The 230,686-nt window shown below is 38.4% G+C and carries 223 protein-coding genes, 4 tRNA genes and 1 other RNA gene (2 of these 228 cut by a window edge); 111 read left to right on the top strand and 117 right to left on the bottom strand.

Annotated elements, in window-relative coordinates; genetic code table 11:
• The 7 genes from Q0948_RS10975 to Q0948_RS10945 all read right to left on the bottom strand — a co-directional run.
• On the bottom strand, positions 1-631 hold the 5' portion of the coding sequence (locus Q0948_RS10975) for a sigma-54 dependent transcriptional regulator (protein ID WP_298352345.1). 533 nt of this gene lie to the left of the window's left edge; only the first 631 of its 1,164 coding nucleotides appear in the window; the start codon lies at positions 629-631; its stop codon lies beyond the left edge, outside the window.
• A gap of 2 nt (positions 632-633) precedes the next feature.
• A complete protein-coding gene (locus tag Q0948_RS10970) occupies positions 634-1,530 on the bottom strand; it encodes a DUF6268 family outer membrane beta-barrel protein (RefSeq protein WP_298352342.1) in 897 nt (298 codons plus the stop codon).
• Complete coding sequence (locus Q0948_RS10965) at positions 1,523-2,515, bottom strand: mechanosensitive ion channel domain-containing protein (protein WP_298352340.1); 993 nt, start codon at positions 2,513-2,515, stop codon at positions 1,523-1,525. Before Q0948_RS10965 ends, Q0948_RS10970 begins: the two co-directional genes overlap by 8 nt.
• On the bottom strand, positions 2,500-3,804 hold the full coding sequence (locus tag Q0948_RS10960; RefSeq protein WP_298352337.1) for an ABC transporter permease: 1,305 nt from the start codon (positions 3,802-3,804) through the stop codon (positions 2,500-2,502). The genes Q0948_RS10965 and Q0948_RS10960 overlap by 16 nt, the downstream gene beginning before the upstream one ends.
• Positions 3,801-4,739, bottom strand: a complete 939-nt coding sequence (locus Q0948_RS10955; protein WP_298352334.1) for an ABC transporter ATP-binding protein — start codon at positions 4,737-4,739, stop codon at positions 3,801-3,803. The genes Q0948_RS10960 and Q0948_RS10955 overlap by 4 nt, the downstream gene beginning before the upstream one ends.
• Before the next feature lie 301 nt (positions 4,740-5,040).
• Positions 5,041-6,168: a molecular chaperone DnaJ gene (gene dnaJ / locus Q0948_RS10950; protein ID WP_298352333.1), complete on the bottom strand. Its 1,128-nt coding sequence runs from the start codon at positions 6,166-6,168 to the stop codon at positions 5,041-5,043.
• A gap of 83 nt (positions 6,169-6,251) precedes the next feature.
• Complete coding sequence (locus Q0948_RS10945) at positions 6,252-6,827, bottom strand: nucleotide exchange factor GrpE (RefSeq protein WP_298352330.1); 576 nt, start codon at positions 6,825-6,827, stop codon at positions 6,252-6,254.
• Positions 6,828-7,071: 244 nt separating this feature from the next.
• Between Q0948_RS10945 and Q0948_RS10940 the strand changes: the two genes are divergently transcribed.
• Entirely contained in the window at positions 7,072-7,737 is a 666-nt protein-coding gene (locus Q0948_RS10940) for a YceI family protein (protein ID WP_298352328.1), read from the top strand.
• 49 nt (positions 7,738-7,786) lie between these two features.
• Here Q0948_RS10940 and Q0948_RS10935 read toward each other — a convergent pair whose 3' ends face one another.
• Positions 7,787-8,707: a TIGR01777 family oxidoreductase gene (locus Q0948_RS10935; RefSeq protein ID WP_298352325.1), complete on the bottom strand. Its 921-nt coding sequence runs from the start codon at positions 8,705-8,707 to the stop codon at positions 7,787-7,789.
• Between the two features lie 87 nt (positions 8,708-8,794).
• A complete protein-coding gene (locus Q0948_RS10930) occupies positions 8,795-10,000 on the bottom strand; it encodes an NAD(P)-dependent oxidoreductase (protein WP_298352322.1) in 1,206 nt (401 codons plus the stop codon).
• Positions 10,001-10,173: 173 nt separating this feature from the next.
• On the opposite strand from Q0948_RS10930, the gene ssrA reads away from it, so the two are divergent.
• Positions 10,174-10,573, top strand: a transfer-messenger RNA (tmRNA) gene (ssrA, locus tag Q0948_RS10925).
• A gap of 80 nt (positions 10,574-10,653) precedes the next feature.
• Here ssrA and Q0948_RS10920 read toward each other — a convergent pair.
• The gene (locus Q0948_RS10920) at positions 10,654-14,304 is read right to left on the bottom strand and encodes a PAS domain-containing protein (protein ID WP_298352320.1); all 3,651 of its coding nucleotides are present in this window, start codon (positions 14,302-14,304) and stop codon (positions 10,654-10,656) included.
• Positions 14,305-14,700: 396 nt separating this feature from the next.
• Here Q0948_RS10920 and Q0948_RS10915 point away from each other — a divergent pair, with 396 nt between their 5' ends.
• The 7 genes from Q0948_RS10915 (at position 14,701) to Q0948_RS10885 (ending at position 21,123) form a co-directional block, all read left to right on the top strand.
• Positions 14,701-15,264 carry a DUF6642 family protein gene (locus Q0948_RS10915; RefSeq protein ID WP_298352546.1) on the top strand — a complete coding sequence of 188 codons (564 nt, stop codon included), beginning with the start codon at positions 14,701-14,703 and terminating at the stop codon, positions 15,262-15,264.
• 193 nt (positions 15,265-15,457) lie between these two features.
• Positions 15,458-16,072: a hypothetical protein gene (locus Q0948_RS10910; protein WP_298352317.1), complete on the top strand. Its 615-nt coding sequence runs from the start codon at positions 15,458-15,460 to the stop codon at positions 16,070-16,072.
• 60 nt (positions 16,073-16,132) lie between these two features.
• Positions 16,133-16,648: a PepSY domain-containing protein gene (locus Q0948_RS10905; RefSeq protein ID WP_298352313.1), complete on the top strand. Its 516-nt coding sequence runs from the start codon at positions 16,133-16,135 to the stop codon at positions 16,646-16,648.
• Between the two features lie 819 nt (positions 16,649-17,467).
• Complete coding sequence (locus Q0948_RS10900; protein ID WP_298352309.1) at positions 17,468-18,346, top strand: aldose 1-epimerase family protein; 879 nt, start codon at positions 17,468-17,470, stop codon at positions 18,344-18,346.
• On the top strand, positions 18,343-19,599 hold the full coding sequence (locus Q0948_RS10895; protein WP_298352305.1) for a sodium:proton antiporter: 1,257 nt from the start codon (positions 18,343-18,345) through the stop codon (positions 19,597-19,599). The genes Q0948_RS10900 and Q0948_RS10895 overlap by 4 nt, the downstream gene beginning before the upstream one ends.
• Positions 19,600-19,611: 12 nt before the next feature.
• Positions 19,612-20,316 (top strand): zinc transporter, encoded by a 705-nt coding sequence (locus Q0948_RS10890; RefSeq protein ID WP_298352302.1) that lies wholly within the window; start codon positions 19,612-19,614, stop codon positions 20,314-20,316.
• Between the two features lie 39 nt (positions 20,317-20,355).
• Entirely contained in the window at positions 20,356-21,123 is a 768-nt protein-coding gene (locus Q0948_RS10885) for a TrkA C-terminal domain-containing protein (RefSeq protein ID WP_298352299.1), read from the top strand.
• Between the two features lie 4 nt (positions 21,124-21,127).
• Here the strand turns inward: Q0948_RS10885 and Q0948_RS10880 are convergent, their stop codons facing one another.
• The 9 genes from Q0948_RS10880 to Q0948_RS10840 form a co-directional block, all read right to left on the bottom strand.
• On the bottom strand, positions 21,128-22,879 hold the full coding sequence (locus tag Q0948_RS10880) for a hypothetical protein (protein ID WP_298352296.1): 1,752 nt from the start codon (positions 22,877-22,879) through the stop codon (positions 21,128-21,130).
• Positions 22,872-25,109 carry a tryptophan-rich sensory protein gene (locus Q0948_RS10875; RefSeq protein WP_298352293.1) on the bottom strand — a complete coding sequence of 746 codons (2,238 nt, stop codon included), beginning with the start codon at positions 25,107-25,109 and terminating at the stop codon, positions 22,872-22,874. Before Q0948_RS10875 ends, Q0948_RS10880 begins: the two co-directional genes overlap by 8 nt.
• Positions 25,109-26,392, bottom strand: coding sequence for a BatA domain-containing protein (locus Q0948_RS10870; protein ID WP_298352290.1), 1,284 nt, complete (start codon positions 26,390-26,392; stop codon positions 25,109-25,111). Before Q0948_RS10870 ends, Q0948_RS10875 begins: the two co-directional genes overlap by 1 nt.
• Position 26,393: 1 nt before the next feature.
• Complete coding sequence (locus tag Q0948_RS10865; RefSeq protein WP_298352287.1) at positions 26,394-27,290, bottom strand: DUF58 domain-containing protein; 897 nt, start codon at positions 27,288-27,290, stop codon at positions 26,394-26,396.
• Positions 27,291-27,295: 5 nt separating this feature from the next.
• A complete protein-coding gene (locus Q0948_RS10860) occupies positions 27,296-28,297 on the bottom strand; it encodes a MoxR family ATPase (protein WP_298352285.1) in 1,002 nt (333 codons plus the stop codon).
• A 61-nt stretch (positions 28,298-28,358) separates the two neighbouring features.
• The gene (locus Q0948_RS10855; RefSeq protein ID WP_038599958.1) at positions 28,359-28,979 is read right to left on the bottom strand and encodes a DUF4159 domain-containing protein; all 621 of its coding nucleotides are present in this window, start codon (positions 28,977-28,979) and stop codon (positions 28,359-28,361) included.
• Positions 28,980-29,098: 119 nt separating this feature from the next.
• Positions 29,099-30,415: a TldD/PmbA family protein gene (locus Q0948_RS10850; RefSeq protein ID WP_298352276.1), complete on the bottom strand. Its 1,317-nt coding sequence runs from the start codon at positions 30,413-30,415 to the stop codon at positions 29,099-29,101.
• A 24-nt stretch (positions 30,416-30,439) separates the two neighbouring features.
• The gene (locus tag Q0948_RS10845; RefSeq protein WP_035327914.1) at positions 30,440-32,074 is read right to left on the bottom strand and encodes a TldD/PmbA family protein; all 1,635 of its coding nucleotides are present in this window, start codon (positions 32,072-32,074) and stop codon (positions 30,440-30,442) included.
• 230 nt (positions 32,075-32,304) lie between these two features.
• The gene (locus Q0948_RS10840) at positions 32,305-32,751 is read right to left on the bottom strand and encodes a Na(+)-translocating NADH-quinone reductase subunit F (protein WP_298352270.1); all 447 of its coding nucleotides are present in this window, start codon (positions 32,749-32,751) and stop codon (positions 32,305-32,307) included.
• A gap of 360 nt (positions 32,752-33,111) precedes the next feature.
• Here Q0948_RS10840 and Q0948_RS10835 point away from each other — a divergent pair, with 360 nt between their 5' ends.
• Positions 33,112-34,698 (top strand): hypothetical protein, encoded by a 1,587-nt coding sequence (locus Q0948_RS10835; protein WP_298352267.1) that lies wholly within the window; start codon positions 33,112-33,114, stop codon positions 34,696-34,698.
• Between the two features lie 82 nt (positions 34,699-34,780).
• Positions 34,781-36,601 carry a cytochrome c peroxidase gene (locus tag Q0948_RS10830; RefSeq protein WP_298352262.1) on the top strand — a complete coding sequence of 607 codons (1,821 nt, stop codon included), beginning with the start codon at positions 34,781-34,783 and terminating at the stop codon, positions 36,599-36,601.
• 82 nt (positions 36,602-36,683) lie between these two features.
• Here Q0948_RS10830 and Q0948_RS10825 read toward each other — a convergent pair whose 3' ends face one another.
• The 4 genes from Q0948_RS10825 to Q0948_RS10810 all read right to left on the bottom strand — a co-directional run bounded on the left by Q0948_RS10825 (position 36,684) and on the right by Q0948_RS10810 (position 38,731).
• A complete protein-coding gene (locus Q0948_RS10825) occupies positions 36,684-37,127 on the bottom strand; it encodes a rhodanese-like domain-containing protein (protein WP_298352260.1) in 444 nt (147 codons plus the stop codon).
• Between the two features lie 3 nt (positions 37,128-37,130).
• Positions 37,131-37,436 (bottom strand): rhodanese-like domain-containing protein, encoded by a 306-nt coding sequence (locus Q0948_RS10820; protein WP_298352257.1) that lies wholly within the window; start codon positions 37,434-37,436, stop codon positions 37,131-37,133.
• Positions 37,437-37,602: 166 nt separating this feature from the next.
• Positions 37,603-38,226, bottom strand: a complete 624-nt coding sequence (locus Q0948_RS10815; RefSeq protein WP_298352254.1) for a thioredoxin family protein — start codon at positions 38,224-38,226, stop codon at positions 37,603-37,605.
• A 1-nt stretch (position 38,227) separates the two neighbouring features.
• A complete protein-coding gene (locus tag Q0948_RS10810; protein ID WP_298352251.1) occupies positions 38,228-38,731 on the bottom strand; it encodes a TlpA disulfide reductase family protein in 504 nt (167 codons plus the stop codon).
• 167 nt (positions 38,732-38,898) lie between these two features.
• On the opposite strand from Q0948_RS10810, the gene Q0948_RS10805 reads away from it, so the two are divergent.
• The 12 genes from Q0948_RS10805 to Q0948_RS10750 all read left to right on the top strand — a co-directional run bounded on the left by Q0948_RS10805 (position 38,899) and on the right by Q0948_RS10750 (position 47,770).
• Entirely contained in the window at positions 38,899-39,360 is a 462-nt protein-coding gene (locus Q0948_RS10805; protein ID WP_298352248.1) for a MarR family transcriptional regulator, read from the top strand.
• A gap of 4 nt (positions 39,361-39,364) precedes the next feature.
• Complete coding sequence (locus tag Q0948_RS10800) at positions 39,365-39,937, top strand: YceI family protein (protein ID WP_298352246.1); 573 nt, start codon at positions 39,365-39,367, stop codon at positions 39,935-39,937.
• A 241-nt stretch (positions 39,938-40,178) separates the two neighbouring features.
• Positions 40,179-41,576 carry an anthranilate synthase component I family protein gene (locus tag Q0948_RS10795; RefSeq protein WP_035327902.1) on the top strand — a complete coding sequence of 466 codons (1,398 nt, stop codon included), beginning with the start codon at positions 40,179-40,181 and terminating at the stop codon, positions 41,574-41,576.
• A 3-nt stretch (positions 41,577-41,579) separates the two neighbouring features.
• Positions 41,580-42,149, top strand: a complete 570-nt coding sequence (locus Q0948_RS10790; protein ID WP_035336124.1) for an aminodeoxychorismate/anthranilate synthase component II — start codon at positions 41,580-41,582, stop codon at positions 42,147-42,149.
• Positions 42,150-42,160: 11 nt separating this feature from the next.
• Entirely contained in the window at positions 42,161-42,682 is a 522-nt protein-coding gene (locus Q0948_RS10785) for a hypothetical protein (RefSeq protein WP_298352240.1), read from the top strand.
• Complete coding sequence (trpD, locus tag Q0948_RS10780; RefSeq protein WP_035336121.1) at positions 42,682-43,674, top strand: anthranilate phosphoribosyltransferase; 993 nt, start codon at positions 42,682-42,684, stop codon at positions 43,672-43,674. Before Q0948_RS10785 ends, trpD begins: the two co-directional genes overlap by 1 nt.
• Position 43,675: 1 nt before the next feature.
• Positions 43,676-44,452 (top strand): indole-3-glycerol phosphate synthase TrpC, encoded by a 777-nt coding sequence (gene trpC, locus Q0948_RS10775; RefSeq protein ID WP_298352237.1) that lies wholly within the window; start codon positions 43,676-43,678, stop codon positions 44,450-44,452.
• On the top strand, positions 44,449-44,847 hold the full coding sequence (locus Q0948_RS10770; protein ID WP_298352234.1) for a hypothetical protein: 399 nt from the start codon (positions 44,449-44,451) through the stop codon (positions 44,845-44,847). Before trpC ends, Q0948_RS10770 begins: the two co-directional genes overlap by 4 nt.
• Positions 44,848-44,907: 60 nt before the next feature.
• On the top strand, positions 44,908-45,516 hold the full coding sequence (locus tag Q0948_RS10765; protein WP_298352231.1) for a phosphoribosylanthranilate isomerase: 609 nt from the start codon (positions 44,908-44,910) through the stop codon (positions 45,514-45,516).
• Positions 45,513-46,712, top strand: coding sequence for a tryptophan synthase subunit beta (trpB, locus tag Q0948_RS10760; RefSeq protein ID WP_298352229.1), 1,200 nt, complete (start codon positions 45,513-45,515; stop codon positions 46,710-46,712). The genes Q0948_RS10765 and trpB overlap by 4 nt, the downstream gene beginning before the upstream one ends.
• Before the next feature lie 77 nt (positions 46,713-46,789).
• Positions 46,790-47,551, top strand: coding sequence for a tryptophan synthase subunit alpha (gene trpA, locus Q0948_RS10755; RefSeq protein ID WP_298352226.1), 762 nt, complete (start codon positions 46,790-46,792; stop codon positions 47,549-47,551).
• A gap of 78 nt (positions 47,552-47,629) precedes the next feature.
• Positions 47,630-47,770: a hypothetical protein gene (locus Q0948_RS10750; RefSeq protein ID WP_157496178.1), complete on the top strand. Its 141-nt coding sequence runs from the start codon at positions 47,630-47,632 to the stop codon at positions 47,768-47,770.
• 77 nt (positions 47,771-47,847) lie between these two features.
• Here Q0948_RS10750 and coaD read toward each other — a convergent pair whose 3' ends face one another.
• Positions 47,848-48,345, bottom strand: coding sequence for a pantetheine-phosphate adenylyltransferase (gene coaD / locus Q0948_RS10745; protein ID WP_035336114.1), 498 nt, complete (start codon positions 48,343-48,345; stop codon positions 47,848-47,850).
• Positions 48,346-48,407: 62 nt separating this feature from the next.
• Positions 48,408-49,454: a D-alanine--D-alanine ligase gene (locus Q0948_RS10740; protein WP_298352543.1), complete on the bottom strand. Its 1,047-nt coding sequence runs from the start codon at positions 49,452-49,454 to the stop codon at positions 48,408-48,410.
• A gap of 79 nt (positions 49,455-49,533) precedes the next feature.
• Here Q0948_RS10740 and Q0948_RS10735 point away from each other — a divergent pair, with 79 nt between their 5' ends.
• The 4 genes from Q0948_RS10735 (at position 49,534) to Q0948_RS10720 (ending at position 52,758) form a co-directional block, all read left to right on the top strand.
• Positions 49,534-50,127, top strand: a complete 594-nt coding sequence (locus Q0948_RS10735) for a PASTA domain-containing protein (RefSeq protein WP_035327865.1) — start codon at positions 49,534-49,536, stop codon at positions 50,125-50,127.
• A gap of 3 nt (positions 50,128-50,130) precedes the next feature.
• Positions 50,131-51,174: an RluA family pseudouridine synthase gene (locus tag Q0948_RS10730; protein WP_298352219.1), complete on the top strand. Its 1,044-nt coding sequence runs from the start codon at positions 50,131-50,133 to the stop codon at positions 51,172-51,174.
• A gap of 333 nt (positions 51,175-51,507) precedes the next feature.
• The gene (yaaA, locus tag Q0948_RS10725; protein WP_298352216.1) at positions 51,508-52,272 is read left to right on the top strand and encodes a peroxide stress protein YaaA; all 765 of its coding nucleotides are present in this window, start codon (positions 51,508-51,510) and stop codon (positions 52,270-52,272) included.
• Between the two features lie 3 nt (positions 52,273-52,275).
• Positions 52,276-52,758, top strand: a complete 483-nt coding sequence (locus Q0948_RS10720) for a hypothetical protein (protein WP_298352215.1) — start codon at positions 52,276-52,278, stop codon at positions 52,756-52,758.
• Here Q0948_RS10720 and Q0948_RS10715 read toward each other — a convergent pair.
• Complete coding sequence (locus Q0948_RS10715; RefSeq protein WP_035327856.1) at positions 52,755-52,874, bottom strand: 30S ribosomal protein THX; 120 nt, start codon at positions 52,872-52,874, stop codon at positions 52,755-52,757. The genes Q0948_RS10720 and Q0948_RS10715 overlap by 4 nt on opposite strands.
• Positions 52,875-52,915: 41 nt before the next feature.
• Between Q0948_RS10715 and Q0948_RS10710 the strand changes: the two genes are divergently transcribed.
• The 3 genes from Q0948_RS10710 (at position 52,916) to Q0948_RS10700 (ending at position 68,845) form a co-directional block, all read left to right on the top strand.
• Positions 52,916-53,578: a uracil-DNA glycosylase family protein gene (locus Q0948_RS10710; protein ID WP_298352209.1), complete on the top strand. Its 663-nt coding sequence runs from the start codon at positions 52,916-52,918 to the stop codon at positions 53,576-53,578.
• Between the two features lie 397 nt (positions 53,579-53,975).
• The gene (locus Q0948_RS10705; protein WP_298352206.1) at positions 53,976-66,995 is read left to right on the top strand and encodes an HYR domain-containing protein; all 13,020 of its coding nucleotides are present in this window, start codon (positions 53,976-53,978) and stop codon (positions 66,993-66,995) included.
• A gap of 98 nt (positions 66,996-67,093) precedes the next feature.
• Positions 67,094-68,845, top strand: coding sequence for a M14 family metallopeptidase (locus tag Q0948_RS10700; RefSeq protein WP_298352203.1), 1,752 nt, complete (start codon positions 67,094-67,096; stop codon positions 68,843-68,845).
• Here Q0948_RS10700 and Q0948_RS10695 read toward each other — a convergent pair.
• A complete protein-coding gene (locus Q0948_RS10695; RefSeq protein WP_298352201.1) occupies positions 68,813-69,436 on the bottom strand; it encodes an NUDIX hydrolase in 624 nt (207 codons plus the stop codon). The two genes, Q0948_RS10700 and Q0948_RS10695, sit on opposite strands and share 33 nt — an antisense overlap.
• A 7-nt stretch (positions 69,437-69,443) precedes the next feature.
• Between Q0948_RS10695 and pyrE the strand changes: the two genes are divergently transcribed.
• The 7 genes from pyrE to xylA all read left to right on the top strand — a co-directional run bounded on the left by pyrE (position 69,444) and on the right by xylA (position 76,134).
• Complete coding sequence (pyrE, locus tag Q0948_RS10690) at positions 69,444-70,082, top strand: orotate phosphoribosyltransferase (protein WP_035327849.1); 639 nt, start codon at positions 69,444-69,446, stop codon at positions 70,080-70,082.
• Between the two features lie 23 nt (positions 70,083-70,105).
• Positions 70,106-70,498, top strand: coding sequence for an orotate phosphoribosyltransferase (locus Q0948_RS10685; protein ID WP_038599884.1), 393 nt, complete (start codon positions 70,106-70,108; stop codon positions 70,496-70,498).
• A gap of 112 nt (positions 70,499-70,610) precedes the next feature.
• Complete coding sequence (locus Q0948_RS10680) at positions 70,611-71,456, top strand: transketolase (RefSeq protein WP_298352189.1); 846 nt, start codon at positions 70,611-70,613, stop codon at positions 71,454-71,456.
• A gap of 47 nt (positions 71,457-71,503) precedes the next feature.
• On the top strand, positions 71,504-72,457 hold the full coding sequence (locus Q0948_RS10675) for a transketolase C-terminal domain-containing protein (RefSeq protein ID WP_298352186.1): 954 nt from the start codon (positions 71,504-71,506) through the stop codon (positions 72,455-72,457).
• Positions 72,458-72,555: 98 nt separating this feature from the next.
• A complete protein-coding gene (locus tag Q0948_RS10670; protein ID WP_298352182.1) occupies positions 72,556-73,185 on the top strand; it encodes an outer membrane beta-barrel protein in 630 nt (209 codons plus the stop codon).
• A gap of 150 nt (positions 73,186-73,335) precedes the next feature.
• Positions 73,336-74,820, top strand: coding sequence for an FGGY family carbohydrate kinase (locus tag Q0948_RS10665; RefSeq protein WP_298352179.1), 1,485 nt, complete (start codon positions 73,336-73,338; stop codon positions 74,818-74,820).
• Positions 74,821-74,823: 3 nt separating this feature from the next.
• Positions 74,824-76,134 carry a xylose isomerase gene (gene xylA, locus Q0948_RS10660; protein ID WP_298352176.1) on the top strand — a complete coding sequence of 437 codons (1,311 nt, stop codon included), beginning with the start codon at positions 74,824-74,826 and terminating at the stop codon, positions 76,132-76,134.
• Between the two features lie 73 nt (positions 76,135-76,207).
• Here the strand turns inward: xylA and Q0948_RS10655 are convergent, their stop codons facing one another.
• Positions 76,208-77,275, bottom strand: coding sequence for a hypothetical protein (locus Q0948_RS10655; RefSeq protein WP_298352174.1), 1,068 nt, complete (start codon positions 77,273-77,275; stop codon positions 76,208-76,210).
• Between the two features lie 89 nt (positions 77,276-77,364).
• On the opposite strand from Q0948_RS10655, the gene Q0948_RS10650 reads away from it, so the two are divergent.
• A complete protein-coding gene (locus tag Q0948_RS10650) occupies positions 77,365-77,760 on the top strand; it encodes an RNA-binding S4 domain-containing protein (RefSeq protein ID WP_298352171.1) in 396 nt (131 codons plus the stop codon).
• Positions 77,761-77,801: 41 nt separating this feature from the next.
• Positions 77,802-78,305 carry a phosphoribosyltransferase family protein gene (locus Q0948_RS10645; protein WP_298352168.1) on the top strand — a complete coding sequence of 168 codons (504 nt, stop codon included), beginning with the start codon at positions 77,802-77,804 and terminating at the stop codon, positions 78,303-78,305.
• On the opposite strand, the gene Q0948_RS10640 is transcribed toward Q0948_RS10645, so the two are convergent.
• Positions 78,297-78,818 carry a shikimate kinase gene (locus tag Q0948_RS10640; protein ID WP_298352165.1) on the bottom strand — a complete coding sequence of 174 codons (522 nt, stop codon included), beginning with the start codon at positions 78,816-78,818 and terminating at the stop codon, positions 78,297-78,299. The genes Q0948_RS10645 and Q0948_RS10640 overlap by 9 nt on opposite strands.
• 120 nt (positions 78,819-78,938) lie before the next feature.
• Here Q0948_RS10640 and Q0948_RS10635 point away from each other — a divergent pair.
• The 9 genes from Q0948_RS10635 to Q0948_RS10595 all read left to right on the top strand — a co-directional run bounded on the left by Q0948_RS10635 (position 78,939) and on the right by Q0948_RS10595 (position 85,466).
• Positions 78,939-79,011: transfer RNA gene (locus tag Q0948_RS10635), tRNA-Lys, on the top strand.
• Positions 79,012-79,149: 138 nt separating this feature from the next.
• A tRNA-Lys gene (locus tag Q0948_RS10630) sits at positions 79,150-79,222 on the top strand.
• Positions 79,223-79,366: 144 nt separating this feature from the next.
• Positions 79,367-79,449 (top strand) — tRNA-Leu (locus Q0948_RS10625).
• Positions 79,450-79,669: 220 nt separating this feature from the next.
• Positions 79,670-80,599 carry a MerR family transcriptional regulator gene (locus tag Q0948_RS10620; RefSeq protein WP_298352162.1) on the top strand — a complete coding sequence of 310 codons (930 nt, stop codon included), beginning with the start codon at positions 79,670-79,672 and terminating at the stop codon, positions 80,597-80,599.
• Entirely contained in the window at positions 80,592-82,052 is a 1,461-nt protein-coding gene (locus Q0948_RS10615) for an oleate hydratase (RefSeq protein WP_298352159.1), read from the top strand. Before Q0948_RS10620 ends, Q0948_RS10615 begins: the two co-directional genes overlap by 8 nt.
• Positions 82,052-82,891 (top strand): phytoene/squalene synthase family protein, encoded by an 840-nt coding sequence (locus Q0948_RS10610; RefSeq protein ID WP_035336076.1) that lies wholly within the window; start codon positions 82,052-82,054, stop codon positions 82,889-82,891. The genes Q0948_RS10615 and Q0948_RS10610 overlap by 1 nt, the downstream gene beginning before the upstream one ends.
• Positions 82,892-82,908: 17 nt before the next feature.
• Entirely contained in the window at positions 82,909-83,376 is a 468-nt protein-coding gene (locus Q0948_RS10605; protein ID WP_035327817.1) for a sterol desaturase family protein, read from the top strand.
• A 90-nt stretch (positions 83,377-83,466) separates the two neighbouring features.
• Positions 83,467-84,459, top strand: a complete 993-nt coding sequence (locus Q0948_RS10600) for an NAD(P)-dependent oxidoreductase (protein ID WP_298352150.1) — start codon at positions 83,467-83,469, stop codon at positions 84,457-84,459.
• Complete coding sequence (locus Q0948_RS10595) at positions 84,450-85,466, top strand: glycosyltransferase family 2 protein (protein ID WP_298352147.1); 1,017 nt, start codon at positions 84,450-84,452, stop codon at positions 85,464-85,466. The genes Q0948_RS10600 and Q0948_RS10595 overlap by 10 nt, the downstream gene beginning before the upstream one ends.
• A 4-nt stretch (positions 85,467-85,470) precedes the next feature.
• Here Q0948_RS10595 and Q0948_RS10590 read toward each other — a convergent pair whose 3' ends face one another.
• Both Q0948_RS10590 and Q0948_RS10585 read right to left on the bottom strand, forming a co-directional pair.
• Entirely contained in the window at positions 85,471-86,793 is a 1,323-nt protein-coding gene (locus tag Q0948_RS10590) for a M24 family metallopeptidase (RefSeq protein WP_298352144.1), read from the bottom strand.
• A gap of 87 nt (positions 86,794-86,880) precedes the next feature.
• On the bottom strand, positions 86,881-88,029 hold the full coding sequence (locus Q0948_RS10585; RefSeq protein ID WP_225969287.1) for a BamA/TamA family outer membrane protein: 1,149 nt from the start codon (positions 88,027-88,029) through the stop codon (positions 86,881-86,883).
• 149 nt (positions 88,030-88,178) lie between these two features.
• Here Q0948_RS10585 and Q0948_RS10580 point away from each other — a divergent pair, with 149 nt between their 5' ends.
• Complete coding sequence (locus tag Q0948_RS10580; protein WP_298352540.1) at positions 88,179-88,634, top strand: tRNA (cytidine(34)-2'-O)-methyltransferase; 456 nt, start codon at positions 88,179-88,181, stop codon at positions 88,632-88,634.
• A 2-nt stretch (positions 88,635-88,636) separates the two neighbouring features.
• Positions 88,637-89,188 (top strand): hypothetical protein, encoded by a 552-nt coding sequence (locus Q0948_RS10575; RefSeq protein ID WP_298352134.1) that lies wholly within the window; start codon positions 88,637-88,639, stop codon positions 89,186-89,188.
• A gap of 7 nt (positions 89,189-89,195) precedes the next feature.
• On the opposite strand, the gene bshC is transcribed toward Q0948_RS10575, so the two are convergent.
• Entirely contained in the window at positions 89,196-90,791 is a 1,596-nt protein-coding gene (gene bshC, locus Q0948_RS10570) for a bacillithiol biosynthesis cysteine-adding enzyme BshC (protein WP_298352131.1), read from the bottom strand.
• A 121-nt stretch (positions 90,792-90,912) separates the two neighbouring features.
• Here bshC and Q0948_RS10565 point away from each other — a divergent pair, with 121 nt between their 5' ends.
• Complete coding sequence (locus tag Q0948_RS10565; protein ID WP_298352129.1) at positions 90,913-93,402, top strand: M14 family metallopeptidase; 2,490 nt, start codon at positions 90,913-90,915, stop codon at positions 93,400-93,402.
• Positions 93,403-93,542: 140 nt separating this feature from the next.
• Here Q0948_RS10565 and Q0948_RS10560 read toward each other — a convergent pair whose 3' ends face one another.
• Both Q0948_RS10560 and rimO read right to left on the bottom strand, forming a co-directional pair.
• Positions 93,543-94,787, bottom strand: coding sequence for a hypothetical protein (locus Q0948_RS10560; RefSeq protein WP_298352126.1), 1,245 nt, complete (start codon positions 94,785-94,787; stop codon positions 93,543-93,545).
• 115 nt (positions 94,788-94,902) lie between these two features.
• Positions 94,903-96,255: a 30S ribosomal protein S12 methylthiotransferase RimO gene (gene rimO / locus Q0948_RS10555; protein ID WP_035327787.1), complete on the bottom strand. Its 1,353-nt coding sequence runs from the start codon at positions 96,253-96,255 to the stop codon at positions 94,903-94,905.
• Between the two features lie 162 nt (positions 96,256-96,417).
• On the opposite strand from rimO, the gene Q0948_RS10550 reads away from it, so the two are divergent.
• Positions 96,418-97,539: a serine hydrolase gene (locus Q0948_RS10550; protein ID WP_298491340.1), complete on the top strand. Its 1,122-nt coding sequence runs from the start codon at positions 96,418-96,420 to the stop codon at positions 97,537-97,539.
• 8 nt (positions 97,540-97,547) lie between these two features.
• Here the strand turns inward: Q0948_RS10550 and Q0948_RS10545 are convergent, their stop codons facing one another.
• On the bottom strand, positions 97,548-97,880 hold the full coding sequence (locus Q0948_RS10545; RefSeq protein WP_298352116.1) for a hypothetical protein: 333 nt from the start codon (positions 97,878-97,880) through the stop codon (positions 97,548-97,550).
• A gap of 14 nt (positions 97,881-97,894) precedes the next feature.
• A complete protein-coding gene (ftsY, locus tag Q0948_RS10540) occupies positions 97,895-98,848 on the bottom strand; it encodes a signal recognition particle-docking protein FtsY (protein WP_298352113.1) in 954 nt (317 codons plus the stop codon).
• Positions 98,849-99,144: 296 nt separating this feature from the next.
• Here ftsY and Q0948_RS10535 point away from each other — a divergent pair, with 296 nt between their 5' ends.
• The 8 genes from Q0948_RS10535 to secDF all read left to right on the top strand — a co-directional run bounded on the left by Q0948_RS10535 (position 99,145) and on the right by secDF (position 111,513).
• Positions 99,145-100,497 (top strand): Mur ligase family protein, encoded by a 1,353-nt coding sequence (locus Q0948_RS10535; RefSeq protein ID WP_298352110.1) that lies wholly within the window; start codon positions 99,145-99,147, stop codon positions 100,495-100,497.
• Positions 100,498-100,553: 56 nt separating this feature from the next.
• Entirely contained in the window at positions 100,554-101,690 is a 1,137-nt protein-coding gene (locus tag Q0948_RS10530) for a DinB family protein (RefSeq protein ID WP_298352107.1), read from the top strand.
• 195 nt (positions 101,691-101,885) lie between these two features.
• The gene (gyrB, locus tag Q0948_RS10525; RefSeq protein ID WP_298352104.1) at positions 101,886-103,829 is read left to right on the top strand and encodes a DNA topoisomerase (ATP-hydrolyzing) subunit B; all 1,944 of its coding nucleotides are present in this window, start codon (positions 101,886-101,888) and stop codon (positions 103,827-103,829) included.
• Positions 103,830-103,962: 133 nt separating this feature from the next.
• Complete coding sequence (locus Q0948_RS10520) at positions 103,963-104,967, top strand: DUF6588 family protein (protein ID WP_298352101.1); 1,005 nt, start codon at positions 103,963-103,965, stop codon at positions 104,965-104,967.
• A 681-nt stretch (positions 104,968-105,648) separates the two neighbouring features.
• Positions 105,649-106,575: a malate dehydrogenase gene (gene mdh / locus Q0948_RS10515; RefSeq protein ID WP_035327767.1), complete on the top strand. Its 927-nt coding sequence runs from the start codon at positions 105,649-105,651 to the stop codon at positions 106,573-106,575.
• Positions 106,576-106,694: 119 nt separating this feature from the next.
• The gene (locus tag Q0948_RS10510) at positions 106,695-107,603 is read left to right on the top strand and encodes a hypothetical protein (RefSeq protein WP_298352093.1); all 909 of its coding nucleotides are present in this window, start codon (positions 106,695-106,697) and stop codon (positions 107,601-107,603) included.
• A 165-nt stretch (positions 107,604-107,768) separates the two neighbouring features.
• Positions 107,769-108,362, top strand: a complete 594-nt coding sequence (locus tag Q0948_RS10505) for a hypothetical protein (RefSeq protein ID WP_298352090.1) — start codon at positions 107,769-107,771, stop codon at positions 108,360-108,362.
• A 160-nt stretch (positions 108,363-108,522) separates the two neighbouring features.
• Positions 108,523-111,513 (top strand): protein translocase subunit SecDF, encoded by a 2,991-nt coding sequence (gene secDF / locus Q0948_RS10500; RefSeq protein ID WP_298352087.1) that lies wholly within the window; start codon positions 108,523-108,525, stop codon positions 111,511-111,513.
• A gap of 218 nt (positions 111,514-111,731) precedes the next feature.
• On the opposite strand, the gene Q0948_RS10495 is transcribed toward secDF, so the two are convergent.
• From Q0948_RS10495 to Q0948_RS10485, 3 genes are all read right to left on the bottom strand, one after another.
• On the bottom strand, positions 111,732-112,373 hold the full coding sequence (locus Q0948_RS10495; protein WP_035336039.1) for a 7-carboxy-7-deazaguanine synthase QueE: 642 nt from the start codon (positions 112,371-112,373) through the stop codon (positions 111,732-111,734).
• A 90-nt stretch (positions 112,374-112,463) separates the two neighbouring features.
• Positions 112,464-113,621: an MFS transporter gene (locus Q0948_RS10490; RefSeq protein ID WP_298352082.1), complete on the bottom strand. Its 1,158-nt coding sequence runs from the start codon at positions 113,619-113,621 to the stop codon at positions 112,464-112,466.
• 123 nt (positions 113,622-113,744) lie between these two features.
• Positions 113,745-114,368 carry a hypothetical protein gene (locus tag Q0948_RS10485; protein WP_298352078.1) on the bottom strand — a complete coding sequence of 208 codons (624 nt, stop codon included), beginning with the start codon at positions 114,366-114,368 and terminating at the stop codon, positions 113,745-113,747.
• A gap of 185 nt (positions 114,369-114,553) precedes the next feature.
• Here Q0948_RS10485 and kynU point away from each other — a divergent pair, with 185 nt between their 5' ends.
• The 10 genes from kynU (at position 114,554) to Q0948_RS10435 (ending at position 123,586) form a co-directional block, all read left to right on the top strand.
• Positions 114,554-115,816, top strand: a complete 1,263-nt coding sequence (gene kynU, locus Q0948_RS10480; RefSeq protein WP_298352537.1) for a kynureninase — start codon at positions 114,554-114,556, stop codon at positions 115,814-115,816.
• Positions 115,816-116,433, top strand: coding sequence for an FMN-binding negative transcriptional regulator (locus Q0948_RS10475; RefSeq protein WP_298352075.1), 618 nt, complete (start codon positions 115,816-115,818; stop codon positions 116,431-116,433). The genes kynU and Q0948_RS10475 overlap by 1 nt, the downstream gene beginning before the upstream one ends.
• A gap of 49 nt (positions 116,434-116,482) precedes the next feature.
• Positions 116,483-117,883, top strand: coding sequence for an NAD(P)/FAD-dependent oxidoreductase (locus Q0948_RS10470; RefSeq protein ID WP_298352072.1), 1,401 nt, complete (start codon positions 116,483-116,485; stop codon positions 117,881-117,883).
• Between the two features lie 15 nt (positions 117,884-117,898).
• Entirely contained in the window at positions 117,899-118,351 is a 453-nt protein-coding gene (locus tag Q0948_RS10465; protein WP_298352069.1) for a RidA family protein, read from the top strand.
• A 152-nt stretch (positions 118,352-118,503) separates the two neighbouring features.
• Positions 118,504-118,821: a GIY-YIG nuclease family protein gene (locus Q0948_RS10460; protein WP_298352066.1), complete on the top strand. Its 318-nt coding sequence runs from the start codon at positions 118,504-118,506 to the stop codon at positions 118,819-118,821.
• Positions 118,822-118,964: 143 nt separating this feature from the next.
• Entirely contained in the window at positions 118,965-120,407 is a 1,443-nt protein-coding gene (locus tag Q0948_RS10455; RefSeq protein WP_298352063.1) for an aldehyde dehydrogenase, read from the top strand.
• Positions 120,408-120,465: 58 nt separating this feature from the next.
• Entirely contained in the window at positions 120,466-121,245 is a 780-nt protein-coding gene (locus Q0948_RS10450; RefSeq protein ID WP_298352060.1) for an SDR family oxidoreductase, read from the top strand.
• Positions 121,246-121,707, top strand: coding sequence for a DUF1648 domain-containing protein (locus Q0948_RS10445; protein ID WP_298328686.1), 462 nt, complete (start codon positions 121,246-121,248; stop codon positions 121,705-121,707). It begins immediately after the preceding gene.
• Between the two features lie 79 nt (positions 121,708-121,786).
• Positions 121,787-122,878, top strand: coding sequence for an amidohydrolase family protein (locus Q0948_RS10440; protein ID WP_035327734.1), 1,092 nt, complete (start codon positions 121,787-121,789; stop codon positions 122,876-122,878).
• 66 nt (positions 122,879-122,944) lie between these two features.
• The gene (locus tag Q0948_RS10435; RefSeq protein WP_298352057.1) at positions 122,945-123,586 is read left to right on the top strand and encodes an O-methyltransferase; all 642 of its coding nucleotides are present in this window, start codon (positions 122,945-122,947) and stop codon (positions 123,584-123,586) included.
• 111 nt (positions 123,587-123,697) lie between these two features.
• Here Q0948_RS10435 and Q0948_RS10430 read toward each other — a convergent pair whose 3' ends face one another.
• The 3 genes from Q0948_RS10430 to Q0948_RS10420 form a co-directional block, all read right to left on the bottom strand.
• Positions 123,698-125,242, bottom strand: a complete 1,545-nt coding sequence (locus tag Q0948_RS10430; protein WP_298352054.1) for a S8/S53 family peptidase — start codon at positions 125,240-125,242, stop codon at positions 123,698-123,700.
• A gap of 137 nt (positions 125,243-125,379) precedes the next feature.
• A complete protein-coding gene (locus Q0948_RS10425; protein ID WP_298352050.1) occupies positions 125,380-125,937 on the bottom strand; it encodes a phosphatase PAP2 family protein in 558 nt (185 codons plus the stop codon).
• Positions 125,938-126,219: a twin-arginine translocase TatA/TatE family subunit gene (locus Q0948_RS10420; RefSeq protein WP_035327726.1), complete on the bottom strand. Its 282-nt coding sequence runs from the start codon at positions 126,217-126,219 to the stop codon at positions 125,938-125,940. It lies immediately after the preceding gene.
• 317 nt (positions 126,220-126,536) lie between these two features.
• On the opposite strand from Q0948_RS10420, the gene Q0948_RS10415 reads away from it, so the two are divergent.
• Complete coding sequence (locus tag Q0948_RS10415) at positions 126,537-127,400, top strand: sigma-70 family RNA polymerase sigma factor (protein ID WP_298352042.1); 864 nt, start codon at positions 126,537-126,539, stop codon at positions 127,398-127,400.
• Between the two features lie 248 nt (positions 127,401-127,648).
• Complete coding sequence (rpe, locus tag Q0948_RS10410) at positions 127,649-128,308, top strand: ribulose-phosphate 3-epimerase (RefSeq protein WP_298352039.1); 660 nt, start codon at positions 127,649-127,651, stop codon at positions 128,306-128,308.
• A gap of 71 nt (positions 128,309-128,379) precedes the next feature.
• On the opposite strand, the gene Q0948_RS10405 is transcribed toward rpe, so the two are convergent.
• Both Q0948_RS10405 and Q0948_RS10400 read right to left on the bottom strand, forming a co-directional pair.
• Positions 128,380-129,081, bottom strand: a complete 702-nt coding sequence (locus Q0948_RS10405; protein ID WP_298352037.1) for a Bax inhibitor-1 family protein — start codon at positions 129,079-129,081, stop codon at positions 128,380-128,382.
• A 174-nt stretch (positions 129,082-129,255) separates the two neighbouring features.
• Positions 129,256-129,789: a hypothetical protein gene (locus tag Q0948_RS10400; protein WP_298352032.1), complete on the bottom strand. Its 534-nt coding sequence runs from the start codon at positions 129,787-129,789 to the stop codon at positions 129,256-129,258.
• A gap of 194 nt (positions 129,790-129,983) precedes the next feature.
• Between Q0948_RS10400 and Q0948_RS10395 the strand changes: the two genes are divergently transcribed.
• The 3 genes from Q0948_RS10395 (at position 129,984) to Q0948_RS10385 (ending at position 132,700) form a co-directional block, all read left to right on the top strand.
• Complete coding sequence (locus Q0948_RS10395) at positions 129,984-130,685, top strand: DUF4331 family protein (RefSeq protein WP_298352026.1); 702 nt, start codon at positions 129,984-129,986, stop codon at positions 130,683-130,685.
• A gap of 18 nt (positions 130,686-130,703) precedes the next feature.
• Positions 130,704-131,327 (top strand): hypothetical protein, encoded by a 624-nt coding sequence (locus tag Q0948_RS10390; RefSeq protein ID WP_298352025.1) that lies wholly within the window; start codon positions 130,704-130,706, stop codon positions 131,325-131,327.
• A 62-nt stretch (positions 131,328-131,389) separates the two neighbouring features.
• Positions 131,390-132,700, top strand: coding sequence for a cell surface protein (locus tag Q0948_RS10385; protein ID WP_298352022.1), 1,311 nt, complete (start codon positions 131,390-131,392; stop codon positions 132,698-132,700).
• Between the two features lie 264 nt (positions 132,701-132,964).
• Here Q0948_RS10385 and Q0948_RS10380 read toward each other — a convergent pair whose 3' ends face one another.
• Both Q0948_RS10380 and Q0948_RS10375 read right to left on the bottom strand, forming a co-directional pair.
• Positions 132,965-133,756 (bottom strand): anti-sigma factor, encoded by a 792-nt coding sequence (locus tag Q0948_RS10380; RefSeq protein ID WP_298352019.1) that lies wholly within the window; start codon positions 133,754-133,756, stop codon positions 132,965-132,967.
• On the bottom strand, positions 133,753-134,292 hold the full coding sequence (locus tag Q0948_RS10375; protein WP_298352016.1) for a sigma-70 family RNA polymerase sigma factor: 540 nt from the start codon (positions 134,290-134,292) through the stop codon (positions 133,753-133,755). The genes Q0948_RS10380 and Q0948_RS10375 overlap by 4 nt, the downstream gene beginning before the upstream one ends.
• 151 nt (positions 134,293-134,443) lie before the next feature.
• On the opposite strand from Q0948_RS10375, the gene Q0948_RS10370 reads away from it, so the two are divergent.
• From Q0948_RS10370 to cysM, 3 genes are all read left to right on the top strand, one after another.
• A complete protein-coding gene (locus tag Q0948_RS10370) occupies positions 134,444-134,842 on the top strand; it encodes a DUF983 domain-containing protein (protein WP_298352014.1) in 399 nt (132 codons plus the stop codon).
• 105 nt (positions 134,843-134,947) lie between these two features.
• Positions 134,948-135,745 (top strand): serine O-acetyltransferase EpsC, encoded by a 798-nt coding sequence (epsC, locus tag Q0948_RS10365; RefSeq protein ID WP_298352011.1) that lies wholly within the window; start codon positions 134,948-134,950, stop codon positions 135,743-135,745.
• Positions 135,742-136,620, top strand: a complete 879-nt coding sequence (gene cysM, locus Q0948_RS10360) for a cysteine synthase CysM (protein ID WP_298352008.1) — start codon at positions 135,742-135,744, stop codon at positions 136,618-136,620. Before epsC ends, cysM begins: the two co-directional genes overlap by 4 nt.
• A gap of 61 nt (positions 136,621-136,681) precedes the next feature.
• Here the strand turns inward: cysM and Q0948_RS10355 are convergent, their stop codons facing one another.
• On the bottom strand, positions 136,682-137,557 hold the full coding sequence (locus Q0948_RS10355) for a sterol desaturase family protein (RefSeq protein WP_298352005.1): 876 nt from the start codon (positions 137,555-137,557) through the stop codon (positions 136,682-136,684).
• A gap of 273 nt (positions 137,558-137,830) precedes the next feature.
• Here Q0948_RS10355 and Q0948_RS10350 point away from each other — a divergent pair, with 273 nt between their 5' ends.
• The 13 genes from Q0948_RS10350 to Q0948_RS10290 all read left to right on the top strand — a co-directional run bounded on the left by Q0948_RS10350 (position 137,831) and on the right by Q0948_RS10290 (position 148,561).
• Entirely contained in the window at positions 137,831-138,466 is a 636-nt protein-coding gene (locus Q0948_RS10350; RefSeq protein WP_298352002.1) for a Crp/Fnr family transcriptional regulator, read from the top strand.
• 70 nt (positions 138,467-138,536) lie between these two features.
• On the top strand, positions 138,537-139,346 hold the full coding sequence (locus Q0948_RS10345) for a sulfite exporter TauE/SafE family protein (RefSeq protein WP_298351999.1): 810 nt from the start codon (positions 138,537-138,539) through the stop codon (positions 139,344-139,346).
• A gap of 177 nt (positions 139,347-139,523) precedes the next feature.
• Positions 139,524-140,936, top strand: a complete 1,413-nt coding sequence (locus Q0948_RS10340) for an MBL fold metallo-hydrolase (RefSeq protein WP_298351996.1) — start codon at positions 139,524-139,526, stop codon at positions 140,934-140,936.
• A gap of 163 nt (positions 140,937-141,099) precedes the next feature.
• The gene (locus Q0948_RS10335) at positions 141,100-142,509 is read left to right on the top strand and encodes an MBL fold metallo-hydrolase (RefSeq protein ID WP_298351993.1); all 1,410 of its coding nucleotides are present in this window, start codon (positions 141,100-141,102) and stop codon (positions 142,507-142,509) included.
• A gap of 10 nt (positions 142,510-142,519) precedes the next feature.
• Positions 142,520-142,834, top strand: coding sequence for a rhodanese-like domain-containing protein (locus tag Q0948_RS10330; protein ID WP_298351990.1), 315 nt, complete (start codon positions 142,520-142,522; stop codon positions 142,832-142,834).
• A 161-nt stretch (positions 142,835-142,995) separates the two neighbouring features.
• On the top strand, positions 142,996-143,361 hold the full coding sequence (locus Q0948_RS10325) for a rhodanese-like domain-containing protein (RefSeq protein WP_237747115.1): 366 nt from the start codon (positions 142,996-142,998) through the stop codon (positions 143,359-143,361).
• A gap of 104 nt (positions 143,362-143,465) precedes the next feature.
• Positions 143,466-143,732 carry a heavy metal-associated domain-containing protein gene (locus Q0948_RS10320; protein WP_298351983.1) on the top strand — a complete coding sequence of 89 codons (267 nt, stop codon included), beginning with the start codon at positions 143,466-143,468 and terminating at the stop codon, positions 143,730-143,732.
• A 3-nt stretch (positions 143,733-143,735) separates the two neighbouring features.
• On the top strand, positions 143,736-143,996 hold the full coding sequence (locus Q0948_RS10315; RefSeq protein WP_038599726.1) for a DUF202 domain-containing protein: 261 nt from the start codon (positions 143,736-143,738) through the stop codon (positions 143,994-143,996).
• A gap of 194 nt (positions 143,997-144,190) precedes the next feature.
• Entirely contained in the window at positions 144,191-144,916 is a 726-nt protein-coding gene (locus tag Q0948_RS10310) for a DUF2490 domain-containing protein (RefSeq protein ID WP_298351975.1), read from the top strand.
• A gap of 2 nt (positions 144,917-144,918) precedes the next feature.
• Entirely contained in the window at positions 144,919-145,671 is a 753-nt protein-coding gene (locus tag Q0948_RS10305; protein WP_298351972.1) for a carbonic anhydrase, read from the top strand.
• A gap of 113 nt (positions 145,672-145,784) precedes the next feature.
• Positions 145,785-147,092 carry an FAD/NAD(P)-binding oxidoreductase gene (locus Q0948_RS10300; RefSeq protein ID WP_298351969.1) on the top strand — a complete coding sequence of 436 codons (1,308 nt, stop codon included), beginning with the start codon at positions 145,785-145,787 and terminating at the stop codon, positions 147,090-147,092.
• Positions 147,093-147,295: 203 nt separating this feature from the next.
• A complete protein-coding gene (locus Q0948_RS10295; RefSeq protein WP_298351966.1) occupies positions 147,296-147,961 on the top strand; it encodes a peroxiredoxin in 666 nt (221 codons plus the stop codon).
• A 126-nt stretch (positions 147,962-148,087) separates the two neighbouring features.
• A complete protein-coding gene (locus Q0948_RS10290) occupies positions 148,088-148,561 on the top strand; it encodes a Dps family protein (RefSeq protein WP_298351963.1) in 474 nt (157 codons plus the stop codon).
• Positions 148,562-148,634: 73 nt separating this feature from the next.
• Here the strand turns inward: Q0948_RS10290 and Q0948_RS10285 are convergent, their stop codons facing one another.
• Both Q0948_RS10285 and Q0948_RS10280 read right to left on the bottom strand, forming a co-directional pair.
• Positions 148,635-150,740: a TonB-dependent receptor gene (locus Q0948_RS10285; RefSeq protein WP_298351960.1), complete on the bottom strand. Its 2,106-nt coding sequence runs from the start codon at positions 150,738-150,740 to the stop codon at positions 148,635-148,637.
• Between the two features lie 50 nt (positions 150,741-150,790).
• Entirely contained in the window at positions 150,791-151,123 is a 333-nt protein-coding gene (locus Q0948_RS10280; protein WP_298351956.1) for a hypothetical protein, read from the bottom strand.
• Between the two features lie 288 nt (positions 151,124-151,411).
• Here Q0948_RS10280 and Q0948_RS10275 point away from each other — a divergent pair, with 288 nt between their 5' ends.
• From Q0948_RS10275 to Q0948_RS10260, 4 genes are all read left to right on the top strand, one after another.
• On the top strand, positions 151,412-152,806 hold the full coding sequence (locus Q0948_RS10275; protein ID WP_298351952.1) for a cytochrome ubiquinol oxidase subunit I: 1,395 nt from the start codon (positions 151,412-151,414) through the stop codon (positions 152,804-152,806).
• Between the two features lie 2 nt (positions 152,807-152,808).
• Positions 152,809-153,846 carry a cytochrome d ubiquinol oxidase subunit II gene (gene cydB, locus Q0948_RS10270; RefSeq protein ID WP_298351950.1) on the top strand — a complete coding sequence of 346 codons (1,038 nt, stop codon included), beginning with the start codon at positions 152,809-152,811 and terminating at the stop codon, positions 153,844-153,846.
• A 135-nt stretch (positions 153,847-153,981) separates the two neighbouring features.
• The gene (locus tag Q0948_RS10265; protein ID WP_298351948.1) at positions 153,982-154,542 is read left to right on the top strand and encodes a YeeE/YedE thiosulfate transporter family protein; all 561 of its coding nucleotides are present in this window, start codon (positions 153,982-153,984) and stop codon (positions 154,540-154,542) included.
• A complete protein-coding gene (locus Q0948_RS10260) occupies positions 154,542-154,955 on the top strand; it encodes a DUF6691 family protein (protein WP_298351946.1) in 414 nt (137 codons plus the stop codon). Before Q0948_RS10265 ends, Q0948_RS10260 begins: the two co-directional genes overlap by 1 nt.
• 126 nt (positions 154,956-155,081) lie before the next feature.
• Here Q0948_RS10260 and Q0948_RS10255 read toward each other — a convergent pair whose 3' ends face one another.
• The 21 genes from Q0948_RS10255 to mraZ all read right to left on the bottom strand — a co-directional run bounded on the left by Q0948_RS10255 (position 155,082) and on the right by mraZ (position 178,191).
• Positions 155,082-155,456 (bottom strand): MerC domain-containing protein, encoded by a 375-nt coding sequence (locus tag Q0948_RS10255; protein WP_298351943.1) that lies wholly within the window; start codon positions 155,454-155,456, stop codon positions 155,082-155,084.
• Positions 155,457-155,492: 36 nt separating this feature from the next.
• Positions 155,493-156,308 (bottom strand): hypothetical protein, encoded by an 816-nt coding sequence (locus tag Q0948_RS10250; RefSeq protein ID WP_298351940.1) that lies wholly within the window; start codon positions 156,306-156,308, stop codon positions 155,493-155,495.
• Positions 156,309-156,332: 24 nt separating this feature from the next.
• Positions 156,333-157,280: a DUF5829 family protein gene (locus Q0948_RS10245; RefSeq protein ID WP_298351937.1), complete on the bottom strand. Its 948-nt coding sequence runs from the start codon at positions 157,278-157,280 to the stop codon at positions 156,333-156,335.
• Between the two features lie 77 nt (positions 157,281-157,357).
• Complete coding sequence (locus tag Q0948_RS10240; protein WP_298351934.1) at positions 157,358-158,572, bottom strand: GTP-binding protein; 1,215 nt, start codon at positions 158,570-158,572, stop codon at positions 157,358-157,360.
• Between the two features lie 201 nt (positions 158,573-158,773).
• On the bottom strand, positions 158,774-159,085 hold the full coding sequence (locus Q0948_RS10235) for a hypothetical protein (RefSeq protein WP_298351931.1): 312 nt from the start codon (positions 159,083-159,085) through the stop codon (positions 158,774-158,776).
• A 342-nt stretch (positions 159,086-159,427) separates the two neighbouring features.
• Positions 159,428-159,501, bottom strand: a tRNA-Arg gene (locus tag Q0948_RS10230).
• A gap of 35 nt (positions 159,502-159,536) precedes the next feature.
• Entirely contained in the window at positions 159,537-161,489 is a 1,953-nt protein-coding gene (locus tag Q0948_RS10225) for an OmpA family protein (protein WP_298351928.1), read from the bottom strand.
• Positions 161,490-161,798: 309 nt separating this feature from the next.
• Positions 161,799-162,248 carry a GatB/YqeY domain-containing protein gene (locus tag Q0948_RS10220; protein ID WP_298351925.1) on the bottom strand — a complete coding sequence of 150 codons (450 nt, stop codon included), beginning with the start codon at positions 162,246-162,248 and terminating at the stop codon, positions 161,799-161,801.
• A gap of 136 nt (positions 162,249-162,384) precedes the next feature.
• A complete protein-coding gene (gene ftsZ / locus Q0948_RS10215; protein WP_298351922.1) occupies positions 162,385-164,406 on the bottom strand; it encodes a cell division protein FtsZ in 2,022 nt (673 codons plus the stop codon).
• 98 nt (positions 164,407-164,504) lie between these two features.
• A complete protein-coding gene (gene ftsA, locus Q0948_RS10210) occupies positions 164,505-165,854 on the bottom strand; it encodes a cell division protein FtsA (RefSeq protein ID WP_298351919.1) in 1,350 nt (449 codons plus the stop codon).
• Between the two features lie 61 nt (positions 165,855-165,915).
• Positions 165,916-166,632: a cell division protein FtsQ/DivIB gene (locus tag Q0948_RS10205; RefSeq protein ID WP_298351914.1), complete on the bottom strand. Its 717-nt coding sequence runs from the start codon at positions 166,630-166,632 to the stop codon at positions 165,916-165,918.
• Entirely contained in the window at positions 166,622-167,974 is a 1,353-nt protein-coding gene (murC, locus tag Q0948_RS10200) for a UDP-N-acetylmuramate--L-alanine ligase (RefSeq protein ID WP_298351911.1), read from the bottom strand. The genes Q0948_RS10205 and murC overlap by 11 nt, the downstream gene beginning before the upstream one ends.
• A gap of 31 nt (positions 167,975-168,005) precedes the next feature.
• The gene (murG, locus tag Q0948_RS10195) at positions 168,006-169,103 is read right to left on the bottom strand and encodes an undecaprenyldiphospho-muramoylpentapeptide beta-N-acetylglucosaminyltransferase (RefSeq protein ID WP_298351908.1); all 1,098 of its coding nucleotides are present in this window, start codon (positions 169,101-169,103) and stop codon (positions 168,006-168,008) included.
• Entirely contained in the window at positions 169,090-170,298 is a 1,209-nt protein-coding gene (locus Q0948_RS10190) for an FtsW/RodA/SpoVE family cell cycle protein (RefSeq protein WP_035327639.1), read from the bottom strand. Before Q0948_RS10190 ends, murG begins: the two co-directional genes overlap by 14 nt.
• A 121-nt stretch (positions 170,299-170,419) precedes the next feature.
• On the bottom strand, positions 170,420-171,757 hold the full coding sequence (murD, locus tag Q0948_RS10185; protein ID WP_298351902.1) for a UDP-N-acetylmuramoyl-L-alanine--D-glutamate ligase: 1,338 nt from the start codon (positions 171,755-171,757) through the stop codon (positions 170,420-170,422).
• 60 nt (positions 171,758-171,817) lie between these two features.
• Complete coding sequence (gene mraY, locus Q0948_RS10180) at positions 171,818-173,056, bottom strand: phospho-N-acetylmuramoyl-pentapeptide-transferase (RefSeq protein ID WP_298351899.1); 1,239 nt, start codon at positions 173,054-173,056, stop codon at positions 171,818-171,820.
• Positions 173,056-174,519, bottom strand: a complete 1,464-nt coding sequence (locus Q0948_RS10175; RefSeq protein ID WP_298351896.1) for a UDP-N-acetylmuramoyl-L-alanyl-D-glutamate--2,6-diaminopimelate ligase — start codon at positions 174,517-174,519, stop codon at positions 173,056-173,058. The genes mraY and Q0948_RS10175 overlap by 1 nt, the downstream gene beginning before the upstream one ends.
• A complete protein-coding gene (locus Q0948_RS10170) occupies positions 174,516-176,507 on the bottom strand; it encodes a penicillin-binding protein (protein ID WP_298351893.1) in 1,992 nt (663 codons plus the stop codon). Before Q0948_RS10170 ends, Q0948_RS10175 begins: the two co-directional genes overlap by 4 nt.
• Before the next feature lie 2 nt (positions 176,508-176,509).
• Positions 176,510-176,830: an FtsL-like putative cell division protein gene (locus Q0948_RS10165; protein WP_035327633.1), complete on the bottom strand. Its 321-nt coding sequence runs from the start codon at positions 176,828-176,830 to the stop codon at positions 176,510-176,512.
• A gap of 7 nt (positions 176,831-176,837) precedes the next feature.
• Positions 176,838-177,734, bottom strand: coding sequence for a 16S rRNA (cytosine(1402)-N(4))-methyltransferase RsmH (gene rsmH, locus Q0948_RS10160; RefSeq protein WP_298351886.1), 897 nt, complete (start codon positions 177,732-177,734; stop codon positions 176,838-176,840).
• Positions 177,721-178,191: a division/cell wall cluster transcriptional repressor MraZ gene (mraZ, locus tag Q0948_RS10155; protein ID WP_298351884.1), complete on the bottom strand. Its 471-nt coding sequence runs from the start codon at positions 178,189-178,191 to the stop codon at positions 177,721-177,723. The genes rsmH and mraZ overlap by 14 nt, the downstream gene beginning before the upstream one ends.
• A 315-nt stretch (positions 178,192-178,506) precedes the next feature.
• Here mraZ and Q0948_RS10150 point away from each other — a divergent pair, with 315 nt between their 5' ends.
• Entirely contained in the window at positions 178,507-179,271 is a 765-nt protein-coding gene (locus Q0948_RS10150) for an alpha/beta hydrolase (protein ID WP_298351881.1), read from the top strand.
• Between the two features lie 132 nt (positions 179,272-179,403).
• Positions 179,404-180,009 carry a ribosome biogenesis GTP-binding protein YihA/YsxC gene (yihA, locus tag Q0948_RS10145; protein ID WP_298351878.1) on the top strand — a complete coding sequence of 202 codons (606 nt, stop codon included), beginning with the start codon at positions 179,404-179,406 and terminating at the stop codon, positions 180,007-180,009.
• Here the strand turns inward: yihA and Q0948_RS10140 are convergent.
• Genes Q0948_RS10140 through gldB form a run of 3 tightly spaced genes read right to left on the bottom strand, consistent with a single transcriptional unit; the run spans position 179,999 to position 181,695 of the window.
• Entirely contained in the window at positions 179,999-180,370 is a 372-nt protein-coding gene (locus tag Q0948_RS10140) for a GTPase (RefSeq protein WP_298351876.1), read from the bottom strand. The two genes, yihA and Q0948_RS10140, sit on opposite strands and share 11 nt — an antisense overlap.
• 5 nt (positions 180,371-180,375) lie before the next feature.
• Positions 180,376-180,714, bottom strand: coding sequence for a gliding motility protein GldC (gene gldC / locus Q0948_RS10135; RefSeq protein WP_035327624.1), 339 nt, complete (start codon positions 180,712-180,714; stop codon positions 180,376-180,378).
• Positions 180,715-180,717: 3 nt separating this feature from the next.
• Positions 180,718-181,695, bottom strand: coding sequence for a gliding motility lipoprotein GldB (gene gldB, locus Q0948_RS10130; RefSeq protein ID WP_298351869.1), 978 nt, complete (start codon positions 181,693-181,695; stop codon positions 180,718-180,720).
• A gap of 83 nt (positions 181,696-181,778) precedes the next feature.
• On the opposite strand from gldB, the gene nadE reads away from it, so the two are divergent.
• Positions 181,779-182,567 (top strand): NAD(+) synthase, encoded by a 789-nt coding sequence (gene nadE, locus Q0948_RS10125; RefSeq protein WP_298351865.1) that lies wholly within the window; start codon positions 181,779-181,781, stop codon positions 182,565-182,567.
• 125 nt (positions 182,568-182,692) lie between these two features.
• Positions 182,693-183,331, top strand: coding sequence for a response regulator transcription factor (locus tag Q0948_RS10120; RefSeq protein ID WP_298351862.1), 639 nt, complete (start codon positions 182,693-182,695; stop codon positions 183,329-183,331).
• Here Q0948_RS10120 and dnaG read toward each other — a convergent pair.
• The 5 genes from dnaG to rsmG all read right to left on the bottom strand — a co-directional run bounded on the left by dnaG (position 183,328) and on the right by rsmG (position 188,766).
• Positions 183,328-185,310, bottom strand: a complete 1,983-nt coding sequence (dnaG, locus tag Q0948_RS10115) for a DNA primase (RefSeq protein WP_298351859.1) — start codon at positions 185,308-185,310, stop codon at positions 183,328-183,330. The genes Q0948_RS10120 and dnaG overlap by 4 nt on opposite strands.
• Before the next feature lie 233 nt (positions 185,311-185,543).
• The gene (locus tag Q0948_RS10110) at positions 185,544-186,632 is read right to left on the bottom strand and encodes a hypothetical protein (RefSeq protein WP_298351856.1); all 1,089 of its coding nucleotides are present in this window, start codon (positions 186,630-186,632) and stop codon (positions 185,544-185,546) included.
• Between the two features lie 51 nt (positions 186,633-186,683).
• Positions 186,684-187,445, bottom strand: coding sequence for a hypothetical protein (locus tag Q0948_RS10105; RefSeq protein WP_298351854.1), 762 nt, complete (start codon positions 187,443-187,445; stop codon positions 186,684-186,686).
• Positions 187,429-187,998 (bottom strand): sigma-70 family RNA polymerase sigma factor, encoded by a 570-nt coding sequence (locus tag Q0948_RS10100; RefSeq protein ID WP_298351851.1) that lies wholly within the window; start codon positions 187,996-187,998, stop codon positions 187,429-187,431. The genes Q0948_RS10105 and Q0948_RS10100 overlap by 17 nt, the downstream gene beginning before the upstream one ends.
• A 138-nt stretch (positions 187,999-188,136) precedes the next feature.
• A complete protein-coding gene (gene rsmG, locus Q0948_RS10095) occupies positions 188,137-188,766 on the bottom strand; it encodes a 16S rRNA (guanine(527)-N(7))-methyltransferase RsmG (protein ID WP_038599649.1) in 630 nt (209 codons plus the stop codon).
• A 201-nt stretch (positions 188,767-188,967) separates the two neighbouring features.
• On the opposite strand from rsmG, the gene Q0948_RS10090 reads away from it, so the two are divergent.
• Both Q0948_RS10090 and Q0948_RS10085 read left to right on the top strand, forming a co-directional pair.
• The gene (locus tag Q0948_RS10090) at positions 188,968-190,065 is read left to right on the top strand and encodes an acyl-CoA desaturase (protein ID WP_035335961.1); all 1,098 of its coding nucleotides are present in this window, start codon (positions 188,968-188,970) and stop codon (positions 190,063-190,065) included.
• Between the two features lie 111 nt (positions 190,066-190,176).
• Complete coding sequence (locus Q0948_RS10085; protein WP_298351841.1) at positions 190,177-191,361, top strand: pyridoxal phosphate-dependent aminotransferase; 1,185 nt, start codon at positions 190,177-190,179, stop codon at positions 191,359-191,361.
• Positions 191,362-191,438: 77 nt separating this feature from the next.
• On the opposite strand, the gene Q0948_RS10080 is transcribed toward Q0948_RS10085, so the two are convergent.
• Positions 191,439-192,287, bottom strand: a complete 849-nt coding sequence (locus Q0948_RS10080) for a carcinine hydrolase/isopenicillin-N N-acyltransferase family protein (protein WP_298351839.1) — start codon at positions 192,285-192,287, stop codon at positions 191,439-191,441.
• 218 nt (positions 192,288-192,505) lie between these two features.
• On the opposite strand from Q0948_RS10080, the gene Q0948_RS10075 reads away from it, so the two are divergent.
• The 3 genes from Q0948_RS10075 to Q0948_RS10065 are packed head-to-tail and all read left to right on the top strand — an operon-like array spanning position 192,506 to position 195,960.
• Positions 192,506-194,290 carry a DUF885 family protein gene (locus Q0948_RS10075; RefSeq protein WP_298351836.1) on the top strand — a complete coding sequence of 595 codons (1,785 nt, stop codon included), beginning with the start codon at positions 192,506-192,508 and terminating at the stop codon, positions 194,288-194,290.
• Positions 194,291-194,350: 60 nt separating this feature from the next.
• On the top strand, positions 194,351-195,514 hold the full coding sequence (gene purT, locus Q0948_RS10070; RefSeq protein WP_298351833.1) for a formate-dependent phosphoribosylglycinamide formyltransferase: 1,164 nt from the start codon (positions 194,351-194,353) through the stop codon (positions 195,512-195,514).
• A 38-nt stretch (positions 195,515-195,552) separates the two neighbouring features.
• Positions 195,553-195,960 carry a Dabb family protein gene (locus Q0948_RS10065; RefSeq protein ID WP_298351829.1) on the top strand — a complete coding sequence of 136 codons (408 nt, stop codon included), beginning with the start codon at positions 195,553-195,555 and terminating at the stop codon, positions 195,958-195,960.
• A 44-nt stretch (positions 195,961-196,004) separates the two neighbouring features.
• Here the strand turns inward: Q0948_RS10065 and Q0948_RS10060 are convergent, their stop codons facing one another.
• The 38 genes from Q0948_RS10060 to rpsL form a co-directional block, all read right to left on the bottom strand.
• Positions 196,005-196,919 carry a dimethylarginine dimethylaminohydrolase family protein gene (locus Q0948_RS10060; RefSeq protein ID WP_298351826.1) on the bottom strand — a complete coding sequence of 305 codons (915 nt, stop codon included), beginning with the start codon at positions 196,917-196,919 and terminating at the stop codon, positions 196,005-196,007.
• Between the two features lie 99 nt (positions 196,920-197,018).
• Positions 197,019-197,516, bottom strand: a complete 498-nt coding sequence (locus Q0948_RS10055; protein ID WP_298351823.1) for a GyrI-like domain-containing protein — start codon at positions 197,514-197,516, stop codon at positions 197,019-197,021.
• A 102-nt stretch (positions 197,517-197,618) separates the two neighbouring features.
• A complete protein-coding gene (locus tag Q0948_RS10050) occupies positions 197,619-198,905 on the bottom strand; it encodes a citrate synthase (RefSeq protein ID WP_298351821.1) in 1,287 nt (428 codons plus the stop codon).
• A gap of 673 nt (positions 198,906-199,578) precedes the next feature.
• Positions 199,579-200,868 carry a phosphopyruvate hydratase gene (eno, locus tag Q0948_RS10045; protein ID WP_298351819.1) on the bottom strand — a complete coding sequence of 430 codons (1,290 nt, stop codon included), beginning with the start codon at positions 200,866-200,868 and terminating at the stop codon, positions 199,579-199,581.
• 139 nt (positions 200,869-201,007) lie between these two features.
• Positions 201,008-202,120, bottom strand: coding sequence for a glutamine-hydrolyzing carbamoyl-phosphate synthase small subunit (carA, locus tag Q0948_RS10040; protein ID WP_298351816.1), 1,113 nt, complete (start codon positions 202,118-202,120; stop codon positions 201,008-201,010).
• A 115-nt stretch (positions 202,121-202,235) separates the two neighbouring features.
• Positions 202,236-202,940, bottom strand: coding sequence for a hypothetical protein (locus Q0948_RS10035; protein WP_298351813.1), 705 nt, complete (start codon positions 202,938-202,940; stop codon positions 202,236-202,238).
• A 138-nt stretch (positions 202,941-203,078) separates the two neighbouring features.
• Positions 203,079-203,546, bottom strand: coding sequence for a 50S ribosomal protein L17 (rplQ, locus tag Q0948_RS10030; RefSeq protein WP_298351810.1), 468 nt, complete (start codon positions 203,544-203,546; stop codon positions 203,079-203,081).
• A 57-nt stretch (positions 203,547-203,603) separates the two neighbouring features.
• The gene (locus Q0948_RS10025) at positions 203,604-204,596 is read right to left on the bottom strand and encodes a DNA-directed RNA polymerase subunit alpha (protein ID WP_013751347.1); all 993 of its coding nucleotides are present in this window, start codon (positions 204,594-204,596) and stop codon (positions 203,604-203,606) included.
• Positions 204,597-204,621: 25 nt separating this feature from the next.
• Complete coding sequence (rpsD, locus tag Q0948_RS10020; RefSeq protein ID WP_038599625.1) at positions 204,622-205,227, bottom strand: 30S ribosomal protein S4; 606 nt, start codon at positions 205,225-205,227, stop codon at positions 204,622-204,624.
• 89 nt (positions 205,228-205,316) lie between these two features.
• A complete protein-coding gene (gene rpsK / locus Q0948_RS10015; protein WP_035327583.1) occupies positions 205,317-205,700 on the bottom strand; it encodes a 30S ribosomal protein S11 in 384 nt (127 codons plus the stop codon).
• Positions 205,701-205,709: 9 nt separating this feature from the next.
• Entirely contained in the window at positions 205,710-206,084 is a 375-nt protein-coding gene (gene rpsM / locus Q0948_RS10010; RefSeq protein WP_298351802.1) for a 30S ribosomal protein S13, read from the bottom strand.
• Positions 206,085-206,089: 5 nt separating this feature from the next.
• The gene (gene ykgO, locus Q0948_RS10005) at positions 206,090-206,206 is read right to left on the bottom strand and encodes a type B 50S ribosomal protein L36 (protein ID WP_010519235.1); all 117 of its coding nucleotides are present in this window, start codon (positions 206,204-206,206) and stop codon (positions 206,090-206,092) included.
• A 17-nt stretch (positions 206,207-206,223) separates the two neighbouring features.
• On the bottom strand, positions 206,224-206,439 hold the full coding sequence (gene infA / locus Q0948_RS10000; protein ID WP_013751343.1) for a translation initiation factor IF-1: 216 nt from the start codon (positions 206,437-206,439) through the stop codon (positions 206,224-206,226).
• A complete protein-coding gene (gene secY / locus Q0948_RS09995) occupies positions 206,439-207,791 on the bottom strand; it encodes a preprotein translocase subunit SecY (protein WP_298351799.1) in 1,353 nt (450 codons plus the stop codon). The genes infA and secY overlap by 1 nt, the downstream gene beginning before the upstream one ends.
• A gap of 13 nt (positions 207,792-207,804) precedes the next feature.
• Positions 207,805-208,257, bottom strand: a complete 453-nt coding sequence (gene rplO, locus Q0948_RS09990) for a 50S ribosomal protein L15 (RefSeq protein WP_038599618.1) — start codon at positions 208,255-208,257, stop codon at positions 207,805-207,807.
• Between the two features lie 12 nt (positions 208,258-208,269).
• The gene (rpmD, locus tag Q0948_RS09985; RefSeq protein WP_035335938.1) at positions 208,270-208,449 is read right to left on the bottom strand and encodes a 50S ribosomal protein L30; all 180 of its coding nucleotides are present in this window, start codon (positions 208,447-208,449) and stop codon (positions 208,270-208,272) included.
• An 11-nt stretch (positions 208,450-208,460) separates the two neighbouring features.
• The gene (rpsE, locus tag Q0948_RS09980) at positions 208,461-208,985 is read right to left on the bottom strand and encodes a 30S ribosomal protein S5 (protein ID WP_035327573.1); all 525 of its coding nucleotides are present in this window, start codon (positions 208,983-208,985) and stop codon (positions 208,461-208,463) included.
• Positions 208,986-208,992: 7 nt separating this feature from the next.
• Positions 208,993-209,349, bottom strand: coding sequence for a 50S ribosomal protein L18 (rplR, locus tag Q0948_RS09975; protein ID WP_038599615.1), 357 nt, complete (start codon positions 209,347-209,349; stop codon positions 208,993-208,995).
• An 11-nt stretch (positions 209,350-209,360) separates the two neighbouring features.
• A complete protein-coding gene (gene rplF, locus Q0948_RS09970; RefSeq protein WP_298351785.1) occupies positions 209,361-209,903 on the bottom strand; it encodes a 50S ribosomal protein L6 in 543 nt (180 codons plus the stop codon).
• A gap of 20 nt (positions 209,904-209,923) precedes the next feature.
• Positions 209,924-210,322 carry a 30S ribosomal protein S8 gene (gene rpsH / locus Q0948_RS09965; RefSeq protein WP_298351783.1) on the bottom strand — a complete coding sequence of 133 codons (399 nt, stop codon included), beginning with the start codon at positions 210,320-210,322 and terminating at the stop codon, positions 209,924-209,926.
• Between the two features lie 86 nt (positions 210,323-210,408).
• Positions 210,409-210,678 carry a 30S ribosomal protein S14 gene (gene rpsN / locus Q0948_RS09960; RefSeq protein ID WP_035327565.1) on the bottom strand — a complete coding sequence of 90 codons (270 nt, stop codon included), beginning with the start codon at positions 210,676-210,678 and terminating at the stop codon, positions 210,409-210,411.
• Between the two features lie 3 nt (positions 210,679-210,681).
• Positions 210,682-211,233: a 50S ribosomal protein L5 gene (rplE, locus tag Q0948_RS09955; protein ID WP_035327564.1), complete on the bottom strand. Its 552-nt coding sequence runs from the start codon at positions 211,231-211,233 to the stop codon at positions 210,682-210,684.
• Positions 211,234-211,235: 2 nt separating this feature from the next.
• The gene (gene rplX / locus Q0948_RS09950; protein WP_035327563.1) at positions 211,236-211,547 is read right to left on the bottom strand and encodes a 50S ribosomal protein L24; all 312 of its coding nucleotides are present in this window, start codon (positions 211,545-211,547) and stop codon (positions 211,236-211,238) included.
• Between the two features lie 13 nt (positions 211,548-211,560).
• Complete coding sequence (gene rplN, locus Q0948_RS09945) at positions 211,561-211,929, bottom strand: 50S ribosomal protein L14 (protein WP_035327562.1); 369 nt, start codon at positions 211,927-211,929, stop codon at positions 211,561-211,563.
• On the bottom strand, positions 211,929-212,186 hold the full coding sequence (rpsQ, locus tag Q0948_RS09940) for a 30S ribosomal protein S17 (protein ID WP_013751331.1): 258 nt from the start codon (positions 212,184-212,186) through the stop codon (positions 211,929-211,931). The genes rplN and rpsQ overlap by 1 nt, the downstream gene beginning before the upstream one ends.
• An 11-nt stretch (positions 212,187-212,197) precedes the next feature.
• On the bottom strand, positions 212,198-212,386 hold the full coding sequence (gene rpmC / locus Q0948_RS09935; protein WP_035327559.1) for a 50S ribosomal protein L29: 189 nt from the start codon (positions 212,384-212,386) through the stop codon (positions 212,198-212,200).
• Between the two features lie 11 nt (positions 212,387-212,397).
• The gene (gene rplP, locus Q0948_RS09930; RefSeq protein ID WP_035327557.1) at positions 212,398-212,820 is read right to left on the bottom strand and encodes a 50S ribosomal protein L16; all 423 of its coding nucleotides are present in this window, start codon (positions 212,818-212,820) and stop codon (positions 212,398-212,400) included.
• Between the two features lie 22 nt (positions 212,821-212,842).
• On the bottom strand, positions 212,843-213,562 hold the full coding sequence (gene rpsC / locus Q0948_RS09925) for a 30S ribosomal protein S3 (RefSeq protein WP_035327555.1): 720 nt from the start codon (positions 213,560-213,562) through the stop codon (positions 212,843-212,845).
• Positions 213,563-213,566: 4 nt separating this feature from the next.
• Positions 213,567-213,977: a 50S ribosomal protein L22 gene (gene rplV, locus Q0948_RS09920; RefSeq protein WP_035327553.1), complete on the bottom strand. Its 411-nt coding sequence runs from the start codon at positions 213,975-213,977 to the stop codon at positions 213,567-213,569.
• 6 nt (positions 213,978-213,983) lie between these two features.
• Entirely contained in the window at positions 213,984-214,265 is a 282-nt protein-coding gene (gene rpsS / locus Q0948_RS09915; RefSeq protein WP_035327551.1) for a 30S ribosomal protein S19, read from the bottom strand.
• 6 nt (positions 214,266-214,271) lie between these two features.
• Positions 214,272-215,096 carry a 50S ribosomal protein L2 gene (rplB, locus tag Q0948_RS09910; protein ID WP_035327549.1) on the bottom strand — a complete coding sequence of 275 codons (825 nt, stop codon included), beginning with the start codon at positions 215,094-215,096 and terminating at the stop codon, positions 214,272-214,274.
• A gap of 9 nt (positions 215,097-215,105) precedes the next feature.
• On the bottom strand, positions 215,106-215,396 hold the full coding sequence (gene rplW / locus Q0948_RS09905) for a 50S ribosomal protein L23 (protein ID WP_035327547.1): 291 nt from the start codon (positions 215,394-215,396) through the stop codon (positions 215,106-215,108).
• 6 nt (positions 215,397-215,402) lie between these two features.
• The gene (gene rplD, locus Q0948_RS09900; RefSeq protein WP_035327545.1) at positions 215,403-216,032 is read right to left on the bottom strand and encodes a 50S ribosomal protein L4; all 630 of its coding nucleotides are present in this window, start codon (positions 216,030-216,032) and stop codon (positions 215,403-215,405) included.
• A complete protein-coding gene (gene rplC, locus Q0948_RS09895) occupies positions 216,032-216,643 on the bottom strand; it encodes a 50S ribosomal protein L3 (RefSeq protein ID WP_035327543.1) in 612 nt (203 codons plus the stop codon). The genes rplD and rplC overlap by 1 nt, the downstream gene beginning before the upstream one ends.
• 151 nt (positions 216,644-216,794) lie before the next feature.
• The gene (gene rpsJ, locus Q0948_RS09890) at positions 216,795-217,100 is read right to left on the bottom strand and encodes a 30S ribosomal protein S10 (RefSeq protein WP_013073266.1); all 306 of its coding nucleotides are present in this window, start codon (positions 217,098-217,100) and stop codon (positions 216,795-216,797) included.
• 11 nt (positions 217,101-217,111) lie between these two features.
• Positions 217,112-219,238 carry an elongation factor G gene (gene fusA / locus Q0948_RS09885; protein ID WP_298351732.1) on the bottom strand — a complete coding sequence of 709 codons (2,127 nt, stop codon included), beginning with the start codon at positions 219,236-219,238 and terminating at the stop codon, positions 217,112-217,114.
• Positions 219,239-219,241: 3 nt separating this feature from the next.
• Positions 219,242-219,718, bottom strand: coding sequence for a 30S ribosomal protein S7 (gene rpsG / locus Q0948_RS09880; RefSeq protein WP_035327538.1), 477 nt, complete (start codon positions 219,716-219,718; stop codon positions 219,242-219,244).
• Between the two features lie 25 nt (positions 219,719-219,743).
• Complete coding sequence (gene rpsL / locus Q0948_RS09875; protein ID WP_013751318.1) at positions 219,744-220,118, bottom strand: 30S ribosomal protein S12; 375 nt, start codon at positions 220,116-220,118, stop codon at positions 219,744-219,746.
• Between the two features lie 187 nt (positions 220,119-220,305).
• Between rpsL and Q0948_RS09870 the strand changes: the two genes are divergently transcribed.
• The 7 genes from Q0948_RS09870 to rlmB form a co-directional block, all read left to right on the top strand.
• Positions 220,306-221,997, top strand: coding sequence for a ShlB/FhaC/HecB family hemolysin secretion/activation protein (locus Q0948_RS09870; RefSeq protein ID WP_298351725.1), 1,692 nt, complete (start codon positions 220,306-220,308; stop codon positions 221,995-221,997).
• Positions 221,998-222,118: 121 nt separating this feature from the next.
• Positions 222,119-225,364, top strand: coding sequence for a SusC/RagA family TonB-linked outer membrane protein (locus tag Q0948_RS09865; RefSeq protein ID WP_298351721.1), 3,246 nt, complete (start codon positions 222,119-222,121; stop codon positions 225,362-225,364).
• A gap of 25 nt (positions 225,365-225,389) precedes the next feature.
• Positions 225,390-227,072 carry a SusD/RagB family nutrient-binding outer membrane lipoprotein gene (locus Q0948_RS09860; RefSeq protein WP_298351718.1) on the top strand — a complete coding sequence of 561 codons (1,683 nt, stop codon included), beginning with the start codon at positions 225,390-225,392 and terminating at the stop codon, positions 227,070-227,072.
• A gap of 18 nt (positions 227,073-227,090) precedes the next feature.
• Entirely contained in the window at positions 227,091-228,098 is a 1,008-nt protein-coding gene (locus tag Q0948_RS09855; protein WP_298351715.1) for a hypothetical protein, read from the top strand.
• Positions 228,099-228,182: 84 nt separating this feature from the next.
• Positions 228,183-229,823 carry an aryl-sulfate sulfotransferase gene (locus Q0948_RS09850; RefSeq protein WP_298351712.1) on the top strand — a complete coding sequence of 547 codons (1,641 nt, stop codon included), beginning with the start codon at positions 228,183-228,185 and terminating at the stop codon, positions 229,821-229,823.
• Positions 229,823-230,584 carry a DUF6503 family protein gene (locus Q0948_RS09845; RefSeq protein WP_298351709.1) on the top strand — a complete coding sequence of 254 codons (762 nt, stop codon included), beginning with the start codon at positions 229,823-229,825 and terminating at the stop codon, positions 230,582-230,584. Before Q0948_RS09850 ends, Q0948_RS09845 begins: the two co-directional genes overlap by 1 nt.
• A gap of 16 nt (positions 230,585-230,600) precedes the next feature.
• Positions 230,601-230,686, top strand: the start of a protein-coding gene (gene rlmB, locus Q0948_RS09840) for a 23S rRNA (guanosine(2251)-2'-O)-methyltransferase RlmB (RefSeq protein WP_298351706.1). The gene runs 649 nt beyond the window's last position; 86 of the gene's 735 nt are visible here — the first part of the coding sequence; the start codon lies at positions 230,601-230,603; its stop codon lies off the right edge, out of view.

The raw sequence follows: 230,686 nt of genomic DNA, 5'->3' as shown, positions 1-230,686 counted from the left end.
AGAGTTCGCTTTCTATAAGCTCTGATGGTATTGCGGCACAGTTTACCTCTACAAGTGGTCCTTTAGAACGTTCACTTTTTTCGTGTAGCCAGTGTGCCACAAGTTCTTTACCTGTTCCATTAGGTCCTGTAATAAGTACTCGTGCATCTGTAGGAGCCACCTTCTCAATCATCGCTTTGATTTGCCCTATTTCTTCACTCTCACCTACCATCTCGTACTTCTTGCTCACTTTCTTTTTGAGCTTTATATTTTCTACCACGAGCGTTTTGCGGTCTAGTGCGTTGCGCACAGTATTAAGTAATCTATTGAGGTCTGGTGGTTTTGATATATAATCAAAAGCGCCTAGGCGCATTGTGTTTACAGCTGTATCAAGATCACCGTGACCAGAGATCATTACCATAGGTACTTCTGGCTTGAGCTTACGTGCAGCCTCTAGCACCTCAACACCATCCATTTTTGGCATTTTAATATCACAAAGCACAAGGTCATAATCTTCTTCTCTAATTTTGTTTATACCCTCTAGGCCATCTCCAGCTTCTTCTACCTGATACTCCTTACTCTCTTCAGATAATATTTTGGTAAGAACACGTCTTATCGCAGCCTCATCTTCTATAATTAAAATCTTTGCCATTATTATAATTTAAATTTTATTCCAGAACGACCATAAAAGGTGTTCTTATCATTTATTGTAAAAACGTCATTACGATCTCCATCACGTAGTCGTATGTCGTTTATAACGGTGTGTCCAGCATAAAAATAAAACACTAGATGTTTTGTAAAGCAATATTCATACCCTAATCCAAAAAGGGCAACCGTCATAGAGATACTCTCTGCTGTTTCAAACTCCCCTTCTGGTATATTTACTTCTACATTATCTTGAATGTTTGCATAAAAACCGTCAAGACTTAAAAAACTCTGAATGATATGTTCTCTGTTTTTACCAAAATAGCGCTTTATATTAGATTTAGGCACCCCTAAGGTAAACGACCAGTCTGGATGAAACTCACGATAGTAATTTACAAAAGGTAATGGAAACGGTCTACCAGACTCTGTGTCATATCTCCCACCTACAATAAGTCTCCACGGTTTATCAAGACCATCTTTAGTCTTATCATTTATAAAATATATTGCGCCGGTGTGCACTACATCACTACTAGAAAAAGATTCTGTACTAAAATTTGAGGTAACCCTTGTGCCTATTTTTGCACCCAAACGCCATTTATCATTTAATTTTTGCGTGTAGCCTAGCGAAAGACTAAAAGATTGAAATCTATCCAGATCCTCACGGCTAAAAGGAGTAACATCTTCAAACTTTAAATTTACATTACGGTACTCAAAACCTGGTACGAGATAAACATCTTCTTTAAGTTTTACAGGTACGTTTATAAATGATCTAAACCTCCTAAAAGAATTATCTGAATCACTCTGTGGGAAATAGGTATACTCTACTCGTGCCAAATCTGTCAACTGTGCGCTCATTGTCCCTGTAAACAATAATAAAGCAATAATAAATCTGGCTTGTTTAATCATCTATAGTGTCATTTTTTGAAAGTGAAATATTCTCCTCAGATTTCTCCTTTGGCACAAACACTGGTCTATCAGTATTAAAAAGATGTAAATCGCGCTGCGGGAATGGGATGGTAATTCCGCTTTCGCGAAAGCGGTCATCTATCGCATATCTAAGCGCACTTTTTATTCTAGGATCTACAAAACTATCACGCACAAAAAAATACAACCCAAAATCTAGTGAGCTATCGCCAAAGTTTTCAAAAAGCGCAAAAGGTTTAGGATGTTTTAAAATATCTGGATGCTCTGTTGCACAGTCCAGTAATATCTTTTCTACGGCTCTGGTATCGCTACCGTATGCAACACCTACTTTTACATTTTCTCTTGTAGTTTTATGGTTCTGGGTGTAGTTATAGACCGTGTCTGTAATAAACTTGTGATTAGGAATTATAATCACTTTATCATCTCTTGTAAGGGCTCTTGTGGTACGTAGTTTTATTTCAAAAACTCTACCTACACGACCATCCATCTCAATAATATCACCTGCCGAAATTGATTTATCTACCATTATTAAAATCCCACCTATTACATCTTGAAAGACTTCTTGGAGAGCAAGACCAAGACCTACAAATAATGCTGCAGAGGCTGTAAGTAGCACGGTTATATTTATCCCAGAAGCACTCATCGTTGCGAGTACTACTACTATATAAGCAATGTATTTTATAAATTTAAAAACACTTACAAACTTGAGCTTGTCATCACCTTCCATCCTACGTGTCATTAAAACACGTACCCACTTAAGAACAATACTTGTGAGTATGAAGGCAACAATAAGCATAATAAGGTGGCCTACAGTAAAGCCTATATGATTAGGTTCTTTACCTAAACTTATAAGTTCAAAACTAAGCCACTCTTTTATTGTGCCCCAGATATCTTGCTCTATGATGTCCTTTACCTTATCTACCGTTTCTTCTTGTAGATAAAGAAGTAACGCTAGTACTTTAACCATTTAATTAAGTCTTTGTAAGTAGGCTTTTTTCCATACATAAGGATTCCTACTCGATATATTTTTGATCCAAACCACACTGTAAAAACAAAGGTGGCTATAAGTAATGTTATGGATAGTATAATTTGCCATAGTGGCACTTCAAAGGGTATGCGCATTAACATCACAATAGGTGATGTAAGCGGTATAATAGAAAACACAGTTGCTACCGTACCGTGAGGATTATCTATTACAGCAAAAAAGCCTACATATATAGCCAGCATAAGTGGCATAATGATAGGTAGCATAAATTGCTGTGTATCTGTCTCATTATCTACCGCTGCGCCTATGGCCGCATAAATAGAACTATATAAAAAGTACCCGCCTATAAAGTAAATAAAGAAACCTCCCACTAGCTGTAGCAAAGGTAATTTTTGTACCTCTTGGAGCAATTCTATCATCATATTAGGGTCTTGGGCTATTTGTTGAGCTTGCGATGCAGCAGGGTTTACAGCAGTGGCGGCAGATGGATCTACCCCAAAAAATGCCGTAAGTACCACTAGTAAAACTCCACCCACTAAAACCCATATAGCAAACTGAGTGATGCCTGCTAGAGTTGTACCCAATATTTTACCCATCATAAGCTGGAAAGGCTTTACCGAAGAAATGATTACCTCTATAATTCTATTGGTCTTTTCCTCAATCACAGAACGCATTACCATATTACCATATATAATAATAAACATCATAAGAAGATAACCAGCAGCACCACCAAAACCTGCTTTTACCCAGTTACTCATCTTTGAGCTAGACTCACCAGAAAAGTTTTCTATATTAATATCTATCGTACTTTTTGCAGTCTCTAGTACCGTGAGATTTATGCCTTGTGCAACTAGGTTTTGATCTGTAATCCTCTTTTCGATACGATCTTCTATATCTCCTATATAATCAAAAGAGGGTGTCTCATTACCATAAAACGTAACAGGGTTTGTAGCAGTTTCTGGGTTTTTTGAGATATGAATGAGACCATAATAAGCATCATCTTTTGCAACTTCTTTACCGGCATCAAGCCCTTGATCACTAAGATTTACATAGCTTGTCTTGTCCGTATTAAAAAATACAGTTTCAAATTGTCCAGACTCATCAACCACTACAATTGTGCGTTTATCTTCACTATTGAGCTGCGTTAAATAAGAGATAAGCAGTATCATACCTACCAAAATAAGCGGACTCAGAAAAGTCATTATCAAGAATGACTTATTTCTTACTCGTGCGATATACTCTCGCTTTATTATTAAAGAAAGGATGCTCATTTGTTCTGACTAACGGTTTGAATAAAAATATCGTTTACACTCGGGATCACTTCTACAAAGTGTGTTACTTGTCCATATGTTTGTAAGGTGCTTAATAGCTCATTTGGCGTACCATTATCACCCATTTCAACTCGCAATTTATGTTCATTACCTAAACTCTTAAACTGTGCAGGAGTAACTTTAAAAGAAGAGGCTAGTTGTTGTTGCGCTTTCGCGAAAGCGGTCTCATCTACCACCTGTACCCCTATATCAAATGTATTGTTTTGATATGCTCTCTTTATGGTGTTTATCTCACCATCCAAAATCTTGTTAGATTTATTTATGAGTGCAATATGATCACATAGCTCCTCTACAGACTCCATACGGTGTGTGCTAAAGATAACCGTTGCACCCTCATCTCTAAGTTGTAAAATCTCGTCTTTAATAAGATTTGCATTTATAGGATCAAAACCACTGAAAGGCTCATCAAAAATGAGCAATTTAGGCTGGTGCATTACCGTAACCACAAACTGTATTTTTTGAGCTTGTCCCTTAGAGAGTTCTTGTATTTTTTTACCCCACCAGTCACCTATCTCAAGTTTTTCAAACCAGTGCTTTGCTCTCGTTTTTGCTTCTGCCTTAGACATTCCTTTGAGCTGCGCGAGATAGAGCACCTGCTCTCCTACCTTCATAGATTTATACAAACCGCGCTCTTCTGGCATATAGCCTATATCGCGTATGTGATGTTGCTGCAAAGGTTCTCCCCCTAAGGTCACACTACCAGTGTCTGGCATTGTAATCTGGTTAATGATGCGTATAAGTGTCGTTTTACCAGCTCCATTAGGACCTAAAAGTCCAAAAATACTTCCCTCTGGTACGGTAATAGACACATCGTTAAGTGCAGTAAAGTCTCCAAACTTTTTTGAAACTGTATCTGCTACAAGTAGTGAATTCATATAAAGACGTTAATCAAGCTAAGATAGGGATATGACCTGAGTGACGTATGCGTGTTGGGTATATTTTAGGAAATTTATAAACCTGTAGATACAAGAATAATTAAAGAGCGCTCACCAGTGTACAATGACTTAATTACAAAACGTCTTAAAAGCAAAACCCACCCTAGGCGTAAGCTCAGGATGGGAAAAAAAATTGCTATGAAAAAGAAAAATAACGTCAAACATTGTTTAACGTTATTCAAATATAACTTTTTTTTATGAACCCGATTAATTTGGTTTCATAAAATTTGAAAGGGTCTTGTTATGAGAACATATCTTTCACCTTCTCAAAGAATGATTTATCACCTGTTTCTGGGTTTGGTGAGAAGTTATCATCGGCAGCCATTTTTTCAAAAAACTGCTTTTGCTCCTTGTTAAGAATCTTAGGTGTCCACACATTTACGTGCACAAGTAAATCTCCTTTACCATACCCATTTATAGATGGGATACCTTTACCTCGTAAACGTAAAATCTTGCCACTCTGTACACCTTCTTCTATTTTGATACGCACTTTACCAGTTACAGTATCTATCTCTTTTGACGTACCAAGTACGGCCTCACTTATACTTATATAAAGGTCGTAGTGTAAATTATCTCCTTCTCTTTGTAAAAAGTCGTGATCTTTTTCTTCTATTGCTACAAGTAGATCTCCAGCGATTCCATTACCTGGTGCCTCGTTACCTTTACCCGTTACTTTAAGTTGCATTCCATCTACAACTCCTGCTGGAATTTTGATACTTACAGTTTCTTCCTCTACAGTAAGTCCTTGAGCATCTGCTCCAGAAGGACGCTTATCTATCATCTGTCCTGAGCCACCACAAGTAGTACAAGGTGCACTAGTTTGCATACGACCTAAGATAGTGTTCTGGATTTTGGTTACTTGTCCAGCACCATTACAAGTTGTACAAGTCTTATATGAAACACCAGCTGCTTGCTTCTTACGTTTTACCTTGATTTTCTTCTCTACACCGTTTGCTATTTCTTCTAGTGTAAGCTTTACTCGTATACGAAGGTTACTTCCTTTCACACGGCGCTGACCACCGCCAAAGCCACCACCAAAACCAGAGAAACCACCTCCGCCACCGCCAAAAGCGCCGCCAAAGATATCCCCAAACTGGCTAAAGATATCATCCATATTCATCCCGCCTCCGCCAAAGCCGCCGCCGCCCTCAAAGGCTTGATGACCATACTGATCATATCGAGCACGTTTTTGCTCATCACTTAATACCTCATAGGCCTCTGCTGCTTTCTTAAAGTTTGCCTCTGCAGTCTCATCTCCTGGGTTTTTATCAGGGTGATACTGTACTGCCTTCTTACGGTATGCCTTCTTAATCTCTGCTGCAGTAGCTCCTTTTGAGATACCTAATATGTCGTAAAAATCTTCTTTCATAATAAAAACTCAGTAAGACTGAGTACTCTTAAATCATTAAGGATGGTAAGCCCTCACCTACACTTCTCCTTATACTATTTATATTATTGCCCTGTAACTACTTTAGGAAACCGGATGATCTTGTCACCTAGTTTATACCCCTTTTCAATCACATCTACAATTTTACCCTTTAGCTTCTTGCTAGGTGCAGGAATTTGGGTGATAGCCTCGTGCTGGTCTGCATCAAAAGCATCTCCAGCCTTTACTTCCATTTCTTCAAGCCCTTTAGACTTAAGGGTCTCCTTAAATTTATTACTAATAAGAGTCATACCTTTCACGTGTATGTCATCCTTATCACCTTTAAACTCATTAAGCGCTCTATCAAAATCATCTACCACAGGTAGTAATGCTTGTATTACCTCTTGACCGGCAGTTTTATATAATTCTATACGTTCTTTTGTAGTGCGTCTTTTGTAGTTTTCAAACTCTGCAAATAGGCGTAAAAACTTATCTTTTTCGGCAGCAAGATCGTCTTGAGCAACCTCTAGCTCTGTACGCTCATCTTTAGGAGCCGCTTCTTCGGCATCTTTAGTATCATTTGCTTGTGCTGCCTCGTTTACAAGTTGCTCTTGAGCAGCCTCGTCTACGGTTGTATCTTGTTTTTTATCTTCTGTTGCCATAATGGTCTTAAATCAATTTTTTACTGAAGTGGCAAAAGTACTGCCAATTGCTATAAAATGTCAAAATGTCACTGCTTTTTTAGAATCAAAATAAGCAGGTGTACCACTCTTTGAAATTAATAATATGAAGCATACTACTTACTGGTGACAGGCATACTTCTTATTAAATCACGCATTTATGAAATAATTAAGAAAGCTACTTCTAATAAATGTTAATTTTGCAACTCACTAATTAAATATCAAAATGAAAAAACAAATTTTAAATACACTCGCAGTGGTTGCTCTTATCGCAGTAACTGTGTCTTGTAAGGGAGACAAAACAAACGAAACTGACGCTACCGAAGCTAAAGAAGTTGCAACTGTAGTAGATGCAATGAAATTTACTGTAGACACTAGTGCGTCTACCATAGACTGGGTAGGAAGCAAACCTACAGAAAATCACACGGGCACTATAAACATCGAGAGTGGTGTTGTAAAAGTGGCTGGAGACAAAATTACAGGTACCTTCTTAATAGATATGACTAGTATTACTGTTACAGATCTAGAAGGAAAAGGAAAAGCTTCTCTTGAAGGACACCTTAAAGGACAGGCAGAGGGTAAAGAAGATCACTTCTTTAATGTGGCAAAATATCCTACAGCAGCTTTTGAAGTAACTGGAGTTATAGAAAAAGAAGGAAAAAAAATGATGCAAGGTAATCTTACAATAAGAGATCAGAAGAAGAACATTGAGTTCCCTGTAACTTACAGCGTAGATGGAGCAAATATGACACTTACAAGTGAGCCATTTACAATAGACCGCACAAACTGGGGAGTAAACTATGGATCAAAATCTATTTTTGACAACTTAGGAGATAAATTTATCTCAGATGATATCCAGCTTACTGTAAAGCTACAAGCTACAAAAGCTTAAGCTCAAAAAGTTATATAATTAAAAAGCCACTCTATTGAGTGGCTTTTTTTTATGCGAGCAAGTTTGCTACCGCACTATCTATATCACTGTATTTAAACCTATAACCGTCTTCTTGTATTTTACGAGCACTTACTTTCTGGCTTTCTAAAACTACCGCAGCCATATCGCCCAGCATAAGTTTAAGAGCAAATGCAGGTACTTTAGGAAGTATAAGTGGTTTACCTAGCTCATCTGCCACCACTTCTGTAAACTTTTTATTAGTTACTGGTGAGGGTGCAACGCCATTATAAACTCCAGATAATTTATTTTTATAAATGTGGTAATATATACCAGCCATATCATCTATATGTATCCACGATTGCCATTGTTTACCAGTACCTAGCGGCGCACCTACTCCATAAGAAATAGGCTTCATAAGCTTAGGTAACGCTCCTGCTTCTTTATCAAGTATTACCCCTGTGCGTACTCTAGAGGTCATAACATCTATTTTTTGAAACTCCAGCGCAGCGGTCTCCCATTGCTCTACTACTTGACCCAAAAAGCCAGATGCATATTCAGGATAAGACTCATCATATAGTTTTGTAAAAGAAGATGGATACCCCCCTACAGCACTGGCTGTAATAAAATGCTTTACAGTTATATTTTCACCTTTTTTACGCTTTCGCGAAAGCGTATTATAAAGTAATCTAGTTGTAACAACCCGGCTTTCAAAAATTGCTTTCTTATTTTCTACAGACCAGCGCTGGGCAATCGTAGCTCCAGCAAGATGAAAAATGGTATCTACATCTTCAAAACAAGCTTCATCTATCTCGTCTGTTTTTGTATTCCAGTAAAATCCTTGGTAATTATTTTTTGATTGTATTTTATCTTTTGATGTTGTTAGATAGTTAACATCAATTCCATTATTGTGACATAATTCTGTTAGGGCTGTCCCCACTAATCCCGTAGCACCTGTTATTAAAACTTTCATCTAATTATTTTGCATTCAGCAACTAAAGATACGAACGGCACCAAAGTATAAATCCACATATGTAAGAAAATTATGCCATTTTTAACACTATTCCTTACCATCTACATAATCCTGAAGATAAGCATAGCGTGGTGTAAGCTTACCATCTTGTGTCATACGAGCGCGCTCAAGTATACCATCTTTATCACCGTTAAAAAACGCAGGAATGACGTGTTCTAAAAATAATTCACCAAAACCTTCACTAGCATCCTTAGGTAACTCACAAGGAAGATTATCTACCGCCATCACAGCTATCACGCTCTCATTCTTATAGTTATCTTCTTTCTCTGTATGTGGATTGTACCCATAAAAAGGCTCAGCAATAGTAGATGGTCTTATGGTGCTTGCCACTGGGCCATCTATATCGCAAGATATGTCTGCAACTAGGTTGATTTTGAAATCTGGGTGTTTTGCGTCTTCTCGTGTAAACAAGTAAGGGGCTCCATCTCCATAAAAATGACCGGCTATAAAGTAGTCTGTAACTTTTGCATACTTCATAAAATCACTCTCATAACCAGAAGGGTCTTTATAAAACTCTGCTCTACTACCTGGCTGTCCATCTGTTCTTTTATTATACTCTAGTACATCTATGAGGCAATATACTGGCTCTGTAAATTCTTGACTTAAGTATTCTTGATCTGTCACCTCTCTTATTTTAAGGTGATCTAGTATTTCTTTTGCGCCTCTGGCTACTTTACCACTTCCAGAAAGACAAATTTTTATGGCAGGTACTATGATTTTATCAAGTTTTGCTTTTACGGCATTAAGATCTGCTAGGTTCTCTACTTTAGGAAGCTCAAATAGGTTATCGCGTTGTCCAAGCAACCTAAAACCGTTGTAAGCACCTACGAGTCCTGCATAACGGCCAAAGCCTATAAGACGTGCTCCATTTGCTCTAGTAATAACCTCGTGATCATACATCTCGATATTTTTATCAAGAATAGCCTTGAGCAACTTGCGGTTATAGGGCTGCTTTTTTATGGTGTGACTAAAAAAGAAATACTTTTTACCAGGCATTAAAGCATCAAGAGGCACTTCCTTCACTCCTATCATTACATCTGCATCTGTAATATCTTCCTCTACATCAAAACCGTTTATGGTATATGCCATATCTGGAAAAACGCGTATGTCTGACTCCTCAACCACAAAACTTGCATCTTCAAACTGCTCTCGTGCTTCGGCTAGTTTTTCTGGTGAGAAAACAACTCTTCTGTCTGGTGGATTCTTACGTTCTGTGATGATGGCAAATTTCATAATGTGTGTGAAGTTTTGGCAGGCTATATTGTTGGTATAGCTTTTGCATTTTATTAAGAGCAAATATAAGGTTTAGTGCTATATTTGCTATTCCGCTTTCGCGAAAGCGTACAAGAGATCTTATAAACTTTACAGCTTATGAGTTACGGAGTACGTGTGAGAGTGATACTACTGGGGTCGACTGGTTTTGACAGCGAGATCAATGGTATTGTAAGCGTGTCGAGCGCTGGAAAATAGCTCGTAAATCTCATATTTCAACTTTTTTAAACGGCGAGAATAACTACGCCCTAGCTGCATAATCTGAATTATAGTAAGATTACGCCTCGGTCTACAAGGTAGACAAGCAGGAAGTCACTCGAGAGCCTTGGTTTACGGCAATCGATATAGTGACTTCGTAAAAGTAAACCTATCTCTTGTAGGGCTTTGATGCGAGAGAGAAACTTAATTGAAGATAAGGGGTGCGTTGGTAGTCACTGACCGGCAATCTCACGAAAATTTAAACAGAGACTACACACGTAGAAAGCAGTAACATTGCTTGTTTGGACGAGGGTTCGAATCCCTCCGACTCCACAATTAAACCCCGTAACACTAGTGTTTACGGGGTTTTTTATTTTTGGGTGACAAATACGTTAACAATTTATAAAGCTATGAGCTTACGTTGCTATCTTTAAGTGCTTATTTATTGTGCTTATGAGTTGCGAGGTTGAAATAGGTTTTGATACATAATCGGTAAAGCCAGCATTGAGCATTTTTTCTTTATCACCAGACATAGCGAGACCGGTTTGAGCAATTATTTTTATTTCTTTATTTGTTTTCCTTATTTCTACTAGAGCATCGTTGCCGTCCATCTCTGGCATATTTATATCCATTAATACGAGATCTAGTGAGGGGTTTTTATTAACAATTTTTACGGCCTCCTTACCATTAACAGCTCGTATAACGGTACAGTTATAATTAGAAAGACAAGCTTTTACATAAAGAAAACTCAAATTATCATCTTCGGCTATTAAAATTGTAAAATCACCATTTTCTAAAGTTGTTTCACTAGGGTCATTTACAATAGTAATCTTATCTACTACTTTTTTATAAGGAATTGTAAAATAAAATATTGATCCTTCACCCATTTTTGATTCTATCCATACAGATCCATTTAAAATTTTAATTAGGCCTTTTACAATAGACAAACCTAATCCTACACCTAGATTATGAGTTTGCTCCCTTTTACCCTGCGTAAATCGGTCAAAGATGTTTTTTTGTTCTTCTTCATCTATTCCTATTCCAGAATCTTTAACATAGAACTGTAGTATTTCTTCCTTTAATGTGTAGCCAAATTCTATAGAGCCCTCCTTTGTAAATTTTATTGCGTTTTCTAGTAGGTTAGATAATATTTGAACGAGTTTATTTTCATCAGTTTCTATACCGCTATCTGTACCTGATAGCCCCTTATTAACTTCAAGTTTAACATTTGTACCTTCTAGTTTTAATTGATATTTTGAATATAAATCATCAATAAGGGAATTGAGATTAAGATGAGAATTTTCAATATTTATGATGTTAGACTCTATCTTAGAGATATCAACAATGTTAGAGATAAAACTCAAAAGACGGTGTCCTTCTTTTTCTATAAGTTCTAGATAAATATCCTTTTTTTCTTCAGATATGTTTTTTCTCCTTAGTAATTCTGAAAACCCTAAAATACCATTCATAGGGGTGCGCATCTCGTGGCTTAAATTTGCAAGAAATGCAGATTTTAATCGGTCACTCTCCTCTGCTTTTTCTTTTGCTCTTATAAGTTCTTGAGCTATTTTTTTTTGTTGAGTTATATCTTGATTAGTACCCGCTAGGCTTATTACTTCACCATCATTATCAGTTACCGGTTGACATATTGATCTTATCGTTTTCTGAGGTTTGTTGGGGATTAAAATTCTGAATTCTACATTGTATGGTTTGCCTAAAGTAAAGGCTTTGTCAAGAATTTTTTGGAGCTCTAATTTATCATCTGGGTGTACCCTATCGATAACATCTTCATAATCTGGCAACTCCTCATTATAATCATAGCCCCAAATATTATACATCTCTTTAGACCACTCCATTTTATTACCTGGAGTTTTTACCAGCCAGCTTCCTATTTTTGCAAGGGTCTGAGCATCACTTAATTCTTTTTCTGTCCTATCTAATAATAATTTGGCTTTAAGCTTATCCTTTTCATTTTGTCGCTGCTCAGTTATATCAATAAAAACCGTAACTATCTCTGTAATTTCTCCTACATCATTAAGTACGGGAAAACCATTAAGAGTTGTCCACTTTACATCCTCATCATTCGGGCCTATAAGCCCGATGATTTGATTATTTATAGACTCTTTAGTCTCTGCAATTTTATTTACAGGATATTCTGATAATGCTAGTGGTGACTTATCAAAGTTTATAAGTTTAGAATTGATATAACACAGCCCCTTGTCTTGTACATCTTCTTGATTAATATCTAATATTTCTGAAGCTCTATCATTGCATTGCACTATTGAGGTATCTGGGGCGTTCACCACGACGCCAGCTTCTAGATTTTGCATTAAAATTTGAAAGCGTCTTTCATTTGCCTCTGCTCGTTCCTTTGCCTCTTTTATTATGGTTTCTGTTTTAAAGCGCTCGGTAATATCGTGTATAACTCCTACTATAAACACATTACCCTCAGAGTCAATAAAGCGCGTTTTTCTAGTAGATATTCTTTTTGACTTACCATCTCTGATAACTGCGTTTTTTTCGGTAACATTTTCTATTCCGTCAAGAACAAGTTGTCTATCAATTTCAAACACGGGTCCTGTTTCTTCACTAGGCAATCCTTCACCTAGAGTCTTACCTATTATATCATTTCTATTATATCCATAGAGTGTACAAAATGCATCATTAACAATAAGTAGTCTACTCTCTTTGTCTTTTACAAAAACAGGATCACCTATGTTATTAATAATGTTATTGAGATGATTTTCACTTTCCTCAGCTTTGTCTTTAGCTTTTACAAGTGCAGCATCTAGTAGTTTTTGTTCCGTAACATCTTGCCCTGTACCCTTTAAACTTATAACCATTCCGTTAGGACAAAGTACAGGTTCACATATACATCTTACCACTTTCTCATTACCATCGGGAAGACATATTTTATGTTCTATATCATAAGGTGTACCATTTTCTATAGCTTTTTGCACAGAATTATTCCATAAATCTAGATAATCTGGATGAACACTCTCTAGTAATTCATCATATTGCGGCGCGCCTTGAGATGAGTCAAGACCCCATATATTAAACATTGCATTAGACCATTCTATTTCTTGGGTAGCGATATCAAATAGCCAGCTACCTACTTTTCCTAATGCTTGAGCTGCTTTAAGATCATTTTCAATTTTCTCTTTATCTGTTACGTCTTGTGTAACTCCAAAAACTTTTCCATCTACAACCTCTATCCCTAGAATATTTAAATGTCTTATCTCACTATTAGACCTTAATATTCTAAATTTAAAAGGCTTCATACCTTTACCCTTGTAAAGCCCTCTAATAATCTCATTTACTTTTTCTCTATCTTCCTTTACAATAAATTTACCCACGTTCTTACTTGTGAGGTCAATCTCTCCTCTTTTAAGTCCAAAAATATTAAGCATTTCATCAGACCAGTAAACAGCACCTGTTTTCCACTCCCATTCCCAGCTTCCTATTTTTCCTATTTTTTGAGCCTGTTGTAGATTTGATATAGATCTTTTTTTGGCATACTCTGCCTCCTTAAGCGCACTTATGTCTTGTATAGTAACAGGGACGGTTTTTTGTTCTAATAATGTTTGTGGTATGTTTAGAGATATCATAGCAGCAAACTCGTCACCATCCAGAGTCTTATAATTTACCTCAGAAGAAAATGTTTTTTTATTGTTCCAAATGGCTACTATAAGTTTTATAAAAACTTCTGTTGCTCCATTACCAAAGGTTCTATGTACATTATTTAAAAAATCTTCTTTACTACAAGCTCTGAAAATTTTCAAAGTAGCCTGGTTTACACTATTTATTTTTAACTTTTCTAGTAATAAAAATACGACCTCTGGATTTTCATTTAAGTACTTGTTGACATCAACAATCTTGAGTGTTTTAATTTTTTCTATTTCTTCAAATACGAGCGTAAAATCTTTATTCCAGATAGAGATAGTAGAGTTGTCATAAAGTTTTTTATAAACCTGTTCATTTTCAAACTTTAAAGCTTCTATTTGTTTTTCTAAATCCTCATAAGTAGGCTTTTTATCAAACATCATTTCTTTTATAGCTTTTGCCATATCAATCGCTCATTTTTATGGGGTAACAGCTTTACATACTGCATTTTAAAAATAAAACTATTAAAAATAATCGCATTTTACACGCATAATCTTATAAAAATAGGTTTATGCTTTCGCGAAAGCGGAATAAAAGGTAATATCATCTGCATCAAACTAGTTTATAGCAGTATATAAAAATCAAAATATCATAAATTACTTACAATATTGAATAAACAACGAGGTATAAAATTCTATATCTATTCTCAACATTTGTCGTGATGAAAAAGGGTTATCAAAATAGTTTTATTCTATTTTTGTAACCCAAAAAAAAACCTACATCAGGCATCATTTTTAAGTTATAGTAACTTAATTTTTTACTCTACTATGAATGAAATTCAATCGCACAAAGAACCTTATATCGAAGCCGAAAAATTTATTTACTGCCTCGAAGCTGTTACAGATGTAGATAAGGAAGTGACCACAGAGGTTGTAATGACGCTAGAAGAAATTGCCCTAACCGAAGGTATTACGAGTATTTATAAAAGCTGCGATACCATAGAGGGACTCGAAGATAGCTTAAATGCGCTCATTTATGATGACCACCATTTTAAGGATTATGAAATTATTTACCTCATTATGTCTGGCCAGCCCAATAATATTATGCTTAATGACTTCTACTATAGCATTGAGGAAATTGCCGAAATTTTTGAAGGTAAAATGACGGGTAAGATCATCCATTTTTCAAACAGAAAAGCTCTTGATCTTACAGATGAGGAGTCACAATACTTCTTAGATGTTACGGGAGCAAGGGCCATCTCTGGTTATGGAACGCGTAATGACACCTTCTCTAGCTCAAACACTATAGACAGAGTCTTTTTTAATATGTTTCAAGAAAATGATGATTACAAAGAGGTAGTAGAAATGATGTTTCAGAAGCATTATAAACTTTGTAAACTACTCGATTTTAGACTCTACTATTAATAAAAAGTTTTAAGACTAGTAATTTAAAAGGCCGCTTTCGCGAAAACTCTCTCGAAGTTGACAAATCTCGTATTATAAACGTACACTCTCGCTTCTCAAAAGCTAGTTTTTCGAATATGCACACTTTATTACAAGGATTAAATATTTTGACTATTTTCGGCTTCTTAATTCAAAATCATCAATCAAAACTATTATGAAAACTTCTTTAAAAATTACCCTTTCCCTTTTAATCCTATTTTTTACCGTCGCTCATTCTCAAGAGGACTATACAATTGAAATCAATGGAGAATCCTTTGAAATTTCTCTTGACAAACAGTTTCAACTTCAAACCAAAGATGGTTTAAAGAATATTATTCTTAAACAGAAAGATACTTTAACCTACAATGATGAAATGTTTAGTTTTAATTTTTTTAAAGAATATAAAGTTGGTAAAACCAAAATTGAACAAGGCATTGAACAATTAATGCTTATGACTCCAGAAGGTGATGGATTTTTAATCCAGAAGTACTCAACAATAAATCCAGAAAACTTAAAGGAACTTATGCTAGGTGAGGTTACTAAAGAAAGTATAAACTATGGATTTCAAATGGAACGTCGTGAGTATAATCACAAATTAACTTCCGGAGAAGATTTAAATGTCATACAGGCCTATCTCACATATAATGATGAAGTTAATATTTATGAAATCGCTAGTGTAGGTAAAAAGGACTCCGGTTTATTAATAATGGCTATGAGAATGAATGATACTAAAAATTCAATTGGTGAAAAACTAATAAACCTTATCTGGAATTCTTTAGAAATAAAATAACAAAATTATCATAATCACTATTTCATTGAGATTGTAAGCATAAAAAAATCTAATATTACTATGGCAAAACGCAAAACCCCATTTTCATTAAAAGTACGTTCAATACATAGATACCTAGGCTTCTTTCTAGCCGGTATTATGGCCGTTTATGCCATAAGTGGTATTGTAATGGTGTATAGAAATACAGATTTCTTAAAACACGAAGTGATTACAGAAAAGCAAATGGAGCCTAAGCTTACCTCTAGCGAGTTGAGTTCAAAATTGCGCAAAAACCCAAAAGTCACTAAAACCGAGGGAGCTGTTTTCTATTTTAAAGGAGGATCTTATAATCAAGACACCGGTATTGTAACCACTCGCAAGATGGAACTTCCCTTCATACTCGATAAAATGGAGCACCTCCATAAGGCAACAACAAAGAGTCCTGTGTACTTTTTAAATATTTTCTTTGGAGCATCACTTCTATTTTTTGTGGTTTCTGCATTCTGGATGTACACGCCAAAAATGCCCATTTTCAGAAAAGGAATTCTCTTTGCAATAGGCGGTTTTATTCTCACCATCATTTTACTCTTTATATAGGAGTCAAAAAAAAATTAATTTTTTTACCCCAAAAAAAGGAAATCCGTAAAATACCTAACCCAAAATCTAGTATTATTGCCACGGTTTAAATTATTAGGGGTATTTAAACTATTTTATTTGCAAAGGTATCCATCTATGGGTACCTTTTTTTTATGCTTTTTCTTATAAGTAAGATATCATAAACCTCAGCTCTAGTTTTTCATACATACTTTCATATCACAACGCGCATACCACTCTTTCATAATACGGAGATAGTACATTTTAATTTACAAACTCTATTCTTCTGTGTATTTTATCTGTAATTACTCACAGTTTATCCATACACAAACTTCAAGAACATCACTCAACCTCTCATAGTCAGACATATATCTACATTTGTTAATACAAAAACAGACACCTATTGTCAACCTAAAGTTTTTTTGTAAGGAAAAAGAATATAGGCTCTCTAAGTAATAAGCATACCAGTTATTATTTGAATTAGACCAAAAGAGATTCTATAAGAAAGCATTAATGCCCCTTTTTTTTCAATGTGATTGAGTATTGATTGATTTGTTAGACGTACTAAGCGTAATCATATTGATGTAAAAGGCTACTTACCCTCAAGTAGCCTTTTTTTTATTTCAAAAACTAACATTTCTTGCTTCTGAGTATATAAAAAGTACAGACCCATCATATCTATTTACAAATAGCGGTTTTATTATTTTTTGAACTATTTAAAAGCAGTTTAACTTTTTCGCGAAAGCGTATTTCTTATAAAGGCACCATACAACTTGCCGTAAATTATACTACCTTTAAGTACCATCACAATAAAAACCCCGTATGTTTCATATCATTACAAATGAGCTACTCACGTGTTCCATAATTGCAAAAGGCGCTGAAATACGTTCTTTAAAAAACAATAAAACTGGACAAGAATATATCTGGCAGATAGATCCAGATGTATGGAGAAGTAGCTCACCACCGCTTTTTCCTGCTATAGGAACCATAAAAGGTGATAAAATCATTTACAAAGACAAAGAATACCCTATGCCTAAGCACGGTATCGCTAGAGATAATGATGCTTTTGAGTTTAAACAACTTAGTGCATCCTCTTGCTCTTATACACTTACGCATAGTGAGGCAACTCACCACTTGTATCCATTTAAGTTTTCTTTTACTATTACTTATACCTTAGAAAATAATCGCTTACTTATGAGTTACAACGTAGTAAATCTAGACAGCGAGCCTATGTATTTTACTTGTGGTGGTCACACTGCTTACGCCTGTCCCGTAACGGCTACAAAAGCACTTTCTGACTATGTTATAGAATTTCCAGAGGTGCAAGAGCGCTCATCACATACTCTTAACAATCAAGGCCTACTTACCTCTACAATGAGAAAGGTAGAAACAGATGGTGCTTTGCTACCCTTGTCAAAAACTATCTTTAATGATGACGCACTCATATTTTCAGAAATAGATTATAGCTGGGTACGCTTACGCGAAAGCGCAAAAACAAAAGGCCTAGTCATACGATTTACAGGCTATCCTCATCTAGCCCTGTGGGCACAACCTGGAGCAGACTATGTGTGTATTGAACCCTGGTTAGGCCTACCAGATACTGAAAATGAATCACTAGACATCACAAAAAAAAGCACCTATACAAAACTGGATCCTCAAGAGCAATTCTCCATAACTATAGAAACCGAAGTTGAAGAATGATAGCTCTAGTAGAAATCTCGTCATACTACCCTGCCCTTGCATTTACAGGACTTGCTATATCCCTTATGGCATTTATACCTGTGTATTCAAAAAAGCTTAAAATAACATACATCATTCCTTTACTATTGCTCGGGGTATGTTTATACTACCTAGGTGCCCCACTGCCCTGGCCAGATCCTCTTTGGGAACTAGAGTTTGGAAAAATTGTGAGTGAGGTAATTGTCATCATAAGTTTAATGACCGCAGGTCTTAAAATAGGTACAAGTTATAAATGGAGTGACTGGAAAAAACCACTATCACTCATCGCGATCACGATGCCTCTTTTTATGGTGGCTGTATTTCTTATTGCCTATTATTTATTAGGGCTCAACGGCCCCGTATCACTACTACTAGCAGCGGTTCTAGCACCAACAGACCCTGTACTTGCAAGTGAGTTACAGCTAGAAGAAAGTCAAGATTTTAAAAAGCGTAATACTGGCTTAAGATATACACTCACGGCAGAGGCTGGTATTAATGATGGGTTTGCATTTCCTTTTGTCTTTCTGGCTATATTATGGAGTAACTCTTCAAGCTTTGGAGAGATAGATTGGCTTCATTTTACGGGTTTTTATTTCTTATTTAAGATTATAGGAGGTATACTCGTAGGCTCATTTATAGGTTATGTATACAGTTGGGTAGTACAATATCATAGTAAAGAACACCAGCGATATATACTAGATGGCTTTATAGCAGTAGCACTTACTTTTTTTTCATACGGCATAGGTGAGGTTTTACACACCTATGGCTTTTTAAGCGTTTTTGCTACTGGAGTGTTTATGCAGTTTCATTGTGATAAAAATTCTGATGATAACATAAACTCAACAATGCTTCACTTTGCCGAAGAAACTGAAAAATTGCTAGTTGCCTTGTGGACTATCTTTTTTGGTGGAGCTGTTGTGTCTGGTATTCTTTCTTATACAGATATTTGGGGAGTCATAGCGAGTCTAGCATTTGTACTTATTTTGAGACCTATTTTTGGGTATCTGGCAATGCTCACAACAGATTTTTCTGGGCCAAAAAAATGGGCAATAAGCTTTTTTGGAATACGAGGCATAGGTAGTTTCTTTTACTTAAGCTATGCTCTTATGAAAGGAAATTTTACCGATTACGATGAGCTTTTTGGCATTGTGAGCTACGTTATTCTATTTAGTATACTCATACACGGTTTTACAAGTTTACACGTCATAGATTATTTTAAAAGAACTCAAAAATAATATTAGCACATTATGTTAACTACAATCATTGTAATCTGCGTTGTTTCTTTTGCTCTTATCGCAGGCGCACTATGGGGAGTATATGGTAATCTTTCTAATAAAACTGAAGGCTTTCTAGTTGCACTCGCAGGAGGAGCGCTTATGGTATCTGCAGTACTTGAGCTTATACAGCCTGCGTTAGAAAAAGAGCCTATAATCACACCACTTATAGCTGTTTTTGCCGGTGCTATTGTATTTACCATTCTTGATTTTTATGTGAAAGAAAAATGGAGTACCAGTAGCGGTGGCTCAGGCTTACTTGCTGCGATTACCCTAGACGGGTTACCAGAAAACTTAGCACTGGGGGTTGCACTTATAAGTGCAGACCCACTCACGGTAGCAGCGCTATCTGGCTCTATTGTATTATCTAATCTACCCGAGGCTGCAGGTGGAGCAAAAGAAATGAAAGCCGATGGTAGATCTTCAAAATCTATTATCTGGTTATGGACAGCCACAGCAATTGTGTTATCTATAGCAGCACTTGTGGGCTATTTTTTCTTTGACAAGGTGTCTAATGACACATTAGACCTTATACGCTGTTTTGCTGGAGGAGCGGTCGTAGCTTCACTAGCAATTGAAGTTTTTCCAAAGGCTTTTAAAGAAGATAAATACTGGACAGGCCTAGCAACAGCTATAGGATTAGTACTTGCTTTTTACCTTAACACCCTAGGAGGATAAGTTGCTAGCATAAATTACTTTATATAACAACATTAAATTATGATTGCAGCAGTATCCCTTTTTCTTATTGTCACACTCTCGGTACTCATTACCAGAATAGCGACTATCGCACTTGTACATACAGGTCTATCTAGCGAGAGTGCCAAATTTCAAGCTAGATCTGCTTACACAGGTGCTGGTCTAAGTACTCAAGAAACAGAGAATATTATGAATCACCCTGTGAGACGCAAGATTATCTATAATCTTATGCTCATAGGTAACGCGGGTATTGTAACAGCAATGTCTTCACTCATCCTCACATTTGTATTACCAGAGTCTAATGCTTCTAGACTTTATGGTTTTCTAATTATAGTAGGAGGAATGATTGTACTATGGTTAGGTATAAGGAGCGCTTGGGTAGACAGGGGGCTATCACGTATTATAAATAAGATGCTTAAAAAATATACAGATCTTGAGATTAATGATTATGCTGCTGTATTACACCTCAAAGACAACTATAAAATTATAGAAGCACAGGTAGATGACGATGGCTGGATGTGTCATCGCACATTACAAGAGTTAGACTTACGTGAGGAGGGAATAACTATACTAGGAGTAGAGCGTGAGGGCGTAGGCTATTTTGGATCACCGTCTGGCAACTTTAAAATGTTACCTCACGACAAGGTCACTATTTACGGAAAAGCAGAAGGTATCAAAAGCATCTATAGCCGAAAAAAAGATCACTACGCACAGTCTGAACATCAAAAATTTGTAGAAAAAGAAGAAGAAAGACTTGCAACAGATGAGCAAAAGATAAAGAAATCTTAGGCATCTAGCTCTTGTAAATTCTAGGTGCTAGCCATAGGTAACCCATTGCTAGAATAAAAACTGTAAATGCCCACCATTTTGTAAACGGTACAGGTATAGAACTTTCTGAAGAAAGACTGTTCTCATTCTTATAAAAGGAAGCATTTTCTGTTATTTGTTTGTACACCTTTTTTGCCCTCCACGCGGTATCATTTATAACATACATTTCCTTTAGAGAAGCGGGAGCCTGCGCCACCTTGAGGTTTACCCATCCATCACCATTAGGGTAGATTGTACCAGACCATTCATCTTGCAGCGTCACATTTTGTACAAGGGGTACTACTACATCATTATTCATTACAACCTTTGGCAATGGTATACTTGTGCGCAAATTAAATTGAAACGGCTCATCAATATATGCCATATAATCACTGAGTGACCACTGTACAAGCGACTGTGGTTGCTGGCTTATTTCACCTAGTGCCGTACTCCATAAATAGTGATATACATCCTCATTACCACTTAGTAATAATTGAAAAGAATCTTCAGCAAGTAGAGTACCTATGCGTCCTGTTCCCTTTTGTGCATAGGCACTTAAGATGCCATTTTTTGTTACTAGTATAGGTTCAACAAGAGCATCATTTGTAAGTGTGGCAGGGTATACTGGTATTTTTACTCTAGGCCAAGAAGGAAGCTGTAATGCTGTTATATTTTTTCGCTTAAAGCGAAAACCAAATTTTGACCCCTGCTCTATAAGTCTGGCATCTGCTTGAAGAAGTAGTCCCATACCCTGCTCTTCTACTCGGTAATTAATGGCATTTTTTGAGCGTTGGCTCAGTCCATTATACGTGCTCACATCTGTAATTATAGCATCAAATTCAGAAAGGTTTTGACGTGTAAAATTGTAAATGCTTTTCTGGCTACGGTTATAATTTTCAAACTTATAACGATCTTTTGTAATCTGACTACGCACAAGTACCTCGTGACCACTCTCTGCTAGGTAGTTTTTGAGATATTTAGTCTCAAACGTAGGAAATGTATTCACCATTAAAACACGCAAGCGACCACGATCTTTTATTGTTAATGGAAGCGGGTCTGAACTTATAATCTTACCCAGACTGTCTTTAACTATGATATGATAAAGATAATTTCCTTTTGCTTTAGGTAGTGTGTGTAATTTAAAAACAGTCTCATCTTGATTTAAGATTTTTACAGAGTCTATAGTGCGTGATCCAGACTCTTGTAGCAATACGGTATTACTAGAAAAAGAGTTTTTATATAGACCAGTTACAGTAAGTGAATCTCCAAGTAACACTTCTGTATTATAAGCGAGTTTTATAATCCCAGAGGTGGGTTTGTGAGGATGGTAATAGACTTTCTTATTTTTAAACTGCCACAAATCATAAATAGCAACCCCGTCACCCGAGATATGGAGCTCACTTATGGAGTCTAATTGTGGCTGTAGATTTTGATTTTCTTTATAGGTAATTGTTTTTAGCGCTGGAGTTGTACTCTTAAGGCTATCTATTAGATTTGAATCAAAATTTGCGGTCTTTAAAACGGCTACTCCCTTTACCTGTTTTTGAAAAGTTACAGGTTCTAAAAATAAGGAAGCCACTGCACTCAGTGCTAGTAGAGCAACAATACCACGTATGATAAACCTTGTGATTGTAACTGCCTTGTATTCCTTCCAGAGAAATAAAATCCAGAGCAACACTAGGCCTATCACTGTAGGCCAAATAAGATCCTCACGTAAAAAATGTATTGTATCAATCACGTTTTTGTAACTCTTTTGTAAATAATGATTCTAGCTTACTCGTGTACCCTTCTGGGTTTTTAGGAGTTTCTGAAACTCTAGGCAATGCCTCAAGAAGTCCTTTTTGTACAGATTGTATCACGGTTTTAGGTTGTTTCTTATCTTCTGTGAGCCATTTGAGTTTTTGTAAAGTAAGTAGATGCTTAGAGGGCTCTAAGATGGCTAGTTGTGCAAGTTCTTCTCCCGCTTTCGCGAAAGCGGTCTTATCCTCCTCCGTAAGTTCTCGCTCATTTTGTAATCTTTTTTCTAATATCTCTATGCTTTCTCTCATAGACACATAAGGATCTTTATTATCAAAATCTTCTTTTTTAAAGACGTTTGTTATCTCTTTAATCTCTCCAGAGAGTCTCTTATCTTCTTTTATAGGTGGAGGGTCAAAACCTATGCGGTGCACATAAATACGTGCACTGTTTTTTATCTCTTGTATGAGTTTTAAAGCTTTATACTGGTAAGGCAAAGATGTATCTGGATCTGCTAGCCTGAGATGTAACTCTGCATCCCACATTTGTGCCATTGCATTTTTTAACTTGCCACGCAGCGATTCTGTAAAAAGTGTTGACTCCTCTGGGTCGTCGTGATTATGCAGGTAATCTTCAAAAAGGGAGGTTTCTTTTTCTTCTTCTCCCTCAGATTCTTCTTCGTGCTCGTGGTCGTGGTCTTCTTCTACAAGGTTGTGTTCATTTTCTGTATCGTGATCGTGACGAAAACCAGCCGTAGGATCATCTTCATCATAATCGCTCATATCTATATCTTGGGCAACTCCTATACCTGAGTCGTCCTCATCACCCATAAATTTACCATACTTAAGACGTAAGGCTTTCTGGTCAAATCCCAGCTCATTGCTCCTATTTGTAAACTCTTGCTTTGTAAGTGTGTTTCTATCTTTTATAAGTTTTTCTGTATCAATTATAAGTTGCCGCTGACTTCTAAAATAATCTGGCATTAGGTCTGCTCCCATCGTGCCTTCTACCCCAAAACCATCACTCACCGTATCCTTAATCACTGCAAAGTAGGTCTCGCTGCGCGTGATATTTGGCTTTGGTGTCTTTTGATCTCTTGTCTCTACATAGAAGTATAACTCATCACCAAGTTCCATTTTTAAGGCATCTAGACTAATACTTTTTGTCGCGGTCATAGTTTTTATACCCTTAGTTATGGGCGCATCAAAAGCTATTTTTTCTTCTCTAAACTTTACAGACTCCCCTTCTCCTTTACTTACAGTTGCTATAATTTGAGCACTCTCAATACCAAAATCATCTGTAATCAAGGCACTAAAATCTATCACTTTACGGTCTGTATGCTCAAAACTTGTAAACTGAGCGATATCTTTTATGGTAATGGCAGGAGGTTGATCTTTCACCACTTCTATCGCATAAATATCTGATGTATATGCACCAGCTAGACTATCAATAAAATTAAAATTATAATAACCAGAGGTAGCAGGAATTAAACTGCTAGAAGCTCTGAGTGAGTTCTCGTTAGTTGTTTTTAAATTAAACTTTTTGCCCGTCCCTAGACCTTCTAGTGTGACCTCTTTTACAAAACCCTCAAAATCTAGACTCCAAAAAAGTTTAGAACCCTCTACAGCCTTTACATTCATACTACTCGTGGTACGACTTGCTAATTTAGTATATGATGGATACTGTATAGTGAGCTGTTGTTGTTTTAACACCGGCGGTGCGTGCAAGGGTGTGATAGAATCTGTAGACTGTAATTGTATCACCTCCTTTTGAGAATCACCATTATCTAAAACCGGAGGAACAATAAATTGAGAACCCACGTACCCCGCACCTATGAGCATAAATGCAACAATAGCTGCTGTCTTTACACTTGTTTTTGGGCGTATGGTGTTTATTTGTTCTTGTAAAACAGTACTTACTTTATGCTGCTGTAATTGTCCTAAGCCAGATAGACTTGTTGTTTCTGTAAATAATAGACTAGTACTATACTCTGCACTCCTAAGGTGATGATCTAGATACTCACTTACTGTGGTAGTCGTAATGCGCCACGGTTTTAATACTAACATCGCTAGACCAGTTACTAGAGTAAATACTAACATAGACATCCCTAACTGCCTGCTCAACAACCAGCAGAAAACACCTGCTCCTATACCATACAGCAAGCCCTGTATTACTAGCAATAATTGCCAGCGGCTCGTGTACTTTGCTATATGTCTTTTTCCCTCTAGCATTATTGTTTTCTAAGTTTTGCAATAACACGTTCTACTATAATTATAACTATAAGAAGTAACCATAAAGGATCTACAAGAGAGGCTTTTACTTCTTTGCTGGGCATAGAGCTACTTTTATCCATATTTGGTTTAAACTGACTCATTGCAAGCGATCTGTTATCAAGTCTATCAAAATCACTTTGTACAGCCGCATCTAGTGAAAGCCAGTGCAACACACCTTCTACTAGCCTCTTATCAATCACCACCTCTGGTGATAATCTCTGGGTGAGATTTGTATAGTTTGTTCCAGAAATAGTCTTTACTATTTTATTTGAAAATAGATCTTCCTCAAATTTCAAAACTGGAATATCAACTTCTGGCGCTTCCTCATTAGACAACCATATTAGATAATCTGGTGCCGGGTCTGCCGCACTTTTTAAACCTTTATAAATATTAATGGTTATAGGTTTTCTGGTATAGCCTTTTACTGCTCTTAATGCAGATTCTAGGTACATCGCCTCTGTAGCAAAAGAGCTGTTATAAATTACATCTACCGTTATAGTATCTTGTTTTACAACGGGTATTAGTCGCTCTGTATCGTTTTGGGTAATTGAGATGGTACCGTCTTTAACCGCAAATTGTGATGCTGCTTTTTTTGCTTTCGCGAAAGCGTGATAATCACTCCCTCCTACTGCCGAAAGTACATTGATACTATCTTGATTTTGTATTGCATAAAATGGGACTTCCTTCTCTTCTTGAGATGTGATGGACACCCAGTTTATATGTTTACCTAAGCTAGGTCGCTTACCTTGTATACCTTGAACGAGATTTTGTGAGAATACAACCACACTATCTGCTCTTAGGGTGGCTATCTCTTGTGCAAGTTGCCAGTAACTAGGTATGGTTTTACTAGGTGGTATCTCTGTCTCTAGATCCCACTTAGGCAATCCCTCTTTTAATAAAAACCTATCATCTAAGGGTAGTGCTTTAAAACGACTTTGCTCCTCTTGCGTGTCTATAAGTGAGGGTTCAAAAACATAAGCTACCGCTACTGGATCTGGTGTATGTGTTGTATAAGGCTGTGCTAGTATGATTGTGAGTATAGCGATAAGTAAACAGCGCAGTAGCAGCAACCACCACTCATTAATCTGTATGCTATTACTCTGTTTTGACTTTGTTTCTGTTATAAACTGCGTGCTTCCTACCTGTATTGTTTTTACTTTGCGTTTACTCCACAAGTGTATGGCTATAGGGATTAACAATCCTAGTAGGCCCCAGAGATATGTAGGTTGTAGGAGCGTCATACTAGATTAAGTTTGCACGTTTTTTTAAGAAGAGCTGTAATGCCTCTCCTAGATGTTTGTCTAATGTAAAAAGATCATAACCAACACCACTAGACAGGAGCTTTTCTTTAATTATTGTCATTGATGATTGCATAGCATGTACGTACTGAGCACGGGCATCTCTGGCATTTACTTTTACTTTTTCTCCAGATTCAAGATCTTCAAAAATTACTTGCCCTTTATGATTAAACTCGAGCTCTTGCTTTCCTAAAAGATGAATGACTGCAACCTCATTGCGAGAGGTCTTCAAGGCAGTAATCATAGTTGTAATTTCTTCGCTTTGCTCATAGAGATCTGTAATAAAAAATATAAGCTCTCTATGGCTACGATTATGAAGTTGATCACTAGTTATACGCTCTGGCCAGCTTCCTTGATTTTTGAGCTTAAGTAATTGGTATAAAAATCTATTAAAATGTGATTTTCCCGTAGCTGGCTGTAATGTTTCTAACTGCTTGTTATTTACGGTAAGTAAACCCACTGCATCTCCCTGAGAATGGGCTAGATGAGCGAGACTAGCAATGAGTACGTTTGCATACTCCATTTTAGATAATCCTTCTTCTTTATGAAGCATTGAGGCGCTAGTGTCTACAATAAACTTTACAGTTATATGGGTGTCAATCTCAGATTGCTTGATATAATAGCGTCCAGAACGTGCGAGCATTTTCCAATCTAAAAGTCGCAGGTCATCACCAGGCTCATACCCTCTATACTGGCTAAACTCAAGACCAGCTCCTACTCGCCTGCTTCTATTTAAGCCAGAGAGATACCCATCTACAATTACTCTCGAGATGAGTGATAAACCAGAAACTGTATTAATTACATCTGGTTTAAGAAGTGCTCTATAATCGTCTTTTGCCATAAATATTATGCGCTAAAGTCTGTATGATCTAATAATTGACGCGTCACCGTATCTGAAGTAATACCCTCTGCCTCTGCTTTAAAGTTTACAATCACTCTATGACGAAGTACTGGTAGAGCCACGTTTTTAATATCATCTAGTGTCACTGCTATACGACCCTGTGATAGTGCTCTTGCTTTTGCTGTGAGTATCATAGCTTGCCCGGCTCTGGGACCTGCTCCCCAACCTACCCATTGCTTTACAAAATCATTTGTGGTAGTCTCTGGTCGTGTTGCACGTACAATTGTGCTTACAAAGTCTATAAGATTATCACTTATAGGCACTTGCCTTACAAGCTCTTGTAATCTCAAAATTTCGGCACCACTTAGTACGGGTTGTACCTTTTGCTTTACTCCGCCTGTTGTACTTTTTAAAATATGCTTTTCTTCGCTTGCTGTAGGATACCCTATTTTTATATAAAATAAGAAACGATCTTGTTGCGCCTCTGGTAAAGGAAAGGTTCCAGATTGCTCTATAGGGTTTTGCGTTGCAAGTATAAAAAACGGGCGCTCTAGTTCATAGGTTTTACCAGAATAGGTAACCTCAAACTCTTGCATTGCCTCTAGCAGCGCTGCCTGTGTTTTTGGCGGGGTTCTGTTAATCTCATCTGCCAGTATAATATTTGCAAATATGGGTCCTTTCTTAAACTCAAAAGATTTTTTACCGGTGCTGTGATCTTCTTCTAGAATCTCTGTACCTACAATATCTGACGGCATTAGGTCTGGTGTAAACTGTATGCGCTTAAAGTCGAGATCTATAGCCTGTGATAAGGTCCTTATCATAAGCGTTTTTGCCAGCCCTGGGACTCCTTCTAGTAAAGCGTGACCACCAGCTAGAAATGTGATAAGTAACTGCTCTACTGTATCTTCTTGGCCTATGATAACCTTTGCTATTTCTTTTTTAAGATCACCTAGTTTTGAAGTAAGACTATTTACCTCCTGCTGTAGTGTGACTAACTCTTGTTTCATTCAATTTTCAATTTAAAATTGGTTATTTCTTGGCTCGCAAGACTGCATCATTAAAACGATACTATGAGGTAAGGGCATACATCACAATATTTACCCCAAAACGGGTATTGTCTATTTTATACCAGCGCTTGTTTCTAAAATCATAATCCCACTCACAGCCGTAATCTTTATTGCTATACAGCACGCCTATTCTCCCATTTATCTCTATTGCCTTAAGGTAATCGTGCACGAGGTCATCTCCCCAGCCGTTAAGCTCTTGTGAGGTGGTGGGTGGACCATCTTCAAATTCAAAAAAGACATTATAAATCTCGTGATCATTAGGAATTTTTTTGAGGCTATCTTGACCAAAAATTTCCTCCATCTGTCGTTCAAAAGACTTTGCAAATAGGCCGTCTATATCGTGGTTACAATCATCTGCAAAGACAAAGCCTCCATTCTCCACATAACGTTTAAAATTTTCTTTTTCCTTCTTAGAAAACTGCACCAGTTTATGCCCAGAGATATAGCAAAAGGGCGATTTAAAAATATCATCACTAGCCAGTGTTATGATATTTTCCTTTGTATCTACATCTAGCGTGGTGTACTCTACCAGAGAGTTAAGCAAGTTAGACGGCATACGCTGGTCTACATCCCAATCTCCAGATTCGTATTGTAAGCGTGTGAAGAAAAATTTATTAGGCATTACCTTATGTAACTTATGTAAAGTGTGATTGTTTGTATTACGCTTTCGCGAAAGCGTACTTAAAATAAAAACTGGCTACCGCATAAAGCCGTAACCAGTTTCCTATCAACTATATTATATTATACCGCATCTGAAAGACTGGTAAACGTAAAGTCTCTCACCTTCATATAAGGGATTAAGCTACCGTCTACACGCACCTGCTTCCCGAGGGTCTCAAGATTATTAAGCATAATAATAGGACTCTCATTAAAGCGGAAATTCTTCACTGGGTATTTGATTTTTCCGTTTTCTATATAAAAAGTACCGTCACGGGTAAGACCTGTATATAAAAGCGTTTGTGGATCTACAGAGCGTATGTACCACAGTCTTGTGACTAAGATTCCCTTTCTTGTACTCTTTATTAAATCATCTAGAGATGCGTCACCACCTCCCATTATAAAATTACTTGGGAAAGGAACTGGCTCAACACCTTTTTCTTTTGCCCAGTATCTTCCATAAGCAAGATTCTTAACTGTACCATTTTCTATCCAGGTAGTTTTCTTCAGTGGTTGACCTGCTCCATTCCAAGTGGCTGCTGGCACCTCATCATTAAGCGGGTCTGACCATAGGTTTACACGCTCATCTACTATTTTTTCTCCCAGTTTTGTACCTCCGCCTTCTTTAGACATAAAGCTACGTCCCTCATCTGCAGAGCGGGCATTAAGTGACCTTCCTAAGCCTTGTAATAATCCAAGTCCTGCAGATGGTTCTAATATCACAGTATATTTACCAGGCTCTATTGCTTTTGCTTGTCGTGACATTACAGCTTTATCTATAGCGACTTGTGACGCCTCAGAAGAGTCAAACTTATTTATGTCATTATAATCTCTAGTCACCCATCCCGATCCTGTACCATCATTAGTACGCATCGTTACTGTAAAACTCACATCTGTAGACTTATTATATGCAAATAGCCCGTTTGAGTTCATCATTGCGCTAAAGCCTTGACCGTCATCTAGAAATCCTGCAGCTGTTACATCCTTTGTTTTTGCAGGGGTAATACTACTATTTGCAACCTCTGCTCTATACTCTGGAGTAATGTTTGCCGTGGCTTCTACAAAGGTTTTTGATTCATCATATTGTTGTGGGCCTAGTGGCTCCATATACTCTGGGTTTTCTGGAGATAGTTTTGCTAGCTCCTCTGCTCGTTGTACCACTTTTTTGAGCGATGCATCATCTAGCTCATCTATAGTTGCGGTACCAGATCTTTTACCAAAGCTTGCAGTAACCGCAAGACTCTGGTTAGATTGATATCCCGCTGTAGATACCGAGTTACGAGCATAACGTATATTACCTCCCTGGCTCCCACCTAGATTTACTACACAGGCATCTGCAGTAGAAAAGCTTAGTGCTTTTTCTAATATCTTTCTAGCCTCTTCTTTTGAAAATATTGCCATTATTTATTCTTTTAAAAGTTAGACTTATACCGTACGCCCGGTATTAATTACATTAATATCATTAAATCTTGAAGTCGAGCTCCCGTGAGATACTGCACTTACTTGTGATGGTTGCCCCTTCCCGTCAAAGAAAGAACCAAAAAGACGATAGTCATCCTTATCACAAATCTTAGCACAAGAGTTCCAGAACTCTTGCGTGTTAGACTGGTAAGCAACATCATTAAGCATACCTGCTATCTTACCATCTTTAATCTCGTAGTACATCGTCCCTCCAAACTGGAAGTTATAACGCTGCTGGTCTATAGAGTAAGATCCTCTACCGGCTATGTAGATTCCTTTTTCTACATCTTTAATCATATCGTTTATAGAATATGGTTCTTTACCAGGCTCTAGAGAGATATTAGGCATACGCTGGAATTGAACATCATTCCAACTCTGTGCATAACAGCAACCGTGAGACTCGTTTTGATCTATCATTTTTACTTGATCACGTATTGCTTGATAGTTTACTAGTACACCGTTACGTATAATGTCCCACTTTTTAGTTTTTACACCTTCGTCATCCCATCCTACGGCTCCTAGTGATCCTACTTGTGTTTTATCTGCCACAATATTTACAAGGTCGCTACCATACTTGAAGTTTTTAGACTTCCACTTATCTATGGTGGCAAAGCTTGTACCTGCATAGTTTGCTTCATACCCTAGTACTCGATCTAGTTCTGTAGGGTGACCTACAGACTCGTGTATGGTTAATCCTAAGTGGTTAGGCTCTAGTACAAGATCGTACTTACCAGCATCTACAGACTTTGCTGTAAGCATTTCTCTTGCTTGCTTTGCTGCAGTGGTAGCATCTTCTACCATATCATAGCTGCCTCTATATAATTTAAGTCCTTCTGGACCTTCTAGTTTTTCTGACGCAAGACCATCTAGATACTCATACCCCATTCCCATAGGTGCACTCATAGCTTGTCTAGTCTTAAACTTACCTCCACCTACAGCAGTTACACCAAATGTAGGCCAGATGCGGTGTACATCTTGATCTATGTAAGACCCTTCTGTAGAGGCAAAATATTTTTGTTCATTTACCATAAACAAGGCAGAGTTTACAAAGTTTGCTCCGCTAGATTGTGCAGCAGCATTTGCAGTGAGTAGTAAATCTACTTTCTCTGAAACTGGCACTTCTTTAAAATCTTTTTTGATAGGGGTTTTCCAAGAGACTTCACCATATGATGCTTCTGGTGCAAGTACTACTGGCTCTGTTTGAAACTTTGAGTTTGCTTTTGCTATTGCGACTGCTTGCTCTGTTGCTTTTTTAATACCGTCTGGTGATACATCATTTGTAGATGCAAATCCCCAAGTACCATTTGCAATCACACGCACTCCTATTCCAAAAGACTCTGTGTTTACAACCCCTTGTACTTTATCTTCTCTAGTACGTACAAACTGGTTAAGATATCTACCTATACGAGCATCTGCATAAGAAGCTCCTAGGCTTTTTGCTGTGTTAAGAGCAACATCTGCCATTTGTTTTTTCATTAGTATATCCATTCCTGGTTCTAGGAGTGCCTCTGTAGGGATGTTATTTCCCATTAATAGGGAAGGCATCATCACAGCACCAGCACCCATTCCGGCTAGTTGGACAAAGTTTCTTCTTTTCATAAGATTGTCTGTATTAGATTGCGTTTGTTAGATATTCTTAACAAATAATGTTAAAAGCACCATAATATCAGAATTAATACGAAATCTAGCTAAAATCGTTATGCTAATAAAAACTTAAAATTTTCTTAAACCTAAGGCATACTCACCCAGAGACACCTCTTTTAAATCTCAAAAAGATGTCACTTATATATTGTAAATCACAAACAGTAAGAGGCTTACATTTTTAGGTTTTAAACCGTAGCGTGTGTTACAGAGCTTAGGTTTGTATGTAGTAGGTTCTGTTCAATCTCCATAACATCTTCTACACCATCTAGCTCACATAAAAAAGCAATAACGGCACGCATACCATTATATAATGTTTCTTGCGATGTAGGATGTTGTGGACGTTTTGATTTTCGCGTAAGCGGTAACTCATACCCACACGCTTTTAAGAAAACCGCTTCTATTTCTAATAGCTCGCTAGGAAGATACCCATAGAGCCTGCGGCCAAAACCTTCATTAACCTTTCCCACATAGTTAAGCTGTAAAGAGCCGTGTGTGTCTGTAAAGTGCTTCCAGGCATCTACCGTGTCACATATAGTACCCACCGCGCAGGCTGTACAACACTCGGGATTGAGCTTCCCCGTGTACAACGCAGTGTACAATTTATCAAGTGCTTGTTCTAATCTAGGCGTCATTTTTTCTTTTAAAATTACGACATCTCACTTAAAAGTGGTGTTAAAAGATGTATTACGCTTTCGCGAAAGCGAAAACCAAACTCTTAAAAGTAAAGCGGCTCATTGCCGAAAGGTCTGTCCAATCTAAAAATGACCCTTCAATAATGATAGGTTTTACCCGTATAAAATAGAAATATCAAAAAACCAAAAGGTTAACTCTACGTAAAATCTGTCTTTAAATTACTGTAAAATCAGTAACAATAAATACACATCAATTTAATATAAAAGCTACGCTTAATTAACCTGTAAAAAGAGATACAATTCTAATTTAGACCCTCATACAAACACACAAATTAACCACTCAAAAAATATTATTTTACAATGAAAACTTTCAAATCAGTTTTTTTAAGTCTGCTTTTTGTAGCAGCAACAGCAGCTTTCACAAGTTGTGAAGATGGCGTAGATGGAATGAATGGTCTGGACGGAATAGACGGTGTAGACGGACAAGATGGCGCAGATGGACAAGACGGTGCAGACGGGTCAAATGGAGAAGATGGTGTAGATGGAGAAGATTTTGAACCAGGAGAAACTATGTTTTCTGACAAATCTCCTACGGCTCCACTTGTTGCAATGAGCTCACAGTTTAACTACGTAGAAGCTTTCTCACTTGTATCTACTCCAGATGTAATAGGAGGAAATTTTCAACTTGCAGGATCTGCAGATGGTGCAGGGTTCTTACAAGATGGAGAAGACTACATATTTGTAACAAACTGTGAAGACAGTTATGCAGTTGCACGTATCCGTTTTGACCAGAACTTAATGCCTATCTCTGGAGATTACTTACTAGACTCTGGAGTATCAGACTTTGCACGCCAGTGTAGTGCTACTATGTGGGAAGCAGATATACACGGTGGAACAGAAGACATTTTCTTAAGTGCTTCAGAAAGTATACACTATGATGTAAAAGCTATAGACCCTAGAACGTCTACTCCAACACCTCAAGCAGATTTTGGTCTTGATGCACTAGGTGAATTCTCTTGGGAAAACGCAACTCCATTACCACAAAACGCTTATCCTGGTGCTACAGTAATAGTAGGTGGTGATGATGACTCTAGTAACTCAGAAGGTCAAGTATCTATGTACTACTCTACTGCTGGTGATGCAGATTTTACAGGTGGTTCTATTTACGTATTACGTCTTAAGCAAGTAGGTGACGGTGCTGGTAACGTTGTAGATGTTGCTCCTAACACGGCTTACAACGAGTCTTCACTAGACTTCCAGACAGAATATGACGTAGAGTTTGTTGAGATACCAAACGGTGCTGCTCTTACTAAAAATGAAATGGAAAGCGCGTGTAACGACGTATTTGCTTCTCAGTTTATGAGAGTAGAAGATGTAGATTACCAAAAAGGATCTGATGCAAATGGTAGAAACGTATACTTTGCAGTTACAGGTCGTGGTCCAGGTCAAGGTACTTACAATGACTGGGGAACGGTATACAAGTTAAACCTAGATGAAACAAACCCACTAGAAGGTAAACTTACTCAAATCATAAGTGGTAATACAGATACAAATAATCAAGATGGTAACCTGGCAGCTTTACAAAGCCCAGATAATATCACTGTAACTGAGAACTTTGTATATGTACAAGAAGATCCTAACTCTTTTTCTAGAGGTCACGCAGCATACATCTACCAGTCTGACTTAAATGGTGTAAACATACAGCAAGTACTTGAGCTTGTAGTACGTCAAGACCTTGCAGATGATAATAGCACAGGACTTAGTGGAGAGTTTGGAGCACTTATAGATATATCAGATAAAGTAGGAGTGCCTAACACTTTTATATTAAACATACAGCCACACTACTGGAGAAACAGTGACTTTGCTGGACTTGATGGACATATCAACTCTACATATGAAGATAACCAAGCATCTCAAGTAGTATTACTTAAAGGTTTACCTAGATAATATCCTCCCGGATTAGCCATTCGGAAATACTAAAAGCGCAATCCCTTTAAGGTGATTGCGCTTTAATTATAATTACATTGTTATGAATTACTTACGTTTATTAATTTGCCTACTAGCGATACACTTAACCCTTTCTTGCAAGCAAGAGCAAGACACTTCATATAAAAAAAATATAGCCCCAGACTGGGAAGCTGCAAGAGCTATTTACTTACAAGAACTAAATAATGCCCTCGCAGGTCTTGACTCTCTAAATGAGATTACGGCATCACATCCAGATGCCAAAAAGATTTTTAACAACACTAGACTTGCGTTTAAAAAAGCAGAACCCTACGCCTCTTACCTCAACCCAGAAGTAGGTCATCGTGCAAATGGACCGGCCTTACCTATTTATAAAGAGGACAATGACCGCACAATGAATCCTGTAGGTCTACAAAAGATAGAAGAATCTATCTATGAAGGAGGAACACCAACTCCACAATACAAAAAAGAACTAAAGATTACCACAGGCCTACTCGCTACTCTAAAAAAGAATATTGAAAAACGAGCTCTTACACCACAACGCTATTTTATAGCTACACACCAGCAACTGTTACGTGTACTTAGTTTTTCTATATCTGGTTTTGACACACCTGTAAGCCAACTAGGCATTACAGAAGGTGCTGCTTCATTACAAAACCTTGTAGACACTTATAAAGTAACGATACAACCTATCATAAAAGAGAAGGACACCACACTAGACCAGACATTTATAAATCAGGTCGACAAAGCAATAGCTTTTATGAGCTCTAATACAGATTATAATAGCTTTGACCGTTATACCTTTGTGAGCACTCACCTCTCTCCTATTACAAAAACTTGGGTAGCTATAAGAAAAACTAGCGACCTATGGGAAGGGACAACAAATACACCTTTTAACTTTGATGCGCCTACCTTTTTTGAAAATAACAGTTTTAATACGGAATTCTTTACTCCTAACGTAAATAAGAATCCTACAGAGGCTCAAATCGCCTTAGGTAAAAAATTGTTTTTTGATGATAAGCTCTCTGCAAATGGTACAATGGCTTGTGCTACGTGTCACATTCCAGAAAAAGCATACACAGATGGAATGGTAGTAAACCTCTCTAACGCAGGTAAAAATTTACAGCGCAACACACCTACCCTCATAAATACCGTTTTCCAGCAAAACTTCTTTGCAGACGGTCGCTCACCTACATTAATAGATCAAGTATCTTCTGTTTTTACAAACAAGGATGAGTTTAACTCAAACGTGCACGAGTTTTCAAAAGAGGTACTAGAAGACAGTACGTATATCACACTCTTTGACGAGGCATATGGAGGTGTTTCAAAAAGAAATATTGATGTGATAAAAGCCATCTCGTCATATGTAAGTACACTCAATAGTTTTGACTCAAAATTTGATAAAAATATGCGTGGCGATGAGCGTTCATTTACATCAAGTGAGCAACGAGGTATGAACTTGTTTATGGGGAAAGCCCTTTGTGCAACTTGTCACTTTATGCCACTTACTAATGGTACAGTACCACCATTTTATGCAGAGACAGAGCGCGAAGTAATAGGCGTACCAGAAACCGCACAAAATAAAATGCTAGATGATGACTTAGGTTACTACTGGCGTTTTAAAGAAGAGCTCCACAAGGGGATGTTTAAAACTCCTACGGTACGTAACGCTGCAGTAACTGGACCCTATATGCACAACGGTGTATATAGCACGCTAGAAGAGGTTATGGATTTTTATAATAAAGGTGGCGGTGGTGGCCTAGGGTTTGACCTTGAGCATCAAACGCTTCCCTTTGATAATCTTAATCTATCAGAGCAAGAACTTCAGGATCTGGTGGCTTTTATTAAAACACTTACAGCTACTAATGTTGATGAAGTGTATTAGATTGATATAGATTCCGCTTTCGCGAAAGCGTAAAAAAACCCCATCCTACTAAGATGGGGTTTATACTTTTTATGAGTATGTGTTACTCTACGGTCTTGCCACTAGCCTTCCAGCTGGTGAGACCACCTTTAAGATCATAAATGGTAGTAAAACCAGCCTCTTCTAGTTGTTTTGCACATCTGGCACTACGACCACCTTTTGCACAATATACATATACGGGCTCATCTTTATCTAGAGTCTCTAGCTGTGACTGCCAGTTTGCATTGTTCATCTCAAAATGCTTTGCCCCCTTAATATGGCCACTCTCCCACTCGCGGTCGGTACGTACATCTACCAGTTGGATTTCTTGAGCACTCATCGCTGTCTCAAGCTCATCTGAAGAAATGCGATTGATGACTATCTTTTGCTCTTGCACTTCACTAACTGAAGCTTCTGGCGATGCTTGCTGTGAGGTCGCTTGGTTACAAGATAAAGCCATCATCATAATTGCAATAACACTACAAATGTGAGTTACTTTCTTTCTCATACTCTAGTTATTTTCGCTCCAGGCCATATAGCCTCCTAGCAAGTTATATGTAGTCTCAAAACCTAGCTGTCCCATAAGTGCACACGCTTGAGCACTACGTGCTCCAGAGCGACAATAAACGTAGTAGTTTTTATCTTTATCTAGTTTTTCTACCTCATCAATAAAGCCTTGGCCTTGGTATATATCTATAACCTTTGCTCCTTCTATGATACCATTTTCTGTTTCTTCTTCTGTACGCACGTCTAGTATTACGGCGTCTTTATCTTGAGCGATTTTTTCTTCCCATTCTGGGATTGTAAGATCTTTCATAATTCTTCTTTATTATAAGTACGGTAGTGTACCCTTGTTATATTTCAAATTTACTTTATTAAACTGAATATGGCTTAAGGCATATTACATATTTTAAATACGCTACGTAAAACATAAAAAGGTGAGCTATTGCTCACCTTTTTATGTAGTATCTAGTTATTTTAAACTATGATTTTATAGAACATCCTATAGCCTTTGTTTCGGTTACTTGTACACTTTTTCCGGCGAGTAAGGCATCTACAGCATCTTCTACATATCGTTCTGTAACTGCTCCCGCATCACGTGTATTATTATCTATAGCTCCTATGTATTTTACTATATTTTTCCCTTGCTTTTTTTGAGTCACATACACGTGAGGGGTTTTTGTAGCTCCATATTTTGGATATACCTCTTGCCCATCGTCAAGTAAATAAGGAAATGTAAATCCTTTTTCTCTGGCTCGTTGTTGCATAGACTTAAAACTATCTCCAGGTTTAATGTGTGGGTCATTAGGATTTATAGCTATTACAGGGTAGCCTAGTGACTTGTACTTTTTATCTAATGCAATGATTCTGTCTTCGTTTGCTATAGAGAATGGACAAGTATTGCACGTAAAGATTATTATAAACCCTTTAGCATTTTCATAATCCTTAAGCGATACCATACTGTTATCTACATTACGTAGATAAAAATCTGTTGCATCATCACCTACACTGTAACCACTCTTTGCACTTTTTACAACGGCATTTGCTGCAAATGCAGAAACAACTACAACTAAGGCAAGTAGCGTTAAAATTTTAAAAGTCTTCATTTTAATTTAATATATATTTCAATTCACTTTCTAACAAGCCATATGTAAATGATTGTTCATAAAAGCGTTTTCTTTTATCACCTATAATAAGTGTTGCCGGTAAGGCTCCACTCCAATTCTTATCTACTTTAGGTATCCACCTGTTTGCATCTCCATCGTCTAGAAACACAACCTCAGATTGCAATTCTTTTTTTGCTACAAATGCTTTGAGATGATCCATCTGTTCTGGGAAGTCAAGACTCACTAAAAGAATTTTTACATCTTGATCTGCATAAGTATCTCCTAGTTTTTCAAAAGCTGGTAACTCCTTAATACAAGGAGCACACCAGGTTGCCCAAAAATTTACCACAAGTGTTTCAGATGGATGATTTTTTATATAACTATCAAGTTCATTATAATCAAACATCTTTATATCTGCCCCTTCTACATAATTATATGCTTTATTTTCTATTTCTTTTTTACAAGAGATAGTACTGAGAACCAATATGAATAATAAAAATCGCATTGTACAAAATTATACTGATAATCAATTTTTTAAACACCTATTAACAGACTTTAGTAATCGATTGTTAAGATAATGGAAAAACACCCAAGGCTATTTAACGTTAAAAATATCTAAACATAGATATTCTATTGCAAAATAATAATACATTTGTATATACAAATATTGTAATGACAATAGAAGAACACATAAAAACCACAAGTCTCAAGCCTTCTCAAAGGCTTATTATAAACCTAGCCTATACAGCACAATGGTCTAATGATATCTTATTAATGGCATTAAAGCCTTATGATATATCATTACAGCAGTTTAATGTATTACGCATATTACGTGGGCAAAAAGGAAAACCTGCAAACCTATCTACGCTCAATGACCGTATGGTTACAAAAGCTAGTAACACAACACGCCTCGTAGATAAGCTACTAAAAAAAGAGCTTGTAAATCGCAGTACGTGCCCCTCAAACCGTCGTAAAATTGAAATTACAATTACAGAGGCTGGCTTGTCATTACTTAATGAGTTAGACAAAGTAGTGACTCAAGCCGAAAATAAAATAACTACTCAACTAGACAATAATGAGATAGAGCAGCTCAATAACTTGCTCAATAAACTAAGAACAGAAACTAAAAATTAGAAAAATGAAAAAGAAAATCACAACAGCATTCTTAGCTCTTATCGTAACCACTGGAGCCATTGCAAACACAGAACCGGTAGAAAAAACAGTAAACGTAAAAGAAAGCACCATTACTTGGACTGGTAAAAAGGTACTAGGACAACACACAGGTACTATTAACCTAAAGTCTGGAACACTTGAAATGGATGGTGACCAGCTAGTAGGTGGTAACTTTGTAGTAGATATGACTACCATTGCGGTAACAGACTTAAAAGCTGGCGAAGGAAAAGAAAAACTAGAAGGACACTTAAACTCTGCAGACTTTTTTGATACTACAAACCATAGCGAAGCTACATTTGTTATCACAGAAGTAGCAAAAAGTGGTAATGGTTACAGCGTAGTGGGTGACCTTACTATAAAAGGAACTACACTACCTACAAAGGTTAATATGACTATAGAGAATGGCGTAGCCACTACCGTTTTTAATGTAGATCGTACAAAATATGGTGTACGTTATGGCTCTGCATCGTTTTTTGACAACTTAAAAGACAATGCTATTTCAGATAATTTTGAGCTTGCAGTGAGCTTGACTCTCTAATAATTTCCTAATTATTCCCCCGTAAAAAGCTCAGTGTATATTTTTTATCCATTGGGCTTTTTTATTATAAAATCGCTCCCTATCTTTACATCACAAATGAAAAACAATACAGTACATACTTGGTGGTGGATTACACAACAATCGTTGTCGTAAGCACGCACCTATGTACCATTCATATACAGCCTGTCTTTACGACAGGCTTTTTTTTTGTTCTCAATTTTGAGAAAACAATATGTAACAAATGAAATATCAATTAACTACATTTTCAAAAAGACTCCTAGCAGATACCATCACTCCTGTATCGGTATACTTAAGGTTGCGCGATCGTTTTCCTAATAGTTTACTGCTCGAGAGTAGTGACTATCACGCAAATGATAATAGCTTCTCTTACATATGCTGCAACCCTATTGCTTCTATAAGCGTGGGCGATGGTATAATCACACAGCAATTTCCCGATGGCAAGAAGGAGGAAATTACAATTACAGCAGAGACTAATGTTGTAGGGGTTTTAGACGCTTTCGCGAAAGCGTTCTCATCTACAAAGACAGCACACAAATTCATAAACAATGGCTTGTTTGGTTACCTATCGTATGATTCTGTGCAGTACTTTGAAGATATAGAAATCGCAAAAAAAGAAGGAGATCTCCACATACCGGATATTTACTATGCCGTTTACCAAAATATTATCGCTATTAATCATTTTAATAATGAGGCACATATATTTTGCCACAACACGACGGGAGACAATAATATCGATGAGATTGAGCAGCTTTTAAAATCAAAAAACTTTGCAGAGTTTAACTTCAACCGAAAGAACGAACTCACCAGCAACATCACAGATGCAGATTATAAAGCACTCGTAGAAACTTGTAAAAAGCACTGCCAGCGTGGTGATGTTTTTCAGATTGTGCCTAGTAAACGCTTCTCGCAGCAATTTACCGGAGATGAGTTTAATGTATACAGGGCTTTACGCAGTGTAAACCCGTCGCCATATTTATTCTACTTTGACTACGGAGATTATAAAATCTTTGGCTCATCACCAGAAGCTCAGATTATTGTGCAAGACGGTCTCGCAGAGATTCACCCTATTGCAGGTACTTTTAAACGTACCGGTAATGATGAGCAAGACGCCATACTTGCAAAAGAACTAGCCAAAGACGAAAAAGAAAACTCAGAACACGTGATGCTCGTTGATCTTGCTCGTAATGACTTATCACGCAATGGTCACGATGTAAAGGTAGACACCTATCGTGAGGTGCAGTTTTTCTCACACGTGATACACCTTGTGAGTAAAGTAACGGGACAAATGCACGAGGGTAGCAATACCTTACAAGTGGTAGCAGACACCTTTCCAGCAGGAACACTCAGTGGTGCGCCTAAGCATATGGCAATGCAGCTACTTGAGAAGTATGAAAACCGCAATCGCACCTTCTACGGTGGAGCGATAGGTTTTATGGATTTTTACGGTAATTTTAATCACGCTATTATCATACGTTCTTTCTTAAGTAAAAATCACACCCTACACTGGCAAGCAGGTGCTGGAGTGGTATCTGGCAGTGATCCCGCTAAAGAATTACAAGAAGTTTACAACAAATTAGGAGCGCTTAATAAAGCACTTGACATCGCAGAAGATATTTAGACAATGAAAAAGATATTAGTAATAGACAACTATGATTCCTTTGTGTACAACCTTGTGCACTACCTAGAAGAATTAGATTGCATCGTTACCGTAAAACGTAATGACCAGTTTGCTCTTGAAGAGTGCGAGCAGTATGATAAAATATTACTTTCTCCAGGCCCTGGCATTCCAGAAGAAGCTGGACTGCTCAAGCAAGTAATAAAAACTTATGGAGGAAGAAAACCTATACTTGGCGTTTGCCTTGGGCAACAAGCCATAGGTGAAGTGTACGGAGGCACGCTTATTAATCTAGATAAGGTTTTTCACGGTGTCGCGACACAAGTGAGTATCACGCAGCCAGACACAGTACTTTTTAAAGACCTCGGTGAAGAAATAGCCGTAGGACGTTACCACTCGTGGGTGGTAGCTACAGAAGATTTTCCACCAGCATTAGAAGTTACTGCGGTAGATGAAAATGGCCAGATAATGGCACTGCGTCACAGAGAACTTGATATACGCGGTGTACAGTTTCACCCAGAATCTGTACTTACTCCAGAAGGAAAAACAATGATTAAAAATTGGGTAATTAGTTAATACTATATACGATGAGATTTACATTATTTCTACTAGCAAGTTGTTTTCTATTAATAGGTGGTTGTGAGAGCACAAAATCAACACCTAAAGAAACTACAAAATCTGCGACACCCGTAGTCGTAATAGAAGCCCAACCTGAGCCGCTTAAAGAAGTGGTAGAAGATGAGAATGTAGACATCTATAAAAACCTGATTTTTAATACAAAACTTGGTGTAAGTCCTAAGCGACCTAACTGGGTACTTTTTTCTAACGGTACCTATATTATTTTCCCTACGGGAACCAGTAAAGAAGATATGCGTAAAAGCGCATTAGGTTTCTTGCAACGCTTTACAAGCGAGACTGCTTCTGTAAGAAAGTCACCACTTACAAAAGGCTGGATAGCAAGCACACCAAAGGGAGTTTACAATTACGTAGCACTTAACCAAGCTAGTTCAAGACTAGCAACAGATCAAGAACTAGCAACAATAGGATTGCAAAACATAAAGAAAGATAAAGCAGACCCTATTATTGTTCACATCAACACGCCTAAATAATGAAAGCCATACTTAATAGATTAATTAACCACGACCAACTCACAAAAGCCGAAAGCCGTGAGGTTCTCGTAAACATCTCTGAGGGTAAATACAACCAGAGTCAGATTGCTTCTTTCCTTACCGTTTATATGATGCGTAGCATTACGGTAGAGGAGCTAGAAGGTTTTAGAGATGCCTTGCTAGATCTTTGCCTTGCCGTAGATTTTTCTGAGTATAATGCCATAGATCTTTGTGGTACAGGTGGTGATGGTAAAGACACTTTTAATATCTCAACACTCTCTAGCTTTGTAACAGCAGGTGCTGGTGTGCACGTGACTAAGCACGGTAATTATGGGGTGAGCTCTGTAAGTGGGAGTAGCAATGTGATGGAGTATCTAGGCATAAAATTTAGTAACGATAAGGATTTCTTGAAGCGCTCTATGGATGAGGTAGGGATGTGTGTACTACACGCACCACTCTTCCACCCTGCTATGAAAAACGTAGGCCCTATACGTCGAGAGCTAGGTGTAAAAACCTTTTTTAATATGCTAGGCCCTATGGTTAATCCTGCATTCCCGAGCAACCAGCTAGTGGGCGTTTTTAACCTAGAACTCGCAAGAATGTATGGATATTTATATCAAAAAGGAGATAAAAACTTTACCATACTGCACGCCTTAGACGGTTATGATGAGATTTCACTTACAGGAGCTACAAAGGCTATTACAAATGAAACAGAGCTTATGCTCACACCTAGAGATTTTGGTGTAAATGCACACGCTCAAAAAGATATTTATGGAGGTGACTCTGTTGAGTCTTCGGCGCAAATATTTACAAATGTAATTTCTGGTAAAGGTACCCAGGCGCAAAACAATGTGGTGTGTGCAAACGCTGGGATGGCTATTGCAACTGTAAAAGGGCTAACACCTTTACAAGGTTTTGAACAAGCAAAAGAGAGCTTACTCTCTGGTAAAGCCGCACAAAAACTCAAACAACTTCAAGCCCTAAGCAACTAAGATGACCATACTAGATAAAATTACAGCAGATAAAATCAAGGAAGTAGCTTTAAGAAAAAGTCTCATCCCTGTGAGCCAGCTAGAGCAATCTGTTCTTTTTGAGAGAGCTACCGTATCACTTGCAAAAGCAGTAAGCGCAGGCTCCGGGATTATCGCAGAGCATAAAAGAAGATCTCCTAGTAAGTCTGTTATAAACAACAGCCTGAGCGTGCAAGATGTCGCAAGCGGTTATGAGCAGGCAGGCGTGAGCGGGATGTCTGTACTTACAGATGGAAAATATTTTGGTGGCTCGCTAGACGACTTATTACTTGCCAGAGCAGCAGCACAGTTTCCGCTATTGCGTAAGGAGTTTATAGTAGATGAATACCAGATTCTTGAAGCCAAAGCCTACGGTGCAGATGCTATATTACTTATTGCAGCTACGCTTTCGCGAAAGCAAATAGAGCAGTTTTCAACCTTTGCAAAAGGTCTTGGTCTCGATGTGCTTTGTGAATCTCATAATGAAGAAGAATTACAGAAGTCAATTATGAAATCTGTAGATATGCTAGGCATAAACAACCGAAACCTAAAAACCTTTGAAGTAAGCCTAGAGACCAGCAAAGAACTCATCAAGCAAATTCCAGATGAGTTTGTAAAAGTGTCAGAAAGTGGTATCAGTTCTGTAGAGGCGATCAAGGAATTAAAGCCACACGGTTTTCAAGGTTTCCTTATAGGTGAAAATTTTATGAAAACAGATAACCCAGGTGAAAGTGCCGCTACTTTTATAAAGCAATTATGAAGTTAAGATATAAAAAGAAACAACTTATTATTTATGGAGTAATGGCCATTGTATGGAGTGTACTTGGTATTATATCCTTTATTGAAAATGAAAACAATTTCACTAAGTACTCGTACCTCGTGCTTGGTGTCGTGCATATTATAATATTTATAATATATCAACATCAAGGATATGCAAAGATTACCAATGGTGTTTTAATCGTTGGAGAATTAAAGAAAAAAAGAATCTCTATTGATCAACTTATAGAGATTAAACACGTGGCTGGAGATTTTGTACTTGTTTCGCAAACAAATAAAGTAAGTCTTAGTAAGGATCAGGTACGTGAAGAAGACTGGAAAGAGTTTCTAGCAATCCCTAAGATTAAAGATTTAGATCCTCACCAAAACAATTCTTAAAAGATCGTTTAATATAAATAATCTCAATTATCACCTATTATGAAAATCAAAATATGCGGTATGAAATATAACACACAAGAGGTCGCTGCGTTGCAGCCAGACTATCTTGGCTTTATATTTTATGAGAAGAGCAAACGAGATTTTGGCAACCTAGAGATTCCAGAATTACCTGAGGGAATCGACCGCGTAGGGGTTTTTGTAGATGCTGATATTGCTTTCGCGAAAGCGAAAATAACACAGCACAACCTCAACGTAATCCAGTTACACGGGAGCGAATCCCCTGAATACATAAAAGAGCTTCAAGGTTGTCTGGTCGAGCGCAGTCGTGACCTCAAGATTTGGAAAGTTTTTGGAATCAAAGACAGTTTTGACTTTGAGCAGCTCACACCTTACGAGGGCCTTGTAGATGCTTTCCTTTTTGACACAAAGGGAAAAGAAAAAGGAGGCAACGGCTACACCTTTGACTGGAGTGTTTTAAAAAATTACACATCCCAAACGCCTATCATTTTAAGTGGCGGCATAGGACTAGAAGAAGTAGAAAAAGTAAAAGAAATACTGGCAACAGATTTACCTATTATCGCACTAGACGTAAATAGCAAGTTTGAGGATAAACCAGGATTAAAAGATATTGAAAATTTAACCGAATTTAAAAAAGTATTGCAGCTATGATACTAGAAAATAACACCAGTTACCAGGCAGACGAGAGAGGGTACTACGGAGATTTTGGCGGAGCATTTATTCCAGAGATGCTCTATCCTAACGTAGAAGAACTGCGCTCTCAGTATGTGCAAATTATGCAGGAGCCTTCTTTTCAAGAAGAGTTTAAACAACTCTTAAAAGATTACGTAGGTCGTCCTACACCGCTTTATTATGCAAAACGCTTTAGCGAGAAGTATGGCACAAAGGTATATCTCAAAAGGGAAGATCTCTGTCATACCGGAGCTCATAAAGTAAATAATACCATAGGCCAGATTCTTATGGCCAAGCGACTAGGTAAGAACCGCATTATCGCAGAGACTGGCGCGGGACAGCACGGTGTTGCAACAGCGACCGTTTGTGCACTTATGGGACTAGAATGTATCGTATATATGGGTGCTGTAGATATAGAGCGCCAAGCGCCTAACGTGGCTCGTATGAAAATGCTAGGAGCAACCGTACGACCAGCAATGTCTGGAAGTAGAACCTTAAAAGATGCGACTAACGAAGCGATACGTGATTGGATTAATAACCCAGTAGACACACATTACATCATAGGTTCTGTGGTGGGACCACACCCTTATCCAGATATGGTGGCTCGTTTTCAGTCGGTGATATCTGAGGAGACTAAGAAGCAGTTGCTAGAAAAAGAAGGAAAAGAAAATCCAGATTATGTAGTAGCTTGTGTGGGTGGTGGTAGTAACGCCGCTGGATTATATTACCATTATCTCGATGAACCAGAAGTGGGCATCATTGCGGTAGAAGCTGCTGGTAAAGGAGTGGATACTGGTGAGAGTGCTGCAACTTCTGCACTAGGACGCGAGGGTATTATACACGGGAGTAAGACCTTGTTAATGCAAACAGACGATGGGCAGATTACAGAGCCTTATTCTATCTCTGCTGGTCTTGATTACCCAGGTGTAGGGCCTATGCACGCAAACCTCTTCCGCTCTGGGCGTGGGGAGTTTATCTCTGTCACAGATGCAGATGCGATGACGGCTGGACTAGAACTGAGTAAACTAGAAGGTATTATCCCTGCGATTGAGACAAGTCACGCACTTGCCATTTTTGAAACTAGAAAATTCAAAAAAGACGATATCGTAGTGATCAATCTTTCGGGACGTGGTGATAAGGATTTGAATACGTTTATAGAATATTTTAATTTATAGAACTACGCTTTCGCGAAAGCGAAATAAACATCAATATTAATTCCCGCTTAGGCAGGAATGACAAAATATTTATTCAGATGAATAGAATAAAAGAAAAATTACAAGAAGATAAAAAGCTACTAAGCTTATACTTCACTGCTGGATATCCAGCCATAGATGATACTGTTTCTATCTTAACACAGCTTCAAGAAAGCGGTGTAGATATGTTAGAGATAGGATTACCATTTTCAGATCCGCTGGCAGATGGGCCTACTATTCAAGAGTCAAGTACTGCCGCACTTCATAATGGGATGACTACCGAAAAGTTGTTTAGCCAGTTAGACGGTATTCGTGAGACCATACATATCCCGCTTATTGTGATGGGTTACTTTAACCCGATGTTACAATATGGGGTTGAGAAATTCTGTAAGCGTTGTCAAGAAATAGGGATAGATGGTATTATTATGCCAGACTTACCACTTGCCGAATATGAAGCGGAGTATAAAGAGATTTTTGAAAAGTACGGACTTATTAATGTCTTCCTTATCACACCACAAACTAGTGACGCGCGTATACAACAGATAGATGCCGCGAGTGATGGATTTATCTATATGGTGAGTAGTGCGAGTACGACGGGCGCTAAGAGCGGTTTTGGTAACAGTACAGAAGATTACTTTAAACGTATTGCAGCTATGAATCTTAACAATCCGCAGATTGTAGGTTTTGGGATAAGTAATGAGGAAACTTTTAAGGCAGCCACTACCCATCAAAAAGGTGCCATTATAGGAAGTGCTTTTATAAAGCATATTACTAAGAATGGAGCAAACAGTGTGGCTAGCTTTGTAGAAACCATAAGATAATCAACACTTTAACCTAAGACTAACAAGCCTTTAAGACGAATTAACAACCGTGATTTTTATCTTTATATCAACTTAAAAATGAAAAAGATTATGGAACGTAAATTTGAAAGAAAAGTAGAGCAAACTAACCCGACCAATCCAACGGGAAATATAAATCAAACTACAAACGATTTTGATATCGATAAAAAGACCATCAAAGAACAGCAGAATAAGAAGTAATTAGGTTTTAGACTATATATATAAATGGTAAAAGCCGCCCAGTGGGCGGCTTTTTTTATGGATAAAGGTTTTGAGCTTTATTTTGCTTTTGCTTGTATCTCTTTCCAGATTTTAATGGCGCAAGGCTCAACCACATCTGGTACTAGACCAGAACAGTCACCACCGTTACGTATTACATCACGTACTATGGAAGAAGATATATAGCTCTTACCAGAACTCGTAAGTAAGAATACGGTCTCGATACCAGATAATTTTCTGTTAGTATGGGCGATTGCCTTTTCAAACTCAAAATCTCCAGGATTACGCAGTCCTCTTAAAATGAACTCGCTTTCTTGCTCTTTACAAAAGTCTATAGTGAGACCTTTATAGGTCATTACTTTAATGCGTGGCTCATCTTTAAATGTATCTTCTAGAAACTGCTTGCGCTGCTCTAGAGAAAACATATATTTTTTATCTGAGTTGACACCTATGGCAAGTATTATCTCGTCAAAGAGCGTAAGACCTCGTTCTATTATATCGTAATGCCCAAGTGTAATGGGATCAAAACTCCCTGGAAATACTGCCTTTCTTTTCATAATCTTAATCTTAATGTCATTCCCGCAAAAGCGAGAATCTCAAAGATACTACCTCTGTAAATTTAACTGTTATTTCTAATCGCCACTTCTATAGCTTTCCCAAACACTTCTGCAAGTGATAATCCTGCTGCTTTAAACTCTCTTGGGATGATACTTTCTTTTGAGAGACCAGGATTAGTATTTACCTCAACAAAATGTGGTTTCCCTTCGTGAAAAATAAAATCTATGCGGCAAATTCCCTTAAGACCCAGCAAGTCATAAATACCCTTTGTAAGTCCCTGCACATCTGCCGTCTCACGCTCATCTAGTCTTGCTGGTACAATCTCTTGTGATTTTCCAGAGTACTTTGCTTCTAGACTAAAGAAGTCTCCATCTGGTACAATCTCACAAACTGGAAGCACCTCTGCCCCATTGCCAAAATCATACACTCCTACAGATACTTCTGTCCCGCTCAAAAATGACTCAATCAAAACCTGATTATCTTCCTTAAAGGCATTATCTAGCGCCGCAATAAGATCACCTTCTTTGTACACCTTACTCACTCCATAACTAGAACCTGCGCGGTTAGGCTTTACAAAACAAGGGTAGCCCACTTTTATAGCAAGCAGGTTTTTAAAAGACATATCAATCTCATCGCCCTTATTTACATATACAGATTGCGCCATTGGCACGCCATATGAACTCAATACGCTTAGTGTGTCACGCTTATTAAACGTCATTGCACTCTCATAAAAATCACAACTTGTCTGTGGGATTCCTAGCAACTCTAAGTAGGCTTGTAGTTTTCCGTCCTCGCCTGGCGTTCCGTGTATGGTATTGTAACAGGCGTCAAAGGTTACCTTTTTCGCGGAAGCGTCCTTAAAGCTAAAGTCACCTTTATCTATCGTAAATCGCTCACCATCTATCACACAAAACCATCCCTCGGTAAGGATGTGCACGGCATATACTTGGTATTTTTCTTTATCTAAAGAAGCAACTACGGTGGCACCACTATTAAGCGATATTTCATACTCGCTACTGTAGCCACCCATTAAAACGGCGATATTTTTTTTCTGCACTTTCGTGAAAATTTTAAAGGAGACAACTAAATCTGTCTCATTAACGTACATTGTAAAAATAGGTATAATCATACCTACGCCAAATAGGCTGTCAATTTTATATATTTGCACCTCTAACCACATCCCATTTATGAGTTTTGTAAAATTTCTAGTAAGCAAAGCATTTGTAAAACAAATCGCCCTTGCCATCATTATTGTAATTGCCTTAATTTTTATCACCAGATGGTGGTTAGGTAGTACCACAAATCACGATGAGCGCATCGCAGTGCCTAATGTAAAAGGGATGACACTAGACCTCGTGAGTCAAGAACTAGAAAATGCAGAGCTGCGCTACTTTATCATAGACAGTGCAAATTTTAACCCAGATTACCCTAAGTACTCTGTCATAGATCAAGAGCCTAACGCTGGAAAATTTGTAAAAGAAAACAGACAGATATACCTAGTGCTTAACCCTTCTGGTTATCAAAAAATGACCATCCCTCCTATTGTGGGAAAAACACGCCGCCAGGCAGAGCCTACTCTTAAAGCCCTAGGTTTTAAAATAGGAAAAATCACCTACGTAGACTGGATAGGTGAAGACGAGGTGAGAGACTTGAGACACAAAGGAAAAAAAGTAAAAGCAGGAGATCGCTTAGAAAAAACATCTGTGATAGACCTCGTACTAGGTAATGGTAAAGGGGATTACCGAGATGCTATTTCCAATAACGCATCTGACGATAATTAAACAATGAACGAAGAACAACCCATAGGTCCAGAACCTCAAGACGATGAGCTATATGAGCATTATAGCTTTACTGCCAGTAAAGGTCAAGAACCGCTACGCGTAGATAAGTTCTTAATGAACTTTGTAGAAAATGCTACACGTAATAAAATACAAAAGGCTGCCAAAAACGGTAGCATACAAGTAAACAACAAAGTTGTAAAACAAAATTACAAGGTAAAAGCAGGAGATGTGGTACGCGCAATGTTTGAGCACCCGCCACACGAGTTTTTACTCACTCCAGAAGATATCCCACTAGATATTATTTATGAAGATGATGATCTTCTCGTGGTAAACAAGCCTGCCGGTATGGTCGTGCACCCAGGTCACGGTAACTACTCTGGCACCTTGATTAATGCACTTATACACCACATAGATAATCTACCTAATAACTCTAGCGAGCGCCCAGGACTTGTACACCGTATAGATAAAGACACCAGTGGTCTTCTAGTGGTAGCAAAGACGGAGCACGCGATGACCCACCTCTCAAAGCAGTTTTTTAATAAAACGACAGAGCGTGAGTATGTGGCCATCGTATGGGGTAACGTGGTAGATGATGAGGGTACGATAGAAGGTAACATAGGTCGTCACCCTAAAAACCGCCTTCAGAACACCGTTTTTAAAGATGATGAGGAGGCGCAAGGAAAACCAGCCGTTACACACTACAAAGTACTAGAGCGCCTAGGATATGTAACTCAGGTGGCTTGTAAGCTTGAGACGGGACGCACACACCAGATACGTGTGCATATGAAGTACATAGGTCACACCCTTTTTAATGATGAGCGTTACGGTGGTAATGCTATTTTAAAAGGAACCTCATTTACAAAGTACAAGCAGTTTGTAGAAAACTGTTTTAAAATATTACCACGCCAGGCACTACACGCAAAAACACTAGGTTTTGTACACCCCACCACAGGCGAGTACAAACGTTTTGAAACTCCCGTACCAGAAGATATGGCGGGCTGTATAGAAAAGTGGCGCGCCTATGCCGTACACAGCAAAGAGCAGTAAGGTTTTTTTCGCTTTCGCGAAAGCTTACTCATAACAATAAGCAGCAACTCCTTTTGGGGTTGCTTTTTTGTTTTGTGATGTTTACGTAAGTTTTTAAATTATTACTTAAATGCCATTCAACACCTACCTCAACCTTCCGTCAAAGAAAAGGAGCTAGAAGTCTCCCTTTGAAGGGAGATTTAGAGGGATGTTGAACATTTGGTATTATTAAATCTTACATCTTTATAAATCAAACACCACATTAAACTATCAATCCCACCATAACCAAAAACAATAGCCAAGCACTTAATTATAAGACATAATTGCTAACTTTGATACAAAAGAAAAACACCTATGAAAATCGTTGTATCACCAGCAAAGTCACTTAATTTTGAAGATAAGCTACCTACTACGCGTGCTACACAGCCGCAGTTTTTAGAGCAAGCAGAAAAGCTTAACAGCAAGCTTTCTAATACGACAAAAAAAGAGATTCAAGATCTGATGCACATCAGTGAGAAGCTTGCAGACTTAAACTACCAGCGATACCAAGATTTTACAACTCCATTTACAAAAAAGAATGCGAGACCAGCGGTGTACACCTTTGATGGTGATGTATACACAGGGCTCGATGCCTATACCCTACCCACAGAAAAGCTTGACAAACTTCAAGACACCTTACGTATTTTAAGTGGGATGTACGGGATCTTACGACCGCTAGATTTAATGCAGGCATACCGCCTTGAGATGGGTACAAAACTAGAGTACTACAGTAATAAAAATTTATACGAGTTTTGGGGAGACACCCTTACCGAAGTGCTTAATAAAGAACTTGAAGATGATGAGCTTTTTGTAAACCTTGCGAGTCAAGAGTACTTTAAGTCTATAAAACCTAAGCAGCTCAAAGTACCCGTAATCACACCTATCTTTAAAGATTTTAAAAACGGGAAACTCAAGATTATTTCATTCTTTGCAAAAAAAGCCCGTGGCTCGATGGTGCGTTATATTATAGATAAGGATGTAAACACAATAGACGGTCTCAAAGGTTTTGATTACGACGGCTACGCTTACAGCGCAGAAGAGTCTAATGAAGATAAAAACGAATTTGTATTTACAAGGTAATCGATGCTAAGATCACTAATTATAGCGCTGTTTATTCTCTCCAGTGTACAAGCAATTGCTTGCACCTGTGCAAAAGACCCAAGAATTTCAAAAAAAGAAGAAATTACAGAAAAGTACAAACGCGCCGATGTCGTTTTTAGTGGTAATCTTATCAAGAAGGAAGTACTTAATAAAGCACGCAAGCGCAGTAGCGGAGATCCCGTGCGTTATACCTTTGAAATCATCAAACAGTACAAGGGCTCTTTTTCTAAAAGCACGATTGAGATACTTTCTGAAGCTTCTGGGAGTAGTTGTGGCTATGTATTTAGTGAAGGTTTGACTTACTTAGTGTATACAAGAGCTAGTTCGCATTTTAATGATAGATTTCCACAGCTGGTAGATGATAAAAATGCGCATACAACCGGTCTCTGTTCTGGTAATATCCTCAGAAAAAAGGTAGACAAAAAACAACTACGTATTTTAAAAAGACTAAGAGCAAAAGGTTAAACCTTCTCCATCTTTGCAGCTTCTTTAGCTTTTTTACGTCCTTTCTTTCGGCGGCGTGCGCCAAAGGTGCCTCTACTTATCTTACCTCGTCTTGATTTTTTATCTCCGCGTCCCATAATGCTATTGTTTCCTTTCAATTTACGAACTTTACAAGCATATGTCAAGACCTTTTAAGCACACACATCCCTACCCGCCATTTAATCTAGAGAAAGCAACCAAGCTTATTGTGGGTACATTACCGCCACCACGCTTTACAACGGGTGACTTAAAAGTGGGTGATGTAGATTTTAGTTACGGTAGCATAGACGGGCAATTGTGGCCCATACTTAATAAAATTTTTGACTTAAACCTCACATTTGAGACTACGGCAGAAGCCATAAACCAGCGCAAGGCATTTCTAAAATCAAGAAACATAGGTGTTTGTGACATTGTAGCCTCTTCAGAGAGACAAAAAATAGATGCCTCAGACATAGGGATGAGTAACATCACACTGCGCGATATCTTCGGTTATCTCTCTAAACATACACAAGTAGACACCCTATTATTTACCGGTGGAAACAGTAAAAATGGCCCTGAGTATTTCTTTAGGAAAGCTTGTAAAGAAAAACAGGTGCGCCTTAAGGTTGTAAGCGATGTAGTACCTAGAGTACACAACTTTGACTGGGAAGGTCGTACTATTAAAATGGTATCACTCACAGCACCCTCTGGAGCGGCAAATAGAGCCGTGGGAAGCCTGGAACTTTATAAAAAACTAAAGGCAGAAAATCCTGATTTTAACACCATAGATTTTAGAGTATTACAATACACTCCTTTTTTCTAAAAGCTAGATTACATCACGTAAAAAGTGGCTAATTATTTGTTTATCAAAACAGTGTCCACGCATCTCATTTCGGTAAAGTGTATAGCGATTATTGCATCAAATTGTGTAATACGTATTTACCAAAGGGGCAATAAGCTATAACAGCAAGTTTTTAATGTCTTACAGAAAGTGATGTGAGACATCTACTCAAATATGCCTTATAGACGTACTTAATGCGCGATGTGAGAAGAATTACGCTTTCGCGAAAGCGTATATATAAATAGTATTTGATTTGAGCTAAACAGGGCATTTACCCCTAGCCTATTGCGCGATTTCTGACGGAAATTTCTGACCTAACTCACTTTATACAAACCACTTATAGTGTATACATTTAGTCTTCATTAATTGGGGGATTAATATGAAACAAATTACTACTGCGATACGCATACTCTTGGTATGTGGTATCTTTTCGACTGCCATTGCGCAAACCGCACCGACTTTTACAGACTGTCCTGTTGCACCTATTACACAAATAAATGATGCCGGACTATGCGGTGCAAATGTCACATTTGCCACGCCTACACCAAACGATCCGGATGGAACGGCAACCTTTACGGTTACACAAATAGAAGGTCCAGCATCTGGAGACTTCTTTCCTGTGGGAGATACTACAGTAACCTTTGAGGCTACTGGAGATCCAGACGGGGTGGCGACTTGTACCTTCACAGTTACAGTAACAGATAATGAAGCTCCAGTGGCAAACTGTATTGCTCCATTTACAATTACCTTAGATGAGGATGGCCTTGCAAGTATTACCACAGCAGATGTGGATGATACCGTTACACCTTCTTCAGATAATTGTCCAGACGCTGTATTATCACTTGATATAACCAGCTTTGACTGTTCTAACATAGGTGATAATACGGTAACGCTCACCATAACAGATGCTGCAGGAAATACAGATACGTGTACCACAACCATAACTGTAGAAGCTGGAGCACTTGATATTACCTGCCCGGCAGATATCATACTTAATCTTTCTGAGAATGTTGCAACGGTTACACCTGTCTCTGCATCTACATCATTCACAACTGTTTTCGACAGTTCGCTCAGCAATACCTATAACGGTAGTGGCTTATCAGAATTTCCAAGTTTTACTGCAACTCACGACGCTACAGTGCCTGCAAACTCCTTTATAGGTGGTGGTACTAGTGGTATTATAGAATATAGTTTAGGCGGTACAGAGCGCATAAATGGAATCTACATCTGGAATCAAAATGCAGGTGGTCCTGGTGCCTCAGGCTCATCTGGTATACAAGATGTTATTATAAGTGCTTCTACAAATGGGACAGATTTTACACCTATTTCAGGCGCTCCTACAACATTTGCACAAGTAATAGCGAGTGATAACGCTGCAGTGCAAGAATTTACTTTTGAACCTATTGATGCCTCGACTATACGCATAGAGGTATTATCTAATTATGGAGATGGCAACACAGGTCTGGGAGAAATCATTTTTTCTAGTATTACAGATGGTTGTGGAGCAGTCATCACCTATGATGCACCTATAGTAGCTACAAATTGTGTGGCAGCCACCGTTACTCAAACAACAGGATTTGCTAGTGGAAATCCTTTCCCCATAGGTACAACTACAAACACCTTTATTATAGATGATGGAAACGGAAATACAGCAACTTGCTCTTTTGATATTACCATTATAGATGATGTGGCTCCTATCGCTATTTGTCAAGATATTACGGTACAACTAGATGCAACGGGCTCTGTTACCATCACTCCTGAAGAAATAAACAATGGCTCTACAGATAACTGTGGTACGGCAACCCCAACCTTAGACATAACAGATTTTACGTGTGCAGATATAGGAGAAAATACCGTAATTCTAACCATAACAGATGACAATGGTAATAGTGCTACCTGTGAGGCTATTGTCACAGTAGAAAATACTGTAGTACCCACCGTAGTATGTCAAGATATTACCATAAGCCTTGATGATACAGGAGTAGCAACCATTGTAGCTGCAGATATTGATAATGGTAGTTCTGTAGCTTGTGGAGCTCCTATACTAAGCGCAGACATCACAGAATTTAACTGTGAAAATTTAGGAGTTAATACCGTTACACTTACGGTTACAGATGATCAAGGTAATACAGCAAGTTGTGAAGCAATCGTTACGGTAGAGAGTAACAGTATTACAACCATCACTTGTCCAGCAGATATTACACTTAATCTTTCTGAAGTGGCTACACCCATCATACCGTCATCTGCTAGTACTAGTTTTACCACTGCTTTTGGGTCGAGCCTTACTAATACTTTTAATGGTAATGGACTTACCACTTTTCCAGATCTCAATTCTGACCACAGCTCTTCTGGAGTTACAAACTCGTGGATAGGTGAAGGAACCTCTGGCACAATCACTTTTAATCTAGGTGGTAGTCAGACCATAAGTGGCATTTCTTTTTGGAATCAAAACAACGGAGGTCCTGGTGCTTCAGGAACCTCGGGCATTCAAAATGTCATTATCTCATCATCAACAAACGGAACAGATTTTACACCTATCCCTGGAGCACCAGCAGTATTTGCACAAGTAACTGGAGATGGTCCTGTGGCCCCAGAGGTCTTTAACTTTACACCTATCATTGCTTCTAGCATTCGCATAGAAGTACAATCAAATTATGGAGATGGTAATACCGCTTTCGCGGAAATAGCATTTTCTGATGACACACCAGGTTGTGGTGCACTAGTAGCTTATGTAACGCCATTTTCTAATGCTGCCTGTAATGGCGGTGGTGAAGTAACACAAACAGCAGGATTACCTAGCGGAAGTGCTTTCCCAGTAGGAACAACCGCAAATACCTTTGAAGTTACAGATGGCAGTGGCGGAACGCAAACCTGCTCATTTGATATTGTTATTACCGATAATGTAGCACCAGATGTATTATGCCAAAACATTGAGGTTCTTCTAGACGGAACAGGTAATGCTATCATCACAGCAGCCGATATTGATAATGGCACTACAGATAATTGTGGAGATGTAACCTTGAGTATTGATCAAGATACATTTACTTGTGCAGATGTAGGTACGCCAGTTACTGTGACGCTTACAGCAACAGATGTAAATGGAAACAGCGCTTCTTGTGAGGCGATTGTTACGGTTACCTCTAATGAACTACCGGTGGCCGTTTGTCAAGATATCACTATCCAACTTGTGGATGGTATGGCGAGTATCACTCCAGCAGACATTGATAATGGCTCAGGATCTACGTGTGGTACTGCCGTAGAATTATCGCTAGATGTACAAGAATTTACCTGTGAGAATCTGGGGGATAACACTGTAACGCTTACCGTGACAGATGCTTCTGGAAATACAGATACCTGTACCGCAATTGTTACCGTAGAAAATAATGAGCCGCTTGTAATTACTTGTCCGGCAGATATAAACATTAACTTATCTGAAGTCGCTACGCCTATCATTCCTAACTCGGCTTCTACTAGTTTTACGACGGCATTTGGCTCAAGTCTCAATAACACCTTTAACGGTACAGGGCTTGATGCTTTCCCATCTTTAGAAAGTGAGCACGCACCATCGAGTAACACCAACTCGTGGATAGGTGAAGGAACTACCGGAACTATAGATTTTTCTCTTGGTGGTGTGACAACCGTTTCTGGACTTGCCTTTTGGAATCAAAATGGTGGAGGTCCAGGGGCAGATGGAACTTCGGGTATTCAAAATGTGATTATCTCATCATCAACAAACGGAACAGACTTTACACCTATTCCTGGGGCGCCTACTTCTTTCACGCAAGTGATACCAAATGCCGCTGCCGCACCAGAAATATTTAACTGGACACCAGTAATGGCGTCAACCATACGCATTGAAGTACAATCTAATTATGGAGATGGAAATACTGCCTTTGCAGAAATTGCTTTCTCAGACACCACCTCAGGATGTGGCGCAGTGATTACTTATGAAGATCCGTTTACAAATCAAGAATGTTTCCCAGGAAGCACTCTTACTCAAACCGCTGGGTTTGCATCGGGAAGTGCTTTCCCACTGGGTACTACTACAAATACTTTTGAAGTAGATGATGGCGCTGGTAATATCATCACTTGCTCTTTTGATGTGACAATAACAGATGATGTTGCTCCAGATGTGGTATGTCAGGATATCGAAGTGGTACTTGATGAGACAGGAAACTTTGTAATCACAGCAGCAGATATTGATAATGGTACTACAGATAATTGTGGAGATGTAACCTTGAGTATTGATCAAGATACATTTACTTGTGCAGATGTAGGTACGCCAGTTACTGTGACGCTTACAGCAACAGATGTAAATGGAAACAGCGCTTCTTGTGAGGCGATTGTTACGGTTACCTCTAATGAACTACCGGTGGCCGTTTGTCAAGATATCACTATTCAGCTTGTGGATGGTATCGCAAGTATCACCCCTGCAGACATTGATAATGGCTCAGGATCTACGTGTGGTACTGCCGTAGAATTATCACTAGACGTACAAGAATTTACCTGTGAGAATCTCGGAGACAATACTGTAACGTTTACCGTAACAGATGCTTCTGGAAATACAGATACCTGTACCGCAATTGTTACCGTAGAAAATAATGAGCCGCTCGTAATTACTTGTCCGGCAGATATAAACATTAACTTATCTGAGGTCGCTACGCCTATCATTCCTAATTCGGCTTCTACTAGTTTTACGACGGCATTTGGTTCAAGTCTCAATAACACCTTTGACGGTACAGGGCTTGATGCTTTCCCATCTTTAGAAAGTGAGCACGCACCATCAAGTAATACCAACTCGTGGATAGGTGAAGGAACTACTGGAACAATAGATTTTTCTCTTGGCGCTGTGACAACCGTTTCTGGACTTGCCTTTTGGAATCAAAATGGTGGAGGTCCAGGGGCAGATGGAACTTCGGGTATTCAAAATGTGATTATCTCATCATCAACAAACGGAACAGATTTTACACCTATTCCTGGGGCGCCTACTTCTTTCGCGCAAGTGATACCAAATACCGCTGCCGCACCAGAAATATTTACTTGGACACCAGTAATGGCGTCGACCATACGCATAGAAGTACAATCTAATTATGGAGATGGAAATACTGCCTTTGCAGAAATTGCTTTCTCAGATACCACCTCGGGATGTGGTGCAGTGATTACTTATGAAGGTCCGTTTACAAATCAAGAATGTTTCCCTGGAAGTACACTTACTCAGACTGCTGGGTTTGCATCGGGAAGTGCTTTCCCACTGGGCACTACTACTAATACTTTTGAAGTAGATGATGGTGCTGGTAATATCATCACTTGCTCTTTTGATGTAACGATAACAGATGATGTTGCACCAGATGTGGTATGTCAGGATATTACTATACAACTAGATGAAACGGGCAGTGCTTCTATACTTGCCTCAGATATAGACGGCGGAACGGCAGATAACTGTACAGATGTCACACTTTCTATAGATATAGACAAATTTGGCTGTGTAAATGTGGGCGAAAATATAGTAACCCTTACTGCAACTGATGGTAATGGAAACACCTCCTTTTGTGAGGCAATTGTAACGGTAGAAAATCTAAATATACCAGAGGCTATCTGTCAAAACATAACTGTAGAACTAGACGCTACGGGCATAGCAATTATAGATCCTGTACTACTAGATGGGGGAAGTACTTTTGTTTGTGGACCACTTACTTATGAAGCAGATGTTACAGAATTTACCTGTGAAAATTTAGGCGAAAACACCGTCGTTCTTACAATTACAGATCCTCAAGGGAATACCTCAACCTGTGAGGCGATAGTTACCGTAGTAAATAATGAACCGGTAACCATAACTTGCCCAGATGATATTATTCTTAATCTTTCTGAGACGCTAGAACCTATAGCGATTACAAGTACTACTACAACTTTTACGGCTGCTTTTGGTAGTGAACTTTCAAATGCTACAAACGGCGCAGGGCTCACCGTCTCGCCAAGTACTACAGCTACACACGAGCCTACAACTCCGAGCAACTCTTTTATAGGAACCGGTACTGCTGGAACATTAGAGTTTAACTTTGGTAGTGAGACTCTTGTAAGCGGACTATCATTTTGGAATCAAAATGGTGGTGGTCCCGGTGCAAATGGTTCTTCTGGTGTTCAAAATGTAGTCTTTTCTTATAGCACAGATGGAACAAACTTCATCCCTATTCCAGGTGCTCCATCTATTTTTTCACAAGTCACAGATAATGATTTTTCGGCGCCGGAGATTTTTACTTTTGATCAGATAGCGGCTACGGTAATACGTATGGAAGTGACGAGTAATTATGGAGATAGTAATACCGCTTTCGCGGAAATAGTCTTTGCCGATATTTCGTCAGGCTGCGGAGCAATTGTCACTTACGAAGGACCATTTACAAATGCCCTCTGCACAGGAGGTGGTGAACTTGTACAAACCGAAGGTTTTGCGAGTGGAAGTCCATTTCCGCTAGGAACAACCACAAATACTTTTGAAGTGACAGACGGCGCAGGAAATATACAAACGTGCTCTTTTGATATCACTATAATAGACGATGTTGCGCCAAGAGCTGTATGCCAAAACATAACCTTAGAAGTAGACGAAACGGGTTCTATAGCTATTACTCCTGAAGATATAGACGGAGGCAGTACAGATAACTGTGGTGACATTACATTGTCAATAGACACAGATACATTTACCTGCGATAATGTAGGAGACAATATAGTTACCTTAACAGTTACAGATAGCAACGGCCTATCATCTTCTTGTGAAGCTATTGTAACTATTGTAGGGAGCGTTGCTCCTACTGCTGTTTGTCAAGATATCACTCTACTACTAGATGCTGATGGCACAGCAACCCTGACTCCTGATCAAATAGATGGTGGAAGCTTTGCCACTTGTGGATTATTTACACTTAGTACAGATATTACAACGTTTACCTGTGACAACTTAGGAGAAAATACTGTGATACTCACTGCCACAGATGCATCTGGAAATAGCACTACTTGTGAAGCAATCGTTACTGTAGAAAATAATGAACCACTTGATCTAACCTGTCCGGAAGATATGATTATCAATCTTTCTGATGTGCTAGAGCCTGTTACACCTACTAGTGTGACAACGAGTTTTAATTCAGCCTTTGGTAGTAGTATACAGAACACCATTAACGGCGTTGGTCTTGCAACCTCACCAAGTCTTACTGCGACTCACGATGGAACTACAACAAACAATGCCTTTATAGGAGCTGGCACAACGGGAACTATAGACTTTGATCTCGGCACCGAAAGAACAATAACTGGTTTTTCTTTTTGGAACCTTAACGGCGGTGGTCCAGGTGCGAATGGCTCTTCAGGAATTCAAGATGTAAGTATTTCTTATTCGGTAGATGGGACAACCTTTGTTCCGGTAGATGGAGCGCCGGCAGTTTTCGCGCAAGCGTTATCATCACAAGACGTAGCTCCAGAGACATTTAGCTTTACACAAATAGCAGCTACTGTTATACGCTTTGAAGTATTAAGTAATTATGGTGATAGCAATACTGGATTTGCAGAAATTGCTTTTGCAGACACCACGGTAGGTTGTGGTGCAGCAATTATATATGAAGGTCCTTTTACAAATGTAGATTGTCTAGGTGGTGGAGAGCTTGTACAGACGGCAGGTTTTGCCAGCGGTAGTATTTTTCCACTAGGTACAACCACAAATACCTTTGAGGTGACTGATACAAATGGCACCACTCTGAGCTGTTCTTTTGATATTACGGTGATAGATGATGTAGCGCCAAGAGCAGTGTGTCAAGATATCACGATACAACTAGATGAAACAGGCTCTGCAACTATAGAGGCGGCAGATGTAGATGGAGGTAGTACAGATAATTGTGGTGATGTGAGCATTGCTATAGACATAGATAAATTTGGCTGTGAGAATGTAGGAGAGAATATAGTTACCCTAACCGTTACAGACAGTAATGGATTAATTTCTACTTGTGAAGCAATTGTGACTATTGAAAATCCTAATATACCTGTTGCAGTTTGTCAAAACATCACACTAGAACTTGATGCTACCGGTGTAGGCACACTAGACCCTGCCTTACTAGATGGAGGAAGTACTTTTGTATGTGGACCACTTATCTATGAAGCAGATATCACAGAGTTTACGTGTGAGAATCTAGGCGAAAACACCGTTGTACTTACAGTAACAGATCCTCAAGGCAATACCTCAACGTGTGAGGCTATTGTAACTGTAGTTAATAACGAGCCAGTAACCATTACGTGCCCAGAAGACCTCATTCTAAACTTATCTGAAGTACTAGAACCTGTCACCATAAGTAGTACAACAACGAGCTTTAGCCCTGCCTTTGGTAGTGATATAGCAAATGCTACAAATGGAACGGGATTAAGTACCACAACTAGTACTACAGCAAATCACGAGGCTACCACGCCTAGTAATTCTTTTATAGGCGCAGGAACTTCTGGTACAATTGATTTTAACCTGGGAGGAGAGACTCTTATAAGTGGCTTCTCTTTCTGGAATCAAAATGGTGGTGGTCCTGGTGCAAATGGCACTTCTGGCATACAAGAGATAACAATGCTCTACTCTACAGATGGCACAACATTTACTGCTATCCCGGGTGCTCCTACTACGTTTGCTCAGGTAACGGCAAGTGAGCCATCTGCGCCAGAGCTATTTACTTTTGATCAAATTGCTGCTACCGTGATTCGTATGGAGGTGATGAGCAATTATGGAGATGGTAATACCGCTTTCGCGGAAATAGTCTTTGCCGATACTCCGTCAGGTTGTGGGGCAATTGTCACTTACGAAGGACCATTTACAAATGCGCTTTGTGCTGGAGGTGGTGAACTTGTACAAACCGAAGGTTTTGCAAGTGGAAGCCCGTTCCCGTTAGGAACAACCACAAATACTTTTGAAGTTACAGACGGTGCCGGTAACGTACAAACGTGCTCTTTTGACATCACCATTATAGATGATGTAGCACCAAGAGCTGTTTGCCAAGCGATTACTATAGAAATAGGTGAAGATGGTACGGCCAGCATTACACCAGAAGATATAGATGGAGGCAGTACAGATAACTGTGGTGATATTACATTATCAATAGATACAGATACTTTTACTTGCGATAATGTAGGAGAAAATACAGTGACACTTACCGTTACTGATAGTAATGGTCTTATCGCTACTTGTGAGGCTATTGTTACTGTCATAAGTGACAGTCCTCCTACTGCTGTATGTATGGACCTTACCGTACAACTAGATGAAGACGGAATGGCAATCATCACCCCAGAACAAGTAGATGGGGGTAGCTTCTCAAACTGTGGCACTTTTGAGCTTACACTAGACCAAGACGCCTTTACTTGTGAGCAACTAGGTGAAAATATAGTATTACTTACTGCAACGAGCCCTAGTGGCGAGTTTACGACTTGTGAAGCTATTGTGACTGTAGAGAATACACAGCCGCTTAATATTGAGTGTCCAGAAGATATTGTTCTTAATCTTTCTGAGGTATTGATGCCTGTAGAAGTTTCTAATGGTACGACATCATTTAGTCCTGCATTTGGAAGTGAGCTTGCAAATGCTTTTAATGGCACTGGTCTTGAGATGTCTCCTAGCTTAATGGCAAATCACGAAGCCTCGACACCTAGTAATGCTTTTATAGGTACTGGGTCGAGCGGTAGTATAGATTTTGATCTTGGACAAGAAACCATTATAAATGGATTCTCTCTATGGAATTTAAACGGTGGAGGTCCTGGTGCAAATGGCACTTCTGGTATTCAAGATGTTACTATACTATACTCGTTAGATAACGTAACATATACAGTACTTACTGAAGCGCCTACAGTATTTGCTCAGGTTACTACTTCAGAACCTGTAGGTCCAGAGGTATTTACATTTACTCAGGTTGCCGCTCGCTACATACGCTTTGATGTACAAAGCAATTATGGCGATGGTAATACAGGAATAGCAGAGGTCGCTTTTGCAGATGTAACAGATGGATGTGGCGCTATTGTAAACTACGATGGTCCTTTTGAAAATCTTGATTGTCTAGGTGGCGGTACTTTAGAACAAACAGCTGGTTTTGAAAGTGGTAGTCCGTTCCCGCTAGGCACCACTACAAATACATTTATAGCAACTGACACTAATGGTAATGAGGTTACTTGCTCATTTACAATCACACTAATAGATGATGTAGCGCCAAGAGCCGTTTGCGCACCTATAACTATAGTGCTTGATGAAAATGGTATCGCAACTATTACCGCAGATGATATTGACAATGGAAGTTCTGATAACTGTGGTGATATTACTACCGCTATAGACATTGATTCATTTACTTGTGAGCAACTAGGGGAAAACACAGTAGTACTTACCGTAACAGATGCAAATGGAAATAGCTCGACTTGTGAAACTATTGTCACTGTCGAAACCAACATAGCACCTACAGCTGTATGTCAAAACATTATAGTAGAACTAGATGAAGAAGGAATGATTACCGTAGACCCAGTACTAGTAGATGGAGGCAGTACTGCTGTTTGTGGCGAACTAACTTATGAACTAGATGTGTTTGAGTTTACTTGTGATAACCTAGGTGAAAACACTGTTATTCTAACAGTAACAGATGAGCAAGGTCTCACTGCTACTTGTGAAGCAGTGATAACAGTAGTTAATAACCAACCTATAGAAATTACCTGTCCAGAAGATTTGGTTATTAATCTATCTGAAATTTCTAACCCTATCGTACCTACGGGAGCTACTACAACATATAATAGCGCCTTTGGCAGTACGCTTTCAAATGCAATAGACGGAACGGGCCTAAACACCTCTCCTAGCCTTACTACAAATCACGCTCCTTCTACTCCAGAAAATTCTTGGATAGGAGAAGGAAGTACTGGTACAATTGATTTTGATTTAGGAGCAGAGACAACCGTGAGCGGATTCTCTTTCTGGAATCAAAATGGTGGTGGTCCGGGGCCAGATGGAACTTCAGGTATAAGAGATGTTTTGATTTCTTATAGTATAGATGGTAGTACGTATATAGATGTAGAGGGAGCGCCTATAGTTTTCGCGCAAGCGGAAGAAAACGCACCGAGCGCACCAGAGGTATTTACATTCACCCCTATTACGGCAACTACAATCCGTATGGAAGTACTATCTAATTATGGAGATGGAAATACAGGTTTTTCAGAAATTGTATTTTCTGATGCGGCATCGGGTTGTGGGGCAATTATTTCTTACGAAGGACCATTTACAAATGAGAACTGTGTTGGCGGTGGTACTGTTACACAAACTGCTGGTTTTGCAAGCGGCAACCCATTCCCCGTAGGTACCACTACTAACACCTTTACTGTAGAAGATGGTAATGGTAACCTAGATACTTGTTCTTTTACAATCACAATTATAGATGATCTAGCACCTAGAATGTTTTGTCAAAATATTGAGATAGCACTAGATGAAAATGGAATGACAACCATAACCCCAGAAGATATTGATGGTGGCACAAGTGATAACTGTACGCCAGTAAGTTTAAGTATAGATATTGATTCATTTACGTGTGAAAATCTTGGTGAAAACGTGGTTACCCTCACGGCTACAGATGAGAATGGAAATACAGCAAGTTGCGAGGCTATTGTAACGGTTACAAGTAGTGTTATACCGCAAATCACTTGTCAAGATATCACTGTTGAGCTTGATGAGAATGGTATGGTTACCATTATACCAGAAGATGTACTTGCAGATACATCTTCTACTTGCCTTATAGATAATTTAGAATTAGATATATCAGAATTTGGCTGTGCAAACACCGGTCCAAATGTGGTAATAGTTACTGCTACAGATAATGCTGGCAATACGGCTACTTGTGAAGCGATTGTGACAGTTATAGATGTTACTGCACCCACACCAGAATGTATGGATGCAACCATCTCACTAGATGAAAATGGTATCGCAATTCTTACTCCAGAAGATGTAATAGGTAACCTAGTACCTGTACAGGCTATTCCTTTTACTGGTGACGGAGTGCCAGAAAGTATCCCGATGACAGGCACAGGAGGTACAAATTGTGCCGGAGGACCTACCACATCTACAGCAGCAGTAGATCTTGAGGGCACTATAGGTGACGCCTATCGCATTGCTACGGTCATTGTAGATCTGGATCACTCTTTTGTAGGTGACCTAGACTTAACCCTTACATCACCACAAGGTACAGAACTTGTACTCTCTGCAGGTAATGGCGGAAATGCACAGGGTTATGAAAATGCAACCTTTGATGATGATGGAGAAGACATCACAATGGCAACAGGTCTTGTAAACGGAATTTATTCTCCAGAAGGAGGAACCTTTGCAGATACTTTTGCTGGTGAGCAAATAAATGGAAACTGGAGTCTATCTGTTTGTGATAATACACAAGGTGACGTTGGTCAACTATTGAGATTTGAGATAAGCTTTGCAGATCCAGATGACGATCTTCTAGGAGTTCCTGATAACTGCACGCCTACTTCAGATATTGAGTTTGACGTAGACACTTTTGATTGTTCTAATCTAGGCGAAAATGTTGTAAATATTACCGTTACAGATGCAAAAGGTAATGTAACCACTTGTACAGTAAATGTCACTGTAGTAGATGAGGCTCCACCTACGGCAATCTGTCAAAGCATTGTTGTTATACTTGATGAAGATACTGGTACAGCTAGTATAACACCAGATATGATAGACAATGGTAGTACAGACAACTGTGGTGGAGAGGTAACACTCAGCCTAGACATAACAGAGTTTGGTTGTGCAGATGTGGGAGAAAATATCGTGACACTCACCGTTACAGATCAAAACGGAAACACTGCCACTTGTGAAGCGACTGTTCTTGTAGATGCAGATGATTTTGGACTCATCTCTTGTCAAGAAGATTTTACCGTAGAGGCAGATCTCTTTGACCTTTATGAGATAGAAAACTACATAGAATCACTTACAGATAACTGTGGTGGTGGCACCTTTACAAACGTCTCTCAACAACCTGTTGCTGGCACGATCATAGATGCTCCTCAAGAGGTTCCGGTAACGCTTACAGGTTTTGACGAAGATGGAAATATGGTTACCTGTGAGTTTACAATCACAGTGACTAACAACCCGCTAAGTGTAGATGATTTAAGCTTACGCGAAAGCGACATCATACTATTCCCTAACCCCACGCCAGGAGACATTACTCTCAAAAACTTGAGTAATACTCCACTAGATTATATGGTTATAACAGATATAAGAGGTCGTATTGTTGAGCGTATAGAGTTATCTAGTAGCGGTATAAACACAAACATATCACTCAGATATTATGAAGCTGGAGTATATTTTATGCACATAACGGCAGGGCAAACACAACTTGTAAAACGAGTTGTAAAAAAATAACAACTAACCAATCTCCCTGCTTTAGGCCTCATTTTTAAAAAGAAGATGGGGCCTTTTTTTTGTCAATTTGTATCTTCACAGCACAATCCAACCATCATATGAAAAAAGTTATCGTACTCATCGCCATCTCTATCCTTAGTTTAAGTTGTGGAGAGCACAAAGACAACCCAGATAATACAGACTTTACAACCCTCTTTGAAAAAAGCGGTGGTACAGAAACACCTACTTATGATGAGGTGATCACATTTTATCAAGACCTTGACAAGGCATACAGATCTATAAAAACCTACGAAGTAGGAATGACAGATGCAGGTAAGCCCCTCACGCTAGTCACCTTTAATCCTAACCGTAGTTTTGATAGTGAGTTTACTGATGATATAGATGTGCGCCGTATTCTCATAAATAATGGCATTCACCCGGGAGAGTCAGACGGGATAGATGCAACAATGATGCTCATGCGTGACCTCGCACAAGGCAAGATAGAAGCACCAGAAGATACTTGGGTAAGTGCCATCGCCATATACAATATAGGAGGTGCTCTTAATCGTAACAGTACATCACGTACAAATCAAAATGGGCCAAAAGAATATGGTTTTAGAGGTAATGCAAGAAACTACGACCTCAACCGCGATTTTATAAAACGTGACACAAAAAACGCAAAAGCCTTTGCAGAAATCTATCATATGATATCACCAGATGTTTTTATAGATAATCACGTGAGTAATGGCGCAGACTATCAGTACACCCTTACCCATCTTTTTACACAACACAATAAGCTAGGCGGTGCTTTAGGTAACTACGTGCACGACACCTTCCAGCCTATGCTTGAAAAAGATCTAAAGAGTAAAGACTGGGAGATCACTCCTTATGTAAACGTTTTTAATAGCGTTCCAGAAAAAGGTTTTAGCCAGTTTATGGACTACCCACGTTACTCAACAGGCTTTACATCACTATGGAACACCATAGGCCTTATGGTAGAGACACATATGCTCAAGCCTTATAAACCACGTGTAGAAGGTACATATGAGTTAATGAAAAGTGTCTTAAAACTCACTGCTCAAAACGGAGATCAGATTAAAAAAATACGTGCAGAGGCTTTTAACGCTTTCGCGAAAGCGGAAACTTACCCCGTACAATTTGCTCTAGACACAACAAAAACCACAACCTTAGAATTTTTAGGCTACGAGGGAGAAATGATACCAAGTAAAATCACAGGAAAAGAACGCCTCAAATATGATAAAACAAAGCCTTTCACAAAGGATGTAACCTACTACGATTACTTTAAACCAACTAAGGAAGTGCGTGTACCTAAGGCATATGTGATACCTAGAGGGTACCGGGACATTGCTCTTATTCTCAAAGACAACAACATTAAGTTCGAACAGCTTAAAAAAGATACTACGTTTACTGGAGAAGTATATCACATAGATACCTATGACACTCGCAAGAGTGCTTACGAGGGTCATTATTTACATTACAACACAGCTGTAAAAACTACGAGCCAAGAAGTAACTGTGTCAAAGGGTGGCTATCTCGTACCTACAGATCAAGATGGAATACGCTACTTGCTAGAAACCCTCGAGCCAGAGGCAACAGACAGTTTCTTTAACTGGAACTTTTTTGACACCATATTGCAACAAAAGGAAGGATTTTCACCATATGTGTGGGAAGACAAAGCACTCGAAGTCCTTAAACGCAACCCACAATTACAAATTGAATTTAACCTCAAAAAATCACTAGAACCTCAATTTGCCGAAAACTGGTATGCCCAGCTAGACTGGCTTCATAAAAAATCACCTAACTATGAGAAAGCCCACCTACGCTACCCTATCGTTAGGATGCTTAACTAGATATGTACTCGGGAAGATGAGCTTGATATTTTCGTAAGATTTATCAAGCGCTTTTTGTGCTTTTTCAAAGTTGAGCCACTTTGCTTTTTTTATACCCTCTTTAGTTTGCGGTACAAGAGCCTCTGTAGAGCTTGTATGCATTTCATACCAGAAAGTCTCTTTAAGTCTAAATTTACCGTTGCGTTTAAAAACGTGATAAGTAATCTCAAGCGGTCTATTAATAGTAAGTCCTTTTACACCGGTCTCCTCCTCTACTTCTCTCAGAGCACATTCTTCTATGCCTTCTTTCTTTTCTATCTTTCCTTTAGGGAGGTCCCACCTGCCGTTGCGGTGTATAAAAAGAATTTCCTTTTTGTCATTATAAACAAGACCACCACCAGCTATCACGAGCTTAAGCTTCTTGCGTAAATGTTTAAGAAGTTTTTCTTCTTTAGGGTGATATAGATTGATGTATAGCTGTTCTCCATCATACAGTTTTTTGATTAATTTTTTAATCTTAACCGTCTTAATCGGAATCGTCTTATACTGTTTACCTATTACCTTTTCGGTAGATAGAATAATAGGAATATCATTGACAAAAACTTTATACATTTGCAATATGATTTTAGACAAAGAAACGGCAAAAAAAACTGCCGAATTGCTTTTGCAAATTAATGCAATAAAACTACAACCGCAAACTCCTTTTACGTGGGCTTCTGGTTGGAAATCTCCCATTTATTGCGATAACCGTATCACACTGTCGTACCCAGCAATACGTAACTACATACATCAAGAGATGGCAAAACAAGTAGAGTCTATCTACGGTAAGCCAGATGCGATAGTAGGCGTTGCTACGGGAGCGATAGGTATTGGTATGCTTGTTGCAGATTATCTTAATGTACCTTTTGCTTATGTACGCCCTGAACCAAAAAAGCACGGACGTAAAAATCAAATAGAAGGTCACCTAGAGCCTAACAGTAATGTAGTCGTGATAGAAGATCTTATAAGCACTGGTAAGAGTAGCCTTATGGCAGTAGAAGCTCTTAAAAATTCTGATATGAATGTAAAAGGGATGCTAGCCATCTTTACTTATGGGTTTGACACAGCTGCTACAAATTTTGAAGAAGCTGGCGTAGCACTTAATACATTAAGTGATTACTCGCACCTATTATTACAAGCTCGCGATACAAACTTCATAACAGAAGCGCAGCAAGAAACCTTAGAAAACTGGCGTAAAGACCCAGCAAACTGGGGATAATTATACAAATTAAAAAAAGCTAAATGAACTTAGAGAGCCCAGTAAAAACTTTAGATAAATCTCAAGAAGAGGTGTACAACTTCTTGATGAACATTGAGAATTTTGAAAAATTAATGCCAGAAAACACCAAATTTGAAAAAATAAGCGATACCCGTTTCTTATTTGGTCTTAAAGGAATGCCAGAGATTGTATTAGATCTTAAAGAAGGTATACCACACAGTAAAGTAGTACTAGGAGCTGCAAGTGACAAAATTCCTTTTGAGCTCACTGCAGATATTAAAGAACTAGAAGCCTCAAAAACAGAAGTGCAACTCCTTTTTCAAGGTGAGTTTAATGCAATGATGGCAATGATGGTAAAAGGACCTATCACAAAATTTATAGGTACACTTTCAGAAAATATGGATGTTATTGCATAAAGCAGTTTAAATTCAATATTTCGTAAAAATCAAAGAAGTCCTACAATCTTGAGCAATCTAGATGGTAGGACTTTTTTATATGCTTATTTTTACGTGATAAAATTTACCCAAAATGGCAGATATTAATAAGCTAGAAGCATTTGTAACACAAGTGCGCAGAGACATTGTACGACAAGTACACAAAGTAAGTTCAGGTCACCCTGGAGGATCCTTAGGATGTGCAGAATTTATTTCGGTTCTCTATCAAGAACTAATGGAACGTAAAGAAGGATTTGATATGGATGGTATAGGAGAAGATCTCTTCTTCTTATCTAATGGTCACATCTCTCCAGTTTTTTATAGCGTACTAGCTCGTTCTGGATATTTTCCGGTAGAAGAACTTAACACTTTTAGATTGCTAGACTCTCGTCTACAAGGTCACCCTACTACACACGAAGGGCTACCTGGTATACGTATAGCCTCTGGATCTTTAGGTCAAGGACTAAGCGTTGCCGTAGGTGCCGCTCAAGCAAAAAAACTCAATAACGATAACCATACCATCTATGCACTTATGGGTGATGGTGAGTTACAAGAAGGACAAAACTGGGAAGCCATTATGTATGCCTCTGCAAAAAAGGTGGACAACCTTATTGCAACTGTAGACCTCAATGGCCAGCAAATAGACGGTAGTACAGATCACGTATTAAATATGGGAAGTGTACGCGCAAAGTTTGAAGCCTTTGGGTGGATTGTTTTAGATATAGAAAAAGGAAATGACATTAAGGCCATTGTATCGGGAATGAACAAGGCAAAAGCCGCGTCTGGTCAAGGTAAACCTGTCTGTGTGTTATTACACACAGTTATGGGTAACGGTGTAGACTTTATGATGGGCACTCACGCTTGGCACGGTAAAGCTCCTAATGATGAGCAACTCGCTAGTGCACTAGAGCAAAATCCAGAAACACTAGGCGATTACTAAACCTTTTCTTATTACGCTTTCGCGAAAGCGTACCAAAAACTTTTACAATGAAAACATACGAAAATACAGGCAGTAAAGACACAAGATCAGGTTTTGGCGCAGGAATGACAGAACTAGGTAGAACAAACCTAAATGTGGTTTCTCTTTGTGCAGACCTTATAGGATCTTTAAAAATCCAAACCTTCATAGATGAAAATCCTGAGCGCTTCTTTCAGATAGGAATCGCAGAGGCAAATATGATGGGTATCGCCGCAGGCCTTACCATAGGAGGTAAAATACCTTTTACAGGTACTTTTGCAAACTTCTCTACAGGTCGCGTTTATGACCAGATAAGACAGTCTATAGCCTACTCTGGTAAAAATGTAAAGATTTGTGCATCTCACGCGGGTCTTACCCTAGGTGAAGATGGTGCAACACACCAAATACTTGAAGACATAGGTCTTATGAAAATGTTACCAGGTATGACAGTAATAAACACCTGTGACTATAACCAGACCAAAGCCGCTACAATAGCCCTTGCAGACCACGTAGGTCCGGTTTATTTACGTTTTGGCCGTCCGGTAGTACCTAATTTTACTCCAGCAGATCAAACATTTGAAATAGGTAAAGCCGTACAATTACAAGAAGGTAATGATGTGACAATTGTTGCAACTGGTCACCTAGTATGGGAAGCGCTAGAGGCTTGCAAAGTCCTTAACGAGAAAGGAATCACGGCAGATGTAATAAACATACACACCATAAAACCGCTTGATGCAGAGGCAATCATTAAGTCTGTAAAAAAGACTGGATGTGTCGTGACTGCAGAGGAGCATAACTTTCTAGGAGGTCTAGGTGAGAGTGTTGCTAGAGAGCTATCACTTACGCATCCAGTACCACAAGAGTATGTCGCTACAGAAGACACCTTTGGCGAGAGTGGAACTCCAGCACAACTTATGGAGAAATATGGTCTTAATGCAAACGCGATTGTTAAGAAAGTAGAAAAAGTGATTTCAAGAAAATAATAACGTATACCATACGTTTTTGATATATAACATAGGCAGTATGATTGTAACATACTGCCTTTTTATTTGTCTTTACATTAATCGATAAAATTTCAATTATGAGAAAAATCATTGTCGCCGTACTACTTTTATCAGGTATTACAGCATTAAGCCAGAGTACTGGCTTTGGTATTAAAGGAGGATTTAATTATGGGTCTGTAGGTGACTTAGAATTTACGTCTGAGTTTGCAAATGGCACTTTTAGCAAAGAAAACAAAACCGGTTTTCACGCTGGTGTTTTTTACAAGGCAAAGTTTGCTGGGCTCATTATACAACCAGAGCTGTTATATACAAAGCTCAATACAGAATACACAAACGACGGAATATCGTCAGACTCGTATGATTATGAACTTTCAAAAATAGACATTCCGCTTCTCGTAGGATTTGATATTATAGGCCCACTTAACATCAAGGCGGGACCGTCATTTCAATACATCCTTGAAAATGGATTTGAAGAGGGAGATATAGATTTTGAAAATCCAGAAAATTCATTTACTGTAGGATATCAACTAGGTGTAGGTGTAACACTGGGCCAGCTAGGTATAGATGTAAGATATGAAGGTGCCTTTACAGATAATACGATTATCACTGAGTCACAAGTTGAAGATAACAGTGTAGGTTTTCAAGTAGATGCAAGGCCTTCACAATGGATTTTAAGTCTCTCATACGCCTTTGATAAAAAGAATTAAAACACGTTTCATAAACTGTTATAAAACACCTCATCTGGGGTGTTTTTTTATGTTCTTTTTCGAAAACGTTATAGTTAATACTAATTTACAACCCTATGAGCAATGACAAATTATCGTTACATTACTATCGCATAATCAAACATAGATACATTGTACTCAATAGGATACGACTTAGGAAGCTCCTCTATAAAAGTAGCACTTATAGATAGCGCTACAGGAAAAAGTATAAAGACAGTCCAAGAGCCGGCTCAAGAGATGGAAATACTTGCGCTCCATAGTGACTGGGCAGAACAAAGTCCAGAGACTTGGTGGAAACACATTTGCAAAGCCACACGAGATATCATAAAAGATACTGGGGTGGATAAAAATCTTATCACCGCTATAGGTATCTCTTACCAAATGCACGGTCTTGTTCTTATAGATAAAAAAGGCAAAACCCTACGCAATGCAATTATATGGTGTGATAGTAGAGCTGTTGACCTAGGAAAAGAAGCATATGAAAAGTTAGGACACGACTGGTGCGCAACTCACCTACTTAATTCTCCAGGCAACTTTACCGCCTCAAAATTAAACTGGGTAAAAAACAATGAGCCTGAAATCTATAAACAAGCTTATAAATTACTCTTACCAGGAGATTACATTGCGTATAAGCTCACAGGGCAATATGCTACGACTATAAACGGACTTACCGAAGGGACTTTATGGGATTATTCTTCAAATAGCGTTGCTACAGGGCTTCTAGATCATTATAATCTCGACCACTCATTAATTCCAGTAATCACTCAAAATTTTACAAATCAAGGAAATATAACAAAAGATGCAGCTATAGAGACTGGCCTCACTACAAATGCAACAGTTAGATATAGATCTGGAGATCAACCTAACAATGCGTTATCTCTCAACATCTTAAAACCAGGTGAGGTTGCGGCTACTGCTGGCACCTCTGGAGTGATTTATGCAGTGACAGACCAAAAGCACTTTAAAGAAATAAGTAAAGTAAATCAATTTGCACACGTAAACTACACACGAGAAAATGCCACAGTAGGAAGATTATTAAATATAAATGGATGTGGTATACAATACAGATGGCTCAAAAATACATTTAACGAAGTTTCATATAATGATATGAATACTCAGGCCGCCACAGCACCTATAGGCTCAGACGGCCTTGTGGCATTACCCTTTGGCAATGGAGCAGAACGTATGCTAGACAATAAAAATATAGGTACTCAATTTTTAGATATTAACCTTAACATACACGGCAAAAGTCATATGTATCGTGCAGCACTTGAGGGAATTGCCTTTTCTTTTGTTTACGGTATGGAAATTCTTAAAAATGACCAGACTCAAGTAACAGTAATAAGAGCAGGTAATGACAATCTTTTTAGATCAGAAATATTTGCAACAACTGTCGCTACACTTATAGGTCAAGAAATTGAAATATATGACACAACAGGGGCTGTAGGGGCAGCGAGAGCTACCTTAATAATCGATAATAATTTTACACCATTTAGTAAGGCAATAAAGGGGAATGATCACATTAAAACCATAAGACCCATTAAAGATAATAAAGCATACAAAAAGGCCTATTTAAACTGGAAAAAGAAACTCTTAGATACAATTAACACATTATAGCATATGGCAACTTATTTTAAAGGAATAGATAGTATTAATTATGAAGGCAAAACTTCTGACAACCCTCTGGCATTTAAATATTACAACCCAGATCAGGTAGTCGCTGGAAAGACAATGCGTGAGCACTTTAAGTTTGCTATTGCCTACTGGCACTCTTTCTGTGGGCAAGGTTCAGATCCGTTTGGTCCAGGCACTCAGAGTTTTAAGTGGGATGAACCTTCTGATGTAATGGAGGCAGCTTATGCAAAGGCAGACGCGGCGTTTGAATTTATTGAAAAAATGGGGTTTGACTACTATTGTTTTCACGATTATGACTTAGTACAAGAGGGCTCAAATTTTTCTGAGTCTGAAAGACGATTATCTCAAATTGTAGATTATATAAAAGACAAACAAGCCTCTACCGGCATAAAACTCCTGTGGGGCACAGCAAACTGCTTTTCAAACCCGAGGTATATGAACGGTGCTGCTAGTAATCCAGACTTTAAGGTACTAGCAAGAGCAGGAGGTCAAGTAAAGCTAGCTCTAGATGCTACTATAGCATTAAATGGTGAGAATTATGTCTTCTGGGGTGGTCGCGAGGGATATATGTCACTCCTCAACACAGATATGGGTAGAGAGCTAGATCATCTGGGACAATTTTTTTCAATGGCACGGGATTATGCAAGGTCACAAGGTTTTAAAGGCAACTTCTTTATTGAGCCTAAACCTATGGAGCCTATGAAACATCAATACGATTTTGATGCTGCCACAGCCATAGGATTTTTAAAGGAATATGGCCTAGAGAAAGATTTTAAAATGAATATAGAGGTAAACCACGCAACCCTGGCACAGCACACTTTTCAACACGAACTTGCTGTCTCTGCAAAGGCTGGTATGCTAGGCAGTATAGACGCAAATCGTGGTGATTATCAAAACGGTTGGGACACAGACCAGTTTCCAAACAACATCCAAGAAACCACAGAAGCTATGCTAGTTTTCTTACAGGCAGGCGGTTTGCAAGGGGGTGGCGTAAACTTTGATGCAAAAATCAGAAGAAACTCTACAGATATGGAAGACATTTTCTATGCGCATATAGGCGGCGCAGACACTTTTGCAAGAGCACTTCTTACGGCAGATAAAATTTTGACATCATCTCCATACAAAAAGATGGTACAAGAGAGGTACGCATCTTTCGACACAAAACAAGGAGCCAACTTTGAACAAGGCAAATTAAATCTACAAGATCTCTATACCATTGCCACAGAGCAAGGAGAAATAACTCCCACTAGTGGCAAGCAAGAACTATTTGAAAATATTGTAAATCAATTTATATAGTAACTAAAAAACCCACATTGTGATGTACAATGTGGGTTTTTATTACGCTTTCGCGAAAGCGGTATACCGTCTACTAGCTATCTGAGTCTAGATAATCTGGTGTACCGTCTCCATCTGTATCTGTGTAAGTGATTTCACCCGTAAGAGTATTTACAATAATTTCATCTATTGTAGGTCTTCCATCGCCATCATCATCTGTGTCTAAGTGATCATTTATACCATCTCCGTCTGTATCAAGCAGACTTACAAAATTTCCGTCTTCATCTGTAACAGTTTCTAGTTTGGTAAGGATACCATCATTATCATCATTTGGATCTCTAAAGGCTGGTACAGCATCTCCATCTGGATTATCTGCTTCGTCAAAAAGGAAACCGTTATTATCTATATCTTCATTGATAGTGATAATACCATCACCATCGTGATCTGTAATTACCACATCAAAAACAGAAAAAGTAAACACTATAGATCCGTATAAGCTAATATCTGCTGGAGGCTGGTTAAAATAAGCAAGACCTGAAGGTACAAATACAGCACCTACTCCATAATCTTGGTTGAAAGAAGTAGTACCATCTGGCTCTACTGTAAAGCCTGAAGCTCCTCCAAAACCTACATTATTATCTTCTGAAACTGTACTTAATAAATTTACAGAAGTTCCTAACCCGTTTGCAAAACCGTCTATGGTAGTAGGAAGGTTAAGCCAGATAGGGTTAACAGTAGCGTCAAAAGTTTCTCCGTAAAGATTGAATCCCTCATATGCTAGTAAGGTTGAGTCTGTAAAAGTTGCTACAGGCTCTACTCCACTACCCTCTCTTACTTGTAAGATATATAGTGAGTTATCTGTATCAAATCTATTATACTGCTTTTTCTTAAGCTCTGGTCTGTTTATTAATGGTGTTTTATCACTATTATCACCAGCTATAGTGTCAAAAACTATTTTATAATCAAAATCTGCAGGTGGATTTTCAAACTCTTCATAATTATAGAAGTGTGTAGAAAGATACTCTACTAGCAACTCATCATCTTCTACAGACTGCTCTCCACGGTCTCTTACAGGAACCTCTATAAGGTCGTCATCATTGTTAGGACAAGCTACACAAACTAGTAAAACCAGTATTAAACCAAGGTAATTTCTTAATTTCATCAATATTATTTTAAGGAGCGCAAGATACAATTTTGATGTATTTTTGCGCATTACTTTACAGTTATTAACGCTGTTTTAAGCCTTTTTATATGCGAGTAGACAAATATTTATGGTGTGTGCGTTACTTTAAGACGCGATCTATAGCCACGGCTGCCTGTAAAAAAGGGCAGGTAAAAATGAATGGAGCTTCTGTAAAACCATCGCGAGATGTGTACCCTACAGACACTATCTCTGTACGTAAAAATCAAGTTACCTATATTCTTGAAGTTTTAGATTTACCAGAGAGTAGATTAGGCGCAAAACTTGTGGGGATGTATGTTCAAGATAAAACACCGAAGGAAAATCTCGAAAAACTCGAGTTACTCAAATACTCAAAAGATTATTACCGCAAGAAAGGTTCTGGAAGACCTACTAAAAAAGATCGTAGAGATATAGACGAGATTTACAATAATGACTCCTTTTTTACTAGCGAAGAAGAGGAATAAGCAGTTTATTAAATATCTTTATACACCAAGCAATTTCGGCTATGAAAGTTAAGTTAGAAAAAATTTTAGATCACACAGCAATACAACATAAAATAAAACGCATTGCGTTTCAGATTTATGAGAGTAATGCAAATGAAGAAGAGATCATTCTTGCTGGTATTGCAAATAATGGTTACAAATTTGCAGAACGCCTTGCAGATGTGCTTTCTGAGATTTCTCCTATAAAGACTACACTTTGTAAAGTGACTATGGATAAGAAAAATCCTTTAGGCACTGTAGAAACCAGTATGTCACCAGAAGAATACAAGGATAAATCTGTGATACTTATAGATGACGTACTTAATTCTGGAACAACACTCGTTTATGGTGTAAAACACTTCCTTAACGTACCACTTAAAAGGTTTAAAACCGCCGTACTTGTAAATAGAAACCATAAAAAGTATCCCGTTAAGGCAGACTTTAAAGGGATTTCATTAAGTACTTCTCTCAATGAGTCTGTAAAAGTTACTTTTAGAAAAGGTAATGATACTGCTGTATTAGAGTAAGGAGTTCTTTATACTATCTACAACTTCTTGAGGATTTTGATCTTCTATTTTTAGAACTATATCAGACTGGTTATAATAAAACCCTCTTTCAAAAAGGTGCTTTCTAACATAGTCTTCTAGATTTTCATAAGATTGCATATTAGCGATAAGAGGGCGCTCTTCTTTTGCAGACCATAAACGTTGAGCAAGCGTTTTAAAGTGCCAATTGAGATATACAGTTTGCGCATCACTATCCTTTAACACCTGGAGATTTGTGCCATAACAAGGGGTACCTCCTCCTAATGCAACTATAATTTGATCAGAATCTTCCTCTAAAAGTTGTTTTAAATAAAGAGATTCTGCTTTTCTAAAGTAAATTTCACCTTTACTTTTAAAAATTTGAGATATACTCATCCCCTCTTTTTCAGAAATATAGGTATCAAAGTCTATAAATTTATAAGAAAGTACTTCTGCAAGTAGTGGTCCTATGGTAGATTTTCCTGATCCCATATAACCTACTAAATAGATTTTCATAAGCGAACTTGTTGAGAAACAAAAGTATATATTAATCTAAAAAAAAGATTGAAAATTTTATTTAAAACTCTTGGAAATAAGAATTAATTAAGTGTATATTTGCACCCGCATTAAGGCAATGACCTGGTAGCTCAGTTGGTAGAGCATCTCCCTTTTAAGGAGAGGGTCCTGGGTTCGAGCCCCAGCCAGGTCACTTTGTAAGTGTAAACCTCCTTCTAACGATGGAGGTTTTTTTTATGACTAACCTCAAAAAAAACGTTCTCAAAAATAATTGCATAATAAGTATTAAATCTCAAAAGAAGATTTTATATTTGCACCCCGTTAAAATGACGACCTGGTAGCTCAGTTGGTAGAGCATCTCCCTTTTAAGGAGAGGGTCCTGGGTTCGAGCCCCAGCCAGGTCACTTTATACGTGCAAACCTCTATCTAGCGATAGAGGTTTTTTTATATAACAGTTTTATCCTTCTTCAAAATATCTCTGGATTAACACACAAGTTTGATAAGAAGATTTTATATTTGCACCCGCATTGATAAAATGCCGCTTTTCTACCCGGGTGCTGAAATTGGTAGACAGGCACGGTTGAGGGCCGTGTGCACTAGTTGCGTGTGGGTTCAAGTCCCATCCCGGGTACAATACAAGAGTTAATCATATGATTAACTCTTTTTTTTTGAAAAAACATTTTCGCCGTCCCTTTTCTTAAAATACACGACTAGTGAGTTATTAAACCACAAGACTTGCGTGCTATAAAATCTAGCTTATAGAGGTATATTTAATATTTTGTTTAAAACTTAACACTATTTGATTAAACAAAATAAGTAAATTCGCTACTTTTACAGTAAATAAGGGTTTTATGAAAAATGCCGTAAAGACAAAATTTAGCATTAAAGACTTAGAAAGCTTAAGTGGTATTAAAGCACATACCATACGTATCTGGGAGAAAAGATACGGTCTTCTAGAGCCACAGCGCACCTCTACAAACATTAGAACGTATGCTTTAAGTGATTTACAAAAATTACTTAATGTCGTATTTCTAACAGAGAACAAATACAAGATTTCTAAGATAGCAAAACACTCTACAAAGGAGATTGCTGCGCTAGTAGCAAAACTTGTAACAGAAACGAGTGCCTCAAATGAAAATCACGCTATCAATTCTTTTAAGATTGCGATGATGAATTTTGATCAAAACTTATTTCACAAGACATATAACGCTCTTAATGAAGATAAGCCATTTGTCACCATTTTTTATGAGACGTTTATACCTTTACTACAAGAGATAGGGTTATTATGGCAAACGGATACCATAAACCCATCTCACGAGCATTTTATTTTTAACCTTATTAAGCAAAAGATTCTTATAAATATTGAGAAGACACAAATTAATGTGCCGCCTCTCAAGGATAAAACATTTGCACTTTTCTTACCAGAAAACGAGATACACGAGTTAGGCCTACTCTTTTTAAATTATGAACTTGTTGCAAATGGCTACAAGGTGATTTATTTAGGGCAGAGCATAATGTTATCAAACTTAAAGTACCTCTCTTCAAATCATCCTAACCTCTCGTTTGCAACTTACTTTACTGTACAACCGCTAGCCGAAGATATACCAGCGTATTTTAATGAGTTTAATGAGCTTTTTGGTAACCAAAAATTAGATTTATATGTTTTAGGAGCTATGACTAGTAAAATAGACGAGCTTAGTCTTCCTAAAAATGTGCATATAATGATGAGTATAAGAGAATTTGTAAATGTTATAAAAAACAAGTCTGCTACGTATGCCTAAAAAGATTGTGATTATAGGATCTGGATTTTCATCCCTATCTGCTGCGTGTTATCTTGCTCAAGCTGGTAACGAGGTGCACCTTTATGAAAAAAATCAAACCCTAGGTGGTCGTGCCAGACAACTCAAAGAAGAGGGCTTTACATTTGATATGGGCCCTAGCTGGTACTGGATGCCAGATATCTTTGAAAAGTTTTTTGGAGATTTTAATAAAAAAGTGTCAGACTTTTACCAGTTAGAAAAGCTGGACCCTGCTTATTACGTTTGGTTTAAAGATGAAGTTGTAACCATAGGTGATACGCTAGATAAAATAGCTACAGAGTTTGAGCGTATAGAGCCAGGAAGCTCGCCTCAACTCAAAAAGTTTATAAAAAATGCTGGAGTCAACTATGACATTGCTATTAACGATGTAGTAAACAAGCCAGGACTTTCTCCTTTTGAACTTGTAACTCCAGAAACAGCGGTACGCGTAAATCAGTTTTTTAAGACTATAAGTGATGACGTGCGCAAGGCTTTTAAAAATGAAAAGCTGGTTTCTATTTTAGAATTTCCAGTATTATTTCTCGGAGCTAAACCTAATAATACACCTGCATTCTATCGTTTTATGAACTATGCAGATTTTGGCTTAGGGACTTGGCATCCTAAAGGTGGTATGCACGAGGTCATCAAAGGGATGATTAAGCTGGCACACTCACTAGGAGTAAAAACTCATACAAGCGCTGGTGCCAGTAAAATTCTGGTAGATCAAGGAAAAGTACAAGGAATTATAGTAAATGGGGAAACCATTACTGCAGATTATGTCGTAAGTGGAGCAGACTATCATCACAGTGAGACTTTGCTAGACCCATCATATAGACAATACACAGAGAAGTACTGGGACAGCCGTGTATTTGCACCGTCATCACTACTCTTTTATGTAGGTTTTGATAAAAAGTTTGATAATGTAGCTCATCACAACTTGTTCTTTGATACAGATTTTGACCAGCACGCAAGAACCATTTATGACGACCTTGCTTGGCCAGAAGAGCCTTTATTTTATGCAAATTTCCCATCGGTATCAGATGAGACAATGGCGCCAGAAGGTAAAGAAAATGGGTTTTTCTTAATCCCTATAGCTCCTGGAGTAGAAGATACGCAGGCACTACGTGATCAATATTTTGATATTATAATGGAAAGACTAGAGCATTTATCTGGTCAAAATTTTAGAAATCATATTATCTTTAAGAAGTCTTTTTGTGTAGATGACTTTGTAAATGAGTATAACAGTTATAAAGGAAATGCCTACGGAATGGCAAATACTTTAAAGCAAACAGCTTTTCTTAGACCTAATTTAAGAAGTAAGAAAGTTAAAAATTTGTATTTTACTGGACAGTTAACGGTTCCAGGACCTGGCGTACCTCCAGCCCTCATATCTGGTAAGCTTGTATCACAATTAATAAGCAAATCAATTAAATAATGAAATCTCTATTTGACACCGTATCGAGAAGCTGTGCAAAGGTTGTAACTCAATCATATAGCACCTCATTTGCAAGCGCGACTAAAATGCTTGCACCCTGTATACGTCAGGACATTTATAACATTTATGGTTTTGTAAGATTTGCAGATGAGATTGTAGATTCTTTTCACGACTATGACAAGCCTACACTATTCAAACGTTTTGAAGAAGATCTTGAGCACGCGCTTACTGATAAAATAAGCCTCAACCCTATTCTCAACGCCTTTCAAGAGACCGTGCATAAATATGATATAGACCCTGCTCATATCGCATCGTTTATGAAAAGTATGCGCCTAGATCTCACAAAACTAGATTATCTCACAGATGCAGAGTACAAGGAATACATTTACGGAAGCGCAGATGTAGTAGGCCTTATGTGTCTTACCGTTTTTGTGAAAGGAGATAAAGAAAAATACGAAAGTCTTAAAGACAGTGCGATGAGCTTAGGCTCTGCCTTTCAAAAAGTAAACTTTTTACGTGACCTCAAGGCAGATTTTGAAGGACTAAGTCGCACCTACTTTCCTAATACAAATCTTGTAAATCTTGATGAAGCCTCTAAGCAGCGTATTATCGAAGAGATAGAAGAAGACTTTGCAAAAGGACTAGCCGGTATAAACAGACTGCCTATAGAAGCAAAGTTTGGTGTGTACACCGCTTTCCGTTATTATAGAAAATTACTCACAAAACTTAAACGCGTTCCCTCTGCCGAAATTAGGAACACAAGAGTGCGCGTACCAGACTACGTAAAGGCAAGTCTTCTTGCACGTAGCTATGTAAAATATCGTTTAAACCTTATTTAAAAGAATCCCCTATACAAATGCAAACATTACTTTGGATCTTCGTTTTTGTTATGACTTTTGTCATTATGGAATTTCTAGCCTGGGCAACACATAAATATGTAATGCACGGCTTTTTATGGTCTTTACACCAAGACCACCACCATAAAAAACACAACTCTTGGTGGGAAAAAAATGACCTCTTCTTTATTTTTTATGCACTAGTTTCAATAGGCTGTTTCCTATTGTGGCAGTACGAAGGCGTATGGATAGGTTTACCTATAGGCTTAGGTATTTTTGCCTATGGTCTTGCCTACTTTGGCGTGCACGACATCTTTATCCATCAGCGATTTAAATTGTTTCGTAATGCAAATGGATGGTACGGTAAAGCATTAAGAAGAGCACATAAAATGCACCACAAACACCTAGGTAAAGATGATGGAGAATCTTTCGGGATGCTATTTCCTCCAGTAAAATATTTTAAGCAAGCGAGAGCAAGCAAGAGATAATATAAAGACCACTGTAAAAGGTGGTTTTTTTTTACGCTTTCGCGAAAGCGTAACAACGCCCCTCTCAATTCCTTTTCCTAAGTTTGCAGTATGCAAATAACCTCATTAGTTACCGGTGGCGCTGGCTTTATAGGAAGCCACGTTGCTCGTCATTTACTAGCTTTACATCACCAAGTAATCATACTTGACGACCTCTCTGGCGGCTTTACAAGCAATGTACCTCAAGGTGCGATTTTTATAGAAGGAAGCATTACAGACACCACACTTATAGATGAGATATTTGCACAACATCACATAGATTACATCTATCATCTAGCTGCATATGCCGCCGAAGGGTTGAGCCATTTTATACGTAAGTTCAATTATGAGAATAACCTCATTGGGAGTATCAACCTCATTAATGCTGCGGTTAATCACAACATAAAGAAGTTCATCTTTACAAGCTCTATTGCTGTGTATGGAACTCAAGAATTACCACTTAAAGAATCTCAAAAACCACAACCCGAAGACCCATATGGTATTGCAAAATATGCGGTAGAGATGGATCTGGATAATGCACATAAAATGTTTGGGCTAGACTATATTATCTTTCGTCCGCACAATGTGTATGGGCCTGGACAAAACATTGGAGATAAGTATCGCAATGTAGTGGGTATTTTTATGAATCAGATGTTAAAGGATGAACCGCTTACCATCTTTGGCGACGGAAATCAAACCCGTGCTTTTACCTACATAGATGATGTGGCACCATATATTGCGGCTAGTTACGCTTTCGCGAAAGCGGACAACCAAATCTTTAACATAGGCGCAGATACCGAAAACACGGTAAATGATCTAGCTAAAGAAGTAGAACTTGCTATGAAAAAAGAAGTGACTATCAACCACCTTGAACAACGCGAGGAAGTAGTACACGCCTATGCAGACCACTCAAAATTTACAGAAATCTTTAGCCCAAAACCAGCCACAACACTTGCACTAGGATTACAAGAAACCGCAAAATGGGTGACTGAACACGGCGCGAGAGAAAGTAGTACTTTTGACCCTATAGAAATCACAAAAAACCTTCCAAAATCGTGGCTGTAAATCAACCCCTCGTATCTATCATAATGGCCGTAAAAGACACGGCTCCATATCTACACGATTGCATAAACTCGATTATAAACCAGACGTATCAAAACTGGGAACTTATTGCTGTAAATGATCACAGTACAGATGAGACTCCAGAGATTCTTGCGGCATTTGCAAAGCAAGATGAGCGCGTTCGTGTTTTTGACAGTGACGGCTATAAGCTCATCCCAACATTACAATGTGGATACAGAGAAGTACGCGGAACCCTGCTCAACAGGATGGACTCTGATGATAAAATGCCAGATTATAAAATTCAGCTTCTCGTAGATGAGTGGCATAAGTATGGAAAAGGGCACGTGATTGCTGGAGGTACAGAGCACTTTGTAGATGAGGGCGAGGTAGGTGATGGTTTTTTACGCTATGAGCGCTGGCTTAATGAGGTGGCAAGAACAAGCACACATTACCAGCAGATTTATAAAGAGTGTGTTATCCCGTCACATTGCTGGATGATTCATAAAGATGATTTTGATGCCGTAGGTGCTTTTGATCCTGTTATTTATCCAGAAGATTATGATTTATGTTTCCGTATGTATAAACACGGGTTCAAAGTTATAGGGATAGATGCCATACTTCACCACTGGCGTGATCGCTCTAACCGTATCTCACGTACTTGGGACGAGTATAAAGACAATCGTTATTTTGATATGAAAATGCGTTTCTTTTATGAGATAGATCGTGATAACACACGACCACTCGTACTCTGGGGTGCCGGTCGCAACGGTAAGGATATGGCTAAAATTTTACAATCGTATAATGACAGCTTTCACTGGGTTTCTAATAATGAGAAACAGATAGGTAAAGACATTTATGATGTACGTATGCAATCTTTTACAGATGTGCCATCTATAAAAAATGCACAGATTATGATTGTAGTTTCTTCTCCAGATGGAAAGAAGGAAATACAAGCACTACTCGATGCTTGGGGTAAAGAAGCGGTTAAGGATTACTGGTTTTTTGCTTAAATTATTAATTTGAGATAATAACAAGTTCTTCTTGTGGAGCGATAAGATACTCCGCTCCATTTTCTGTTACTACGGCCATCTCCTCTACAGACATTGTTTTTACACCACCGTCTGCAAGTTTCCAAGAGTGAAAACCGTCAAAGGCAAACGTCATCCCTTCCTTAATCACTTTTTCAGAGGCTGGTCTTACGTGTGACGCTTGAGAACCTCCTAGATTAGGTCCTACATCGTGAGCGACATAGCCTACGGGGTGACCCGTGCTCCACATCACATAATCAGACCCTGCTTTTTCCATAAGTATACGCTGGGCTCTATCTACATCTACTCCTTTTACGCCAGGTTGCATCGCAGCGAGTGCTGCCCTATTTCCAGCTTTAGAACTTTCCCAGTAATGCATAATCTCATCTGGAGCCTCGCTCTCACCCTCTTTTAAAACATATGCAAATCGCTGTATATCTGTCACCCACCTGTCATATACTTTGATGCCAAAATCTATTTGTATGACATCACCAGGCATAATTACTTTATCCGTAGCGTGCGAGTGCCCACGGTCTGGCCCAGAATTTACATTAGGGTTTTGAGCAGGTGCCCATCCATCTGTCACGCCATACTCGGTCATTCTTTGTTTTAAATATTTTGCAATGTCTGCATCTGTAGATGTGTCAGGCACTACTTGCTCGTAGGCTTCAATCTGCCACTGGGCAGTGAGCTTTGCTGCTTTCTTTAAGATGGCAACTTCTTCTGGTAGCTTTATAGATAACCACTCATAGACCACCTCTTCAGAGGATACTAGTTTTGAGGTTTCGTCACCTAAGGCAGTAGCGATTTCTTCATACTGTGTATGCGTAAGTCCGTCTGCCATCACATTTTTTGAAGATGTGTTTACGGCAATACTTTTAAAATTTTTTGTTTTGATAAAATCTGACGCTTGCTCAATAGCAGAGGTTCCTCGCGCTACACTCACGACCTCCTCGTGTATATCTAGGTCATCTAGCGCAGTTGCTTCTCCAGAAGGTGAGAATACCTTAGAGTGAAAACCAGTTGCGTCGTTATAAAATAAAAACACGGCGGTACCACCAGCATTTTCTCCTCCTATGTGATCTGCAATGGGGTCATTATTATTTTCTCTACAAATAGTCATCCAGCAATCTACCTCTGCAGTTTTGAGCGCTTGCGGTAATAGCTGACTAATACGCTTCTTTCTAATGTCTGGCCAAGGGTTTTCTCCCCAGTACGTTTCTGGGTTTATGGCAACTTCTGGTTCTTGTTGTTGAGCACAACTACAAACTAAAAAAATGGAAAGAAAAAAGAGTACAGGTTTAAGCATCGTATCAGGATTATTTTCAGAGTAATATAGAAATTTTGTTCCTATCTCTAAAAATAAAATGATGCAAATTGCACTAGCTGCTAGCTATTAAAATGCCTCTGCAATCCCTAAGTAAAACTCACTAGAGCCTCTACCAAAACCTACATCAAAACGAAGATTGAGACGCTCTTCCTTATCTATCATAAAACGAAGACCACCTCCATAGGTAGGTTTTAAATTCTTAAACTGAAAATCGCTCACATCATTATAGATATCACCTCCACCGGCAAATAGTACAGCGCCAAAACGAGAGTTCTTAAACGTCTTTCTATACTCTACCTGGCTTGCCAGTAAATCTCTACCTACATAACGGCCTTCTCTATAACCACGCATAATCTCACTACCTCCAAGAAAAGAAAACTCAGAAAACGGTAAGTCACCACGAGTAAATCTTCCCACCATCTGGAATGCGAGAATATCATCTTTATCTGCAAATGGCTTTGTGTAATGTCTTAAATCAAAACGTGTCAAATCAAAGTTATGTGTACCTCCTAGCGCCTCAAAATATTGACCTCTCGTGGTCTCGAGATACCATCCATTTTGAGCATTAAGCACATTATTTCTGTTATCATACAGCGCTGCAACCTCAACACCTAGTGATGTAGACCCATCATAACCCGTAGGTCTGGTTTGATCTATAAGTCCGCCCTCTTCTATATCAACAGAGTAAATGTGATTAAATCGCACACCAGCACCTACAAAAAGGTAACGTGTGAAAGCCTGCTTTAAAAAGATAGGCTCCACTAGCAACTGGTAATAATTATACTCCTCCTCTGCACTTTCTGGTGAGTTTGTGCCAAAACCATAAAACAGTCTTGGGTAATTTTGAAAAAGGATATTACCCTCTATCACCCATTTCTCTTGGTTAGTAAAAATCTCAAATCCAGAATAAACAAAAAACTGACTATTAAGTGTGTACTGCAGCGTGATAGGCATATTAGACACACGCGTCTCCTCCCCACTACCGTTAAATTTAAATAAGTATTTTGCACCCGTCCCAAAGGCAAAATTTGTCTCCGGACTGTAACTCATTACTGGTGCTGCTATAAACTTAGATGCATATAAAGTACTATCTTTTGCAACAGCCTTGTGGTTAGGATGAAACGTAAAAAACTCTTTAATTTTTTCAAAATCCTGTGCTTGTGCCGTCTGTGTATTACCTACCGTAAAAAGTACGATGGCAATAAGATATATCAATTTTTGGGGGAAGTAGTTTACTCTCAAAATGCTATTTTTGGGTAAAGATACTGTAGACGGGAGTTATAGCCCGTGACAAGCTTTAGTTTTTGTGATAACATTAGTATCTCACACACCATTTATACACCATACATCCCATCAAGCAAGCCATTATGCTCAATATTGTACTCATCAATCCAGAAATTCCAAACAACACAGGTAACATAGGTAGGCTTGCCCTCGGTTCTGGCTGCAAGTTGCACCTTGTAAAACCCTTTGGTTTTGAGATAGACGACACCCGCCTTAAACGCGCAGGTCTTGATTACTGGCAGCATCTAGACGTACAGTATTATGATAATACAGATGACTTTTTTAAAAAGAACGCTTTCGCGAAAATGGTCTTTCTTTCAAGTCACGGCACAAAGTCACATTATGACATTCCTTTTGAAGAGGACCTATTTCTCGTCTTTGGAAAAGAATCTAAAGGACTCCCAAAAGAAATCACCGAAAAACACCCCGACCAACTTTATAAAATCCCATTATTTAGCGAACACATCAGAAGCCTAAATCTCGCAAATGCCGTGGGAATTGTAGCTTATGAAGGGATAAGGCAGTTGAATTTATAGATATGAATAAAAGAAATCTTGAATGGCTTATTGAAAAATATATGAACTTTCTTTCTCAGTTTGGGATGGAAGAACAAAATATCATTGATTACTATGAAACTTGGAAGAAAACTAATACCGAGAGTATTGACAACTATCTTTGGTTTATTTTCAACAACCTACTGAATGAAAATAAAATTCAATCAAATGATGTTCTAGGCTTTTACGAAAGAAATTTAAAGATTTATTCAGCTATGCTTGATTTTCGAAGAAGAGTTGAGTTTAAAAAAGCTAACGAAATTTTAGCATTATACAACCACACTAAAGTTAATATTGACTTATTAAATCGGGGAAATGGTCTTCACTATCATTTTGGTATGATTGGCTGCAATGACTGTGAAAAAAGCAAAGACCTAACAGGAACATATATATCTATAAATGAGGCGCTTGAAAACAAAACAATTCCCTATTCTGAGTGTACAAGAAGGCAAGGGTGTGCTTGTTGTATGGTTCTAGTTGTAAAGAGGGATAATGAGGGTAATATAATGTACAATTTGGACACGCCCAACCATTAGATATACTCTACAAAGTAACCACCGTAAACTCGCCGCCTAGCGGCTCCAGCGCATTTACTAACTCAGGGATGAGTTGCTCGCCAAATTCTAAATAAAACTGTGAGAAGTTGGTATTTCTTTCTTGCAGACTTTGCATTGGGAATACCTCGTTTTGTAAATCTACTAGACGTTGTACGTGATCACTTAGTTTACGCTTTTGTGCGCGCAGCAATCTACTCTCTAAGTTTTCTAAACCTTTGAGTTGCTTTACTTCTTGAGCTTTTACGGCTCCTATAAAACTAGCATCTGTCTCTTCGGCTAGTAAGTGCATTGCTTTAAACTGCTCTTTTAAGAAGCTGCGTTGTGCAGAAAAGTCTATCTCTATATTTGAGATGGCACGCACCTTTCGGTTGATAAGTTCGTTTTGTTTTAGAAATAAATTTGGTAACGACACGCCTAGATTTTCGGCTTTTGTACGTTGCTTTTCGGTACGTATTAATGCCGAGTTACGAAGTAGTAATGCCGGAAATGGAACTCCTACTTCTTCAAAATATGTTTTCAGTTGGAACCAGTACGCCAGCTCTCCGCCTCCACCTATGTAACAAAGATTCGGCAAAATCACTTCTTGAAAAAGTGGTCTCAGCAAGGCGTTAGGCGAGAACCGTTCTGGATGGTTGGCAAGCTCGTCGAGTATCTCATTTTCGCGAAAGCGGATTTCTGTATCATTTACCACATACATATCATCCACTTTGATAATACGCTCACGGATGCCTTTTGTGATGTAGAACAAGTTAATCTCACGAGGGTGTACTTGCTCTGGATACCCTAGCGCAGTGAGTTGCTCGGTTTGCTGTGTCACCTTTGCGTGCGACACGCCCTCTAGCAATTCTCGTTGTACATAAGGAGCAAATAATTCTTTAAGTCCTGAGTCGTTACCATCTACTATGACAAGACCGTACTCGCCAAACAGTTCGTTACCTAAATAGCGAGTTGCATCTGCCAGATTATCGTGATTGAGATATGCATCGTTAAAAAGTTTTGAGAGGTACTCCGCATTTCTTGAAGTCCCTAGCTGTGTTTTAAATAATGCTAGTACCTCAGCCAGTCCATCGGTTGAGAGTTCGCCTACGGCGCCACCGTCCTCACGATTCCACTGCACTTTTTTACCTTGAAAATTGAAGTAATTAATCTCGTCAAAATCGTGATCTTCTGTCGCCATCCAGTAAATAGGCACATAATTGCGGTCTGGATCTTTCTCTTTAAGCTCCTTGCAGAGATTAATCACAGAGATAATTTTATATAAAAAATAGAGCGGCCCCGTAAATAAATTGAGCTGGTGCCCTGTGGTGATGGTAAATGTATTTTCGCTGGCAAGGTGCTCTAGATTGAGCTGCGTCTCGGCAGAGGTGTTTGTATTTTTATATTGCGCGGTAAGGGAATCGTATAAACGCTTTCGCGAAAGCGGACTAAAAAATTGCCCTTTCTCTTCTGCCTGTTTGATAAGATTATCTGCTGTAGGAAATCTGTGATAAAAGGGCTTAAGTGCTTCTTCTTGATCTAGATAGTTTGTGATAAGATTAGAAAAATACCCCGTTTCTCGGTACGGCAGACAGTCGGTTGGCATAAATTATGGTTTAGATAGTAAAGATAATTCTGATAAATTGCGAGTTTTCCCAAAAAAACGTTAAAACGCTGATTTGCGGCGAGCTCTTTTTATAGCTTTAGCTTTTGCTAAAACCAACCAAATGCTCAGAATCTACAGCTTTTTTGTCGCCTTATTTCTCACAACATTACTTACCGCTCAAGTACAATCTCCATCAGAATTTCTGGGTTATGAGATAGGAACACAGTTCTCACGCCACGCAGACGTGGTGCGCTACTTTGAACACGTAGCCGAAAATAGTGACCTAGTCACCTATCAAGAATATGGTAAAACTAACGAGCGTAGACCTCTTACATATGCTCTTATTACCACAAGCGCAAACCATAGCAATCTAGAAAATATACGCAAGGCAAACCTTGAGCAAACGGGTATTGCAACAGGCAACTCTGGTACGGCTGACAAGGCAATAGTCTGGCTTTCTTATAACGTGCACGGTAATGAAGCATCATCTACAGAGGCTTCTATGGTGACTCTATATGAGTTAATTACGTCAAAAAAAGAATGGTTAAAAGATGCTGTTATAATTATGGATCCTTGTGTAAATCCAGACGGGCGTGATCGCTATGCAAACTGGTTTAACCAAGTAGCGTCTACACCTTACGACCCAGCACAAGTAGCTGCAGAGCACGATGAGCCGTGGCCAGGAGGAAGACCTAATCACTACCTTTTTGACCTTAACCGCGACTGGGCGTGGGCATCACAAGTAGAGTCACAACAACGATTAAAAGTATATAACAAGTGGATGCCACACGTGCACGTAGACTTTCACGAGCAAGGAATAAACAACCCTTATTATTTTGCTCCTGCAGCAGAGCCATATCACGAGATTATCACAGACTGGCAGATGGATTTCCAAACGCAAATAGGAGCAAATCACGCACGCTATTTTGATAAGGAAGGTTGGCTGTTTTTTACAAGAGAGAGTTTTGACTTACTCTACCCTTCTTACGGTGACACCTACCCTACCTTTATGGGAGCAATAGGGATGACCTATGAACAAGCAGGTCACGGTCGTGCCGGTTTAGGTATTGACACAGATCGAGGTTATGAACTCACGCTAGTAGATCGTGTAGCACACCACAAAACCACAGGACTCTCTACCGTAGAGATTTCTGTAAAAAATGCTGCAAAGCTCAACTCAGAGTTTAAAGCATACTTTAATAACAACAATCTCAAATATAAAAGCTACGTACTTTCTGGTAATGTAGATAATCTCAAAGCGCTAGCCGACTTAATGGACAAGCACGAGATAAACTATGGCTTTGCCTCAAACGGAAAGGCAACAGGTTTTAACTACACCTCAAACGGTCAAGGTAGTATGAGCTATGACACAGCAATGGTGATAAGTACAGACCAGCCAAAAGGAAAAATGGTAAAGGCACTTTTTGAGCCAGATGCAAAACTAAGCACACCGCTCACTTATGATATCACCGCGTGGAATTTACCACACGCTTACGGTCTTAATGCCGTGGCAAGCACATCACTTGTAAAAGCAAATGCCGCAAGCCCTTTTAAAACCAATGCAACCACAGCAAGCACGAATGTAGCGGGCTACATCGGGAAGTGGAATAGTCTTGATGATGCACAGTTTCTAGCAGGACTTCTTAAGGAAGGTATTAGAGTACGTTTTAGCGAGCAACCCTTTGTAAATAATGGAGTTTCTTACGAGCGCGGTTCTTTAATCATCACAAAAAGTGATAATCTGGGACGTGAAGATTTTAATGAGGTGTTGAGTACGCTTTCGCGAAAGCATAACAGAGCCCTTACCGCTACGACAACCTCATTTGCAAGCTCTGGACCAGATTTTGGGTCGTCACAAGTAAAGCTTATCAATCCGCCAAAAATTGCATTACTTAAAGGAGATGCAACCTCATCATTGAGTTATGGAGCTACGTGGTACTTTTTTGAACAGACATTACAGTACCCAGTGACTTCTATAAATGCAGATAAGCTAGGGCGTGTAAATCTTGATGAATTTGATGTGCTCGTGATGCCTAGCGGCTGGTACGGAAGCGTACTTAATGAAAGTAACCTTGACAAGGTAAAAGACTTTGTGCGTGGTGGCGGTAAAGTAATTGCACTAGCAAACGCTGTAGGAAGCCTCGCTGGAAAATCTGGATTTTCAATAAAAAGAAATACCGGCGGCAGCGATACCGAAAAAAGCGACAAGAAAGAAAACCTAACTCCATATGCAGATCGTGAGAATGCAAGTACTACAAACTTTATCACAGGTTCTATCTTTAAGACTAAAGTAGATACGACGCACCCTATGGCTTTTGGCTATCCAGACACGTACTACAGTTTAAAGCTAGGAAGCAATTCCTACTCATATCTGGATCGTGGCTACAATGTAGCGTGGATTCCTGAAGAGGTAGAGAATGTAGCAGGATTTGCAGGAGAAACGGCAAAAGGAAAACTAAGCAACTCTCTTATTTTTGGAGAAGAACGTATGGGGCGCGGAAGCGTTATCTATATGGTAGACGACCCACTTTTTAGAGCGTTCTGGCACAATGGAAAGCTATTCTTTACCAATGCTATTTTCTTGACCAATAATGGGAAGTTTAGGTTGTAGATTCAATACTTACTAAAACAAAAAAAATGCCCTATTTCAGGGCATTTTTTTTGTTTACTTACTCTTGCGGACATCTCCCTGACTCCCTCTTGAAAGAGGGACACTGTTGTGGAATAGGGCGCTTTATTGGGAAAACTAGGCTAGTCCATCTCAAACCTCACCATCTTGACCTCGCTGTTGTCACCATCAAGATCTGTCCAGGCGACAAAAATCGAATCGCCTACAACTTCTAGTTGTGGGAAACCGCTTTGTCGTTCGGCAGAGGTATTGGTTACTGTCACTGGGGCATCGTGTGTGCCATCTACATATACTCGTGCTACTTGTAGTACAACGTTTTCAACCATTGGTTCTAACCACGAGATGAGAGCGCTACCATCACTCATAAAATCTGTATCTACTCTACCTATTGCGTTTCCGTTATCTATACGGATTGCACCTCCAAAAGAGGCTCCATTATCATTTGAAAAAGCGGTGAGCACTCTAGGAGCATCACCCTCTGCAGTAAACCAACTCACCACCACATTTTCTTCTTTGGTTGCTATTGCAGGTCCGTTTACGGGGCAACCGTTAAGTTCCCAATTATCATTACCTATAACCATAGGTTTTGACCACGCTCCATCTACCCATCGCACGATTGCCATATCTCGTATCTCTGGTGTGGTGTCTGAGCGATCTCTGTACACGGCAACCGGTCCATTATTTGTAATAGCTGTTGCTGTATTACAGCAGTCACAAACGCGACTATCTATCTCTGTATCTTGAGTTATATTTCCCGCTAAATCTATGTAGGCATTGCGGAGCGTCATTTGGTTTTTACTCTTGTCTTCGTTTTTTGTATTTCTACCATCAAGCCAAGTAGCATAAAAACCTCCATCATATGCTTGTATAGATACAAAACCGTGCTCTGCATCTACGCCATCTGTATTGAGTAGGAAATCATCTTTAATAATCACATCGCCTTTTGATAATTGAAGCTTTATATTATAATCATAAGTGCCCTCTGCAGATTTTTCTAAGATATTAGTCAGCACATAATCACCATTTACTCCTAGGGCTGGAAAATCTGCCCAGTTTACAAACCAATTATCTCCAGATGTAATGGTTCTAGGTTGGCTCCACTTGGCACTATCGTAACTAGCATATTTTAAAATTGCCATCTTGTCTTCTTGCTCCACCCAAGTCATATGTAATTTACCGCCACTCGACTTGAGTCTAGGTAAATGAGATTTTCCTGTAGAGGGCAGTTGTATCGCAGTGAGTGATGAATTAGTAGTAGACGCTGCTATTGCTGGCTGCTCTGTTACTGGTTCAATCTCTGTTTGATTTGACTCTTTACAAGAAGTAATAAGAATTAAAGCAAAAAATACTAGACAAATAATACGCATAAAAAAAGCTTTTTTAGTGCTACAAATGTAAGCCTTGCAAACAAACTCTTACACACAAAAAAGCCTTTCAAAACATTTGTTCCAAAAGGCTTTTTGTAAATTAATTTACTACTTCCTATTTTTTAGTAGCACGTTTTGCGTGTAGTGCTTGTGGTCGCTCTAGGGCTACAAGTGGCTCTGCATAGAGATCAAAATCTTCTGCCTCTGTTACTTTTACCATTGCGTAGTCTCCAGTTTTTAAATAAAACTTAGTCGCATCAACTAGCACCTCATTATCTACATCTGGTGAGTCAAATTCTGTACGACCTATAAAGAAGTTTCCTTCTTTACGATCTACAACAATTTTAAACTCCTTCCCTATCTTCTGCTGATTGAGCTCCCAAGAGATTTGTGATTGGATCTCCATAATCTGGTTTGCACGATCCATTTTCACATCCTCTGGCACATCATCTTCTAGATTATATGCGTGTGTATTTTCCTCGTGTGAGTATGTAAAACATCCTAAACGCTCAAAACGTTGATCTTTTACCCATTGCTTCAGCGTTTGAAAATCTTCTTCGGTTTCTCCAGGATATCCTACAATAAGCGTAGTTCTTATGGTCATCTCTGGTACGCTTTCGCGAAAGCGTTCTAACAACGCATTTGTCTTTGCCATTGTTGTACCACGTCGCATAGATTTTAAGATAGGATCTGCAATGTGTTGCAACGGAATATCAAGGTAATTACACACCTTAGGCTCACGCTTCATCACATCAAGTACATCTACCGGGAAACCAGAAGGAAATGCATAATGCAAACGAATCCATTCTATACCTTCTACTTGAACAAGGTTTTCAAGAAGCTCTGCTAGGTTACGTTTTTTATACAAATCAAGACCGTAATACGTAAGATCTTGTGCGATAAGGATTAACTCTGTCACGCCGTTTGCAGCAAGCTTTTTTGCTTCTACTACGAGGTGCTCAATAGATTTTGACTTGTGCTTACCTCTCATTAAAGGAATTGCGCAGAAAGAACAAGGGCGATCACAGCCTTCGGCTATTTTTAAGTAGGCGTAGTTTTTTGGCGTAGTTGTAATACGCTCACCTATAAGCTCGTGCTTATAGTCTGCTCCAAGTGCTTTAAGTAATCCTGGTAGCTCTGTTGTTCCAAAATACTGATCTACATCTGGAATCTCCTTTTGAAGGTCCGGCTTATAACGCTCAGAAAGACATCCTGTAACAAATACCTTGTCTACATCGCCTTCTTCCTTTTGCTTTACATACTCAAGAATGGTGTTTACAGACTCCTCTTTTGCATTATCTATAAAACCACAGGTGTTAATCACAACGATGTTACCATCTTCTTCGTGAGCAACATCCATCTCATTTGCTTTAAGCTGGCCCATTAAGACCTCACTATCATAAACGTTTTTTGAGCAACCTAGAGTTACTACGTTTATCTTATTCTTCTTCAATGATTTTGTACGCATAGCCTTCCTTTTAAGGGAGTGCAAAGATAAGCCAAATTACATAGTAAATAGCACCTTGATATTTTACACCTTTTGATAGCTCTAAAAACTGCCAATTCCCTAATTATGAGAGCTACATTAATCCTTTTTTATATTTTAGAGTCCTATCATAAAGCTTCAATGATGCGTTATCTATATTTCTTATTACTTATAAGTCTATCGTGTTCAACTACAGATAATGAAATCATCACAGATGATACGATTATTATAACTGACGATACCATCGCAGAAGAGCCAGATGATACTAGCGAGACGAGTAATCTATACTTCCCTCCTATCGCAGGTGACACTTGGGAAGTGACAAGCCCGTCTACTCTTAACTGGAATCTTACAGCCCTACAAGATCTTACTGATTATGTAGCAGAAAATAACAGCAAAGCTTTTATCATCCTTAAAGATGGAAAAATAGTAGTAGAGAATTATTATCAAGATACAGACGCAACTACAAGCCATCGCTGGAATAGCGCTGCAAAAACGCTCACGGCTTACACCGTAGGTATTGCTCAACAAGAAGACTACTTATCTATAAATGATGCTTCCAGCAATTATCTAGGCACGGGATGGACTACTATGACTCCAGAACAAGAAGCAGCGGTAACAATACGTAACCAACTCACGATGACCAGCGGAGGAGATTATACAGTAGACGATACCAACTGCTCTGACCCTGAGTGTCTTCTTTACCTGAATGATGCTGGTGCCGAGTGGTACTATCATAACGCTTTTTACACCTTATTACAAGACGTAGTAACAGCAGCTGTACCCGAAGATTTTAATACCTACTATGACAATAAGCTTAAGTCACAAACTGGTATGACGGGTGCCTGGGTGCCTTTTGGCTATTTTAGATTATACTTTAGTACAGCTCGAAGTATGGCGCGTTTTGGACTACTCACGCTCAATGAAGGAAATTGGGACGGAAATCAACTAATAGATGCCTCATATTTTACAGAAATGACAACGCCTTCTCAAGATATTAATGAGGCTTACGGATATTTATGGTGGCTTAATGGGCAAGACAGCTATAGATTACCCGGCACCACGACAACATTTACAGGAAAATTAATCCCTACTGCTCCAGATGATCTCATTGCTGGTTTAGGTAAAGATGATCAAAAAGTATATGTTTTACCTAGTGAAGGACTAGTAGTAATACGCCTAGGCGATGCAACTGAAGAGTCATTATTAGGTCCTTCTGGTTTTGATACAGATTTATGGGAAAAAATAATGGCTGTTATCAACTAATAGCTTAATTATTGAAAAGGACTAACCCACATCAAGAAACCGTAGATAAAAAACTTAGTAGACTCAAATATAATTACTGCAATTACGGGTACCCACCAGTATTGTGAAGCAATCGCTCCTTTAAGGATTCTCCATATATAAAATATAATGAGACTGTAAAAGGCAATAAATATATAGTGAGGAAAAGCGGTGTACTGCGCTAGATATTTAGGCACAATATCACTCCTTACCGCAGTGTATGCTCCATACACGCTATACAGGTTAAGTAATAAAAAACCAATAGCAACCACTCGTAAGGTGCGCAACGTAAGTTCTGGAAGCCACCTAAAATCGAGTTTCATAAAAAAGTGATGGCTTACTTAAAGAAACTATCTACAAACTCTACTTTATTAAAGACTTGTAAATCTTCGATACCTTCTCCTACTCCAATGTATTTTACAGGGATTTGAAACTGATCAGAAATTCCTATCACCACACCACCTTTTGCGGTACCGTCTAGTTTTGTTACGGCTAGCGAAGTCACCTCTGTAGCTGCTGTAAATTGTTTTGCTTGTTCAAAGGCGTTTTGACCCGTAGAACCATCTAGTACAAGAAGTACATCGTGAGGAGCATCTCCCACTACCTTTTGCATCACACGCTTCACCTTAGTAAGCTCGTTCATAAGGTTTACCTTATTGTGTAATCTCCCGGCAGTATCTATAATAATTACATCTGCATCTTGTTTTACACCACTCTCTAGTGCGTCAAAGGCTACTGAGGCTGGGTCACTTCCCATTTGTTGTTTTACAATAGGTACATCTACTCGATCTGCCCATACCTGCAGTTGATCTATTGCTGCTGCTCTAAACGTATCTGCCGCACCAAGCACCACTTTTTTACCTTGCTTTTTAAACTGGTAAGCAAGCTTTCCTATAGTGGTTGTTTTTCCCACACCGTTTACACCTACCACCATAATCACGTGTGGTTTATTTGCGGTTGGGATTTCAAATTCGGTTGCGTTACCTGTGTTTGTCTCACTTAGTAGACCGGCAATTTCTTCACGTAAGATCCTGTTAAGTTCATCTGTACCTACATACTTATCTTTGGCCACACGCTCTTCTATACGCGTGATTACCTTAAGCGTGGTTTTTACACCCACATCACTGGTAACAAGCACCTCTTCAAGATTATCAAGTACATCATCATCTACCTTAGACTTTCCGGCAACTGCCTTACTCATCTTATCAAAGAAGCTCGTTTTGGTCTTCTCTAGCCCTTTATCAAGGGTTTCTTTTTTTTCTTTTGAAAATATTTTCTTGAAGAAACTCATTTGGTTGTGCGTTTTCTGTGTTCCGTAAGCAGAACGTTGGTATCGGTTAGACAAAAATAGTGCCTTTTACTGAGAATGTCGTTATGTCAGTACAGACAACTCGCAGAGAGTCAATATTTCTGCATAAACAAACGCCTTTTTGCAGTCGTAACAGTGTTTTGGCAGCTTGTCTTGAGAGAAGATATTGTTTTTTTGTTACGCTTTCGCGAAAGCGTACTCACACCCAAAATAGAACTTATAATACTCGCACATTTGGAATCGAAATCTTATTTTTACGATAAAGACTTTTACAACATATGAACATTCATTTTATAGCCATAGGTGGAGCCGCAATGCACAATCTAGCACTTGCTTTACATCACAAAGGAGAGACAGTTACAGGTAGTGACGACACGATTTTTGATCCGTCAAAATCTCGACTTGAAAAATATGGACTATTACCTGAAGCATTTGGCTGGTTTCCAGAAAAAATAACAAGCGACCTCGATGCAGTTATTTTAGGAATGCACGCAAAAGAAGACAACCCAGAGCTACTCAAAGCACAAGAACTAGGTCTCAACATTTACTCATATCCAGAATATCTATATGAGCGTGCAAAAGACAAAACTAGGGTCGTTATAGGAGGATCTCACGGTAAGACCACCATCACCTCTATGATACTGCACGTGATGCATTACTGGGATAAAGAGGTAGACTATATGGTGGGTGCACAGCTAGAAGGCTTTGACACGATGGTGAGAATGACAGATGACGCAGATTTTATGGTGCTAGAGGGTGATGAGTATCTGAGTAGCCCTATAGATCGCAGACCAAAATTTCACTTATACAAGCCTAATATTGCCCTACTAAGCGGTATTGCTTGGGATCATATCAATGTCTTTCCCACGTTTGAAAATTATGTGGAGCAGTTTCAGATTTTTGTAGACTCAATGACAAACGGTGGTGCAATGGTGTACAATACCGAAGATGAAAATGTGGTGAAAGTAGTAGAGAATGCCACTGCTCACATTAAAAAATATCCTTACCAGACACCTGAGTACACGGTAGAAGATGGTGAGACCCTACTAGAAACTCCAGATGGCGCGATGCCTATCGAAGTTTTTGGGAAACATAATCTCAATAACCTAGCCGGTGCCAAGTGGATCTGCCAGCATATGGGTGTTGTAGAAGAAGATTTTTATGAAGCGATCTCAACCTTTACAGGAGCTAGCAAGCGACTAGAACTTATCGCCAAAAGTAAAGACACGGTTATTTACAAAGACTTTGCGCATAGTCCTTCTAAAGTAGCTGCAACTACAAGCGCCGTAAAAGAACAGTATGGTGACCGTACTGTTGTAGCCTGCCTAGAGCTTCATACGTACAGCAGTCTTAATCCTGAGTTTTTAAGCGAATATCAAGGAGCTCTAGATGCTGCAGATGTGGCGGTGGTTTTTTACTCACCAAAAGCTGTCGAAATCAAAAAACTAGAACCTATCACAGCGCAGCAAATCGCAGCAGCGTTTAAACGTGATGACCTTACCATATTTACAGACCCAGCAGATTTTAAAGCCTTTCTATTTGAACAAGAGCTTAAAAATAAAGCCATACTGCTTATGAGTAGTGGGAATTATGGCGGGTTAGATTTTGAGGAGGTTAAGGGGATGGTGTAACAAAACCCCTATCTTGCTACTAATAAAGCCAGTAAGAACCCAAACAAGTCAATCCAATGAAATTTATTCCAACTCTTATCATATTACTCTGCTGCTCATTTATTGCAAAAGCTCAGCAATCTCAAGTATCAAACAGCTGGACAGCCTTTTCTCAATCTATAGATATGAGTATGGACAAGGAGCGCAAATTTATTCTTAAAGCAGCTGTAAAGGCAGAAATTGCAGACTCCACAGCTTGGGCAGGACTATGGGCCCGAGTAGATATGAAGAATAATGAGAACGGCTTTTTTGATAATATGGGTGATAGACCAATCAGAGATCCAGAGTGGAAAGAATATATCATTGAAGGAACCATAGGTAAAAATGCAGAACGATTACTTATAGGTGGTTTGATGCTATCTGATGGAACATTCTATTTTGATAACTTCTCTTTACAAATAGAAGACAGTAACGGCATAATGACAGATTTTCCACTAGGAAATGCCGACTTTGAAAAAACAGCAAAAGGAGAGAAAATAGACTCTTGGTTAGAAGGTATAGGCGGCACAAACAGCAGTTCTGTACTAGAGTACACACTAGAATCATCTAGCGATGCTTTTTCCGGAGCACACTCCCTGATGATAACAGGAGAAGGTACCGAAACTATGGACTTTGGCCCAGCCGAAATTAAGTCTGAAGATGGTTATGCTCCCCAGCTAGGTGTTTTAATATCAATGCTAGATGATTTGAAAGAGCGAGTTGAGTATAGAGTAAAAGGAATGTCTCAGCACGAGATAGACCATCTACACGATGAAAATGCAAATCGCATAGGTGCACTCGTAATGCACCTAGCAGCAGCAGAGGCATTTTACCAAGTAAGAACATTTGAAAACAGAGGCTTTAATGAAGAAGAAGCAAAAAAGTGGGGACTAGCCTTAGACTTAGGTAAAAAGGCTCAAGAGGAGTTTAAAGGCAAGCCCGTAAGCTATTATCTAGAGGAGTTTACAAAAGTTCGAGAGCGCACTAAAGCTCTTTTTAAGTCTGCAAGTGACGAGTGGCTTCTTGAAGAAGTACCTAGTTATGGGATGAATAATTACTATGCCTGGTTTCACGTAATGGAACACCAGTCAAGTCACTTAGGTCAGGTTTTATTTCTTGCAAAACGCATTCCGCCAGAGGCAGAGATCAATGCGCCAACTGAGATGAAAAATTAAAGCTTTATAGATATTTAAAGATCATAATTCCGCTTTCGCGAAAGCGTAAAAATGCACCTCACAAATTGCGCTAAAAAGAGGCTTGTATTTTTCCACAAAATGTTAATAACTTCAAGGGTTTTCGAGGGTTTTTAAGACCTTTCTGGAGACCCTTTCTTTATATTTGTTTTTAGACAATATTTTAAGAATTATAATATGAGCGACGACGCTAATAAAAAGCAATATTCGGCAGATAGTATTCAGGCCCTTGAGGGAATGGAGCACGTACGTATGCGTCCTTCGATGTATATTGGAGATGTAGGAGTTAGAGGTTTGCACCACTTGGTATATGAGGTGGTAGACAACTCTATAGATGAGGCTATGGGAGGTTACTGTGACGCTATAGATGTTACTATTAACGAGGATAACTCAATCACGGTACGAGATAATGGTCGTGGTATCCCTGTAGGGATTCATAAAAAGGAAGGTGTATCTGCATTACAAGTAGTAATGACTAAGATAGGTGCCGGTGGTAAATTTGATAAAGACTCTTATAAGGTTTCTGGTGGTCTTCACGGGGTAGGTGTATCTTGTGTGAATGCACTTTCTAACCATCTTAAAGCTACGGTTTATAAAGAAGGTAAAGTATGGGAGCAAGAGTATGAACGTGGTAAAGCATTATACCCAGTAAAAGCTATAGGTGATACAGATTTTACAGGTACCGAAGTTACGTTTACTCCAGATGATTCTATCTTCCAGCAAACTACAGAGTACAATTATGACACGCTTGCTTCAAGATTAAGAGAGCTGGCTTACCTTAATAAAGGTATCACTGTAACACTTACAGACAAAAGAAATAAGAAAGAAGATGGTGAGTTTGAAAATGAAACTTTTCACTCTAATGAAGGTCTTTCAGAATTTGTACGTTTCTTAGATGGTAACCGTAACCCTATTATAGGGAACGTTATCTCTATGGAAGGAGAGAAAAATGGTGTCCCTGTAGAAGTGGCTATGATTTATAATGATAGCTATGCAGAGAACTTACACTCATATGTAAACAACATTAACACACACGAAGGAGGAACACACCTTGCAGGTTTTCGTCGTGGTCTTACGGGATCACTTAAGAAATTTGCAGATGCCTCTGGAATGCTAGATAAACTTAAGTTTGACATTGCGGGAGATGATTTTCGTGAGGGTCTTACAGCTATTATTTCTGTAAAGGTTAGTGAGCCACAATTTGAAGGGCAAACTAAAACCAAACTAGGTAACCGTGAGGTTACATCTGCAGTATCTCAAGCAGTGGCAGAGATGATTGAGATCTATATGGAAGAAAACCCGAATGATGCTAAGACCATTGTTCAAAAGGTAATTCTTGCAGCTCAAGCTCGTCACGCAGCAAAGAAAGCGCGTGAGATGGTGCAACGTAAGACGGTAATGAGTATAGGTGGTTTACCTGGAAAATTATCTGACTGTTCTGAAACAGATCCTGCAGTTTGTGAAGTATTTCTTGTTGAGGGAGACTCGGCAGGTGGAACGGCTAAGCAAGGTCGTGACCGTGAGTTTCAAGCCATTTTACCACTACGTGGTAAGATCTTGAACGTTGAGAAAGCAATGCAGCATAAAGTTTTTGAAAACGAAGAGATTAAAAACATCTTCACCGCTCTTGGTGTAACTATAGGTACGGAGGAAGATAGCAAAGCACTGAACCTTTCAAAACTTAGATATCACAAAGTAGTTATTATGTGTGATGCCGATGTAGATGGTAGTCACATTTCTACTCTCATTCTTACTTTCTTCTTCCGCTATATGAGGGAGCTGGTAGAAAAAGGTTTTGTATACATCGCAACACCACCATTATACTTGGTTAAAAAAGGTCAGAAAAAGCAATATGCTTGGGATGATAAAGAACGTGATGCGATAGCAGATAGATTAGGGAATCAAGGTGTATCTATACAGCGATACAAAGGTCTTGGAGAGATGAATGCAGAGCAGCTTTGGGATACAACTATGAATCCTGAGTTTAGAACACTACGCCAGGTTGCCATAGATAATGGTACAGAGGCAGATAGAATATTCTCTATGCTTATGGGCGACGAGGTACCACCTCGCCGTGAGTTTATCGAGAAGAATGCTATCTATGCAAACATAGACGCTTAAACACTCTTAATTATATACGTAAAAGGCTCTAAACTTAGGTTTAGAGCCTTTTTTTATTTTAAATAGCATTACCAATTCTCTAATAGTTTGATAAATAGTATTTTCCCATATTCCTACTGAAACCTATATGATTATGAAACTAAAACTACTCCTTTGCATTTTCAATTTAATTATTTGCACTTCGCTTCAAGCCCAATCTGTTTTTGAAGATGTAGAAAACACAGTACAAGACCTCGTTTTTATTTCTGAAGGTTTTATTACACCCGGTGCAGAGGCAAGCTCATTTCAATCTTCTGCAGCTTGGGTAGATAATGCCCGTTCATTGGGATTATTCGAAACCAAAATTTCTTTGCACTTTAATACGCTATTTACGCCCAATAATAAGCGTAGTTTTGAAGTCTCAAATTCGGATTTCAATAATTTCGTCATTCGTGATGGTTCGAGCAGCGCTATCATACCGAGTGCATTAGGCGGTGAGACTTCTACCTTTTTTGATTTTACCATAGGCGATGAACCTAATGAACTACAAGCTTTTGAAGGTGTACAACAAAGTGTGCTTTTCCACCCCTTTTTACAGACCTCTATAGGTCTATGGAAAAAGACAGAGATCACTCTACGTTATTCCCCTAGAATACCCATTGAAGACGCTGCATATAATATTTATGGTATAGGCGTTAAACACAACCTCAATCAATACAGCTCTCAACAAGAAAATTCAGAATCACTGCAGTATGCTATTGCTGCTTCATACGCTCGGTTTGACTTAAGAATAAAATTAGATGCTTTTACTATAGACAATCCAGATGACACAGAGGCAACTCCCCTTCTAGAAGTAGATGGTATGGATATAGCTTCAAATTCGATGCTTTTTCAATTTATAACCTCGAAGAGACATAAGAAATTTGAGTTTATGGGTAACTTAGGAATAACATTTAGCAATTATGATTTTTCGCTCAATGGTCAAGAAAGTCAGTTCTTATCTATTTTAAATCAGCTAGTAGAAAAAATTGATACTCAAAAAACCGGTATAAGAGGTGAGATTGGGGTGAGCTATCATTTCTCAAAGTGGAGCTTATCTCACATCTTAACACTAGGGAGATTTACAAATTCTAACATAGGAATTCTCTACAGATTATAAATACGTTATGATTCAACCTTACTTTAAAAAACATCGTCTAAAAACACTTTATAATCGATTAAATACACAAAAGAATAATGAGGATATGATTTTAATCCCGTAATGTTTTGAGGTTTAAGAAATATTTAAATTGCACCCGTATATGATTAGTGTTCTGCACTAATCGCTATTTTCTTATGATTAGATGTAGGGGTTTAATTTTAAAGAATTTAGTCATACTTAAATCCTCGCTATCTAATAGTGGGGATTTTTTTTGAAACCACCTACTTACAAGAGATGCACATTATCGACTAAAATCAAATATTTAATCGACAAAACGCTTATTTAATCGATTAAATACATATCTAAGTAAGTCTGAAGCTGGTTTGTATTAACAAGCAATCGCTTTTCTAAAGTCGTCTTACATTTACACCAGCGTAATCATACGTTGATTATTAAACTATTCTAAGTTGGGTATTTGAAATGGTTTAAAAAAACAAGCAACATAATATTTGATTCATTTGGATTGTGAATTCAAGCTTGTTATATCCCTGTCACTACTTGTAGTGACAGGGATTTTTTTTTGAATTCTCTTAAGACAGTTTTATCAAGATAGATTACATAAAAAGAGGGATATATCGTATTTTCGTAGCAGCCGTGAAAAGCTTTATAAATCAACATAAATATTAAAAATTATATCCAATGAAAGTTACCGTAGTAGGTGCTGGAGCCGTAGGTGCCAGCTGTGCAGAATACATCGCAATAAAAGATTTTGCTAGTGAAGTAGTATTAGTAGACATTAAAGAAGGTTTTGCCGAGGGTAAAGCAATGGATTTAATGCAAACAGCTTCTTTAAACGGTTTTGATACAAAAATCACAGGTACTACTGGTGATTACTCAAAAACTGCTGGTAGTGATATCGCGGTAATTACTTCTGGTATACCTCGTAAGCCAGGTATGACTCGTGAAGAACTTATAGGTATTAACGCAGGTATTGTAAAAAGTGTTGCTGCTAGTCTTGTAAAAGAGTCTCCTAACGTGATCCTTATTGTAGTATCTAATCCTATGGATACAATGACTTACCTAGCTCACAAAGTAACTGGACTTCCTAAAAACCGTATCATCGGTATGGGTGGTGCTCTTGACAGTGCACGTTTTAAGTATCGTCTTGCCGAAGCTCTTGAAGCTCCTATCTCTGATGTAGACGGTATGGTAATAGGTGGACACTCAGATAAAGGAATGGTACCGCTTACACGTCTTGCAACTCGCAACAGTGTACCAGTATCAGAATTTATTTCTGACGATCGTCTTACTCAAGTAAAAGAAGATACTAAAGTAGGTGGAGCAACACTTACTAAACTTCTTGGAACTTCTGCTTGGTACGCACCAGGTGCAGCAGTATCAGGTCTTGTACAAGCAATAGCTTGTGACCAAAAGAAAATATTCCCTTGTTCTACACTACTAGATGGTGAGTACGGTCTTTCTGATCTTTGTATCGGTGTGCCAGTAGTACTAGGTAAAAACGGAATCGAAAAAATAGTAGAGATCAACCTTGACGACGCAGAAAAAGCACACCTTGCAGAAAGCGCAGAGGGCGTTAAGAAAACTAACGGATTATTAGAGCTATAATACAGCCTACATAACTCGATACAAAAAGCCTGTTACTTAAATGTAGCAGGCTTTTTTTTACGCTTTCGCAAAAGCGTAATCCGCTCATTATTATATATCTTCGGCTTACAAAACAGTATATGAAAATACAATTATCACTTTTATACTTACTTCTAAGCTTAGCATCCTGTATAAGTTTCAAACCTAAAAATAGCTTTAAAATTGAAGTCTCCTCACCAGCACAAGCACTCACAGTGCACCATCTAGAAGCTATAAAAAATAGACTAGCCCCATCTAGTAAGGCTATTAAGATTGAAGCCGTAGGTAATAATCAAGCGTATATTAGTTTAAAAACCAAAACAACAGAAGAACATATAAGAACCCTTCTAAAAACTCCGGGCGCTGTTGCCTTCTACGAGACCGCATCTATAAAACAGATAATGCCCTCCATAATCGATTTATATAATGAAGAACTAGACCCTGAAAGAGACTACAGTATCAAACATTTTAGAGAAGTGTTTATGGCAGGATTACCTAACAATACAACATATATAGGATTAAGTAACGTTAAGGATACAGCACTTGTAAACCGCACATTACACTCAGAAAAGGTACAGTCAGCACTACAAAAAGAAAATCTCAATGTCACATTTGCCTGGGGTATACCAGAAACTAATGGTGTGATAACACTTTATGCACTCATACTTGACTCATCGGGAAAACCGGCGATGCACGGTAAATTTATTTCACGCTCCACACAATCTTTTTCTCAAGTAGGAGAGCCCACAATAAACATTACAATGACAGATACAGCTGCTACAGATTGGGAAACCCTCACCACACGAGCGGCTAGAGATAGATTTGCAATAGCAATTGTGATAGATAATCAAGTGTATGCAGCACCTATGGCAAACCAACCTATAACTGGTGGACAAACCGAGATAAGCGGTAACTTCACCGTAGAAAGCGCACACAACCTTACACAAGTAATTTCTACAGGTGTGATACCACAGCTGGAAATCACATCATTTATTACAAATGATGACTAAAGATTATTAAACTACTACATACGCTTTCGCGAAAGCGTAACACCTAAAACTACTAGCAGATAGGAGTCTACAAGCCGTTTTAATTAACTAATAAGTAGTCTTTAAAACATTGGGTACTTAGCCTGAGAATATTATATTTGTCGCTTGATGAATAAACATCAATTTGTGAGAAACAAGTGGTACTTATATACATTTATTATTGCCCTAGCTATTTTAGGAATAAGCTTGGAGCAAAATACTGTACCTAACCAAGAGATTCTCATAAAATTTGCTACTTCTCAAAACAATGTACATAACACTCAAGATGCCATTGCACTTGTAAAGAGCAAACTAGAAAATGTAGATGTAAGCAACATCAAAGTTGAAAAGCTTATAGATGGAACACTAAAACTGAGCTACTACAGTGATCTAGAGGTATCTGAGATTCAAGAAATTTTTAGCGAAACAAATAACAGTCAAGCATATACGACTACTCCTGACCACTACCCTACTGATGATGGCGCAGACTACTATAAGCTAGATATTTACAAAATACGAGACACCAGCGATTTTGACGGTCCAGCGGGTCATATTATTGAGCCTAAGTCTGAGACAACACGTGCTACAAGCTTTGATACCTATGCTGCGTTTAATAACCAGCAAGTAAGAGAAGAAAATAGTAACACACACACAACCTATACTCTTTATAGGTACAATGCTATCGCATTAGAAAATATTCAGTACCGCATACCACAAGTGCGTGCTGGACCTATTTCTTAACAACTTCACCTAGATATATACAGTCTAGCCAGCGGCTAGTTGTAATATCCACAACGCTGCTTCAACACCCAGAAGTGGCAATTATTATCAATTAATTATTTATCAACTTTCAGAAATTGCAGTTTACAAAAACTCTTTTTCTGAACTCAAACAAAGCAAAATGCAAAACAAAGGACTCATTAGAGTTTTTGCGTTAATTTTTGGTCTGGTATGTTTATACCAACTATCATTTACGTATTTAACAAACAAAACAGAAGACGAAGCAAAGGCATATGCCGTTGCACAAGCGCCTACAGATGCAGATGCACAAGATCGCATAGAGCGCACGTACTTAGACAGCATAGGAGCAAATCCTATCTTTGCTGGCATCACTTATAATGATGCAAAAGAGAAAGAGCTTAACAAAGGTCTGGATCTTAAAGGGGGTATCAACGTGATACTTCAGATATCTATACGTGATATCTTAGGTGGTCTTTCTAACAACAGTACAGACCCGGCATTTATCGCAGCACTAGATGCTACAGATGAGGCACAAAAAGATAGTCAAAATACTTACTTTGAAGATTTTGTAACAGAATTTGAAAAGCAGGGTGGGCAACTAGCCTCTCCAGATATCTTTGCCAATGTTGTTCTAGAAGACAAAGTAAACACAGGAATGAGCAACTCTGAAGTTGCTACAGTTCTTGAAGGTGAAATTACAGAGACTGTAGGGTCTGCTTTTGAAACATTACGTAATCGTATTGATAAGTTTGGGGTTACACAACCTAACATCCAGTCTCTAGGAGATAATGGGCGTATACTTGTTGAGCTTCCAGGAGCAAAAGATATTGATCGTGTAAGAGGTCTTCTTGAAAAGACAGCACAACTTGAGTTTTACACAACTCACTATGCTGGTGAAGCTCTTAACTATCTTATAGGAGCAAATGAGACACTAAGAACTCTTGTTGCTGCATCTGAGAAAAAAGAAGCTGCAGTTGCTCAAGACAGCACACTAGATGATAATGTATCTGATCTACTTAAAGATGTAGATGAAGAAGAAGAGGAGCAAGATTTTGGACCACTATTTAAAATATTTAGCCCAAACCAGCAAGCTGTACAGTTTAGCCAAGTACCTACTGTAGGATTTGCTGCTGTAAAAGACACAGCAACAATCAACTCTTACTTAAGAAATCCAGCAGTTATCAAGCAACGTCCAGCATCTTTACGTTATGCGAAGTTTGCTTGGGGTGTGCCAGAAGAAGAAGGAGCAGACATCGTAGGGCTTTATGCACTTGAGTCTAACAGACAGGGAGCGCCTTATATGGACGGAGATGTTGTAAATGACTCACGCCAGCAATTTACACAAACACAACAACCATCTGTAGGTCTTGATTTTGAAGGACAAGGGGTTAACCAGTGGGCAAAACTTACTCGTGAGGTTGCTCAAAAAGGAAACGCTATTGCTATTGCACTAGATGGTAATGTTTACTCTGCAGCAACAGCTCGTCAAGAGATTAAAGGAGGTAGCACAGAGATCTCTGGAAACTTTACAGTAGCAAGCGCACAAGATCTTGCAACAGTATTAAACGCAGGTAAACTTCCTGCATCTGCTAAGATTATTCAAGCAGAAGAAATAGGACCATCATTAGGTCAAGAGGCTATTAACTCTGGTATCTTATCATTCTTAATCGCACTTTCACTAGTACTTATCTGGATGGTATTTTACTACGGTAAAGCCGGAGGATTTGCAGATATCGCACTTGTAGTAAACATCCTTTTCATCTTTGGAGTACTTGCAGGTCTTGGAGCTGTACTTACACTTCCTGGTATTGCGGGTATCGTACTTACTATAGGTATGTCTGTAGATGCAAACGTACTTATCTTTGAGCGTATTAAAGAAGAGATACGCAAAGGGAAGTCTCAAAAAGATGCTATCAAAGACGGTTTTAACAACGCACTTTCATCTATTCTTGATGCAAACATTACGACCTTCTTAACGGCACTTATCCTTTTCTTATTTGGAACAGGACCGGTACAAGGATTTGCAACTACGCTTATGATAGGTATTGCAACATCACTTTTCTGTGCAATCTTTATCACACGTCTATTTATAGATGGATACGGTAAAAATGGAAAGTCTCTAGAGTTTGCTACAGGTATGACTAAGAATCTATTTGTAAACAACAATGTAGACTTCTTAGGAAAACGTAAAATCGCTTACGCTATCTCTGGAGTACTTATTGTAGGAGGTCTTGCTGCTTTATTAACAGGAGGTCTTGACGCAGGTATTGACTTTGTAGGAGGTCGTACGTATACAGTACGTTTTGATCAACCTATGAATGCACAAGAAGTAGAAGATGCACTTGTTGCAGATTTTGGAAGTGCAGATGTAAAAACATTTGGAGCAGATAATCAATTAAAGATTACTACAAAGTACCGTATCGATGAGACAGGTACAGATATAGATGCTCAGGTTGAGCAACAACTATTTACATCACTTACTCCATTCTTACCTAGCGGTATGAGCTATGCAGCTTTTGCAAAGTCTACAGATGATAAGCAGGTAGGTAAAATGGAATACTATATGGTAGGTCCTACTATTGCAGATGATATTAAGAAAGGAGCACTTTTTGCCGTAATCGGTTCATTAATTGTGGTATTCTTATACATCTTATTACGTTTCCGTAGATGGCAATTCTCTCTTGGAGCTGTAGCTGCAGTTTTCCACGATGTATTGTTAGTACTAGGTGTATTTGCAATATTCAAAAACATAATGCCATTTGATATGGAGGTAGATCAGAACTTTATTGCGGCTATTCTTACCGTAATTGGGTACTCTCTGAATGATACCGTGGTAGTTTTTGACCGTATACGTGAGTACATTAAAGAGCACGGTTCTACTAGAGGATTTGGTAAATTAATTAACCAAGCACTTAACAGTACATTAAGCCGTACACTTAATACGTCTGTAACTACATTAATCGTACTTCTAGCGATCTTCTTCTTAGGAGCTCCATCTATTAGAGGATTAATGTTTGCACTTATTGTAGGTGTAATCGTAGGTACATATTCTTCACTATTTATCGCAACTCCTGTAATGTTTGACACAGTACAGAAGAAAGGATTAAAAGAAGAAAAAGAAGAAAAAGAAGAGGAAGAAGTAGAAGCATAAGCTTCTAAGAAACTCAATAAATAGAAAATCCGCTACTGAGAAGTAGCGGATTTTTTTATGCGCTTTCGCGAAAATTAGCTGTTAGCAAATATAAAGTTGCTGAATATTTGACGATAAAATTTTTAACAAAGCTGTACAGAAACTGTTGGGCTACCAACTTCATCATCTCCATAAAAGTACCCCTTGCTTATAGCATATCGCCTAAAGCTTTAAGCCTACTATGGTATATTTAAATACTTATGTGTCTGTAAGCTCACCTTCCACTTTGGGTTTTTCATCACATAATCTACAATGAGTGGTACCATTTTATCACGCACAGACCATTCTGGTTGTAAGTACAAAATGCAGTCCTCACCCACTTGTGCCGCGTGCTTCTCTGCAAAGTCAAAATCTGACTTATTAAAGATAATCACCTTCAGTTCGTTTGCTTTTTCTAGTACAGACTGCGTAGGTAGCATACGTTTTTTGGGAGAAAGACATATCCAGTCCCAATCACCAGAAAGCTGGTATGCACCAGAAGTTTCTATGTGAGTTGTAAGTCCTAGTGACTTTAATTTTTTAGTAAGCGGGTTCATATCCCACATAAGCGGCTCACCACCCGTCACCACAATAGTATCTGAGTACTTTGCAGCATTTTCGGCAATGGTATTTGCATTTGTAGGAGGGTGTATTGCAGCATCCCAACTTTCCTTCACATCACACCAGTGACATCCCACGTCACAACCACCTACTCGTATAAAGTAAGCTGCTGTTCCTTTATGGAATCCTTCTCCTTGTATGGTATAAAATTCCTCCATAAGCGGAAGCATCTCACCAAGGTCTATTTGTGCTTGTAATGAATCTAGGGCCTGTTTTGTCATAGCGTGCAAAGATAGATAATACTACTAGATTTAAAACTATTTACAATAACTGTCTACTTTACCTTAACATACGTATAGCTATAGTTGGAGTTAATTACGCTTTCGCGAAAGCGTAATCCCAATAATCATCGCTAGTAATGCTCCACCACCTAGCACCGTAAAGCTCAGCTTGAGACTTGAAAAATCTGCCAAAAACCCCACCAATGGTGGACTCGCAAGAAACCCTATAAAACCAGCTCCCGCAACAAAAGAAATACCGTCTGCGCTGTTTACTCCCTTTGCCTTCCCTGCAAGTCTAAGCAACTCAGGAATAATCACAGAAAAGCCGAGCCCTATAATTGCAAAACCTACAAGAGTGAAATATTTACTAGCTGAGAGTACCGCTAGGTAGCCTACAACCGCAAGAAGAGCACCGCCTATGATAATTTTGAACGACCCAAAACGCTTACTCACCCCATCACCAAAGAAACGCCCTATCGCCATAAACAGTGAGAAAAGTAAAAATCCCATTCCTGCAGTTTTTTCTGTAGCTACTTGCACAATATCTTCTAGATATAGTTTACTCCACTGCTCAATGGCACCTTCACTTCCCATAATAACGAGAGCTATTATGGTAAGACCTAGCAGTAGTTTGAGTAAATTGAAATTAAGTGTCCCGTGACTGTCATCTATAGGGGTTCTATGTGTTAGATAACTTTTACAAAGCCACAAATTTGTGACAATGACCAGAATTGCAGCTCCCATACCGTGATAAACAGGCATCTTAACAAGGTCTATTATAAAATAACCTATCACTGCGGCAATTGCTCCTCCTATAGAAAAGAAACCGTGAGAAGAACTCATAATATGCACATCATCTTCGGTTTCAATATCTGAGACGAGCGCATTCATTGCTATATCTGTAAAACAAGAAAATAGCCCTACAGAAAACAAGGAAACACACAGAAGTGCATAAGATGGTGCAAGTAATGGCATTAAAAACAATAGTGAGAAGATAATAATACCTGCTACTGTAGATGCCCCTACTCCCACTCGCTTTATAACTCGAGAGGCCACCGTGAGCGACACGAGACTTCCTAACCCCATACAGAATAAAGCTACGCCTAGCTCACCATCATCTATTCCTAGCTTTTCTTTTACTCTCGGGATGTAAAGCACCCAAGTACCTATCATAATATTGAGTGAAGCAAAAACCCAAGCGGGTGCAAAATATCTTTTTCTTGACAGTATGAGAAACAGAGAGTTCATCTCTCAAAAGTAAATCATCTTATAAATCAAACCACAATAGCGCAAGGATTTGTACGCAAACGTTTTATAATAAAAAGGTCTCCCATATTGAGAGACCTTTTTATTATAGTATGTCAGTAATATTTATTCTCGAACTGTTACATTTTTCCATTTTCCACCACCAAAGTAAAATCCTAAAGAGATACCAAAGTATCCATTCTTTACAGCACCAAACTCATTATTATTAAGGTCACGTAATTGACCCTCTGGGGCAAAATTATATTCTGCAGCAAATCTAAACTTAAAGTAGTCAAAACCTACTCGCAACATCCCACCTAGACCATTATCAGTTTCAATATTATTTGCATCGTCATATTCATCAAAATCTGCGATTACGTTTGCACTAGAAACATATCCTATTCCAGCACCTCCAAATACTGCAAAAGGTGACCCATCTTTATGGTAAAAGTAATAATCTATTGTACCTAGGTATGATCCATAAACAGTGACAATATCTGTTTCAAAAGCGTCAATTCCATTAGAAGGACTTGTTAACTCGGCAAGTGCCGCACCACCTATTCTAAAACCTACATTTATCTTTTCATCTATTGACCATTTAGGTTCCAGATTAAATAAGACACCATCTCCATATTCATTACCGGCAGCATAACCAAGGCGTATATCAAATCTAAATTTTTCTTTTTCTTGTGCAGTAACCTGTGTGTAGCAACCTGCAATTAGTAAAAGTAGTACAACTAGTTTTTTCATAAAGTTTATTATTAAATGGTCCACAAATATAAATAACCTCGGCTCTCAACATAAGAAAAACTCCGTTACATATTACAATTTAAATGTGCTGAACTTTTGCGCTGCTTCATATGCTTGTAAAGACATTTTCTCCCTTAAAATCATTATTTTTAGACAAGCAACAGTTCTTCAAGAAAACAGCATATATGGTGTATGAAAATAATCTCGCTTTCGCGAAAGCGCAAGACGAAAAAGACCCCCTTAAAGAGTATCGTAATCACTTCTACATACCCGTAGACAAAGAGGACAACGAACTTATTTACCTCTGCGGAAACAGTCTAGGCTGTCAGCCAAAATCTGTCGCACAATACATCGAGCAAGAACTCAATGACTGGGCAGATCTGGGTGTTGAAGGGCATTTTAAAGAAGAAACTCCGTGGATGTCTTATCACGAGGAACTCGCAAAACCTATGGCACACATCGTAGGTGCAAAACCTAGTGAGGTAGTGATAATGAACACCCTCACTACAAACCTTCACTTGATGATGGTCTCGTTTTACAATCCTACACCGTCACGTTATAAAATAATTATAGAAAGCGATGCTTTCCCATCAGATAAGTATGCGGTAGAAAGTCAGATACGCCAGCGTGGATACGATCCAGAGACAAGCCTTATACTATGGCAACCTCGAGAAGGAGAAGAATTATGTCGTTATGAAGACCTAGAAACACTTGTAAAAGAACACGGCGACAGCGTTGCGCTTCTTTTAATTGGTAACACAAACTATTATTCTGGACAGTGCTACCCTATTAAAAAAATCACTGACTTAGGTCATAACAACGACAGCAAAGTAGGCTTTGACCTTGCACACGGCGTTGGTAATATTATGCCAGACTTACACGAGAGCGGGGCAGATTTTGCCGTGTGGTGTACTTATAAATACCTCAACAGCGGCCCAGGAAGTCTAGGTGGTTGCTTTGTACACGAGCGCCATCATACAGATAAAAATATACAGCGCTTTACGGGCTGGTGGGGACAAAACAAAGACACACGCTTTAATATGCGCAAAGGCTTTGACCCAATACCAACTGCCGAAGGCTGGCAATTATCAAATCCTCCTATCCTCAGTATGGCAGCTGTAAAAGCGAGCTTAGATATTTTTGAGGAAGCTGGTATGAGCAACATACGCGCAAAATCTGAAAAACTCACTGGTTACCTAGAGTTCTTAGTAAACGAACTCAACAATGAGCACATCGCTATCATTACACCTAGCGATCCAGCGCAACGTGGGTGTCAACTAAGTATTCAAGTAAAAAATGCCGATAAGAGTTTACATAAAAAACTAACCGAAGCAGGAGTCATCTCAGACTGGCGTGAGCCAGATGTAATACGCGTTGCTCCAGCACCGCTTTACAATAGTTATCAAGACGTATTTGAAATGGTAGAACGACTCAAAAAGATACTGTAATGTATATCCCTGAGATTTATAAAAATGAAAACCCAGAGGAGATACGCAGTTTCTTAAAAGAAAATGCTTTTGGGATTCTTGTCACAAATCTTGACGGAAAATCGTGTGCGACACACATCCCTTTAGAATTATCAAAACGCCTAGACGGTACCGAAATCATACACGCACACATCTCAAAAATGAATGAGCAAGTTGCTCATCTCAACAATGGCGCAGAGGCGCTTTGTATTTTTAATGGAGCTCACAGCTATATTTCGGCTAGTTGGTACGATTTTGAAGAAGTATCCACCTGGAACTATACGGCTGTACAAGTGAGAGGTAATGTAAGTTTACTAGATAAGGAAGGCACTTATAAATCCATCAAAGCATTGATGGATAAGTATGAAGCACCACAAAAAAATCCAATAGATATGGATGCGCTTTCTGAAAAGACATTGCGGCAAATAAACGGCGTCGTGGCATTTGAGATTGAAATTACGAGCATTGAAGCTGTAAATAAGATGTCACAAAACAGAAACGATAAAAATCACGCTGCTGTAGTATCTAGCTTACGCGAAAATGGAACTCCAAACGACAAAGCCGTCGCAGACGAAATGGAGTACTTGAGAAATAAATAACATTCAAACAGTACTAACGGAGAAATCACGCTAGTACTCAAAATATTATATGGCAAAACAAGAACACATACTCATTATAGGCGCAGGCCTTTGCGGTTCGCTTCTAGCCTTACGTATGGCGCAACGTGGTTATAAAATCACCTTGATGGAAAAGCGTCCAGACCTAAGAGCCGTACATCAAGATGCTGGCAGAAGTATCAACCTAGCCCTATCAGACAGAGGTTTAAAGGGTATACGCCTTGTAGGCCTTGAAAATCGAGTAAAGGATTTGTGTATCCCTATGAATGGAAGGATGTTGCACGACAAAGAAAGTAACACGCTTTTTAGCCCATATTCTGGGCGTACAGATGAATACATAAATTCTATCTCACGTACAGACCTCAACATTATGCTACTCAATGCGGCAGATGAGTATGACACCCTACAAGTACACTTTAACCAGGCGTGCACAAACGTAGATCTTAAAAATGCTACGGCGACCTTTACAGATTATCACACAAAAGAAGAGCAAACCATCACTGCAGATATTATTCTAGGAGCAGATGGTGCAGGATCTGCAGTGCGTAAGAGTATGTATATGAGTCGCGACTTTTTATTCAGCTTCTCGCAAGATTACTTAGGTCACGGTTATAAGGAACTCACCTTCCCTCCTGCCGAAAATGGCGGTTATCGTACCGAAAAAAATGCCTTACACATCTGGCCACGTGGTCGTGATATGATCATTGCTTTACCTAACCTAGATGGAAGTTTTACTGTAACGCTATTTATAGATTATCAAGATGCACCAGATAGTTTTGCATCACTAGACAGCCCAGCTGCAATTACAGAATACTTTACAAGACAGTTTCCAGACGCTATCCCTATGATGCCAGAACTGGTAAAAGAGTATGAAGAAAATCCTGTAGGGCCGCTAGGCACTATAAAATGCCATCCGTGGAGTGCTTTTGGAAAAACCTGTATTCTAGGAGATGCGGCACATGCCATTGTGCCATTTTATGGACAAGGGATGAATGCCAGTTTTGAAGATGTGGTAGTTTTTGACGAGACGCTAGATGCATTTGGCGATCAAGGATGGGAGAAGGTTTTCAAAGAATTTGAAAAAACCAGAAAACCAGATACAGATGCCATTGCAGACCTTGCAGTAGATAACTTTCACGAGATGAAAGAACACACGGCGCACCCTATGTTTCAAGAGAAGAGAAAGCTAGAGACACAATTTGAGAAAGAATTCCCAACGGAGTATTACTCAAAATATAGTCTAGTAACTTTCAACGAAGCTATAGGATACAAAGAGGCAATGACGCGCGGTAGAGCACAAAACAAGGCTATATTAAACCTGCTGGATGACGGATTGCTACCTGATTCTCTTTCGCTTAAAGCGAAATTAAAAAAAGTACAACAGGCTACAGAAGACATCTTGCACGACGATGCCATAGCCGGAAACATATAACAAAATCATATACTTATGAGTGATAAAGATTTAGACCTACGTTTACAAGGCGATCCTTTTAATGAAAAGAAAGTGACACCTAGAGGAGCTTATCCTCATATTAAAAGAGCTGGAGACTTTCTATTTGTCTCGGGCACCAGCAGCCGAAAAGCAGATAATACTTTTGCTGGCGTGCACGTTATAGACGAGATGGGTACAATGCACCTTGATATCAAGGAGCAAACCAGAGCCGTACTAGAAAATATAAAGAAAACACTCGCAACCGCAAATGCCACGATGGAAGATGTCGTAGATGTTACGTCATTTCTTGTAAATATGAATGATTTTGGCGGTTACAACGAAGCCTACGGAGAGTTTTTTAATAAAGAAACTGGCCCTGCAAGAACCACCGTAGCCGTACACCAGCTACCACACCCGCATCTAGTGGTTGAGATTAAGGTAATGGCTTATAAGCCGATTGAAAAATAGAAGCAATGTCCCTTCGAGCGCAGTCGAGAAGTTGTCCCTTCTAGCACGGCCGAGAAGATATCTTTTTAAATAAAGTCGAAATGATGTCATTTTAAAAGCGGTCGAGAAGATGTCCGTTCGAGCGCAGTCGAGAACTCAATGAACCTAACCTAATGAAAACCTATTACGTCTATATGCTCAAATGCAATGACAACCTGATTTACACAGGTGTTACAAATGATATAGCGAGACGTTATGAAGAACATCAACAAGGACGAAATAAGAGTAGCTTCACATACAAGCGTCGCCCAGTTATATTGATTTGGCACGAAGTGTTTAATGATATAGAGCAAGCAATTACCTTTGAAAAGAAACTCAAGAAATGGAGTTCAAAAAAGAAATTGGCTCTCGCATCTGAAGATTATGATATGATTCAGGCGTTAGCAGAATCTAGGAATGCGAGTCATTTTAAATATAACCCTGACAGTTAGTTCTCGACTGCGCTCGAACTGACAAGAGAAATTCAGAGCCAGAACCAGAATTAGTTCTCGACTGCGCTCGAACTGACAAAGAAAACTCGACTACGTTTGAACTGACAGTAGAAAAATGTGGAGATAAACTGAAATAGAAGACAATGAACATCAAAAACTACATAAACGGCGACTATAGAAATCCAGCATCAAATGATTGGTTAGATAATTATGAGCCAGCTTCTGGTGAGGTATATGGGCAGATTCCTAATAGTAGTGCGCAAGATATTGAGGAGGCTACCGCTTTCGCGAAAGCGGCATTTCCACAGTGGTCTAGCACCACACTTGACGAGCGCAGTCGTATCTTGATGAACATTGCAAGTGGCATTGAAGCTAGACTTGAAGAACTTGCTCAAGCCGAAAGTCGCGATAATGGAAAACCGGTTTCACTAGCAATGGTTGTAGATATCCCGAGGGCGGCGAGTAACTTTCGGTTTTTTGCAAATGCAATCACCCAGTTTTCGGCAGAGAGTCACGAGAGTGTGGGAATGAACGCAATGAATTTTACCCTGCGTAAACCCATAGGCGTTGTAGGGTGCATAAGTCCGTGGAATTTACCACTGTATCTCTTTACCTGGAAAATCGCTCCGGCAATAGCCGCTGGCAATTGTGTGATTGCAAAACCTAGTGAAGTCACTCCTATGACGGCTTACCTGCTAGGTGAGATTTGTACGGAGGCCGGACTTCCTCCTGGTGTTCTCAATATTGTACACGGACTGGGACACACAACGGGACAAGCTATTTTAGAACATAAAGATATCAAGGCGATAAGCTTTACGGGAGGTACAAAAACGGGAGCGCATCTCGCAAAGACGTGTGCACCTATGTTTAAAAAACTCTCTCTGGAACTAGGTGGTAAAAACCCAAACCTCATTTTTGCCGATTGTAATTATGAGGATATGGTTACCACAACCGTAAGAAGCTCCTTTGCAAATCAAGGGCAAATCTGTCTCTGTGGGAGTCGCATTTTTGTAGAGCGATCTATTTATGACCGATTTAAAAGTGATTTCATTTCAAAAGTTAAGGAGTTAGTCGTGGGCCATCCATCACAAGAGAAAACAAACCTTGGAGCGCTCGTTTCAAAATCACACCTTGAGAAAGTAGAAGACTATATTAATAATGCGCAGGCATACGGAGGCACTGTCCTTTGTGGTGGTAAACGAGTAACCGTTGCAGGATATGAGAATGGCTATTACTTAGAACCTACGGTTATTGAGGTGGACAGTAATGACTGCAAACTGAATCAAGAAGAGATTTTTGGACCTGTAGTGACTATAATGCCCTTTGACACCGAAGAAGAAGCCCTTGCACTAGCAAACGGAACAAAATACGGACTCTCTGCAACGGTTTGGACTCAGCAACTTGACAGAACAATGCGTTTAAGCAATGCACTTGAAGCTGGTATTGTCTGGGTGAATACGTGGATGAATCGAGATTTGCGCACACCCTTTGGCGGAGTGAAAGCTAGCGGCGTGGGTCGTGAAGGCGGTTTTGAAGCGCTTCGATTTTTTACTGAAGCAAAGAATGTTTGTATAAAATATAATTAGAAAATAAAATCAGAGCTCACTCGGACAGATTAGTTCGCTACGCTCGCAATCACATACTATGAAACTAAACCTAACTAATAAAAATGCACTCGTCTGTGGCTCTACAGCAGGGATCGGACTAGCAACCGCAATGGGTCTAGCAGAAGAAGGTGCAAACGTAACCCTTGCCGCTCGTACAGAAGAAAAGCTCAAAACCGTAATCACGCAGTTACCTAATAACGGTTCACAAAAACACAGCTATGTGGTGGCAGATTTTACAAATCCGCAGGAGGTGGCAGCTGCTGTTTCGGCAACGGGCAATGTGTATCACATATTAATCAATAACACGGGTGGCCCTCCAGGCGGACCAATAGTGGATGCAGATGTTACCGCTTTCGCGAAAGCGTTTACACAACACCTACAAACCAATCATCTCTTAACACAAACCGTACTTCCAGGAATGAAAGCCGAAGGATATGGGCGTATCATTAACGTGATTTCTACCTCTGTAAAGCAACCGCTAGATGGTCTAGGCGTGAGTAATACGATACGTGGTGCCGTGGCAAACTGGAGTAAAACAATGGCAAATGAATTAGGACAATACGGCATTACCGTAAACAACGTGCTTCCTGGCGCAACCGCTACTGGAAGACTCTCTGAGATTATAGAAAACAAGGCAAAAAAGACAGGGAAATCTATAGAAGAGGTATCACAAACTATGGCAAACGCTTCACCAGCAAAACGTTTTGCAAAGCCAGAAGAGGTTGCAAATGCAATCGTTTTTCTAGCTAGTGAAGCCGCTTCATTTATTAATGGAATCAATGTTCCTGTAGATGGGGGACGCACAAAAAGCTTGTAGATGGATATTAAAAAGATTTTTTGGATACTAAGTTGGCTCGTAGCGGGAGTTACCTTTGCGATGATTCTGATACATTATGGTGACATTCCAGACGAGGTGCCGATGCACTTTGATGCGACTGGGGTGGTAGATAGATATGGTTCAAAAAATGAACTTTTTATCTTACCCGCACTTAGCGTCTTACTTATCTTACTATTCCAGTTTATGACAGGCAAGTCTATAAAGATTAACAAGCATAAACAAGGGGTTAAAAATGAGGCACAGGTTACGGTTACAAAAACCTTTATGTCACAAATGGCGCTGTATTGCACCCTACTTTTTGGGTGGCTGGTATATCAATCTATGGCAGTTGCCGTGGGTAAACAGACGGGATTAAGCAGTTATTTTTTGGTTGCAACCTTTGGCGGTTTTATTATACTACTCGTCTTATATTATATACAACTCAAGAAGGTAAAAGAGTAAGGCGGTACTCGTATAATAATTGTATTTTTAAAAACACAACAGCGATTGCGTAGTACGCTTTCGCGAAAGCATACTCAATATGTCACATAAAAAACTTCGCATAAACGGTCACTCTCACCTACTTCCCTACCCTGAGGAAATTCCTCAGTTTATGAAAGACAAAGGGATTTTTTGGGTAGACAAAGACCGAAAGTTTATGCTCCAAAAAGACTGGAGCAGACCTGTGACAGATTCTAGTTTTTTCTTGCACGAAAAACTGGAGTGGATGGAACGCAACAAGGTAGACCACGCGGTGGTACTTAACCTCTCGCAACTTTATGGAAACGGACTACGTCTAGAGGAAATGAAGCAAGCACTTAAGTTTCAAAACGACTTTAATGCACGAGTACAACAAGATCACCCAGATAAATTTACAACTGGTTTTGTGGTACACCCAGGGTTTGTGCGTGGAGCATTATGGGAGATAGAGCGATGTGTAGAAGTGCTAGGTATGGATTTACTATGCTTGCCTACACACTATATGGATACCATCGGGACGTGGCGATGTATTTTTGATGAAGAAAATGAACCTATTTTTGAACTTGCAAGCAAATATAATCTCGCAGTAGAGATTCACCCTTATGATGGTGAGAAGTTTATAAAACTGCAGAATACAAACTGGCGTTTTCACCTCATCTGGATGCTTGCACAATGTGCAGATGCCTACCACTTTCTTACGCTTAATGGCTATGCAGATAAGTATCCAGGTATGCGTGTATGCTTTGCACACGGTGGCCAACTAGCACAAATAAATCTAGGGAGACGTATACAAGGTTTTGACGGAAGGCCAGATCTTTTTGAAGGAAAAACACACCCACGTAAATCTGTGGGGCATCCTAATATCTTTTTTGACACCCTAGTACACGATACAAATTCGCTTAAAATGGTAATAGAAAACCAAGGAAGTAAACAGGTCGTTATGGGACTTGATGATCCATACCCACTGGGTGAAATGGAAAGCGACAACCAGAGTAGTTATCCTGGTAAGATATTAGATCTTGCTTTAGAACGCGAGATTATTAATGCTACCGAGTATGACCAGATATGGGATGATAATGTTGTGCGCTGGCTATATGGAGATGATGAGAAGCGCAAAGAAGCTTTCAGGAAAAGAATATTAGGCGAAAAATAAATTTTTGTATTACCTAGACCTATCTCAAAAGCGATAGGTAATTTTGCCCTTTCAAACTTATTTATAATGCATTTTTTACCAGAGGAACTTGATGATTATGTGGTTGCCCACTCGGCGCAAGAACCAGCTCATCTCAAAGCGCTTACAAAGGAAACCTACCAAAAGATACTACAACCACGTATGCTTTCTGGTGCGTATCAAGGTAGAGTGCTTAGTATGATAAGCAAGCTAGTAAACCCAAAAAACATTCTTGAGATAGGGACTTTTACCGGCTACTCTGGCTTATGCCTCGCCGAAGGTTTACAACAAGAAGGGTCTCTACATACCATAGATATTAAGGAAGAACTTGTAGACTTCCAGCGCAAGCATTTTGACGCTTCGCCTTACGGATCACAAATTACACAGCACCTCGGTCAAGCGTTAGATATCATTCCAACCATTGACACTACTTTTGACCTCGTTTTTATAGATGCAGATAAACGTAACTACATTAATTACTATAATGTGATTATTGATAAGATGAGCAAGGGTGGCATTATCCTTTCTGATAATGTGCTCTGGAGCGGCAAAGTGGTTGAGCCACTTAATGAGAAAGACATAGACACTAAAGTGTTACTCGAGTATAACAAGCTACTCAATGAAGACAAACGTCTAGAGACCGTTCTATTACCTATAAGAGATGGGCTTACGGTGAGTCGTGTGAAGTAGTATATTACTCGTTTTAATTACGCTTTCGCGAAAGCGTAATTCTAGACATCATAAAAAAAAGGTCTCATTGATGGTTACAATGAGACCTTACTAATTTAAAAAACATACTATTTACTGCACAGCTTGATAGGCATCTATATTACCATAACCGTACTTACTACTCGTATTACCATATAAGTCTGATGACTGGCGTAGTCTATTAAGAACCTGCTGTCTTGACCAGTTAGGGTATTTTGACCAAACCATTGCGGCTACTCCCGCCATAGTTGCTGTAGCTACAGATGAGCCACCTACATAATCACGTTGCCCCTGATTGAAACCTATCACTGGTGTTGTTCTATTATCATTACTATCGCGCTCCATCACAATTGTAAACTGTATCTCACTACCATCGTGACAAACGTCGCACTCTCTATAACCTCCGGACCAGTCTGTCACCCCTGTCACTGCGACAGCCTCAGACATACTTGCTGGAAAAATAACTGGGTACCAGTTTGTAGCACTGGTGCTTGTACCACCAGCCGCAAATATGAGTTTACCACGACTATATGCATAACGCACAGCATCTCTTACATTACCTATACTCCAAGGGTACCCTATAGACATTGAGATAATATCTACATCATTCCTATCTGCAAGTGCTCGTAATGCGTTAGACACCCCCTTGCGCTCGTGATAATCATTAAGGACAACATCAGATGTTCCTCTATACATTACAAGATTTGCATCATAAGCTACTCCAGAAGGAAGGCCATCATTATTGCGAGGTCCGGCAGCGACTCCTGCCATACTTGTACCGTGACCACAACGGTCATTAGGTCCATCTAGATTATTAGACCACCACCAGGCAGAGTCTATATAAGTTCCATATTTTTCTACCGTTCTTCCGTTTATAGAAGCTCCATCTCCAAAACTGTTACCTAGCAATGGCTGGTTAGGTGAAAGACCTGTATCTATAATACCTATTGTGATACCTGCACCACGAGAGCGCCCCCAAGCGCTAGCTATATTGTGACGATCAAACGTCCAAGGTACTAGTGCTCCTGGCCATATACTTCTATAATCTGCACTATTAAGGCTACTACCACTAGTATCACAACCTGCACTGCGTGTTTGGGTAGGCGCCGGCTTTGCTCCCTGTGGAGTAGTGATGTCGTAATAAGAATAACCGTTAGGTTCTAAATACCTCACTCCATCTGAGGCTAGCAGCTCTCTTATAGTTTCTAGTTTTGTGACCTCAAGATCTACGACATTAAGAACCTCATCTTCTTTTACTCTGAAGTCTTTTTTGGCAACTTGCTCACTACTTTGAACCAAATCCATAAGACCGAGCCTTGTGGCATCAAGACGATCGTTTTTTTCTGTTCTAAAGCTTTCATTTTTTTCACCATAACCTATGGTAAGAACTTTACCTCCGTGCACTGTGGCACTCCAAAGTACATTGGCCGGGACTTCACTCCAAGAGAATGATTGTTTTTCATAAAATGACTGGTTGATTAAGGCGTTAATCTCTTCGATAGTTAAAAACGCGTCTGAATCTTGAAGGTTTACTTCTACATTTTCTGTAATAAGGTCTGACGCTTCATCTTGATCTTTTGTACAAGAGAATGCCGCAAGAAGGCACATTCCTAATACTAGGGAGCTTGTTTTCTTCATATTGATTGGGTTTGTGTTAAAACTGCCTCAATGTATTAAAATTTTAATAATTATGCGTGCATAATATTAAATTCGTAAAATTTTACATAAAATTTTGAAGAATACGCTTTTACCAACAAGCTGTGCTTATGTTTAATCTAAGCCTTTTGAAGTACCTGCTTACCTAAATATTTCCAAAAAAAGAAACCTATAGTAGTCCCCACAAGTGCCCCTACTAATATGTCACCAGGATAATGTACCCCCACAAGAATGCGACTCATAATAAAAAGTAGTGGCCAGATATAAAATACGTACACCCATTTAAATCTTGACTGCAATGCTAGTACAACAAATGTGGTCATTGCAAATGAGACCGCTGCGTGACCAGAGAAAAAACTAAAGTTACCCGGAGTTTGTAATACTCGTATAAGCTCTGCGAGCTCTGTATTATTATTAGGCCTTAGTCTACCTACTGTATTTTTTACAATTTCCGTCAGACCAAGAGTTACAGCAAAAACTACGAGTGTACTACCTACACCTATAAATGCCTTACGGCGTGTGTATACTATAAAAAAGAGAATAAAAAAGAGAATGTATAGCGGTGTCCAGTGCTCAATCTTAGTGACAAAAATCCAGAAGGCGTCATATTTTTCTATACCCAGACTATTAAGATATATAAATAGTGACCTATCCCATTGCTGGAGTTGTTCCCACATCTAGAGCGATCTTTTAATAGGGCCAGTGATGTCGTTTATATCTTCCTTTGCCTTATCTATTTCTTTCTTGATATCCTTAGTCACATCAAGATCTATATCGTTACGCTCTGCAGTTTTAGTTATTTCAGATTTGATATCATTTGTAGCGTCTTTAATTTGACGCATACCTTTCCCTAAACCACGTGCGATTTCTGGAACTTTATCTGCACCAAAAACCATAATCACTATAAAAATAATGAAGGCAATCTCGGTACCAGAAATAAATAGAGGTAAACTTATCATAGACTACAAAGATATTTAATAGCAATATGGTTTAAAAACTTTATATAATATTATTGAGCACATTAACGATGTGTTTTACGCTTTCGCGAAAGCGTAATCAGATTTTCATACTTTATTAACCAAAGCATAGAGTCTACCTGCTTAAATCACAAACTACAAAAACTCAAAAGCTTAAAAATCAACACGTTAATGATTTTAAAAAAGTTGCTTAAGCTATAACTAAAAAATCAATTAAAAAAAACTTTAAGATTTTTGTAACATTTTGCAACTTTGCCTCGTATAATAGACAAACGTCAACCCAAGTTTATTTCAGCCCTATGAGACAGCTTAAAATCACCAAGCAGGTTACTAACCGCGAGACCGCTTCACTAGATAAGTACCTTCAAGAGATAGGTAAAGTAGATCTTATCACTGCAGAAGAGGAGGTAGAACTCGCACAACGTATAAAAGCGGGTGACCACCGTGCACTTGAGCAGCTCACAAAGGCAAACCTGCGTTTTGTAGTATCTGTATCTAAGCAATACCAAAATCAAGGGTTAACGCTTCCAGACCTTATTAATGAGGGTAATCTAGGACTCATAAAAGCAGCACAACGCTTTGATGAGACGCGTGGGTTTAAGTTTATATCATATGCCGTGTGGTGGATAAGACAATCTATATTACAGGCGCTAGCAGAGCAATCTCGTATAGTAAGATTGCCTCTTAACAAAATAGGATCTATAAATAAGATCAACAAGACTTTTGCTTTTCTGGAACAAGCAAATGAGCGACCTCCTAGCCCAGAAGAGATTGCAAAAGAACTTGATATGACTATTAAGGATGTTAAGGAGTCTCTTAAAAATTCTGGCCGACACGTAAGTATGGATGCCCCTCTTATAGAAGGAGAGAATTCTAACCTTTATGACGTACTTAACTCTGGAGAGTCGCCTAACCCTGACCGTGCTTTATTGCACGAATCTCTTAAAACAGAAATAGAAAGAGCACTTGAAACTCTTACGCCTCGTGAGGCAGATGTAGTGCGACTTTATTTTGGCCTGGCAGATCAAAGACCTATGTCTCTAGAAGAAATAGGTGAAACCTTTGACCTCACTCGTGAACGAGTTAGACAAATAAAGGAAAAGGCAATACGTAGACTCAAGCATACCTCAAGAAGTAAAATTCTTAAGACTTATCTTGGATAAACGCGATATATGCACCGATAAAGTGCATAATCTCTTAAAGTTTTAGTTTAACTTTTTGTAGAAAGAAAGTTTTGGTATCTTTACCATACTTAATGTAAGTAATTAACGCCACTGGCGACCTAATAAAAGTAACAACAGTTTATCATAACTGTTCGTTTTTTGATTGATGAATGAATCCCCGGCTGATTACCGGGGATTTTTCATTTCCAATATTTAGATAATCTTATCTTTACCCTAAACAATACTTTATGTCTTCAAAACTTATAGCGCCTTCTGTACTAGCAGCAGACTTTGCAAACTTGCAACGTGATATAGAAATGATAAATACGAGTGATGCAGACTGGTTTCATATTGATATAATGGATGGTGTTTTTGTACCTAACATATCTTTTGGTATGCCAGTACTTAGAGATATCACTAAGCACGCAAGCAAACCTATAGATGTACACTTAATGATTGTAGATCCAGACAGATATATACAAACCTTTGCAGATCTGGGAGCAAACATTCTTACGGTTCATTATGAGGCTTGCACACATTTACATAGAACACTACAAGCTATAAAAAATGCTGGTATGAAAGCCGGTGTAGCCCTCAACCCACATACACCTATCGCATTACTAGAAGATGTAATAAGAGATATCGATCTTGTATGTGTAATGAGTGTAAACCCTGGGTTTGGTGGGCAAAAGTTTATAGAAAACACCTATGATAAAGTAGCAGCTCTTAAAAGGCTTATTACAAAAAAAGATGCTGCAACTCTTATAGAAATTGATGGAGGTGTTACTTCAAAAAATGCATCACAACTTATAGAGAAAGGAGCAGATGTGCTCGTAGCTGGTAGCTATGTCTTTAAGGCCGAGGACCCCGTAAGCACAATAAAAAATTTAAAGACTCAAATCTCTTAATTAGTCTCTTAACAAAACAAAAAAAGCCATCGCAGTATACTGCGATGGCTTTTTTTATAAATTCTTTTTGGTTAGTCTCTTGACATAAATATTCTAAGTATGTACCAAAATAATAGCATAAGTGATGCAAATAATCCCAAGGCAGCAGCTACATACTGCTCCTCATCATATTTATGAACCATATTTGAGGTTGTATAAAGTATAGATCCCGCAGCTAGTGCTACCATCCCAACGCTAAACCAAAGTCCTAAGTCAAATCCAAATAACAAACCTGCAACCATTAGGCCTATTGCGAGAAAGAAACCAATGGTAAGTATTGATCTTAAAAAGGAAAAATCCTTTTTTGTAACAATAACTACTCCAGATAGTCCTGCAAAAAGTGCAATGGTCATTACAGCTGCTTTTTGAAGCATCTCAACTCCATCTATCATTGAGAAAGCAATGAGCAATAAGGGTATAAAGATAAAAGCTTCGGCTACTACATAGATGCCTAGGGCAAGATAATGCTTGGTCTTATCACGGGAGTTAAGTGCTAGACCTTCGGCATAGTTTGTAATAAACATAAATGCTCCTAGTAACAATAACCAGCTCCACCCTCCAGTGAGTGACATTGCAAAATTTAAAATAGCAGGAGATTGAAAAAACAAGTATTCAGTAACTATAAATAGTAATACTGCTAGCGCAACATAGGTATATGTCTTTCGGTAGAAGTCTACGCGCTGCTCGTCTGAGAGTGCACTTACGGGTAAAAATTGCGGCTGTGGTGATTCCATAAAAATATATTTGATTGATGATTTCTAATTTTAAAAGTAACAAATGACAGCTTAGACTATAATACAGTTTCTATAACCTTTATAGAGCTCTGCCTAATTATACAAAATTACGCTTTCGCGAAAGCGTATACATTATTATTATCAAAGCTTATGCCTCTTACTCCGTTTTTAAAATTACTTTTTTGAGGATGCTCCTTTAAAGTTTTGTGAAGTGTTTTTAAATAGTACATTAAAAGTAGTAAGGCTTCCATAGATACGGGTAATGTACTGCTGCAAGTCTATCTTATCTTGATCATCAAGGTTTTTACTTGCGTTTATCTTTTGCTCCATCACACGTATGCGGTCGCGCACCATTACGATTTTATGGAAAAAACTATCTACAGGGATTTCTTTTGAGGCTAGGTTACTATCTTTTGGGTTAAAGGTAATTGTACCACCTCTCCACTTATCTGCTAGTGGCACGACCTCAGAGATGTCGCTGTACTTTTTTAACAAGTCTCTTAAAGACTTCTCCACTTCATAAAAACTTACCGTATCAACCTCATCTTCTATAGCTTCTATAACGTCAAAATGATCATCTAGCGTGATGGTCTCAAGCCCACCATCTATAAAAGTAACCCAGTATAACTCTGCGGTTACGTTTGTAATCACTCCCTTACCTAGTTTATGGTGATCTATTCTACTCCCTATTCCTAATAATGTGTTCATTTACTATTGTGTTTGTATAAGGTCTAAGATATTATTCTCTTTTGAAAATTACACATACTCATTGCAAAAATCACTTGTATTGAATTGTTGAGGGATTATTTTTTTTGAGAATTATGTTAACAAGAGTTTAACGTATGCTACAAAACCCATAGCACATAAGCTGCGTAGGTATCTGAAATAAATAACATACAACAATGAAAACAGTATCAAAAATTTTAATTGCCGGCGCACTTGTTGCTGGCGTGGGTGCCCTCATTGCGGCAGATCACCTAGACGCACCAGCTGTGGGAGGAACCACCGCAGACATCACAGACTATTTTGCCTTTGAAAGTGCAGAAAATGGAGACAACACCGTATTTGTAGCAAACGTGCAGAGCTCACTAGCACCTGCAGGTAATGACGCAACATTTGACGAGAATGTACTTATTGAATTTAATATAGATAACACGGGAGATCTAGTAGAAGATCGCGTGATACAGGCTATAGCTAGAGACGGGAGAATGTACTTTTTTGGACCATATGCACCTGCTACCACTGGATTAAATAGTACTATAGACGCCTCACAAATGATAGGTTCTGTAGCGATTACTACAGATGGTAATGCTATTACAGAAACTACAGAGGGTGGTATTAAAATGTTTGCAGGACCTAGAGAAGATCCTTTCTTTTTTGACTTTGGGACTTTTAATGCTGTTATAGGCGGTGATGCAGAAAACAATGGCCCTAATGGAGGTTTTCAAACTGCAGAAAATGCAGTAGACACCTTTGACGGTACAAATGTATTATCTATCGTGGTAGAACTCCCTAATGCTTTAATTGGACCTACAGTAGCTCACCCAGCAGGGTTTGATGTACAAGTATGGAACACTTGGGTAGAAGCAAAAAGACAACAATAACATTAAAGACTTATAAAGATGAAATTACAAAACATAAAATACCTCGTAGTAGGTGCCGTTCTAGCAGGGTTTGTATCGTGCAACGATGATGACGACTTATTTATACCTGCTCCAGAAGAGCAAATGGAAATAGAGGAGCTTAACTTTGAAGGAACTTTTGCTCAAGAAGACCAGATGGGTAGAGCAGCCATTAACACTGTTCTTAATGGTGATAGTGCTACAAAAAATAGCTTTAACCTTACCATACCATCTGAGATGGTGGCAAACTTTCAGCAAGGGTTTCTAGATAGAGCTGTTGCATTACACGCTGCTTTTGGTGTAGAATATGAAAATAACGTTCTTGGTCTAGATGCAACTACACTTACTACCGTACTTGCGGCAGATGTATTACAAGTTGCACCAGATGCTCCTACAACATATATAGATGGTGATGGTAATGTACTTACAGGTCGTAGTCTTACAGATGACGTTGTAGATGTATCACTTATACTTCTTTTTGGAGGTACTAACGGTGATCGCTTTAATGGTCAAGATCTTGATAATGATGGCGTGGCAGATTTACCAATACTTGTTACAGATAATGTACCTAACACTGGCGAAAACCCAAGCACCACATTCCCATACCTAGAAGGACCTCACTAGTCCCAAACTAATAATTACAAAGGGGCTGAAATTTTTCAGTCCCTTTTTTAATAAAACAAACTATGAAAACCTACCAACTATACCATACAAGATATTTAATAGCGTTATCTACGTTATTATTCCTCGCATCGTGCCATAGCCATAAAGACGAGACAATCACAAACCAAAATGACTATAACGCATATCTTACCTCAAGTAACATCACAAAACTTACTGAGCTTAATGACCAAGTAGTATTCTGGAACAGTCGTATTAAAAAAGACAGCTCACAAATAATAGACCTAAGCAAAAGCGCAGGAACTTACACCGCCCTTTTTAATCAAAATGCAGATATCGAGATGCTAAAAAAGGCTGAGCAAAATTTACATAAAGCTGCACAAAAAGCAGCGATAGGGAAAGACAACTACCTACGCGCTCTCGCTCAAAACTATATCACACAGCACCGTTTTAAAGAAGCAAAAACAATGATAGACTCTGCTGCACAAGTAGGCGGTGAGATAAGCGCTAGCAACTTTGTATTATTTGATGTGGCAATGGAGCTAGGTAATTATAAAGAAGCAAAAACTTTACTAGATAAAGAAGCAGATTTTTCTAACTACAATTACTTAATAAGACTTGCAAAATGGGAGGACTACAGTGGTAATCTAGATGCCACTATACAGCATATGGAAAACGCAATGCACATCGCAGAGCGCAGCAATGTTGCAGATCTCAAAATATGGGTATACACAAACCTAGCAGATTATTATGGGCACGCTGGACGCATAAAAGATTCTTACAATCACTATCTCAAAACTTTATCCCTAGACCCTACTAACGCTTACGCGAAAAAAGGAATTGCCTGGATAACATATTCATATGAAAATAACCCACAGGAGGCATTACGTATTATTGAAGGAATTGAAAAAGACGCAAAAAGCCCAGATTATGCATTACTAAAATCTGAAATCTATGAGTACACGGGCGATAACAAAACTGCCGAAAATTTAAAGAAACAATTTACAAATAGTGCCACTGCAATAAACTACGGCGATATGTACGGCGCTTACCTTGTAGAACTTTATGCATCTCAACCAGAAACAGCAGATAAAGCAATTACTCTAGCAAAAAAGGAAGTGAGCAACCGCCCCACCCCTATGTCTTATGATTTACTAGCCCACGCACATTATGGAAAAGGTGAGTACAAGCAAGCACTTAAAATTGCACAAGACCACGTAATAGGTAAAACATATGAGCCAGCGGCACAGTTTCACACTGCACAAATCTATAAAGCACTAGGTATGCAAAAAGATCTCACCCCAATTAAAGAAGAACTATTAGAAACAAGTTATGAGTTAGGACCAGTAACCTACTCAGAAATAAAAAATCTATAAAAGGAAACCAAGACACAAACTTTTACGTAAGTGTCTACATAAGAGGAAAACTATAAGGTTGGGTAGTTTTTTTTTGAGTTTGTTTGTAAACGATCTACTTTTTTAAGTAGGTCGTTTTTTTTTGTTTCTAACCCACCCCATAGTAAAAATTACACTCCGCATTATCAAACATATAGTAGAGCAGAGTTACTTAATTATATATAAGGTAAATGACAAGACACACAATTGCATTAAGTGTCTTATGTATAAAATTTAAGAAGGGAATTAAGAGGTTACTACGCCTAAGGTATAAAGTTGCTCAAGAGTAGGAGATTCACTTCCTCCGGCAGGTTCTAGCGTGATACCAAATGCTTCTGACTGGTTAGGATTATCAAGTTCAAAAATTTGATTACCCGTAACATCGTACTGGTCTAGTATCCCTAAGCTGGTAGGCGTGAGTGGTTCTAAAGTAAGCGACCATACTTGGTACACCTTTCCTTCTGGCGGTTCTGGCAGCCCCTTTACGTCTATATAAGCCTTTCCGTTTTCTTGATCCCAGTACACAGATGCATATGCTTCTGGTGCAACAGCTTGGGCACCTAGCGGTACAGCGATAAGATCTTGCTGTCTTATAACGTTAAGGATATCTTTTGTTTGCTGTAAATCAGATTCGGCTACTTGGGTTTTAGACTCTTGCAATAGTAACTCTCGCTCTGTATCTACAAGCTGGTTTTCTAGCTTACTGTTTTCAGTGTATAAATAACCTACTCCAGCAAGTAAAAGAATGGCTGCTGCCCATAATATTATGGTAGGTATAGGAGTTCGCTTTCGCGAAAGCGGTATTACTTTACCATCTACATCTATATACTTTCTAAGGTTACTAAAGTCTGCCACCTGAGCCGGAGCGGCTGCGCTGGCAAGTTTCAACAAGCTATTTTCTATAGAAACTACTTCTTGTAAGAGTACAGGATTTTGAGCTACGATGTGAGCAACTTCGACCATCTCTTCCTCAGGAAGGGTCCCATATACAAAGAGTTCAAGCACTCCTGAGTCTATATATGTTTGTGGGTCTTTCATTCTACTCCTACGATATCTCTTAATTTTTTTATGCAGATTCTATTTCTTGTTTTTACAGTTCCGAGAGGAATTTCTAGCTCTTCGGCTGTTTCCTTTTGGGTATACCCTTTAAAAAACAAGAAGTGAATTATCTTTTTACAAAGCGGTTCTAAAACGTCTACAAATTTTTGAATCCCTATGGCGTCTACAGAGGTATTAAAACTCCCTCTCGCTTCAAGAATATCTACGAAATATTCGGCTGTATGGTTTTTACGTTGATTCTTAAATGCCTTAGATCTTGTTTTATCTATTGCACTGTTGCGTGCTATGTTGAGCATCCAGGTAAAGAATCTACCTTTCTTTGGGTTATAACGATCTGAGTTATTCCAGATTTTTACAAAAGTGTCTTGTAGTACCTCTTCAGATAATTCTTTGTCGTGCAGTATACTATTAATAACTCCAAAGAGGCTCTCACTATATAGCTCATATATCTTCTCAAAAGACATAGCATCTTTTTGAAGAAATCTAGCAATTAAAGCATCTGGTTGTGTCATCATAGGGAAAGGGAAAGGTAATAATTATGCAGTAACAAATATGTTAAATAGTAAGTTTCTTAAAACTCTTTTATCATAGAATTTTATCTCTTATGTAACAATGGTTACGTACAACCTGAGTATTGCAAATTACTTTTACTTAAAACTTAAGATTATGCTCAAAGGAACTAAATTATATAGTGTGATACAGATGAAGTGCCCAGTGTGTCAAGAAGGTGATTTTTTTAAAGGACATCCTTATAAATTTAGTACAATGGGCAAAGTGCACAAGCGTTGCTCTTGCTGCGATACAAAGTTTGAGCTAGAAACTGGTTTTTATCAGGGTTCTTATTATGTTTCTTATGGTTTAGGAGTTGCTTTATTTATGGCTGTAGTAGTGCTTAATTATTTATTAAGAGAAGAACTTACACCTACATCACTTATGATCTCATTTGTAGTATCACTTATAGCACTGTTTCCATTACTATATGCGCTATCTAAAATTATTTGGGCGCAATTTTTCTTTAATTATGATAGTACTGCTAGTAAAAAATCTACGGTAACAAGCGCTTAAAGGCACTCATTTTTACCTCACTATAATATAGGCGATAATTACCTTATTTTTGTAGTACTTATTATGTCTGTAATAATTAGACAAACCCTTTAGAAATTATAATTTATGGAGGTATCGCACCTTGTAGATGCAATAAATGCTCAAAAAAGAGAAGTGCACATTACCGTGCGATTAAAGAAGGAATCACAAAGATTTACTCAACTTCTTTTTGACACTCTTTTTGATATAGAGACAGATGTACAGACATCACTTATAGAACTAGAAGTTTTATTTACCACCATAAGAGACCTAGCTTGTCCAGAGATAAAGGGAAAGCCTTGTAAGACGTGGGTAGATTTTATGCAAGTGATACCCACTATTTGTACTAATCTCAAAAAAGACGCACAGGCCATACTTGCAAATGATCCTGCCGCACAAACCCTAGAAGAAGTCTACCTTGCCTACCCTGGCTTTTTTGCCATATCTATCTATAGAATGGCAAAAGAATTTTACAACCTGGGCCTACCACTCATACCAAGATTAATGACAGAGTATGCTCACCAGCTTACAGGTATAGACATACACCCCGGCGCTACCATAGGTAGCTCGTTCTTTATAGATCACGGGACCGGTGTAGTTATAGGAGAAACGGTAGAAATACGCGATCACGTAAAACTGTATCAAGGAGTAACACTAGGAGCTCTTATTGTTACTAAAGAATTACAAAACACAAAACGCCACCCCACTATACTAGACAACGTAACCATCTATGCAAATGCTACTATACTAGGTGGTGATACAGTAATAGGTGAGCACAGCGTTATAGGTGGTAACACCTGGATAACCTCATCTATAGAACCCCATACATTTGTCGTACATAGACCAGAGCTACAAGTATCTACAAAAACAAATAAGAAAAAATGAATAAAACACTCATAGATAGAATAGGTAATACACCACTTGTAAAGTCTACTACACTTAATACAAACCCAAACGTAGATCTATATTTTAAACTTGAGGGAAATAACCCTGGAGGGAGTGTAAAAGATCGTGCTGCTCTTAATATGATTAAGACTGCACTAGATGCTGGCGAGATTGATAAAACGTCAAAACTCATTGAGGCTACTAGTGGTAATACGGGTATCGCGCTAGCTATGATTGCAGCCATTTATGGTCTAGATATAGAGCTTGTAATGCCAGAAAAGGCTACCAAAGAGAGAGTGCAAACTATGCGTGCTTATGGTGCAAAAGTAACACTACACCCAGATGGTATAGAAGGTGCTCGAGATTATGCTATCGATAAAGTAAAAAATGAAGGCTATTACAGCTTTAACCAGTTTTCTAATGATAATAACTGGAAAGCACACTACAAGTCTACAGGTCCAGAAATTTGGAGAGATACAGATGGAGAAGTAACTCACTTTGTATCATCTATGGGCACAACCGGTACCATTATGGGTACCTCAACCTACCTCAAAGAGCAAAATAAAAGTGTTGAGATAGTGGGCGTACAACCCACAGATGGTTCTAGAATACCCGGTATACGTAAATGGCCAGAGGCTTATCTCCCAGCTATATTTGACGCTTCAAAGGTAGATCGTGTTCTTGAAGTAAGTACAGAAGAGGCAATTGCAATGGCTAGACGTCTCGCAAAAGAAGAAGGTATTCTTGCGGGTATGAGCAGCGGTGGTGCTACAGCAGCAGCACTTAAACTGGCAAGCACGCTTGAGAGTGGTATTATTGTAAGTATTATATGTGATCGTGGTGATAGATACCTATCATCTGAGCTTTTTGAATAGATAGCCGCAATTATAGATTGTATTCTTTATAATTACGCTTTCGCGAAAGCGTACTACTCCCCTATTGTTGTCCTTTTTTAAAACCGTAGGTGTTTTGACTCACAAAGTCTTTTGGAAAAACCTCATCTCCGGGAAAACCTAACTCTATAGTACCGCTATCCTCAGGTATATAATCTGTCTTAAAAATATAGTCCCATACACTTAGCGATATTCCAAAGTTTACTCCATAAGTTCCTTCGGGAATGGTATATGCGTGATGATACAAGTGCATTACGGGGTTATTAAAAATATACTTTAAAGGACCCCAGGTAATCTTAATGTTTGCGTGATTTATGTGACCTATTGCTATTGCAATAAAGTGCACTATGTATGCCTGTGTAGGTTCAAAACCAAAAAGAATCATTACGCCAAATGTCTTAAGTGGTTTATAGAGAATATTCTCCATCCAGTGATAGCGCAAGTGTGCTGCAAACCCCATTTCTTTTACACTATGATGCACCTTGTGGTACTTCCAGAAAAAAGGATATTTATGCAATAAGCTGTGTGTAAACCATTGCACAAAGTCCAGCACAATAAAAAAGACGAGTAACTGGCTCCACATAGGCCAAGAAGATGGATCAAAAAGCGCTAGAGAATCTTCGCTTATCCCTATATCTTCAAAACCAAGTTGTAATAACTTATAAAAACCACTTATTGCTATTGTAAACAAGAAGAAATTAAAAAACATATAAAAGCCATCTAGCCAGAAGTCTTTTCTAAAAACAGATTGCTCCTTCCTCCAGGGAGAAAGTATTTCCATAGACCAGACAAGTAGCGACAAAATGATAAGCCCCCAGAAGTAATTAGTATACCAAGGGACTTCAAAAATGACAGATTTCCAGGTCCAATCTATGGTACCTAGAATTGCATCTTTAAAACCTATCATATATTTTTCCATATGTTCTTAACTAGAGTGCTAGACTTTTACACATATAAGTAGACGTAATTTGCTAGTAATCTTACAAACTTTGCTACCTTTTAAAGCGCACAACTACATTTTGTAAAATTAATGAATTCTATATCTTTCTTACTGTAACTTTTGTTACTTAAAGGACATTAGAATTAGGTTAACTTTACAATACTAAAAATACAGTAGTAATGTAATGCTTCATAAAAACTGAAGCATCTATCATCTTAATTGCAATTTACAAACTGACTTATTTATATATAAATGATTCAAGAACTTAAGCAAAATTACGGTCACCTTTTTGAAGACGACTTAATAAACGAGATTGCGCAAGTAGGGACTTATAAAGAAGTTCCCGCTGGCTTTAAACTTATGGAGATAGGCTCTTACATAAAAGGTATGCCTTTACTTATCTCTGGTGCTATAAAAATATTGCGAGACGATAAAGAAGGGGATGAACTCCTACTCTACTACCTAGAAAAAGGTGATACCTGCTCTATGACTATGAGTTGCTGCCTAGGGCAAACAAAGAGCGAGATTAGAGCCATCGCAGAGACTGACACCGTTCTTATAATGGTACCTATTCAAAAAATGGAGATGTGGACTTCAAAATATAAATCTTGGAGAAATTTTGTTTTTGAAAGCTATCACACCCGTCTCAATGAGATGCTCCACACCATAGATAGTATTGCTTTTAATAATATGGACCAGCGTCTTCTAGAATACCTAAAAAATAAGTCTAGAATTAATGAAGATAACAGCATACGCAACACACACCAAGAGATTGCAGGAGAACTACACAGCTCGAGAGTAGTTATATCCAGGCTCCTCAAGAAATTAGAAAAACTAGGTAAAATAGAATTACATAGAAATTATATAGAAATCATAGATTTAGACTAGCTATGTAACCTTTGTTACTGCCAGTAGTTTTATATCAGAATACATTTGCTGTAAAATACAAAGTTTCATTATGGAAGTTTTAGAAGTATTAGGATATATAAGTGCTCTCATTATAGGCATTTCTTTAGGTCTCATAGGTGGTGGTGGCTCCATACTTGCGGTACCTGTTCTTGCATATTTGTTTTCTGTAAACGAAAAAGTAGCAACTGCATACTCTTTATTCATTGTAGGTGCTAGTGCGCTCGTAGGCGGGCTTAAACAGCATCTTAAAGGATATGTAGACTGGCGTACTGCAGTAGTATTTGGTATTCCTGCTATTGTGGGAGTTACAGTGGTAAGGCATTATGTAGTGCCAGCTTTACCAGACGTTTTATTTACCATAGGTGATTTTGATTTTACACGCAGGATGGCAATGTTTGGCCTCTTTGCAATACTAATGATACCAGCGGCTTTCTCAATGCTCAAAAAGCGTAAAGAATGCCCAGAAAAAAATGATGGTAAGGTATCGTATAACTATCCTCTTATCTTAATAGAAGGATTGCTAGTAGGTGCGATTACTGGTATGATAGGTGCCGGTGGTGGTTTTTTAATCATACCCGCGCTAGTAATACTTGCAAACATAAAAATGAAAGTAGCCGTAGGGACATCACTCATAATCATAGCATTTAAATCTCTTATGGGCTTCTTTTTAGGTGACGCTTTAACGATGGATGTAGACTGGGTATTTCTCTCCATTTTTACACTAATCTCTCTTGTGGGAATTTTTATAGGCAGTTATTTAAGTAATTTTATAGATGGACAGAAACTCAAAAAAGGTTTTGGTTACTTTATCCTCGTGATGGCGGTATTTATTTTCTATATGGAGTTCTTTGTTAAATAATTCAAGCCTCAACACATTATATAAAAGACCTTCTCACGAGGTCTTTTTTTATTTACAGCCATATAATATGACAAATGTCATAGTTTTATAATTACCTCCCTTTCTGTAACATAAGTGACCAAACTACTCATAAAAGCCTATTACTTTTATAGTGTTTAACATTAAAATCTATTCACAATGAAAGTAGAACAAATTTATACCGGATGTATCGCACACGCTGCATACTATATAGAAAGTAATGGCGAGGCAGCAGTGTTTGATCCATTAAGGGAGGTACAACCATATATAGATCGTGCACAAAGTGACAATGCAAAAATTAAGTATGTTTTTGAAACTCACTTTCACGCAGATTTTGTGAGCGGTCATCTTGATTTAAGAAAAAAAACCGGTGCAGAGATTGTATTTGGTCCTGGAGCCAAGCCAGCTTATGAAGCTACAATAGCAACAGATGGGCAAATCTTTTCTATAGGTGATTATAAAGTAAAAGTAATACACACCCCTGGTCATACTATGGAGAGCACCACCTACCTACTCATAGATGAAAATAATTCTGAACACGGCATCATAACTGGTGACACCCTCTTTATAGGAGATGTGGGTCGTCCAGACCTTGCTCAACACGTAGTGTCAGACCTCACAGAAGAAAAACTTGCAGGCCACCTCTATGATTCTCTTAGAGATAAGATACTACCTCTAGATGATAAGCTCATCGTCTACCCTAATCACGGTGCTGGATCTGCCTGCGGAAAAATGATGAGCAAGGAGACTACAGACACACTAGGAAACCAAAAGAAGTATAACTACGCTCTTCAAGATATGAGTAAAGAAGAGTTTATAAAGGTGCTACTAGATGGACTCACTGCTCCTCCAGGATATTTCCCGCAAAATGTTCTTATGAATATTAAAGGATATGAAAGTCTAGATACCGTGATGAGTAGAGCTACAAAAGCCCTCACTCCAGAAGAGTTTGAGCTTGTCGCAAATGAAACTGGTGCTCTTATGCTTGATACTCGTAATGCCTCAGACTTTGCTTCTGGATTTATACCTAACAGTATTAACATAGGATTAGATGGCAATTTTGCACAATGGGTTGGTGAGATGATTCCAGATGTAAAACAAGAAATTTTACTCATAACCTACCCAGGTAAGGAAGAAGAAGCAATCACTAGATTATCTCGCGTAGGGTATGATTATGCAATAGGCTATCTCAAAAAAGGTTTCGGCGCTTGGAGAGAAAGCGGCAAAGGCATTGAGACCACAGCACGCATAAACGCAACAGAGCTAGCTACACGTTACAAAAGTGAGCAACCACTTATAATAGATGTACGTAAAAAGAGTGAATATGACTCTGAGCATATAGTTGATGCTATAAACATACCACTTAATGAGATCAATAAGCACCTTGCTCAGTTTCCAAAAGAGGTTCCATTTATAGTACATTGTGCTGGTGGTTATAGAAGTATGATAGCCGCTTCAATTTTAAAACAGCGTGGCTGGGACAACTTTGTAGATGTTACTGGCGGTTTTAAAGAGATTGCTGAGACAAGCATCCCAAAAACTGACTATATTTGCCCTACTACGTTACTATAAAGTAGCACGTATTATGATAAACTCCTATTAACACTTGGTAATAGGAGTTTTTATTAATTTTACCCTATGTAACTTAGGTTACTGTAAAGACACTACTTGTGTTATAATTTTACACTATTAATTATTAGTACGCTTTCGCGAAAGCGTATCCAAAAATATACTTATGAACGTTGAACAAATCTACACAGGATGCTTAGCACAAGGTGCCTATTATATAGAAAGCAAAGGTGAAGTTGCTATAATTGACCCTTTAAGAGAGGTAAAACCTTATCTTGATAGAGCAAAACTTGATGATGCAAAAATCAAGTATATTTTTGAAACTCACTTTCACGCAGATTTTGTGAGTGGGCACGTAACACTAGCCAAAGAAACAGGCGCTCCTATCATATATGGTCCAAATGCAAACCCTTCTTTTGACGCAATAATTGCAAAAGATGGCCAAGAGTTCAAGCTAGGTGATGTAACTATTATAGCATTACACACACCAGGACACACGATGGAAAGTACAACTTACCTTCTTAAAGACAAAGATGGTAAAGACCACGCGATTTTTAGTGGTGACACTTTATTTCTAGGAGATGTAGGAAGGCCAGATCTTGCTCAAAAAATGGGAGAACTCACAGAGCGTGACCTTGCAGGTTTTTTATATGACAGCTTACGCACTAAAATAATGCCCCTTGCAGATGATGTTACAGTATATCCAGCGCACGGTGCGGGATCTGCCTGTGGTAAAAATATGATGAAGGAAACCGTAGACACTCTAGGGAACCAAAAGCAAATGAACTATGCCTTGAGAGCAGATATGACTAAGGAAGAGTTTATAAATGAGGTTATAGATGGACTATTACCGCCACCTCAATATTTTCCGCTCAATGTAAAAATGAACAAGGAAGGCTATGAAGACATACAAGATGTTTTAAAAAGAGGTACACAAGCCTTATCACCACAAGCTTTTGAGGCTGCTGCAAATGAGACGGGTGCTATTGTACTAGATGTACGTCATCAAGATGAGTTTGCAAAGGGTCACATACCTAGGTCTATTTTTATAGGTCTCAAGGGAGGTTTTGCTCCGTGGGTAGGAGCCCTTATTGCAGATGTAAAGCAACCTATATTACTAGTAACAGAACCTGGTAAGGAAGAAGAGACCGTGACACGATTATCACGTGTAGGTTTTGACAACACACTGGGATATCTCAAGGGTGGTTTTGATGCCTGGAAAAAGGAAGCTCTTGAGTATGATACTGTAAGCTCTATAACGGCTGCACAATTTAAGTCTGATCTTGAAAAAACTAAAAAACCGGTATACGATGTACGTAAAGAGAGTGAGTATTTATCTGAGCGTGTAAAAGACGCTCACCTCACACCACTAGATTTCTTAAATAATCACCTTGCAGAGTTTCCAGAAAACGACACTTTTTATGTACACTGTGCTGGAGGATATAGAAGTATGATTGCTGCATCTATTTTAAAAAGCAGAGGCGTACACAATCTTATAGATGTAAAAGGTGGTTTTAAAGCCATAAAAGAAGCTGGTGTACCTGTTACAGATTTTGTGTGTCCAACAACATTATAAAAATTTTAAAATGAAAAATATAAATCAAGCCGAATGGCAAGAACTCATTGCAAATGACAGTCAGGCTGTAATTCTAGATGTAAGAACTCCTGGAGAGTGTGCAGAGGGTATACAGGCTAATGCTCAAATGATTGATTTTTTAGACCAGCCCTCGTTTATGGCTTCTATAAAAGAGCTTGACACCTCAAAAAATTACTACATCTATTGCAGGAGCGGTAATCGTAGTGGGCAAGCTTGTCAAATACTTGATAATATGGGTGTACAAAGCACATACAATCTTACGGGTGGAATGATGGCCTGGACAGGAGAAACGGTAGCACCATAACACATAATTTGCCTCATTATAATTAAGGCTTATTATTTTAAATTAGTGAAGAAAAAAGTGACTGTACAAACAGTCACTTTTTTTTGTTTTAAAAGCATTGCTATGTAACCTAAGTCACTGACAAACGTATACTAAGCGCTTATCTTTGAGTAAAAATAATAATGAAACTTACACTCATACTTATGTCATTTCTATCCTTACTTTTCGGTGATAAATTGCAACAGAGCGATGCTATCACAATACTCGACAGAGACGCTTTTAAAAGCGCAATAGCAACCCCTGGTGTGCAGCTCATAGATGTACGTACTGCAAATGAGTACAGCTCTGGTCATATAGCAAAAGCACAAAATATAGATTACTTTAAAACATCAGAGTTTACAACTAAGGTAAATAAACTTGATAAAGATAAACCGGTGTACCTCTATTGTAGATCTGGTAATAGAAGCCAGCGCGCTGCGGCAAAATTAGATAGCCTAGGTTTTAAAATCATCTTTGATCTAGAAGATGGTTATAACAACTGGAAATAGCTTATTCTATAAATCATAATGATTATAACTTATGCAATCACGCTTTCGCGAAAGCGTAATTAATTATATCAATTTACTTAATCTCTTCATCAAAATATTACACTATGAAAACGGCTATAATTGTTCAAAATCTAAGATGTGGTGGCTGTGTTAATACAATCACTACAAAAATTAATGCATTAGAAAATGTACATAATGTTAGTGTAGATCTAGAATCATCTACAATCTCCTTTACTGCCGAAGATGCTCTAGATGCGCTATCTGTAAAGGAAACTCTAAAAAAATTAGGCTATCCATCTATAGAAGATGATAATGGTGTATTGTTAAAGGCAAAATCTTTTGTAAGTTGTGCTACGGGAAAAATAACCTAACCTATGAGCACACTAGAGCAATCACTAAGAGATAAACTGGCGATAGATAGAACGAGACTGGCAAACGAGAGAACCTTTCTTGCTTATTTTAGAACGTTTATTGTTTTTTTAAGTTCTGGTTTTGCTATTATAAAATTAGACCTGTTAAACGAAATACGCTGGATAGGTATTATGCTCATTGTTATAGGACCTGCCTTATTAATTATAGGTTTGTTTCGCTTTTTATATGTAAAGAAGAGTATCAAAAACTACTATAAAGAGTAATGTATTATGAAAGCCTCTTGCTTTCTCTTCCTTATTGCCCGCAACATATAACTATTTACATCTTCCAAAAAAGGCTTTACGATGCACAATCAATAATTTGATTTTGTAAACATAATAGCCGTACTCACTTTTAGATTTTAATGAATTACGCATCCGTTTGCTTCACGAAGCTTATGGAACAATACTCGTATTTTATGATGAGATTTTTTATACTTTTTAGTTTCCTCTGTTTTGGCATCACAAATGCTACTGGTCAAAATACTAGCACAAGATATAGTAGCTGGAACACTTTTGATGTTTCAAAAAAAATCAATCAAAATTGGTCTATAAATACTGAATTTAACCTGAGACGCACACAGTTCTTAAAAGATTGGGAACAACTTGTAATACGCCCTTTTGTCCATTATAAATTTGAGAATGATCTAGATATAGCATTTGGTTATAGCTACATACGCAATTATAAACACGATGGTAATAGCCTACCTCTTGATATCATAGAGCATAATGTTTTTCAACAACTTACTCTTACACATAGGTTTTCAAATTTTATTTTAGATCACAGATTGCGTTTTGAAGTAAGACATATAGACAACATTACAGAACTTTTTAATGAAGTCTATGATGTAGACGGCGCGAGAATAAGAAACCGTTTTCGTTATAAATTTCAAGTAAGAATACCTTTAAGAATATATAGTGATAATCGCGTCTTAAGCGCTGTACTATATGATGAGGCCTTTTTGAACCTAGAAACTGGTTTGAGGCCAAAAAAGCTCGATCAAAACTGGATGTTTGTGGGTTTAATCTTTCGCGTAAGCAAACAAGTTAAAGTACGCTCTGGATATCACGACATATATGCAAAGAGAGAAGATCTATTTATAAACAACCGAGTGTGGGAAACTACACTTACTTATACATTTTAACAATGAAACACTCTTTAATATTATTAATCGCTATTCTAATAATAAGCTGTGTACAAAAAACAGATTTGCATAAGGATGCACACTGGAGCTATGAAGGTGAGACTGGACCAATACACTGGGGAGAAATTGAAAAAAATTCTGATTGTGGAGGGTTGTTTCAATCACCTATTAATATTGTAAACTATGAGGTAGATAGCTTATTAACTCCACTTAACATCACCTATTCTGATAGCACACATATACACGACATTATAAATAATGGACACACGATACAGTACAATTTTGACAGTGGAGATTATATTACGATAGAGGGAATGACTTATGAGCTAAAGCAGTTTCATTTTCACGAACCAGCAGAGCATCTAATAGATGGTATACGTTACCCTATGGTGATTCATCTCGTGCACAAAAGTAAAAATGGCAAGTATGCCGTACTAGCTGTTATGGCAAAGGAAGGGAAAAGTAGTAAACCTTTTGATTTTCTTGAAAGCTTTTTACCCATCCCAGTGGGTGAAAACCGTATTGTAGATAGCGCTTTTGATATGAACCTCAACCTGCCTGATAATAGAGCTTACTTCACATATAGTGGCTCTCTCACCACTCCTCCTTGTACAGAAAACGTACAATGGTTCATTTTTAAAAACCCAATTACCGTCTCGCTAAGTCAAGTAGAAAAACTAAAGGCTCTAATGCCACTCAATAACTATAGAGATGAACAGTCACTTAATGATAGAGAGATTAAGCTGTCTAAATAAAATAGACACCTTGCTTGTTAATTTATTAAAAATACCTACTGTGTGTAACACAAGTTACAGTAATCGCAATATAGTTGCTTTATTTTTAACGAGTTAACAAACAAACACAGAAAATGACATCACATTATCAAGTACTCATCATAGGCGGAGGAACAGCAGGTATAATGACTGCTGCACAACTTCTTAAAAATAAAAAATCAAGCAGCGTTGCAATCATAGAGCCGGCAGATACACATTATTATCAACCAGCCTGGACACTAGTAGGTGCAGGTACTTATGATTTTGACAAAACTGCAAAACCTATGGCTTCTGTCATTCCAGATGGCGCAGTATGGATAAAAGATAAAGCTACGGGGTTTAATCCAGAAAAAAATAGCGTACTCACCGAATCTAATGGTAGTATCACCTATGATTATCTAGTTGTTGCTCCAGGTCTTGCTTATGACTTTAGTCTTGTACCCGGTCTAGGCGAGGCAATAGATAATGGTGTAGTGTGTAGCAACTATACAGATCCAAAACATACTTGGAATGTCATAAAAAACTTTAAAGGGGGTGTCGCACTCTTTACACAACCAGCCACTCCAATAAAATGCGGTGGAGCTCCTCAAAAGATTATGTATCTAGCCGAAAATCACTGGCGTAAAAATAATATTACTACAAAAACAGATATTGTCTTTGCGACAGCAGGTACCATAATTTTTGGAGTCAAAAAAATTGCAAAAACCCTGATGGAAGTTGTAAACCGAAAGGATATCAACCTTCGTTTTAATCATAAACTCGTGGCTGTAGATGGGCCAAATAAAATTGCTTGGTATGAACTCACAAAAGATATCTCGGCTGGTGGCTGTGTGGTTATGTCTGGCGAGGACGAGGATAAATATCTAGATGAAAAATTTCAATACAACTACAAAAATGTAAAGGTAACTGTAAAGGGAGATAGGTATGGTATACACTATGATATGATGCACACAGCTCCCCCATCTGTCGCACCTAAGTTTGTAAGAGAATCTACACTAGTAAATAATGCAGGCTGGCTTGATGTAGATCACCATACAATGCAGCATAACACGTACCCAAATATTTTTGGGCTTGGAGATGTAGCTGCCTTACCTACAGCAAAAACTGGGGCTGCGATACGCAAGCAAGTACCTATTGTGGTAGATAACTTAGGCCTTCTTATACAACATAATAAAATAGGTACTCAATCATATAAAGGGTACTCATCGTGCCCACTTGTAACAGATTATGGTAAAATGGTCCTTGCAGAGTTTGATTATCACAACAATTTTACCCCAGATCCAAAACTCAAGCAACTACTCATAAAAGATAGCTCAAAAGAACACTGGAGATTGTGGATGCTCAAAAAATTTATGCTACCCTACTTATACTGGAATAAAATGCTAAAAGGGCAAAATGTATAATGAATACAGTAACCCCATATTGTATAGAGGCAAGATCTAAGATCTTGCCTCTTGTAATTTATAGCAAGCTCTATCTTTCAACAAGAAACTCAGCTTGTTAAATCTTTTATAAAAGAAAGGCTGTGTAACAAAGGTTACTATAGATACTCTGGTTATAGTGTATATTTATATCATAATTAAAAACAATAACAAAAAACTATATTATGAATAACGAAAACCTATTACCAGAGAAACCTATAGCAATGCCTAGAATTGGAGATACAGCTCCAGATTTTACAGCAGTAACTACAAAAGGAACTATCCAGATGTCTGATTTTGCAAAAGACAAGTGGATTGTAATGTTTTCTCACCCTGCAGATTTTACACCAGTCTGTACAACAGAGATGAGTGGTTTTGCACAACGCAAACCAGAGTTTGATGCACTTAACACAGAACTACTAGGTTTAAGTATAGACAGCATACACGCACACTTAGGGTGGGTTCAAAACGTGAGAGAAAATACGGGTGTTTACTTTGACTTCCCTATAATTGCAGATATAGATATGAAAGTATCTAAGCTTTATGGAATGTTACAACCTAACGAGAGTGAGACTGCAGCCGTAAGAGCCGTATTCTTTATAGACCCTTCAAAAAAGATAAGACTCGTAATGTACTACCCGCTCAATGTAGGGAGAAATATGGACGAAATTTTAAGAGCTTTAGATGCACTTCAAATGTCTGACAAGCATAAGGTTGCAATGCCTCTAGACTGGAAAAGAGGTGATAAAGCTATCTGCCCTCCACCAAAATCACTTGATGCTCTTAATAAGCGATTACAAGATGACAGTGTAGAAAAAGTCACTTGGTATCTAGCAAAAAAAGATATTTAAAAATCAAAGGGCTTTTACTCTAGATAAGTAAAAGTCCTTACCTTTTGGTCAACCTATAAAAAATACCTTAAGACACTAAGGCGTAAGTCTTAGTATAGCTATTAACAACCTTAAAAAATAACAATTATGAAAAAACTAAATAACATAGGCCTAGACGTAACCTCATCACAACAAACGGCAGATGAGCTTAACGATTTACTATCTAACTACCAGGTGTTTTATATGAACCTAAGAGGCTTTCACTGGAACATAAGAGGAAAACGATTTTTTGAATTACACCTTAAGTTTGAAGAATTATACAACGACGCACTTATAAAAGTAGATGAGATTGCAGAGCGTGTACTCACGCTAAGTGCGACTCCACTTCATACATTTACAAAATATCTTGAAGTGTCAGAAATAAAGGGTACTGAAGATATTACAGATGGAGAAACTGCAATATCAAGTATTCTAGAAGCCTTAACAGTACTCCTAAAAAAAGAAAGAGCAATCCTCTCTATCGCTGGAGATGCAAATGATGAAGGTACAGTAGCACTTATGAGTGATTATATTGTACAGCAGGAAAAACTAGTCTGGATGCTCTCTGCTTATCAAAACTAGTATAGGTACGCTTTCGCGAAAGCGTAAAAAAGCCCTTTTGATGAACTCAAAAGGGCTTTTGTAATTAAGATAGTTAAAACAAATACTTTGCAAATACTGAAAAGTTTCTCCCTGGATCATTGATAGGAACTCTATCAAACCCCTCCTGGTTTACAAAGGAAAAATTTAAGTGATTGTTATATGTCTCATCAAATAGATTGAGAACAGCAAGACCTATATGTACATTTGTTATAGGCTCTACGCCTATTTTAAAATCTAATGTTTGGTATCCCTCTGTCTCTTGCTCTCTAAAACTAGTAGAAATTTCTTCTTGTTGAGAAGTAAGATTATAATCTAGGCTCGACCATAAGTTTCCTCTTTCATAACGCACTCCAAAGCGAGTTGTAAGAGGTGGTGTTAATGGCAAAGATTCATCTAGATCTTCATTTCTGGTATATACGTATGCGAGAGCGGTATAAAAGTTATAGTACTCCATAAAGTCAATAGAGAGATCTGCTTCAACACCCGTCTTGAACGCCTTGTCTACATTAATAAAGCGCTTTACCTCTTGAGGTTGTGCGGTGGGGTTAAACTTTCTATCTAGCATAGGGTCTACGACGGGCACAATATAATTTTCATAAATAGAATAATACCCAGACACATTGTACTGTAATGCATCTACTCCCCTTGTAAATCTCTTTTTCCCGCTAAGACCTATTTCAAACTGATTATTAACCTCTGCATCAAGATAAGGGTTACCTACATACTCAAAGGGATCTTGCCCCACTTGAAAGTGATTAATGTACCTCTCTATCATATTTGCACTGCGCGTTCCTCTACCAAAGGCGACCTCAAGCGTATGTACCTCAGAGAGCTTTTGCTTCACAGATACTGTTCCAGAAAAGTTAGACTCGGTTCTATTTTTTAGGTCTGGATATAATTCCCTAAAATCTTCTTCGGGATCTCGTATATCTGATGTCACAAGGTCTAAGCGTACCCCAGCAGTAAGGAGTGTACTATTTGAAAACTTATATTTATGTTCTGTAAAAATCCCAAAATCATTTATATAAGAATCTTGCCATACTTTATCTTGAAAATACAACGGCTCTGCGAGCTCCTCTCCCATCATATTACGTTTTACAAGTCGTGATCTTCCTCCATCACGTGCCACTAGTAAGGCATCAAGTCCAGAGTAAACGGTCCATTCTTCAGCTGGCTTAAGTTTAAACTCAACTTTTCCTCCAGCAGTTGTAGCATCTATAGTAGATAACGCTTCGGTCATTGCAAATGAAGGTCTGTTATTATTAGACATTATATGGTCTACATAAGAGTAATAGGCTTTTGCATTTATCTCTTTTATAAGCCCCTTAAGTCCGTTTATTTTATAATCTAGTGATAGTATAGAACTGTTATCCTCTTCTGTATCCATAGGCAATCCCGCGTGTAACACATCTCTACCGTAAGACTGTCTCCAGTGAGCTTGAACACGTTGTGTATCGCTTATATTATACCCTACCTTAAGACCATAATCTAGGCTTCTAAATGATGAAGGGATAACCGTACCCGCACCATCTTTGTAATTACCAAAATCTCGATAACCAGCATTTGCTGTGATATCATATGCATCTGTAACCTGTTGTAACTTTATAGACGACACAGATGCACCACCATTAGACTCATAACCAGAGCTTACACTCCCGTGCAAGCCCATTTGCATAGATTGAGGTGTTTGAGTTACAAGGTTTACAATCCCTGCAAAGGTGGAACCATATCTCATCGTGTAGGGCCCCTTTATAATTTCAATTTTTTCAATATCCTCTGGCACCACGTGTGTTGTAATAGGATCCATTCTATTAGGACAGGCGTGCATTGCCTTAGTACCTCCATCAAATTGAATATTTAATTGCTCATACTGTGACGCTCTAAACGAAGGATCTATAGCATAATTTCCTCTCTTTATAAGAGTAAAAGCATTAATATTACTAAAGAGATCTGCAACATTTTTAGGTTGAACTACCTTCTTTACAAGATCTGTTTTAACTTTAGAAAGTACGGGGTCTGTACTGGCCTTTCCGGTGACCATTACGGTATTAAGTTCTATTACCTTTCCTTTAGAACTATCTATCTTTTTTTCTACTATTTGTCCATAACAGACCATAGTAGGTATTGCGCATAAGAGCGCGAGAAACATCTTTTTCATTTCTTAAATTGTTAATCATCATTAAGTGATGATAATATTGTTATAAGTTATTATATGAGATAATACTCCGTACAACGAGGAGGATGAAAAATCAGGTTTGTAAAAGAGGATTGTAAAAATTGCTTGTATACAATATCATTACCGCGATCTAACTTTATAAGTATATATGAGGTTAAAACTACGTCAAGCTCGCAAAATATAAGTTGATCCCAATTTATTGTGATAGCCTCTGGTTGATTTTCAGAACTATCACTAGCGGTCACCTTAGTGAGAAAGCATTTTCCGTTACATTGCATTTCTGGTTTATCAGTATTCTCACATAACGTTTCAATAAAACTTTCTATCTCAAGGGTATACCACCCATATATGAATGAAGTTTTCAAACTATTAGTTAATAGTACAATTGATAATATGATAACGGTAATTGCTTTCACTAGGTGTAAATAAGAATAGATTTTATACGTTTTATAAGTGACTTTTTACGCTTTCGCGAAAGCGTAATTAAAACACAAATCCAGCATAACTATTCAACTTTCAAAATTACTGTACGCAACCAGATTGATACGTTACTTATGTTACAGAACTCAAAAAAAAACGTACATTATGTAACCAAAGTTACTTTGAGAAATTCTCTCTAGAAGTAACTTTGTTATAGCTAAAACACTATCACTATGGATACAGAAATTCTCGCTAGAATCCAGTTTGCCTTCACTATTTCCTTTCACTACATATACCCACCCCTAAGCATAGGCCTGGGACTTATTATGGTCATAATGGAAAGCCTATGGATACGCACTAAAAATGAAAAATATCATATTCTTGCAAAATTCTGGACCAAGATTTTTGCACTCACCTTTGGTATAGGTGTTGTGACCGGTATCGTGATGGAGTTTGAGTTTGGGACCAACTGGGCGACTTACTCTAGGTACGTGGGTGACATTTTTGGGAGTGCACTAGCGGCAGAGGGAATATTTGCCTTTGCACTTGAGAGTGGTTTTTTAGGGATCTTACTTTTTGGGTGGAACCGTGTTAAGCCGTGGGTACACCTTGTAGCAACCATAGGGGTGTTTTTGGGCTCTATGTTTTCTGCAGTGTGGATTGTAGTAGCAAATAGCTGGCAACAAACACCGGCGGGGTATCACATTGTAGGAGAAGGAATGAATGCTCGTGCAGAGATTACAGACTTCTGGGCGATGGTTTTTAACCCTTCTAGTGTAGATAGATTAACGCATACGTGGTTTGCGGCATTTCTTGCAGGTGCGTTTTTAGTCTTAAGTGTGCACGCCTATTACTTGCTTAAAGGTAGATATGTAGAAATCTCAAAAATGGCTTTTAAAATTGCACTAGGAGTCGCTACAGTATTCTCATTAATGCAACTCGTAACGGGGCATAGCTCTGCAGATGGTGTGGCAGAAAATCAACCTGCAAAACTAGCTGCGATGGAAGGTCACTATGATAAAAGTGGTCCTGCAGATTTATATCTTTTTGGCTGGGTAGATAATGAATCGCAAGAGGTTACTGGTATTAAAATACCTGGAGGACTCTCATTTTTAATTGATCAAGATTTTGAGGCACCAGTCACAGGTCTTAATGCTTTTCCAGAAGAAGATAGACCAGGACAGGTAAATGCCGTATTCCAGTTTTATCATATAATGATTGCCATAGGTATGTTTTTTATAGCTCTCACGCTTTATGCTTGTTTCTTATGGTGGCGTGGTACTTTATTTACAAACAAGTGGGTATTAAAAACATTTGTATTTTCTGTAATTCTAGCTCAAATAGGTAATCAAGTAGGATGGTTTGCGGCAGAGATGGGAAGACAACCGTGGGTTGTATATGGACATCTTAGAACCTCAGAAGCATTTTCTCAAGCCGTCACGGCAAACCAAATTGTATTCTCATTAATACTATTTTTTGTGGTGTATGCATTACTTCTATTTTTATTCTTATATCTCTTGACTAAAAAAATAAAACACGGGCCATATGATGAAGACGACAACGATATGGAAGAAAGAAGATTTACAAAAGAGATTACAAATCAAGTTGCAAACACTTTAAACGCTTAGATATGGAAACTTTATTTGGTATAGATTACCCTACACTTTGGTTTCTCGTTGTGGGTGGTGTTTTTTCTGGTTATGCAATACTAGATGGATTTGATTTTGGGGCCGGTGCCTGGCATCTGTTTTTTAGAAAAGAGTTGAGCCGCAGGATAGCACTTAATGCCGTGGGACCTGTATGGGATGGTAATGAGGTGTGGCTTGTAATAGGTGGTGGTGCACTTTTTGCTGGCTTCCCAGTTATGTATGCTACCTTCTTTTCTGGTTTATACATTCCCTTTATGTTGTTCTTAATGTTTATCATTTTTAGGGCAATTGCCATAGAGTTTAGAAGTAAGGAAGAGTGGTTATGGTGGCGCAAGATGTGGGACATATGCTATAGCGTGAGTAGTATAATGCTTGCATTTTTACTAGGTGTAGTGCTAGGTAATGTTTTACAAGGTATCCCTATAGGCCCAGATCTTGAGTATGATGGAAGTCCATTTTTAGGTTTCTTAAATCCCTATGCTATCATAACAGGCTTTACTACCTTATTTCTTTTTATGTCTCACGGGGCTATCTATCTACTTCTTAAAACAGAAGGAAGGCTCTTTGATAAACTGGAGGGCTTACTTAAAAAGGGCATCATACTGTTTATAGTATTTTTTGTGATTACCACATTATACACGCTTATTTATATCCCTCATCTATCTGATGATTTTAAGTCTAACCCTATACTATTTATATTCCCAATTCTCACATTTTTGAGTATCGCAAACATCCCTAGACTAGCGCATAAAAAGCGCTTTAAAATTGCATTCTTTTTCTCTGCTCTCACTATTGCATTAATGATGGCGCTTGTGGCTATAGAGCTGTATCCTACCTTACTGTATTCTACTATAGATCCGGAAAATAGTATTACGATTTACAATGCAGCTTCATCAGACAAATCACTAGGAATAAGTTTAACAATGGTGGCTATAGGTACGCCTCTGGTGCTTGGTTATACATTTTTTGTATACAAGACTTTTGCTGGAAAAGTACAACTAGATGATCATAGTTATTAAGTTTTGCGCTTTCGCGAAAGCGCAACAAACACATTTACAATACATTAAAATACTTGATTAATAAAGACCCCTCCTAGGTAACAAATGTTACTGAAGAGGGGTTATTTTTGCGCTTTCTTTGTCAAAAATCAAGTAATGAATTGGATATATTCCCCCTGGCCTTGGTATGTATCGGGCCCAATGATTGCTTTTGTGATGTTTTTACTACTTATGGTGGGTAAAAACTTTGGTATGTCTTCTAACCTTAGAACGATGTGCACCATTTGTGGAGCAGGTACAAAAGCAGACTTTTTTAAACTAGACTGGCGTGCACAAAAATGGAATCTCACCGTGGTTATAGGTGCCATTATAGGTGGCTTTATAGCTGCAAATTTTATGACTCCAGATGCCGCCGTCGCGATCACACCAGAAACTATAAGTGATTTACAAGATCTAGGCTTTAATAGTGCTGGTAAAGCATACCTTCCCACAGAGCTTTTTGAAACCTCGGCGCTGTTAGATTTTAAAAGCTTAGCTATACTCATTATAGGCGGGCTCCTCGTGGGCTTTGGCGCGCGTTATGCTGGTGGTTGTACATCTGGCCACGCAATCTCTGGATTAAGTGATTTACAACTCCCGTCACTTATAGCCGTAGTAGGGTTCTTTATAGGAGGTCTTGTGATGATACATTTATTATACCCCTTAATTTTTGCCTAATGAGAACAGTAGTTTATTTATTTATAGGAATCCTCTTTGGGATTACAATGTTTAAGAGTGAGGCTGCCTCTTGGTTTCGTATTTATGAGATGTTCAAATTTGACGCATTTCATATGTATGGGATTATAGGCTCTGCACTGGTGATAGGTGTTATCACTATACAGCTCATTAAAAAATTTAATATAAAATCTTTTTATGGGGAGACCATACACTTTTATCCAAAAACTAGGAGTGTAAGCCGCTACCTTATAGGTGGTATAATCTTTGGCTTAGGGTGGGCACTTGCAGGTGCGTGTCCGGGGCCTATGTTTACTCTTATAGGAGCAGGTTTTGTACCTATACTGGTAGTAATTGCTGCGGCAATACTAGGTACTTTTTTATATGGTATACTTAAAGATAAGTTGCCGCACTAGGGCATAAATCGCTATTTTAATAGCGGTAAAACCATATTACAAATCATAAAAAAGCTCAAACAATGATTATAATTGCTTGAGCTTTTTTTATAGTAAAGCGTCATTTATTTATGACTAGTATTAGCGTTAATGTTCTTCTCTAAAACGATGTACTACGTGTATATTTTTAACGTGGGCTAGCACTAAAAATAGCGCCCCAAAAACTGTAAAAACAGTCTCCACCTCGTGCACAACTTCTAATCTACTTATGAGTAACACAACTACACCTATGGTTGCCATTCTAGCTGGTGTATGATCGCGATGCAGTTTCAAACTTCTACCTAATGAGAAAAAAGCTAGGAGAATACCCGAAACAATAAAAGCATATTCTATCCACGGGTTTTTGAAAATTGCTAAACCCGCTAGGGCTGTAAAACCTATTAATATAGGTAACAGCGCGCAGTGTAACGCACAGCATACTGCACTTATGATGGCAATTTTATCTATAGTTTTTGATTTCATATAAATCTTTTTAAAATATTGAGCTTAAAATAAAAGTTACTCCTTAAGCACTACCGTACGTGTCACTTTATTAAACGGACCCTCTATGACATTTCCCTCACTATCAATTAATTCTAGCACAATAGTCACCTCCCCCATAGGCAACCCTTTAATCACTTGAGGTACCCATTCTGTAATTTCAAATTGCTCACCATTTATAGTGGCACGTACTTTATTTCCGTTTTCTGATAGCTCTGTGTTAAGCACAAAAAAGTCCAACAATAAGTTCTCTGTGTCCTTACCCGAGTAGGTTCCCTTAGGGCGGCTATATATAAGTGTAGGCTCCTCTACATTAACTCCTATCTTATCTTCTGGAACATCACCTACTACAAGTTTTTTTACTACTACAGAGTTTTTATTTTTTACAGACTCGTGATATGACCTACTCAAAAAAGCAACTAGGTGGTGTGTTCCTTCTGGTAACGCTTTCGCGAAAGCGCTCTCATAATGCGCAGAATATGGCTCATTATTTAATATAAAATGAATGTGCTGCCCCTTACCAGAGTTTGCTAGAAGTTGTGCGTTAGGGCTATCTGTCTGTGCACCTAATGTGTAATTTTCTACTTTGAAATTAAAATTGGTTTCGCCTGTTTTTATGTTTTCGGCGCTTGGTGATTCCATCTTCAGAACAGCGTCGCTATAAGCGGGAGAGTTTTCTAGTTTACTAATTGTTATTTTTTTTGCGACTACTTCTGTAGACTTTTCACTCTCAGGCGAAGCCTCATTTACACTACTTGTATTTTCTTTACAAGAAGTCACTGTAAAAGCAATAAGTGCTAGCGATGATAATAGGGTTGTGGTATATTTTTTCATAGTATTTAATTTTGATTATTAGATTTAATGTAAATGCAGCTCATTAAAGTCCCAGGTAGAGACTTTACCGCTGTTAGTTATTGTGATATTTCCTAGTTGACTCACACTGTTATCTGTATTATTTAGTTTGCAAGTAATTTTTGTGATGCGACTATATGCTATGTCTCTGGACGGCTCGAGTACAATTTTTACATCACCACTTTTAATGGTGTACATATTACCTTCTCTATCCAGCAACTCACTCTTAAGGTATCCTAACTCTTGTGCAATTCTGTTAAAATCTGCTTGAGTGCACTTCAAGTTAATCACATTAATGCCGTGAAATAATTTATGATGTGCATAGGAAGATGCTAGAAAATCTTCTCTTAAATATGATGAATGTTCTTCATCATTTAATTGATCTAAAAATTTAGGATTATAGAACGCATACCAAGTATGTAATGCTGTACCTGGACTAGGTGTATAGAATGCTTTAAACCACGTATGATCTTGTCCATTAATTTCCATTTTTACTGTTTCGGTAGCTGTAAGTAGCGAGTCCTTTAAGGCTCTCAATTTTGGCGTAACCCCTAGATGAAAATGCTCACCTTTATTTTTAAGAGAAAATCCTATACCGCTCTTCCCTATAGGTTCATTATAGCTATTGTTTGGCCCCAATATCTCAATGGAGTGTTGATGCCCCCGCAAGTAGCAAGTAGATGAAGTATTAGAAAGCGGCGCAAAATCTGGTAACCCTCCATCTAGGCTTGCATAGGTATCCTGCCACTGGTTGTCTCCAGTTACTTGTGCGTACGTAGTGCTATCTACAACCACATATAAGTGATCAAACAACACGTTAGAAACATCTGTCCCAAATGCTTGATTTATCTCCTTACGTTTTATCAAATCAGGATTATATGATTCCCTTAATTGTTTTTGACAAGATGATAAAAGTATAGTTATACATATGATGGTAAATAAAGGTATTTTCATTTTTAACGGTTTTATCAAACTGGTCTTATATTATATCTCACCTATTTTGCGGTAAAAAACGTTGTGACTTACAAATACTAATTTGTGTATTCCATTGCTTGTATAGGCCACTGGTCTGTGAGTGGCAGATTCCCTTCTCCCCACAGTTTCTCTTCTTCTGGAGTGAGAAGACACGCTTCTAGTTGCTTAGTAAGTACATCTCTATCTATATTAATGGCTATAAAAACGAGCTCATTTTTACGGTCTCCATACGATGGATGCCAGTCGCTTTCTATCAACTCACGATTATCTACAAAAGCACCATAATTAATACGCTCTGTATAAGGCATAGATGCCCACCACACACCAGCAGGGTCTGTTTTAAGAGATCCTCCGGCCGAACTCCATATCAAAGCTTGTTTAGGTCGTGACGACATCCAGAATAATCCTTTACTCCTAATAACATTTGCAGGAAAACCAGAGGTTGCAAACTTCCAGAAGCGCTCTGTGTGAAATGGCTTTTTACTTCTAAAAACCATAGAGCCTATACCGTACTCTTCGGTTTCTGGGATGTGCTCATTTTCTAATTCTTGCAACCATCCAGCAGCATTTTCTGCCTCTTCAAAATCAAATAATCCTGTACCTACGATCTCATCTAGTGCTACCTTAGAGTTATGAGTAGGGATAATCTTTGCACCTGGATTGAGCTTAGTTAAGATGCCATACAATTGTTTAAGTTGCTCTTCTGTAATGAGGTCTGTCTTATTAAGAAGAATAATATTTGCAAACTCTACTTGATCTGTTAGAAGGTTTACAATAGTACGTGTATCTCCTTCTATATCGGTTAGATCACGAGATGTTAAGTAATCAGGACTAGAAAAATCCTTTAAAAAATTAAAACCATCTACTACCGTAACCATCGTATCTACATAACTAAAACGGCTAAGGTCAATACTGCCATCTTCACTTTCAAAACTAAAAGTTTGTGCTACTGGTATGGGCTCAGAAATACCGGTACTTTCTATGAGGAGGTAATCAAATCTATTTTCTTTGGCTAGCTTTTCAACTTCAACCATTAAGTCTTCTCGCAGTGTACAACATATACAACCGTTAGACATTTCAACAAGCCTCTCTTCTGTGCGAGAGAGTATGTTTTCATTTTCTACAAGCTGAGCATCTATGTTTACCTCGCTCATATCATTTACGATTACAGCGACTTTAAGACCTTGTTTATTATGTAATATGTGATTGAGCAAGGTAGTTTTACCTGCACCCAAAAAACCGCTAAGCACGGTAACTGGTAATTTTTTCATTTTTAAATTTAAATATGAGATACTAGATTTTTAGAGAAATAATGATTCCTCAAATAGTGCGAGACAAATAAGACTGGATATAATACTCCTAAAAATAGAGACTAAAAGTTTTTATATTGAGTACACATCATAACTAGTATGAGTGCAACAACATATACACGATGTATTATCGTGAGATTTAAGCGTATATAAAATCCAAAATTATCCTAAAAGAAAAGGAGGAGGCTTATTGTAGACTACTGTAGGCGTGACTATGTATGCCACTGGACTACTGTAAGATGAAGTAATCACATAGTCGCTGGGACTAGGTGATAATATCTGGTAGGTATGAGACACCTGTCCAAATGTTAGTTCTTGCTCTTGCACTTGTGTGGTAATATCACAAAGCTCACAGGTTACTTGATCCTCATTATCAGATATATGTTCAAAAGCGTGCAACTCTACAACCCTAGGCACAAGAAATGCTACTAGAAAAAGTAGTGTGGTGATATGTTTAAAAACTGCTCGTTGCATTAAAACTTTGAATAATGTATAAAACTAATCAATTAAACCCAAAATAGCCCCCTTACATAGATAAATTACCCTTTCGCGAAAGCATACTCATCACCATAAGCATTTATTAAATTCTATCTCTTAGTAAAGAAAACGATATCACTAGTAAACCGTAAAACAAAAAAACACCAAAAACAAATGAGAAGAACCTCAACCTTGCTTTTGGTGTATACTGTAAGTGACCGCGAGAAGATTATCTCCGCTGCGCTTCGGTGATTCCATAAAGCTCCGCTTTGAAAATAGAAAAGGAGAAAAATAATTTCTGAGCAAGCTCAAATTATTTCCTCCTTTTCTATTTATTCGTGACCGCGAGAGGATTCGAACCTCCAACCCTCAGAGCCGAAATCTGATATTCTATCCAGTTGAACTACGCAGCCTTTTTACGCTTTCGCGAAAGCGCAAATTTACTCCATTACTGATTAACAACAATAAACTCTGAGCGTCTGTTTAACTGGTGCTGCTCCTCGGTACAATCACTATTATTACCACAGCCATTTACAAGTTGTGTCTCTCCGTAACCATTACCACTTATACGCTCTGCATTTATACCTCTTGAGATTATGTATGCCACTGTAGACTTTGCTCGTCTATCTGATAATGACAAGTTATAAGAATCTTTACCTCTACTATCTGTATGTGAGCGCACGTTAATAACCATTGCCGGCACTTGCTTCATAGCAGAGATGACTTTAGTGAGCTCAAGGGCTGCATCTGGTCTTATATCTGACTTGTTGTAGTCAAAATATATAGGGTTCAAATTGAGAAGCTTTGCAAGGTCGTCTCCTACACCTACTTCTGTAAGTCTAAGCTCTAACTCTATATCTCTTTCTAAGCTTTGCTCTGTTGCTGGTGTCATCACAAAAACTTCGTTTGAGTAATACGTTTTTGAGGAAGCGCGTATGATATAATTCTGAGAGCAAACAAGATCAAATTTATACTTACCCTTAGGCGAGACCTGTACTTCTTGTAAAACCTTATTATCAGGATCTAGAAGTTGCACTTTTGCATCTGTAATAGGTGTTTTTGTGTTTTTATCTGTTACATAACCACTTATAGGGATATCACATTTACGAGGTGGTTTTTCTGTCTGTTTAAAATGATAGATGTCATCACTACCCATACCTCGTTTACGGCTAGATGAGAAAAAACCTGTCTTCTCACTGTCATTAACTATAAAACCAAAATCATCGCTAGAGCTATTAATAGGCGCCCCCACACCAACAACAGCAATCTCTTCTGAAGAGGGGTTTGTAACATAAATATCTAGACCACCTAGGCCTGGGTAACCGTCTGAAGCATAATATAAATTACCTGTATCACTCATAAAAGGAAACGCCTCTCTACCTTCGGTATTTATAGGTTTGCCCATATTTTCCGGTTCTCCATAGGTCCCATCTTCATTTATAGCGACCCTCCAGATGTCTGAACGTCCCACACCTCCAGGCCTATCTGAAGAGAAGTAGAGATACTTACCATCACTACTTAATGCCGGATGCGCATTTGAAAAATCATCACTATTAAAGGGAACTTCTTCTGCAATGGTCCAGTTTTTTGAAGAAGGGAGATAAGTAGATTTATAAATCTTTAGCTTATTAATCCCATCTTTTGAGGCTTTATACTTGTCTTTGGTATAATTGTTACGGGTAAAATAAATCGTTTTACCATCCTTGGAAAATGTAGGAGAGCTCTCGTGGTATTTTGTATTGAGTTTATTACTAAATCGTGAAGGTGGTGACATTGTACCACCTTCTTTAATTGTAGATTTATACAAATCTAAAAAAGGTTGATTAGTCCATTTATGTATACGCCTGCTTACAATACCCGTATCTCTCGCAGAGGCAAAAACAATTTGTCCTTTATAATATGCTGGTCCAAAATCTGAATATCTCGAGTTAAGCGTGCGCAACATATTAATTTCATAAAGACTCTCCTTATAACCCTCTACTGCTACGTAGTCTGGATTCTCTTTAAATAGCCTTGCTCTAAAATCATTACCGCTCAAGGAGGTAAAAATCTGCATCATATCATCAGACTCGTCATACTCCTTTGTTGCACGTAAAGTTTGTGCATACCTAAAATAATGCTCTGCACTTACCGAGTCTGCATAATTTTCTGTAATCTTTTTATACCATTCTTGAGCTTGTGAGTACTTACCGTTATAGTAATAAGCTTCTGCTATTTTTTTGAAAACATCATAAGACTTAAAACCCTCTGCTACGAGGTCTTTGTAGATTTCTATTGCATCTATATATGCAAGTTGATTAAATTTTTTATTTGCTCTAGCAAGTTTTGCATCTTGAGCCGCTCCCGTGACATAACATAAGACACATACTAATAACGTGATAACACGTAAAAACTTCTTCATTTAACTTTTACTATTAAGTATTTTATTATCTAATTCAAAAAAAAGATAAGTTGAGGATAGAATTTTACTACAAAAAAGGGGAGAGCGCAAACATACTAAAAATTATGAAAGACACTAACTCTAACTACTGAAAACTAGGCTCTTAAATAGCAAAACCAATTAACCGCCACTATTAATCATTAAGAAATGAAAGCCATTTTAAGTTAATTATATGCAGAAAAATAACTTTACGGCTATTGCTTTCTTTTATTCATAAAAAAAGAGACACATTACTGTGTCTCTCAAAGTTGTACTATATATGAATATATACTAGCTCAGTCTTGATTTTACGATCGTACTTATAGTCTTACCATCTGCTTTACCAGCTAGCTTACCATTGACCTGCCCCATTACTTTACCCATATCTTTCATTCCTTGAGCACCTGTTGCAGCGATAACCTCATCTACAACCTTTGCTATATCATCTTCTCCTAGTTGTTCTGGTAAAAACTGAGCAATCACCTCTGCTTGAGCAATCTCCGGATCTGCTAGATCTGCACGACCTTGCTCATTAAAAATAGCAGCGCTGTCTTTGCGTTGTTTTACTAGCTTCTGGAGTAATTTTAGCTCTTGCTCTTCTGTTATTTCTTCTTTTACACCACTCTCTGTTTGTGCAAGTAATATAGCAGATTTTATAGCGCGTAGTGATGTAAGGGCATTTTGATCTTTGGCCTTCATTGCCTCTTTCATAGCCGTCATCACATCTTTAGATAAACTCATAGTTTTATAATTTTAGAGTATCAAAGATACGGAGTTTGAGCCGTATGAACGTTTCTTATAGATAACACTGCATAAAAAAGTAGCCCAACAATCTTGGGTAAGATTATTGGGCTACAAAGCACTAATAATAATTGTTCTAATCTACATTATCGTGTAGAAATGAGTTGTTCTTACGTAGTTGTACTTCGTCATTATCATCTGTAGAGAGTGATGTTCTAGATAGATTACCATCTTTTTTAGGAGTCTCTTCTAGATCTATTCCCATACGCTTGTAAGCAGGCTGCTTTTCTATCTCCTCTATGCGTGACTGATTATTTCTAAACTTATAGTTAAACTCCTTCATCTTACGTTTACGCTCTGATGCTCTATCTATAAGTAATTTTGAAATAGGGCTATTCATAGGGTCTACTTCTGCCTCTGGAACTTCTTCTTCCTTTTCTTCTGGAACTACAGTTTTGGTTTCAAAAACTATAGTTTCTTCCTCTTCCTGATCTGCTTCTTCCTTTACTATAGATGCACTTGAGAGTGTTTCTTCAAGTTCCATATAGTCTTCAAGGCTATAGCGAGTCTCTCCCTCATTAGTATGCTCTGTTACAGGAATAATTTCTATAGGCTCGTTTACTTCTATTGATGCTGTGCTTTCATCTAGATCAAAAAGTATTGGAGATTCTTTCTCTTCTTCTACTGCAGTTTCTGCATTGAGCGGCATATCAAAAAAGAGCATTCCATTTCCTTCCGGCTCTTTATTTTCGACTACTGGACTTTCTTGACGTACAGTTGTGTCTATGATTTCAAAATCTGCATCATTTTCGGCTAGAATTTCATCATACACTACATTGATATTTTTTATAATATCTGTTGTAGGCACAATGTCCATTTTATATTGCTGGCTTGCTGGAGCTTCTGGGCTTGCCTGAGCCTTTGGTGCTTCTGGAGCTTTTTCTTGTGGAACTTCTTTTACAGGCGCTTTCGCGAAAGCGTTTGTAGTATCTTCTAGTTCATCTAGGTCTAAAGTGTGTACAATCTTAGTAGGTGCTACTGGTTTTTGAGGCTCCACCGGTGCTGCAGGTGGTATCTCTACTGTAGCCTCTGGCATAAGGTCTTGTTGTGCTTTTTGCTCCTCCTCTAGCGTGTGTATGATTTTTTTTGTCTCAACGTTTACAATATCGTTTTGCTGCTCTGCATTAAAACCCGTTGCTATTATTGTTACAGAAATCGCATCTCCTAGAGAGTCATCTTCACCTACACCCATAATGATGTTTGCACTGTGACCAGCCTCTGCTTGTATGTGATCATTTATCTCACCTATCTCATCTATAGTAATCTCATCACCTCCAGAAACAATAAGGAGTAGCACATTCTTTGCACCTGTAATCTTGTTATCATTAAGTAATGGCGAGTCTAGTGCTTTTGATATTGCCTCGTTTGCACGACTTGTACCACTAGCAGTAGCGCTACCCATTATAGCTGTACCAGATTTACTCAACACTGTCTTTGCATCACGCAAGTCAATGTTTTGTGTGTAGTGGTGTGTTATTACCTCTGCTATACCTCTTGAGGCTGTGGCAAGAACCTCATCTGCTTTACTAAAACCAGCTTTGAAGCCTAGGTTTCCATAAACCTCACGTAGCTTATTATTATTTATTACAATGAGTGAGTCTACCTGAGCACGTAGTCTATCTACTCCTTTTTGGGCTTGTTCGTTACGCATTTTTCCTTCAAACTGGAAAGGAATCGTGACAATCCCTACGACTAGGATATCAAGCTCACGAGCCATCTTTGCAATTACAGGAGCGGCACCAGTACCTGTACCACCACCCATCCCGGCAGTAATAAAGATCATCTTTGTGTTAGTACCTAACATTTGTTTAATATCCATCTCACTCTCTATGGCAGCTTGCTCACCCACTTCTGGATTTGCTCCTGCACCAAGACCTTCTGTAAGACCTACACCTAGTTGTATCTTAATAGGCACTGTACTATTCTCAAGTGCCTGTGCATCTGTGTTACAGATTACAAAATCTACACCTTTTATGCCCTGCTGGAACATATGGTTAATAGCATTGCTACCTCCTCCACCTACACCTATCACTTTTATGACATTGCTTTGGTTTTTAGGTAGATCAAATGTGATGTTATTAAATTGTGTCGTACTCATATGATTTATTTTTTTGCCCCGTTGTATTCTACTAGATCGACGCCCATACGCCGATTTGATTCTTATTCTAATTCTTTAATTACTGCAGTGCTATTGCACTACTCTGCATTATCAAGAAAGTCTTTAAACTTATCTGCCCATCTATCAAAGATGCTGCGCTTAGGCGCTTGAGGCTTAGTTTGCCTAGCTTCAATGTCTGTTTCTTGTACTTCATTTATGGTATCTGTAAACACCTCTTCTTCCTTTGCAATCACCTCTTCTTCTGCCTCTAGGTGAGAGTTGTATAGCCCGTGCTCAAGACTGTTCATCACAAGTCCCACTGCCGTTGCATAAAGCGGGCTTGTGGTCTCTGCATCGCTATCTCCGGCGAGATGCTCATTAGGATATCCTATACGAGTATCCATACCAGTGATATATTCTACTAGCTGTTTTAAGTGTTTAAGTTGGCTACCACCACCTGTGAGCACTATACCTGCTATAAGTTTTTTCTTTTGCTCCTCGTGTCCGTAATTCTTAATTTCTAGATATACTTGTTCTACAATCTCCACTACTCTTGCGTGAATGATTTTTGACAAGTTTTTTAGTGTTATCTCCTTAGGCTCACGACCACGCAATCCAGGAATGGAAACAATCTCATTATCTTTATTCTCACCTGGCCACGCAGATCCAAATTTTATTTTAAGCAGCTCTGCTTGTTTCTCAATGATTGAGCAACCTTCTTTAATATCATCTGTGATGATGTTACCGCCAAAGGGTATTACAGCCGTATGTCTAATTATCCCATCTTTAAAAATGGCAAGATCTGTTGTACCGCCACCTATATCAATAAGAGCGACACCTGCTTCTTTTTCTTCTTGACTTAGCACTGCATTTGCAGAGGCTAGTGGCTCTAGTGTGATGCGATCTAGTTTAAGACCAGCACTTTTTACACAACGACCTATGTTTCTTATAGATGCTACTTGACCTACAACCACGTGAAAATTTGCTTCAACGCGACCACCATACATCCCTATAGGTTCCTTTATCTCACTCTGCCCATCTACCTTATACTCTTGTGGTAACACGTGTATAATCTCTTCACCAGGTAGCATTACTAGTTTATGTACTTGATCACATAATGCTTCTATATCTTGGGCGTCTATAACCTCTTCAGAGTTATTTCTAGTGATGTAATCGCTGTGTTGTAATGAGCGTATGTGTTGTCCAGCTATGCCTACTACAACATCTTTTATTTTAATCCCTGAGACATCTTCGGCCTCTTGTACTGCTTGTTGTACAGACTGTATGGTCTGGGTAATATTATTAACTACACCACGATGCACACCAAGACTTTTAGACTTCCCTATACCTAGAATCTCTACCTTGTTGTACTCATTGTACCGCCCTATCATTGCCACGATCTTCGTGGTCCCTATGTCCAGTCCTACTGCGATATTTTGATTTTCCATACTTCTAATTTTGAAAGTTTATGTTTACGCTTTCGCGAAAGCGTACTCATCTTACCTTCTATTACTTTTTCTCACAAACTACTTGCCCGTCATACTTAAGCACTATCGTTTTATAATTGCCTAAGCTTTTATCTTTTTGTGCCTTTTGATAAAACGCTTTATAATTGCTGAAACGTTTATTAAGCTGTTCTACTTTACCTAGCGAGATTGTGTACGCTAGTTTTCTTGCTTTGAGCATATACTCACCACTGCGGGTGCGTGATATACCTATGATGTGCTTTGAGAGAAATGTATCTTTATTGATAAAATCTACCAGTTCAAATACTTCGTCTATATTCTTATCTGTCGCTCCAGTTACGAGAGGGACGTGTGCAGCGTGATTTTCTGAGAGTGGCATTACCTCACCACTCTGGTCTATATAAAAAGACGTAGCACCGTTAAGTCGTGCAATAGGCTTGCGTTGCTCAATTGCAACACCTATCTCACCACTCATCGATACATAAACATCTGCGTTCTTGATAATTGGATGCGCCTTGACACGCTTTTCCATTATACTCAAAGCTAAATTTTCTTTAGACGTTTCCGTCACCTTTTTTCCACTTACTATCAACAATTTATTAACGGCTTCACGAGTGACAAAAGGAGCGCTCTCATCATCAAAAGAAATAGCAATTTCTTCTACAAGACGAGCATCGTTTCTCTGTACAGAAAACCCAAACAGAAACACTGTGAACCCCAGTAAAACCAGCATCTTTATGTAAAACCAATTAACCTTCACTCTGCAATATTTTTGTAACTTTTAATATTTCTACACCTATATCTCCGGCACCCATCATTACTATAATTTTCTTATTTGAAGCTGTCACAATCTCAGGCAAGCGATTTTTTGTGACAATTTCTTTATTTGAAAGCGTCATTTTATCTAATAATGCTTGACTTGTAACACCATCTATGGGCAACTCTCTAGCTGGATAAATATCTAGCAGTGCCACCTCATCAAAACGAGATAATTCTGTAGCAAAATCTGCCATAAAATCCTTTGTTCTACTAAACAAATGTGGCTGAAAAATAGCCAGCACCTCCTCGCCCGGATACATCTCTTTTATACTTTGATACACCGCCGCAATCTCTGTAGGGTGATGTGCATAATCATCTATGAGCACCTTCTCCTGAGACTGATAGCGATAGGTAAACCTGCGATTTACACCCGCATAACTAGCTAACGCATCTGGCAACTTTGCTACTGGAGTACCATAAGCCACCGCCATACTAAGTGCCGTGGTAGCATTAAATAGATTGTGCCTCCCTGGTAATGTAAATTTCAAATCTTTAAGCACACCTTCTGGATACTTAAAATCAAAATGATAAGCACCATCCACAATGCGCACATTTTGTGCTAAGTATGTTGCATCATCTTCTATACCCACGGTATTACCCGCAAGTGGCAAACCATTTTTCACAAATCTCTTTTCTGGAGCTACAAGAGATCCAAACTCTTGAAAAGTCGCCACAAGATCTGCCTCGTCTTCATAAATATCGAGATGATCTGCATCCATAGAGGTGATGCACAATATATCTGGAGTGAGCTGTAAGAATGACCTATCAAACTCATCTGCTTCTACAACAGTAATATCACTTCCGTTCTGAATAAGGTTACCGTTGTAATTATTTGTTATTCCTCCTACAAAAGCCGTTACTGGTGCTCCCGTAGCAGCGAGTAAGTGACCTAATATACTTGAGGTAGTTGTTTTTCCGTGGGTGCCAGCAACGGCAAGCGAGAACGACTGGTTTGCAATAAGACCTAACACTTCTGCGCGTTTTTTGAGGATATGCCCGCTTTCGCGAAAGCGTACTAACTCTCCCATTGTATTTGGCACTGCAGGTGTATATATAACGAGCGTGTTTTCCTTATCTGCAAAGGTCTCATCTATCGCATCTCCCTTATCTTGAAAATGAACAGCAACGCCAGCCTCTTGCAACTTTCTTGTCACATCTGAAGGCGTCTTATCATAACCTGCTACATTTTTACCTTCACTTTGAAAATAAAAAGCAAGCGCACTCATCCCTATACCGCCTATGCCTATAAAGTAAAAGTTCTGTATGTCCTTAAGTGCTTTCATATATTACTCTTCACAGTATGCTGTAAAGTTGCTACTTTTTATCTTTTAATAATTTTTCTACCTCATCTACTATATCACTAGTCGCATTAGGTAAAGCGAGTGCATTTATTTTATTACCCAAAGCAAGTCTAGATGGCTCATCATCTATTAATGCCTTAAACATAAGTTCAAACTTCTTGTCGAGGTCTTTTTGAGCAATGAGTATAGCACCACCTTCTTTCTCTATGGCTTTTGCATTTTTGGTTTGGTGATCTTCTGCTACATTAGGCGACGGTATAAAAATGGTTGCCTTCCCCACGATACATAACTCAGATACAGAGCTTGCTCCTGCGCGGGATACAATAATATCTGCAGCAGCATAAGCCATATCCATCTGGTCTATGTATGCCATCACTTTAACATCTTCACTATCTAGATGCTTATAGGTGTCATAATATAATTTACCTGTTTGCCATAAAACCTGTGCCCCTTGTTCTTTAAAAAAAGGTAGCTTCTCATACATAAGCTCATTAACAGCTTTTGCACCAAGACTTCCTCCTATCACAAGCACCACTTTTTTACTCGCATCTAGCTCATATTTTGCCATTGCTTGCTCGCTTTTACCTGATATATCAAGTAAATCTGAGCGCACTGGATTTCCTGTTTTTACAATCTTTTCTTTAGGAAAAAATCGATGCATCTCATCATATGCTACACATACTTTACTTACGTGTTTTCCTAATAGTTTATTTGTGATGCCGGCATAGCTGTTTTGCTCTTGTATTAATGCTGGTATGCCAGCTACAGTTGCCATTTTAAGTAAAGGGCCACTAGCAAAACCACCCGTACCTATGACCACGTCTGGCTGAAACTTTTTTATAATCTTACGAGATTTCCACAAACTACTTATGAGCTTAAATGGAAACATAAGATTATCTACCGTGAGCTTTCGCTGTATACCTGCTATCCATAATCCCTCTATATCAAAACCTGCTTGTGGCACCTTGTCCATCTCCATACGGTCGCTCGCACCTACAAAGAGAAATTGTGCGTCAGGATGACGCCGCTTTATCTCGTTTGCGATGGCTATAGCAGGATAGATGTGACCACCTGTTCCTCCTCCAGATACTATGACTTTATAAGGCTTCACTTAAAACATCTAATGGGTTTAACTCACTCTCTTCTTTTACCGGTGTAGGTTTACGCTTTGCACTTACACTTAACACAATTCCTACAGCGAGACAGGTCATCCATATAGATGTACCTCCACTACTCACTAGTGGTAATGTTTGCCCAGTTACAGGAAACAACTCTACAGCAACTGCCATATTAATAAGGGCTTGAAAAACTATAGGCAACCCTACTCCCACTACCACGAGCTTTGCAAAAATAGTTTCGGCTTTATGAGCTATCACTGTTATTCTAAATAGCAATAACATATACAAGAACAATAGAAAACCTGCTCCAGCAAGACCAAACTCTTCTACAATGATGGCGTATATAAAATCTGAAGATGACTGTGGCAAGAAGTTTTTCTGTACACTTTTACCAGGACCTTGACCCAATAAACCACCTGAGGCAATTGCGATTTTTGCTTTTTCAATTTGGTAATCTGCATCTGCATCTACCTCATCGTTTGCAAAGTTTTCTACACGACTTATCCAGGTGTCTACCCTGTTTGGGAACATCCCCGGAAAAGCTTTAGCCATAAGCACAAAAAATAACAGCGCCACAATACCTGTTGCTATTACAATACCCAAATACTTAAGCGGGTACCCACCTAAAAACACCAGTGCAACCACCATAGCAGCAATGATTGCCGTAGTCGAAAAATTGGCTGGCAATATGAGTCCCAGAACTACCGCCACAGGCAACCATAGAGGAACAAGCGTTTCTTTAAAAGTCACAGCTTTATCCTTAATTTTTGCCAGATAACGCGCTACATAGACCATAAGCACAACTCCTGCAAAGGTTGATGTCTGAAAACCAACACCCAGTATAGGTATCTTAATCCATCTACTTGCATTTGCACCTCCCATCGTGGTACCCTGGGCTAGCGTTACTATAAGTAGTATAATCACAAAGGGTAATGCTATAAATGAGAGCCCTTTAAAATAATGATGTGGTATTTTATGCACGCCATATAGCATCGCAAAACCGAGCACTAAGTGCATCCCGTGCTTAATTAAAAAACGCACCGTATTACCGTCGCCCTTTATATAAGCAAGGTTACTCGCAGCACTATATACTGGCAAAAATGAAAACAATGCCAGTAGAGCAACAATTGCCCATATAGCTTTGTCGCCTTGTAAACCTGCAAATATGTCTTTAAAACTAGTACTCACTTACTATCTAATTGTTTTTGTTGTGCTTTCGCGAAAGCGTAATTTTCCTTTTTTTTTATAAACTCTGATACACCGGCTACTCACGGGGGATTGCAGCTTGCAGCCGGTTGTATAGTCAGAATTAAAGGTTACGTACGGCAGCCTTAAACTGGCGACCCCTATCCTCATAGTTTTCAAATAAATCAAAGCTTGCACACGCTGGAGAAAGCAATACATTATCACCACGCTCTGCCACCTTGTAAGCTATCTTTACAGCCTCTGTCATAGATGGTGTTTCCACAATAATATCCACCATATTTTCAAAATGACTCATAATTTTTTGATTATCTACACCTAGACAGATAATTGCTTTTACCTTCTCATTAATAAGAGGATATAAGTCACGATAATCATTACCCTTATCTACTCCACCTACTATCCATACCGTAGGGTCGTTCATACTATCTAGCGCATAAAATGTAGCGTTTACATTAGTCGCCTTACTGTCATTTATATACTGCACGTTGTTAATCTTAAGCACCTGCTCTAACCTATGCTCCACCCCTTGAAAACCTTCTAAACTCTCACGTATCGTTGCCTTACGGATGTTTAATAAATTTGCTACCGTAGAGGCAGCCATTGCGTTTTTCTTGTTGTGTTGCCCTTTAAGAGCGAGATTGTTTGTGGTCATTGTAAAGGTGTTATTATCTATTTGTACTACTAGGTTATTGTCTTTTATAAAAGCGCCATTTTCAAATTCTTGTGTGAGTGAAAAGGGCAATAGTTTTGAGCGCACCGGGTGTTTATTAAGCCAGTTTACACTCACGGGATCATCTGCATCATAGATGAGATAATCTGTTTCTTTTTGGTTCAACGCTATTCTAAATTTTGATGCGATGTAATTTTCAAACTTATAATCGTATCTATCCAAGTGATCTGGTGTCACATTGAGCACCACCGCGATATGAGGTGCAAAATCTGCGATTCCGTCTAACTGGAAACTGCTTATTTCAAGCACATAGGTGTCAATCTCCTTTTGTGCCACCATCTTTGCATAGCTGTCTCCTATGTTTCCCGCAACACCTAGATTAATACCTGCTTGTTCTAAAATAAATCCAGTAAGCATCGTGGTTGTGGTTTTCCCATTGCTTCCGGTAATCCCCACAATTGTGGCATCTGTATATTGAGATGCAAATTCTATCTCAGATATTACAGAGATTCTTTTTTCTATCAGCTTTTGCACAATAGGTGCTTTATCTGGTATTCCAGGACTCTTCATCACTACATCTGCATTGAGAATAAGTGCTTCTGTATGCCCTTCTTCTTCCCAAGCAAAATCCTCAGCAATGAGTATCTCTTTGTAGTGATTCTTTATCTTTCCAAAATCAGATAAGAACACGTCATAGCCTTTGGCCTTGCCTAAAATGGCAGTGCCTACGCCAGACTCTCCAGCTCCTAATATGACTAATCGTTTCTTCATTTTTTTATACCCTCTAACTTTGACAGGTTTAGTGTTGACTTCGCTTTCGCGAAAGCGTGATTATCTAATTTTTAATGTTATGATAGAAAGTACCGCGAGCAATATCCCCACAATCCAAAAGCGAGAAACTATCTTACTCTCGTGTATGCCTTTCTTTTGATAATGATGGTGTAATGGTGACATCAAGAAGATGCGCTTACCTTCTCCAAATTTCTTTTTTGTGTATTTAAAATATCCAACTTGCATTACCACAGAGAGATTCTCCATTAAGAAAATCCCGCATAAAATAGGAATGAGCCATTCTTTTCTAGTAGCAATAGCAAGTACAGCTATAATACCACCTATAGTGAGACTACCAGTATCTCCCATAAACACTTGTGCTGGGTAAGCGTTATACCATAAGAAGCCAATGAGAGAACCCACAAAGGCTGCTATAAAAATGAGCATCTCTCCCGTACCTGGGATATACATCACATTGAGATAATCACTAAAGATGATGTTACCAGATATAAAAGCAAAAATCCCTAGCGTAAGCACAACAATCGCACTCGTACCCGCCGCTAGGCCATCTATACCATCTGTAAGGTTTGCTCCATTAGACACTGCAGTGATTATAAAAATCACGATAGGGATAAATATGATCCACGCATAGTCTTTCCAGTCTTCATTAATACTAGTGAGTATCGTGCTATAATCTATCTCGTTATACTTTACAAAAGGAATAGTAGTCTTGAGACTCTTATGAGCTACGTCAAACTTATCATTACCTCTAAGCGTAGTGATTTCTACCTGCTCTGTCCCTGCTGTTTGCTTGATTTCTTCACGTATGGTAATGTCACTATGAAAGAACATTGTTGCCCCTACAATGATACCCAGCCCTACCTGGCCAATAACTTTATACTTACCAGCTAGACCGTCTTTATTTTTTTGCATTTTCTTTTTATAGTCATCTAAGAAACCTATGATTCCCATCCACACAGTGGTTACTATCAAAAGAATGATATAGATATTTTGCAAGTCACCTAGAAGCAGCACAGGTATAAGCGTAGCACCTATAATTATGAGTCCTCCCATAGTAGGTGTTCCTGCTTTTTCTGCTTGTCCTTCTAGGCCTAGATCACGTATTTGCTCACCCATTTGCTTGCGTTGCAAAAACTTAATCACACGCTCTCCATATACCGTAGATAGTATTAATGAAAGCAACACAGCAAGCGCAGCTCTAAACGTACTGAACTGAAACAAGCCTGCACCTGGCAAGTTATAAGCTTCGTCTAACCATTGAAAAAGATGATACAGCATTACTTGTTAAGTTGTTTAAGAGTTTCTTGTACTATTTTATAATCATCAAAATCAAAACGCTCTCCATTTATCTCTTGATAGGTCTCGTGACCTTTACCTGCTATTAATATTATGTCCCCGGCATTTGCCAGTTGGCAAGCAGTTTTGATAGCTTGTTTTCTATCTGTAATAGACAGAATTCTTTTATAATGTATAGGCTCTACCCCTGCTTCTATTTGCTCAATAATAGCCTCTGGGTTTTCTGACCTAGGATTATCACTTGTGATAATGGCCTTTGTACTAAGTGCACTAGCGATGTTTCCCATTTTTGGTCGCTTTGTAGTATCACGATCACCTCCAGCTCCTACAACCGTAATAAGCTCTTCATTTTTAGTACGAATGTCATTTATGGTTTCTAGCACATTTTTAAGGGCATCTGGTGTATGCGCATAATCTACTATTGCAGTCACATTACCTTCAGAAATAAAATATTGAAAACGTCCAGATACACTCTCTAGCTCACTTAAAAGCTGTAATGCTTCCATTTGATCCAGTCCCAAAAGTTCTGCTGTTGCAAAAATGGCTAAGAGGTTATATGCGTTAAAAGAACCAATAAGCTTTACCCAAACTTCTTGATCTTGCACCTTGAGCAATAATCCCGATAATTGATTTTCTAGAATTTGCGCTCTATAATCTGCATATGATTTTAAAGCGTAGGTTACTTTTTTTGCTTTTGTATTCTGAACCATAACAGGTCCATTTTTATCATCGTTATTTACAAGCGCAAAAGCCGTTTTAGGCAACTCGTCAAAAAACTTTTTCTTAACATCTCTGTACTCTGCAAATGTCTCGTGGTAGTCCAGATGGTCGTGAGATAAATTTGTAAAAATCCCCCCCTCAAAATGTAAACCTTCTGTGCGCTTTTGGTGAATACCGTGAGAGCTCACCTCCATAAAACAATACTCAACCCCGGCAGCACTCATCTCTGCGAGATACTTATTAATAGTAAGACTATCTGGTGTAGTATGCGTTGCCTTATGCTCTGTTGCATCTACCATAATCTTCACAGTAGATAACAACCCAGTCTTATACCCAGCCTTCTTAAAAAGTTGATATAACAGGCTGGCGATAGTAGTCTTACCATTAGTACCAGTAATCCCGATAAGCTTCAGATTTGCAGATGGGTTTCCGTAGTAATTACTTGCTATTGTAGCGAGCGCACTAGAGGTGTCTGCTACTTTCACGTAAGTGATACCATTTACAATTTGCTGCGGCATCTCCTCACAAATAATAGCTAGTGCTCCTTGCGCCACCGCTTTTTCTATATAGTCGTGGCCGTCACTCTGGGTACCACGTATCGCCACAAACACATCATTAAGAGACGCTTTACGCGAGTCAAAATGCACATCTGTGATAGCAATAGCAGTATTACCCACTACAGACTCCAGGGTTACTCTATATAATATGTCTTTAAGTAAAATCACGATAATTGTAGCGTAATGGTTTTATTCTTTTCTATTTTATCACCAGCCTTAATAGACTGGCTCTTTACTTTTCCGCTTCCGCGAAAGTTTACTTTCAACCCTAAGTTTTCTAGCAATGCCACAGCATCCATACCTGGCATACCTTTTACATTTGGGATAGTCTTATGGCTCTTATTTACGTTTGCATAATACTTCTGAAAATCATTTGTAATGCTAGAAGCATTATCTGCCGGTAATGCTATCTCATCTATCACTGGAGTGTCTGAGTAGATTTTTTGAGCAATTTCTTTAAAAACTGGAGCTGCAACGACGTTACCATAAAACCCTATAGATTTTTTAGGCTTATTAACTACCACAATGCACGAGTACTTAGGCTCATCTGCAGGAAAGTACCCTGCAAAAGAGGATATGTACCTGCCCGCTTCTATCCAGTATTCTGTTTGACAAGTACCCGTCTTTCCAGCCATAGAGAATTCCTTGCTATAAATATTTCTTGCTGTACCACGCTCTACTGTTTTCTTCATCATCTCCTTAACAACATTAATTGTTTCTTGAGATGCGATGCGTGAGTTTATCACCTCTTTATCAAAAGTCTCTATAGTTTGATCCCACTCCTTTACCTCTTTTATAAAACGAGGTTTTACCATCTCACCATCATTTGCAATGGCGTTATAAAATGTGAGTGTTTGTAATGGAGTAAGCTCTACACCATAACCAAAGGCCATCCAAGGCAAGGTAGTTCCATACCAGTTTTTATCTCCTGGGTACGGAAAATTAGGTTTTCCTTCTCCTTTTATCTCTAGACCTAACTGATCGTTGAGACCCATATTAAAAAGTCGTTTTACAAACTTTTCTGGATCTGAGGCATAGTTATCGTTTATCATTTTCGCGAAAGCGGTATTACTACTCAACTCAAACGCTTTTGCCGCAGTGATTTTACCATAACCACCACGCTTAGAATCTATAGCCGTACGGTCATAAAATTTTACTCGTCCATTTTCTGTATCAAACACTGTACTTGAGTCAATCACCTTGTCTTCTAGTGCAGCCACCATAGACATCAACTTAAAAGTAGACCCAGGCTCGTGTGCCTCTCCTACCGCATAATTGAGACGCTCGTAATATTTTCCTTCTTTAGTACGACCTAAATTTGAGATTGCTTTAATCTCGCCAGTCTTAGTTTCCATAACAACCACACAACCGTGATCTGCCTGGTATTTTTCGAGACTCGTAAGCAAGGCGTTGTGTGCAACATCTTGAATATTTACATCTATGGTAGATATTACATCATACCCATCGCGAGGCTCCACTACATTACCTATCCCTAAAGGTTTCCACTCGCCTTTTGCAATCTTTTGCTTAAGACGGCGTCCTTCTTTACCTCTTAGATAATAACCATATGCTCCTTCTAGACCTACGCGAGTATAATACCCACTATCATCTTGACGCTCGTATCCTACTGTGCGCTCTGCCATTTTCTCTAATGGATGCTCACGCTCTGTATGCTCTTCTACAATGATCCCTCCTCTAAACTGGCCTTTATTAAACAATGGCAACGACTTGATTTTTACATAATCTGCATAACCTAGTTTACGAGCTATAAATAAGTAGCGATTTTTTGTACTACGTGCTTTGCGCAGTCTATTCTCATAATATGATTGAGGCTTACCGAGCACTTCAGAAAGACCCTTAGAAAGTTCTACTATATTTTCATTAAAGTTATCCTTAGACGGTGCTATAGCATCCCAGCGTATATCATACTTAATTTGAGACGTAGCAAGTAGACTACCATCCTCTGCATAAAGATTACCACGCGTGGCTGGTATGGTAACCATCTTCTCGGTACTAGTAACAGCAAGCTCTCGATATGCCGCACCTTGAAAAACCTGTATCGCTACAAGTTTATATGCAATAATAAGCGCTAGAAGAAACATACATCCAGCGACGAAATAAAGGCGGTTTAATATGTTTTTTTCTGATGTAGCCACTCTTAATCTCTTTCTGCTGTTTTTACTTTAATTTTTTTTGGAGGAATATTTGAAGGCTTAACTCCTCTTGCCTCAAGCGCCTTTGCGACACTACTACTTGTTTTTAATTTCCAAAGATTTACTCTAGAATCCACAGACTCACTACGCAACTCTGCAACCTCATCTTTAAGATCTGCTATCTCGTGAACCTTCTCATCTGCCCTATGCGAACTAGCAATCATAATGAGCGCCAGTGCCGAGAGAAAAATGATCATTCTCCAGTTTTTAAAAGCATCTTCGTCTACTAGAAACTTACCCTTGAGTATGTTATTTACTTTACCCATAAACGCACTACACTTTTGCAGCTATTCTAAGCTTTGCACTACGAGCTCTATTATTACTCTTTATTTCTTCTTTGCTAGGCACAATTAATCGCCCTACTTTTTTAAACGGAACGTCAAAATTCCCGTACATATCTTTTTCTGGCTCTCCTTCAAAAAGACCATTGCGTATGTAACGCTTTACCAGTCTATCTTCAAGAGAGTGATAACTTATAAGACTTATTCTCCCACCCGGCTCAAGCAGCTGCTCTGTCTGAAGCAAAAACTCCTTAAGAACCTCTATCTCTTGATTTACCTCTATGCGTATTGCTTGATAAATCTGTGCGAGTATTTTATGCTCTCTATGTTTTGGTAAAAAGGCCGCAAGTACTTTTTTAAGTTGCTCGCTTGTTTTTATAGGCGCATTACTTCTTGCCGCAACAATTGCACTAGCAAGCTTAGGCGCATTACGCAACTCACCATACTGCCAGAACACTTGCCTTAGGTCCTCCTCTGCATAATCATTTACCACGTTATAAGCAGAGAGATCATCCTTCTGATTCATACGCATATCAAGATCACTTTCAAAACGCGTAGAAAAACCTCGTTCTGCAACATCAAACTGATGTGAACTCACACCAAAATCTCCCAGAATACCATCTACCTTTTTATGACCGTGAAAACGCAAGAAGCGCTTTATGAACCTAAAGTTTTCTGGTATAAGCACAAATCTGCTATCATCTGGCACATTTTGCGCTGCATCTGGATCTTGATCAAAACCATATAACTTACCATTCTCACCTAGCCTGCTCAAAATCTCCCTAGAGTGACCTCCACCGCCAAATGTGACATCTACATAAACACCATCTGGCTTTATGTCAAGACCATCTACGGTCTCATTTAATAAAACTGGGTTATGATAATCCATCTGGTATATCGCTATCTCCCATTACCTCCTCGGCTAGATCTGCAAAGTCTACTGCCGCCTCGTCAATGGCTTTTTCATATAAATCTTTATCCCAAATCTCAAGAATATTAAACGCGGCATTTACCACGATAGACTTCTCAAGCTTTGCAAAACTTCCCAAATCCTTAGACACAAGAATTCTCCCAGTACCATCTACCTCGACAGGCTTTACACCTGCATTAAAACGACGTATAAACTCATCGTTCTTTTTATTAAAACGATTAAGCTTATTCACCTTTGCACTCAGCACATTCCACTCTGCAATAGGGTACAACTCAAGACACTTTTGAAACACAGCACGCTTAAGCACAAAGCCATCCTGAAGGATAGGTGCTAGCTGCTTTTTAAACGCTTGAGGCAGCATAAGGCGGCCCTTGGCGTCTATTTTACATTCGTATGTTCCTATGAGATTAAGCACTCGAAATGGGTTAGTTTTTATCTATTAACTCAAATATAGCGCAAATATTACCACTTTTTACCACTTTCTACCACTTTGTTGATAAGTTGTACCACCGCCCTACACTTGTTAACAATGGTTGATTACTTTAAAATGAATTCATACAGATAAAAAAATCTTAAGATAATGAGAGTCCGCTTTCGCGAAAGCGCACCAAAAACCCTCATAATGAATATGATATAACCTCATATAAAAGCAATAAAGCAAACTCAAAAAATGGTTACTAATCAAAACCGAAATAGCTATATTTGCTTTGATTGAAGACTAACCACATTTATGACACACGACTTAATTACTGAAGGAGATTTTACCTATTTAGAGAAAGGCGAAGGCACACCGATTATTATCTTACACGGATTAATGGGCGGCTTGAGCAACTTTGATGCGGTGACTTCTCATTTTTCAGAAAATGGGTATAAAGTGGTAATACCAGAATTACCTGTATATACAATGCCGCTTCTTAAAACGGGCGTAAAGTCTTTTGCTTCATACCTTAATGATTTTATAAAGATGAAAGGGTATAAAGAAGTAATTCTCTTAGGTAACTCTATGGGTGGTCACGTGGGTCTTTATCATACAAAGATGGCTCCAGATACAGTAAAAGCGCTGGTAATTACTGGAAGCTCTGGACTTTATGAAAGCGCAATGGGAGAAAGCTACCCTAAGCGTGGTGATTATGAGTACATTAAACAGAAGGCTCAGGGTGTTTTTTATAACCCAGAGTGTGCTACAAAAGAGATTGTAGATGAAGTTTATGACACTGTAAATGATCGTAACAAATTACTTAAAACACTTGCGATTGCAAAAAGTGCTATACGTCACAATATGGCACAAGACTTACCAGAAATGAACACTCCTACGTGTATTATCTGGGGAAAGCAAGATGGTGTAACACCACCAGAAGTTGCAGAGGATTTTAATAAACTCCTTCCAGACTCAGATCTTTTTTGGATAGATGAGTGTGGTCACGCAGCAATGATGGAAAAGCCTAACGAGTTTAACGACATACTACTTAAGTGGCTCAAAGAAAGAGGCTTTTAATAACCTACCCTACAGCCTAAACAGTTTAAATTTATACTCTCAGCTATTTGCAATTATCTCTACACGGTAATCGCTTTGCACTTTATTGTATTGTAATTCTTTAATGAGGGATTACATTGTTACTTTTGCATTATGAAAATAAAGTCTGCCACATTTGTAGTAAGTAATTCTGAGGTATCAAAATGCCCTAACACGCGCATACCAGAATATGCCTTTATAGGCCGCTCTAATGTAGGTAAGTCTTCACTTATAAATATGCTTACTAACCGTAAGAGTCTTGCCAAAACTTCTGGAAGACCTGGTAAAACCCAGCTTATTAATCACTTTTTAATAAACGAAAACTGGCACCTAGTAGATTTACCTGGTTATGGTTATGCTCGCGTATCAAAAAAGGATAAAAAGTATTTTCAAAAATTTATTACAGACTATTTTGAGCAACGCGAGCAAATGATCTCTGCATTTGTGCTGGTAGATTGCCGCCACGAGCCTCAAAAAATAGATATGGAGTTTATGGAGTATATGGGTGAGAAGGAAATCCCTTTTTCAATCATATTTACTAAGGCAGATAAGCTGCGACCACAAGTACTAGAGCGCAATATAGAAGAATATAAACGTATTATGCTTGAGGGTGTATGGTGGGAGTTTCCTAACTACTTTGTAAGCAGTTCAACTAACGGTAGAGGTCAGGACGATATCTTAAACTATATAGAGGAGATTAACAGTAATCTTAAAAATTAAAAAGACGCAACACTTCTTGCACTTCTTCTATTAAAGCTTCGGGCGTTTTCAACTCAGTAAGTCGCTCTTTTGAGATAGCTACCTCCAGACCGCTATCTGTAGCAGCTAGCACCACAGGAAAATCATATTGCGGTAACCACTTAGACTTGTAACGCTTTAAGAACTCATCTTTATGCAAAAACTGCATTGGGGTTTTTACGCTTTCGCGAAAGCGTAACCACTCTTTTTTTTCTGTAAAAGCTCCGTGGGTAAGATCACAAAGCTCACACTGGTAAGTTTCTGGACTCACCAGCTTATGAGCCGTATCTAAAAGACCATTTAAGGTGCCAGAGTTTGCATTATACACAAATAGCAAACCCATCATTTTTACTTCTCCTTTAAGTTAAGGTGCTCTGCAAAGTAATCTGTAAAGTCTTTCATCGTATCTGCCATTTTCTCATCATTTGTAGCACGTTTAAAAGAGTCTGTCATCCCGACAAGCACTTGATGAAAAAACTGCTGCATCTCATCTACTGGCATATCCTTGGTCCATAAATCTATACGTACAGTTTCTTTCTGGTTAGGATCCCACAGAGAGAGTAGCATCGCTTTTGCCTCCTCATTTGCCACTCCTCCATCACGAGCTGTCCACGCCATTTTTTCTGGCACACGATTTTCATCAAGCTCAATAGAAATTTTTATATCAGATTTTATGTTTTTTGCCATTACTTAGGGTTTATATTTTGCGTTTGCAAAGATAGTAGTTGCATCTTGATTCAATAGCGCTTTAAGCGATATATCATTTTTAGACATATATGATGCAACAATCTCATAACCTATAAATCTCCCTATACGCCCAGGCGTTTCATTATCAAAGGATAGATAAAACTTTGAGAAAGGAGCGGGATCTATAAAACGACTAAGCAATTTTTTATCTGTGTCATATAGCAGTTCGTTTTTAATAAAGAACTCCCAGATATTCACCTGGTTTTCTTGTGCAAAAGTGAGCTCACTTTCTGTATATCCAAACACCTCTTGGAGCGGGGTTTCTCCTAATAAGGTTTTCATTAAATACAGTTTCTTACCCTCATAAATCATTTCTGAAAGAAAATCTTGGGTGCGAGGCTTACTTACTTTTTGATTTGCAAATGCTGCGGCAACATCTACCGCTATTTGCTCTTTCCTGAAGTTTTTACTTTGAAATTTAGGAATACCTATATAAAAATGGTGGTCTGTCCCTAGGTAAGTGTCTAGACCTATAAGTAAAAGACTATCTGCCAGAACAACTTTATTTCTATAATCAACCTCAGAAGCTAGCGTTACTACCTTAGGCACAGTAGTCTCTGGAAAGTAATAAACTATATAACGAAATAGATTTTCTAACTGCTCCTCTTCTTGACTAAAATCTGGATATACCTTTGCCAGCTCTTCATTAATTTCAATCTGGATGGTATCTTTAAAGCGCTGCGCCCAGTACTCATCTGGATACTTTTTTGAAAACAAATAAGGAAACTCCCCTTTTAAATTATCTAGCTCATTTATTGTAGACTTTGCAAACAACTGGTCAAAGCGTCGCACCTCCATATCTAACTCAATAGCATCTATAGCGGCCTCTTCTTTTGAAATTTCAGCGCAGCCGGTCACTAGACCTAGCATTACTAAAAGCACAAGCATTTTATTCATAGAGTTTGTATCTTTATAATTCATAACGCAGGTAATACAAAAAGTTGTATTGTATAGCGTTTACAAAGGTAAAAGTACCAATTTTATACACTCTAAAATAATCACAAATGCAAACCGAAAAAGTAGTAGATCACATCGTAAACTGGTTAAAAGAATATGCAACTAATGCGAGAATGAACGGCTTTGTGGTAGGTATAAGTGGTGGTATAGATAGTGCACTTACCTCAACATTATGTGCAAAAACCGGACTAAGAGTACTTTGTGTAGAGATGCCTATACATCAAGATGAGCGTCAAGTAACACGTGCAAAAGAACACATTAAACAACTTAAGGAACGATTTGCAAACGTCACAGACGTGGAGGTTAACCTTACTGACACCTTTGAGCAAATGAAAAAGGCTGTGCCTGAGGTAGAGATGAGCGAGCAGCTTAATCTAAGCCTAGCAAATACGAGAGCTAGATTGCGTATGAGTACTTTGTATTACTTTGCAGGGTTACACAAATACCTTGTAGCTGGCACAGGTAACAAAGTAGAAGACTTTGGCGTAGGTTTTTATACTAAGTATGGTGATGGAGGTGTAGACTTGAGCCCTATTGCAGATTTAATGAAATCTGAAGTGTATGCGTGTGCTGCACAAGTAGGTGTGCCAGAGAGTATACAAAAAGCCGCTCCTACAGATGGACTATGGGGAGATGACCGTACAGATGAAGACCAGATAGGCGCATCTTATGACCAACTAGAATGGGCAATGGAACAAGATGAAAATGGCGAAAAATCTGACAACTGGACAGATGAGCAACATAGAGTGTACACCTTATACAAAAAATTAAATACGGCAAATCTTCATAAAATGAACCCGATACCGGTGTGTGAAATACCCGTTAGTCTTAAATAAAGGGTGTTTTAGCGAATTTTTTAACAAAAACGTTAATAACTTTATCAATATAGCTTACATTAGTGCAGCAAACAAACAAGTAAACCCCTCAATTTCTTGTTTCATTATTTGTTAAACAATAACTAATGAACAAAGTACTAATAGCAGATCATCACCCGATCACACGAAAGGGTATTTCCTCTATTTTGCAAGCCGAAGGTCATTATGACATCATAGGCTATGTAAAAGATGGAAATAACCTCCTGAACACCTTGACTACAACCGAGGTGGATATTCTGATTCTCGAAATCGATATCCCTAATCTAAACAGTATTACTGCCCTAAAAGCTATAAAAAGAGAGTTTCCCCATATTAAGATACTCGTTTTAAGCTGTCATCCCGAGGAGATGTACGCTTTAAGCGCTATCAAATATGGAGCCTCTGGATATGTTGCAAAAACAGCAGATATACAACGCGTACTAAACGCCGTAAACCAAGTTCAAAAAGGTGGCATATACCTTAATGAGGCTCTCAGTGAGCGACTTGTAAATGACGGTAACGCTACGCAAGGGTTAGCATATAAGTATAAAAAACTCTCAAGTAGAGAGATAGAAGTTCTCAACCTCTTATCTAATGGTAAGCGCAACAAAGAAATTGCTGCAGACTTAGATATTAACGAGAAAACTGTAAGTACTTATAAGATGCGATTACTCAAAAAACTAGAAGCACAAAATGTGGCAGAGCTCATAAAGCACGCACGTTTATTGCAGAGTAGTCATATCTAGACCGACAGCACTCGGCCCAGTTTATTACCTAGCAAGGTATTGAGCGATTGGTAATCAAGAATGTCTTTAATAATCTCCTGATTATTAGAGCTTCCTTGTGTCTTATCCATAAGCTCTTTTATCTTCTGGGTGATAAGGTATTTACGTAAACTAAGCACAGTTTCTGATACAAACTGAGCTATTGATGTATCTTTTTTACGCACATACACCTCTCTTGTATCCCAGCGGTGTAGCTCATACTTCTCATCATTAAGAATGATGTTAGAAATCTCGCTTGCTTCTTCTGGAGCGAGCTCATTGATGAAGTTTTGAATTTGAAAATTATCATTTAGATTCATTTGCTCCACTATTCTCACATACAAAACCTTAAAAAGGTCGTTTGTAAACTCCACCTCATCATCTTGAAGGTCTAAATAGATTTTTTCAAACACTCTAATTTTATGAGTCACAGGCTCTAGGCCTAGTGAGCCATCTTCATTTTCTTTAAGAACCAGATCTTCAAAATCTTCTTCCACCTGCCCGTATAGGAGTAGTGACTCTATAAGCTTGCGCTCAAGCTCATATAACACATTAACTTTCTCGACAGCATTAGGCATCTCGTCTGGCACCACAGACATATATTCTGGTGGTGGTGATTGAGATTGATTACCTCTATTTTGTTTTACAGCCTCCTTTTTATCTTTCTTGAGTATTTGAGCAAGTGTATTATACAACACAGTCTCAGAGACCTCCATTATGCGCGCACACTCTTGCACATAAATTTCTTGCTTTATGGCGTCAGGTATTTTAGAAATACTCTCTACCATATCACGCACAGTATCTGCTTTTTTTACAGGATCACCAGCCGCTTCTTCTACAAGCAGGTTTGCTTTGTACTGTATAAAGTCTTTTGCATTTTCATCAAAAAAAGCAACGATTTCTTCTTTACTATGCTTTCGCGAAAATGAGTCTGGATCTTCCCCCTCAGGAAAAGAGCAAACCCTCACGTTCATTCCCTGCTCGAGAATTAAATCAATCCCTCGTAGTGCAGCGCGCTGTCCAGCAGCATCACCATCAAAAAGAACCGTTATATTTTTAGTAAGTCTATTTATTAATCGTATTTGCTCTGGAGTAAGTGCCGTTCCAGAAGATGAAACTACATTCTCAATACCAGACTGAAACATCTGTATCACATCTGTATACCCTTCTACTAGGTAACAGTTATCCTCCTTTGCAATAGCTTGCTTTGCATAGTAAATACCATACAGCACTTTACTCTTATGGTAAATGTCACTCTCTGGCGAGTTGAGATACTTTGCTGCTTTCTTACTACTATCTAATATTCTACCTCCAAAACCTAGTACACGACCACTCATAGAGTGTATAGGAAACATCACACGCCCTTTAAAACGGTCAAATTGCTTCTCCTCCTTAACTATAGAGAGTCCGGTTTTTTCTAAGTAATCTAGTTTGTAACCTTGACGTATTGCCTCACTCGTAAAAGCATCCCATTGATCTGGATTATACCCTAGCTGAAATTTTTCAATAGTCGCTGCAGTAAATCCGCGTTCTTTAAAATATGAAAGACCTATAGCCTTACCCTGCTCAGAGTTAAGCATCGTTTTATGGAAGTAATCACGAGCATACTCACTCACGAGATACATACTCTCACGCTCATTTGCAGCTTCCTTTTGCTCGTCTGTGCGCTCTGTTTCTTCTACCTCAATGTTATACTTTTTGGCTAGGTATTTTATCGCTTCTGGATAGCTAAAATGCTCGTGTTCCATCAAAAATGAAACCGCCGAGCCTCCTTTACCAGTAGAAAAATCTTTCCAAATTTGCTTTACAGGACTCACCATAAAACTAGGCGTACGCTCATCAGAAAATGGAGAGAGGCCTTTAAAATTAGATCCAGATTTTTTAAGATTTACAAAATCACCTATCACCTCCTCTACACGGGCGGTTTCAAAAACTTTGTCTATGGTTTCTTTTGATATCAAATCTAGATTGGCGTGATTATGTTACAATAACTTTTGGTAGCCTGCAAAAGTACTTCAAATTACAACAGTTTTCAATATAATACACAAGAGCGTTTCTATAAAATAGAATCACATATAAATAGAAATAGCCCAGACATTTTGCATAACTGAGCTATCTTCTTTCTTAATTCCGCTTTCGCGAAAGCGTAATGAAACACTTTTACAAAAACGGAATACTAGCTATACTTTATATGTTACCAGTCCCAACGTAAGCCTAGAGAGACATTATTTACATCACCTAAATCACTTGTGCTGAAAGCGGTGCTCAAGTCATACTTACCGTACAGGCTAAGGTCTTGTGAGAGTCTTATGTAGCTACTCACCCCATACACAAAGTTATCACCACCAAAGTCTTGCTTCTCTTTTGTCTTGATGCGGTCTCCATTTTCTTTATACTTCAATTTTTGTTGTGTCCCAAGTCGCACACCTACATAACCTCCTATACCCATTCTAAATTTACCTGACAGCCTGTAGCGCACATAGTCTTCTTCTTGCTCCTTTTTCCACCCGCCAAATTCTAGGTGCACAGGCACCACTAGGTTTGAGAAACGTAACTGGGACTTGTCTAACTCTTGTGGGAACTCCTCATAAGCAGCGACACCATCTGTGACTACGAGTCGCTCATTTTGTTTTGTAAACAGCTTGTTAGTTTGCAATGACACTCCATACTTGAGGTGAAGTGCGCCAGAGTTTTGAAATACTCTCGTTTTCCAGGCATAACCTAGTTCAAAAAAGCGCGATTTACCTATGGAGAACTCATCGCCAAAGTCGGCTCCATTTTCTACAATACCGTTGTTGAGACCAAAGGCAAATACAAGCTCGCTATATGTACGTCTGTCATAGGTAACTTTTTTTGGCTTATTGGTATTTACAGCGATACCTAATACTCTATTGCCGTTCTCATCTGCACTACCAAAACCTATTTCTACAGAGCTTCCTTTTGAAGGATCAATGTGACCGGTTCTTTTTACCAGTGCGATTTGATTATCTATAATGGCTAGTTCGTTTTCTATATTAAGAGCAACTTCTTGTGCGGCATCCTTTTTTTGTTGTTCTGCCTGGGTGGCACTAATGTTTTGTTTTTCTCTTTGAGCATTTATAAACTGTATTCTCTGTTTGAGATTGCTTTTCCAGTTTTCTTTTACTTTCTCTTTTCGAGTTTCTAGGGTTGATACTTGGTCTACAATTTTTTGAGAGACCTCTTGTTGCGCTTCTTGCGCATTTACGTTTTGGGCAAAGATTACCACTGTTGCCGCTAGAGCAATTTTAAAAATTGTGTTCATAATAGTTTGTGTTTTGTGCGCTCGATGATGGCGCGTTATTGATGAATTTTCTTAATTATCTTTATTTGCAACTGCCTCTACGGCTCTATTAAACTCTTTTTTGAGCGTGCGGAACATTCTGTCTTTAAAGGAGTCTGGATCTACCTCAGCTTCGGCGTCTAGTAATAACTCGTTTGCATCTACCACTCGTTGTGGCTGTGCATACACTGGTTGCTTATTGATATTTTGCTGGGCAGCTTTGAGTAGGTTTTCTACCTCATCATCTAGCAACTCTTCGCTCGTTTTTACTTCATCAGGATTTACATCTACAACAGCATTTATAGTAGATTTTATCACTTCCTCTTTCATAATAGAAGTGGCCACAGCTTCTTTTACTTGTGAGTTTATAGTATTAGCATTGCTGTATGGGCGATACTTACTTTTAGTAGGATTTGTTTTTTTCTTCTTTGTAGCAGTATTGTTTTGGGGTGACGTAACAGATTTTTGTACTTCCACATTATTTGTTGTTGCATCTGTTAGTAAGATTTCACTAGGCTTATCACTTATTTGTTCTGGTATTATCTCATCTATCACCTCTTCTGGTTGATTTTCTACATAAGGCGTTTGTTCATCTACCGCACTCGTGTTATAAATAAGTGCTGTGATGAACACGCCTGCAATAAAGCTTGCCGCGATACCCATCCATAAAACTATTTTACTTTTTTTCTTGCCCTGACTAGCATCTAGCTTGCCCTCTATACGATCCCAGGCAGATGCGGTAGGCTCGAGACGGCGTCTCTCTAGCTTATCTTTAAAATTATCCTCTAAGTTCATCTGTACCGTTATGTATTAATTCTTTTTTTACCGCTGCTTGTAACTGCTTTCTCGCTTTAAACAATTGGCTTTTTGAAGTGCTCTCACTAATCCCAAGTGCTTTTGCTATCTCTCTATGCTTATACCCTTCTATGGCATACATTACAAATACGACTCGATATCCTTCTGGCAGGTCGTCTATGAGTGATTGTATATGTGCCACTTCAAGATCTGTCTGTATGTTATTTATAGCATCATTATTTTCTACCACACCATCTTCTGAGAAATATAGCTTCTTTATTGCTCTTAGGTATGAGATGCTTTCTCGCACCATAATCTTACGTATCCACCCTTCAAAACTCCCATTACCTCCATAGGTGTCTAGCTTTGTAAATACTTTTAAGAAACCGTTGCACATTGCTTCTTCGGCTTGATGTACATCTTTTATATAATAACGACAGATGCTCAGCATTTTTGGCGAGTGCTCATCATAGAGTTTGCGCTGTGCATCTCTATTGCCTTTAATGGCTTTTTTTATGAGTTGTCGCTCGTTATTAAATTGTATGACTTTCATACCTGATGTTTGGGTTTCTATTTATAAAGACGCATCGTTTTTAAAAAAGGTTGCTTCAAGGCCAAAAAAAATCCAAATTTCTTCTTACTGTAGTGTAATCAGAAATTTGGATTTGTACATAAAGGTCTGTTTTCTAGCTTATCCTTTATACTTCATAGGTAAGTGAACTACCTTTTTTGTTTCAAAGAAATCTTCTTCAAAGAATGTGGGAAGATCATAAATAGTAGTCGTGGTATACTTTTTAAGTTCTTCTGTGAGGTCTCCTCCTTTGAGGTATAAAATTCCGTTTTTGAGTTCGTGGTTAGATTTTTTTGCAATGTGCCCGCGCACCCATCTTACAAATGTTTCCATTTGCGCTACCGCTCTAGACACAATAAAATCATACTGACCAGGTACATTTTCTACTCGGTCGTTTGTAGTTTTTACATTTGTGATACCTAGGCCCTCTACCACCTCGTTTACTACTTTTATCTTTTTACCTATACTATCTACAAGGTGAAAATTTACTTCTGGGTGTAGTATGGCAAGTGGTACTCCAGGAAAGCCTCCTCCCGTACCTACATCCATTATACTGGCACCTGGATTAAAGGTTTGAACTTTTGCTATACCTAGTGAATGCAGTACGTGACGTAAGTAAATCTCATCTATATCTTTACGGCTTACTACATTGATTTTGAGATTCCAATCTTGATATAAATCTTTCAGTTTTGAGAACTGCTCGATCTGAGTATCTGTTAGATCTGGAAAATATTTTAATATGATATCCATTATTTAGTATATTAACGGTGTAAAAGTACCATAATACCCGCTATTATTTTAACGCAGGTTCATAGATGTAGCCTATATTATGCATTACTTTTACCAAGCTATTAAAAGAAGATTATTTTTTTTCGCGAAAGCGGAATCAAAAACCTCAACAACACTACAATAAAACGGCTATTGTAGCGCTATGAGAGTAATTATTACATTATGGAGACTACTATAAAATTTTCTCGCACGGACTCTGCAAAGTTCTTCAGAACTTTAAATAAACGTGTAAACAACTACTTTAAAGAGAATAATATAAAACGCACAGGTAACTGGAAATTGTACCTAAAGGCAATCATTATGTTTGCCATTTACTTAGTTCCTTACTTTTTATTTTTAACACTAGATATGCCTACCTGGCTTCAGATTGTCCTTACCGTTGTTATGGGTGTGGGTATGGCTGGTATAGGGATGAATGTGATGCACGATGGTAATCACGGTTCATTTTCTAGTAAAAAATGGGTAAATAAATTAATGGGAAGCAGTATTTACATACTAGCTGGTAATGTTTATAACTGGCAAGTACAACACAACGTGCTTCACCATACGTATACTAACATACACGGTCACGATGAAGATATGGAGGCTGGTCGCGTGCTACGTTTTTCAAAACACGGAAAATGGCACTGGGCACATAAGTTCCAGCACTACTACTCGGTGTTTTTATATGGTCTACTTACCTTTAACTGGGCACTTACTACAGATTTCTTCCAGATGAAACGTTATATGAAACGTAAATTATCTTACGGAAAACTACAGAGCCCTGCAAAGCAGTGGAGCACACTACTTATCACAAAAGCGATATACATCGCAATGTGGATTGTTATACCTCTGGTATTTATTGATCTTGCTTGGTGGAAAATTTTAATAGGCTTCTTTATTATGCACTATACGGCAGGTCTTATTTTAAGTATTATTTTCCAGCTTGCGCATATGGTAGAAGATGCACATATGCCGCTACCAGATGAGACAGGAACTATGAAAAATACTTGGGCAATACACCAGCTATTTACTACTGTAAACTTCTCCACTAAAAACAAGGTGATGAACTGGTTTTCTGGAGGATTAAACCACCAGGTGGAGCACCACATCTTTCCTCACATAAGCCACGTACACTATACTAAGATTAGTAAAATTGTAAAGGAGACAGCACAAGAGTTTAATTTACCTTACCACGAGTATAAAACTACTAGAAAGGCACTTATCGCTCACTTTAGTCACTTACGTGAGATGGGAATGAAACCTGCGATTTCTGCATAGAAGTGGTTAAATTTTTAAGAAAATATCAAACGCCAAATCCCATAAGGATTTGGCGTTTTTAGTTACCTTGCATTACAATCTTTTATCAACTAAATAAAGAATGCGCCTCGTATGAAGAATTTATCTACCCGCGTTACAAATATGGCAACCTCTGCAACTCTTGCAATGGCTGCAAAGGCTCGCGAATTAAGAGCAGAAGGAAAAGACATCATAGGTCTTAGTCTAGGAGAACCAGATTTTAATACTCCAGACTTTATTAAAGATGCTGCAATTCAAGCAGTAAATGATAATTACAATTCATACACACCGGTAGATGGTTATGTAGAGTTGAAAGAGGCGATTATCACAAAATTTAAAAGAGATAATAATCTGGATTACACCCTCCCACAAATTGTGGTTTCTACAGGTGCAAAGCAGTCACTTGCAAATATTGCACTTGTATGCCTTGACCCAGGTGACGAGGTGATATTACCTTGCCCTTACTGGGTGAGCTACTCAGACATTGTAAAAATAGCCGAAGGTGTACCAGTAGAGGTAAAAACCTCAATAGATACAGATTTTAAAATGACACCAGAGCAGCTAGAAGCAGCTATCACGCCTAAGACAAAGATGCTTTGGTATAGCTCTCCTTGTAATCCATCTGGATCGATATACAGTAAAGAAGAGCTACGCGCTCTGGCAGATGTACTTGCAAAGCACCCACAAATCATAGTAGTAAGTGACGAGATTTATGAGCACATTAATTATGTGGGAGATCACGCAAGTATGGCACAGTTTCCAGATATGTATGACCGTACGGTAACTGTAAATGGTGTTTCAAAAGCATTTGCAATGACGGGATGGCGTGTAGGTTACATAGGAGGCCCAGAATATATTGCACGCGCTTGTAACAAGATGCAAGGACAGATTACTAGTGGTACAAACTGTATTGCACAACGTGCAGTAATTACGGCTCTTGAGGCTCCAGTAAGCAAAGTACAGTATATGATTGATGAGTTTAAAAGTCGTCGTACGTTAATACTGGACTTACTCAATGATATCGAAGGCTTTAAATGTAACGAGCCAGAAGGTGCGTTTTACGTATTTCCAAATATCTCACACTATTTTGGAAAAACGCTAGGAGGTCAAAAAATAGAAAACGCAACAGATTTTTCTCTTTACCTTCTTGAAGCGGCAAATGTTGCTACGGTTACTGGTGAAGCATTTGGAAACCCAGATTGTATACGTATATCTTATGCAGCAAGTGTAGACAACATTAAAGACGCAATGAAGCAGATTAAATCTGCAGTTTCATAGACCTTATATATTACGCTTTCGCGAAAGCAAAACAAAACCCGCTAATCTCTTAGCGGGTTTTTTCATTTGTAATGGAGTTAATCCATATCGATTTTTCGTTTTTTATTAAGTGCAAATTCTTTTTTGAGATCTATACGCCTCATTTTACTTCCATCTAGTTTTGGCACCATAACCATTTGCATCGCTGTAATATCAAAAAAGGTAGTGTAGAGCGTCCCTCCCATTCTACCTTCACCCCAGTCTGCAGCTGGTTGCACTGCTCCAGCCATCGTTTGCCCCACAGATTTTAAGGTGATGTCTTCTCCACTGCGTTCTAGCTCATCTACGCGTGAGTTTATAGATTGATATCTGTGGCAAGGGAAGCCGCCTTCTTCTGGAGCATTTATCAAAAAATTTGTGGCTACTAGCGTGTTGCCCTCCATAGGTATGATATGTTTCTTGCCGTCTATCCACTCTACAATAACTGCATTACCGGTGGCATCACCTATTAAAAAATGACTCTGGTGCACGGCGAGTTTTTGCTCCTCTATCCAGGCAAGCGCTTCCGCTACTGTACTTGCGTTTGCCAGTAAATCATCTCCTATGTTACCTTTTGCCCAGCCATACCCTTCTGGCATTTTTTGTTCTGGCGTCACCGCTACGTCAAAAAATAATCCTGCGCTATTTATACCTCCCTGAGCAAAATTATCCCAGCCATACCATAATCTAGCTAGCTTTTTTGAAGTCGCTTTTTCTATCTGTATATAAGCATCGGTATCAAGCCAGAAGTCTTCATTATTTACGGCATAAATAGCACCCGTTTCTTTATCTACATAATACAAAATAGAACACGCATACATAGAACTAGCACAAGCAGCAATTAAACATAGCGTTAATAACCACTTTCTAGAGGTATTGCTCACTTTCTTTGTCAATAGATGAATCATAATTTACAGCTTTAAGAACCTGACTGCCTTAAAGATGCGACAAAAATCACATACACACCAAATGTAACAAGCAAGTTATTACCTCATAATTTATGTACTTATAGGTATCTTAGTAGAGTAATTTTTAAAATGAGTAATCTCGCTTTCGCGAAAGCGTAAAAACCCACAAAAACCACCATCAGTAGTAAAATACTGTGAGAATTAATACGACTCGACTTATGAAAAAAACGCTACTTGCAGGAATGATGGCTCTAAGCCTTATAGCTTGTAAAAACGACGCTACCACAGAAACAACTAGCACAGCAGATACATCGCTGGCATTTAACAATGTGCTAGATAACTATTATGAAGACGGCCTAAAGCTTAACCCGCTTAATGCGACAATGTCTGGTGATAATAGGTATAATGATAAATTTCCAGATGCGTTATCTCAATCTCATAAGGATGCAGTAAAAACTTATTATACATCTTACCGCGACTCTATACAGCAGTTTAATGACAGTGACCTTACAGACACAGAGAAGATGAGTAAGGAGGTATTGCTCTGGGATATTGCTATCAATCTAGAGGGTATGGAGTTTAAAAAAGACCTCACGCCTATAGACCAGATGTGGTCACCTCATCTTATGTTTGGCCAGCTTGCAAGTGGAGCGAGTGCGCAACCTTTTAACACTGTAGAAGATTACCGCAACTGGCAACAACGCGTAGATGAGTACCTAGTTTGGCTCAACAGCTCAGAAACAAATATGCGCAAGGGTATGACAGAAGGATATGTACTTCCTAAATCACTTATTAAGAAAATCATCCCGCAAATGGATGCTATGACAGAGCCTACCATAGAGAATCACCTTTTTTACAAGCCTGTCGCAAATTTTCCTGATGGAATAACCGAAGAAGACCAGAATATCATACGCACAGATTATAAAAATATGATAGAAGGTAAAGTAATCCCTGCTTATGCAAAGATGCGTGACTTCTTACAAAATGAATACCTAGCGGCTGGGCGCGATAGCTCTGGTTATAGTGATTTACCACAAGGAAGCGAGTATTATGACTATGCCATAAAATTATACACCACTACTACAATGAGCGCAGACGAGATACACCAGCTTGGACTAAGTGAGGTAGCCCGTATACGCAAGGAGATGGAAAAAGTAAAGGAGCAAGTAGGTTTTAAAGGAGATCTAAAAGCATTTTTTGACGATGTACGTACTAACAAAAAGCTAATGCCGTACAGTACTCCAGAAGAGATTATTGCAAACTTTAATGCAATGCACGAGACAATAAAGCCGCAGGTAGACCAGCTCTTTAGCCTACAACCTAAAACAGCTTTTGAAGTGAGACAGACAGAAGCTTTCCGTGAGAAATCTGCAAGTGCAGAGTATAACCCAGGATCACTAGATGGTACTCGACCAGGTATTTTCTACACGCCTATACCAGACGCAACTACCTATAATGTATACTCAGACGAGTCTTTATTTTTACACGAGGCTATACCAGGCCACCACTTCCAGGTGTCACTTACGCAAGAAAGTGAGACACTACCACAGTTTAGAAAAACTTTATGGTACAGTGCTTATGGTGAGGGCTGGGCATTATATACAGAATCGCTTGGTAAAGAGTTGGGACTTTATACAGACCCATACCAATACTTTGGAACACTAGGAGCCGAAATGCACCGAGCAGTTAGGCTTGTAGTAGATACAGGAATCCACACCAAAGGATGGAGCCGTGAGAAAGCAATTGCTTATTGCCTAGAAAATGAAGCCGAAAGTGAAGCAGGTATTACATCAGAAATTGAGCGCTATATGGCAAATCCAGGACAAGCGCTTTCTTATAAAATAGGCCAACTTAAGATTAGAGAACTTAGAGAAAAAGCAACTCAGGAGCTAGGTGATAAATTTGACATACGAAATTTTCACAAAGAGGTGCTTGAGACAGGATGTATTCCTCTTGCGCTACTTGAGGAAAAAATTAATGGTTGGATAGAAGAAAGTAAATAATACCGTTTTCACGCAAGTGAAGTTTATACTAAGCTTGCCGAAGTGCGAAAGCAAAACATTATGAATAAAAAAATAGTATTACTAGGCTCAGGAGAACTAGGAAAGGAATTTGTAATAGCTGCACAACGACTAGGTCAGACCGTAATTGCTGTAGATAGTTATGATAATGCCCCTGCTATGCAAGTAGCAGATGGTCGCGAAGTGATAAATATGCTTGATGGAGAGGCGCTAGATAAACTTGTAGAGAAGCATAAGCCAGACTACATCGTTCCAGAAATAGAGGCCATACGCACCGAGCGTTTTTATGAATATGAGAAGCAAGGATACACTGTGATCCCAAGTGCAAAAGCTGCAAACTTCACAATGAATCGCAAGTCTATACGCGATCTTGCTGCAAAAGACTTGGGCTTAAAAACTGCAAATTATCGCTATGCAACCTCTGCTCAAGAGCTACAAAAAGCGGTGAAGGAAGTAGGGATTCCTTGTGTGGTAAAACCCCTAATGTCTTCTAGCGGAAAAGGACAATCTACTATCAAAACACCAGACGACATACAACGAGCGTGGGACTACTCTCAAGAAGGCTCTCGTGGTGATGTTGCAGAGGTGATTGTAGAAGCTTTTGTAAACTTTAATTATGAGATCACACTACTTACTGTAACGCAGAGAGATGGTGAGACACTATTTTGCCCACCTGTAGGTCACCGTCAAGAACGTGGTGATTATCAAGAAAGTTGGCAACCCGCTACTATGGACGATGCCCATCTTAAAACCGCTCAAGAAATGGCGGCTCAAGTTACCGCTGCATTAGGCGGAGCTGGATTATGGGGTGTTGAGTTCTTTGTAGGAGATGACGGTGTGTACTTTTCTGAGCTTTCTCCACGCCCACACGATACAGGTATGGTAACGCTTGCAAACACGCAAAATTATAATGAGTTTGAACTGCACTTAAGAGCTGTTTTAGGACTTCCCATAAAAGAAATTACTCAAGAACGTATAGGTGCGAGTGCTGTTATTCTAGCAACCGAGAATTCTGAAAATCCAGGATTTACAGGGATTAATGAACTAGCCACCGCGCCGAAAAGCGATTTCAGGCTCTTCGGAAAACCTACTTCTCGCCCATACAGGCGTATGGGAGTTGTGGTGACCTACGATAGCCTTGATGGAGATATTACCGAGGTTGTATCGAGAGCAAAAGAGCTAGCTGCCAAGGTTAAAACTACTTAATGCTTGATTTTTAAAATGTTTAATTTAAAGTGTACCATATGAGACTAGTCGTAACCTTATTTATATTAATAATCACCCTTGGGTGCTCACAAGAAAACACGACAAAAACTCGTGAAATAAGCAAGCAAGAAATGACACATACAAGACAGCTAAGGCATATGGTGCTCTTTAAATTTAATGAAGAGAGTACGCCACAAGAAATCGAAAAAATTATTACAGATTTTTCGGCCTTACCATCTCAAATTAAAAGCATAAAAGATTATGAATGGGGATTACATAAAAGTACAGAAGATTTAAACAAAGGCTTTACCCACGCATTTTTATTAACGTTTGATTCGCAAGATGGTCTAGATACGTATCTACCCCATACAGCTCATCAAAACTTTGTAGCCTCTATACAGCCACACGTAGCAGACGTTATGGTAATAGATTACTGGACTAATTAATATAAAAAGGGCTGGAAGATAAAACTTCCAGCCTTTTTATTTTTCTAGTCTCTTATAAGTGGCAATGTACTACAGCGCAGCAAGCCTTCTTGCTTTGCTATCTCTGCATAAGGAACCTCCTCTACAGTGATATCTTGATCGCGTAGCCAAGTGTTTAATCTGGTAAAATTACGCTCAGATATAACAACTTCTGGAGATATACTAAAGATGTTTGAATTCATATTAAACATCTCCTGAGAGGAGATTTCAAAGATATTTTCTTTTCCGTAAAAGTTTACCAGCCACTCGTATTCCCTTTCTTGTAAAAAGCCATTTTTATGAAGTATAGCTTTCCCATTCCCCACTGGCTGAAAACAGCAATCTAAATGTAAGGCATTATTATAAGGATCTGTATTAGACTTTCTAAGGTCAAAAGACATTACCTTCTTGCGAGGAAATAAATCTTGAATCATACCTACCGCAAGCATATTAGTACGCGCAATGATATAATCTGGATAATCATCACCACGATAGGTACCTATAAAAATATGATCATCTACCAGCATCACATCTCCTCCTTCTATATGTGCCTCTTCTGGTAATCTAAAAACGTGGGTAGACGGCACTTGTTTTATAACGTGCTCAATGGCGTCTATCTCTTCTTCCCTATCAGGAAGAATATTTGCCTTAAAGAACTTATCATCTATCACAAAACCAATGTCACGTGTAAAAATCTGATTAAGATCTTTAATAAGCTTTGGCCTATAAACCTCTACATCATACTTTTTGAAAACTGCTGCTACAGCTTCCATTTCGGGAACCATATCTTTCTCTAGAGGATATGTTCCTTCTCTTAAATGTAGCGCAGATTTTGGGTCGTAGGCATCCTCAAGTTTTGGAGTAGGCCCATTACTTTCGGCAGTACCTAAGATTACGGCTCTAAGCCTTGAAGTTTCGTTCTTTACGTTTAGTTTAAGCATAAGGTAAAGATAACTCAGTTTTGCTAAAAAAAGAATGCCAATCTATATGAAATTTATCATATACGCAGTGCACTGTGATTTTTACGCTTTCGCGAAAGCTTACTTAATAGGTATCCACACTTCTTCTTCAGATTGTGGATTATTTGGGCCTAAGTAGTCCTCTGGCATAAATTCATAATGTGGTCTATGATCTAATTGATACCTAGAATTTGGCAACCACTGACTGTAGATATATTGAGCAAATGCTCCAAAATCACGTGTGGTTCCTTTGTATGGAAAAACTGCCCATTTACCTTTTGGGATTTTTAATACTTCTAACTGATTTGGGATATCATTTTCGGTTGTTAAAGCTACTGCGGCCCATTTTACAAACTTGGTTACTGGTGTAAATGGAGTCGTCATAAAATCATCTGCATAGCATTGCACACTATAACTCCCTCCATTAGACTTATTAAGAATAGTCTTCCTTAGCGGTCCAAAGGTTTGCCATAACTGCATTGTAGTATTATGAGACAGAGACATTGTAGCCTGTAAACCTACAAGAGTAAGTGCAGGTTGCTCTACGATAACTGGAGATGGGTGTTTGGTATCTTTCACGAAAGTGAATTTACAATTTTTTAAATAGTTACGTTATTGCTTTTGAGGCATAAAAAAAGAGCAAACTAAACGTTTGCTCTTTTATATTGTACTATTGAGTTTTTATCTCTCAGAAACCTCTTTAAAAGCTCTTAAGTTTTCACCAGTATAAACCTGACGTGGACGACCTATAGGTTCTTTGTTAAGACGCATTTCTCTCCATTGTGCTATCCATCCTGGAAGACGACCTAAAGCAAACATAACCGTAAACATTTCTACTGGAATGTCTAGAGCTCTGTAAATAATACCTGAGTAAAAATCTACATTAGGATATAATTTACGATCTACAAAATATGGATCTTCTAGCGCTTCTTTTTCAAGTCCTTTTGCAATATCAAGAACAGGATCTTGTATACCTAGTTGACCAAGAACCTCGTCTGCAGCAACTTTTATAATCTTTGCACGTGGATCGAAGTTTTTATAAACTCTATGTCCAAAGCCCATAAGGCGGAAAGGATCTTGCTTATCCTTTGCCTTTGCCATATATTTTTTAGTGTCACCACCATCATTCTTTATTGCCTCAAGCATTTCTATAACTGCTTGGTTTGCTCCGCCGTGTAAAGGACCCCATAATGCAGAGATACCTGCAGAGATAGAAGCAAATAGACCAGCGTGAGATGAACCTACAATACGTACTGTAGATGTAGAACAGTTTTGCTCGTGGTCTGCGTGTAAGATTAATAACTTGTCTATAGCAGCGATTATCTCTTTATCTACGGTATAAGCTTCATTAGGTTTTGAGAACATCATTTTATGGAAGTTCTCTACATACCCTAGTGAGTTATCTCCGTAATCTAACGGTTGACTTTTCTTTTTACGCATTGCCCAAGCAGCTAGCACAGGAAACTTTGCTAGTAGCTTTACAATTGCATTATACATTTCTTCTTCAGAATCTACATTTACGGTAGAAGGGTTAAATGCAATAAGTGCAGATGTAAGAGCACTTAATACTCCCATAGGGTGAGCAGACTTAGGAAAACCATCTAAGATTTTCTTCATATCCTCATCTACGTGAGACTCAGACTTAATGTCTGCATCAAATTTTGCAAGTTGTTCTTTTGTTGGTAATTCTCCAAAAATCAAAAGATAAGCAGTTTCAAGAAAGTCTGCTTTTTCGGCAAGTTCTTCTATTGAGTATCCTCTATATCTTAAGATACCTTTTTCTCCATCAAGGAAGGTAATAGCACTCTGGCAAGAACCCGTATTTTTATAACCTGGATCTATGGTAGTAATACCTCCAGTAGCACCTCTTAATGCTTTAATATCTATTGCTTGCTCCTGCTCTGTTCCTGTAATGATAGGAAACTCATAGCTCTTTCCGTCTATTGTTAAAGTTGCTTTATCTGCCATCTATGCCTGAAAAAATTTGTTTTTACTTAGTTTATTTTGGACAGCTAAATTACAAAAAAGAAGTCGTTTTATTTAACATAATACGCCGCTAGATGGTTAATAAAATGTAAAAATATTGGTCTTTTGACCATTATATTGCCCACAGCTTAACTATTGATAGAATCTGGTAAATATTATCTGCATATAAGACATAAAAAAAAGGATACTTGCAATCGCAAATATCCTTACCCAACTTCAAAATAAAGGTTTTGAATTTAATCAAAACCAGTTTCTTAAAAAGAGCGAGCGTGCAGCTAAAGGGCCATACTGCCCGCTCTTTACCCAACTTAAAAAATTATATACCTGTTTATTCACTAACGCGGTTATAACAATGTGGGCAAACTGTTAAGGTTGTTACTTCTTGAATTTTAACTACCTAATCATAAACATATCGAGTGCAATACAGCGACCTCTTTATCTTTATGACGGCAATTTACGGACTTTTTGACGATGTGCAATGATTTTGTAGTAAGATTATTCTTACTTTTATATTTTTGTAAAAGTTTACTTGTAAAAATTCTCTTAATAATCAATTAGCTATGTCTGCTCTAATACTAAGATATATATAGTATTATATATGGAAGCAAAAAAAACCCTCTCTATGAGAGGGTTTTATATAGTATGTAAACTACTACTACTTTATTTTAAAAGCATTCATAGCTGGAAAATATGCCGTATCTGCAAGCATCTCTTCTATACGAATAAGCTGGTTGTACTTTGCCATACGATCTGATCTTGAAGCCGAACCAGTTTTGATCTGCCCAGTGTTAAGTGCTACTGCAAGATCTGCGATAGTATTATCTTCTGTTTCTCCAGACCTGTGTGACATTACTGATGTGTACCCAGCATTGTGAGCCATATTTACGGCTGCAATAGTTTCTGTAAGAGTTCCTATTTGATTTACCTTAATAAGGATTGAGTTTGCAATTCCTTCGTTTATACCGCGAGAAAGTCTCTCTACATTGGTTACAAATAAATCATCACCTACAAGCTGCACTTTATCACCTACCTTATCAGTTAAGTATTTCCAGCCTTCCCAGTCATTTTCATCCATACCATCTTCTATTGAGATAATAGGATACTTATCTGCTAGTTCTGCTAGATAATCTGCTTGTTCTTCACTCGTACGTATTTTTCCTCCTTCTCCTTCAAACTTTACATAGTTGTACTTCCCATCAACATAAAATTCGGCAGCGGCACAGTCTAGAGCTATCATAATCTCATCACCCCAAGAGTAACCTGCTTTTTCTACTGCTAGTTTTACGCTATCAAGTGCATCTTCTGTTCCATCAAGAGCTGGAGCAAATCCTCCTTCGTCTCCTACAGCTGTACTAAGGTTTCTGTCGTGTAATACTTTTTTGAGATTATGAAATATTTCTGTACCCATCTGTAAAGCGTGACTAAAGCTCTTTGCTTTTACAGGCATTACCATAAACTCTTGAAAAGCAATAGGAGCATCACTGTGTGACCCTCCATTTATAATATTCATCATAGGTACTGGAAGTGTGTTTGCACTAACGCCTCCTATGTATCTATATAATGGCATATTAAGTTCTGCCGCGGCTGCTTTTGCACAGGCTAATGAAACTCCTAATATAGCGTTTGCACCTAGTTTTGATTTGTTAGGAGTGCCATCTAAATCTATCATTAACTCATCTATAGCATTTTGCTCAAAAACTGAAACACCTAGTAGTTCTGGTGCGATAAGCGTGTTTACATTCTCTACAGCTTTCTTTACACCTTTACCCATAAAATCTGTACCACCATCACGTAACTCTACCGCTTCGTGCTCGCCTGTAGATGCTCCAGAAGGTACTGCTGCTCTTCCCATCGCCCCGAGTTCTGTAAATACATCTACCTCTACCGTAGGGTTTCCTCTTGAATCAAATATTTGTCTTGCGTGAATTTCTATGATAATACTCATTTTCTTAGTTGTTTTATTAGTTACGTAAAAATACGATTTTGACCTTAATTTAAATAAATTGACTAGCTATTGTCGCGATAACGTTTTCGCGTAAGCGGTTATATAAAAAAATCCCCACCGTAAGGCAGGGATATATTTTTTATGCTGTAACGCTTTTTATGTTTTCTATAAATTGATCAAATAGATAAGTAGCATCATTAGGTCCTGGACTTGCCTCTGGGTGATATTGAACTGAGAAACAATTTTTATTTTTCATTTTAATACCCGCTACGCTATGATCATTGAGATGAACGTGTGTTATCTCAACATCTGGATGTGCTTCTGTCTCTTCTCTATTTATAGAGAAGCCGTGGTTTTGAGAAGTAATCTCACCTTTACCAGTTATAAGATTCTTTACAGGATGATTAATCCCACGGTGACCATTATGCATTTTATAAGTTGATATTCCATTTGCAAGAGCAATAACCTGGTGACCAAGACATATACCGAATAGTGGCTCATCATCTGCAATAATGTCTTTTGCTACTTGTATTGCATTTTCAAGAGGTTCTGGATCTCCAGGACCGTTTGAAAGAAAATATCCATCAGGGTTCCAAGATTTCATCTCTGCATATGTTGTATCATAAGGGAATACTTTTATATAAGCACCTCGTTTTGCAAGGTTACGTAAGATGTTACGCTTGATACCTATATCGAGAGCTGCAATCTTTACTTCGGCATTTTCTTCTCCAAAGAAATATGGCTCTTTTGTTGAAACCTTTGAAGCTAGTTCAAGGCCATTCATATCTGGAACTTCTGCTAGCTTTGCCTTAAGAGCTTCTATATTTTCTACATCTGTAGTAATTACAGCATTCATAGATCCATTATCTCGTATATGTGCTACTAGTGCTCTAGTGTCTACATCAGAAATGGCAAATAAATTACTCTTATCTAAAAATTGTTCTAGCGACTCTTGAGCGTCTTTACGTGAGTAGGTGTAACTAAAGTTTCTACAAATAAGACCAGAAATCTTTACTTTATCAGATTCTGTCTCGACATCTGTAGCACCATAGTTACCTATGTGTGCATTTGCAGTAACCATTAATTGCCCAAAATATGAAGGATCTGTGAAGATCTCTTGATATCCGGTCATCCCTGTATTAAAACACACCTCACCATAAGAGGTTGCTTCTTTATCTCCTACAGCTTTACCGTGAAAGATGGTTCCATCTGATAATAAAAGTAAGGCAGGTCTTCTAGATTGATATTTCATTAAGTATTTATTTTATAAACTTTACAAAAATAGGTTAAAAAAAGGTTTTCAGAAAAAGAGTTTATCCCATATCTGAACAAAAAAAATGGGAGCCAAATAGCTCCCATTAATAATATTATAAAGTGCCATAGTAACTGGCTATCTTTTCAAGGTCTTTCTCATCTCGAAAATTGAAATTATTTTTATCTGCATAAGCCTCTAGTTGATCAGCCTTCTTACCAGCTAACTTTAAGAAATTAGATTTCTTCAATTTGAACTTCTTGAAACTTCTACCTTTCTTTACATAATAAGAATCCTTCATTACATACTTATCATTTTGTTGAGCAAGCATTGGATTTGGGTTTCCTTCTTTAATATCTATCTTATAATCTTTATAAATAGCAAAATCATCAGTTTCTGCTACAACTTCGACTAGACGATAACCTCCTTCTACAGGAGAAAAGATATTCTTGTATGTCTTATTATTTACAACCATTTTTTCAATGTTTGTAAAATCAAAAGTAAACACTGAGTCTCTTCCTATTTTTGATTCAAAGACATTCCTCTTTGCATTGAGGTTAATGTTATCGCGTAAACGCAGCGTCATCCCCCCAGTGGTTTGTATTATGGCATTATTACGCCAAGTATCAAAAACGTGCACAGATCCATCTATAGGTCTTGATGGATTAAACACTACACTAGACCCACCTACACCAGCTCCATCTGGCCCATATGAAGCTAATGCTCCTAATACATTATTATTTGCATCTACTGCATCATCTCTTTGTGCATAAAGTGATGTTGCTAAAACACACATTACAACTATAGCTATCTTTTTCATTTTCTAATATTTTAATTTCAGTAATTAACTGGCAAACACTTTGCCAAACATTTAATTATACTGCCAAAAATAAAAAAAGGGATTTACCTTGCAGTAAATCCCGATACTAATTAACCTATTTTCATAAGGTTTACCGTTCTATTCTTCCTCGTTAGAAGCAGTTTCTGTAGCTACAGGAGCAGCTTCAGTTTTCTTACCCCCACGACGAGTAGATTTCTTTTTAGCAGGTTTACCAGCGTTGTAAATCTCATTGTAATCTACAAGTTCGATCATTGCCATATCTGCATTATCCCCAAGACGGTTACCCAACTTGATGATACGAGTATAACCTCCTGGACGATCACCTACCTTTGCTGCTACATCTCTAAATAATTCTGTAACTGCATCCTTCTGACGAAGTTTTGCAAATACAATACGACGGTTGTGAGTCGTATCAGATTTTGATTTAGTGATCATAGGTTCTACAAATTGCTTAAGTGCTTTTGCCTTTGCAACTGTAGTATTTATTCTCTTATGTTCAATTAAAGAGCAAGCCATATTTGCAAGCATAGATTTTCTATGTGCAGTCTTTCTCCCTAAGTGATTAAATTTCTTTCCGTGTCTCATTGTAATATTTATTTTTCCGCTTTCGCGAAAGCGCTATTCTATTTAAAGTACAGCTACCTAGTCTTTATCTAATTTATATTTGGCTAGATCCATTCCGAAACTTAGTCCTTTTACATTTACTAACTCTTCAAGTTCAGTAAGTGATTTTTTACCAAAGTTTCTAAACTTCATCAAATCATTCTTGTTATAAGAAACAAGATCCCCTAGAGTTTCTACCTCTGCAGCCTTTAAACAGTTAAGCGCACGTACAGAAAGATCCATATCGATAAGCTTAGTTTTAAGTAACTGACGCATATGAAGAGATTCCTCATCATATGTTTCTGTTTGTGCAATCTCATCTGCCTCTAATGTGATACGCTCATCAGAGAATAACATAAAGTGGTGGATAAGTGTTTTTGCAGCTTCAGTAAGTGCTTCTTTAGGGTGGATAGAACCATCAGTAATTATCTCAAAAACTAATTTTTCATAATCAGTTTTTTGCTCAACACGGTAGTTTTCAATACTGTATTTTACATTACGGATAGGTGTATAAATAGAATCTGTAAATATAGTTCCTAATGGAGCGTTAGATTTCTTATTCTCCTCTGCAGGAACATATCCACGTCCTTTTTCGATAGTGATTTCCATATTAAGGTTCACTTTCTTATCCATATTTGCAATAACCATATCTGGGTTAAGCACTTGGAATCCAGAAATAAACTTTTGGAAATCTCCAGCTGTTAATTGATCAACACCTGATAAAGATATTGTTACAGTCTCATTATCTATCTCTTCAATCTGACGTTTAAAACGTACCTGCTTAAGATTAAGAATGATCTCTGTAACATCTTCAACTACTCCAGCCAGTGTAGAAAACTCGTGGTCTACACCTTCTATACGTACAGATGTGATTGCAAAACCTTCTAATGAAGATAGTAATACACGACGTAAAGCGTTTCCTACTGTTAAACCATAACCTGGTTCTAAAGGTCTAAACTCAAATTTACCTTCAAAATCAGTAGAGTCAATCATAATGACTTTATCGGGCTTCTGGAAATTTAATATTGCCATATCGGTTTTCTAGCTTTAGTGGTTATTACTTAGAGTACAGCTCGACGATGAACTGTGTATTGATGTTTTCAGGTATCTGAAGACGTTGTGGTACTGCCACAAATGTTCCCTCTTTCTTATCGTTGTTCCAAGTGATCCACTCAAAAACATGACTTGCATTAGATAGAGAGTTAGAAATTACTTCTAAAGATTTAGACTTTTCGCGTACAGCGATAACATCACCAGCTTTTACTTGGTAAGAAGGGATGTTTACAATGTTACCATTTACAGTAATATGACGGTGTCCTACTAACTGACGTGCGCCACTTCTAGAAGGAGACATTCCCATTCTATAAACTACGTTGTCTAGACGACACTCACATAATTGTAAAAGAACTTCACCTGTAATTCCAGGAGCACGGTTTGCTCTGTCATACATATTTCTAAACTGACGCTCAAGTATACCGTAAGTATACTTTGCTTTTTGCTTTTCAGCTAGTTGTACAGCGTATTCAGATTTTTTTCCTCTACGTCTGTTGTTTCCGTGTTGCCCTGGAGGGTAATTTCTTTTTTCAAAAGATTTGTCTTCTCCGAAGATTGCCTCGCTAAATTTACGTGCGATCTTTGTTTTGGGACCAGTATATCTTGCCATTTTAAATGTGTGTTTTGAGGGTGGTTAGAAATTAAGGTCAATCCTTTGCAAACCGTTCTCCCTCGAGATATTAATTAAATAATTATTTATTAAACGCGACGTCTTTTTGGAGGACGACACCCGTTGTGTGGCATTGGAGTAATATCAATGATTTCTGTCACTTCAATTCCACTATTATGTACAGCACGTATCGCAGACTCACGTCCGTTACCCGGTCCTTTTACATACACCTTTACTTTACGAAGGCCTGCCTCGTGAGCAACCTTAGCACAATCTTCTGCAGCGGTTTGAGCAGCATAAGGAGTGTTCTTTTTAGAACCTCTGAAGCCCATTTTACCAGCAGATGACCAAGAGATTACATCTCCTTTTTTGTTTGTTAACGAAATAATGATGTTGTTAAAAGAAGCTGTTACGTGTGCCTCTCCTACTGATTCTACAACAACCTTACGTTTTTTTGCAGTTTGCTTTGCCATTATGCCTTATTATTTAGTTGCTTTCTTCTTGTTAGCAACTGTTTTACGCTTTCCTTTTCTCGTACGTGAGTTATTCTTTGTACGCTGTCCTCTTAATGGAAGACCAACACGGTGACGGATACCACGGTAACAACCGATGTCCATCAGACGCTTAATGTTCAAAGATACTTCAGAACGAAGTTCCCCCTCGATAGTAAATGTACCAACAGCATCACGAATACGACCTATTTCGTCATCATCCCAATCAGATACTTTTTTATCTTCTGATACATTTGCAGCTGCAAGTATTTCTTGTGCTCTGCTCTTTCCTATTCCAAAGATGTACGTTAATGCAATTACACCTCTCTTTTGTTTTGGGATATCTATCCCTGCAATTCTAGCCATAACTATTAACCTTGTCTTTGTTTAAACCTAGGGTTCTTTTTGTTTATTACGTATAATCTGCCTTTGCGACGAACGATCTTGCAATCGGCACTTCTTTTCTTAATGGATGCTCTTACTTTCATATCCAGCTTTTTTCCGCTTAATAGCGGTACGTTATACGAGCCTTTGATAAATCGTAAGGACTCATTTCTAATTTTACTTTATCACCAGGTAATAATTTGATATAGTGCATACGCATCTTACCTGAGATATGCGCTGTCACAACGTGACCGTTTTCTAATTCTACACGAAACATTGCATTTGATAATGCTTCAATGATAGATCCGTCTTGTTCTATTGCTGCTTGTTTTGCCATTATGCTACTGCTTTACGGTTTTTACCAGACTTCATAAGACCATCATAGTGCTTATTAAGAAGGTACGAATTCACTTGTTGCATCGTATCGATAGCTACACCTACCATAATAAGTAGAGAAGTACCACCATAAAATAAAGCCCAACCTTGTTGCATCCCTAGTACATTTACTGCAACTGCAGGAAATATAGCTATAAGTGCAAGGAAAATTGAACCAGGTAACGTTATCTGAGACATAATTTTATCTAAATACTCTGCAGTTTCAGAACCTGGACGTATCCCAGCTATAAAGCCACCACTGCGCTTAAGATCATCTGCCATTTTATTGGTAGGGACCGTAATCGCTGTATAAAAGTATGTAAAGATAATAATCAATAATGCAAAAACTAAATTATACCAAAATCCGAAAATATTATTTCCAAAATTAGTTTGCAACCAAGTACCTACAGTGGTATCAGCAAGAAAACTTGCCTCTCCTATAAGACCAGGAACAAACATAATGGCTTGTGCAAAGATAATAGGCATTACCCCAGAAGCATTCAATTTTAATGGTAAAAATTGACGACTTCCAAAAGCGTTCTTCTCATACTCTCCAGTTGCAGTTCTTCTTGCATAAGATACGGGTACTTGACGTACTGCCATTACCAATAATATACATAGTAGAATAATTACAAACCAGATTACTAATTCTATAAGGATCATAATTAATCCTCCGTTAGATTCAGTTACACGAGCAACCCATTCTTGAACAAATGATATAGGCATTGTTGCAATAATACCCACCATAATTAAAAGTGAGATACCATTACCTATTCCCTTATCTGTAATCTTTTCACCAAGCCACATTGCAAATATACATCCTGTTACTAGTATAAGTACAGATGATATGTAGAATGTAGGTGTAAGACCCATTACAAAAGCGGTAGAAGGAACACCTAGTGCAGGCAATGCAGCTAGATAACCTGGTGCTTGTAACAAACAGATTGCGATAGTTAACCATCTAGTAATCTGATTGATCTTACGGCGACCACTTTCCCCTTCTTTTTGTAATTTTTGAAGATAAGGTATTGCTATACCCATTAACTGCACTACAATAGAAGCAGAAATGTAAGGCATAATACCTAATGCAAATACAGATGCGTTAGAAAAAGCACCTCCAGTAAACGCAGCCAAAAGGCCTAAAAGCCCTTGGTCTGTAGAATCTTGAAGACCTCCTAATTGTGACGCATCTATACCTGGAAGTACAACTTGTGCACCAAAACGATATACGAGGAGAAGCGTAAGCGTAAGAATTATTCTATTCCTAAGCTCATCAATCTTCCAGATATTCTTTATTGTATCTATAAATTTCATCCTCTTATATCGATTATAAAGTTACAGCTTCACCACCAGCAGCCTCAACAGCAGCTTTTGCAGTTGCAGTAAATTTATGAGCAGTTACTTTGATTTTAGCTTTAAGCTCACCTCTACCTAAAATCTTTACTAAATCGTTCTTACCTACAAGACCAGCTTCAATAAGTGTATCTATAGAAACCTCTTCTGTAAGACGACCAGCGTCTACATATTCTTGTAACGTGTCAAGATTTACACCAGCATACTCCTTACGGTTTATGTTTGTAAATCCAAACTTAGGTACACGACGCTGAAGTGGCATTTGACCTCCTTCAAAACCGATTTTCTTACTATACCCAGAACGTGACTTCTGTCCTTTGTGTCCACGACCAGCTGTTCCACCGTTTCCAGTTGCCTGGCCACGTCCTTTACGACCGTCGTTTTTCTTAACAGCGCCTTTTGCAGGTCTTAAGTTATTTAACTCCATCTGTTATTTATATTAAGCTTCTTCTACAGAAACTAAGTGACTTACTTTATTTACCATACCAAGGATGTTAGGTGTGTTTTCGTGCACCTTTACCTGGCCTATTTTTCTCAATCCAAGAGATTCTAAAATTCTCTTCTGGTTCTGTGTACGATTAATCGCGCTCTTCACCTTTGTTACTTTGATTTTTGCCATTGTTCCTTGATTTATCCTTTAAACACTTTATCAAGTGAGATACCACGTTGCTTTGCAACTGTTTCTGCACTTCTTAATTGTAATAAAGCATCAAAAGTTGCTTTTACTACGTTGTGTGGGTTTGAAGATCCTTGATTCTTAGAAAGTACATCGTGTATACCTACTGATTCAAGTACGGCACGTATTGCACCACCTGCGATAACTCCTGTACCGGCAGCTGCTGGTAAAAGTAATACGCGAGCTCCTCCAAATTTACCTTTCTGTTCGTGAGGGATAGTCGCTTTGTTAAGCGGTATACGCACTAGATTTTTCTTAGCATCTTCCATAGCCTTTGCAATTGCAGATGCTACTTCTTTTGACTTTCCTAATCCGTGTCCTACAACACCATTCTCATCACCTACTACAACTATAGCAGAAAATCCAAAAGCTCTACCTCCTTTAGTTACCTTAGTAACACGCTGAACGCCTACTAGACGATCTTTTAAGTCTAAGCCACTTGGCTTTACTAACTCTACGTTTTTATAATCTTGATACATAACTTTATTAGAATTTAAGACCGCCTTCTCTTGCGCCCTCTGCTAGTTGTTTAATTCTTCCGTGGTAAAGGTAACCTCCTCTATCAAATACTACAGCTTCAACTCCAGATTTTGTAGCTTTTTCGGCGATTGCCTTACCTACAAGTTTTGCAGTTTCAGATTTGTTAGATTTCGCAGCAGCGATATCCTTATCACGTGACGATGCAGCTGTAATAGTCTTCCCGTTAAGGTCGTCTATTAACTGTGCATAAATCTCTTTATTACTTCTAAATACACAGAGTCTTGGTCTCTCCGCAGATCCAGAAATAGTCTTACGAATTCTAAGGTGAATTCTATTTCTTTTTTCACTTTTTGATAATGCCATTTCTCTATGTATTATGCAGATTTACCTGCTTTTCTTCTTATTACCTCTCCTACAAATCTGATTCCTTTTCCTTTGTAAGGCTCAGGCTTACGGAAACCACGAATCTTTGCAGCGACAGCTCCTACTAGTTGCTTATCGTGTGAAGTTAACTTCACTATAGGATTCTTACCTTTTTCTGAGATTGTCTCAACTTTTACTTCTGGAGCTACATCTAAAACGATGTTGTGAGAGAAACCTACAGCAAGATCAAGTTTATTACCTTGATTACTTGCTCTGTATCCTACTCCTACAAACTCAAGTTGCTTTTCAAAACCTTTAGAAACTCCTTCTATCATATTTGCGATAAGAGCTCTATAAAGACCGTGCTTTGCACGAAGGTCTTTTTTATCTGATGCGCGCTCTAAAGTAATAACCCCTTCTTCGATTTTGATCTCAATACCAGAGTACTCTTGCGTAAGCTCGCCTAATTTTCCTTTTACTGTTACAATGTTATCAGCAAGAGTTACTGTAACTCCTTCTGGCACTGTAATTGGACTTTTACCTATTCTTGACATGTCTTTGTCTTTTTATCTGATTAGTAAACGTAACAAAGTACTTCTCCTCCAACGTTATGTTGAGCGGCTTGCTTACCTGTCATAACTCCTTTTGAAGTTGAAACAATAGCAATACCTAATCCGTTTAAGATACGAGGTATCTCTGTAGATGAAGAGTATTTACGTAAACCAGGCTTACTGATTCTTTGGATATCCTTAATAACTGCTTCTTTAGTAATGCGATCATACTTCAAGGCAATCTTGATCGTATCCTGCGCTTTACCTTCTACAAATTTGTAGCTAAGGATGTAACCTTGGTCAAATAAGATTTTAGTCATCGCCTTCTTAAGGTTTGATGCTGGAATCTCGACCACTCTGTGATTTGCTGCCGATGCATTACGCACACGTGTCAGAAAATCTGCAATAGTATCTGTATTCATTTAATTATAGTTACGGTAGTGGTTTTCTCTATTTCCGCTTTCGCGAAAGCATAAAAAGAACCTTCTACCAATTTATACTCTTTAATCTACCAGCTTGCTTTCTTAACACCTGGTATCAACCCTTGGTTAGCCATCTGACGGAACATCACACGTGATATACCGAACTGACGCATATAACCTTTAGGACGACCTGTAAGTTTGCAACGATTGTGCTGACGTATAGGTGAAGCGTTCTTAGGTAGCTTTTGCAATCCTTCGTAATCTCCAGCTTCTTTTAAAGCTTTACGTTTTTCAGCATATTTTGCAACAGTTTTAGCACGCTTTACCTCACGGGCTTTCATTGATTCTTTAGCCATATCTTAGTTCTTTTTAAAAGGTAAACCTAGTTCTTTAAGCAACGATTTTGCTTCCTTATCAGTTTGAGCAGATGTTTGAAAAGTGATGTTCATACCATCTATTTTCTTAATTCTGTCAATGTTGATCTCTGGAAAAATGATTTGCTCAGTGATACCCATACTATAGTTACCACGTCCATCAAATCCTGTTGCATTGATACCGTTAAAGTCACGTACACGTGGTAATGCAGATGTTACAAGTCTATCTAAAAACTCATACATACGCTCCCCACGTAAAGTTACTTTTGCACCAATAGGCATTCCTTTACGTAATTTAAATGTTGCAACGTCTTTTTTAGACATTGTCGAGATAGCTCTTTGTCCTGTAATAAGAGTAAGCTCTTCTACAGCATTTTCAACTAACTTCTTATCTGCAACCGCAGCTCCAACACCACGAGATACTACTATCTTATTAAGACGAGGTACCTGCATAACGTTCTTATATCCAAACTCTTCTTGAAGAGCTGGCGTCACGCGGTCATTAAACTCTTGTTTTAGTCTTGGTACGTATCCCATCACTATAATATTTCGTTGTTAGACTTTGCAAAGCGTACCTTCTTACCATCTTCCATACGGTAACCTACTCTCGTAGTTTTACCATCCTTATCTAAAAGGGAAAGGTTAGATATTTGAAGTGGCGCTTCTTTTTCTTTTATTCCACCTTGAGGATTTGCGGCGCTAGGCTTTTCGTGCTTCTTCACCATATTAACACCCTCAACGATTGCTTTGTTCTTCTCGATAAATACTTTAACGACTTTACCTTCTGATCCTTTATGATCTCCAGCAATAACCTTTACAGTATCTCCCGTTTTTATTTTAAGCTTTGTCATCTTCTTCTCTGTATTAAAGCACCTCTGGTGCTAATGATACAATCTTCATAAACTGTTTGTCACGAAGCTCTCTTGCTACTGGTCCAAATACACGAGTACCGCGCATCTCACCTTGAGCAGTTAAAAGAACACAAGCATTATCATCAAAACGGATATAAGATCCATCTGGACGACGTACTTCTTTCTTAGTACGCACAACTACTGCTGTAGACACGGCACCTTTTTTAACCTGGCCATTAGGTGTTGCATCCTTTACAGATACAACAATCTTGTCTCCTACAGAAGCATATCTTCTCTTAGTACCTCCTAATACACGGATAGTCAAAACTTCTTTTGCTCCTGTATTGTCTGCTACTTTTAATCTTGATTCTTGCTGTAACATTACTTCGCTCTTTCAATGATTTCTACTAGTCTCCAAGTCTTAGATTTACTCATAGGACGTGTTTCCATTATCCTAACTGTATCTCCTTCGTTGCAGTCGTTTGTTTCGTCGTGTGCTACATACTTCTTCGTTTTTAAAACGAACTTACCATACATAGGGTGCTTTACTTTTTTAACTTCGGCAACAACGATAGATTTTTGCATCTTGTTACTAGTTACTACACCAACACGCTCTTTTCTTAAATTTCTTTTTTCCATCTTAAGCAGCGTTATTGTTCTCTTTTAGTTAATTCAGTTGCAATTCTAGCGACTGTACGTCTCATAGAACGCAATTGAATAGGATTGTCAAGTGGAGAGATAGCGTGAGCCATCTTAAGATCCATATAAGATCTCTTTGCTTTACCAAGCTCTTCTTGCAATTCTGCTGTAGATAATCCTTTTACCTCTGATTGTTTCATAGTACTCAAATTTATTCAGCTGAAAAATCTCTAGCTACGACATACTTAGTTCTCACTGGTAATTTCTGAGCTGCAAGACGTAATGCCTCTTTTGCAACTGGCTCAGGAATACCTCCTAATTCGAACATAATGCGTCCTGGTTTTACAACTGCTGCCCAATATTCTACAGCACCCTTACCTTTACCCATACGTACCTCAAGAGGTTTCTTTGTAATAGGCTTGTCCGGGAAGATCTTAATCCAAAGAGTTCCTTCCCTTTTCATATAACGTGTTGCTGCAATACGAGCTGCTTCTATTTGTCTCGCAGTTACAAAAGCTGAGTCTAATGATTTTATACCGAACTGGCCATTAGAAAGCGTGTGCCCTCTTTGCGCTAGTCCTTTCATACGACCCTTCTGCTGCTTGCGGAATTTTGTTTTTCTAGGCTGTAACATTTTTTACTGTCTTTTTAAAAAATTACTTTCTACGACGTGGTCCTCGGTTATCCTTACGACCTCCGCCACCTTTAGACTTACTGTTTTGAAGTCCAACTAAAGGAGAAAGCTCTCTCTTGCCATATACTTCACCTTTCATAATCCATACTTTAACACCCAGTCTACCGTAAGTAGTGTGAGCTTCAACTAAAGCATAATCTATGTCGGCTCTAAAAGTTGATAAAGGAATACGCCCATCTTTATAAGACTCTGTACGTGCCATCTCTGCACCATTCAGACGTCCAGAAATCTGGATCTTAATACCCTCAGCATTCATACGCATTGCAGCCGCAATTGCCATCTTTATTGCACGACGGAAAGAAATTCTTCCTTCAATCTGACGAGCAACACTCTGACCTACTAGAAATGCATCTAGTTCTGGACGTTTGATTTCGTGGATATTAATTTGTACTTCTTTACCTGTGAGTTTCTTAAGCTCTTCTTTTAACTTGTCTACTTCCTGACCACCTTTCCCGATAATGATACCAGGTCTTGCAGTAGTAATAGTAACGGTTACAAGTTTAAGCGTACGCTCAATGATAACTCTTGACACACTAGCTTTACTTAAACGAGCGTGAATATAACGTCTAATCTTATCGTCTTCGGCAAGTTTATCACCGTAGTCATTACCTCCGTACCAGTTAGATTCCCATCCTCTGATTATTCCAAGGCGATTTCCGATTGGATTTGTCTTCTGTCCCATCTAATTAATTGCTTTGTGTGTTATCTTTTGCTCCAAGAACCACTGTTACGTGGTTAGAACGTTTTCTTATTCGGTGCGCGCGACCTTGTGGTGCTGGACGTAGTCTTTTTAACATTGTTCCAGAATCAACTTTGATCTCTTTAATAAAAAGATTTGCATCTTCGATACTTGCGTCTTCATTCTTTGCTTCCCAGTTTGCAACTGCAGAAAGAACTAGTTTCTCAACTTTACGTGATGCTTCTTTATTACTAAATTTCAATAACTGAAGTGCTCTTTCCACTTGCGTTCCTCGTACCATATCTGCTACAAGACGCATTTTACGTGGAGAGGTAGGGCAGTTATTCAATTTCGCGAAAGCGATAGACTTGTTAGCCTCTTTGCGACGATTTGCCGCTTCTTTTTTACGAACTCCCATCTCCTGTTATCTTTTACCTTTATTTTTCTTATCAGCTCCGTGTCCTCTGTAAGAACGCGTAGGTGAAAATTCTCCTAGCTTATGACCTACCATATTCTCAGTAACATATACTGGTACAAACTGGCGACCATTATGCACTGCAATAGTTTGCCCCACAAAATCTGGAGTAATCATAGAAGCTCTAGACCAAGTCTTAATGACAGTCTTTTTATTGCCTTCTACGTTTGCAGCAACTTTCTTTTCTAACTTATAGTGAACGTAAGGTCCTTTTTTTAATGAACGTGCCATATCTTATTATTTCTTTCTACGTTCTACAATATACTTATTACTCGACTTCGTCTTAGAACGCGTTCTGAAACCTTTAGCAGGTACACCATTACGGTTTCTAGGGTGACCTCCAGAAGACTTACCTTCACCACCTCCCATAGGGTGATCAACAGGGTTCATCACTACTGGACGTACACGCGGACGACGACCTAACCAACGGCTTCTACCAGCTTTACCAGATACAAGTAACTGGTGATCACTGTTAGACACAGCTCCTATTGTAGCCATACACGTTGCAAGAATCAATCTTGTCTCACCTGAAGGTAACTTTACAGTTGCAAATTTACCATCACGAGCCATTAACTGAGCAAATGCTCCAGCCGAACGAGCCATAACAGCTCCTTGACCTGGACGTAACTCTATACAAGAGATTATAGTACCTAATGGAATATCTGAAAGTGGCATTGCATTACCAATCTCTGGCGCTACATTAGACCCAGAAACTAAGTTCTGACCTACTTGAAGACCGTTTTGAGCAATGATATACCTCTTTTCTCCATCTTGATAATTAAGAAGTGCGATGAACGCAGTTCTATTTGGATCATACTGGATAGACGCAACAGTTGCAGGAACCCCCTCTTTGTTACGTTTGAAATCGATAATACGGTAACGCTTCTTGTGACCCCCACCTACTTGGCGGATTGTCATTTTACCCGTATTGTTTCTACCACCTGAGCGTTTTTTCGGAGCCAAAAGGCTTTTTTCCGGCTTATCAGTTGTAATCTGGTCGAAACCATTTACAACTCTAAATCGCTGCCCAGGAGTGATAGGTTTTAATTTTCTTACTGACATTTTGTTGTCTTAAATGTTGTTATAAAAATCTATTGTATCACCTTCCGCCAGCTGTACAATTGCTTTCTTAATAGCATTTGTTTTACCAGAAAGAACACCAGACTTCGTATAACGAGACTTGCGATCCGGGCGGACATTCATTGTGCGAACTTTTTCAACTGAAACACCATAAGCAGCTTCTACCGCTTTCTTAATTTCAACCTTATTTGTTCTCATACTAACTTCAAAAGTATAGCGATTCATTTCCTCACTATCTTTTGTCGCTTTTTCTGTAATAACAGGTTTTATTAAAATACTCATCGTGTCTTATTTTGCTAAGTTTGCCTCAACACCTTCTAAAGAACCCTCTAAGAATACAACATTGTTTGCATTCATAATACCGTAAGTGCTTAATTCTGAGCTTTTTACGACTTTTGAGGCCTTTAAATTGCGCGACGACAAATATACATTATTATTTGACTCTCCCAACACTATTAGTGACTTTTTATTTTCTAAGCCTAAGGCTTTCAAAACGTTCACAAAATCTTTTGTTTTTGGAGCGTCAAAATTGAAGTCTTCTATTACAGTGATTGCGTTATCGTTAGCCTTCATTGTAAGTGCAGAACGACGTGCAAGTCTCTTTAATCCTTTGTTTAATTTGAAAGAGTAATTTCTCGGTCTTGGTCCGAACATACGTCCTCCACCTTTAAAAACACCAGACTTGATACTACCCGCACGAGCTGTACCTGTTCCTTTTTGTTTTTTAATCTTACGAGTAGATCCTGCGATCTCTGCTCTTTCTTTAGCCTTGTGCGTACCTTGACGTTGGTTTGCAAGAAATTGCTTAACGTCTAAGTAAACAGCGTGCTTGTTTGGTTCAATTCCAAAAACAGCATCAGAAAGGTCTGCCTTTCTCCCTGTTTCTTTTCCTTTGATATCTACAACTGCTACCTTCATTACTTCTGAATGATTACATAAGCATTTTTGTGACCAGGAACACATCCTTTCACTACAAGTAGGTTCTTCTCAGCTACTACTTTCAATACTTTAAGATTTTGAACTTTTATTTTGTCACCACCCATACGTCCTGCCATACGCATTCCTTTGAATACACGTGCAGGGTAAGATGCTGCTCCAATAGAACCAGGAGCTCTAAGACGGTTATGTTGACCGTGAGTCGCTTGACCTACACCGGCAAAACCGTGACGCTTTACAACCCCTTGAAATCCTTTACCTTTTGAAGTTCCCGATACATCAACAAACTCTCCTTCAGCAAAATGATCTACAGTAATTGCATCTCCTAATTTAAACTCTCCTTCAAATCCTTGAAACTCGACAACTTTACGTTTAGCAACAGTTCCTGCTTTTTTGGCGTGGCCAGTAGCAGCTTTGTTTGCCTTTTTAACGTCATCGAAACCAAGTTGAAGGGCTTCATACCCGTCAGTTTCTTTGGTTCTGACTTGGGTGATAACGCAGGGACCTGCTTCAATAACTGTACAAGGAATGTTCTTCCCGTTCTCGTCAAAGATGCTAGTCATACCTACTTTCTTTCCGATTAACCCAGACATATTTATAAATATTAATTATTAAAATTTAATTCAAAAAACAAGGCCGAACACGTTCGACCTTGAATGTGTGTTTTCCGTTTTTCCCTCGCGCGCGGCTCAGGACAAGTTAGTGCGGTGATTATTTACGCTTTCGCGAAAGCGTAAACACCTATCACACTTTTATCTCTACCTCTACTCCAGATGGTAACTCTAACTTCATTAAAGCATCAATAGTCTTTGATGAAGAAGAATAGATATCAAGTAAACGCTTGTAAGAGCTAAGCTCAAACTGCTCACGAGATTTCTTGTTTACGTGTGGAGAACGTAATACAGTAAAGATTTTTTTATGTGTTGGAAGCGGAATAGGTCCAGTTACTACAGCACCTGTCGTCTTCACAGTCTTTACGATTTTCTCAGCACTCTTATCTACTAAGTTGTGATCGTAAGATTTTAGTTTTATTCTAATTTTTTGACTCATTTCCTTAGTAATTAATCGTTTGTTCCTTTTGATGCTGCGATAACTTCGGCAGCAATATTAGAAGGAGTTTCTGCATAGTGAGAAAATTCCATCGTAGATGTTGCACGACCAGAAGAAAGCGTACGTAACGTTGTTACATATCCAAACATTTCTGAAAGTGGCACCGTTGCTTTTACAGTCTTTGCTCCTGCACGGTCTCCCATATCAGAAACTTGACCACGACGACGGTTAAGATCTCCTACGATATCACCCATATTTTCTTCAGGTGTAATCACCTCAAGCTTCATAATAGGCTCCATTATAACAGCTTTTGCAGCTTTTGCAGAATTCTTAAATCCTAACTTTGCAGCAAGTTCAAAAGATAATTGATCAGAATCCACATCGTGGTAAGATCCATCTTTTAAAGTAACTTTTATAGCATCTACTTCATAACCTGCTAGCGGCCCGTTTACCATAGCCATCTTGAATCCTTTCTCTACAGAAGGGATAAATTCCTTAGGAACGTTACCACCTTTTATAACAGATTCAAACTGTAATCCTACCACGCCCTCATCTGCTGGCTCAATAGTAAATACGATGTCTGCAAACTTACCACGTCCACCAGATTGCTTTTTATAAGTCTCTCTGTGATCTGCAGCTTGTGTAATAGCTTCTTTATATTCAACCTGTGGTTGACCTTGACTAACCTCTACCTTAAACTCGCGCTTAAGACGATCTACAATTACATCTAGGTGTAACTCACCCATACCAGATATAATAGTTTGACCAGAAGCCTCGTCAGAACGAACTGTAAATGTTGGATCCTCTTCTGCAAGTTTTGCAAGACCCATACCAAGCTTATCTACGTCTGCCTTAGTCTTAGGCTCCACTGCGATACCAATTACTGGATCTGGGAAGTCCATAGACTCCAGTACTATAGGGTGTGCTTGATCTGAAAGTGTATCTCCTGTCTTAATAGACTTAAATCCTACAGCAGCTCCAATATCTCCAGCTTCTATATACTCAATTGCATTCTGCTTGTTAGCGTGCATTTGATAGATACGTGAGATACGTTCTTTCTTACCTGAACGGTTATTTAAGACATAAGATCCAGCATCTAGACGACCAGAATATGCTCTAAAGAATGCTAAACGACCTACAAAAGGATCTGTAGCAATTTTAAACGCTAGAGCAGCAAAAGGCTCCTTTACATCTGGCTTACGAATTTCTTTCTCTTCTGTATCTGGATTCACACCTTCAATACCCTCCTTATCTACTGGAGAAGGCAGGTAACGACATACAGCATCTAAAAGAAACTGAACACCTTTGTTCTTAAAAGCAGAACCACAAATCATAGGGATGATAGCCATATCCATTACAGCAGCTCTTAGTGCTTTGTGCACTTCTTCTTCTGTAATAGAGTCTTCATCCTCCATAAATTTTTCTAAAAGATTCTCATCATAACTTGCAACCTCTTCTATTAAGAGTGCACGATACTTACGAGCTTCTTCTTTCATATCCTCAGGAATCTCGATAACATCGAAAGTAGCCCCTTGAGTTTCATCGTGCCACACAATAGCACGGTTTTTTACTAAATCAATAATACCTTTAAAATCCTCTTCATCACCTATGTTTAGAACGATAGGCACGGCGTTAGACTTCAACATATCCTTAACCTGCTGACAAACACCTAAAAAGTCTGAACCTTGACGGTCCATTTTGTTTACAAAACCTATTCTAGGTACTTTATAGTTATCTGCAAGCCTCCAGTTAGTCTCAGATTGTGGCTCAACACCATCTACCGCACTAAATAAAAATACAAGACCATCTAATACACGTAAAGATCTGTTAACCTCCACAGTAAAATCAACGTGACCAGGAGTATCAATAATGTTAAAGTGATAATCTTTAGTCGCAGGAGTAGGCTCTGCATTTTCTAATGGAAACTTCCAAGTACAAGTTGTTGCAGCAGAGGTAATTGTAATACCACGCTCCTGCTCTTGCTCCATCCAGTCCATTGTAGCAGCACCATCGTGTACTTCTCCAATTTTGTGAGAAACTCCAGTATAATATAATACTCGCTCAGTAGTAGTTGTCTTTCCAGCATCAATGTGTGCTGCAATTCCAATGTTTCTAGTAAATTTTAAGTCTCTTGCCATTTCTTAGAATCTAAAGTGTGAGAATGCTTTGTTTGCTTCAGCCATTTTGTGTGTATCAACACGCTTTTTAACCGCAGCACCTTCTTCTTTTGCAGCAGCCATAATCTCTGCAGCTAGCTTTGCAGCCATAGACTTCTCATTTCTCTTACGAGAAAAGCTAATTAACCACTTCATCGCAGTAGAGATCTTACGATCTGGACGAATTTGGTTTGGTATCTGGTAAGTTGCTCCTCCTACACGACGACTACGCACTTCTACGTGAGGCATTACGTTAGATAAAGCATCTTTCCACAGCTCTAGAGCTGTTTTTTCTTCATTTGTGTTCTTTTCTTCTACGATGTCAATTGCATCATAAAATACTTTAAAAGCTGTAGACTTCTTACCACTCCACATCATCATATTAACGAAACGAGTTACTAACTGATCGTTAAATTTTGGATCTGGAAGAATAGGTCTCTTCTTGGCCTGTTTTTTTCTCATTACTTCTTCTTAAAGTGTTGTTGATTTACTTCTTAGGGCGTTTTGCACCATATTTAGATCTCGATTGCGTTCTTCCTGCAACACCTGCGGTGTCTAAGGCTCCACGTACAATATGATATCTAACTCCTGGCAAATCTTTTACCCTTCCACCTCTTACCAATACTATCGAGTGCTCTTGTAAATTGTGACCTTCTCCTCCGATGTATGCATTCACCTCTTTACCATTTGTTAAACGAACACGCGCAACTTTACGCATAGCCGAGTTTGGTTTCTTAGGTGTAGTCGTGTAAACACGAGTACATACGCCGCGGCGTTGTGGGCACGATTCAAGGGCCGCCGATTTACTCTTCTTGGTAATCTTGGTTCTTCCTTTACGTACTAATTGTGAAATTGTTGGCATAATTTCTTTCTACCTAATTGTTAATTTACTTAATATACCCATTTTAAGGGTTGGCAAAAGTATGAAATTTTTCTAAGCCATCAAATAGCAGCTTGCTAATTTTTCAAAAAAGTTCTGAATGCCAAAAAACTAACATACTTTAGCACCACAAAACAACGTTACAAAACACACCACAAAAATTGCTTCTTTGAAGACATATCTACTCCTTATATTATCATTAATCTTCAGCATTTGCACAAATGCCCAAAAAGACAAATCGCAAATAACTTTAAACATCACCAGCCACAACCCTCAAGACAAACTCACTCTAAAATCTATTGAACACCTAAAAACCTTTAACGAAACATCAAGAGCCTACCTAGAAATACAACAGATAGAAAAAAAACTCACTAACCAAGGGTACATTGATTTAAAAACCAAAACAACATTCAACAATAACAACCTGACGGCATATATCAGCCTAGGCAAAAAATACAAACACATTCTCTTAACAATTCCTCAAGACAATAACACAAAACTAGAGACATATATAAAGGAGACATCCTACACAATAGCCAGCAACTCAATAAAGATTGAAACCGCTTTCGCGAAAGCGCTACTCAAACAGCTCACGACAATCGCATCAAACAACGGAAATCCATTTGCTACTTTTCAAATAACCAACATTAAGAAAGCAAACGACCAGCTCACCGGAGAACTAACATTAATTTCAGAAAAAGAAAGAGCCATAACAAGCGTTATATATAAAGGATATGAGAAATACCCAAAAACATATCTACAAAGCCTAAGCAAAAAACTACTCCTCAAACCTTACAACCAAGAGCGAGTTGAAACCGTAAACAATGAAATAAGCACTTTACGATTCCTCAACACAACAAGAACACCAGAAGCTTTATTCAAAAAAGACAGCACCACAATATTTTATTACATAGAAAAGACAAACCAAAACCAGTTTGACGGATTTTTAGGTTTTGCCTCAAATAACAACAACACACTTAGACTAGATGGCTATCTCAATCTACAACTCTTAAACAACTTTAACTACGGCGAGGAGATATCACTTAATTACAAATCTGATGGTGAGGATCAATCACAACTCAAAATCAGAACCGCACTTCCTTATCTTTTTAAAACACCAGTAGGCATAGAAGCCTCCTTATCCATCTTTAGAAAAGACAGCACATTCTCAACTACGCAAACCAACTTACAGGTATTTTATAAACCAAGCACTCAACACAAAATTGCAGCAGGATACAACTCTACAACTTCTGACAACTTACTCAACTCGATAACGAACCAAAACAACCTAAACAACTACAAAACGTCCTCCCTTCAACTAGAACACACCTACCTAAAACGCCAAAAGAGTATATTTTTCCCAATTTCGACGCAATCGACAATAGTCATAGACCACGGATCAAGAATTGCGAATATGACAAAAACACCTCAGACGAAAATTTTATTAAATATTAAAAAGATTTTCAATTTTGATGCTAAAAACTCAATCTATGTTTCTGGGATTTTTAACAATTTATTTTCTAAAACCTACCTTACAAATGAACTTTTTAGACTTGGCGGAATTACATCGATACGCGGGTTTGAAGAAAACAGTCTCTTTGCAAATCTTGCCATTGCAGTCAATACAGAGTACCGCATACAAGTAGGCAACAGCCTATACATCAACACAGTACTGGATGGAGGCTATATTGAAAACGCCTTAGACAATAACAACAACTACTTGCTTAGTGTAGGTGCGGGAGCAGGAATACAAACCAAGGCAGGGGTCCTTAAAATAAATATTGCAAATGGAAAATTTAACAATTCTTCGTTCGACTTCTCAAACACAAAACTGCACCTAATTCTCGCTGTACGCTTTTAAATAAGGGGATTAACACGATTTACAAAGCGTTAAAAAAAAACTAAATTTTAGCAACTATTAGTTGTGTAATTAACTTTTTATTGTGATTTTTGGCATTGGCTAATTCAAATAATTTATAAAAATGAAAACAAAGTTTAGTGGAATTTTAACGCTATTGCTAGCGTTTGTAGTGCAAGTTTCGTTTGCACAATCAACAGTTTCCGGGACGGTTACTGAAGATAATGGTCCTTTGCCTGGTGCAAATGTCATTATCAAAGGTACGTCTACAGGAACTCAGACCGATTTTGATGGAAATTACTCAATTCAAGCAAGTCCAACAGATGTACTTGTCTTTAGTTTTGTTGGTTTCTCAACTCAAGAGGTGACAGTAGGAAGTCAATCAACAATTAATGTGGCTCTTGCTGCTGACAATGCTCTAGACGAGGTAATTGTAACAGCACAAGGAGTTAAGCGTGAGAAAAAAGCGCTTGGTTACGCAGTAAGTGAAGTTGCTTCTGAAGAAATCGAAGGACGTACAGAAGGTGACGTTGCTCGTGTACTATCAGGAAAAGCTTCTGGTGTACAGATTACTTCTCAGAGTGGTGCTTCTGGATCTGCAACAAATGTTGTAATTCGTGGGTATACTTCAATAAACGGAAGTAACCAAGCATTATTTATCGTAGATGGTGTGCCTTTTAGTAGTGATACTAACGCACAGGGTAGTTTTCTTGCTGGTAACAATGGTTCTTCACGTTTCTTAGATCTTGATCCAAACAACATTGCAAGTGTAAACGTTCTTAAAGGACTTGCTGCAGCAACGTTATATGGTACAGCTGGACGTAACGGGGTTATCGTAATTACTACAAAGTCAGGTCAAAGTGGAGCTGGCGGGCCTAAGAAAACTGAAATCACAATTAACCAGTCTTACTTTGTTAATGAAATTGCTTCATTACCAGATTACCAAGACAAGTTTGGTGGAGGTTTTGACCAATCTTTCGGATGGTTCTTCTCAAACTGGGGTCCAGCTTTTGAAGCAGGTGGTGTTGCAGGATACTTAAATGAGCCTTCAGGACAGATAGACGAAAACGGTACAGTAGCTCACCCATACTCAACTACTGGAGCAGATATAGGACAAATTTTAAGAGATGAGTTTGATGGACAACGTTATGAGTACAGACCTTACAATAACGTATCTCAGTTTTTCCGTACAGGTGGTGTTTCTAACACTTCTATAAACATAAACGGTGCATCTGAAGACGGTAAAGTAAACTACAACTTAAACTACGGTCACTTAGAGGATAAAGGATTTATCCCTGGAAACCAATTACGTAGAAACAACCTTTCTGTAGGTGGTAGAGCACAATTATCTAATAAGTTTACAATCTCAGGAACGTTAAACTTCTCTAGAACTGACTTCTCTTCTCCTCCGGTAGCTGCATCACGTGGTAATGGTACTTTAGGATTCTCAGTATTTGCAAACGTATTCTTTACACCTCGTAACGTAGACTTAGCAAACTTACCGTTTACTATTCCTGAAACAGGAGGAAGTGTTTACTACCGTCAAGGTAATGACATTAACAACCCTAACTGGATTGTGCAAAATGCAAAAAATACACAGTTAACTAACCGTGTATATGGAACATCGACTTTACAATACAGCATTAATGATAACCTAAACTTACAATACCGTGCTGGTGTAGATTTCTACAACGAGCGCAACGTAAGTTATGTAAATAAAGGTGGTGTACTAGGTGCTACTGTTGACGATATCAACGGTGAATATAACACTTGGGATAACAACAACCGTATCTGGGATCACTACTTAGCATTAAGTGGAGATTACGATCTTTCTGACAAAGTTGGTTTAACTTTCATTACAGGTGCTACTTCTAGATCTGTTGAATTTGATCAACAAGGTGTGGCTAGTACAGGACAACTTGTATTTGGTGTACAGAGACACTTTAACTTCTTAGAGCAGGCTCCTATCCAATTTACATCTTTCCAAAACATCGTAGGTGTTTTAGGTCAAGCAGATATTGATTATGATAATATGCTTTTCCTTACGCTTGCTGCTCGTAATGACTGGGTATCTAACCTTCCAAAGGAAAACAACTCACAACTATATCCTTCTGTAAGTTTATCATTCTTACCTACTACTGCATTTGACGGTCTTAAAGGTGATGCACTTAACTATTTAAAAGTAAGAGCAGGTCTTGGTACTTCTGCTGGTTTCCCTGGTGGTTTCCCAACAGTAAATACTGTTAACCAATTCACAAACCAATACATTGATCAAAACGCTGGTGGTGGTAACACTACAACGAACAGTGTAAGTAACTTCCAAGCTAATCCTGATCTTAAACCAGAGCTTATCTCTGAATTTGAAGTTGGATTTGATGCTCGTTTACTTAAGAACAGAGTAAGCTTAGATTTCTCTTACTTTAACAGATCTACTGATGATCTAATTGTATTTAAACCATTACCTCCATCAACTGGATTTACTTCTACACAGAGTAACATTGGTAAGGTTGAAGGTGACGGATTTGAAGTTGATTTAGGAGTTGATATTTTCCAAAGTGAAAATGATGGATTCAACTGGAATACTAGAGCAAACTTCACAACTAGTGAGCAAATTGTAACTGAGCAAGATGATGACCAAATTATCTATGCTGGATCTACCCAACCATTCTTAGGAGGTAATGCTGCTATTAGAGGAGAACAGTTAGGTGTAATTGTAGGAACTAGAATCCTTAGAGATGACGACGGCAACTTTGTAGTAAACGGTGCTGGTAACTATGTTGTACAGGATAACGTTATTCTTGATGATGGTCGTAGCATTACTCCTATCATTGGTAACCCTAACCCAGATTATGTTTTAAACTGGATTAACACATTATCTTATAAGAACTTTAACCTTGGTTTCCAAATGAATTATACTAAAGGTGGAGATATTGCTTCTTCTACTATAGGTGTATTATTAGGTCGTGGTCTTATTACAGAAACTGAAGATCGTGAGAATACTTACATTCTTCCAGGTGTTCAAGCGGATGGATCTGAAAACCAAGTACAAATCAACAACTCACAGTATTACTTCAACAATGTACTTTTCGGCCCTAAAGAGCTTCAAGTATATGATGCTTCAGTTATTAGATTACAAGAGCTTTCTTTAGGATATTCATTACCTAAGAAGTTCTTAGATAAAACTCCATTCGGTTCATTCAGCGTTACTGCTAGTGGATTTAACTTATGGTATGACGCTTATAACACTCCTGATGGAGCAAACTTCGACCCTAACGTAGCTGGTGTAGGTGTTGGTAATGGTCGTGGATTTGACTATATCAATGGTCCTTCTTCAAAGCGTTATGGATTAAGCGTAAAAGCATCATTTTAATTAAAAGATTTATAAAAATAGAATTATGAAAAATACATTTAAGTTCATAATGGCTGTTGTTATAGCTGGTTCATCTCTCTTCTATTCTTGTGAGACCACAGAATTGGAGTTAGTAAATGACCCAAATAACTTGACATCAGACCAAGCAGATCCAAATTTTCTGCTAAATTCAGTTCAACTGAACTACCAATTGAATGCACAAACATTTAATGGTAACGGTGGCGCTTTAACAAGAGTACAGTATTTCGGAAACAGAAACTATTTCGCTGGATTAACTGGAGGTACTTTAGATGGTGCTTGGTCTCGTACATATGCAGGAATGCTTGTAGATGTTAGGACTATTGAAGAATTAGACGCAGACCCAAGTATTGATCTTCGTTTTCAAGTAGGAACAGGTAAGATAATGCTAGGACATTCTTTATTGTGGTTAGTAGATTACATTGGTGATATTCCTTTTGACGAGGCTTTTAATCCAATAGATTTTCCTAGTCCGAATGTGCAGGATGGTGCTTCTGTCTATGAAGCGGCTATTAACCTTGTTGCTGAAGGTAGAGCTACTCTAAGTGCTCTTAATGCAGATCTTATAGCTTCTGAGGGGGATGTAAACAGTGCTATCGAAGATTTATTTTATGATGAAGACATCTCAAAATGGATTAAAGCATCAAATACAATAGAAATGAAGGCTGCTATCACTACAGGTGACTTAGCTACTTTTAATGCACTTGTTGCAGGAGACAATTTCATTAGCGATACAGAAGATGATCTTCAATTACAATTTGGGTCTAACTTATTAAATCCAGATACAAGACATCCAGATTACCAACAAGATTACACTCCTTCAGGAGGTAACTTATACCGTTCTAATTGGTTGATGAACTATATGTCTGAGACTAATGATCCTAGAATGACTTATTACTTCTATCGTCAATCTGATTGTACTCCTGGTGCATCTTGTTTACCAGAAGGAAATGGTGAAACTTTATCTTGTTCTTTAGAAACTTCACCACCTCACTATGCTGGATTTACTTACTGTTTCTTAGAAAACGGTTATTGGGGTAGAGATCACGGTGATGATGACGGAACTCCTCCTGACAACTTCTTAAGAACTGTTACAGGTGTTTATCCTTCAGGAGGTCTTTATGATCAAGGAGAATTTGAAAGTGTATCACTAGGAGCCGGTGGCGGTGGAGCTGGAATAGAGCCTATCATCCTTGCATCTTACGTAGATTTCTGGAGAGCTGAAGCAGCACTAATTGCTGGGGATGCTGATGGAGCGGCAGATTTTATTGAAGCTGGTTTAATTAAATCTATAGCTAAAGTTCAATCTTTTGGAGCTCTAGATGCTACAAATGATGGTTCTACTGAGCCTTCAAGTGTGGTTGTAGATAATTTTATTAGCGATATAATTGCTGACTTTGATGCAGCAGATATGACTGGTAAATGGAATGTTTATGCTCAACAATACTGGGTAACTCTTTACGGAGGAGCTGCTGAATCTTACAACTTCTACAGAAGACAAGGATTCCCAACAACTCTTCAACCAAACTTAGAGGCTGACCCAGGAAACTTCCCAAGATCATTCCCATATGCATCTTCTGAAGTTATTGCTAATCCAAATATTAATCAAAAGCCTGATCAAAATACTCAAGTATTTTGGGATACGAACCCACCATCTTCACCGAACGGAGGATTCCCGGCTTCGAACTAACATTTAAAAAAAATAACAATGAAAAATATATTAAAATTTGCCTTTGCTGGAGCCATTCTTTTTGGAATGGCCTCTTGTGAGGACGATGAACAAAACACAACTGACCTTGTACAGGAAACTGTAGAGAGAGGTGCGGTTCTAAGAACAGTTTCATTAATATCAAACTCTCTTCCTATTGGAGTACCAACAGCAGAGTTTTCGGTATTACTTGAAGAGCAAGATGCCTTTGGAGGTGATTTACTAGAAAGTGTAGATGTTGAAATACTATTTACAGATGGTTCTGATGATGTAGGTGATTCATCTAACGGAATAGTTGGAGAACGCGTATTTGTGCGTAATATTCCTGCAAGTGATTTTGAAGATGGCCCATTTGGTCTTCCTAGACATACACTTACTTTACCTTTAACTGAATTATTATCATTAGTTAACTTAACTGATGAAGATATATTTGGAGGAGATAGCTTCTCAACATTCTTAACACTCAATCTTACTGATGGACGTGTTTTCAATGCAGAAAATGCTGGTGGAGTAATTACTGGTGGTTTCTTTGCTAGCCCATTCCAATATTTAACTCCTGTAGTTTGTCCAGTTAATGACGATACCTTCTCAGGTGATTATCTAGTTGAACAACTTACTCCTTCTATTTTCGGATACGATACTTTTGATCCAGATGGTGGTGGTGTTATTCTTACTTTAATTGAAAATGACGAAGACGGATTTATCCCTGGAACTGAAACTGTACTAGAAGACACTCAAAGATTATTTGATGCTGATTACTTAGCAGCACTAGGATTTGGAAATACTCGTACATTTACATTAAACTTTATTTGTGGTGAGGTTTCTATACCAACAGGATCTACAACAGGGGTACAGTGTAGTGCTGGAATTACAATAGGGCCACCTACTGATGTATTTGGAACTTATGATTTCCAAGATGACACTTCATTTGTTCTTATTATAACAGATGACGAGACTGGTGACTGTGGTGGAGCTATACAAACTTCATTAAGCTTTACAAAGCAATAAACATAATCAACATTCAATGTTAAAGTTAAAAGCATCTCCTAACAGAGATGCTTTTCTTATTTTAGTCATATAACTACATACAATATGTATACTATAAAACGGCTTTTATTTTTACTATTACTTTTCCTTACCACAATCACCAACTGCCAAAATACAGTTGGGATTCAAACTAATCTCGCAGAGTCTTATAATGGCTATACACTATTCTCCCCACGTACATCTGAAGTTCCTAGATACACTTATTTGATTGATAACTGTGGAAGAATAATTAATACTTGGGAATCTCAATTTCCACTTTTCAGCACTGATTATCTCCTTCCTGACGGTTCCCTCTTCAGATCTGTTGTTGACAATCAATCTACCTTGAACATACCAGGTAATACAGGGCGTATAGAACACTTTTCTTGGGAGGGTGAACTATTATGGGGGGCTACAATATCTGAAACCAATCTAAGTTTTCATCACGATTATGTTGTGCTAGATAATGGAAATCTTCTCATTTTGGTAGCAGTCCGGAGGACAAAAGACGAAGCCATAGCTCTGGGGCGAGATCCTCAAACAGTAGCAACGGATGAATTGTATGAAGAACGCATTTGGGAAATAGAATTACAAGGAGCAGACAGCTATAATGTAATATGGGAATGGCGATCTTGGGATCATATTATACAAGACTTCAATAGTCAAAGTAGTACATTTGGAAATGTTGCAGAAAATCCTCAAAAAGTTGACTTCAATTATGGAACCAGTTTTGGCGAAGCTGACTGGTGGCATTCAAATGCCATAAGTTATCATCCAGAGAGAGATCATATTATCATTAGCAATAGAAATCTAGATGAGTTTATAATTATTGACCATAGTACAACTACGGAAGAAGCAGCCACAGGCTCTGGAGGTAATAGTGGGAAAGGGGGAGATATTTTATATAGATATGGTAATCCTGAAAGCTACAGGCAAGGTGATATAAATTCCCAAGCATTAAACGCAATGCACGACGTCCAGTTTATAGAAGACACAGGACCGAATGCGGGTAAAATATTAATATTCAACAACCAACCAGATGAAGGATTTTCAGAGATACTAATCATTGACCCTTTATATGACGAGGCGAATTCAAACTACGAATACTCAGGAGGTGCTTATGGCCCAGAAAATCCGTTTTTTTCTTACATAAATCCCAGTGACTTTTTTTCTGCATTTCTTTCAGGAGCACAAGAATTACCTAATGGTAATATCCTTATAACGTCGGGACCTGATGGAAAATTATTTGAAATTACAACAGATGGCAGTATTGTATGGGAATACTTAAGCCCCGTAAGTAATCTAGAAATTCTACAAGATGGAGATGATCCTGATGCAAGTCAAACTAGGGTTTTTAGATCATTGAGATATTCTCCACAATATTCAGCATTTGAAAACAAAGACCTAACACCTGGGAGTCCCATTGAGCTCAATCCTATAACGGATGAGTGCGAAATTTTGAATTTACAAGAAAATCCAACCTTAACTCAACATTCAAGTGTATATCCTAATCCAGCATTGAACATCATAAATATTTCTACAGACTACATATTTTCGCAAGCTGCTATATTCAATTTAAGTGGTCAAAAGCTCATAGAGTCCAGCAAAAAAACTCTCAATATATCACATCTACCAAGAGGCTTATATTTCGTAGAAATAACACATAAAAATGGAATCATTGAAACACATAAAATTTTAAAAAACTAATGAAAAACCTCATATACTCTTTTTCAATAGGGTTTTTACTAATAGGAATTATTTCCTGCGAAAGCAAGACATCCTCTCCTCAAAAAAGATCACCTCAAAACATTTTAAATTCTCTACAGAATAATTATGGAAGTTCTGTTTTACAGCAACGTGAAATTACATTTGATGTTAATGATGTTAATTATAAAATAGAACTAAATAATCAGGACACCCACTATACAATGTCTCGTACTTCTAGAGATGTTGATTACAAAACAACATACAAAAATGGGTTTATTGAATATTTCATAAATGATTCCCTACAGGATGAATCAACTTATAACAGAAAGTTTTTTGATTCTAAACTTGATGGTTTTATATTTAATACCTTTGCGCCACATTTATTAACAGGAAACCGTTACAACGTTGAAAATTTACCTGATACAGTTATTAACGATAGTGTATATCTAACCTTACGGGTTAAATCAAAAAAAGTACCTGACGTCCCAACAGACGAGTATTACTTTTATATTGACAAAAAGACCAATTTAGTTATGTACTCGGCTCAATACCACAAACTATCGTATGATTCACCAACATTCAGACGCTACACTAATCACAAAAAAATAAAAGGAATTTTATTTGCTGATTACTATCTTTTCCAAGCCGATAACGGAACACTACCTATAGACAAATTACATACTGGCTTCTCAAATTTAACTTTAAAGCCAATAGAACAAGTCACTTACAAAAACATTGAAGTAAAAAATTTGCTTAAATAATTATATTAAAGACCTAATGGAAAAAACACTACAAATACACGGGACTCGTGCAATAATAGAAGCGATAGAGGCAGGAAAAGAAGTAGACAAAGTGTTTTTACA

This window comes from uncultured Dokdonia sp. (assembly GCF_947496725.1).
Classification (GTDB): domain Bacteria; phylum Bacteroidota; class Bacteroidia; order Flavobacteriales; family Flavobacteriaceae; genus Dokdonia.
This window is presented reverse-complemented; position numbering and strand designations above follow the sequence as displayed.

Excerpts from the sequence above, each read along its gene's own strand:
- rplQ (WP_298351810.1), bottom strand. The coding sequence starts at position 203,546 with ATGAGACACGGAAAGAAATTTAATCACTTAGGGAGAAAGACTGCACAT.
- rplO (WP_038599618.1), bottom strand. The coding sequence starts at position 208,257 with ATGGAGTTAAATAACTTAAGACCTGCAAAAGGCGCTGTTAAGAAAAAC.
- infA (WP_013751343.1), bottom strand. The coding sequence starts at position 206,439 with ATGGCAAAACAAGCAGCAATAGAACAAGACGGATCTATCATTGAAGCA.
- Q0948_RS10220 (WP_298351925.1), bottom strand. The coding sequence starts at position 162,248 with ATGAGTTTATCTAAAGATGTGATGACGGCTATGAAAGAGGCAATGAAG.
- Q0948_RS10405 (WP_298352037.1), bottom strand. The coding sequence starts at position 129,081 with ATGGAATCACCACAGCCGCAATTTTTACCCGTAAGTGCACTCTCAGAC.
- Q0948_RS10735 (WP_035327865.1), top strand. The coding sequence starts at position 49,534 with ATGAGTTTTGTAAAATTTCTAGTAAGCAAAGCATTTGTAAAACAAATC.
- Q0948_RS10075 (WP_298351836.1), top strand. The coding sequence starts at position 192,506 with ATGAAAAAAACGCTACTTGCAGGAATGATGGCTCTAAGCCTTATAGCT.
- Q0948_RS10655 (WP_298352174.1), bottom strand. The coding sequence starts at position 77,275 with ATGAAATTAAGAAATTACCTTGGTTTAATACTGGTTTTACTAGTTTGT.
- Q0948_RS10225 (WP_298351928.1), bottom strand. The coding sequence starts at position 161,489 with ATGAAGAAGTTTTTACGTGTTATCACGTTATTAGTATGTGTCTTATGT.
- Q0948_RS10870 (WP_298352290.1), bottom strand. The coding sequence starts at position 26,392 with ATGACGCTCCTACAACCTACATATCTCTGGGGCCTACTAGGATTGTTA.
- Q0948_RS10550 (WP_298491340.1), top strand. The coding sequence starts at position 96,418 with ATGCGTTATCTATATTTCTTATTACTTATAAGTCTATCGTGTTCAACT.
- Q0948_RS10445 (WP_298328686.1), top strand. The coding sequence starts at position 121,246 with ATGGATATTAAAAAGATTTTTTGGATACTAAGTTGGCTCGTAGCGGGA.
- rpsE (WP_035327573.1), bottom strand. The coding sequence starts at position 208,985 with ATGTATCAAGATTATAAAAACGTAGAGTTAGTAAAGCCAAGTGGCTTA.
- Q0948_RS10575 (WP_298352134.1), top strand. The coding sequence starts at position 88,637 with ATGAATAAAAGAAATCTTGAATGGCTTATTGAAAAATATATGAACTTT.
- Q0948_RS10455 (WP_298352063.1), top strand. The coding sequence starts at position 118,965 with ATGAACATCAAAAACTACATAAACGGCGACTATAGAAATCCAGCATCA.
- rpsN (WP_035327565.1), bottom strand. The coding sequence starts at position 210,678 with ATGGCTAAAGAATCAATGAAAGCCCGTGAGGTAAAGCGTGCTAAAACT.
- trpC (WP_298352237.1), top strand. The coding sequence starts at position 43,676 with ATGACCATACTAGATAAAATTACAGCAGATAAAATCAAGGAAGTAGCT.
- Q0948_RS10820 (WP_298352257.1), bottom strand. The coding sequence starts at position 37,436 with ATGAAAGATCTTACAATCCCAGAATGGGAAGAAAAAATCGCTCAAGAT.
- rplE (WP_035327564.1), bottom strand. The coding sequence starts at position 211,233 with ATGGGATACGTACCAAGACTAAAACAAGAGTTTAATGACCGCGTGACG.
- rpmD (WP_035335938.1), bottom strand. The coding sequence starts at position 208,449 with ATGGCAAAAATCAAAGTAACAAAGGTGAAGAGCGCGATTAATCGTACA.
- Q0948_RS10315 (WP_038599726.1), top strand. The coding sequence starts at position 143,736 with ATGAGCACACTAGAGCAATCACTAAGAGATAAACTGGCGATAGATAGA.
- Q0948_RS10090 (WP_035335961.1), top strand. The coding sequence starts at position 188,968 with ATGGAGACTACTATAAAATTTTCTCGCACGGACTCTGCAAAGTTCTTC.
- Q0948_RS10945 (WP_298352330.1), bottom strand. The coding sequence starts at position 6,827 with ATGGCAACAGAAGATAAAAAACAAGATACAACCGTAGACGAGGCTGCT.
- rpmC (WP_035327559.1), bottom strand. The coding sequence starts at position 212,386 with ATGAAACAATCAGAGGTAAAAGGATTATCTACAGCAGAATTGCAAGAA.
- purT (WP_298351833.1), top strand. The coding sequence starts at position 194,351 with ATGAATAAAAAAATAGTATTACTAGGCTCAGGAGAACTAGGAAAGGAA.
- Q0948_RS10710 (WP_298352209.1), top strand. The coding sequence starts at position 52,916 with ATGTCAAGACCTTTTAAGCACACACATCCCTACCCGCCATTTAATCTA.
- rpsJ (WP_013073266.1), bottom strand. The coding sequence starts at position 217,100 with ATGAGTCAAAAAATTAGAATAAAACTAAAATCTTACGATCACAACTTA.
- rplN (WP_035327562.1), bottom strand. The coding sequence starts at position 211,929 with ATGTTACAGCAAGAATCAAGATTAAAAGTAGCAGACAATACAGGAGCA.
- Q0948_RS10905 (WP_298352313.1), top strand. The coding sequence starts at position 16,133 with ATGGCAAAACGCAAAACCCCATTTTCATTAAAAGTACGTTCAATACAT.
- Q0948_RS10560 (WP_298352126.1), bottom strand. The coding sequence starts at position 94,787 with ATGCGTATTATTTGTCTAGTATTTTTTGCTTTAATTCTTATTACTTCT.
- Q0948_RS09860 (WP_298351718.1), top strand. The coding sequence starts at position 225,390 with ATGAAAAATACATTTAAGTTCATAATGGCTGTTGTTATAGCTGGTTCA.
- rplD (WP_035327545.1), bottom strand. The coding sequence starts at position 216,032 with ATGAAGGTAGCAGTTGTAGATATCAAAGGAAAAGAAACAGGGAGAAAG.
- Q0948_RS10935 (WP_298352325.1), bottom strand. The coding sequence starts at position 8,707 with ATGAAAGTTTTAATAACAGGTGCTACGGGATTAGTGGGGACAGCCCTA.
- Q0948_RS10850 (WP_298352276.1), bottom strand. The coding sequence starts at position 30,415 with ATGGCAATATTTTCAAAAGAAGAGGCTAGAAAGATATTAGAAAAAGCA.
- Q0948_RS10795 (WP_035327902.1), top strand. The coding sequence starts at position 40,179 with ATGAAATATCAATTAACTACATTTTCAAAAAGACTCCTAGCAGATACC.
- rplB (WP_035327549.1), bottom strand. The coding sequence starts at position 215,096 with ATGTCAGTAAGAAAATTAAAACCTATCACTCCTGGGCAGCGATTTAGA.
- Q0948_RS10720 (WP_298352215.1), top strand. The coding sequence starts at position 52,276 with ATGCTAAGATCACTAATTATAGCGCTGTTTATTCTCTCCAGTGTACAA.
- rpsL (WP_013751318.1), bottom strand. The coding sequence starts at position 220,118 with ATGCCAACAATTTCACAATTAGTACGTAAAGGAAGAACCAAGATTACC.
- ftsA (WP_298351919.1), bottom strand. The coding sequence starts at position 165,854 with ATGGAAAATCAAAATATCGCAGTAGGACTGGACATAGGGACCACGAAG.
- rpe (WP_298352039.1), top strand. The coding sequence starts at position 127,649 with ATGTCTTCAAAACTTATAGCGCCTTCTGTACTAGCAGCAGACTTTGCA.
- bshC (WP_298352131.1), bottom strand. The coding sequence starts at position 90,791 with ATGCCAACCGACTGTCTGCCGTACCGAGAAACGGGGTATTTTTCTAAT.
- rplC (WP_035327543.1), bottom strand. The coding sequence starts at position 216,643 with ATGTCTGGGTTAATCGGAAAGAAAGTAGGTATGACTAGCATCTTTGAC.
- Q0948_RS10450 (WP_298352060.1), top strand. The coding sequence starts at position 120,466 with ATGAAACTAAACCTAACTAATAAAAATGCACTCGTCTGTGGCTCTACA.
- gldB (WP_298351869.1), bottom strand. The coding sequence starts at position 181,695 with ATGAATTATAAAGATACAAACTCTATGAATAAAATGCTTGTGCTTTTA.
- Q0948_RS10750 (WP_157496178.1), top strand. The coding sequence starts at position 47,630 with ATGAAAAAGATTATGGAACGTAAATTTGAAAGAAAAGTAGAGCAAACT.
- Q0948_RS10425 (WP_298352050.1), bottom strand. The coding sequence starts at position 125,937 with ATGTGGGAACAACTCCAGCAATGGGATAGGTCACTATTTATATATCTT.
- rpsM (WP_298351802.1), bottom strand. The coding sequence starts at position 206,084 with ATGGCTAGAATTGCAGGGATAGATATCCCAAAACAAAAGAGAGGTGTA.
- nadE (WP_298351865.1), top strand. The coding sequence starts at position 181,779 with ATGCAAACCGAAAAAGTAGTAGATCACATCGTAAACTGGTTAAAAGAA.
- Q0948_RS10165 (WP_035327633.1), bottom strand. The coding sequence starts at position 176,830 with ATGGGTAAAGTAAATAACATACTCAAGGGTAAGTTTCTAGTAGACGAA.
- Q0948_RS10370 (WP_298352014.1), top strand. The coding sequence starts at position 134,444 with ATGCTCAAAGGAACTAAATTATATAGTGTGATACAGATGAAGTGCCCA.
- rpsS (WP_035327551.1), bottom strand. The coding sequence starts at position 214,265 with ATGGCACGTTCATTAAAAAAAGGACCTTACGTTCACTATAAGTTAGAA.
- rplR (WP_038599615.1), bottom strand. The coding sequence starts at position 209,349 with ATGGCATTATCAAAAAGTGAAAAAAGAAATAGAATTCACCTTAGAATT.
- Q0948_RS10485 (WP_298352078.1), bottom strand. The coding sequence starts at position 114,368 with ATGAAAAAACTAGTTGTACTACTTTTACTAATTGCAGGTTGCTACACA.
- rpsQ (WP_013751331.1), bottom strand. The coding sequence starts at position 212,186 with ATGGAAAAAAGAAATTTAAGAAAAGAGCGTGTTGGTGTAGTAACTAGT.
- Q0948_RS10825 (WP_298352260.1), bottom strand. The coding sequence starts at position 37,127 with ATGAGAAAGAAAGTAACTCACATTTGTAGTGTTATTGCAATTATGATG.
- pyrE (WP_035327849.1), top strand. The coding sequence starts at position 69,444 with ATGATTTTAGACAAAGAAACGGCAAAAAAAACTGCCGAATTGCTTTTG.
- Q0948_RS10765 (WP_298352231.1), top strand. The coding sequence starts at position 44,908 with ATGAAATATAACACACAAGAGGTCGCTGCGTTGCAGCCAGACTATCTT.
- Q0948_RS10120 (WP_298351862.1), top strand. The coding sequence starts at position 182,693 with ATGAACAAAGTACTAATAGCAGATCATCACCCGATCACACGAAAGGGT.
- rplX (WP_035327563.1), bottom strand. The coding sequence starts at position 211,547 with ATGACAAAGCTTAAAATAAAAACGGGAGATACTGTAAAGGTTATTGCT.
- epsC (WP_298352011.1), top strand. The coding sequence starts at position 134,948 with ATGGAGGTATCGCACCTTGTAGATGCAATAAATGCTCAAAAAAGAGAA.
- Q0948_RS10350 (WP_298352002.1), top strand. The coding sequence starts at position 137,831 with ATGATTCAAGAACTTAAGCAAAATTACGGTCACCTTTTTGAAGACGAC.
- secDF (WP_298352087.1), top strand. The coding sequence starts at position 108,523 with ATGCAAAACAAAGGACTCATTAGAGTTTTTGCGTTAATTTTTGGTCTG.
- eno (WP_298351819.1), bottom strand. The coding sequence starts at position 200,868 with ATGAGTATTATCATAGAAATTCACGCAAGACAAATATTTGATTCAAGA.
- Q0948_RS10610 (WP_035336076.1), top strand. The coding sequence starts at position 82,052 with ATGAAATCTCTATTTGACACCGTATCGAGAAGCTGTGCAAAGGTTGTA.
- rplP (WP_035327557.1), bottom strand. The coding sequence starts at position 212,820 with ATGTTACAGCCTAGAAAAACAAAATTCCGCAAGCAGCAGAAGGGTCGT.
- Q0948_RS10705 (WP_298352206.1), top strand. The coding sequence starts at position 53,976 with ATGAAACAAATTACTACTGCGATACGCATACTCTTGGTATGTGGTATC.
- Q0948_RS10910 (WP_298352317.1), top strand. The coding sequence starts at position 15,458 with ATGAAAACTTCTTTAAAAATTACCCTTTCCCTTTTAATCCTATTTTTT.
- coaD (WP_035336114.1), bottom strand. The coding sequence starts at position 48,345 with ATGAAAAGAAAGGCAGTATTTCCAGGGAGTTTTGATCCCATTACACTT.
- Q0948_RS10260 (WP_298351946.1), top strand. The coding sequence starts at position 154,542 with ATGAGAACAGTAGTTTATTTATTTATAGGAATCCTCTTTGGGATTACA.
- Q0948_RS10390 (WP_298352025.1), top strand. The coding sequence starts at position 130,704 with ATGAAATTACAAAACATAAAATACCTCGTAGTAGGTGCCGTTCTAGCA.
- Q0948_RS10800 (WP_298352246.1), top strand. The coding sequence starts at position 39,365 with ATGAAAAAGAAAATCACAACAGCATTCTTAGCTCTTATCGTAACCACT.
- Q0948_RS10495 (WP_035336039.1), bottom strand. The coding sequence starts at position 112,373 with ATGACAAAACAGGCCCTAGATTCATTACAAGCACAAATAGACCTTGGT.
- Q0948_RS10645 (WP_298352168.1), top strand. The coding sequence starts at position 77,802 with ATGAAAGTTAAGTTAGAAAAAATTTTAGATCACACAGCAATACAACAT.
- Q0948_RS10295 (WP_298351966.1), top strand. The coding sequence starts at position 147,296 with ATGAATAACGAAAACCTATTACCAGAGAAACCTATAGCAATGCCTAGA.
- rimO (WP_035327787.1), bottom strand. The coding sequence starts at position 96,255 with ATGCGTACAAAATCATTGAAGAAGAATAAGATAAACGTAGTAACTCTA.
- Q0948_RS10955 (WP_298352334.1), bottom strand. The coding sequence starts at position 4,739 with ATGAATTCACTACTTGTAGCAGATACAGTTTCAAAAAAGTTTGGAGAC.
- Q0948_RS10345 (WP_298351999.1), top strand. The coding sequence starts at position 138,537 with ATGGAAGTTTTAGAAGTATTAGGATATATAAGTGCTCTCATTATAGGC.
- yaaA (WP_298352216.1), top strand. The coding sequence starts at position 51,508 with ATGAAAATCGTTGTATCACCAGCAAAGTCACTTAATTTTGAAGATAAG.
- Q0948_RS10810 (WP_298352251.1), bottom strand. The coding sequence starts at position 38,731 with ATGCGATTTTTATTATTCATATTGGTTCTCAGTACTATCTCTTGTAAA.
- Q0948_RS10325 (WP_237747115.1), top strand. The coding sequence starts at position 142,996 with ATGAAACTTACACTCATACTTATGTCATTTCTATCCTTACTTTTCGGT.
- Q0948_RS10460 (WP_298352066.1), top strand. The coding sequence starts at position 118,504 with ATGAAAACCTATTACGTCTATATGCTCAAATGCAATGACAACCTGATT.
- Q0948_RS10605 (WP_035327817.1), top strand. The coding sequence starts at position 82,909 with ATGCAAACATTACTTTGGATCTTCGTTTTTGTTATGACTTTTGTCATT.
- rplW (WP_035327547.1), bottom strand. The coding sequence starts at position 215,396 with ATGAGTATTTTAATAAAACCTGTTATTACAGAAAAAGCGACAAAAGAT.
- Q0948_RS10060 (WP_298351826.1), bottom strand. The coding sequence starts at position 196,919 with ATGCTTAAACTAAACGTAAAGAACGAAACTTCAAGGCTTAGAGCCGTA.
- Q0948_RS10415 (WP_298352042.1), top strand. The coding sequence starts at position 126,537 with ATGAGACAGCTTAAAATCACCAAGCAGGTTACTAACCGCGAGACCGCT.
- Q0948_RS10700 (WP_298352203.1), top strand. The coding sequence starts at position 67,094 with ATGAAAAAAGTTATCGTACTCATCGCCATCTCTATCCTTAGTTTAAGT.
- Q0948_RS10330 (WP_298351990.1), top strand. The coding sequence starts at position 142,520 with ATGAAAAATATAAATCAAGCCGAATGGCAAGAACTCATTGCAAATGAC.
- Q0948_RS10050 (WP_298351821.1), bottom strand. The coding sequence starts at position 198,905 with ATGGCAGATAAAGCAACTTTAACAATAGACGGAAAGAGCTATGAGTTT.
- cydB (WP_298351950.1), top strand. The coding sequence starts at position 152,809 with ATGGAAACTTTATTTGGTATAGATTACCCTACACTTTGGTTTCTCGTT.
- Q0948_RS10490 (WP_298352082.1), bottom strand. The coding sequence starts at position 113,621 with ATGAACTCTCTGTTTCTCATACTGTCAAGAAAAAGATATTTTGCACCC.
- Q0948_RS10430 (WP_298352054.1), bottom strand. The coding sequence starts at position 125,242 with ATGAAGAAAACAAGCTCCCTAGTATTAGGAATGTGCCTTCTTGCGGCA.
- Q0948_RS10310 (WP_298351975.1), top strand. The coding sequence starts at position 144,191 with ATGATGAGATTTTTTATACTTTTTAGTTTCCTCTGTTTTGGCATCACA.
- trpA (WP_298352226.1), top strand. The coding sequence starts at position 46,790 with ATGAATAGAATAAAAGAAAAATTACAAGAAGATAAAAAGCTACTAAGC.
- mraY (WP_298351899.1), bottom strand. The coding sequence starts at position 173,056 with ATGCTGTATCATCTTTTTCAATGGTTAGACGAAGCTTATAACTTGCCA.
- Q0948_RS10890 (WP_298352302.1), top strand. The coding sequence starts at position 19,612 with ATGTTAACTACAATCATTGTAATCTGCGTTGTTTCTTTTGCTCTTATC.
- Q0948_RS10940 (WP_298352328.1), top strand. The coding sequence starts at position 7,072 with ATGAAAAAACAAATTTTAAATACACTCGCAGTGGTTGCTCTTATCGCA.
- Q0948_RS10770 (WP_298352234.1), top strand. The coding sequence starts at position 44,449 with ATGAAGTTAAGATATAAAAAGAAACAACTTATTATTTATGGAGTAATG.
- Q0948_RS10105 (WP_298351854.1), bottom strand. The coding sequence starts at position 187,445 with ATGAACTTAGAGGATAATTTTAAAGATAAGCTAGAGAGACGCCGTCTC.
- rpsH (WP_298351783.1), bottom strand. The coding sequence starts at position 210,322 with ATGAATACAGATACTATTGCAGATTTTCTGACACGTGTGCGTAATGCA.
- rpsD (WP_038599625.1), bottom strand. The coding sequence starts at position 205,227 with ATGGCAAGATATACTGGTCCCAAAACAAAGATCGCACGTAAATTTAGC.
- Q0948_RS10565 (WP_298352129.1), top strand. The coding sequence starts at position 90,913 with ATGCTCAGAATCTACAGCTTTTTTGTCGCCTTATTTCTCACAACATTA.
- Q0948_RS10435 (WP_298352057.1), top strand. The coding sequence starts at position 122,945 with ATGCATTTTTTACCAGAGGAACTTGATGATTATGTGGTTGCCCACTCG.
- Q0948_RS09855 (WP_298351715.1), top strand. The coding sequence starts at position 227,091 with ATGAAAAATATATTAAAATTTGCCTTTGCTGGAGCCATTCTTTTTGGA.
- ykgO (WP_010519235.1), bottom strand. The coding sequence starts at position 206,206 with ATGAAAGTAAGAGCATCCATTAAGAAAAGAAGTGCCGATTGCAAGATC.
- Q0948_RS10355 (WP_298352005.1), bottom strand. The coding sequence starts at position 137,557 with ATGGAAAAATATATGATAGGTTTTAAAGATGCAATTCTAGGTACCATA.
- Q0948_RS10465 (WP_298352069.1), top strand. The coding sequence starts at position 117,899 with ATGAGTGATAAAGATTTAGACCTACGTTTACAAGGCGATCCTTTTAAT.
- Q0948_RS10335 (WP_298351993.1), top strand. The coding sequence starts at position 141,100 with ATGAACGTTGAACAAATCTACACAGGATGCTTAGCACAAGGTGCCTAT.
- Q0948_RS10395 (WP_298352026.1), top strand. The coding sequence starts at position 129,984 with ATGAAAACAGTATCAAAAATTTTAATTGCCGGCGCACTTGTTGCTGGC.
- Q0948_RS10920 (WP_298352320.1), bottom strand. The coding sequence starts at position 14,304 with ATGGCAAAAGCTATAAAAGAAATGATGTTTGATAAAAAGCCTACTTAT.
- Q0948_RS10620 (WP_298352162.1), top strand. The coding sequence starts at position 79,670 with ATGAAAAATGCCGTAAAGACAAAATTTAGCATTAAAGACTTAGAAAGC.
- Q0948_RS10285 (WP_298351960.1), bottom strand. The coding sequence starts at position 150,740 with ATGAAAAAGATGTTTCTCGCGCTCTTATGCGCAATACCTACTATGGTC.
- gyrB (WP_298352104.1), top strand. The coding sequence starts at position 101,886 with ATGAGCGACGACGCTAATAAAAAGCAATATTCGGCAGATAGTATTCAG.
- Q0948_RS10805 (WP_298352248.1), top strand. The coding sequence starts at position 38,899 with ATGACAATAGAAGAACACATAAAAACCACAAGTCTCAAGCCTTCTCAA.
- Q0948_RS10385 (WP_298352022.1), top strand. The coding sequence starts at position 131,390 with ATGAAAACCTACCAACTATACCATACAAGATATTTAATAGCGTTATCT.
- Q0948_RS10475 (WP_298352075.1), top strand. The coding sequence starts at position 115,816 with ATGTATATCCCTGAGATTTATAAAAATGAAAACCCAGAGGAGATACGC.
- Q0948_RS09850 (WP_298351712.1), top strand. The coding sequence starts at position 228,183 with ATGTATACTATAAAACGGCTTTTATTTTTACTATTACTTTTCCTTACC.
- Q0948_RS10830 (WP_298352262.1), top strand. The coding sequence starts at position 34,781 with ATGAATTACTTACGTTTATTAATTTGCCTACTAGCGATACACTTAACC.
- Q0948_RS10930 (WP_298352322.1), bottom strand. The coding sequence starts at position 10,000 with ATGAAATTTGCCATCATCACAGAACGTAAGAATCCACCAGACAGAAGA.
- Q0948_RS10240 (WP_298351934.1), bottom strand. The coding sequence starts at position 158,572 with ATGAAAAAATTACCAGTTACCGTGCTTAGCGGTTTTTTGGGTGCAGGT.
- Q0948_RS10860 (WP_298352285.1), bottom strand. The coding sequence starts at position 28,297 with ATGAAACAAGAGTTAGTCACACTACAGCAGGAGGTAAATAGTCTTACT.
- Q0948_RS10535 (WP_298352110.1), top strand. The coding sequence starts at position 99,145 with ATGAACATTCATTTTATAGCCATAGGTGGAGCCGCAATGCACAATCTA.
- Q0948_RS10650 (WP_298352171.1), top strand. The coding sequence starts at position 77,365 with ATGCGAGTAGACAAATATTTATGGTGTGTGCGTTACTTTAAGACGCGA.
- rsmG (WP_038599649.1), bottom strand. The coding sequence starts at position 188,766 with ATGGATATCATATTAAAATATTTTCCAGATCTAACAGATACTCAGATC.
- Q0948_RS10100 (WP_298351851.1), bottom strand. The coding sequence starts at position 187,998 with ATGAAAGTCATACAATTTAATAACGAGCGACAACTCATAAAAAAAGCC.
- Q0948_RS10035 (WP_298351813.1), bottom strand. The coding sequence starts at position 202,940 with ATGAAAAAGATAGCTATAGTTGTAATGTGTGTTTTAGCAACATCACTT.
- Q0948_RS10835 (WP_298352267.1), top strand. The coding sequence starts at position 33,112 with ATGAAAACTTTCAAATCAGTTTTTTTAAGTCTGCTTTTTGTAGCAGCA.
- Q0948_RS10865 (WP_298352287.1), bottom strand. The coding sequence starts at position 27,290 with ATGGCAAAAGACGATTATAGAGCACTTCTTAAACCAGATGTAATTAAT.
- Q0948_RS10110 (WP_298351856.1), bottom strand. The coding sequence starts at position 186,632 with ATGAACACAATTTTTAAAATTGCTCTAGCGGCAACAGTGGTAATCTTT.
- Q0948_RS10085 (WP_298351841.1), top strand. The coding sequence starts at position 190,177 with ATGAAGAATTTATCTACCCGCGTTACAAATATGGCAACCTCTGCAACT.
- Q0948_RS09845 (WP_298351709.1), top strand. The coding sequence starts at position 229,823 with ATGAAAAACCTCATATACTCTTTTTCAATAGGGTTTTTACTAATAGGA.
- Q0948_RS10305 (WP_298351972.1), top strand. The coding sequence starts at position 144,919 with ATGAAACACTCTTTAATATTATTAATCGCTATTCTAATAATAAGCTGT.
- Q0948_RS10470 (WP_298352072.1), top strand. The coding sequence starts at position 116,483 with ATGGCAAAACAAGAACACATACTCATTATAGGCGCAGGCCTTTGCGGT.
- kynU (WP_298352537.1), top strand. The coding sequence starts at position 114,554 with ATGGTGTATGAAAATAATCTCGCTTTCGCGAAAGCGCAAGACGAAAAA.
- Q0948_RS10740 (WP_298352543.1), bottom strand. The coding sequence starts at position 49,454 with ATGTACGTTAATGAGACAGATTTAGTTGTCTCCTTTAAAATTTTCACG.
- murC (WP_298351911.1), bottom strand. The coding sequence starts at position 167,974 with ATGAAAGCACTTAAGGACATACAGAACTTTTACTTTATAGGCATAGGC.
- carA (WP_298351816.1), bottom strand. The coding sequence starts at position 202,120 with ATGAAATATCAATCTAGAAGACCTGCCTTACTTTTATTATCAGATGGA.
- Q0948_RS10265 (WP_298351948.1), top strand. The coding sequence starts at position 153,982 with ATGAATTGGATATATTCCCCCTGGCCTTGGTATGTATCGGGCCCAATG.
- Q0948_RS10545 (WP_298352116.1), bottom strand. The coding sequence starts at position 97,880 with ATGAAACTCGATTTTAGGTGGCTTCCAGAACTTACGTTGCGCACCTTA.
- xylA (WP_298352176.1), top strand. The coding sequence starts at position 74,824 with ATGGCAACTTATTTTAAAGGAATAGATAGTATTAATTATGAAGGCAAA.
- gldC (WP_035327624.1), bottom strand. The coding sequence starts at position 180,714 with ATGGCAAAAAACATAAAATCTGATATAAAAATTTCTATTGAGCTTGAT.
- Q0948_RS10255 (WP_298351943.1), bottom strand. The coding sequence starts at position 155,456 with ATGAAATCAAAAACTATAGATAAAATTGCCATCATAAGTGCAGTATGC.
- Q0948_RS10790 (WP_035336124.1), top strand. The coding sequence starts at position 41,580 with ATGAAAAAGATATTAGTAATAGACAACTATGATTCCTTTGTGTACAAC.
- Q0948_RS10970 (WP_298352342.1), bottom strand. The coding sequence starts at position 1,530 with ATGATTAAACAAGCCAGATTTATTATTGCTTTATTATTGTTTACAGGG.
- rplV (WP_035327553.1), bottom strand. The coding sequence starts at position 213,977 with ATGGGAGTTCGTAAAAAAGAAGCGGCAAATCGTCGCAAAGAGGCTAAC.
- Q0948_RS10300 (WP_298351969.1), top strand. The coding sequence starts at position 145,785 with ATGACATCACATTATCAAGTACTCATCATAGGCGGAGGAACAGCAGGT.
- Q0948_RS10815 (WP_298352254.1), bottom strand. The coding sequence starts at position 38,226 with ATGAAGACTTTTAAAATTTTAACGCTACTTGCCTTAGTTGTAGTTGTT.
- Q0948_RS10440 (WP_035327734.1), top strand. The coding sequence starts at position 121,787 with ATGTCACATAAAAAACTTCGCATAAACGGTCACTCTCACCTACTTCCC.
- Q0948_RS10960 (WP_298352337.1), bottom strand. The coding sequence starts at position 3,804 with ATGAGCATCCTTTCTTTAATAATAAAGCGAGAGTATATCGCACGAGTA.
- Q0948_RS10275 (WP_298351952.1), top strand. The coding sequence starts at position 151,412 with ATGGATACAGAAATTCTCGCTAGAATCCAGTTTGCCTTCACTATTTCC.
- Q0948_RS10640 (WP_298352165.1), bottom strand. The coding sequence starts at position 78,818 with ATGAAAATCTATTTAGTAGGTTATATGGGATCAGGAAAATCTACCATA.
- Q0948_RS10375 (WP_298352016.1), bottom strand. The coding sequence starts at position 134,292 with ATGATGACACAACCAGATGCTTTAATTGCTAGATTTCTTCAAAAAGAT.
- Q0948_RS10875 (WP_298352293.1), bottom strand. The coding sequence starts at position 25,109 with ATGCTAGAGGGAAAAAGACATATAGCAAAGTACACGAGCCGCTGGCAA.
- Q0948_RS10510 (WP_298352093.1), top strand. The coding sequence starts at position 106,695 with ATGAAAATACAATTATCACTTTTATACTTACTTCTAAGCTTAGCATCC.
- Q0948_RS10965 (WP_298352340.1), bottom strand. The coding sequence starts at position 2,515 with ATGGTTAAAGTACTAGCGTTACTTCTTTATCTACAAGAAGAAACGGTA.
- Q0948_RS10600 (WP_298352150.1), top strand. The coding sequence starts at position 83,467 with ATGCAAATAACCTCATTAGTTACCGGTGGCGCTGGCTTTATAGGAAGC.
- Q0948_RS09865 (WP_298351721.1), top strand. The coding sequence starts at position 222,119 with ATGAAAACAAAGTTTAGTGGAATTTTAACGCTATTGCTAGCGTTTGTA.
- Q0948_RS10670 (WP_298352182.1), top strand. The coding sequence starts at position 72,556 with ATGAGAAAAATCATTGTCGCCGTACTACTTTTATCAGGTATTACAGCA.
- trpD (WP_035336121.1), top strand. The coding sequence starts at position 42,682 with ATGAAAGCCATACTTAATAGATTAATTAACCACGACCAACTCACAAAA.
- Q0948_RS10290 (WP_298351963.1), top strand. The coding sequence starts at position 148,088 with ATGAAAAAACTAAATAACATAGGCCTAGACGTAACCTCATCACAACAA.
- Q0948_RS10730 (WP_298352219.1), top strand. The coding sequence starts at position 50,131 with ATGAACGAAGAACAACCCATAGGTCCAGAACCTCAAGACGATGAGCTA.
- Q0948_RS10080 (WP_298351839.1), bottom strand. The coding sequence starts at position 192,287 with ATGATTCATCTATTGACAAAGAAAGTGAGCAATACCTCTAGAAAGTGG.
- Q0948_RS10245 (WP_298351937.1), bottom strand. The coding sequence starts at position 157,280 with ATGAAAATACCTTTATTTACCATCATATGTATAACTATACTTTTATCA.
- Q0948_RS10235 (WP_298351931.1), bottom strand. The coding sequence starts at position 159,085 with ATGCAACGAGCAGTTTTTAAACATATCACCACACTACTTTTTCTAGTA.
- rplF (WP_298351785.1), bottom strand. The coding sequence starts at position 209,903 with ATGTCAAGAATAGGTAAAAGTCCAATTACAGTGCCAGAAGGAGTTACA.
- Q0948_RS10845 (WP_035327914.1), bottom strand. The coding sequence starts at position 32,074 with ATGAAAAGAAGAAACTTTGTCCAACTAGCCGGAATGGGTGCTGGTGCT.
- Q0948_RS10675 (WP_298352186.1), top strand. The coding sequence starts at position 71,504 with ATGAAAACATACGAAAATACAGGCAGTAAAGACACAAGATCAGGTTTT.
- Q0948_RS10025 (WP_013751347.1), bottom strand. The coding sequence starts at position 204,596 with ATGGCAATATTAAATTTCCAGAAGCCCGATAAAGTCATTATGATTGAC.
- fusA (WP_298351732.1), bottom strand. The coding sequence starts at position 219,238 with ATGGCAAGAGACTTAAAATTTACTAGAAACATTGGAATTGCAGCACAC.
- Q0948_RS10520 (WP_298352101.1), top strand. The coding sequence starts at position 103,963 with ATGAAACTAAAACTACTCCTTTGCATTTTCAATTTAATTATTTGCACT.
- Q0948_RS10340 (WP_298351996.1), top strand. The coding sequence starts at position 139,524 with ATGAAAGTAGAACAAATTTATACCGGATGTATCGCACACGCTGCATAC.
- trpB (WP_298352229.1), top strand. The coding sequence starts at position 45,513 with ATGATACTAGAAAATAACACCAGTTACCAGGCAGACGAGAGAGGGTAC.
- ftsY (WP_298352113.1), bottom strand. The coding sequence starts at position 98,848 with ATGAGTTTCTTCAAGAAAATATTTTCAAAAGAAAAAAAAGAAACCCTT.
- Q0948_RS10065 (WP_298351829.1), top strand. The coding sequence starts at position 195,553 with ATGAGACTAGTCGTAACCTTATTTATATTAATAATCACCCTTGGGTGC.
- Q0948_RS10895 (WP_298352305.1), top strand. The coding sequence starts at position 18,343 with ATGATAGCTCTAGTAGAAATCTCGTCATACTACCCTGCCCTTGCATTT.
- Q0948_RS10685 (WP_038599884.1), top strand. The coding sequence starts at position 70,106 with ATGAACTTAGAGAGCCCAGTAAAAACTTTAGATAAATCTCAAGAAGAG.
- Q0948_RS10695 (WP_298352201.1), bottom strand. The coding sequence starts at position 69,436 with ATGTATAAAGTTTTTGTCAATGATATTCCTATTATTCTATCTACCGAA.
- Q0948_RS10420 (WP_035327726.1), bottom strand. The coding sequence starts at position 126,219 with ATGATAAGTTTACCTCTATTTATTTCTGGTACCGAGATTGCCTTCATT.
- ftsZ (WP_298351922.1), bottom strand. The coding sequence starts at position 164,406 with ATGAGTACGACACAATTTAATAACATCACATTTGATCTACCTAAAAAC.
- Q0948_RS10715 (WP_035327856.1), bottom strand. The coding sequence starts at position 52,874 with ATGGGACGCGGAGATAAAAAATCAAGACGAGGTAAGATAAGTAGAGGC.
- Q0948_RS10785 (WP_298352240.1), top strand. The coding sequence starts at position 42,161 with ATGAGATTTACATTATTTCTACTAGCAAGTTGTTTTCTATTAATAGGT.
- rsmH (WP_298351886.1), bottom strand. The coding sequence starts at position 177,734 with ATGGATTATCATAACCCAGTTTTATTAAATGAGACCGTAGATGGTCTT.
- murD (WP_298351902.1), bottom strand. The coding sequence starts at position 171,757 with ATGAAGAAACGATTAGTCATATTAGGAGCTGGAGAGTCTGGCGTAGGC.
- Q0948_RS10855 (WP_038599958.1), bottom strand. The coding sequence starts at position 28,979 with ATGCCTAATAAATTTTTCTTCACACGCTTACAATACGAATCTGGAGAT.
- rpsK (WP_035327583.1), bottom strand. The coding sequence starts at position 205,700 with ATGGCAAAGCAAACTGCAAAAAAACGTAAGGTTGTTGTAGAATCAGTA.
- Q0948_RS10320 (WP_298351983.1), top strand. The coding sequence starts at position 143,466 with ATGAAAACGGCTATAATTGTTCAAAATCTAAGATGTGGTGGCTGTGTT.
- Q0948_RS10885 (WP_298352299.1), top strand. The coding sequence starts at position 20,356 with ATGATTGCAGCAGTATCCCTTTTTCTTATTGTCACACTCTCGGTACTC.
- Q0948_RS10140 (WP_298351876.1), bottom strand. The coding sequence starts at position 180,370 with ATGGGTTTGCTATTTGTGTATAATGCAAACTCTGGCACCTTAAATGGT.
- Q0948_RS10615 (WP_298352159.1), top strand. The coding sequence starts at position 80,592 with ATGCCTAAAAAGATTGTGATTATAGGATCTGGATTTTCATCCCTATCT.
- rpsC (WP_035327555.1), bottom strand. The coding sequence starts at position 213,562 with ATGGGACAGAAGACAAATCCAATCGGAAATCGCCTTGGAATAATCAGA.
- Q0948_RS10250 (WP_298351940.1), bottom strand. The coding sequence starts at position 156,308 with ATGAAAAAATATACCACAACCCTATTATCATCGCTAGCACTTATTGCT.
- Q0948_RS10380 (WP_298352019.1), bottom strand. The coding sequence starts at position 133,756 with ATGAAAGACCCACAAACATATATAGACTCAGGAGTGCTTGAACTCTTT.
- rpsG (WP_035327538.1), bottom strand. The coding sequence starts at position 219,718 with ATGAGAAAAAAACAGGCCAAGAAGAGACCTATTCTTCCAGATCCAAAA.
- dnaJ (WP_298352333.1), bottom strand. The coding sequence starts at position 6,168 with ATGAAAGAAGATTTTTACGACATATTAGGTATCTCAAAAGGAGCTACT.
- Q0948_RS10840 (WP_298352270.1), bottom strand. The coding sequence starts at position 32,751 with ATGACGCCTAGATTAGAACAAGCACTTGATAAATTGTACACTGCGTTG.
- mdh (WP_035327767.1), top strand. The coding sequence starts at position 105,649 with ATGAAAGTTACCGTAGTAGGTGCTGGAGCCGTAGGTGCCAGCTGTGCA.
- secY (WP_298351799.1), bottom strand. The coding sequence starts at position 207,791 with ATGAAATTTATAGATACAATAAAGAATATCTGGAAGATTGATGAGCTT.
- Q0948_RS10680 (WP_298352189.1), top strand. The coding sequence starts at position 70,611 with ATGGCAGATATTAATAAGCTAGAAGCATTTGTAACACAAGTGCGCAGA.
- Q0948_RS10900 (WP_298352309.1), top strand. The coding sequence starts at position 17,468 with ATGTTTCATATCATTACAAATGAGCTACTCACGTGTTCCATAATTGCA.
- Q0948_RS10530 (WP_298352107.1), top strand. The coding sequence starts at position 100,554 with ATGAAATTTATTCCAACTCTTATCATATTACTCTGCTGCTCATTTATT.
- Q0948_RS10400 (WP_298352032.1), bottom strand. The coding sequence starts at position 129,789 with ATGAACACATTATTAGGAATAGGGAGTAGAATAGATCACCATAAACTA.
- Q0948_RS10590 (WP_298352144.1), bottom strand. The coding sequence starts at position 86,793 with ATGCTTAAACCTGTACTCTTTTTTCTTTCCATTTTTTTAGTTTGTAGT.
- Q0948_RS10150 (WP_298351881.1), top strand. The coding sequence starts at position 178,507 with ATGACACACGACTTAATTACTGAAGGAGATTTTACCTATTTAGAGAAA.
- yihA (WP_298351878.1), top strand. The coding sequence starts at position 179,404 with ATGAAAATAAAGTCTGCCACATTTGTAGTAAGTAATTCTGAGGTATCA.
- cysM (WP_298352008.1), top strand. The coding sequence starts at position 135,742 with ATGAATAAAACACTCATAGATAGAATAGGTAATACACCACTTGTAAAG.